This window comes from Streptomyces sp. MP131-18, assembly GCF_001984575.1.
In the GTDB taxonomy this organism is placed as follows: Bacteria; Actinomycetota; Actinomycetes; order Streptomycetales; family Streptomycetaceae; genus Streptomyces; species Streptomyces johnsoniae.
On sequence record NZ_LZNS01000001.1, the window covers coordinates 7,192,639 to 7,418,832 of the forward strand.

Below are 226,194 nucleotides of genomic sequence, written 5' to 3' on the forward strand. Positions count from 1 at the left end.
GTGGACACCGGCGCCGTGCGCGCGCTGCTCGACGACGGCCGCGTCCCGGTCATCTCCTCGATCGCACGCAGCGCGGACGACGACCACGTCTACAACATCAACGCCGACACCGCCGCCGCCGCGCTGGCCGCCGCGCTCGGCGCGGAGACGCTGATGGTGCTGACCGACGTCGAGGGCCTGTACGCGGACTGGCCCGCGAGCGACGAGGTCATCAGCCGGCTCACCGAGAGCGAGCTGGAGAAGCTGCTCCCCGAGCTGGCCAGCGGCATGGTGCCGAAGATGGAGGGCTGCCTGTTCGCCGTGCGGAACGGCGTGCGCACCGCGCGGGTCATCGACGGGCGGGTACAGCACTCCATCCTGCTGGAGATCTTCACGGACGAGGGAATCGGGACCATGGTCGTGCCCGACGCGGCCGGTAAGGGAGGGGCGGCATGAGCAACGCACCGGAAGGCAAGGGGCCCGGGGGCAACGCGGCGCTCGCGGCGCGCTGGCGGGGTGCCCTGATGGACAACTACGGGACTCCGCGCCTCGCGCTCACCCACGGCGAGGGCTCCCGGCTGTGGGACGCCGACGGCAAGGAGTACCTGGACTTCGTCGGGGGCATCGCTGTCAGCTCCCTGGGCACCGGCCACCCGGCCGTCGTGCGGGCCGTGTCCGAGCAGGTCGCACGCCTCGGGCACGTCTCCAACCTCTACATCGCCGAGCCGCCCGTCGCCCTGGCCGAACGGCTGCTCGGCCTGGTCGGCCGGCCGGGCCGAGCCTTCTTCTGCAACTCGGGCGCCGAGGCCGTCGAGGCCGCGTTCAAGATCGGCCGCCGCACGGGGCGTCCGCACATGGTCGCCACCGAGGGCGGCTTCCACGGCCGGACCATGGGCGCCCTCGCCCTGACCGGCCAGCCCGCGAAGCAGGCGGGTTTCGGCCCGCTGCCCGGCGATGTCACGCACGTGCCCTACGGCGACGCCGCGGCGCTGCGCGCCGCGGTCACCGAGCGGACCGCGCTGGTCATCGTCGAGCCGGTCCAGGGCGAGAACGGCGTGGTGGTCCCGCCGGAGGGCTATCTCGCCGCGGTCCGCGACATCACCCACGCCACCGGGAGCCTGCTCGTTCTCGACGAGGTGCAGACGGGCATCGGCCGGACGGGACACTGGTTCGCCGGGCAGGCGGCGGGTGTCGAGCCCGATGTGGTGACCCTCGCCAAGGGCCTCGCGGCCGGCCTGCCCATCGGCGCGACTCTTGCGTTCGGCCCGGCTGCCGACCTGCTCGCGCCGGGCGGGCACGGCTCCACCTTCGGCGGCAACCCGGTCTCCTGCGCGGCGGCGCTCGCCGTGCTGGACACCATCGAGTCGGAGAACCTGCTCCAGCGCGTCAAGGAGGCGGGGGAGCGGCTCCGCGACGGTATTTGGGGCCTCGGCCACCCGCTGGTCGACCGCGTCAGGGGCGCCGGACTGCTCCTCGGTATCGTGCTCACCGAGCCACGTGCACCGCAGGTGCAGCAGGCGGCTCAGGACGCCGGTCTCCTGGTGAACGCCGTCGCTCCCGACGTACTGCGGCTCGCGCCGCCGCTGATCATCGGTGACGCGGAGGTGGACGCGTTCCTCACGGCTCTGCCCGGCGTTCTCGACACCGTGGACACGTCAACCGGAGAGCGATGACCACCGGAGAGAGCGCATGAGCCAGGAGCCGCAGATCACGGGGTCGTCGGCGGCCCCCTCCGCCCCCGGGCCCGGGCCCGCCGTGCCCCAGACCCGCGCGGCCAGGCACCGCCGCATCGTCGACATCCTCAACCGGCAGCCGGTGAGGTCCCAGAGCCAGCTGGCCAAGCTGCTCGCCGACGACGGGCTGACCGTCACCCAGGCGACGCTCAGCCGTGACCTCGACGAACTGGGCGCGGTGAAGATCCGCAACACCGGCGGCGAGCTGATCTACGCCGTGCCAAGCGAGGGCGGCTACCGCACCCCCCGTGTGCCGCTGGGGGAGTCGGCCAAGGAGGAACGGATGGCCAGGCTCGCCGGGGAACTGCTGATCTCGGCCGAGGCATCGGCCAACCTGGTCGTGCTGCGGACACCGCCCGGCGCCGCCCAGTTTCTCGCCTCGGCGATCGACCAGGCGGAGGTCCACGACATCCTCGGCACGATCGCCGGGGACGACACCCTGCTGCTGATCAGCCGCGACCCGGTGGGCGGCCAGTCCCTGGCGGACCACCTGCTGCGGCTGGCACAGAAGCAGAAGGAGCAGCCGGAGGACTGACCCCGGCGGGCCGCCGGGGCGGACGCCGCCTCCGCCGCCCGGTCGATTCAGCCGGGCATCCCGGGCTCCGGCGCGGGAGGCGGCTTTGAACGGGCGGCGCCGTTCGAGGGGTTGACCGGGCCGGTCACCGCTGGCAGCCCGCGCCCGGCCGTCCCCGCGACCTCGCCGACGGGGCCGGGGGCGGTCCGCGAAAGCCGGGCAACGACGCCGCGGCGCTGCGCGCCGCGGTCACCGAGCGGACCGCGCTGGTCATCGTCGAGCCCGTCCAGGGCGAGAACGTCGTGGTGGTCTTGTCCGCCGGCAGCCTGCTCGTTCTCGACGAGGTGCGGACGGGCATCGGCCGGACGGGACACTGGTTCGCCCCCGGCCGGGTCCGGGGGCCGCACGGAACGCGGCCGACCGGGCCTGCCGACGAACGCGGTGTCGTACCCCGCGCTGGCGAACCGTTCCGCCGTCGCCAGCGCGGGGCAGAGCGCGTGCACGACGGTGTCGGCCGGGACGGGACGGCGACCGGGTCCTCCGGCACGTTCGCGACTGCCGCCGCACCGACACCGGCGGCCCGTGCCGGTCCAGCACCTGCTCGACCGGCCGGGCGGCCCGCTCGATCCGGGCGCGGAGCCGTGCGGCGCCGCGTGGAGCGCCTTCCCCCCTCGTGTCTCCGTCCTCTCAGCGGTCCCGGTGGCAGGCCAGCCGGGCGAGCGCCGCGAGCCGCTCGCCCGCGCCGCCCTCCGGGCGGGCGAGGTCGAGGCAGTCGAGGGCGAGACGCAGCTCCTCCTCGGCCGCCTTCTCCGCCCAGGACCGGCCGCCCGCCTCCTCCACCAGGGCCGCGATGCGCGCCGTCAGCTCCGGGTCCTCCGCCGCGGCCCCCTCCGTCCGCGCGGCCGCGGGCGCGCCGGCGTCCGGCAGGTACAGCTCGGCGAGCCGCCGCGCCGCGGGGGTGCCCGAATCGAGGGCGGCCACCACGGGCAGCGACTTCTTCCGGCTGGCCAGGTCGGCGCCGGCCGGCTTGCCGGTGACCGCCGGATCGCCCCAGATGCCGAGCAGGTCGTCGGTGAGCTGAAAGGCCATGCCCAGGTGCGTGCCGAAGCGGCGCAGCGCCTCCGTCCGCTCGGGTGCCCCACCGCCCCACAGCGCGCCGAGTGCGCACGAACAGGCCAGCAGCGCGGCCGTCTTGCGCTCCGTCATGGCCAGGCATTCGGCGAGCGACACGTGGGACCGCTCCTCGAAGCTGATGTCGGTGTGCTCGCCCTCGATCAGCTGCGTGGTGGCCTCGCTGAGCCAGCGGATGCCGGTGACGGTGGCCAGGCCGGCGGGCTGCTCGGTCAGCACCCGGCCCGCGTGGATGAGGAGGGCGTCCCCGGCCAGGAGCGCGGCCGAGTTGCCGAACACCGTCCAGGCCGTGGCCCGGTGGCGGCGCGTGGTGTCGCCGTCGAGGATGTCGTCGTGCAGGAGCGAGAAATTGTGCACCAGCTCGACGGCGACGGCGGGCGCGACCGCCTCCTCCGGGCGGGCGCCCACCGCCTCGGCGCAGCCGAACACCAGCGCCGGCCGCAGGGCCTTGCCCGCGGGCGCGCTGTCCGGCCGGCCCGAGCTGTCCGTCCACCCGAAGTGGTAGGACGCGACCCGGGCGACGGGGGCGGGCAGGCGGTGCACCCATGTGCGCAGCGCCGGGTCGAGCAGCTCACGCGCTTGGCGCAGGGTGCCGAGGGCGGTGTGGTGCTCCCCCGTGGTTTCGGGGACGGTGGTCATGGCAGGGCCTCCGCTGACTCGGGTGCTTGGGCTTGCTCGGTGAGGGCCGGGGCCTCCTCGGCCAGGGCCTTCGGGACGGCCTTGCCCGAGGAGACGCCGAGGCCGGCTTCCCGCGCCTGGCCAGGTCCGTTGACGACACGGTCCGTGACGGCGACGGGCAAGGGGCGGGAGACGATCTCGGACCCGCGGGGCCGCGGGCCGGGGACTCCAGGATCTGGATGGCGACCTTTACCTCCTCCACGGGCGGGACGGGCAGGGAGACCCGGATTGTGTCCCCGATGCCCTGCCCGAGTAACTGCCCAAACGCGACAGGGGACTTGACGGTTCCCTGTGGGAACGGGCCCGCCTCGGTCGCTCCCTTCCTCGTACCGATCGCTGATCATGTGGTCAGCTTGGCCGGTGGAGAGGAGCGCAGGAAGGCGTACCGGGAAATCGCTGCACGCCCCGTTGTGCCAACCGCACGCCTCCTTTCGGTGGGTCAGCCATGCTGACCAGGAGTTCCGCTCAGGCCAAAGGCCCCGCTGCTGCGCGGGGCCCCGGCGTAATCACTCGTGTGGGTGAGAGCCCGCACGCTGCCGCCATTCCTCCTCCAGCACGGCCCACAACTCCAGATCGTGCCGCTTGCCGTCCATCTCGAACACGCTGCGCAGCGTGCCCTCGTGCGTCATGCCGAGCCGCTTGGCCACCGCAATGCTCGGCCCGTTGGCCGGGCTGACCAGCCACTCGACCCGCGACAGGCCACGCGCGCCGACCGCCCAGTCGATCATGGCCCCGGCCGCCCTGGTCACGAGCCCGCGGCCCTGTGCCTCGGGCGCCAGCCAGGCGCCCAGTTCGCAGGAGCCCTGGGCGGCGTCGAAGAGCCGGAAGATCATGCCGCCGACCAGCTCGCCCGACAGCCGTATCCCGTAGATCCGCGGGCCGTCGGCCGCCTGGCTGTCGGCGAAGCGCTGGAGGAAACGCCGGGCCGATGCGGTGTCCGTGACCGCCCCGGTCCACGGCAGCCACGGCGCCAGGTGCGCCCGCGCCCGGTCGGTGTAGGCGAAGAACTCGGCCGCCTGCCAGGGTTCGAGCGGGCACAGTTCGGCTTCCGGCCCGAGGGAAGTGGTGAGCACAGTGCGCATCCTCCGTTTCGGTGCGCTCGTCGCGGCCGCCGTCGGCCGGACGAGGCGATCACCCTAGAGGGAAGCGAACTCCAAGGCGAAGGCGTTTCTGGTCGGGGAGGGGTCCTGCCGGTCGAGCACGCCGAAGACCACCTCGTCCACCCGCCCGGTGAACGGGCCGCCGGGCCCGAGGAGGGCGCGGAACGCCGCGGCGACCTGGGCCGGATCGTTGCGGAACACGCCGCACCCCCAGGCGCCGAGCACCAGGCGCCGGTAGCCCGCCGCGGAGGCGACCCGGAGGACCCGTTCGGCACGCCGGTGCAGCACCGCCGGCAGCTCGCCCGTGCGCTCCGGCGAACGCCGCGCCACGACCCCGGCGTTGGGCGCGGCCGAGGTCAGGAAGCCCACCTCGTACGGGGCGGCGAGCAGCGTTCCGCGGTCGTCGCGGAAGACCGGTACGGCAGGGGAGTGGATCACGCGGTCGCTGTAGAACGGGTCGCGGTCCGCCCGGTGGGCCGCGTAGAACTCGGGGGCGCGCAGCAGACAGGCATACAGCGCGGACGAACGGCACAGCGCCTCCTCCTGCGCCTGTGCGCCGTTGAGGAATCCGCCGCCCGGGTTGCGGGCCGAGGCGAAGTTGAGCACGGCGACCGGGTCGCGGCCGGCCGTGGTCAGCCGCCGGGCGGCGTCCAGACTGCTCTCGCCCGTCACCTCGATGCGGGGCGGCCCCGCCGGGGCGGCGCCGTCCGGCAGGGCAACCGGGCCGGGGCCGAACAGCTCGGTGCCCGCCGCGGCCCGCGCCACGGCCGCGGCAATCTCCACCCGCCCGCCGCCCGGCGCCGAGTACCACCCGGCGTCGACGATCTGTTCCGTTTCCTTCGCGATGGCACGCAGTCGTGCGCTCACCTCTTCCCCCTTCCCCTTCCCTTCACCGGCAGCCTCACGGCCCGGTGGACTCGTCCCCGGCCGCGGACGGCGGCGGCTGGTGCAGCCCGAACCTGGACCCCTGGTCGTCGCGGCACAGGACGAATCGGCCGAATCTTGCCTGTTCCGCGGCATCGCCCTCGACGGCCATGTTCTCCGCGGAACCCCCGAGCGCGCGAACCTTTTCCAGGGCCGCGTCCATGTCCTCGACCCGGAAGAAGACGTAGGGCACCGCGCCCGGGTCGGCGCCGTGGACGCCACCGGGGGTGCCGAGCCCGGAGATCAGCAGGCCGCCCTCGGCAGGGCCGGGCGTGAAGGTCCAGCCGAACAGCGCCGAGTAGAAGGTCCGCGCGCGGACGGTGTCCGCCACGCCGAACTCGATGAACGCAACCTCGCCCGCCATGCGGGCCCCCTTTCACCAGCGGTATGACGCAGGTCACAGTAGCGGGGCGGCGCGCGGCTGCCGGGCGTGGCGCGGTCAGTCGGTGAGGGGCGCGGGCGGGGTCGGGGGCAGCGGCAGGGGCAGTCCCGGGAGCCCGTCCATGCTCGTGCCGATGTGGTCCTTCTTGTGGAAGTACGCGTCGAGCGTCTCGTCCGTCTCGCGGGCGAACCGGGAGGCGTGCAGGCCGCGGTCCCCCTCGTAGGCCATGAACGGCACGGCGTAACCGCAGGTGTCCCGGATCAGCTCCGCGGTGACGACGACCACGGCCCGCAGCCCGTGGTTCGCCGGGTCGACGGCGGAGAAGCGCGCCACCAGGGCGGGGAAGCGCGGGTCGTCGCGGAAGACCGGCTCGCCGCGCCCGTGCACCCGCACGATGTTCGGCGGCCCGTCGAAGGCGCACCACATGAGAGTGATGCGGCCGTTCTCCCGCAGATGGGCGATGGTCTCGGCGTTGCTTCCCGCGAAGTCGAGGTAGGCGACGGTCTGCTCGTCGAGGACCACGAGGGAGCCGGTCAGGCCCTTCGGTGACAGGTTGACGGTGCCGTCGCCCGAGAGTGGGGCGGTCGCGGTGAAGAAGATGTGCTGTTCCTCGATGAACGTCCTCAGGCGGCCGGCTATGCGTGCGTACGACTTACCCATGGGGTGAGTATCCCCCGCCGGGGACGGCCGGTACCGGACGAATTGACGAACCATGCGGAGCCCTGCATACTTATTCCAGTCAGCGCATGCATCATAAGGAGACACCGTGACCCAGCGCGTCGTGCTCGCCTATTCCGGCGGCCTGGACACCTCTGTCTGCATCGGCTGGATCGCCGAGGCAACCGGGGCGGAGGTCGTCGCCGTCGCCGTCGATGTCGGCCAGGGCGGCGAAAGCCTGGATGTCATCCGCAAGCGCGCACTCGCCTGCGGCGCGGTCGAGGCCGAGGTGGTGGACGCCAAGGACGAGTTCGCCCAGGAGTACTGCCTCCCGGCGATCAGGGCCAACGGTCTCTACATGGACCGCTACCCGCTGGTCTCCTCGCTGTCCAGGCCCGTCATCGTCAAGCACCTGGTCGCCGCCGCCCGCAAGCACGGCGCCGACACCGTGGCGCACGGCTGCACCGGCAAGGGCAACGACCAGGTGAGGTTCGAGGCGGGCATCGCCTCCCTCGCCCCCGACCTGAAGTGCATCGCCCCCGTCCGGGACTACGCGATGACGCGGGACAAGGCCATCGCCTTCGCCGAGGCCAAGGGCCTGCCGATCGCCACCACCAAGAAGTCCCCGTACTCCATCGACGCCAATGTCTTCGGCCGCGCCATCGAGACCGGCTTCCTGGAGGACATCTGGAACGGGCCGATCGAGGACATCTACGAGTACACACAAAATCCGGCGACCCCCAGGGACGCCGACGAGGTGGTCGTCACCTTCGAGCGCGGCGTTCCCGTGGCCATCGACGGCAGGTCGGTCAGCGTGCTCCAGGCCGTCCAGGAGCTGAACGAGCGGGCCGGTGCGCAGGGCGTGGGCCGGATCGACATGGTCGAGGACCGGCTGGTGGGCATCAAGTCCCGCGAGGTCTACGAGGCGCCGGGCGCCATGGCGCTGATCACCGCCCACCAGGAGCTGGAGAGCGTCACGGTCGAGCGCGAGCTGGCCCGCTACAAACGGCAGGTCGAGCAGCGGTGGTCCGAGCTGGTCTACGACGGCCTGTGGTTCTCTCCGCTCAAGCGCGCGCTCGACGGCTTCGTCAACGAGGCGAACGAGCACGTCAGCGGCGACATCCGGATGACGCTGCACGGCGGCAGGGCCGTCGTCACCGGCCGTCGGTCCGGGGAGTCGCTGTACGACTTCAGCCTGGCGACCTACGACACCGGCGACACCTTCGACCAGTCGCTGGCCAAGGGATTCATCGACATCTTCGGCCTGTCGAGCAAGATCGCGGCCCGGCGGGACCTCGCCCAGTGAGCGGGGACCAGCCCGAGGTCAGGCTGTGGGGCGGCCGGTTCGCGCACGGACCGGCCGAGGCCCTGGAGAAGCTGAGCGCCTCCGTCCACTTCGACTGGCGGCTCGCGCCCTACGACATCGAGGGCTCCCGCGCGCACGCCCGTGTGCTGCACCGGGCCGGCCTGCTCACCGCGGACGAGCTGGACCGCATGCTCGTGGGCCTGGACCGGCTCGCCGCCGACGTCGAGGACGGCTCGTTCACCGGCACCATCGCCGACGAGGACGTGCACACCGCCCTGGAGCGCGGCCTGCTCGAACGGGTGGGGCCCGACCTGGGCGGCAAGCTGCGCGCCGGCCGGTCGCGCAACGACCAGGTCGCCACGCTCTTCCGCATGTACCTGCGGGAGCACGCGCGGATCATCGGCGGCCTGGTCGCGGATCTCCAGGAGGCGCTGATCGGCCTCGCCGACGCCCACCCGGACGTCGCGATGCCCGGCCGCACCCACTTCCAGCACGCGCAGCCCGTCCTCTTCGCCCACCACGTCCTGGCCCACGTCCAGGCCCTGTCCCGGGACGCAGAGCGGCTGCGGCAGTGGGACGCGCGCACCGCCGTCTCCCCCTACGGCTCGGGCGCGCTGGCCGGCTCGTCCCTCGGGCTCGACCCGGAGGCCGTCGCCCGGGACCTCGGCTTCGAGGGCGGTTCCTCGGCCAACTCGATCGACGGCACGGCCGCCCGCGACTTCGTCGCCGAGTTCGCGTTCATCACCGCCATGATCGGCGTGGACGTCTCCCGGATCGCCGAGGAGATCATCGTGTGGAACACCAAGGAGTTCTCCTTCGTGACCCTGCACGACGCGTTCTCCACCGGCAGCTCGATCATGCCGCAGAAGAAGAACCCGGACATCGCCGAGCTGGCCCGCGGCAAGTCGGGCCGCCTCATCGGCAACCTGACCGGGCTGCTCGCCACCCTCAAGGCGCTGCCGCTCGCCTACAACCGCGACCTCCAGGAGGACAAGGAGCCGGTCTTCGACTCCTGCGACCAACTGGAGATCCTGCTCCCGGCGTTCACCGGCATGCTCGCCACCCTCACCGTCAACCGGGAGCGGATGGCGGAGCTGGCCCCGGCCGGCTTCTCGCTCGCCACCGACATCGCCGAATGGCTGGTCAAGCGCGGCGTGCCGTTCCGCGTGGCGCACGAGGTCGCGGGGGAGTGCGTCAAGGTCTGCGAGGCGGAGGGCATCGATCTCGACCAGCTCACCGACGAGCAGTTCGCGAAGATCTCTCCCCACCTCACGCCCGAGGTGCGCACCGTGCTGACCGTCGAGGGCGCCCTGGCCGCCCGCGACGCCCGCGGCGGCACCGCACCCGCCGCCGTGGCCGTTCAGCTCCGCGACGCCAAGGGCGACCTGGGCCGGCAGCGCGCCTGGGCCGCGCCGCCCGGCGATTCCTGATTCCTGAGGCGGCGCACCGCGAGCCCGCCGGCACCACCGTGCCGAAGGGCTCGCGGTACGCCGTCCGCTACTCGCCGGGGTAGCGCAGCCCGATGCGGTCGCGCACGGCATCCAGCGTGCGCATCACGGCCAGGCTGCCCTCCAGCGGCACCAGCGGCGATTCCGTCTCACCGGCCCGCAGACAGCGCATCACCTCGGCGGCCTGGTGCGCGAACGACCCGGCGGGTCCAGGACCGGAGAACTCCTCGGGCTCGTGACCCTGGCGGTGCAGCACGAACCGCTCGGGGTGGAAGAAGCCCCGCGGGAACTCGATGCGGCCCGCCGAGCCGGTCACCGCCGCCGTCCTCGCGGTGTCCGCGACCAGCGAGCACGTCAGCGCCGCCACCGCCCCCGAGGCGTGGCCGAGCAGCATCCCGGTGTTCTCGTCCACCCCGCCGCGCAGCCGGGCCCACGCCGCCACCTCGGTCGGCTCCCCCAGCAGCAGCTGGGCGAAGGAGACCGGATACACCCCCAGATCGAGCAGCGCGCCGCCGCCGAGCGCCGGGTCGAGCAGCCGGTGCCCCGGGTCGAGCGGGCCGCCGATGCCGAAGTCCGCGTGCACGGCGCGGATCTCGCCGATGGCCCCGTCCGCCACCAGCTCGGTCATCCGCCGGATCACCGGGTTGCAGAACATCCACATGGCTTCCATCAGGAAGACGCCGCGCTCCCTGGCCAGGTCCACCAGGGCCTTCGCCTCGGCCCCGCTCAGCGTGAACGGCTTCTCGCACAGCACCGCCTTGCCCGCCTCCAGGCACAGCCGCGCCGCGGCGTAGTGCGCGCTGTGCGGGGTCGCCACGTACACCACGTCGACCTCGGGGTCGGCGGCGAGCTCCGCCCAACTGCCGTACGCGCGCGGGATGCCGAAACGCCGGGCGAACTCCGCCGCAGGCCCCGGCGCCCGGGAGGCCACCGCCACCACCGAGGCGCCGGGCACCTCCGCGAGATCACCGGCCAGCTTGGCGGCGATGCCGCCGGTCGCCAGAATTCCCCACCGCACCGGGCGCTCCGCCATTCGCACTCCTCGTTCCGGCGCCGTGACGCGCTGTCAGGGGCCGCTCTGAAAGATGTGCTCATCGTAATCGGGCCGCGGGGGAGAGGAGCAGGCGGCCGCGGCCCCCGGTGATCTTGGGGGCGGGCGGCGGTGGGTAGTCTCGGCCCTTCGCGTCCCGGCCCTTCCGGCCGGGACTTCGTCATGGATGGAGAAGATCATGATTACCGTCACCCTGGAGCACACCGACGTCCGCGGTCTGCCGCTGGCCTACGCCGACTTCGGCGGGAGCGGCCGACCGGTGCTCGCCCTGCACGGGCACTTCGGGCGGGCCAGGATGTTCGCACCGCTGGCCGCCGCCCTCGCCCCCGGCCACCGCGTGATCGCGCTCGAACAGCGCGCGCACGGGCGCAGCGGCCGGGACGGGAACGTTCACCCCGACGCCTACCTGGAGGACGCCGCCGCGTTCCTGCGCGGCCTCGACGCCGGACCGGCCGTCGTCCTCGGCCACTCCTCGGGCGGCGTCACGGCGTTCCGCCTGGCCGCCCGTTACCCCGAGCTGGTCGAGGCCCTGATCGTCGAGGACCACGGGGCGCTCAACCGGCAGCCCGACATCCCCCACCCCGTCCTGGACATCGGCGACTGGCCGCGGCGCACCGGCTCGCTCGCCGAGCTGCGGCGGGCCGTCGAGTCCCGCGGCATCCCCGACGCGAGCTACTTCCTGGAGAGCGCCACCGAGTACCCGGACGGCTGGGGCTTCCTGTTCGACCTGGACGAGCTGATGGAGTCGCAGCGCCGGCTGGTCGGCGACTGGTGGCCCGACTGGCTCGGCTCGACCTGCCCCGCGCTCCTCGTCCACGGCACCGACAGCTTCGTGCTGCCCACCGCGATGGCCCGCGCCATGGCCGAGCGGCGGCCCGGCACCACGCTGCGGGAGTTCCCCGGCTGCGGTCACTGGGTCCACGACGACGATCCCGACGGATTCGCCGACGCCGTCGCGGAATTCCTGGCCGCCTTGTGAGGACACCGCGCGGCACCCGGCCCGGCCCCGTGCCGCGCCCGGCCGCGCGGGGCGACCGGCCGGTGGTTACGGTGAAGGCCGCCCCCCGTCCCGAGGCCGCCGCCGAGGCGGCATCCGCCCGAAGGTGACCGCATGGCGTTCTCCCGCTACACCCCCACCGCAACTCCGGCCGCCCGCATCGGACTCGGGCTGGCCGCCGTCGGCCGCCCCGGGTACATCAACCTCGGCAGGGACCGTGACCTGCCCGCCGAGCGCACTCCTGAGGCGCTGCGGATGCGCAGCCACCAGCTGCTCGACGCCGCCTACGCGGCCGGCGTCCGCTACCTCGACGCGGCCCGTTCCTACGGCCGGGCCGAGGAGTTCCTCGCCGACTGGCTCGCCGCCCGCCCCGGCGTCACCGATGTCGTCGTCGGCAGCAAGTGGGGCTACACCTACACCGCGGACTGGCGCGCCGACGCCGACGTCCACGAGGTGAAGGACCACGGCGCCGCCACGTTCGACCGCCAGTACGCGCAGTCCCGCCACCTGCTCGGCGACCGGCTCGACCTGTACCAGATCCACTCGGTCACCCCGGACAGCCCGGCCCTCACCGACCCGGCCGTGCTCGGCCGGCTGGCGCGGCTGGCCGCGGACGGGGTCAGCGTGGGGCTGTCCACCAGCGGTCCTGGCCAGGCCGACGCCGTCCGCGCGGCCCTGGAGGTCACGGTCGACGGCCATCCGCTGTTCAGCACGGTGCAGTCGACGTTCAACGTGCTCGAACAGTCCGCGGGGCCCGCGCTGGCGGAGGCGCACGAGGCCGGTCTCACCGTGATCGTGAAAGAGGCGATGGCCAACGGCCGGCTCGCGGGGGCGGCGGCGCCGCCCGAGCTGCGGGAGATCGCCGACGCGTGCGGCACCGGACCGGACGCCGTGGCCCTCGCGGCCGTGCTCGGCCGGCCGTGGGCGGGGATCGTGCTCTCCGGGGCGGCCACGGCCGCGCAGCTGGCCACCAACCTCGCGGCGGCCGGGCTCGAGCCGGACGGTTCGCGGCTGTCCGCGCTCACCCGACTGGCGGAACCGCCCGCCGTCTACTGGCGGCAGCGCGCCGAGCTGCCCTGGGTCTGAGGGCTCAGGCCGCCTTGACCTTGGTGGCGTACATGTCCACGTACTCCTGCCCGGACAGCCGCATCACCTCGGTCATCACCTCGTCGGTGACGGCCCGCAGAACGTACCGGTCGCGGTCCATGCCCTCGTACCGCGAGAAGTCCAGCGGCCGGCCGAACCGCACCGTGATCCGCCGCCCGCGGCCGACCCGCGGCAGCCCCCGCCCGCCCGGCTGTACCCGGTCCGTGCCGATCATGGCGAACGGCACCACGGGGGCGCCCGTCATCAGCGTGAGCCGGGCGATCCCCGTGCGCCCGCGGTACAGACGTCCGTCGGGTGAACGGGTGCCCTCGGGGTAGATCCCGAAGACCCTGCCCTCCTCCAGGACGCGCCGGCCCGTCATCAGGGCGGCGACTCCGCCGTGCCCGCCGTCCCGGTCCACGGGGATCATGCCGACGGCCGTGAAGAACCACGCCATGAGGCGTCCCCTGGGCGAGCGGCCCTTGACGTACTCGTCCTTGCCGATGAAGAAGACCTGCCGCTCCATGACCAGCGGCAGGATGATCGAGTCGATGAAGGTGAGGTGGTTGCCGGCCAGGATCACCGGCCCGTCGGCGGGGATCTGCCTGATCCCCTCGACCTGCGGGCGGAAGAACAGCTTCAGCAGCGGGCCGAGCAGCACCTTCAGCAGCACGAAACGGGACAACTTCCCCTCCGGTCGGTCATGGGCATGCGCGCCTCCGCATGCCTAGGGACCATACCCGCGCGCGGGCATACATCGCGCACTGGGTGGTCACCGCGGATACTCAGGTTTCATGCGCCTTCGCCGGCCGTTTCCTCGCCCGTCCCCGTCAGGACAGCGCCGCGTCCCTACCATCGGGCGCGATCAGCGGGCCGGAAGCAAGCCGCGGTCCGAAAGACCACGAGCCCTACGGAGTGACCATGGCAGCTCAGCAGGCGGCAGGCGCCGAGTCGAGACATCCGGGCCGGCGGGCCGTGCTCGGCGTGACGGCGGGCGCCGCGGGCGCCGCCGCCCTGTTCGGCGCCGCGTCCCCCGCCGCCGCGGGCGCCAGGACCGGCTCCCGCGACATCGCGGCGGAGCTGCCCGTACCCACGGTCGTCGCCCACCGCGGCGCCTGCGGCTACCGCCCCGAGCACACCCTGGGCGCCTACCAGCTCGGCCTCGACCTGGGGGCCCACGTCATCGAGCAGGACCTGGTGCCCACCAAGGACGGCCACCTCGTCTGCCGCCACGAGAACGACATCAGCGGCACCACCGACGTGGCCGACCACCCCGAGTTCGCCGACCGCAGGACCACCAAGACCGTGGACGGCCAGGAGCTGACCGGCTGGTTCACCGAGGACTTCACGCTCAGGGAGCTGAAGACCCTGCGCGCGACCGAGCGCATACCGGAGCAGCGTCCCCACAACACCCTCTACGACGGGCGCTGGGCCGTCCCCACCTTCGAGGAGGTGCTGCGCTGGGCCGCCGAGCAGGGCCGCAGGCGGGACCGCCCGGTGTGGCTGTACACCGAGCTGAAGCACCCCACCTACTTCCGTTCCCTCGGCCTCGGCCTTGAGGAGCCGCTGGCCCGCATCCTGCGCCGCCACCGGCTGCACCGCGCCAACTCCCGGCTGATCCTCCAGTCGTTCGAGCCCTCCAGCATGGAACGCATGGCCCGGCTGGTGGACACCCCCCGCGTCGTGCTGCTGTCCTCGGCCGACTCCCGGCCGTGGGACTTCGTGGAGTCGGGCGACCCGCGCACCGTCGCCGATCTGGTCACCCGCCGCGGGCTGCGCGAGATCGCCGGCTACGCGCAGGGCACGGGGCCCACGCTCGACCTGGTCATCCCCCGCACGTCCGACGGCTCCCTGGGCCGCCCCACGAGTCTGGTCGCCGACGCCCACCGCGCGGGACTGCTGGTGCACCCGTACACGATGCGGAACGAAAACCGTTATCTGCCCGCCGAGTTCCGCCGGGGCGACGACCCGCACGCGTACGGCGACGTCTTCGGTGCCCTGAATGCCTACTTCGATACCGGCATTGACGGCGTGTTCGCCGACCACCCCGACACCGCGCTGCTGGCCGCCGACGATCACCGGCGCTGAGTTTCCTTCGTAATCCACCCGTCCGGGTACCGCCGAGTCGGAAATCTCACAAGCCAGTTGGCTCCAGCACATTCCCCCGTCCCAGGGCTGTTTAGCACAATGCTGACGGCGCAGGTCACATCCTGCGCCGTCAGGGCAACCGCCGGCCGGTGCGCGACCCTCACCCCACGCGCGGCCGGCCCAGACCTCATCGGAGGCGTGTGCACATGGGCATGAGTGTCACGATCGACCCGGCGACCGCGCAGGACGCCGAGCAGATCCTGAAGTTGCAGTACCTCTGCTACCAGTCGGAGGCGGAGCTGTACGGGGACTACTCCATCGAGCCCCTGACGGAGACCCTCGCCGCCCTGCGTACGGAAATCGCCGAGACCTGCGTCCTCGTGGCCCGCCTCGGCACGGAGGTCGTCGGCGCGGTCAGGGGCCGGGTCGATGCCGACGGCACCGCCTGCATCGGCCGGCTCATCGTGCACCCGCGGATGCAGCGGCACGGCCTCGGCGGCCGGCTGCTCGTCGCGATCGAGGCACGCCTCGCCGCCGAGCGGGACGCCGCAAGGTACCGCCTGTTCACCGGCCACCGCAGCGAGGGCAACCTGCGCCTGTACCGCAGGCTCGGCTACGCGCCCGTCGCGACCGAGGAGGTCTCCCGGCACCTGAGCCTGGTCACCCTGGAGAAGGAGGTCTCCGCCTCCCTCGCCGCCGGCGTCTGAGCCCGGGCGGCCCGGGCCCCGCGCGCGGACGGCGCGCGGGGCGGGCCGTACCGGGTGTGCGCTCTCAGGGCAGCGCGGCCTGGCTCGCCGCCCGCCGCCTGCGCAGCCAGAGCAGCCCGGCGACGGGCAGGACCACCGGCAGGTACAGATACCCCTGGCCGTAGTCGGACCACACGGTGGCATCCGGGAAGGCGTCCGGGTCGGCGAGCGACCAGGTGCCCACGGTCAGCACACCGGCCAGCTCCGCCGCGCAGGCCACCAGCGCGCCACGGCGCGCGTTCTCCCCGCCGCGGATCAGGGAGACGGTGATGAACGCGTAGACCAGCGCGGCCACCGCGGACAGCACGTAGGCCAGCGGCGCCTCGTCGAAGCGGGTCGTCAGCTGGTACACCGAACGCGATGTCGCACCGACGGTGAAGATCCCGTACAGCGTGACCAGCAGCCGGCCGGGGCCCTGCCGCAGCCCGGCCCGCGCGTCCGCCCTGTCCTCAGCCACCGGTTCCCCCCGCCCACACGTCGGCCAGCCGCAGTTCGAGTGCCGCGAGCACCACGGCGCCCGCGGCCACGGTCGCCGAGCCCCACCGGGAACGTTCGCTCAGCGAGACGATGCCCACCACCGGCAGGCACAGCAGGACCGAGAGCAGGTAGGACACGAAGGTGCCGGTACCACCGGCCGCGGGCCGCTCGCCGCCCCCGAGCTGCACCAGGCCGACGACCAGCTGCGCCACCGTGAGCAGCATCACCGCGGCCATCCCGAGGTAGTGCCAGTCCTTGACCGGCTGGTTCCGGAGGGCCGCGTACCCGCACCAGGCGGCCAGCAGCAACGCGGTCACGGCGACCGCCACCGTCAGCGGCGTGAACATGCGCCGACTCTAACGGGGCGCCCGCGCGCGCCTTGCGCACCCCCCTCGCACGCCGGTCCGGCCGCACGCCGCCGGGCGCCGCGGCCCCCGGGGCGCGGCTGGCCGTGGCGTTGACCACACGACGTCTGACCAGGTCGTTACACCTGGGGAACATCTGTTTTACTTGTGCTCATGACCGCGACGAGCAGCCGTTCCCAGACGACCGAGGCAGCCCTGATGCCCGGTGTCGGCTGTCGCTGTTGCCGTCGAATGCGCGACATCTGAGGGCCCTCGCCCGAGCAGCCTCGCGCCCCGAAGCGATTCTTGAGCCGCGGTCCACGACGGCCCGCGCGCCGCGCTCCTCACCCGTTCGTGCCACGCCATGACGTGCCCCGTGCCGCGGTGGCGCCCATCCCCGCGCCGCCGGGCACCCGACAGTGACGGAAACTCAGTGATCACCACCACGGGCCTCACCAAGGTCTACCGCTCGCGCGGCCGCGAGGTCACGGCGCTCGACGGCGTCGGCATCCACGTCGAGCCCGGCGAGGTCTACGGAGTCATCGGCCGCAGCGGCGCGGGCAAATCCACGCTGATCCGCTGTATCAACCTGCTGGAACGCCCCACCTCAGGCACCGTGACCGTGGACGGACAGGACCTCACCGCCCTGGCCGGCCGCGGCAGCCGCGCCGCCCGCCCGCTGCGGCTGGCCCGCGGCGGCATCGGCATGATCTTCCAGCACTTCAACCTGCTCTCCTCGCGCACCGTGCAGGGCAACGTGGAACTCCCGCTGGAGATCCTCGGCCTCGGCCGCCGCGAACGGGCCCGCAAGGCCCTCGACCTGCTCGACCTCGTCGGCCTCGCCGACCACGCCCGCGCCTACCCCTCCCGCCTCTCCGGCGGCCAGAAGCAGCGCGTCGGCATCGCCCGCGCCCTGGCGGGCGACCCGAAGGTCCTGCTCTCGGACGAGGCGACCTCCGCCCTCGACCCCGAGACCACCCGCTCGGTGCTTCGGCTGCTGCGCGACCTCAACCGGCAGCTCGGCCTCACCGTTCTGCTGATCACCCACGAGATGGACGTGGTCAAGTCCGTGTGCGACTCGGCCGCGCTGATGGAGAAGGGACGCATCGTCGAGTCCGGCGTCGTCTCGGACCTGCTGGCCACCCCGGGCTCGCGGCTGGCCCGCGAGCTGTTCCCCGTCGGCGGCGGCGCCTCCGGCGCGGACCGCACGGTCGTCGACATCACCTTCCACGGCGAGAGCGCCGACCGCCCGGTCATCTCCCGGCTCTCCCGCACGCACGACGTCGACGTCTCCATCCTGGGCGCCGCCATGGACACCGCCGGCGGCCGCCAGGTGGGCCGCATGCGCATCGAGCTGCCGGGCCGCCCCGAGGAGAACGACGCGGCCATCGGCTTCCTGCGCGAGCAGGGGCTCACCGTCGAGCTGCCCGGCCAGGGAACGCCTGGACCGGTCGCGGTGGAGCGGGAACTCACGGAGGAGGGCGCCTGATGACCTGGGACGAGATGCAGCCGCTGCTGGAGCAGGGCACGATCGACACGCTGTACATGGTCGGGTGGTCGACGTTCTACGCCATCCTCGGCGGCCTGCCCATCGGCGTGCTGCTCGTTCTCACCGACCGCGGCGGCCCGTTGGCCAACGTGATCGTCAACAAGGTCCTCGGCGTCGTCGTGAACATCGGCCGTTCGCTGCCGTTCATCATCATGATGGTCGCGCTGATCCCGTTCACCCGCTTCGTCGTGGGGACCGCCGTCGGCCCGACGGCCGCGGTGGTGCCGCTGGCCATCGGCGCCATCCCGTTCTTCGCCCGGCTGGTGGAGACCGCCGTCCGCGAGGTGGACCACGGCCTGGTCGAGGCGGCCTGGGCCATGGGCGGCGGCACCTGGACGGTCGTGCTGAAGGTCCTGCTGCCCCAGGCCCTGCCGTCCCTGATCGCCGGCCTCACCACCACCGTCATCGCCGTCATCGGCTACTCGGCGATGGCCGGCGCGGTCGGCGGCGGCGGGCTCGGCACCCTGGCCCTCACCTACGGATACCAGCGCTTCGAGGACACCTTCATGATCGTCACCGTCGCCGTGCTCATCGTCATAGTGACCGCCGTCCAACTGCTCGGCGACCTCGCCGTGCGGCTGATCCGCCGCCGCGAACGCGCCGCCGGCTGAGCCGTCCCCGACCTTCCGCAGGCCCGGCCGGTAGGCCGGGCCACCAGAAGCACCCCGCACCATCAGAACGAAAGGCACTTTTCGTGCGTACTTCCCTGAAGACAGGAACCCTCCTCGCGGCCACCGCCGCCCTCACCCTCTCCCTGGCCGCCTGCGGCACCGACTCCGACCCGGACACCGGCGGCAACGGCGGCGCTGACGGCGAAGCAGGCGAAGGACAGGAAACGCCCACCGGACCGCTGAGCGTCGCCGCCAACCCCGTCCCGCACGCCGCCGTTCTCACGTTCGTCGAGGAGAACCTGGCCGAGGAGGCCGGCCTGGAGCTGGACATCCGCGAGTTCACGGACTACGTCCTGCCCAACACCGCCGTGGACAGCGGCGAGGTGGACGCCAACTACTTCCAGCACCAGCCCTACCTGGACGACTTCAACGAGAACCAGGGCACCGACATCGTCCCCGTCGTCAACGTCCACCTCGAACCGCTCGGCCTGTACTCCAACGCGCTCGACAGCGCCGACGCGCTCGCCGAGGGCGACACCGTGGCCATCCCCAACGACGCCACCAACGCGGGCCGCGCCCTGAAGCTGCTGGCCGACAACGGCGTCATCGAACTGGCCGAGGACGCCGGTGCCGAGGCAACCGTCGGCGACATCACCGACGACCGCGGCCTGTCGTTCGAGGAGCTGGAGGCCGCGACGCTGCCCCGCGCCCTGGAGGACTTCGACGCCGCCGTCATCAACGGCAACTACGCCATCGAGGCCGACCTCTCGCCCGTCGACGACTCCCTCCTGCTGGAAGCGGCCGAGAACAACCCGTACGCCAACTTCCTCGCCGTCAAGGCGGGCAACGAGGAGGACCCGCGCGTCAGGACCCTCGCCGAGCTCCTCAACTCCGCCGAGGTCGAGCAGTTCATCGAGGACACCTACGACGGCGCCGTCGTTCCCGCCTTCGGCGCACCCGCCTCCTGACCCGCGCCACCACCACCGGGCCCCGGTCGTCCGCCGGGGCCCGGCGCCATGCCCGGACCATCCGTATTGCATGCTGTCATCTCAGACTTGAGCAGGGAGCGGCGCATGACATCCACCTTCCCCGACATCACCATCAGCACGGACCGGCTCGTGCTGCGCCCGTACGAGGAAGCGGACATCCCCGAGCTCACCGCGATGATGAACGACGAGCTCACCGCCGCCTGGACCTCCGTTCCCGCCCCGTACACCACGCTGGAGGCGCGCGACTGGATTCACCGCCGCGCCCCCAGGGAACGCACCGGGGGCCAGGGCATCGTGCTGGCCGTCACCGAGATCCTCACCCACCGCCTGGTCGGCGGCATCCACCTGATGAGCACCAACTGGCGCACCCTGGCCACCGAGGTCGGTTACGTCGTGGCACCCTGGGCCAGGGGCGAGGGCTACGCCGCCGAATCCGTGCTGGCCATCGCGCAGTGGCTGTTCCGCGACCAGAAGTTCGAACGGCTGGAACTGCGCACCGCCGCGGGGAACACCGCCTCCCAGCAGGTGGCCCAGAAGATCGGCTGCGTCAGCGAGGGCATCCTCCGCAACGCCTCCATAGTCCGGTCCAGAACCGAGGACGGCGGCTGGACCGACATCCGCACCGATCTCATCGTCTGGGGCCTGCTGCCCGAGGACCTGGAGGACGCCCCGGAGGCCGACTACCGCGCAGGGTAGGCTTGCCGCCGTCCCCGACCTGCGACGAGCCCAGGAGCGCCCCGACCATGGCCGACCGCGTCACCGTGATCGGATGGGACGGCTCCCCGCTGGACCCGCCCGCCCGGGCGGCCCTCCAGGCGGCCACCCTCGTGGCCGGTGCCCCGCGGCACCTGGCCCTCCCCGAAGTCCCCGCACACGCCGAGCGTGTGCAGCTCGGCAGCGTCCCGCTCGCCGCCCGCCGCATTGCGGCCCACCGCGGCACCGCCGTCGTGCTCGCCGACGGCGACCCCGGCTTCTTCGGCGTGGTCCGCGCCCTGCGCGACCCCGAGCACGGCCTCGAAGTGGAGGTCGTACCCGCCGTGTCGGCCGTCGCCGCCGCCTTCGCCCGCGCCGGGATGCCGTGGGACGACGCGCGCATCGTCGTCGCAAACCGCCGCACCCTGCGCCGCGCCGTCAACGTGTGCCGGGCCCACCCCAAGGTCGCCGTGCTCACCTCGCCCGGCGCGGGCCCCACCGAGATCGCGCTGCTGCTCGGCCAGGTGCACCGCACGTTCGTCATCTGCGAGTCGCTCGGCACCGACCGCGAACGCGTCTCCGTTCTCACCTCCGACACCGTCTCGCAGCACCGCTGGACCGACCCCAACCTGGTCATCGTGATCGGCGGCGGCAGCACCTCCCAGCCGGGCGGCAGCAGTTGGCTGGCCGGCCTCGATCCGGGCGGCGCCGACCAGCCGCGCGGCTTCGGCCTCGCCGCCGTCGCGTACGACCCCGGGGGGCAGGAGGCCGACCCGGACGCCGGACAGGAGCCGGGCCGCGGCCGGCGGCTGCGCGCCCTGCAACTGGCCGCCCTGGGCCCCGGCGTGGGCGACCTGATGTGGGACGTCGGCACGGGGAACGGACTCGCCGCAGTCGAGGCCGCCCGGCTCGGCTCGGCGGTGATCGCCGTCGACCGCGACGCGCGGGCGTGCGCCCTGGCCGAGGCGACCGCGCGCCGCCTCGGCGTGCAACTTCACACGGTGCACGGCGTCGCCCCGCAGGCGCTGGAGGACCTGCCGGAGCCCGACGTCATCCGGATCGGCGGCGGCGGCCCGCGGACCCTCGTCGCCTGCGCCGACCGCAGGGCGCAGCGCCTCGTCACGCACGCCATGACGCGGGATCAGGCGGAAGCCGCCGGCCGGGTCCTCGCGGGCGCGGGGTACGACGTCGAATGCACCCTGCTGCAATCCGTCGAACTGGAGACCAGTACCTGGTCGGAACGCGGTCGCACGGTCGTGTTCCTGCTGGTGGGCCGCCGGTTGCCGGCTCCCCGGTGACAAATGCGGATCATCCGGGGCCACTCGCGCACCCGTGAACAGGACCGGGTGTCATCCCGGGTAGGCTGATTGACCGTTGTGCCGTCAGCTGGACGTGATGATTCGTCCGTCAATGTCCGGGGTTGGAAGGAGCACGTGCGATGGGCGAGGTGGACGCATGACGGACGCCGGCCGGATTCCGGAGGAGGGACAGCCGGAGCTCGCGGGAGCGCAGCCGGACCAGCCGGTGCCGCCGGGTGTGCCGGTCCCTGCCGCCTACCCGTTCCCCGCCCCGCCGGACGAGGCCGGCGACGGTGACGAGGAGGAGCTGCTGATGCCCGGTGCGAACGGTGCCTGGGGCGAGGCCGCGGTCGCGCCGCGGCAGGCCGCCGGCGTTGCGCAGCCGCAGGACCAGCCGGGGCACCCCCTGCCCCTCACGCACCGCCCCGCGCCGCTCGCGCCGCGCGGCCCGCACCCGACCGAGCCGGAGTACCTGGACGTGCCCGCGGCCGTTCCCGCCCCGGCGCCGCAGGCCGTTCCCGAGCCGCCCCACCCCGTCGCCGCCGCGGCTCCCGCGCCGCCGGCCGCCCCCGTGGCCAAGGCCCCGGGACCGCTGCCCACACCGCCCGGCGCCTGGGAGCCGGTGCCGCCGCAGGCCGCCGCGCCGCAGGCCCCGGCCGCGGAGCCGGAGCCGGAGCCGGGTCCCGAGCCGGAACCCCGGCCGGAAGCCGTGCCCGAACCCGAGGCCGTGTCCGAGCCCGTGTCCGAGCCCGTGTCCGAGGCCGCGAACGATGCCGTGTCCGAGCCCGTGACCGAAGCGGCCACCGAGCCCGCGACCGAGGCGGTGCGGGAGGCGGAGCCGGCCGCGCCCGCGGCCCGGCCGGAGCCCGACCCCGTCCCTGTCCCCGTCCCCGAGGCGCAGGCCGCCGCCCCTCAGGAGCCGGCCGGGGCCGAGGCCCGGGACGAGTCGCAGGAGCAGTCCGAGCAGCCGGCCGCGCCCGCCGGGCCTGCCGTGCCCGCCGTGCCGGGTCCCCGCACCGCGCCGGGGCCGGTGCCCGCCGTCGCGGGGCCGGCCGTACTCCAGCCGCAGCCCCGGCCCGCGGCCGCCGAGGAACCGGCCGCCGAGGCGTCGGCCGCGGAGCTGGCGGCGCCCCCCGCCGCACCGGAGGCACCGCAACAGCAGGAGCCGCCCCGCCCGCCCGCGCCCGGCTACCCCGAGCCGGAGCGCGACACCGTGCACCGGCTGATGCGCGAGCGCCGGGACATCCGCAACGGCTTCCGCCCCGACCCCATCCCGCACGACGTGTTGCTGCGGGTCCTGGAAGCCGCGCACACCGCACCGAGCGTGGGCCTGTCCCAGCCCTGGGACTTCGTCATCATCCGCTCGCCCGAGACCCGTACGGCCGTTCAGGAGCTGGCCGTCCGGCAGCGTCAGGCGTACGCCAAGTCCCTGCCCAAGGGCCGAGCCAAGCAGTTCAAGGAGCTGAAGGTCGAGGCCATCCTCGACACCCCCGTCAACATCGTGGTCACCGCCGACCCCACCCGCGGCGGCCGGCACACTCTCGGGCGGCTCAGCCAGCCGCAGATGGCCCCGTACTCCTCCGCCCTCGCCGTGGAGAACCTGTGGCTCGCCGCCCGCGCCGAGGGTCTGGGCGTCGGCTGGGTCAGCTTCTTCGACGAACGGGAGCTGGTCCGCGCCCTCGACCTGCCCGAGCACCTGGAGATCGTCGCCTACCTGTGCGTCGGGTACGTCGACGAGTTCCCCGGCGAGCCGGAGCTGTCGCAGCACGGCTGGTCCCAGCGCCGCCCGCTGTCCTGGGTCGTGCACGACGAGGCGTACGGCCGCCGCGCGCTGCCGGGCGCCGAGCCGCACGACCTGCTGAGCGAGACCCTGGCCGAGATCCGCCCGCTGGACGCCCAGGCCCTCGGCGAGGCCTGGGAGCGGCAGAAGCGGATGACGAAGCCCGCCGGTGCCCTCGGTGCCCTGGAAGTCATCTCCGCCCAGCTCTGCGGGCTTTCGCGCAGCTGCCCGCCGCCGGTGCCCGAGCCGGCGGCCGTCGCCGTGTTCGCCGGGGACCACGGGGTGCACGCCCAGGGCGTCACTCCCTGGGCGCAGGAGGTCACCACGCAGATGGTGGCCAACTTCCTGGCCGGGGGAGCGGTGTGCAACGCGTTCGCCGCCCAGGTCGGCGCAGAGGTGTGCGTGATCGACGTCGGGGTCAGGTCCGAACTGCCGGCCACCCAGGGGCTGCTGCCGCGCAAGGTCAGGGCGGGCACCGGCGACATCACCGCGGGCCCCGCGATGACCCGCGAAGAGGCGCTGCGGGCCGTCGAGGTGGGCATCGAGACCGCCCGCGACCTCGTGGCCGCAGGCAACCGCGCCCTGCTCACCGGCGAGATGGGCGTCGCCAACACCACCGTCTCCGCCGCCCTCGTGGCCGTCTTCACCGACGCCGACCCCGCCGAGGTCACCGGCCGCGGCACCGGCATCGACGACGAGACGCACGCCAGAAAAGTCGACGTGGTCCGCCGCGCCCTGCACCGGCACGAGCCGGAGGCCACCGACCCGCTCGGCGTGCTGGCGGCCGTCGGCGGACTCGAACACGCCGCGCTCACCGGGCTGATCCTCGGCGGCGCCTCGCTGCGGGTGCCGGTGATCCTCGACGGGGTCACCGCGGGGGCGGCGGCCCTGGCCGCGCGCGCCATCGCCCCGGAGGCCGTGTCCGTGTGCATCGCGGGGCACCGCAGCGCCGAGCCCGGGCACCTGGCCGCGCTCACCGCGCTCGGCCTGCGCCCGCTGGTCGACCTGGATCTGCGGCTCGGCGAGGGCACCGGTGCGCTGCTCGCCCTGCCCGTCGTGCAGAGCGCGGCCCGGGCGGTGCGGGAGGTGGCCACCTTCGACTCGGCCGGGGTGACGGACAAGAATTAGGGTGAGGGCGGCCGGTCCCCGGGGCGGCCGCCCAACCGTTCCGCCCGCGCGAGGAGCCCGCACCACCCATGCCAGAGAACCCCGCCTATCCCCTCGGCCTGCGCCTGACCGGCCGCCGTGTCCTCGTGCTCGGCGGCGGAACGGTGGCGCAGCGCCGCCTGCCCGCGCTGCTCGCCGCGGGCGCCGACGTGCTGCTGGTCGCGCCCGCGGTCACCCCTTCCGTCCAGGCCATGGCCGACGCGGGCGAACTGGCCTGGGAGGCCAGGGGATACCGGCCAGGTGACGTCGAAGGCGCCTGGTACGTGCTGATCGCCACCGACGACCCGCGCGTCAACGCCGCGGCCTCGGCCGAGGCGGAGGAACGGCGCGTGTGGTGCGTCCGCAGCGACGACGCCGGGGCGGCGACCGCATGGACGCCCGCCACCGGCCGTGGCGACGGCGTCACGGTGGCCGTGCTCACCGGCCGCGACCCGCGCCGTTCCGCCGCCGTCCGCGACGCCGTGGTCGAAGGGCTGCGCGACGGCACGCTGACCGCGCCGCGCCACCGCGGGCGCACGCCGGGCGTCGCCCTGGTCGGCGGCGGGCCAGGCGATCCGGACCTCATCACGGTGCGGGGCCGGCGGCTGCTCGCCGAGGCGGACGTCGTCATCGCCGACCGGCTCGGCCCCCGCGACCTGCTGGACGAACTCCCGCCGCACGTCGAGGTCATCGACGCCGCCAAGATCCCGTACGGCCGCGGCATGGCCCAGCAGGCCATCAACGAGGCGCTGGTCGCGCACGCCAGGGCCGGCAAGTTCGTGGTGCGGCTGAAGGGCGGCGACCCCTTCGTATTCGGCCGCGGCAAGGAGGAGGCGGAGGCGCTGGCGGCGGCCGGCATCCCGGTGACGGTGGTGCCCGGCGTCACCAGCGCCATCAGCGTGCCCTCCGCCGTGGGTGTCCCGGTGACCCACCGCGGCGTGGCGCACGAGTTCACCGTGGTCAGCGGGCACGTCGCGCCCGACGACCCCCGTTCCCTCGTCGACTGGGCGGCGCTGGCCGCGCTGCGCGGCACGCTCGTGCTGCTGATGGCGGTGGAACACATGCCGGACATCGCCGAGGCCCTGATCCGCCACGGCAGACCCGCCGCGACGCCGGTCGCCGTCGTTCAGGAGGGCACCACGGCGGCGCAGCGCCGCGTCGACGCCACGCTCGGCACGGTCGCCTCCCGGATCGCCGAGGAGGGCGTCCGCCCGCCCGCCGTCGTGGTGGTGGGTGACGTGGTGACCGTCGGGTGAGCAGCCCCGTCCGGATCACCGACCCCGGCGACCCCCGCCTCGGCGACTACACCGGCCTGACCGACGTGGCGCTGCGCCGGAGGCGCGAGCCGGCCGAGGGCTTGTTCATGGCGGAGGGCGAGAAGGTGATCCGCCGTGCGCTCGACGCCGGTTACCCGATGCGTTCGATGCTGCTGACCCCGCGGTGGGCCGGGGCGATGGGTGAGCTGGCCGGGGCCGCCGCGGCGCCGGTCTACGTGGTCGAGGAGGAGCTGGCGGAACGCGTCACCGGCTACCACGTGCACCGCGGCGCGCTGGCCGCGATGGAGCGCGTTCCGCTGCCGGAGCCGGGTGAACTCCTCGCCCGCGGGCATCGGCTGGCCGTGCTCGAAGCGGTCAACGACCACACCAACATCGGCGCGGTGTTCCGCGGGGCGGCGGCTCTCGGCATGGACGGCGTCCTGCTCTCCCCTGACTGCGCGGACCCGCTCTACCGCCGGTCGGTCAAGGTGTCCATGGGCGCGGTGTTCTCCCTGCCCTACGCCCGCCTGCCGCGTGGGCCGCGGGCGCTGGACGAGGTCCGGGAGGCCGGGTTCCGGCTGCTCGCCCTCACGCCCGACGCGCGCGCCCGCGACATCAGGGCGGTGGCGGCGGAGCAGGCCGGCGGCCGGGTCGCGCTGATGCTGGGGGCGGAGGGGGCCGGGCTCTCGGCGCGCGCGCTGGCCGCCGCGGACACGTGGGTGCGGATTCCCATGGCGCACGGCGTGGACTCGCTCAACGTGGCCGCCGCCGCTGCCGTGGCGTTCTTCGCGATCACGGCGGCCTGAGCGCGCGGCGGTCCTACAGCGGCCCCTGGCAGCCCTGGGCCGCGGCGATGCCGAGCGCGACCAGCAGGGTCACCGTCACGAAGACGACCAGCCGCTGCCGCAGCAGCCGCCGGTCGAGCCGTCGGCGCGGCCCCGGGACCGGCCGACCCGCGCCGGTGCCCCGCGTGCCCGACCGCGGTGCCGGACGCTCGGACTCCGGCTCGCGCTCCGAGCGGCGCTCCTGCGCGCGCTCCGGGGCGGCAGAGGAGCGCGCCCGCGCCATGGGCCGGGCAACGCCCCTGGCCTCCCTGGCCGCGATCTCCTTCAGCCGCAGCGAGAGCTGGAGGGTACTGGGGCGCTCCTGCGGCGACTTCGCCAGGCACGAGCGCACCAGGGGGGCCAGGGCGGCGGGCACGCCGCGCAGTTGCGGCTCCTCGTGCACGACGCGGTACAGCATGACCTCGGAACTGCCCTGTCCGAACGGCGAGTCGCCGAGCGCCGCGTACGCCAGCGTCGCGCCGAGCGAGAAGACGTCGGAGGCAGGGGTCACCGGCTGGCCGCGCACCTGCTCGGGCGCGAGGAAGCCGGGCGAGCCGACCGCCGTTCCGACGTGCGTGAGGGTGCTGGCCCCGGTGGCCCAGGCGATGCCGAAGTCGATGATGCGCGGGCCCTTGGGCGACAGCAGGATGTTCGACGGCTTGAGGTCGCGGTGGACGACTCCTGCCTCGTGCACGGCGACCAGCCCCTCGGCGAGCGCGGCGCCGATCGCGGCCGTCTCGGCCGCGGAGAGCGAGCCGTGCTCGAGCACCTTGTCGTGCAGCGAGGGACCGGGCACGTACTGGGTGGCGAACCACGGCCGTGTGGCGTCCAGATCGGCGGCGACCAGGCGCGCGGTGCAGCCGCCGCGGATGCGCCGCGCGGCGGAGACCTCCCGCGCGAACCGCGAACGGAACTCCTGGTCCTCCGCGAGGTCCGGCCTGATGACCTTCAGCGCGACCCGCTGCCCGCGCCGGTCGGAGCCGAGGTACACCACGCCCATGCCGCCGGCGCCGAGCCGCCGATGGAGCCGGAACGCGCCGACGACTCGCGGGTCCTCGCGCCGGAGCCGCATCATCGCCATGTCTACCTCGCTGCCCCGTGCTTGTGATGGCCTCAGCTTACGGACTGCGCGGCCCGAGCAGCGATAAGGCCGCGCGCGCAGGCGTTTTCGGCGTCGCGGCACCACCCCTGGGGGAAACCCCCGGCATCCCTGCACGGGTATCCACCCTGGGGAGTAGCCCGGCCACCCCTCTCTCATCCTGCGGGAGGCCCCCAGGTCAGTACGCCGGGCTGACGTCCGGGACGGCGCGCGCACCTAATGTTGTGGTCAAGCGGCGGGCGCAGCACTCGTCCCCCGAGGTCACCCGCCCGCCGCCCCAACGACATGACGGGAGGGGACAGATGGCACGCACAGCGTTGCCGCGGGAGACCAGCAGGGCCGATCGGCGCCATCCGCTGGTGGCCGCGGCGATGGTGCTGCCGTTCGCCCTCGCCCTTGCCGTCGTCATCGGCGGCGTGGAGGCCGTCATGACACAGGCGTCGTCCGTGGCCGGCATGCTGGGGCGCTGAGCGCGCCCCGGGCCCGGGAGAGCGGCCCGGGTCGGGGACACCGGTCTACAGCCCCGTGGGGACGGGGGTGAGGCGGACGGCTATGGGCCCGGGCAGCTGGGGAGCTGCCCGGGTCCCGCGTCAAAGAGGCCGGAGAGCGTGAGCTCTCCGGCCTCTTGTGCGGTGCGCGATACTGGGATTGAACCAGTGACCTCTTCCGTGTCAGGGAAGCGCTCTCCCGCTGAGCTAATCGCGCGGGCCCGCGGCTTGCGCCGCGGGGCGGACCCGTGAAGGCCCCGTGGACGATACTGGGATTGAACCAGTGACCTCTTCCGTGTCAGGGAAGCGCTCTCCCGCTGAGCTAATCGTCCGAGGTGGAGACGGGATTTGAACCCGTGTAGACGGCTTTGCAGGCCGTTGCCTCGCCTCTCGGCCACTCCACCGGATGGGGGCGTGCCCCCTTCGAGCGGACGACGAGATTCGAACTCGCGACCCCCACCTTGGCAAGGTGGTGCTCTACCAACTGAGCTACGTCCGCAGTGTTGTCTCCGCCGCGGCCTCCGGCTTGCGGCGACGTCATGAACCTTAGCGGATTCGTGGGCCAGCTCAAACTCGGTACCGCGCCGGCCACCGGCAAGGCCCCTCGGCCAGGGCTTCAGGGCAGGGCCTAGAATCGCACGCGTGCACGAAGCCGCTCCGATCGTCCGCCTCGGTGGATTTCTGGCCACCGGGCTCTGCGATGTCACGAGCGATCCGCGGGCGCTCGACTCGGCCGGCTGGTGGGCCGTGGTGGCGGGATACGCCGGGGACCTGGTGTGTGCCCGGTTCGCGGACGTCCGCCCGGCGCCGCGCCCGGTCGCCGTGCCCGGCCGCTGGCGCGGTCCCGCGCCGGACGACTGGACCGGTTCCCTGGACGCCGCCGCCTATCGGGCCGCCGTGCTGCGCATCCGCGAGCACATCGCGGCCGGGGACGTCTACCAGGCGAACCTGTGCCGTGTGCTCTCCGCGCCTGTTCCCCCGGAGGCCGATGCCGACGCGCTGACCGCGCTGCTCGTGCGCCGCGACCCGGCCAGGTTCGCGGGCACCGTGCGGCTGCCCGCCCACGGCGTGGAGATCGCCACCGCGTCGCCCGAGCTGTTCCTGCGCCGCGCGGGCCGCACGGTGGAGTCGGGACCGATCAAGGGCACCGGACGGACCGCCGCCCACCTCGGTGCCAAGGAGCGGGCCGAGAACGTCATGATCGTCGACCTCGTCCGCAACGACCTCGGCACCGTCTGCGTCCCCGGCTCCGTCACCGTTCCCGAGCTGTGCGTCCCCGAGGAGCGCCCGGGGCTGACGCACCTGGTCTCCACCGTCCGCGGCGAGCTGGCCGCGGGAGCCGGCTGGGCCGAGCTGCTGGCCGGCGCCTTCCCGCCCGGCTCGGTGACCGGCGCGCCCAAGTCCAGCGCGCTGCGGATCATCGACGCGCTGGAAACGGCGCCCCGCGGCCCGTACTGCGGCGCGGTCGGCTGGGTGGACGCCGACCGTGGCACCGGCGAACTGGCCGTGGCCATCCGCACGTTCTGGATCGAGCGGACCGACGGCCGCGCGCTGCTGCGCTTCGGCACCGGCGCGGGGATCATCTGGGACTCCGACCCGGCGCGCGAATGGGCGGAGACCGAGCTGAAGGCCGCGGCGCTGATCGGGGTAGCGTCTACGGGAGGGCAGCCGAACGGCAGGGAGCAGGACAGGGAAGGGAGCCACCATGGCGCTGATCTGGCTGGACGGTGAGCTGCGCGACGCCGGCAGCGCACGGGTTTCCGTCTTCGACCACGGACTCACCGTGGGCGACGGGGTGTTCGAGACGCTCAAGACGGAGAACGGCCGGGCGTTCGCGACGACCAGGCACCTGGACCGCCTCGCGGCCTCGGCCGCCGGGCTCGGGCTGCCGGAGCCGGACCGGGCGGAGGTCGAGCGCGCCTGCGCGGCGGTTCTCGACGCCGTGCCGCTCGCTCTCGGCCGCCTGCGCATCACCTACACCGGCGGCCCCGGGCCGCTCGGATCGGCGCGCGGCGACGCCCCGCCGACGCTGGTCGTGGCCCATGCCGAGATGTCCCGCCGCCCGGACACCACGGCCGTGATCACCGTGCCGTGGACCCGCAATGAGCGCGGTGCGCTCGCCGGTCTGAAGACCACCTCCTACGCGGAGAACGTCATCGCCCTCGCACGGGCCCGCCAGGAGGCCGCGTCCGAGGCGCTGTTCGCCAATACGGCGGGCCGGCTGTGCGAGGGCACCGGGACCAATGTGTTCGTCGTCGTCGACGGCGAGCTGCTGACCCCGACGCTGTCCGAGGGCTGCCTGGCCGGCGTCACCCGGGCCCTGGTGGTCGAGTGGACCGGGGCCCGCGAGACCGAGCTGCCGATGGACGCCCTGCGCACCGCGGACGAGGTGTTCCTCACCTCGAGCGCCCGCGACGTGCAGGCCGTGCGCCGGGTCGACGGCCGCGAGCTGCCGGGCGCGCCGGGACCGGTGACGGCCAAGGCCATGCGGGTCTTCCGCGAGCGCGCCGCGGCGGACATCGACCCGTAGCGGCGCGACCCGTCCCGCCCCCGGGGCGGGACGGGCCCGGTGCGCCGTACATCACGTGCGGGCGCACGTGGGTAGGGATGCCCGGGTGACCACCACACTCCGCCCCGCAGGACCAGAGGAGCGGCTGCCCGGCGGCCCCGCAGGATCGGTCCTGTCGTTCGACATACGCGTCAACGGCCGCCGCGTCGGCGGCCTGCGCCTGGTCGTGGCGGCGGAGCCGCCCGGCCGGGCGGGGGAGATCACCGACCTGGAGATCGACGCGGCGGAGCGCCGCCGTGGCCGGGCCACGGTCGCGCTGCTCGCCGCCGAGGAGGTGCTGCGGGCGCGGGGCTGCCGCCGGGTCGCCGCGGCCGTGCCGGCCGGCGCGACGGGCGCCGCCGCGCTCGCGGCGGGTCTCGGGTACACCGAGCGGGCCCGCGTGATGAGCAAGCGGCTGACCGGGCCGCCGCCCGCGCTGCCGCGGGAGTGCGCGGTGCGCCCCGCGGCCGGCGCGGAACGTGCGCGGTGGCAGGCGGAGGGGCCGGGGGAGGAGGCCGAGCTGCACCTGCTGGCCCACCTGGGCACGGATGTCGGCGCGCTGTGGACGTCCGCCGCGGCCGCCGGGCCGCCGCGCGGCGCGGACATGCGCGTCCTGGCCGTGCGGGTGGGCCGGGAGCACCGGCGCCGCGGGCACGGCAGGGCACTGCTGTTCGCGGCCGAGCGCCTGTGCCTGGCCGCCGGCGGGCGGGTGCTCGGCGCCCGCGTGCCCGCGGACGGCGGGGCGGGGCCGCGGCTGTTCGAGGCGCTCGGCTACGGCGTGGACGAGTACCGGCTGTCCAAGCCTCTCTGCTGAGCCAGCAGCGATTCGGCGATCTCCGTGACGCGTGCGAGGAGCCCGTCCTGGCTCGCGCCGCCGTCGAGTCGCTGCCCGTCGATCACGTAGGTGGGAGTGCCGGTCACACCGAGTGCCTGACCCTCGGCGTGGTCGGCGTCGACCATGAGCATGTGCCGCCCGTCGACGAGGGCGGTGTCCACCTCGTCGGTGTCGAGGCCGAGCTCGGCGGCGACCTCGAGCAGCACCGGGGTGCCGCGTTCCTTCAGCTCGGCGGTGCGGGCGAGCAGCGCCGTCCAGAACGCGTCGCCGCTGCCCTGCGCGTACGCCTCCTCGGCCGCCTGGGCGGCGGCCAGCGCGTGCTGGTGCCCGGCGAGCGGGAAGTGGCGGCGCCGGATCTCCAGGGCGGGGCCGAAGCGTTCCGACAGGGTGCGCAGGTCGGATTCGGCGCGGTGGCAGTCGGGGCACTGGAGGTCGCACCACACGTCCAGCACGGCGCTGGGGCCGGTCTTCTCGTTCATATGCACAGTCTTCCATCCGGGCGACCCCGGGGCCTTACCCCGAAAAGACCCTGATCCTCGGCCGGGAGCCATGGCCTTCTGCGGACGGGGGCGGCAGGATGGAAAGATGTTGATTGGCACCGCCTGTACCCTTCTATCCGCCGCGGGCCTGGGCATCGCCTTCCTGGTGGCCCGCCGCCGCCGGTACGCGCTGGCCCTCAGGGCGGCCGCGGTGGCGCTGCTCCCCGTCGGCCTCGCGATGACGGGCGTGGTGCGTTTCGTGGTCAATATGACGTTCAACCCGGTGGCCTGGGCAGGCTTCGGTGTGCTGGCGTGCGCCGTGCTGCTGTTCCTGTCCGGCCGTCTCGCCGAGGGGCGCGGCCGGGACCGGGAGCGGTCGGGCGGCGGTACGCCGGCGGCCGAGCCCGCGGCCGGGTCCCCGCGTTCGCTGCCGAAGTCGGGCCGCCGGCGCGGCGGGGAGGCGGACGACTTCTCCGATATCGAGGCCATTCTGAAGAAGCACGGGATCTGACCACCGCGGCACCTGACCGAGGGGTCCCCAATCCAGCTCGACATTCGCCCCATGTCCGGGCAAATGAGACGTGTTGATCGCGGAGCGCCGTCCCGCTGCGTCATGATCGCCGCGACATGGCGCACACCACGAGGGAGCAGGCTCCCGACTCCGCGAACCGGCCGCTGCCGGCCACCCCCCAGGACCACGCGAGCGCGGCCCAGGAGAGCCGCGGCTGTCTCTTCGCCCTCTCGCAGCCGCCGCTGATGCTTTTCCTGACCGTCATCGGGGCGCTGCTGCTCATCGCGGGGCTGCATGACCAGTTCCTGCTGTGAGGGCCGCCGGGGGCGGCTCAGGCCTCCCGCTGCCTGGCCCGGTACGCGGCCACGTGGAGCCGGTTCCCGCATGTGCGGTTGGAGCAGTAGCGGCGTGAACGGTTGCGCGACAGGTCGACGAACGCGTGCCCGCAGCCCGGCGCCCCGCACCACCGCAGCCGCTCCCGTTCCCCGGCGACCACGATGAACCCGAGCGCCATGCCGCAGTCCGCGGCGAGGTGGTCGGCGACCGAGGCGCCGGGCGCGAAGTAGTGGACGTGCCAGCCGTGGCCGTCGTGGTCGGTCAGCTGCGGCGTCGTGCCCGCGTCCGCCACCAGGGCGTTGACGAGCTCGGCCGCCGCCCGGTCGGAGGGGGCGGCGAAGATATCGGCGAAACGGTCGCGGACCCGGTGCACGGCCCGCAGGTCGTCGGCGCCCAGCTTCTCCACGCGGACGTCGCTGACACCGTGCTCCGCCACGAAGGCGCGCAGGGCGGCCACGTCGGCGAGCGCGTCCCCGGTGTCCCCGGCGTCCGCGGGCCGGGTGTTCAGCAGGTCGACGGTGTGGCCGAGCGCGCACCGGGTGTCGTGATTGATCAGCACCGAGGGCTCCGAGGTCCGCACTGGGCAACGTTGACGTGACTCTAGCCGCTGACGCAGGCGACGGCGCCGCCACGGCCTGGGGCCGCGGCGACGCCGTCAGATGCGCCCGCCGCCGGTTCCGCGCCGTCGCCCCGAGTCAGACGGCGCGAAGAACCGGCGGGTCTGTCAGCTCTCCGCCAGGATGTGCGAGAGCTCCGTATCGAGGTCGAAGTGGCGGTGTTCCGTGCCCGGCGGCACGGCCGCGTCGGTTCGCTTCAGGAATGATTCGAGGGCCCGGGCGGGGGCCTCCAGCAGTGCTTCGCCCTCGGGCGAGCTGAGGGCGATGCAGACGACCCCCTGCCCGTGGCTGCGGGAGGGCCACACCCGGACGTCGCCGGTGCCCGTCGGCCGGTGGAGACCTTCGGCCAGCAGGTCGCGGGCGAATACCCATTCGACGGTTTCTTCGGCTCCGGTGTGAAACGTCGCGTGTACGGCGTAGGGGTCCGCCGTGTCATACCGCAGCCCCGCGGGTACAGGAAGTGAGGACTCGCTCGATACAACGAGGCGCAGGTGCAGCTCGCAGCTGACCGTGGTGTTCATAAGCGCCAGGGCCTTTCGCTCAGTGTGCGCTCGGGGATTCGCACGTCGGCGAAATCGAGATGCCACGTACGCGCCGGTTGTAAACGCCTCTGCCCTAATTGTGGCCTTTAACGTCATTCCAATGGGCGAGTAGCGATATGGGCCATAGCGGGAGGAGCGGGATGACGGACACCAAGAGCTACCGTTTCCGATTTCACGGCGACTGGTCGGTAGCTGCCCCGTCCGCGGCCGTTTATGCCGCTCTGGACCGTCCGGAGGACTATCCGCGGTGGTGGCCCCAGGTCCGGGAGGTGGTCCGCACCGGGCCCGACACCGGTACGTGCCGGTTCAGGTCCTTCCTCCCCTTCGCCCTGCGCGTGACGGTCGTCGCCACCACGCGCGACCCGCGGGCCGGGGTGCTGGAGATCGCGCTGGGCGGCGACCTGGCGGGCCGGCTGCGCTGGACGCTCACCCGGTGGGACGGCGGCACGTGCGCGCACTACGACCAGGAGACCGAGCTGCGCAAACCGTTCCTCCGGCACCTCGCCCGGCCCGCGCGGCCCGTCTTAACCGCCAACCACATGGCCATGATGCGGGCCGGACAGCGGGGTCTGCGGGCCTGGTTGGGAGTTCATTTGGATGAGCAGTGATCCGCCCTGTATGGTTCTTCCCGTGCCGCAGGGCACGAGCCCAGGGCGATTAGCTCAGCGGGAGAGCGCTTCGTTCACACCGAAGAGGTCACTGGTTCGATCCCAGTATCGCCCACCCCTGGATGGCCGGTCCGCATCAGCGGACCGGCCTTCTGCGTGTGGCCCGCCGCTCGTTGCCGCGGCGCGGCGGGTGGCGCGCGGTCGGTACGATGCGGACTGCGCAGTGCGGGCCGAGCAGTGCGGGCCGCTTCCCCTTCATGTCGTCAGGAGAGACCGGTGTCGGACGTCCGTGTAACCCTCAAACGCGATTCCGAGCGGGAAGAACGCGTGGTGGTCGCGGGCACGACGACGGCCGCGCTGTTCGAGGGCGAGCGTTCCGTCGTGGCCGCACGGGTCGGCGGGCAGCTGAAGGATCTGGCCTACCGGCCTGCCGACGGCGACGAGATCGAGCCGGTGGACATCACCTCGCCGGACGGTCTCGACATCCTGCGGCACTCCACGGCCCACGTCATGGCGCAGGCCGTGCAGGAGCTGTTCCCGGAGGCGAAGCTGGGTATCGGACCGCCCATCAGGGACGGTTTCTACTACGACTTCGACGTCGACCGGCCGTTCCAGCCGGAGGATCTCGGCCGTATCGAGAAGCGCATGCAGCAGATCCAGAAGCAGGGCCAGCTCTTCGCGCGGCGGGCGGTGACCGACGAGGACGCCCGCAGTGAACTGGCGGGGGAGCCCTACAAGCTTGAGCTGATCGGCCTGAAGGGCGCGGCCGCCGAGTCGGCCGAGGGCGCGGGCGCCGAGGTCGGCGCCGGCGAGCTGACGATCTACGACAATGTCGACGCCAAAAGCGGCGAGCTGTGCTGGAAGGACCTGTGCCGCGGCCCGCACCTGCCCAGCACCCGCCTCATCCCGGCGTTCAAGCTGATGCGCAGCGCCGCCGCCTACTGGCGTGGCAGCGAGCGCAATCCGCAGCTCCAGCGCATCTACGGCACCGCCTGGCCCAGCCGCAACGAGCTGAAGGCGCACCTCGCGTTCCTCGCGGAGGCCGAGAAGCGTGACCACCGCAAGCTGGGGGCCGAGCTGGACCTTTTCTCCACCCCCGAGGAGCTGGGCTCGGGCCTCGCGGTCTTCCACCCGAAGGGCGGGGTCATCCGCAAGGTGATGGAGGACTACTCGCGCCGCCGGCACGTCGAGTCCGGTTATGACTTCGTCAACACGCCGCACATCAGCAAGGCGCACCTCTTCGAAACCTCGGGGCATCTGCCGCACTACGCCGACTCAATGTTCCCGCCCATGGAATTCGAGGGGCAGGATTATTACCTCAAGGCCATGAACTGTCCCATGCACAACCTGATTTTCCGGGCGCGTGGGCGGTCCTACCGGGAATTGCCGCTGCGGCTTTTCGAGTTCGGCACCGTGTATCGGTACGAGAAGTCGGGCGTCGTGCACGGACTCACGCGCGCCCGCGGTTTCACGCAGGACGACTCGCACATCTACTGCACCAAGGAGCAGATGCCCGACGAGCTGGACGCGCTGCTCACCTTCGTGCTGGGGCTCCTGCGCGACTACGGGCTCAGCGAGTTCTACCTCGAACTGTCGACCCGCGGTGACTCCGACAAGTTCATCGGTGAGCCGCAGGAGTGGGCGGAGGCCACCGAGACGCTGCGGCAGGCGGCGGGGAAGCAGGGGCTTGAGCTGGTCATGGACCCGGGCGGCGCCGCGTACTACGGGCCGAAGATCTCCGTCCAGGCGAAGGACGCCATCGGCAGGACCTGGCAAATGTCCACCATCCAGGTCGACTTCCAGCAGCCGAAGCGATTCGGGCTCGAATACACCGCGGCCGACGGCACGCGGCAGACGCCGGTGATGATCCACCGGGCGCTCTTCGGTTCCATCGAGCGTTTCTTCGCGGTCCTGCTGGAGCACTACGCGGGCGTCTTCCCGCCGTGGCTCGCGCCCGTGCAGGCCGTGGGCATTCCGATCGGCGATCCGCACGTGCCCTACCTCCAGGAGTTCGCGGCGGAAGCGAAGGCCGCAGGGCTGCGGATGGAGGTGGATTCCTCGGCCGACCGCATGCAGAAGAAGATCAGGAACGCGCAGAAGCAGAAGATCCCGTTCATGGTCATCGCCGGGGACGACGATGTCGCCCAGGGAGCGGTGAGCTTCCGGTACCGGGACGGCTCGCAGAAGAACGGCATCCCGCGCGCCGACGCGCTGCGCGAGATCGCCGAGGCCGTCGAGACGCGCGCCCAGGTCTGAGCGGCGGGTCCCGGGGCCCGCCGCCCCGGGACCCGCGCGGGCCCGTGTACGCCATATGCTGGCCGCCATGAGCAGCGAGCCGGAGCACCAGATCGGGGTGGGGACGCCCGACGCGTTCCAGCGCCTGTGGACGCCTCACCGGATGGCCTACATCCAGGGAGAGGGCAAGCCCACCGGACCCGGCGCCGACGACGGCTGCCCGTTCTGCTCCATCCCGGGCAAGAGCGACGAGGACGGGCTGATCATCGCCCGCGGTCGCGAGGTCTACGCCGTCCTCAACCTCTACCCGTACAACGGTGGTCACCTGCTGGTGGTGCCCTACCGGCACGTCGCCGACTACACCGGGCTCACGGACGCGGAGACCACGGAGCTGGCCGAGGTCACCAAACAAGCCATGACCGCGATCCGCACGGCCTCCGGGGCACACGGCTTCAACATCGGGATGAACCAGGGCTCGGCGGCCGGTGCCGGCATCGCCCCCCACCTGCACCAGCACGTGGTGCCCCGGTGGGGCGGGGACGCCAACTTCATGCCGGTCGTCGGACACACCAAGGTGCTGCCGCAACTGCTCGCCGACACCCGGCGGATGCTGGCCGGCGCCTGGCCGGCCTGAGCCGGGGGCACCGGCCCGCGCGCGGGGCCCGCGCCGGGCGGCCCCGCCTCACATGTTGTACTCGTCCGCCCGCTTCGGCTCCGCGGTCTGCACCTGCCCGCTGAGCGCCTGCGACCTGCTCTCGAACGGGGTGACGTCCACCCCGTTCTCCTCCAGCACCCGCAGGGCCGCCGCGTGCGCCACGCGGAGCACCGGCGTCGCGGCCCGCAGGGCGTCGTCCACCATGAAGCGGTGGTTCCACGGGGTGGTCGCCCAGGTGTGCCGCAGGCCGAACGGCTCCGGCAGGGCCAGCGTGCCGCCGAACTTGTCCAGGCGGGCGGGGAACCAGGTCAGCGGGGCGCGGGCGGCCAGCCGCACGACCTCTTTGGCGTCCACGAGGGGCAGCGGCTGCTTCTGCTTCTTCCAGGGGCGCAGCGGATTGGGCACATCCTTGGTCTTGGTCGCGGGGCCCTTGCGGAAGAAGCCGTGGATCGGGCCGAGCGCGTGCGCGGTCACCTCGATGCGCAGCGTGTGGTGCAGCACGGTCACCGTGATCATCATGGTGACGACCAGCTCGCCGTCCCACAGCACGAACTGCACGCCCAGGTAGTGCCGGTCGCCGCTGCCGAACTGCTGCTCGTTGCAGATGCGCTGCACCTCGATATTGCTGAAGCTGAAGCCCTCGGCGTTGGGGCCCTCGGGCCGTGAGACCTCAGAGGCGCCCTCGCCGACGTGCCGCACCACCCAGTGCGTTATCGAGGGGGCCGAGAAGCCGCCGGTGTGCAGCGGGCCCCGCTCCAGCATCCGCAGCTGGTCGTGCATCGCCCTGGCGACGTCCCAGCTGCGGAACGGGTCGATCTCGCGCCCGGGGTCGCGGGGCCGAAGCTCCTCCGCGAGCTGCCAGCTCGCCCAGCGCACGCCCATGCCCAGTATCCCCTTGGGCCCCGCGTAGTGGACGAGATTGCTGCTCTGCTCCGCGGCCAGCTTCGCCAGGCCGATCCGCAGCCGCTCCGCGTCCGCGTCGTTCGGATTCTGCGGGACAGCCTCCGGTATCCGCGCCCCGGCGCCGCCGCCGCCCAGCAGCTCCGACCAGTGGGCGCGCAGATTCTTCGCGGTGCGCTCACTGATCTGCCGGGCCAGGAACCAGCCGATGATCGGTGCGGGCAGCATGGCCCACACGTAGATCTGGAGAATCCCGGACACCGGCAGTTGCAGCACCAGGAAGACGATCAGGGCGCAGAGCAGCACCAGCAGCGCCATGCCGAACGCGCCCGCCCGCTTGTCCTGCGCCCCCGCGATCGTGCGGCGCAGCTGGAAGAGGCCGAGCCATATCAGCACACCCGGCAGGAAGAGCAGGCCGAAGGCCAGCATGATCGCCGTCAGCCGCCGGTCGCGCTGCTTCCTGATCCGCTTGGCGGCCAGCGCGTGCTCCACGACCATCTGCGGCTCGGCGCCGAAGGACTGGATCAGCGGCTTGCGCCCGTCCGCGAGCATCCGCATCTCGACGGCGCGGGTGAACGCCTCCCCGAGATTCGGCTCCAGCAGCGAGAACTTGCCTGCCTTGAACGCCGCCGCGTCGTTGGCCTCCGCTATGTCGCCCGGCGCCACATCGCGGTACGCGACCGACGCGATGGCATGACTGACGCCCGTCTTTCCGCTGCTCACGGCGGACAGCGGGACCTGGGCACCCGGCGCGAAGTCGAACTCGACCCCGGCCGCCCTCCTCAGGTCGTCCAGCCCGGCCATGGGCCACCCCCAAACCTTTCCCGCCTCCGGGGGCCCGCCCCGCAAGCCCCGCCGACTCCGGCCGCCGTCTGGCCTTTGCCCTTCCCGGCGGCCCGGCAACCCTGCGCGGGTTCAGCCTAGCGGCGCGTGACCACCCCGACGGCCGATTCAGGACCTTCCGCCCTACCGCCGGGCCCCGCGCCGCCGCCCGGTGGGCGTGACTACGATGGGGCCCTTACGGTGGCCGCCCGACGCTGCGGCCCCCTGCGACCCCTGGGAAGGACATGCTCAACAAGTACGCGCGTGCTTTCTTCACGCGTGTCCTCACGCCGTTCGCCGCACTGCTGCTGAGAATGCGGGTGACCCCGGACGCCGTGACACTCATCGGCACCGCCGGAGTGATGGCGGGAGCACTGGCCTTCTACCCCAGGGGCGAGTTCTTCTGGGGCACGGTCGTCATCACGCTGTTCGTGTTCTCCGACCTCGTCGACGGCAATATGGCCCGGCAGATCGGCACTTCGAGCCGCTGGGGCGCGTTCCTCGACTCGACGCTCGACCGCCTCGCCGACGCCGCGATCTTCTCCGGCATCGCGCTGTGGTACGCGGCCGACGGCGACAACCTGGCGCTGTGCGCCGTGACGCTGTTCTGCCTCGCCAGCGGCCAGGTCGTCTCCTACACCAAGGCCAGGGGCGAGAGCATCGGCCTGCCGGTGAAGGTCAACGGCCTGGTCGAACGGGCGGAGCGGCTGGTCATCACGCTCGTCTGCGCCGGATTCGCGGGCTGGGAGCGGACGTTCGACGTGCCGCACATCGACATCCTGCTGCCCATCGCGCTGTGGGTGGTGGCCGCGGGCAGCGCCGTGACCCTGGTGCAGCGCGTGGTCACCGTACGCCGGGAGTCCGCCGAGGCGGACGCCGCGGAGCGGCGCGCGCAGGAGCAGGGCAGCGGACCGGCCTCATGAACGAACGGCTGGCCGGCGTGCTCTACGGGGCCGGGTGGGGCGCGGTCAAGCGCCTGCCCGAGCCCGCCGCGCGCGCCCTCGGCCGCCGGGTCGCGGACCGTTCCTGGCGCCGGCGCGGGCAGGGCGTGCGCCGGCTTGAGGCGAACCTCGCGCGCGTCGTTCCGCAGGCAGGCCCCGCCGAGCTGCGGGCGCTTTCGCGGGCCGGTATGCGGAGCTACCTGCGGTACTGGATGGAGTCCTTCCGGCTGCCGGTGTGGAGCAAGGAGCGCATCCGCGACTCCTTCGCCGGAGAGGACATGCACCGGCTCACCGACGGGCTCGACTCCGGACGCGGCGTCGTCCTGGCGCTGCCCCACATGGGGAACTGGGACCTCGCCGGCGCCTGGGCCGTCACGGCGCTCGGCACCCCGCTGACGACCGTCGTCGAACGGCTGAAACCCGACAGCGTCTTCCAGCGGTTCATCGCCCACCGCGAGTCCCTCGGCCTTGAGGTGCTGCCGCACACCGGCGGCGCCTCGTTCGGGAAGCTCGCCAGGCGGCTGCGCCAGGGCGGCCTCGTCGCCCTCGTCGCCGACCGCGACCTGTCCGCGTCCGGCGTCGAGGTCTCGTTCTTCGGCGAAACCGCGCGCATGCCCGCGGGACCTGCCATGCTGGCCCAGCAGACGGGCGCGCTGCTGCTGCCGGTCAGCCTGTGGTACGACGAGACGCCGGTGATGAAGGGGCACGTCCACCCGCCGGTCCCGGTGCCCGACTCCGGGACCAGGGCCGAGCGGACGGCGGTCATGACCCAGTCCGTGGCCGACAGATTCGCCGCCGGTATCGCCGCCCACCCGCAGGACTGGCACATGCTCCAGCGACTGTGGCTGCGCGACCTGGAACCGCGCCGGGCGGCCCTTGATGGAGGCGGAACGGTATGAGGATCGGCATCGTCTGCCCCTACTCCTGGGACGTGCCGGGGGGTGTTCAGTTCCACGTGCGCGACCTGGCGGAGCACCTGGTGCGGGGCGGTCACCACGTCTCCGTTCTCGCGCCCGCCGACGAGGACACGCCGCTGCCGCCGTACGTGGTCTCCGCGGGCCGTGCCGTCTCCGTGCCTTACAACGGGTCTGTCGCCCGGGTCAATCTCGGCGTGATGTCCGCGAGCCGGGTGCGTCGCTGGGTCCACGACGGCGACTTCGAGGTGCTGCACATCCACGAGCCCGTCGTGCCCTCCCTCGGGCTGCTGACCTGCTGGGCCGCGCGCGGCCCGATCGTGGCCACGTTCCACACCTCCAACCCCAGGTCCAGGGCGATGATCGCGGCCTACCCGATCCTCCAGCCCGCGCTGGAGAAGATCAGCGCAAGGATCGCGGTCAGCGAGTACGCGCGGCGCACCCTCGTGGAGCACCTCGGCGGGGACGCCGTGGTGATTCCGAACGGGGTGGACGTCCGTTTCTTCGCGGATGCCGAGCCCAAGGCGGAGTGGCAGGGCGGGACCATCGGCTTCATCGGCCGCACCGACGAGCCGCGCAAGGGGCTCCCCGTGCTGATGCGTGCGCTGCCCGCCATCCTCGCCGCCCGGCCGGACGCGCGGCTGCTCGTCGCGGGGCGCGGGGACGCGAAGGAGGCGGTCTCGGGACTGCCCGCGCAGGTGCGCGAACGCGTCGAGTTCCTCGGCACGATCAGCGACGAGGACAAGGCGAGGCTGCTGCGCAGCGTCGACCTCTACGTCGCGCCCAACACCGGCGGCGAGAGCTTCGGCATCATCCTCGTGGAGGCCATGTCGGCGGGCGCGCCCGTCCTCGCGAGCGATCTCGACGCGTTCGCCCAGGTCCTGGACGGGGGAACGGCCGGTGAGCTGTTCCCGAACGAGGACGCCGACGCGCTGGCCGCCGCGGCGGCCGGGTTGCTGGGCAATCCGCGGCGGCTGGCCGAGCTGCGCGCGCGGGGCAGCGAGCACGTCCGCAGGTTCGACTGGTCCACCGTCGGGGCCGACATCCTCGCCGTGTACGAGACGGTGGCCGCGGGCGCGGGGGCCGTCGCACCGGACGACCGGGTGGGTCTGCTCGGCCGGCTCGGCTTCGCCCGCGACTGAGCCGCCGCGGCCCGGCCGGTAGGGTGACGGGCCGTGACCACAGTCATCTGGATCGCCGTCGCCCTGGTGCTCATCGGTATCTACCTCAGCTGGACCGCCGGGCGCCTCGACCGGCTGCACGCGCGCATCGACGCGGCCCGGGCCGCGCTGGACGCCCAACTGCTGCGCCGCGCCTCCATCGCCCAGGAACTGGCCTCCGCGGGCGTGTTCGACCCGGCCGCGTCGATGGTGCTCTACCAGGCGGCGCACGCCGCCAGGCTCGCGCAGGAGGAGCAGCGCGAAGTCGCCGAGAGCGAGCTGAGCCAGGCGCTGCGCGTGGTGTTCGCGGAGAGCGCGCAGGTCGAGGCGGTGCAGGAGGCGCCCGGCGGCCTGGACACGACGGAGGAGCTGGTCGCGGCGGTGCGCCGGGTGCCGATGGCCAGACGCTTCCACAACGACGCGGTGCGCGCGGCCCGCGCGGTGCGGCGGCACCGCACGGTGCGCTGGTTCCGGCTGGCGGGCCATGCGCCGTTCCCGCTGGCCTTCGAGATGGACGACGAGCCGCCCCCCGCGCTGGCCGGCCACGTGGTGCGGGCCGAAGGCCGGGGCCACTGAGCGACGATTGGCCCTTCCAACAGGGGCCACTGCGCAGGTTTCATCGAGGGCGTGGCATCCGCGGGCGCCCGGACGTCTTCGAGGTTCCGCCCGGAACAGCCCTACCATGGTCCTGTCGCACACATTTTCGTCGAGTGAGGTCAATTCCGTGTCCAGCGCGTCTTCCAGTGCCCCCCAGACCCCAGAAACCGGCACCGCCCGCGTCAAGCGAGGCATGGCGGAGCAGCTCAAGGGCGGCGTGATCATGGACGTCGTCACCCCGGAGCAGGCGAAGATCGCCGAGGACGCCGGTGCGGTGGCCGTCATGGCGCTGGAGCGCGTGCCGGCGGACATCCGCAAGGACGGCGGCGTGGCCCGTATGTCCGACCCGGACATGATCGACGGCATCGTCGAGGCCGTCTCCATCCCCGTGATGGCCAAGTCCAGGATCGGGCACCTGGTCGAGGCCCAGGTGCTCCAGGCCCTCGGCGTCGACTACATCGACGAGTCCGAGGTCCTCACGCCGGCCGACGAGGTCAACCACACCGACAAGTGGGCGTTCACCACCCCCTTCGTGTGCGGCGCCACCAACCTCGGCGAGGCCCTGCGGCGCATCGCCGAGGGCGCGGCGATGATCCGTTCCAAGGGCGAGGCCGGCACGGGCAACGTCGTCGAGGCCGTCCGCCACCTGCGCCGGATCAAGGGCGACATCGGCCGGCTGCGCGCCCTGGACAACAACGAGCTGTTCGCCGCGGCCAAGGAGCTGCGCGCCCCCTACGAGCTGGTGCGCGAGGTCGCCGGTCTCGGCCGGCTGCCCGTCGTGCTGTTCTCCGCGGGCGGCGTCGCCACCCCCGCCGACGCCGCGCTGATGCGGCAGCTCGGCGCCGAGGGCGTCTTCGTCGGCTCCGGCATCTTCAAGTCCGGCGACCCGGCCACGCGCGCCGCCGCGATCGTCAAGGCCACCACCTTCTACGACGACCCGAAGGTCGTCGCGGACGTCTCCCGCGGACTGGGCGAGGCCATGGTCGGCATCAACATCGACACCCTGCCCGAGGCGGAGCGCTACGCCGAGCGCGGCTGGTGAGCAGGGCAGGAAGGCGAGGCACCACCCCGTGACCGCACCCGCCATCGGCGTGCTCGCCCTCCAGGGCGATGTACGCGAACACGTGGCCGCGCTCACCGGGGCCGGCGCGCGGGCCGTGCCCGTGCGCCGTCCCGGTGAGCTGGCCGCCGTCGACGGCCTGGTGATTCCGGGCGGCGAGTCCACCACCATCTCCAAGCTGGCGACCGCGTTCGGCCTGCTGGAGCCGCTGCGCGAGCGGGTCCGCGCCGGGCTGCCGGTCTACGGCTCCTGCGCGGGGATGATCATGCTTGCCGACAAGATTCTCGATCCGCGCTCGGGGCAGGAGACCGTCGGCGGCATCGACATGATCGTCCGGCGTAACGCTTTCGGGCGGCAGAACGAGTCGTTCGAGGCCGCCGTCGAGGTGGCGGGTGTGCCGGGCGGGCCGGTCCAGGGCGTCTTCATCCGCGCCCCCTGGGTGGAGTCCATCGGCGCCGCGGCCGAGTCCATCGCCGCGTACGAGGGCCACAGCGTCGCCGTGCGGCAGGGACCGCTGCTCGCGACCGCGTTCCACCCGGAGCTGACCGGCGACCACCGCGTGCACGCGCTGTTCGCCGACATGGTGCGCGCCGCACGGTAGACGGCTCCCGGTAGGATCACCACGTCGGTTGAATTCTGGGTGACATCGAAGGAGCAGCGCTGTGTCCGGCCACTCCAAGTGGGCAACCACCAAGCACAAGAAGGCCGTGATCGATGCCAAGCGCGGCAAGCTGTTCGCAAAGCTGATCAAGAACATCGAGGTCGCGGCCCGCACGGGCGGCGGTGACCCGGACGGCAACCCCACGCTCTACGACGCCATTCAGAAGGCGAAGAAGAGTTCCGTGCCCAACACCAACATCGACCGGGCAGTGAAGCGCGGCGCGGGCCTGGAGGCGGGCGGCGCCGACTACCAGACGATCATGTACGAGGGATACGGCCCCAACGGGGTCGCCGTACTGATCGAATGTCTCACCGACAACCGCAACCGCGCCGCCTCCGACGTGCGCGTCGCGATGACCCGCAACGGCGGCTCGATGGCCGACCCGGGCTCGGTCTCCTACCTGTTCCACCGCAAGGGCGTCATCATCGTGCCCAAGAGCGGGCCGACGGAGGACGATGTGCTCGGCGCGGTGCTCGACGCCGGTGCGGAGGAGGTCAACGACCTCGGCGAGTCCTTCGAGGTGCTGAGCGAGGCCGGCGACCTGGTCGCGGTGCGGACCGCGCTCCAGGAGGCCGGTATCGACTACGACTCGGCGGAAGCCGCGTTCCTGCCGACCATGCAGGTCGAGCTCGACGAGGACGGCGCCCGCAAGATCTTCCGCCTGATCGACGCGCTGGAGGACAGCGACGACGTGCAGAACGTCTTCGCCAACTTCGACGTCGCCGACGAGGTCATGGCCAAGGTCGACGCCTAGGACCGGGGCCCGGCGTCCTGGCCCGCGGGCCCCGGCGGCTCGCCACCGCGGAATTGTCGGTGCCGGCCGGTAGCCTGCCGGAACGGCCGACCGGAGACGGCGAGCGAGGGAGGGCCGGTGCGTGTCATGGGCGTGGACCCGGGGCTGACCCGCTGCGGGCTCGGCGTGGTGGACGGCTCGACGGGGCGGTCGTTGCACATGGCCGCCGTCGGCGTGCTGCGCACCCCCGCCGAGGAGGAGACCGCCGCGCGCCTGGTCCTGATCGAGCGCGGCATCGAGGAGTGGCTCGACACCCACCACCCCGACGCGGTGGCCGTCGAGCGCGTGTTCAGCCAGCACAACATCCGCACCGTCATGGGCACCGCCCAGGCCAGCGCCGTGGCCATGCTCTGCGCCGCCCGCCGCGGCCTTCCCGTCGCCCTGCACACGCCCAGCGAGGTCAAGGCGGCCGTGACCGGGAGCGGCCGGGCCGACAAGGCGCAGGTGGGCGCCATGGTGACGCGCCTGCTCCGCCTGGACGCCCCGCCCCGCCCCGCCGACGCGGCCGACGCCCTGGCCCTGGCCATCTGCCATATCTGGCGCGCCCCCGCGCACGACCGGCTCAGCCGCGCCCGCGCCGCGGCGTACCCGGGGTCAGGCGCGCCCCGACCGAAGGGCACCATCCGCTCATGATCGCCTTCGTCCAGGGGCCGGTCGCGGCCCTCGCCCCCGACTCCGCCGTGGTGGCGGTCGGGGGCATCGGGATCGCCGTCCAGTGCACCCCCGGCACGCTCGCCGGGCTGCGCCCCGGCGAGGAGGCCAGGCTGGCCACCTCGCTCGTCGTCCGGGAGGACTCGCTCACCCTCTACGGCTTCGCCGACGAGGACGAACGGCAGACCTTCGAGCTGCTCCAGACCGCGAGCGGCGTGGGGCCCCGGCTGGCCCAGGCCATGCTGGCGGTGCACAGCCCGGACGCGCTGCGCCTGGCCGTCGCCACCGGCGATGAGAAGACCCTCACGGCCGTCCCCGGCATCGGCAAGAAGGGCGCGCAGAAGCTCCTGCTGGAGCTGAAGGACCGGCTCGGCGAGCCGCTGGGCACCGGGGCGCGCGGCCCGGCCCGGCCCGCGGGGCCCGCCGCGGCGGGCTGGCGTGAGCAGCTGCACGCCGCCCTCGTCGGCCTCGGCTACGCACCGCGCGAGGCCGACGACGCGGTGGCCGCCGTCGCCCCGCAGGCCGAGGCCGCAGCCGCGGACGGCACCGCGCCCTCCGTGTCCGGCCTGCTGCGCGCCGCCCTCCAGACCCTCAACCGCACCCGGTAGGAAGCGATCCGCATGAGCGCGTACGAGCAGGCAGGCGAGGCGGGGGAACGCCTGGTGGGCGCCGCGGCCGACGGCGAGGACCTGGCCGTCGAGGCCGCCCTGCGGCCCAAGGACCTCGGCGAGTTCATCGGGCAGACCCGCGTCCGCGAGCAGCTCGACCTCGTCCTGCGCGCGGCGCGCGCCCGGGGCGCCACCGCGGACCATGTGCTGCTCTCCGGGGCGCCCGGGCTCGGCAAGACCACCCTGTCCATGATCATCGCTGCCGAGATGGCCGCCCCCATCCGCATCACCTCGGGCCCGGCCATCCAGCACGCGGGCGACCTCGCGGCCATCCTCTCCTCCCTGGCCGAGGGCGAGGTCCTGTTCCTCGACGAGATCCACCGGATGTCCAGGCCCGCCGAGGAAATGCTGTACATGGCCATGGAGGACTTCCGGGTCGACGTCATTGTCGGCAAGGGGCCAGGGGCCACCGCCATTCCGCTGGAGCTGCCGCCGTTCACCCTGGTGGGGGCCACCACGCGGGCCGGGCTGCTGCCGCCGCCGCTGCGCGACCGGTTCGGTTTCACCGGTCACATGGAGTTCTACGAGCCGGCCGAGCTGGAGCGGGTGGTGCACCGTTCTGCGCACCTGCTGGGAGTCGAGGTGACGGCGGACGGCGCCGCCGAGATCGCCGGCCGCTCCCGCGGCACCCCGCGCATCGCCAACCGCCTGCTGCGCCGCGTCAGGGACTACGCCCAGGTGCGTGCGGACGGCGTCGTCACCCGGGAGACCGCGACGCGGGCGCTGGCCGTCTACGAGGTCGACGAGCGCGGTCTCGACCGCCTGGACCGGGCGGTGCTGCGCGCCCTGCTGAAGCTGTTCGGCGGCGGTCCGGTCGGCCTGTCCACCCTTTCGGTCGCGGTGGGGGAGGAGCGGGAGACGGTCGAGGAGGTCGCGGAGCCGTTCCTGGTGCGCGAGGGGCTGCTGGCCCGTACCCCGCGCGGGCGGGTCGCCACTCCGGCGGCCTGGCGTCACCTGGACATGGAGCCGCCGCCCGCCGCGGCCGGCGGACAAGAAGGACTGTTCGGGACGTGACGATGCGCGACCGCGCGGATTTACCCCGTGTGGAACTCCGATAGCATCCTGGACGTTGTTCCCCAGGCGCGGCCTCGCTTAGACTCCGCCGATGCCGTCCCCACTCAGGACGGCATGCCCACCCCCCGAATATCAGGCTGCTCCGGCGGCCAGACAAAGGAATTTCCTCCACCGTGGACATCGCGTTTCTCTTCCCGTTCATTCTGCTCATCGGTGTCATGTTCCTCATGACACGCTCTGCCAAGAACCGGCAGCGCCAGGCCATGGAGATGCGGAACTCGATGGAACCCGGCACCGGCGTGCGGACCATCGGCGGTCTGTATGCCGAGGTCAAGGAGGTCCGTGAGGACTCCGTGCTGCTCGAGATCGCGCCGGGCGTGCACACTCTCTTCGCGAAGAACGCCATCGGGGCCGTGCTGGACGCCGAGGAGTACGAGCGCATCATCAGCGGCGACGACTCCTACCCCGACGACGACGACACCGTCGTTCCGGACGACGCCTCCGCTCTGACCGAAGGCGAGGGGGACCGGGTCGAGCTGGACAAGACCGACGCCGAGGACCGCGACCGGGCCGAGTCGCGGGACGACAGGGACGACGACGGCGAGAACGGATCTGCCAGGTCCTGAACGCGGCGGCACCGGCCGCCCGTCAGTCATTCCGCTGAGCCGCGCGGCGGTCACCGGCCGCGGGTCGCTGGACAGAGAGAGACGAGAAGGTGGCGACACCGAAGAGGGACCTCAGGTCCTCCCCGAAGAGGAATTCCCGGCCCCGGGGAGCGCAGGGCAGGCCAGGACGGGCCCTGCTGCTGGTAGTGCTGATCATGGGAGCGCTGACCGGGGGCATGTTCCTCTCCGGTCACACCACCCCCCGTCTGGGAATCGACCTCGCCGGCGGTACGAGCATCACGCTCTCGGCGGTGGCCGAGGAGGGCGCCGAGGACGCGATCAACTCGACGAACCTCAACACCGCGGTCAACATCATCGAGCGCCGGGTCAACGGCCTCGGTGTCCAGGAAGCCGAGGTCCAGACCCAGGGCGACCGGAACATCATCGTCAATATCCCCAAGGGCACCGACGAGGACCAGGCCAGGGAGCAGGTCGGCACCACCGCCGAGCTCGGCTTCCGGCCGGTGCTGACGATCGGTTCCGCGGTTCCCATGGAGGAGCCGACGGAGGAACCGACGGAGGAACCGACCGAGGAGCCGACCGAGGAGCCCTCGGACGGGGCCTCGGACGAGCCTTCCGGTGAGGAGCCCACGGACGAGCCCACCGAGGAGCCGGCGGACGACGCCTCGGACGAGCCCACGGACGAGCCCACGGAGGAGCCGACCGACTCGGGTGACGGTGGCGACACCAGCAACCAGGGCCTGTCCGCTCCCGGCGCGGCCGGCTCCGTCAGCCAGGCGTCCTACCGCACGGACGAGACCGACGCCCCCGAGGAGCCCACCGAGGACGAGGCGGCCCAGGAAGCGGCCGATCTCCAGGCCCGGCTCGACGCGCTCGACTGCGGCACCGAGGAGGCCAGGGTCGCCTCCGGCCGCGAGGCCGCCACGGCCAAGGACGAGGACGTCATCGTCGCCTGTGACGACGAGGGTGTGTACAAGTACGCGCTCGGCCCGGTGGCCGTTCCTGGCACCGACGTCAGCGGCGCGGACGCGGTGTACGACACCCAGCGCGGCCAGGGCTGGATCGTTCAGATGGAGTTCAACGGCTCCGGTGCCGACAAGTTCGCGGACATCACCGCCGAGCTGGCCACCCAGGTCGAGCCGCAGAACCAGTTCGCCATCGTCCTCGACGGCGGCGTCGTCTCCGCCCCCTCGGTCTCCGAGCGGCTCGGTGGCGGCAGCGCCGAGATCTCGGGCGGCTTCAACCAGGAGTCCGCGGACGACCTGGCCAACATCCTCAAGTACGGTGCCCTGCCCCTGAGTTTCGAGGAGGCGAGCGTCTCCACCGTCTCCCCGACCCTGGGCGGCGAGCAGCTGGAGGCCGGCCTCATCGCCGGCGCCATCGGCCTGGCGCTGGTCGTGATCTACATGGTCACGTACTACCGCGGCCTGGCGCTGATCGCGTTGGCCAGCCTCATCGTCTCCGGCGTGCTGACCTACACGATCATGTCGCTGCTCGGCCCGGCCATCGGCTTCGCGCTGAACCTGCCGGCCGTATGCGGCGCCATCGTGGCCATCGGCATCACGGCGGACTCGTTCATCGTCTACTTCGAACGCATAAGGGACGAGATCAGAGAGGGCAGGAGTCTGCGGCCCGCGGTGGAGCGCGGGTGGCCACGGGCCCGGCGCACCATCCTGGTCTCGGACTTCGTGTCCTTCCTCGCCGCGGCGGTGCTGTTCGTGGTCACGGTCGGCAAGGTGCAGGGCTTCGCCTTCACCTTGGGCCTCACCACGGCCCTGGACGTCGTGGTCGTCTTCCTGTTCACCAAACCGCTGATGACGCTGCTCGCCCGCCGCAAGTTCTTCGCCAGCGGGCATCCCTGGTCCGGGCTCGACCCGAAGCGACTCGGCGCCAAGCCGCTGCTGCGCGGCCGGCGCCCCGCCCCCGTTCCCAGCGACCCGAAGGAGGCGTGAGATGTCACGGCTCGGCGATCTCGGTGCACGGCTGTACCGCGGCGAGGTCGGCTTCGACTTCGTCGCCAGGCGGAAGATCTGGTACGCCTTCTCCGTCCTGATCACCATCGTCGCCTTCGCGGGCCTCGGCATCCGCGGCCTCCACATGGGCGTGGAGTTCGAGGGCGGCGCCGTCTTCACCACCGAGGGGACCGAGGTCTCGGTGGAGGAGGCGCGCGAGGTGGCCGAGGACGCCTCGGGCAGCCAGGCGCTGGTGCAGACCCTCGGTGACGACGGGGCGATGCGCATTCAGGTCAGCGGCCTGGGCACCGAGCAGTCCAACGAGACGCGCGCGGCCCTCGCCGAGGCGCTCGGCGTTCCCACCGAGGACCTGAACGCGGAGCTGATCGGCCCGAGCTGGGGCTCCCAGATCGCCAACCAGGCGTGGCAGGGTCTGGCGATCTTCCTCGTGCTCGTGGTCATCTACCTCGCCATCGCCTTCGAATGGCGCATGGCGCTCGCCGCCCTGATCGCCCTGGTCCACGACCTCACGATCACCGTCGGCGTCTACGCGATCGTCGGCTTCGAGGTCACGCCGGGCACGGTCATCGGCCTGCTGACCATCCTCGGCTATTCGCTGTACGACACGGTCGTCGTCTTCGACGGGCTCAAGGAGACGACCAAGCACTTCACCAAACAGACCCGCCACACCTACGGCGAGCTGGCCAACCGAAGTCTCAACGGCACACTGGTGCGTTCGATCAACACCTCGGTGGTGGCCCTGCTCCCGGTGGGCGCGCTGCTGTTCATCGGTGGCGGCGCCCTCGGCGGCGGCATGCTGAACGACATCGCGCTCTCGCTGTTCGTCGGCCTCACCGCCGGTGCGTACTCCTCCATCGTGATCGCCACGCCCCTGGTGGCGGACTTCAAGAAGCGCGAACCGCAGATCCGGGCCCAGGACCGCAAGGTTCTGGCGCGCCGTGCCAAGCGCGCGGAGGACGGCAGGGACGACGAGGACGGCACCGGCGAGGCGGCCGAGGAGTCGCGGACCGACGCCGAGGGCGCGGACGAGGACGACGAGCCCGCTCCGGTGGCCGCCGCGGGGGCGCCGGGACCGCGCGGCCCGCGGCGCCAGCCCGTTTCGCGCACGCGGGGACGCGGCCGGCCCTCGGGGAAGCGGCGGTGACCGCCGTGCCGCCCGTCCCGGCGGATGTGGCCGGTCTGCTGCTGAGCCGCATCCGGGACGTGCCCGACTATCCGCGGCCGGGAATCGTCTTCAAGGACATCACGCCGCTGCTGGCCGACCCGGAAGCGTTCTCCGCGCTCACCGACGAGCTGGCCGCGTTCTGCCGCAGGCACGGCGCGACCAAGGTGGTCGGCCTGGAGGCGCGCGGCTTCATCCTGGCGGCGCCGGTGGCCGTCCGGGCGGGCCTCGGCTTTGTGCCGGTCCGCAAGGCGGGCAAGCTGCCGGGCGCCACCCTCTCGCAGGCGTACGAGCTGGAGTACGGCAGCGCGGAAATGGAGATCCACGCCGAGGACCTGACCGCGGACGACCGGGTGCTGGTGATCGACGACGTCCTGGCCACCGGCGGCACCGCCGAGGCGTCGCTGCGCCTGATCCGGCGCTCCGGCGCGCGGGTGGCCGGACTCGCCGTGCTGATGGAGCTGAAATTTCTCGACGGCCGCGAGCGAGTGCTCCCCGAACTGGACGGGGCCCCCTACCAGGCGCTCATCACCGTCTGAAACAGCCCGCGCACGCGCCCGGCGCCCGCATATCGTGCGGGCGCCGGGCGCTTACGCGGGCTTGCGGGCGTGAGGTTCACCTGGGCTCGTTACCATGGCAGTCCGATCGTTTCCCGGCCGGACTCTCCTCAGGCCGCCCGCGGCCCGGAGGACCGCTCCCCTTCCTGGCCGTCGGCGGACAGGAAAGGGCCCGAGAAGGAGTGCCCTTGCCAGACGACGCCCAGCCGCTCACCTCAGTGGAGCGGAAGAGTGCCAAGCCGTCCACCGCCCTCAGCTGGCGGGACGGCGCGGACGGTCGCGCCCAGGCACCGGCCGCCGCGCAGCCGGCGCCCGCAGTCTCCGGCGTCTCGGGCCGTTCCGGCTCTTCCAACCGGGTACGCGCCCGGCTCGCCCGGCTCGGCGTTCAGCGGTCAAGTCCCTACAACCCGGTCCTGGAGCCGCTGCTGCGCGTGGTCCGCGCCGGGGACCCCAAGGCCGACACCACGGTGCTGCGGCAGATCGAGCGCGCCTACCAGGTCGCGGAGCGCTGGCACCGCGGGCAGAAGCGCAAGAGCGGCGATCCTTACATCACCCATCCGCTGGCCGTGACCACCATCCTGGCGGAGCTGGGCATGGACCCGGCCACCCTGATGGCCGGTCTCCTGCACGACACGGTCGAGGACACCGAGTACGGCCTCGACACCCTCCGCCGCGACTTCGGCGACCAGGTCGCCCAGCTCGTCGACGGCGTCACCAAGCTGGACAAGGTCAAGTTCGGCGAGGCCGCGCAGGCGGAGACGGTCCGCAAGATGGTCGTGGCGATGGCCAAGGACCCCCGGGTTCTGGTCATCAAGCTCGCGGACCGCCTGCACAACATGCGCACCATGCGTTTCCTCAAGCGCGAGAAGCAGGAGCAGAAGGCCCGCGAGACGCTGGAGATCTACGCCCCGCTCGCGCACCGCCTGGGGATGAACACGATCAAGTGGGAGCTGGAGGACCTGGCGTTCGCCATCCTCTACCCCAAGATGTACGACGAGATCGTGCGGCTGGTAGCCGAGCGCGCCCCCAAGCGTGACGAGTACCTCGCCACCGTCATCGACGAGGTACAGGCCGACCTGCGCGGCGCGCGGATCAGGGCAACGGTCACCGGGCGTCCCAAGCACTACTACAGCGTGTACCAGAAGATGATCGTGCGTGGGCGGGACTTCGCCGAGATCTACGATCTGGTCGGCATCCGCGTCCTCGTCGACACCGTCCGTGACTGCTACGCGGCGCTCGGCACCGTGCACGCCCGGTGGAATCCGGTGCCGGGGCGGTTCAAGGACTACATCGCGATGCCGAAGTTCAACATGTACCAGTCGCTGCACACGACGGTCATAGGACCCGGCGGCAAGCCCGTCGAGCTCCAGATCCGCACCTTCGACATGCACCGGCGCGCGGAGTTCGGCATCGCGGCCCACTGGAAGTACAAGCAGCAGGCCGTCGCCGGCTCCTCCAAGGTCCGCTCCGACGCCCCCAAGAAGGGCGAGCGCAAGGGGGGCAGGAGCACCGTCGACGACATGGCGTGGCTGCGGCAGCTCCTCGACTGGCAGAAGGAGACGGAGGACCCGGGGGAGTTTCTCGAATCGCTGCGCTTCGACCTGTCGCGCAACGAGGTGTTCGTCTTCACGCCCAAGGGCGACGTGATCGCGCTGCCCGCCGGCGCCACGCCCGTCGACTTCGCCTACACGGTCCACACCGAGGTCGGCCATCGCACCATAGGGGCCAAGGTCAACGGGCGTCTGGTGCCGCTGGAATCGACGCTCGACAACGGCGACACCGTGGAGATCTTCACCTCCAAGGCCGAAGGCGCGGGGCCCTCGCGCGACTGGCTCGGCTTCGTCAAATCGCCGCGGGCCCGCAACAAGATCCGCGGCTGGTTCTCCAAGGAGCGCCGCGACGAGGCGATCGAGCAGGGCAAGGACTTCATCACCCGCGCCGTCCGCAAGCAGAATCTGCCGATCCAGCACGTGCTCAGCGGCGACACGCTCGTCACTCTCGCCCACGAGATGCGCTACCCGGACATCTCCTCGCTGTACGCCGCGATCGGCGAGGGCCACGTCTCCGCGCAGTCCGTCGTGCAGAAGCTGGTGCAGGCCGTCGGCGGCGAGGAGGCGGCGAACGAGGACATCGCCGAGGCCGCCCCGCCCGTACCGGCCCGCGGCAAGCGCCGGACCACCGCCGACCCCGGCGTGGTCGTCAAGGGCGTGGACGATGTGTGGGTCAAGCTCGCCCGGTGTTGTACGCCGGTGCCAGGCGACCCCATCATCGGCTTCGTCACCCGGGGCAACGGGGTCTCCGTGCACCGCGCCGACTGCGTCAACGTCGACTCGCTGGCCCGCGAGCCGGAGCGCATCCTCGACGTCGAGTGGGCTCCCACCCAGTCCTCCGTCTTCCTGGTCGCCATCCAGGTCGAGGCCCTCGACCGCTCGCGGCTGCTGTCCGACGTCACACGGGTGCTCTCCGACCAGCACGTGAACATCCTGTCCGCCGCCGTGCAGACCTCCCGGGACCGCGTCGCCACCTCGCGCTTCACCTTCGAGATGGGCGACCCCAAGCACCTGGGGCACGTGCTGAAGGCGGTGCGCGGTGTGGAGGGCGTCTACGACGTCTACCGCGTCACCTCGCCGCGCCGCCCCTGACGCCCGACCCCGCGCACACGGCGGCGGCGCCGGGCCCACCGCGGTGGGCCCGGCGCCGCCGCCGTCCGGTCAGCCGCCGAACTCCTGAAGGCCCTTGAGCGCCTGGTCCAGCAGGGCCTGCCGGCCCGCCAGCTCCTGCTCCAGCTTGTCGGCCTTCGCGGTGTTGCCGGACGCCCTGGCCCGCTCCGCCTGCTCGCGCAGCCGGTCCACCGCATCCTGCAACTGGCCCGTGAGCCCCGCCGCCCGTGCCCTGGCCTCCGGATTGCTCCGGCGCCACTCGGCGTCCTCGGCTTCCGCCACCGCACGCTCCACCGCGTGCATCCGGCCCTCGATCCCCGCCCGCGCGTCGCGCGGCACGTGACCGATGGCCTCCCAGCGTTCGCCGATGGACCGCAGGGCCGCCCTGGCCGCCCGCAGGTCCGTCACGGGCAGCAGCTTCTCGGCCTCGGCGGCCAGCTGCTCCTTGCGCGCCAGATTGTCCCGCTGCTCGGCGTCCCGCTCGGCGAACGCGGAGCCGCGGGCCTGGAAGAAGACGTCCTGCGCCGCCCGGAACCGGGCCCACAGGTCCTCCTCGGCGTCCCGGTGCGCCCGGCCCGCCGCCTTCCACTCCTGCATCAGCTCGCGGTAACGGGCGGCCGTCGGACCCCAGTCCACGGAGTCGGACAGCGCCTCCGCCTCCGCGATCAGCTTCTCCTTGCGGCGCCTGGTGTCCTCGCGCTGCGCGTCCAGTGCCGCGAAATGCGACTTGCGGCGCTTGGAGAACGCGGAACGCGCCTGCGAGAACCGGTGCCACAGCTCGTCGTCGGTCTTGCGGTCGAGCCTGGGCAGGCCCTTCCACGTGTCCACCAGGCTCCGCAGCCGCTCGCCCGCCGAACGCCACTGCTCGCTCGCGGCCAGCTCCTCGGCCTCCGCGACCAGGCCCTCCTTGGCGGACCTGGCCTCCTCGGCCTGCCGGGCCTTCGCGGCCTTCCGCTCCTCCCGGCGGGCGTCGACGGCGGAGACCAGATCGTCCAACCGCTTGCCGAGCGCCGCCAGATCGCCCACCGCGTGGGCGGCGTCCACCTGCTCCCTCAGGTGCCCGATGGCCGTCGTCGCGTCCTTGGCGGACAGGTCGGTCGTCCGCACCCGGCGCTCCAGGAGCTCGATCTCGACGACCAGACCCTCGTATTTGCGCTCGAAATAGGCGAGCGCCTCCTCGGGGGAGCCGGCCTGCCAGGAGCCGACGGCCTTCTCGCCGTCCGCCGTCCGCACGTACACGGTCCCCGTCTCGTCAACGCGGCCCCACGGCTCGCTGCTCACAGCGCCTCCTCGTTTGATGCGCGCGACAGGGCCTCACGCCCCCGGCACCGTCCACAGTTCTCGGCCGGTCCAACCGTTGTCTTCTCCCGCCTGACCGGCGCAGGCACCCTACACAACGCCAACATAGGCGACAGGCCGCCCGGCTGTCCGCACCTTGCCCGGCGGAAATTGCCGCTCAGCGGGCCTCATTCCGCCGCCACCTCTTCCACGGTGGCCTCGTTGATGACGACGGTTGCGTGGGGTGCGGTGTTCCCGGTCGTCGGATCGGGCTGGGTGGCGCCCGTCTCCGCGATCAGCTGCACCACGTCAAGACCTTCCGTCACCGTGCCGAAGGGCGTGTAGTCGGGCGGCAGCTGGCTGTCGTCGTAGACGATGAAGAACTGGCTGCCGCCGGAGTCGCGCCCGCTGTCGTCCTGCGGGTTGTACTGGTTGGCCATCGCCACCGTGCCGGCCGGGTAGACGCCTTCGGCCACGTCCGGGTCGTCCAGGTTCTCGTCCGGGATCGTGTAGCCGGGCCCGCCGGCCCCGGTGCCCTCCGGGTCGCCGCACTGGAGGACGAAGATGCCCTCGGGCACCAGGCGGTGGCACCTGGAGTGGTCGAAGAAGCCTTCACCGGCGAGGAAGTTGAACGAGTTGACGGTGCGCGGTGCCACCTCGGCGTCCATGGTGATCCCGATGTCGCCGCAGGTGGTCCGCAACCGCATCAGGTAGTCCGACGCGGTGTCCACGGCCATCTCCGGCTCCTCCTCCCAGGTCTGGGTCGAGGGCTCCCCTTCCGCCGGCTCCTCGCACGGGTCCTCCACGGGCGGGCTCGTCTCCTCGCCGGGGTCCGCGGTCGCCTCGTCGTCCGCGGCCTGCTGCGAGCCCTCGTCGTCGCCCCCGCTCAGCACTGCCCACGCCGTCCCGCCCCCGGCGAGGAGGGCCACGAGCAGGGCGACGAGCAGAACCTGGCGACGGCGTCCCCGCCGTGCCCGGTTCGCCCGCCGCTGCTGCTGCCGTTCGAACTTCGCCCGCGCGAGCTGCCTGCGGCGCTGCTCCTTGCTGACCACCGAGCTCTCCCTTGTCTCGACTGTCCCGACGTTGCTATCGACCAGCCCCGTGGCGTCACCGTATACGGGTTCGCCCGCCCTGCACCGCCGCCGGTAGGCTCTTGCACAAGCCGCATCCGCCACGACGACCGAAGGACGACCTTGCTCATCGCTGGCTTTCCTGCCGGGGCCTGGGGGACCAACTGCTATCTGGTCGCGCCCGCGGCCGGCGAGGAATGCGTGATCATCGATCCGGGGCACCGGGCCGCGCCCGGCGTCGAGGAGACGATCGCCAAGCACCGGCTGAAGCCGGTCGCGGTCATTCTCACCCACGGCCACATCGACCACGTGGCCTCGGTCGTGCCCGTCTGCGGGGCCAGGGGCGTGCCCGCCTGGATTCACCCGTCGGACCGCTTCATGCTCACCGACCCGGAGAAGGCCCTCGGCGCCAAGCTCGGGGCCCCGCTGCTCGGCGAGCTGACCCTCGGCGAGCCCGACGACCTGCGTGAGCTGAGCGACGGCGCCGCGCTGTCGCTGGCGGGTCTGGAGTTCTCCGTCGCGCACGCGCCGGGCCATACCAAGGGGTCGGTGACCTTCCGGCTGCCCGAGCAGGCCGACGTTCCGCCGGTGCTGTTCTCGGGCGACCTGCTGTTCGCCGGCTCCATCGGACGCACCGATCTGCCCGGCGGGGACCACGCCGAGATCCTGCGGTCGCTGGCCCGTGTCTGCCTGCCGCTGACGGACTCGACCGTGGTGCTCTCCGGGCACGGCCCGCAGACCACCATCGGCCGCGAGCGCGCCACCAACCCGTTTCTGCGGGAGACGGCCGCCGGCCACGGAGCCGCCGACGCCGCGGCCCCGCGACCAGGAATGTGAAGACTCTTCCCGTGAGCACCTTTTCCGCCCCCAAGGGCACCTACGACCTGCTGCCGCCCGACTCCGCCGCCTTCCTCGCCGTGCGCGAGGCCCTCGCCGCGCCGCTGCGCGGCGCGGGCTACGGCTACGTCGAGACGCCCGGCTTCGAGCACGTCGAGCTGTTCTCCCGCGGTGTCGGCGAGTCCACCGACATCGTGACCAAGGAGATGTACACGCTCACCACCAAGGGCGGCACGCGCCTGGCGCTGCGCCCCGAGGGCACCGCGTCCGTGCTGCGCGCCGCGCTCCAGGCGAGCCTGCACCGCGCGGGCAGCCTGCCCGTCAAGCTCTGGTACTCGGGTACCTACTACCGGTACGAGCGCCCGCAGGCGGGCCGTTACCGCCACTTCTCGCAGATCGGTGCCGAGGCCATCGGCACCGAGGACCCCGCCCTCGACGCCGAGCTGATCATCCTCGCCGCCGACGCCTACCGTTCGCTCGGCCTGACAGGTGTGCGGCTGCTGCTCAACTCGCTGGGGGACAGGGAGTGCCGGCCCGCCTACCGGGCCGCACTCCAGGAGTTCCTGCGCGGGCTCGACCTGGACGAGGACACCCGGGCGCGCATCGAGATCAATCCGCTGCGCGTCCTCGACGACAAGCGCGAGAGCGTGCGGCGCCAGCTTGCCGGTGCGCCCGCGATGAGCGACCACCTGTGCCAGGCGTGCAAGGAGTACCACGAGCAGGTCCGCGATCTGATCAGCGGTGCGGGTGTCGCCTTCACGGACGATGAGCGGCTCGTGCGCGGTCTGGATTACTACACCCGCACTACGTTCGAATTTGTCCACGACGGGCTCGGCTCCCAGTCCGCGGTCGGCGGCGGCGGGCGGTACGACGGCCTCTCCGAAATGCTCGGCGGCCCGGCGCTGCCCTCGGTCGGCTGGGCCGTCGGCGTGGACCGTACGCTGCTGGCGCTGCGCGCCGAGGGCGTCGTCCAGGACCTGCCCTCGCCCACGGACGTCTTCGCCGTCCCGCTGGGCGACGAGGCCCGCAGGGAGCTGTTCGCCATGGTCACGGCCCTGCGCAGGGCGGGTGTCGCGGCCGACTTCGCCTACGGCGGCCGCGGGGTGAAGTCGGCGATGAAATCGGCCAACCGCAGCGGTGCCAGGTACGCCGTGGTGGCGGGTGACCGTGACCTCGCCGAGGGCGTGGTCCAGGTCAAGGACCTCGGCAGCGGCGAGCAGTCGCCGGTGCCGCTGACGGCCGTGGTCGACGATCTGCGCCGTCGGCTGGCCTGAGCGGCGGGGTCCTGGTTGACATCAGCGCGACGTGAGCGTTGTGTCACTCCTGCAGAATGGACAGCCGGACCCTGACGGAGCGGATTGGCGAGATGGCAGCATCGGCGGTGGACGTGGCCCGCACGGACGGCGGGCCCGTGGCCCATGGCGGGCGGCAGGTCGTGGGGGCCGGGCGCGCCTTCGCGCTGACCCTGGTGGTCACCGGCTTCGCCGGGCTGCTGGCCTCGTGGGTCATCGTGCTCGACAAGTTCCACCTGCTCGAGGACCCGGACTTCACGCCCGCGTGCAGTCTCAACCCGGTCGTCTCCTGCGGCAACATTATGGAGAGCGAGCAGGCGGAGGTCTTCGGCTTCCCCAATCCGATGCTCGGCATGGTGGCCTACGGCGTGGTGATCGCGGTCGGCATGGGTCTGCTGGCCGGGGCGGCCTACCGGCGCTGGTTCTGGCTGGGCCTCCAGGCCGGCACGCTGTTCGGTGTCGGCTTCTGCACCTGGCTCCAGTACCAGTCGCTGTACGAGATCAATGCGCTGTGCCTGTGGTGCTGCCTCGCCTGGGCGGCGACGATCGTCATGTTCTGGTACACGACGCTGCACAACGTGCGGAACGGTATCCTGCCCGCGCCCGAGGGCGTGCGCCGGACGATGGCCGAGTTCCACTGGCTGATCCCCGCGGTGCACATGGGGATCATCGGCATGCTGATCCTCACGCGCTGGTGGGACTTCTGGACCAGCTGACCTGCCCGGGCCACGCTGTCGGTGGGGTGGCTTAGGGTCGTGGCGTGGAGCCCGATCTGTTCACTGCCGCCGCCGATGAGCGCGCGGAGAAGGACCCGTCCGCCCGGCCGCTGGCCGTTCGGATGCGCCCGCGCACCCTGGACGACGTCGTGGGCCAGCAGCACCTGCTGCGGCCCGGGGCGCCGCTGCGCCGCCTGGTGGGCGAGGGCGGCGGCGGTCCGGCCGGCCCGTCCTCGGTGATCCTGTGGGGGCCGCCGGGCACCGGCAAGACCACCCTGGCCTACGTGGTGAGCCAGGCCACCGATAAGCGCTTCGTCGAGCTGTCGGCGATCACCGCGGGGGTCAAGGAGGTGCGTGCCGTCATCGACGGGGCGCGGCGCTCCTCGGGGGCGTTCGGCAAGGACACGGTCCTCTTCCTCGACGAGATCCACCGGTTCAGCAAGGCACAGCAGGACTCCCTGCTGCCCGCCGTGGAAAACCGGTGGGTCACCCTGATCGCCGCCACCACGGAGAATCCGCACTTCTCGGTGATCTCGCCGCTGCTGTCCCGGTCCCTGCTGCTGACGCTCGAGCCGCTGACCGAGGACGATCTGCGAGGGCTGCTGCGCCGCGCGGTGGCCGAGGAGCAGGGGCTCGCGGGTGCGGTCGCGGTGCCGGACGACACGGAGGAGCACCTGCTCCGCATCGCCGGTGGGGATGCGCGGCGCGCCCTGACGGCGCTCGAGGCCGGTGCGGGGGCCGCCCTGGCCAAGGGTGAGGCGGAAATCACCCTGAGCACGCTCGAGGAAGCGGTGGACCGCGCGGCGGTGCGGTACGACAAGGACGGCGATCAGCACTACGACGTGGCGAGTGCCTTCATCAAGTCGATCCGCGGCTCGGACGTGGACGCGGCGCTCCACTACCTCGCGCGCATGGTCGAGGCGGGCGAGGACCCCCGTTTCATCGCCAGGCGGCTGATGATTTCGGCCAGTGAGGACATCGGCATGGCCGACCCGACCGCGCTGCCGACGGCCGTGGCCGCCGCGCAGGCGGTGGCGATGATCGGTTTCCCCGAGGCCGCCATCACCCTCAGCCACGCGACCATCGCGCTGGCTCTCGCCCCCAAGTCCAATGCCGCGGTCGTCGCCATCGGCGAGGCGCAGGCGGACATCAGGGCCGGTCTCGCGGGCCCGGTCCCCGGCCATCTGCGGGACAGCCACTACCAGGGCGCCAAGCGTCTCGGCCACGGCGCGGGCTACCAGTACCCGCACGATCTGCCGGGCGGTATCGCGGCCCAGCAGTACGCCCCCGACGCCGTGGACGGGAAGCGGTACTACCGGCCCACCGGGCACGGGGCGGAAAGCCGGTACGCGGAGGTGCTGGAGCGGGTCAGGAGGCGGCTGGGGGACGGCCGTGAGTCGCGCGGCTGACGGCCGTCCGCCGGGCTCACGCGCCTGCCGCTTCGAACAGCTGGCGCATCGCCCGCCGCAGTTGGGTGAGGTCCCGCACCGGCTCGGGGAATTCGAAACGCGCGTCGAAGCACGCCTCGCCGGCGCGGAAGCGTACTCGCAGCCCGAAGCGGTCGAGGCCGAGCGGTGTCACCGCCTCCCAGGGGACGGCGCGCCCGCCCGCGGCCGGCCACGCCATGCCGCAGTCGGCCGGGCCCCGGCCCAGCAGCGTGCACAGGGAGCGCAGTTGGGTCTCGTGGGCGGCGGCGAGGTGCTGAAGCAGCTCGGCCTCGTGCCGGGCCAGCGGGTCGGGCGCGGCCTCGGCAAACTCGTCCGGCTCCACGTGGCAGGCGCCCCAGAAGTCGTCGGTGAACGCCTCGCCCACCTCCAGGCGCAGCACCGGGTCGGTGTCCTCGTGTTCCGCGCCGCCCGGCCGCAGTCCCGGCAGGGCGTCCAGGGCGGGGTACCGTTCGGCCAGCAGGCCGATCGCCGTGGCCCGTTCCGCGCCCCGCGCGGTGGTCAGCCAGCCGGCCACCCAGCCGCGTCCCCGGATGCGGTGGGGCACGGCGACGGGTGCGACGTCCGTGAGTTCGATCACGGCCGTCAGCTCATCGGCCAGCGCGTGGGCGGCGATCCGCGCGGCCGGCGAGCCGGAGACGGCCAGCAGATACACGTCTCCCGAGGGCGCGACGACGCGGAAGTCGAGCGCCCAGGCGCCGGGTTCCTCCTGGTCGGCGCCGGGAATCGCCAGGGTGGCGGAGGCGTTGGACGCGAGCAGGGTGCGCACCCGCTCGGCGGCGGTCGGCTGCCCGGCTTCCTCGTCGGGGCACGGAGGGCCCTTGTGATCACGGTGTCCTGTTCCGGGCGCTGGGCTCCCAGGTCGAATCATGCGCACTCCTCAGCTAAGGTAAGGCTCACCTAACTTACATGGAGGTCTGTTCCACGTGAACCAGTCGCGTCCCAAGGTCAAGAAGTCGCGCGCACTCGGCATCGCGCTCACCCCGAAGGCCGTCAAGTACTTCGAGAAGCGCCCCTACCCGCCGGGCGAACACGGGCGCGGCCGAAAGCAGACCAGTGACTACAAAGTCCGTCTGCTGGAGAAGCAGCGCCTGCGCGCCCAGTACGACATCAGCGAGCGCCAGATGGTCCGCGCCTACGAGCGTGCCCGCAAGGTCGAGAGCAAGACCGGCGAGGCGCTCATCATCGAGCTCGAACGCCGCCTGGACGCCCTGGTGCTGCGCTCGGGGCTGGCCCGCACGATCTACCAGGCACGCCAGATGGTCGTGCACGGCCACATCGCGGTCAACGACCGCAAGGTGGACAAGCCGTCCTTCCGCGTCCGCCCCGACGACATCGTCTCCGTTCGCGAACGCAGCCGCGTCAAGCACCCGTTCCTCGTGGCCAGGGAGGGCGGCTACGCGGGCGACGGCGAGACGCCGCGCTACCTCCAGGTCAACCTCGAAGCTCTGGCGTTCCGCCTCGACCGCGACCCCAACCGCCGCGAGATCCCGGTCATCTGCGACGAGCAGCTGGTCGTCGAGTACTACGCACGCTGACCCCCGCGGAACCGCCCGTGCTCGCCGCCGTCCCGGCGGGGAGGGGCGGCCGGGGACCCGCCCTTCGCCCGCGCCTGCCCGCCCGCGGCCGGGGCGATGCCGGCCGGCGCCTGCCCGCCCGCCGCGTATCCGGCTGCCGCGCGTTCCTCGTCCGCGAAGCGGCGGCGCAGGGCCCTGGCGACCGCGGCGTCCGCGTCGAGCCGTTCCCCCTCCCCGATGCACTCGCGGAACTTGGCGGCGCCGAGCTCCCGGCGCAGGTGCCGTTCGCACTGGATGTGCGGCGCGTTGAAGTAGCCGGAGCCGAAGAGCTGCATCCCCACCGACCGCCACTGCCGCCCCGCGGCGCCCTGGAGCACCGCCGCCTCCGCCGGGTGCCCCTCGGTGGCCGTGACACCCGCGAGCAGTTCGAGCGCGAGCACCGTTCCGACCAGGTCCTGGAAGGCGTGGCTGACGGGGAGGGACGCCTCCATCAGCCGCCTGGCCTCGACCGTGTTCCCCTGGCTCCACGCGGCGAAGCCCAGCACGTACAGCGCATAGGTGCGCGCCCAGCGCTCGCCGTGCTCGTCGCACACCTGCCTGGCCTCCTCGCACAACGCCACCGCGCCGGCCAGATCGCCCTGGAAAGCGACGGCCATCGCGAGCTGTGCCTGGCACATCAGCACGTCGCTGTTCAGCTCACCGATCTCCTCGAACCGGTCGAGCGCCGCGCGCAGCAGCTGCTCGGCGCGCTGCGTCTCGTCGCTGATCAGCGCCAGGCAGCCGTTGCGGTGGTCGGCGTAGGCGGCGGCCCTCGCGTTGCCCGTGCGCTCGGCGCCCTCCTGGCACTCGTGCAGTGCGGAGAGCGCTCGGACGGTGTCGCCCTCGAGAACGGCGACGTAGCCAGCCACCCACAGGGCCTTCAGCCGCGTCTCCTCGTGGTCGGTCTCCAGCTGGAGCGCGCGCGTCAGCCAGTGCCTCCCCTCGCGGAGCCGCCCGCAGCCGACCCAGCAGAACCACAGCGTGCCGGCCAGGTAGAGGCCGAGGCGCCCGTCCTTCTCGTCCAGCGCGAACTCCAGCGCCGCGCGCAGATTCGGCATCTCGTCCTCGATGCGCCGAGCCACCTCGGCCTGCCGCGGGCTGAACCACTCCAGTTCGCACCAGGTGACGAGGCCGGTGCACCAGTCGCGGTGCCTGCGCCGCAGCCGGTCGCTGTCGCCGGTGGCCGCCAGCCAGTCGGCGCCGTATGCCCGCAGCGTCTCCAGCAGCCGGTAGCGCACCCCGGAGGCGGCGTCCTCGCGGCTCACGACGGACTGCGCGACCAGCTCGGTCAGCACGTCGAGCACGTCCTCCGCGGGCAGGTCCGGTCCCGAGCAGACGTACTCGGCGGCCTCCAGGTCGAAGTGCCCGGCGAAGACGGACAGCCGCGCCCACAGCAGCCGTTGCGCCGGGGTGCACAGCTCGTGGCTCCAGCCGATCGCCGTGCGCAGCGTCTGGTGATGCGGCGGCGCGTCCCTGCTGCCGCCGACCAGCAGCCGGAACCGGTCGCCGAGCCGGTGCAGCGTCTGGTCGAGGGAGAGCGTCCGCAGCCGCCCCGCGGCCAGTTCGAGGGCGAGCGGGATGCCGTCGAGCCGGTGGCACAGCTCGGCGACGACCTTGTGATTGTGCTCGTCGATGGCGAAGCCCGGCAGTACCGCGGCGGCCCGGTCGGCAAACAGCCAGGCGGCCTCGCTCAGGGGTGCGTGGGAGCTGGCCGCACCCGTGCCCGGTACGGGGGCCGCCAGCGGCGGGAGCGGGTAGAGGCGTTCGCCTGCCACGCCGAGCGGGCGGCGGCCGGTGGCCAGGACCCGCAGTCCGGGAGCCCGGCGCAGCAGGTCGTGCACCAGCTCGGCGGACGGCTCGACGAGGTGCTCGAAACCGTCGAGGACGAGCAGCAGGCGGCGGTCGGCCAGCCGTTCGGTGAGCACCGTGCGCGGCGGCCGGCCGGTGTGGTCGGTCAGCCCGAGCGCGTCCACGACGGCGTGGTCCAGCAGTTCGGCGTCGCGCACCGTGGCCAGCTCGACCAGCCAGACACCGTCGCAGAAGCGTTCCTGCACCTGTCGGGCGGCCTGCACCGCGCACCGCGATTTTCCGACACCGCCGACCCCGGTCACCGTCACCAGCCGTGACACCGTCAACTTCCGAACGAGAACGCCCACTTCGACGTCCCGGCCGATGAACCGCGTGAGCTCGGCGGGCAGATTGCCCGACCTGCGGCCGCGCCCCGAATTCTCCCGGGCCCCGGGCCCTGTTCCCTGAAAGCCTCGCATGGACACGGAGCGTACTGGGGGGTATGCAGAACGTACAATTGCGGCCGCCCGGCCTTGGCGGCCGCGGGTGATTGCGGTACGAGCGCGGGGGCCGGGCGCGATAGGGTCGGGACCTGCCGTCGGCCTGCCCACGGGGCCGCCGCCCTGGCGCACGGCGGCCGAACGGCAGCTGTCAGAAAGTACCCGTCCGAGGGAAGCGGTGCGCTTGTGTCCGGTGGAGAGGTGGCCGGCCTCCTCGTGGCCGTCTTCTGGGCCATCCTGGTCTCGTTCCTCGCCGTGGCGCTGGTCCGGCTGGCCCAGACGCTCAGGGCCGCGACCAAGCTGGTGACGGATGTGACGGAGCACGCCGTTCCGCTGCTCGGCGAGGCGTCCAGGACCGTGAAGTCCGCGCAGGCCCAGCTGGACCGGGTGGAGACCATCGCCTCCGACGTGCAGGACGTCGCGGCCAACGCCTCGGCCCTCTCCGGCACCGTCGCCTCCACCTTCGGCGGGCCGCTGGTGAAGGTGGCCGCCTTCGGCTACGGCGTGCGGCAGGCGCTGCGCCGCCGCGGCGGCGGGCCGCCTGCCGGAAGCGAGCCGGCCGTCAGGACGATCCCGGTCCCCCGGCGCCGTTCCCCGCGAAAGGACTGATACCGGCCATGATCCGCCGCGCCTTCTGGTTCACCACCGGCGCCGCAGCCGGGGTCTGGGCCACCACCCGGGTCCAGCGCAGGCTGCGCGCACTCGCGCCCGACAGCCTCGCCGTCCGGGCCGCCGACCGCGCCGTGGCGGCGGGCCACCGCGTGCGCGGGTTCGCGATCGACGTCAGGACGGGCATGGCCAGGCGCGAGGAGGAGCTGAACGACGCGCTCGGCGTCGGCAGCGGGACCGCGCCGCCCGCCCTCCTGCCACCATCCGCCCGCGGAGCCGGGACCGTCCCGGCCGCAGACACCACCGGAACCACCGGAACGACCGGAAAAGAGGATCACTGATGGAGTCGGCTGAAATCCGCCGTCGCTGGCTGAGCTTCTTCGAGAAGCGCGGGCACACCGTCGTGCCCTCGGCGTCGCTGATCGCGGACGACCCCACGCTGCTGCTCGTTCCCGCCGGCATGGTGCCGTTCAAGCCGTACTTCCTCGGCGAGGTCACCCCGCCCTACCCGCGCGCCGTCAGCGTGCAGAAGTGCGTGCGGACCCCGGATATCGAAGAGGTCGGCAAGACCACCAGGCACGGCACGTTCTTCCAGATGTGCGGCAACTTCTCCTTCGGTGACTACTTCAAGGAAGGCGCGATCACGCTCGCCTGGGAGCTGCTGACCGGCCCGGTCGCCGAGGGGAGCTACGGTCTCGACCCGGAGCGGCTGTGGATCACCGTCTACGAGCAGGACGACGAGGCCGAGCGCATCTGGCGGGACGTCGTCGGCGTGCCCGCCGAGCGCATCCAGCGCCTGGGCATGGGCCCCAACTTCTGGTCGATGGGCGTGCCAGGCCCCTGCGGGCCCTGTTCCGAGATCAACTACGACCGCGGCCCCGAGTTCGGCCCCGAGGGCGGCCCCGCCGTCAACGACGAGCGCTACGTGGAGATCTGGAACCTGGTCTTCATGCAGTTCGAGCGGGGCCCGGGCGAGGGCAAGGACGACTTCCCGATCCTCGGCGAGCTGCCCGCCAAGAACATTGACACGGGACTCGGTCTCGAACGCCTGGCGATGATCCTCCAGGGCGTACAGAACATGTACGAGACCGACACCCTGCGCGTCGTCATCGACAAGGCCGGCGAGCTGACCGGCGTGCGGTACGGCGAGGCCGACGGCTCCGACGTCGCGCTGCGCGTGGTCGCCGACCACATGCGCACCTCCGTCATGCTGATCGGCGACGGCGTCACCCCCGGCAACGAGGGCCGCGGCTACGTGCTGCGGCGCATCATGCGCCGCGCCATCCGCAACATGCGGATTCTCGGCGCGGACCGTCCCGTCGTCGGCGAGCTGGTCGACGTGGTGCTGACCACGATGGGGGAGCAGTACCCCGAGCTGCTGACCGAGCGCGGACGCATCGAAACGGTCGCGCTGGCCGAAGAGGCGGCGTTCCTGAAGACATTGCGCGCCGGGACCAACATCTTCGACTCCGCCGTCACCGAGACCAGGGCCGGCGGTGGCAGCATGCTGGCCGGGGAGAAGGCGTTCCTGCTGCACGACACCTGGGGCTTCCCGATCGACCTGACGCTCGAAATGGCCGCGGAGGCCGGTCTCTCGGTGGACGAGACGGGCTTCAGGCGGCTGATGAAGGAGCAGCGCGAACGGGCCAAGGCCGACGCCAGGGCCAAGAAGCAGGGCCACGCCGACCTGTCCGCCTACCGTCAGGTCGCCGACGCCTCCGGGGTCACCGAGTTCGTCGGCTACACGCGCACGGACGGCGAGTCGACCGTGGTCGGGCTCCTGGTCGACGGTGTCTCGGCGCCCGCCGCGCACGAGGGCGACGAGGTCGAGGTCGTGCTGGACCGGACCCCGTTCTACGCCGAGGGCGGCGGCCAGCTCGCCGACACCGGGCGCATCCGCCTCGACTCGGGTGCCGTCGTGGAGGTCAGGGACGTCCAGCAGCCGGTGCCCGGCGTCACCGTTCACAAGGGCGAGGTCCAAGTCGGCGAGGTCACCGTCGGCGCCGGCGCGTACTGCCACATCGACATCGGGCGCCGCCGCGCCATCGCCCGCGCCCACAGCGCCACCCACCTCACGCACCAGGCGCTGCGCGACGCCCTGGGGCCCACCGCGGCGCAGGCCGGCTCGGAGAACTCGCCGGGCCGCTTCCGGTTCGACTTCGGCTCGCCGGCCGCGGTGCCGGGCACGGTGCTCAGCGACGTCGAGCAGAAAATCAACGAGGTACTGTCCCGCGAACTCGACGTCACGGCCGAGGTGATGTCGATGGACGAGGCCAGGAAGCAGGGCGCCATCGCCGAGTTCGGCGAGAAGTACGGCGACCGGGTGCGGGTGGTGACCATCGGCGACTACTCCAAGGAGCTGTGCGGCGGCACCCACGTGCACAACACCGCGCAGCTCGGCCTCGTCAAGCTGCTCGGCGAGTCCTCGATCGGCTCGGGCGTGCGCCGCGTCGAGGCGCTGGTCGGCGCCGATGCCTACCGTTTCCTCGCCCGTGAGCACGCCGTGGTGGCGCAGCTGACCGAGCTGGTGAAGGGACGCCCCGAGGAGCTGCCCGAGCGGATCTCCGGAGTGCTGTCCCGGCTGAAGGAGGCGGAGAAGGAGATCGAGCGCTTCCGCGCGGAGAAGGTCCTCCAGGCCGCGGGCGCGCTCGCGGAGGGGGCGCGCGACGTGCGCGGCGTGGCGCTCGCCACCGGCCGGGTGCCCGACGGCACGACGGCCGACGACCTGCGGCGGCTCGTGCTGGACGTGCGCGGCCGGATGCGGGGCGACCGCGCCGCCGTGGTCGCGCTGTTCACCGTGGTCAAGGACCGCCCGCTGACGGTCGTGGCCACCAACGAGGCGGCGAGGGAACGCGGTCTGAAGGCCGGTGACCTGGTGCGCACCGCCGCGAAGGCGCTCGGTGGTGGCGGCGGCGGGAAGCCGGACGTCGCCCAGGGCGGCGGGCAGGACCCGGCGGCCATCGACGAGGCGCTGGCCGCGGTCGAGCGCCAGGTCGCGGACGTCGCCTGATGCGGCGCGGCAGGCGGCTTGCCGTCGACGTGGGGGAGGCCAGGATCGGGGTGGCGAGCTGCGACCCCGACGGCCTGATCGCCACTCCGGTCGAGACGGTGCCGGGCCGTGATGCCGCGGCGGCGCAGCGGCGGCTGGCAGAGCTGGTCGCCGAGTACGAGCCCCTTGAGGTGCTGGTCGGGCTCCCGCGGTCGCTCGGCGGCGGCGAGGGCCCGGCGGCGGCGCGGGTCCGGGCGTTCGCCGAGCGCCTCGCGCGCCGGATCGCACCGGTGCCCGTCCGGCTGGTGGACGAACGGATGAGCACCGTCAGCGCCGCCCGCGGCATGCGGGCCTCCGGGGTCTCGGCCAAGAAGGGCAGGCCCCGGATCGATCAGGCCGCCGCCGTCGTGATCTTGCAGGCCGCGCTCGAAACCGAGCGCACCGCGGGACGGCCGCCGGGGCAGTGCGTCGAAGTGGTTGTCTGATCGCGATACGGTAACGTTCCGCGCGACAGGGCAGCCGTGCGGACCGCGGGGGACCGGCTGCCGCCTTGCATGACAAGGGGTTCGATGACTGACTATGGCCGGAATCCCGGCTCCGAACCGTGGTACCCCGATGACCCGCACCATGCGGATCAGAACTGGTCCGACGGGCAGGAGGGGGCAGGGAGCCAGCCTGCGCAACAGGGCTCGTGGGAGCAGCAGTACGACGCGCAGCAGCAGGCGTACTACCCGCCGCAGCAGTACGCCGATCAGGGCGGCGGCTGGGACACCACGGGCGGGCACTATGCGCAGGGCGCCTATCCCCCGGCAGGGCACCAGGGTGCCGATTACGGAACCGGCGAGTACCAGGGGGGCTACGGCGTCGGCCAGCAGTACCCGGAGCAGCAGCAGTACCCCGGGCAGCAGTATGGGGACCAGCAGCAGTACGGGGACCAGCAGCAGTACGGCGACCAGCAGTACCCGGAGCAGCAGTACGCGCAGCATCCGGGGCTCGACCCGCACCCGCAGTCCCCGCGCCACGGGGAGTACGCCGGGCACGACCAGCATCAGCATCATCAGCAGCACGATGCGATGGCGCAGCAGGGCGGGCAGGCGCCGTACGGGCAGCAGGCCGGCATGCAGGCCCCGGACGGGGCGCCGCCGGCCGGCCGCGGGCGGCAGCCGGGTCCCGATCCGGAGACCGGGTGGGACCCGGGCCCCGACCAGGGGGAGCTGGACTTCTTCGGCCGCGACGAGGACGAGGACGACGGCAGCCCCGAGGACTCCGGCCGGCGCTCCGGGCGCCGCGGCGACCGGCAGAAAAAGCGGCGCGGCCGCGGCTGCATGGTCGCGGTCCTGCTCGTCGTCGGCGGCGTGGGCGGCGCCGGTTACTTCGGCTACCAGTTCTACCAGGACCGGTTCGCCCCGGCGCCCGACTACGCGGGTGAGGGCACCGGCGAGGTGCAGGTGACGATCCCCGACGGCGCCACGGTCTCCGACATGGCGAACCTCCTGCGCGAGGCGGACGTCGTCCGCAGCCACGATGCGTTCGTCGAGGCGGCCGGTGCGGACGGCCAGCTGATCCAGGCGGGCGTCTACGTGCTGCGGGAGCAGATGTCGGCCGAGTCCGCCGTCGAGCTGCTGCTCGACCCGGCGGCCATCAGCGCGCTCATCATCCCCGAGGGCCGCCGCGCCACGCAGATCTACACCATGATCGACGAGTACCTCGGCCTGGCGGAGGGCACCACCGCCGAGGCCGCCGAGAACGCCGATCTCGGGCTGCCGGACTGGGCGGAGGGCGATCCGGAGGGGTTCCTCTTCCCCGCGCGCTACGACGTGGGCGCGGACACCGCGCCCGAGGACGTGCTGCGGGCGATGGTGGACCGGGCGGAGGCCGAGTTCACCCAGGTCGACCTGGAGAGCCAGGCCGCGGAGATCGGCTTCACCCCGCGGGAGGTGCTGATCATCGCCTCACTGATCGAGGCGGAGGGGCAGTCGGACGAGGAGTTCGTCCGGGTCTCCCGGGTCATCCACAACCGGCTGGACGACAACACGCGGCTTGAGTTCGACTCCACCATCAACTACGCCATGGGCCGCTCCGAGCTGCAAACCACCATCGAGGACACGGAGTACGACTCGCCGTACAACACGTACGTCGAGTTCGGGCTGCCGCCGGGCCCCATCGACAACCCCGGGCACGAGGCCATCGAGGCGGCACTCAACCCGGCCGACGGACCCTGGCTGTACTTCGTCACGGTGCGCGAGGGCGACACCCGTTTCACGGACGACTACCAGGAACACCTGCGGAACGTCGAGGACTTCAACGCGGCCCAGCAGGAGGGCGAATGACGGAGCACACTCCCGCGGGGCGGCGCGCCGCGGTACTCGGTTCGCCCATCGACCACTCGCTCTCGCCGGTGCTGCACCGGGCCGCGTACCGGGCGCTCGGCCTGGACACGTGGTCCTACGGGCGGTTCGAGGTCGATGAGCAGGCACTGCCCGGCTTCGTCGCGGATCTCGGGTCCGACTGGGCCGGCCTCTCCCTCACCATGCCGCTGAAGCGCGCGGTGATCCCGCTGCTCGACGAGATCGGCGACACCGCCGCCTCCGTGGGAGCCGTCAACACGGTGACGTTCGCCGCGGACGGCCGTCGCCTGGGCGACAACACCGATGTCCCCGGCATGGTCGAGGCCCTGCGCGAACGCGGGGTGACGCGCGTGGCGGGCGCGGCGGTGCTGGGCGCGGGCGCCACCGCCTCCTCGGCGCTCGCCGCGCTGGCGCAGATCTGCGACGGCGAGGTCGCCGCCTACGTGCGGAGCCCGGAGCGGGCCGCCGAGATGCGCGGCTGGGGCGAACGGCTCGGGGTGCGGGTGAGGACCGGCAGCTGGGAGGAGGCGGCGCGGGCCTTCGAGGCCCCGCTGGTGATCGCCACCACCCCCGCGGGCGCGACCGACGCGCTGGCCGCGGCGGTGCCCGGCGCGCCCGGCACCCTGTTCGACGTGCTCTACGAGCCCTGGCCCACGGCCCTGGCCGCAGCCTGGGCGGCCCGCGGCGGTGAGGTCGTCGGTGGTCTCGACCTCCTCGTGCACCAGGCCGTCCTCCAGGTGGAGGCCATGACGGGTATCGCGCCGGCGCCGCTGAAGCAGATGCGCGCCGCCGGGCAGGCGGCGCTCACCAGCCGCTGAGCGCCCCCCGGTGCGGCCCGCACCACACCAAAAGGAGTCCCGTGCGGCGGGCGTGGGAGGATCAACGGTGAGAGGTCCCACAGGCGCGAATTCCTAAGGAGCACCGTTGAGCAGGCTGCGCTGGCTGACGGCGGGAGAGTCGCACGGTCCCGCCCTGGTGGCCACCCTGGAGGGGCTGCCCTCCGGGGTGCCCGTCACCACCGAGATGGTTGCGGACGCCCTGGCCCGTCGGCGGCTCGGCTACGGCCGCGGTGCGCGGATGAAGTTCGAACGCGACGAGGTTACGTTCATCGGCGGCGTCCGGCACGGGCTCACGCTCGGCTCGCCGGTGGCCGTCATGGTCGGCAACACCGAGTGGCCGAAGTGGGAGAAGGTCATGGCGGCCGACCCCGTCGACCCGGAGGAGCTGGCGGAGCTCGCCCGCAACGCCCCGCTGACGCGCCCGCGCCCGGGGCACGCCGACCTCGCCGGCATGCAGAAGTACGGCGTGAACGACGCTCGTCCCATCCTGGAACGGGCCTCCGCGCGCGAGACCGCGGCCCGGGTGGCCCTCGGCACGGTCGCCAGGTCCTACCTCAGGGAGACCGCGGGCGTCGAGATCGTCTCCCACGTGGTGGAGCTGGGCGGGGCGCGCGCCCCGCACGGCGTGCTCCCGCGGCTGACGGACACCGCGCGGCTCGACGAGGACCCGGTGCGCTGCCTGGACGCCGACGCCTCCAAGGCGATGGTCGCCGAGATCGACCAGGCCCACCGGGACGGCGACACCCTCGGCGGCGTGGTCGAGGTCCTCGCCTACGGCCTGCCGGTCGGGCTCGGCTCCCACGTGCACTGGGACCGGCGCCTGGACGCCCGCCTCGCGGGCGCCCTGATGGGCATTCAGGCCATCAAGGGCGTGGAGCTCGGCGACGGCTTCGGGCTGGCCCGGGTGCCGGGGTCGAAGGCGCACGACGAGATCGTGCGCGGCGAGGACGGCATCCGCCGCGCGAGCGGCCGTGCCGGCGGCACCGAGGGCGGCCTGTCCACCGGCGAAGTGCTGCGCGTGCGGGCCGCGATGAAGCCCATCGCCACGGTGCCCCGCGCGCTGGCCACGGTGGATATCGCCACCGGGGAGGCCACCAGCGCGCACCACCAGCGGTCCGACGTCTGTGCCGTTCCCGCCGCCGGCATCGTCGCGGAGGCCATGGTCGCGCTGGTGCTCGCGGACGCCGTCGCCGAGAAGTTCGGCGGGGACAGCGTGGCCGAGACCCGGCGGAACGTGACCGGGTTCCTCGACAACCTGGAGATCCGGTGAGCGGCACCGGGGCCGGGCGGGGGGCGCACGGCCCCGCCGTTGTGCTGGTGGGGCCCCCGGGGTCGGGCAAGTCGACCGTCGGCGCGGTGCTCGCGCGGCGGCTCGGCTGCACCGTCCGCGACACGGACACCGATATCGAGGCGACCGCGGGCAAGCCGATTCCCGACATCTTCGTGGAGGACGGCGAGCCGCGGTTCCGCGAGCTGGAGGCCGCCGCCGTGCGCGCCGCCGTCACCGGGCACGACGGCGTCGTCTCGCTGGGCGGCGGGGCCATCATGGACCCGGAGACCCGCGCGCTGCTCGCCGGGCTGCCCGTGGTCTTCCTCGACGTGGCGCTCGCCGAGGCCGTCCGCCGCGTCGGCCTCGACGTTCCCCGCCCGCTGCTCGCCGTCAATCCCAGGCAGCGGTGGCGGGTGCTGATGGAGGAGCGCCGCCCGTTCTACACCGAGGTGGCCCGCGCGGTCGTGCAGACCGCGGAGCGCACGCCGGACGAGGTCGCCCGGGCCGTCCTTGACGCATTGGAGCTCAAGACCGCATGACCATCTCCCCGAAGGACCCACCCACCGACGCGCCCACCCGGATCACCGTGGGCGGCAGCGCGGGCACCGCGCCCTACGACGTGCTGGTCGGTCACCGCCTGCTGGGCGAGCTTCCGCAGCTCATCGGCACGGCGGCGCAGCGGGTGGCGGTGCTGCACCCCGAGGCGCTCGCCGAGTCGGGAGAGGCGGTGCGCAAGGACCTGGCGGAGCAGGGGTACGAGACCATCGCCGTTCAGCTGCCCAACGCGGAAAAGGCGAAGACCGCCGAGGTCGCCGCCTACTGCTGGACGGCCCTGGGACAGAGCGGTTTCACCCGCACCGACGTGATCGTCGGCCTCGGCGGCGGCGCGGCCACCGATCTCGCCGGCTTCGTCGCGGCCACCTGGCTGCGCGGCGTGCGCTGGATCGCCCTGCCCACCACCGTGCTCGGCATGGTGGACGCGGCGGTCGGCGGCAAGACCGGGATCAACACCGCCGAGGGCAAGAACCTGGTGGGCGCCTTCCACCCGCCCGCCGGGGTGCTGTGCGACCTGGCGGCGCTGGACTCGCTCCCGGTGCACGACTACGTGTCCGGGCTCGCCGAGGTGATCAAGGCCGGCTTCATCTCCGACCCGGTCATCCTGGACCTCGTCGAGTCCGACCCCGAGGGCGCCCGCGGGCCGCGCGGGCCGCACACGGCCGAGCTGGTCGAGCGCGCCATCCGCGTCAAGGCCGAGGTGGTGGCCACCGACCTGAAGGAGTCGGGGCTGCGCGAGATCCTCAACTACGGGCACACGCTGGCCCACGCGATCGAGAAGAACGAGCGGTACCAGTGGCGGCACGGCGCCGCCGTATCGGTCGGCATGGTCTTCGCGGCCGAGCTCGGCCGTATCGCGGGCCGCCTCGACGACGCGACCGCCGACCGGCACCGGGCGGTGCTGGCCTCCGTCGGCCTGCCGGTCACCTACCGCGGGGACCAGTGGCCGCGGCTGCTCGAGACCATGCGCATCGACAAGAAGTCCCGTGGCAACCGGCTCCGTTTCATCGTGCTGGACGGGCTGGCACGGCCGACGGTCCTGGAGAGCCCCGATCCGGCGATGCTGCTGGCCGCACACGCGGAGATCGCCGCATGAGCCGCCCGGTCCTGGTGCTGAACGGGCCCAACCTCGGGCGCCTGGGCTCCCGCGAGCCGGACGTGTACGGCTCGACCTCCTACACGGGGCTCGTCGAACGGTGCACCGCGCTCGGCAAGGAGCTGGACCTCGCCGTCGAGGTCAGGGAGACCAATGACGAGGGCGAGCTGATCCGCTGGCTGCACGAGGCGGCGGACGGGGCCGTGCCCGTGGTGCTCAACCCCGGTGCGTTCACGCACTATTCGTATGGCCTGCGGGACGCCGCCGCCCAGCGGACGGCCCCCCTGATCGAGGTGCACATCTCCAACCCGTACCGCAGGGAGGAGTTTCGTCACACCTCGGTGATCGCCTCCGTGGCCAGCGGAACGGTCGCGGGATTCGGGATCGGCTCGTATCTGCTGGCCCTGCGGGCGCTGGCCGAGGAGTTGGCCGGCTGAGGCGTGCGTGCGGCACTTCCCGGCAGCGCCGCACGTTCACCCCGAAGCCGGTACCACCGGGTACGGTGTGTCTGGTCCGAAGGGATGCACGTGCCCGTGTGCCGTGCGGAGACGACGTAGGTGGGGAGCGGATGCAACAGTCCGGCGGGATGCCTGTGCCACCCCCAGCCCCGCTCGACGGCGGGACGGCCAGCTCCCTTCAACTGCCTGCCGACAGCATGGTGCCCGCGCCGTCCCCCGCCACCGGGACCGTGCGGCCCGACGTCACCCACGTCGGCGTGGCCGTGCTGCTGATCGGGCCGGCCGGCGCGGGCAAGACCACGGTCGCCAGGTTCTGGGCCGAGCGCAGGCCGGTGCCGACGGCCCACATCAGCCTCGACGACGTCCGGGAGTGGGTCAGGTCGGGCTTCGCCGATCCCCGTTCCGGGTGGGACGACCGCTCCGAGGCCCAGTACCGGCTGGCCCGCAGGACCTGCGGCTTCGCCGCGCGGAACTATCTGGCCAACGGCATCTCCTGCATCCTGGACGACGCCGTCTTCCCCGACCGGCCCGCGGTCGGCCTCGGCGGGTGGAAGCGGCATGTCGGCCCCGGCCTCATCCCGATCGTGCTGCTGCCGGGGCTCGACGTCGTCCTGGAGCGGAACGCGGCGCGTTCCGGCACCCGCCGCCTCTCCGACGAGGAGGTGGCCACCATCCATGGCCGGATGGCCGGGTGGTACGGCTCCGGACTGCCGATCATCGACAATTCCCGGCACGACGTGGCCACCACCGCCCGCATGCTGGACGACGCGGTGGCGCGCAGCCTGATGAGCCCGCCGCAGTGGTGACCGCTCATCCGGACGCGCTCAGGCGGGCGAAGGGCACCGGCCCTGCGTAGGCTCGACCCATGTCCGAGGTACACGCGGCCAGACGGTCGCGGCTGCGGGCCCGCCGTGCGTCGGCGGGTGCCGAGGCCGCCCTGGTGTCCCGGTCGGCCAACGTCCGCTATCTGGCGGGCCCGGCGCCGGCGGGAGCCGTGCTGCTCGTGGGCCACTCCGGCGCCGACGTGCTGTTCGCCCACTGGAATCCGGCGGGCGATCCGGCCGGTCCGCGCCCGGCGGGCGACGACGGGCTGCGCAGCGTGGCCCTCGGCGCGGATGTCGACCCGGCGGTGACCGCCGCCGCGCAGGCGGCGCGGGACGGCGCGGCGGCGCTGTCCGTCGAGGAGCACCACCTGACGGTGGCCAGGCACCGTGCCGTGGCCGCGGTGGTCCCCGACCTGGTGCTGAACGACCTGGACTGCGCGGTGGAGCGGCAGCGGCTGGTGAAGGACGAGGACGAGATCGCGGCCCTGCGGTCCGCGGCGGAGATCACCGACCGGGCGCTGGGGGAGCTGCTGGAGTCGATCCTCGTCGGCCGGACCGAGCGCCATCTCGCCCTTGAGCTGGAACGGCGCTTGGTGGACCACGGCGCGGACGGTCCGGCGTTCCCCACCTCGGTGGCGACGGGCAGCCACTCCGGTCTTGCCGGGCACCGGCCGACCGACCGGCGCGTGGAGGAGGGCGATTTCCTCACCGTCTGCCTGGGGGCCCGTTTCCGCGGCTACCGCTGTCAGATCGGGCGGACGTTCGTCATCGGAACGAGCCCGGCGGACTGGCAGATCGAGCTCTACGAGGTGGTCTTCGCAGCCCAGCGGGCGGCCCGGGAGGCGCTGGCGCCCGGGGCGGAGTACCGGTCGGTGGACCGGGCGGCGCGGGACGTGCTGGACGCCGCAGGGCACGGCAGATCGCTCGGGCCCGTCACGGGGCACGGGGTGGGGCTGGAAATCGGGGAGGACCCTCAGTTGGCGCCGGCGGCCATGGGTAGACTGGGCCCTTGCGTTCCGGTCACCGTCGAGCCGGGAGTCCATCTTCCAGGCCGGGGCGGTGTCCGGATCGACGATACGCTCGTCGTCCGCTCACCGGCGGACGGCGGACCCGAGCTACTCACCATCACGACCAAGGAGCTCCTCGCCCTCTAGGCCCTGCCAGGGGGTCGCGCGAGGAAACCGCGGTCACCTCAAGCAGCATTCGGTAGGAGATTCCGCGACCGTGGCCACCACGAACGACCTCAAGAACGGCATGGTGCTCAAGCTCGACGGGGGCCAGCTGTGGTCCGTTGTCGAGTTCCAGCATGTGAAGCCCGGCAAGGGCGGCGCATTCGTGCGCACCAAGCTCAAGAACGTACTCTCCGGCAAGGTGGTCGACCGGACCTTCAACGCCGGCACCAAGGTCGACACGGCGACCGTGGACCGACGCGGTATGCAGTTCTCCTACAAGGACGGCAGCGACTTCGTCTTCATGGACACCCAGACGTACGACCAGCTGTACGTCAACCCGGAGACCGTGGGCGAGGCGGCCAACTACCTCCTGGAGGGCCAGGACTGCACGGTCGCCATCTACGAGGAGAATCCGCTGTTCGTGGAGCTTCCCGCGGCGGTCGAGCTGGTCATCGAGTACACGGAGCCGGGCGTCCAGGGCGACCGCTCCACCGGTGGCACCAAGCCGGCCAGGCTGGAGACCGGCTACGAGATCGGCGTGCCGCTCTTCATCACGACCGGCGAGAAGATCAAGGTCGACACCCGCTCCGGCGAATACCTTGGCCGGGTGAACAGCTAACCGTGGCTGCCCGCAGCAAGGCCCGCAAGCGTGCCCTCCAGATCCTCTTCGAGGCCGATCAACGCGGCGTCCCGCCGGTCGACGTCCTCGCGGACTGGGTGCGGCTCGCCCGGACCGACGACCGGCAGCCGCCGGTCAGCGAGTACACCCGGGAGCTGGTCGAGGGCTTCGCCGCACATGCGGAGCGCATCGACGAGCTGATCACGCAGTACACCGTGAGCTGGCCGCTGGACCGCATGCCGGTCGTGGACCGCAATATCCTGCGGCTGAGCACCTTCGAGTTGATCTGGCAGGACGGCACGCCCGACGCCGTCGTGCTGGACGAGGCGGTGCAGCTTGCCAAGGAGTTTTCCACGGACGACTCCCCGTCCTTCGTCAACGGCCTGCTCGGCCGTCTGAAGGACCTCAAGCCCACGCTCCGCCGCTAGACCGCCGTGGACTGCCGGGGCGGGTCCGCCCGCCCCGGCAGGCCGGTGATCCACCGGCGAAGGCGTCAGCCTTCCTCGGCCTGCACCGCCCGGCGCGCGTCCGCGCCCAGCACGCCCCAGCTGATCAGCTGCTCGGTCAGGACGGACGGCGACTGGTCGTAGATCACGGCCAGGGTGCGCAGGTCGTCCTGCCGGATCGACAGCACCTTGCCGTTGTAGTCGCCGCGCTGGCTCTGGATCGTCGCGGTGTACCGCTGGAGCGGGCCCGCCTTCTCGCTGGGCACGTGGGCCAGGCGCTCCAGGTCGAGCACGAGCTTCGGCGGCGGCTCGGCGGCACCCCCGGGCGTCGAGCCGGGCAGCAGCTCCTGCACCGGGACGCCGTAGAAGTCCGCCAGCTCCGCAAGGCGCTGCACGGTCACGGCACGGTCGCCGCGCTCGTAGGAGCCGACGACGACCGCCTTCCAGCGGCCCTGCGACTTCTCTTCGACGCCGTGAAGCGACAGACCCTGCTGGGTGCGGATGGCGCGGAGCTTGGCCCCGAGCTGTTTGGCGTATTCGCTGGACATGTGTCTCCCCGGACGGCTACTTCGTAACTCACTGTGAGGTTACGCAGCGTGATATCTCCCGTCAAGCCGGGGCCGCAGAGTGGGCCTCTGACCTGGGAGAATGCGGAGGGTGCCAATCGGCCTGCTATCCTCGGCGCCGATCGGCCAGACGTCCTTTAAGGCCCGTCCCGTGAGGCGGGGAAGGAGGTCCTTTTCGTATGGACGCAAGGGAATCCCCGGCACGCTCCGTCCTGGAGGCGCCGGACATCGCGCGGGCTCTCACCCGCATCGCCCACGAGATCGTCGAGCGCGCCAAGGGCGCCGACGACGTGGTGCTTCTCGGCATTCCGACCCGCGGCGTGTTCCTCGGCCGCAGGCTCGCCGCCAAGCTGCGGGACATCACCGGCCATCCGGTACCCGTCGGCTCCCTCGACATCACCATGTACCGCGACGACCTGCGGCTGCGGCCGGCCCGCGCGCTGGCGCCGACGGACATCCCAGGCGACGGCATCGACGGACGCCTCGTCGTGCTGGTGGACGACGTCCTGTTCTCCGGCCGCACCATCAGGGCCGCGCTCGACGCGCTGGGCGACATCGGCCGCCCCCGCGCCGTTCAGCTCGCCGTCCTGGTGGACCGGGGGCACCGGGAGCTGCCGATCCGCGCCGACTACGTCGGCAAGAACATTCCGACGTCGCTGCGGGAGACGGTCAAGGTGCTGCTCACCGAGGAGGACGGCCGCGACGGCGTGCTGCTCGGCGTGCGCGAGCACACGCCGGCCGGCGAGCGCTAGCGCGCCGCCGCGCTCGGTCCCGTCCCCAGCACGCTTCCCTCTCCCACGGAAGGCACCTGATGAAGCACCACCTCATCTCGGCCACCGATCTCACCCGCGACGACGCCGTGCTGATCCTCGACACCGCCGAGGAGTTGGCCCGCGTCGCGGACCGGCCGATCAAGAAGCTGCCGACGCTGCGCGGCCGCACTGTCGTCAACCTGTTCTTCGAGGACTCCACCCGCACCCGCATCTCGTTCGAGGCGGCGGCGAAGCGGCTCTCCGCCGATGTGATCAACTTTTCCGCCAAGGGCTCGTCCGTCTCCAAGGGCGAGTCGCTGAAGGACACCGCGCTGACCCTGGAGGCGATGGGCGCCGACGCGGTCGTCATCCGCCACCACGACTCCGGCGCCCCGCACCGGCTGGCCACCTCGGGCTGGATCGGCGGTTGTGTGGTCAACGCGGGCGACGGCACGCACGAGCACCCCACGCAGGCGCTGCTCGACGCGTTCACGCTGCGCCGCCGCCTGGTCGGCGGCCGGAACGGCGGCGCGGGCGCCGACCTTTCCGGTCGGCGCGTCACCATCGTCGGCGACATCCTGCACAGCCGGGTCGCCCGTTCCAACGTGCACCTGCTGACCACGCTCGGGGCGGAGGTCACGGTGGTCGCGCCCCCGACGCTGCTGCCCATCGGCGTCTCCCACTGGCCGTGCGAGGTCTCCTACGACCTGGACGCGGTCCTGGCCAAGTCCGATGCCGTGATGATGCTGCGCGTCCAGCGCGAGCGGATGAACGCCGCCTACTTCCCGACCGAGCGCGAGTACGCCCGCCGCTACGGACTGCACGGCGCCCGGATGGCGCGGATGCCCGAGCACGCCATCGTGATGCACCCCGGCCCGATGAACCGCGGCATGGAGATCACCGCGGAGGTCGCGGATTCGCCGCGCTGCACCGCCGTGGAACAGGTATCCGGCGGCGTCAGCGTCCGCATGGCCGTCCTGTACCTGCTGCTCGGCGGCGCCTGGCCCGCCGACACCGCCCGCACCGACGAGAACGGACAGCCCGCATGACCCACACCGAGCGCACCCTCATCCGCGGCGCGCGCATCCTCGGCGGATCGCCGCGGGACCTTCTGATCGACGGTGAGACGGTCGCCGAGGTGGGCACCGGCCTGTCCGCGGCCGGCGCGGCCGTCGTCGAGGCGGACGGGCTGATCCTGCTGCCCGGCCTGGTCGACCTGCACACGCACCTGCGCGAGCCGGGACGCGAGGACTCGGAAACGGTCCTCACCGGCACCAGGGCCGCCGCGGCCGGCGGGTTCACCGCCGTGCACGCCATGGCCAACACCTTCCCCGTCGCCGACACCGCAGGCGTCGTCGAGCAGGTCTGGCGTCTGGGTGCCGAGTCCGGCTACTGCGACGTCCAGCCGGTGGGCGCCGTCACCGTCGGTCTTGAGGGCAAGCAGCTGGCCGAGCTGGGCGCCATGCACGAGTCGGCGGCGCGCGTCGTCGTCTTCTCCGACGACGGCAAGTGCGTCGACGACGCGGTGATGATGCGGCGCGCCCTGGAGTACGTGAAGGCGTTCGACGGCGTCATCGCCCAGCACGCGCAGGAGCCGCGGCTGACCGAGGGCGCCCAGATGAACGAGGGCATCGTCTCCGCCGAGCTGGGGCTGGCCGGCTGGCCCGCCGTCGCCGAGGAGTCGATCATCGCGCGCGACGTGCTGCTCGCCGCCCACGTCGGCTCCCGCGTGCACGTCTGCCACCTGAGCACCGCCGGCTCGGTGGAGCTGGTGCGCTGGGCCAAGTCCAAGGGCTGGCAGGTCACCGCCGAGGTGACGCCCCACCACCTGTTGCTCACCGACGACCTGGTGCGTTCCTACGACCCGGTGTTCAAGGTGAACCCGCCGCTGCGCACCGAGGAGGACGTGATGGCGCTGCGGGAGGCCCTGGCCGACGGCACCATCGACTGCGTCGCCACCGACCACGCCCCGCACCCGCACGAGGACAAGGACTGCGAGTGGGGCGCCGCGGCCATGGGGATGATCGGCCTGGAGACCGCGCTCTCCGTCGTCCAGCACACCATGGTCGACACCGGGCTGCTGGACTGGCCCGCCGTCGCCGACCGGCTGTCCGCCCGCCCCGCCGCCATCGGTCGCCTCGGCGGCCACGGCCGGCCGGTCGCGGCGGGCGAGCCCGCCAACCTGACGCTTCTGGACCCCGCGCACCGCGCCGTCGTCGAGCCGGGCGCGTTCGCCTCCCGCAGTCGCAACACGCCCTACCGGGGACGCGAGCTGCCCGGCCGGGTACTGCACACGTTCCTGCGCGGCCGGGCCACCGTGCGGGACGGGGTCCCGGTATGACCGCGGCGCTGTACCACCTGCTGGCCGAGGAGCAGACGGAACGCAGGTCCCAGGAGGTGACCGACTGGGCCGCCCGCATCGGGTGGATCGTCGGCATCCTGTTCTTCCTCGTGCTCGTCTACTGGCTGATGCGCGAGGGCTGGAAGTGGCGGGCCGTGCTCCAGGGCGACGTGCCCGCGCTCACGCCCGCGCCGGCTGTCCCCGCGGACCCCCGGCTGCACCTGACCGGCCGCTACCACGGCACCACGACGGCGGGCCAGTGGCTGGACCGCATCGTGGCCCACGGCCTCGGGGCCAGGAGCCGCGCGGAGGTGACCCTCACCGACGAGGGCGTGACCGTGCTGCGCCCCGGCGCGACCGACTTCCACATCCCGGCCGGCCGCGTGCGCGGCGCGCGCCTCGACAAGGGCATCGCGGGCAAGGTCCTCACCGAGGGGGGCCTGCTCGTCATCACCTGGGAGCACGGCGGCCGGCTGCTGGACTCGGGCTTCCGCGCGGACCGGGCGGCCGAGCACGCCGCGTGGGTCGGGGCGCTCGGCCCGTTCACGCCGCACGAAGACCCCGGCCGGGACCACCGTGAGCCGAGCGACACCCGTGAGACCCGCAAGACCCGTAAGGAAGGTGCACGATGACCACCGCCCCGCGGCACACCGCCACGGCCCCCGCCGTGCTGGTTCTCGAGGACGGCCGGGCCTTCCACGGCCGTGCCTACGGCGCGGTCGGCGAGACCTTCGGGGAAGCCGTGTTCGCCACCGGCATGACCGGCTACCAGGAAACGCTGACCGACCCCTCGTACCACCGTCAGGTGGTCGTGATGACCGCCCCGCACATCGGCAACACCGGCGTGAACGACGAGGACCCGGAGTCCCGCCGCATCTGGGTCGCCGGCTACGTCGTCCGCGACCCGGCCCGCATCCCGTCCAACTGGCGCTCGGTGCGGCCCCTGGACGCGGAGCTGGCGGGCCAGGGCATCGTCGGCATCAGCGGCGTCGACACCCGCGCCCTCACCCGCCACCTGCGCGAACGGGGCGCCATGCGCGCGGGCATCTTCTCCGGGCCCGCACTCAGCGACGAGGAGACGCTCCTGACGCGCGTCAGGTCGGCGCCGCCCATGGTCGGCGCCGACCTGTCCGCGGAGGTCGCCACGACGGAGCCCTACGTGGTTCCGGCCATCGGTGAGAAGCGCTACACCGTCGCCGCGATCGACCTCGGCATCAAGGGCATGACTCCCCACCGGATGGCCCAGCGCGGCATCGAGGTGCACGTCCTGCCCGCGACCGCGACGCTGGAGGAGGTGTACGCCGCGGGTCCGGACGGGGTGTTCCTCTCCAACGGCCCGGGCGACCCGGCGGCCGCCGACCACCCGGTCGCGCTGACGCGCGGCGTGCTGGAGCGGCGCACCCCGCTGTTCGGTATCTGCTTCGGCAACCAGATCCTCGGCCGCGCCCTCGGCTTCGGCACGTTCAAGCTGAAGTACGGCCACCGCGGCATCAACCAGCCGGTGAAGGACCTGGCCACGGGCCGCGTCGAGGTCACCGCGCACAATCACGGCTTCGCCGTCGACGCGCCGCTCGACGCGGTCTCGGAGACCCCGCACGGGCGCGTCGAGGTCTCCCACGTCTGCCTGAACGACGACGTCGTCGAGGGGCTGCGGCTGCTGGACCGCCCGGCCTTCAGCGTGCAGTACCACCCCGAGGCCGCCGCGGGTCCGCACGACGCCGCCTACCTCTTCGACCGCTTCGTCTCCCTGATGGAGGATCAGCGTGCCTAAGCGCACCGATATCCAGTCCGTCCTTGTCATCGGCTCGGGTCCGATCGTCATCGGCCAGGCCGCAGAGTTCGACTACTCCGGGACCCAGGCGTGCCGGGTGCTCAAGGCCGAGGGGCTGCGCGTCATCCTGGTCAACTCCAACCCGGCGACCATCATGACCGACCCGGAGATCGCCGACGCCACCTACGTCGAGCCGATCACCCCCGAGTTCGTCGAGAAGATCATCGCCAAGGAGCGCCCCGACGCGCTGCTGGCCACCCTCGGCGGCCAGACCGCGCTGAACGCCGCGGTCGCCCTGCACGAGGCGGGCACCCTCGCGTCGTACGGCGTGGAGCTGATCGGGGCCAACATCGAGGCGATCCGCAAGGGCGAGGACCGCGACCAGTTCAAGCAGGTCGTCGCCGCCGTCCGCGGGCGCATCGGGCACGGCGAGTCCGCCCGTTCTGTGATCTGCCACTCCATGGCTGACGTGCTGGCCGGGGTCGGGGAGCTGGGCGGCTACCCGGTCGTCGTCCGGCCCTCGTTCACCATGGGCGGCGCCGGCTCCGGCTTCGCCCACGACGAGGGCGAGCTGCGCCGCATCGCGGGCCAGGGCCTGGCGCTCTCGCCGACCACCGAGGTGCTCCTGGAGGAGTCCATCCTCGGCTGGAAGGAGTACGAGCTGGAGCTGATGCGCGACCGCAACGACAATGTGGTGGTCGTCTGCTCCATCGAGAACCTGGACCCGATGGGCGTCCACACCGGCGACTCGATCACCGTGGCCCCGGCGATGACGCTCACCGACCGCGAGTACCAGATCCTGCGGGACATCGGCATCGAGGTCATCCGGGAGGTCGGCGTCGACACCGGCGGCTGCAACATCCAGTTCGCCGTGAACCCGGAGGACGGCCGCGTCGTCGTCATCGAGATGAACCCGCGGGTCTCCCGCTCCTCCGCCCTCGCGTCGAAGGCCACCGGCTTCCCCATCGCCAAGATCGCCGCCCGGCTGGCGATCGGCTACACGCTGGACGAAATCCCCAACGACATCACCGAGAAGACGCCCGCCTCGTTCGAGCCGACCCTCGACTATGTGGTCGTCAAGGTCCCGCGGTTCGCGTTCGAGAAGTTCCCGGCCGCGGACGCCACGCTGACGACGACGATGAAGTCCGTGGGCGAGGCCATGGCCATCGGCCGCAGCTTCACCGAGGCGCTGAACAAGGCCCTGCGGTCGGTGGAGAAGAAGGACGCCCCGTTCGACTTCACGGGCGCGCCCGGCGACAAGGCCGGCCTCCTCGCGGTGGCCGCCGTCCCCACCGACGGCCGGCTGAACACGGTGATGGCCGCCATCAGGGCCGGTGCCACGCAGGAGGAGATCTTCGAGGCCACGCGCATCGACCCGTGGTTCGTCGACCAGCTGTTCCTCATCAAGGAGATCGCGGACGAGCTGGCCGCCGCGGCGCTCCTGACCCCCGAGCTGCTGGCCACGGCCAAGCGCCACGGGTTCTCGGACGCCCAGATCGCCGGCATCCGCGGGCTCCACGAGGACGTCGTGCGCGAGGTCAGGCACGCGCTGGGCGTGCGCCCCGTCTACAAGACGGTCGACACGTGCGCCGCCGAGTTCGCCGCCCGCACGCCCTACCTGTACTCGTCCTACGACGAGGAGACCGAGGTCGCGCCGCGCGAGAAGCCCGCCGTGATCATTCTCGGCTCCGGTCCCAACCGCATCGGCCAGGGCATCGAGTTCGACTACTCCTGCGTCCACGCCTGCTTCGCGCTCAGCGACGCCGGCTACGAGACCGTGATGGTCAACTGCAACCCGGAGACCGTCTCCACCGACTACGACACCTCCGACCGGCTCTACTTTGAGCCGCTGACGCTGGAGGACGTTCTGGAGATCGTGCACGCCGAGACGCAGGCGGGCCCCGTCGCCGGGGTGCTCGTGCAGCTCGGCGGGCAGACCCCGCTCGGCCTGGCCCAGGCGCTCAAGGACAACGGGGTGCCCGTCGTCGGCACCTCGCCCGAGGCGATCAACCTCGCGGAGGAGCGCGGTGCGTTCGGCCGCGTGCTGGCGGAGGCCGGGCTGCCCGCGCCGAAGTACGGCACGGCCTTCTCGTTCGACGAGGCCAAGGCCATCGCCGCCGGCATCGGCTACCCGGTCATGGTCAGGCCGAGCTACGTGCTGGGCGGGCGCGGCATGCAGATCGTGTACGACGAGCCCGCGCTCGCCGAGTACCTGCGGCTGCACGCCGGGCTGATCTCCGAACACCCGGTGCTGATCGACCGCTTCCTCGACGACGCCATCGAGATCGACGTCGACGCGCTGTACGACGGCGAGGAGCTGTACCTCGGCGGCGTCATGGAGCACATCGAGGAGGCCGGCATCCACTCCGGCGACTCGGCCTGCGCGCTGCCGCCGATCACCCTGGGCGGCTTCGACATCAAGCGGCTCCGCGCCTCGACGGAGGCCATCGCCCGCGGCGTCGGCGTCCGCGGCCTGATCAACATCCAGTTCGCGATGTCCGGGGACATCCTGTTCGTGCTCGAGGCCAATCCGCGCGCCTCCCGCACCGTGCCGTTCACCTCCAAGGCCACCGCCGTGCCGCTGGCGAAGGCCGCCGCCCGGATCTCGCTCGGCGCCACGGTGGCGCAGCTGCGCGCCGAGGGCGTGCTCCCGGCGCACGGCGACGGCGGCACGCTGCCGCCGGACGCGCCGATCTCCGTGAAGGAGGCGGTGATGCCGTGGTCCAGGTTCCGCGACGTGCACGGGCGCGGCGTGGACACCGTGCTGGGGCCCGAGATGCGTTCCACGGGCGAAGTCATGGGCATCGACTCGGTCTTCGGCACCGCGTACGCCAAGTCGCAGGCCGGCGCATACGGCGCGCTGCCCACCAGGGGGCGGGCGTTCGTCTCGGTCGCCAACCGCGACAAGCGGGCCATGATCTTCCCGGCCCGCGCGCTGGTCGAGCACGGCTTCGAACTGCTGGCCACCTCCGGCACCGCTGAGGTGCTCCAGCGCAACGGGATCAGCGCGACCGTCGTGCGCAAGCAGAGCCAGGGCGAGGGCCCGCAGGGTCAGCCGACCATCGTCCAGCTCATCCACGACGGGCAGGTGGACCTCATCGTCAACACGCCCTACGGCACCGGCGGCCGGCTCGACGGGTACGAGATCCGCACCGCCGCCGTCGCCCGCGGCGTGCCCTGCCTGACCACGGTGCAGGCCCTGGCCGCCGCCGTGCAGGGCATCGACGCGCTGGGGCGTGGCGAGGTCGGCGTGCGCTCCCTCCAGGACCACGCACGCGCCCTCGGCGCGGCGCGGGAGCAGTGACCGCCGTGCCCGGCTACCCGCTGCTCTTCGACACCGTCCTGCGCCGCCTCGACGCCGAGCGCGCCCACCACCTCGCGTTCGCCCTCATCCGCGCCGCATCCCGCGTGCCGGGGCCGCGGGGGGCGGTGCGCGGTGCGTTCGCGCCGCGGCATCCGGCGCTGCGCGTGCGGGCGCTCGGCCTGGACCTGCCGGGCCCGTTCGGCCTGGCCGCCGGCTTCGACAAGAACGCGGTCGGGGTCCCGGGCCTGGCCGCCCTCGGCTTCGACTTCGTGGAGATCGGAACGGTCACCGCGCGGCCGCAGCCGGGGAACCCGGCGCCGCGCCTCTTCCGCCTGCCGCGCGACCGCGCCCTGGTCAACCGGATGGGCTTCAACAACGACGGTGCCGCCGCCGTCGCGGCCCGCCTGGCACGCCGCCGCGCCACCTGGCCCGTGGTCGGCGTCAACATCGGGAAGACCAAGTCCGTCCCCGAATCGGGGGCCGTCGCCGACTACATCGCCTCCACCGAGCGCCTGGCCCGTTACGCCGACTACCTCGTCGTCAACGTCTCCTCGCCGAACACCCCGGGGCTGCGCGACCTCCAGGCCGCCGACCGGCTGCGCCCCCTGCTCGCCGCCGTCCGCGAGGCGGCCGACCGCAGTTCGCCGGTGCGACGCGTGCCGCTGCTGGTGAAGATCGCCCCCGACCTCGCCGACGAGGACGTCGACGCGGTCGCGGACCTCGCCGCCGAATCGGGCCTCGACGGCATCGTCGCGACCAACACCACCATCGGCAGGGACGGCCTCGCCACGGATGCGGCGGCGGTGGACGCCCTCGGGGCCGGCGGGCTGTCCGGTGCGCCGCTGAAGGCGCGCTCGCTCGCCGTGCTGCGCCGCCTGTACGCGCGGGTCGGCGACCGGCTGACGCTGATCGGCGTCGGCGGCATCGAGACGGCCGAGGACGCCTGGGAACGGGTGCTGGCCGGTGCCACCCTGATCCAGGGCTACAGCGGCTTCATCTATGGCGGCCCTGGCTGGGCCCGCACCATCCACCGCGGACTGGCCGAGCGGCTGGCCGCGAGCCCGTACGCGACGCTCGCCGACGCCGTCGGCGCCTCGGCCCGCGCACCGGCGCCGGGCACGGCCGCACCGGGCCCGGCAGCGAAGGAGGCACCGTGACCACGACCGAGCCCTTCGGCGCCCGCCTGCGGCGCGCCATGGACGAACGCGGCCCGCTGTGCGTGGGCATCGATCCGCACGCCGCGCTGCTGGCCGACTGGGGTCTGGGCGACGACATCGACGGCCTGGAGCGCTTCACCCGGACCGTGGTGGAGGCGCTCGCGGGCCGGGTCGCGGTGCTGAAGCCGCAGTCCGCGTTCTTCGAGCGGTTCGGCTCCCGCGGCATCGCCGTGCTGGAGCGGGCCGTCGCGGACGCGCGCGACGCGGGAGCGCTGGTCGTTGCGGACGTGAAGCGCGGCGACATCGGCTCCACGATGGCCGCCTACGCCGACGCGTACCTGGCCAAGGGCGCCCCGCTGTTCTCCGACGCGGTGACGCTCAGCCCCTACCTCGGCTACGGCACGCTGCGCCCCGCGCTCGACCTGGCGCGGGAGAACGGGGCGGGCGTGTTCGTGCTGGCGCTGACCTCCAACCCGGAGGGCCCCGAGGTGCAGCGGGCGAGGAACGCGGCGGGCACCACGGTGGCCGAGGCCGTTCTGGACCGGCTGCGGGCGGAGAACGCGGGGGAGCGGCCGCTCGGCTCGTTCGGCGCCGTGGTGGGCGCGACACTCGCCGAGGCCGGTGCGGATCTGGCGATCAACGGGCCGCTGCTCGCCCCCGGCCTCGGCGCGCAGGGCGCGAGCGCCGCGGACCTGCCGCGCGTTTTCGGCGCGGCGCTCGGCAATGTGCTGCCCGCCGTGAGCCGGGGCGTGCTCCGGCACGGGCCGGATGCGGACGCGCTGCGCGCCGCGGCAGAACGCGAGGCGGAGGCGATGGCCCGATTCACCGGTGCCGGAGCGTGACGGGTCGTTGCGATGCGCCGCCAGCCGTAGTGATATGCCGGAAATGTCGGGGCTGCTCGATAGCTGACCTGGAGTTTTTGCCGATTCTCCCTGACTTATCGCGGCGACCCCCGCTAGTCTCCGTCGAAGCGGAGCAGCCGAGCGCGTTGCTCGTTGCTCCACCGGTGCGGGGCTACTAGGTTCCTCACCGTTCCGTATCCGACAGTTCGACAACCGAGGTGACGTAGGCGTGGCTCTTCCGCCCCTAACCCCTGAACAGCGCGCAGCCGCGCTTGAGAAGGCCGCCGCGGCTCGCCGGGAGCGCGCCGAGGTCAAGAATCGGCTCAAGCACTCCGGCGCCTCGCTGCACGAGGTCATCAAGCAGGGCCAGGAGAACGATGTCATCGGCAAGATGAAGGTCAGTGCCTTGCTGGAGTCGATGCCTGGCGTCGGCAAGGTCCGCGCCCGCCAGATCATGGAGCGGCTCGGCATCTCCGAGAGCCGCCGGGTCCGGGGGCTCGGCTCCAACCAGATCGCGGCACTCGAGCGCGAGTTCGGCAGCACCCCGGCCTGAGCCGCGGGTTCCCGCCGGCTCCGGTTTCCGCCGCCGCCGCGGGAGAAGCGATAATCGCCGCATGACCGATCGTCCGCGACTGACCGTGCTCTCCGGCCCCTCCGGGGTCGGCAAGAGCACGGTCGTCGCTCATCTGCGTAAAGCCCATCCCGAGGTGTGGCTCTCCGTCTCCGCCACCACGCGGAGGCCCCGCCCCGGCGAGCGCCACGGCGTGCACTACTTCTTCGTGGACGACGAGGAGTTCGACAAGCTGGTCGCCAATGGCGAGCTGCTCGAATGGGCCGAGTTCGCCGGGCACCGCTACGGGACGCCCCGCCGTGCCGTGCTCGACCGGCTGGAGGCCGGGGCGCCCGTGCTCCTGGAGATCGACCTCCAGGGCGCCCGGCTCGTCCGCGCCTCCATGCCGGACGCCCGCCTGGTGTTCCTGGCGCCGCCCAGCTGGGAGGAGCTGGTCCGCCGGCTCACCGGCCGCGGCACCGAGCCGCCCGAGGTCGTCGAACGGCGCCTCGCCGTGGCCAGGACGGAGCTGGCGGCGGAGCGCGAGTTCGACGTCACGCTGGTCAACACCTCCGTCGAGGACGTCACGGCGGAGCTGCTAGCCTTGATTCGTTGACCACTCTGTGAAGTGGGGCAATCCCGAGACATCCAGCGGAAGGCAGAGCGTGTCCTCTTCCATCACCACGCCCGAGGGCATCATCAACCCGCCGATCGATGAGCTGCTCGAGGCCACCGACTCGAAGTACAGCCTCGTGATCTACGCCGCCAAGCGCGCGCGCCAGATCAATGCGTACTACTCGCAGCTCGGCGAGGGCCTGCTGGAGTACGTCGGCCCGCTCGTGGACACCCACGTGCACGAGAAGCCGCTCTCCATCGCGCTCCGCGAGATCAATGCGGGCCTGCTCACCTCGGAGGCCGTCGAGGGCGCCACCGACTGACGGCGTTCGCGTACGGGCCCGGCCGCAGCCCTGCGGCCGGGCCCTCCGTCTGCCGTGCGGCAGGATGGTCCCCGGCAGGCGCAGGCGGCAGGCAATGACAGGCAGCGGCAGCGGGAAGAGGCGAGTGATGGAGCGGCCCAGGGTCGTCCTCGGGGTGGGTGGCGGCATCGCCGCCTACAAGGCGTGCGAGCTGCTGCGGCGGTTCACCGAGTCCGGGCACGAGGTGCGGGTGGTGCCGACCGCGTCGGCGCTCCGCTTCGTCGGCGCGGCCACCTGGGCCGCGCTCTCCGGGGCGCCCGTGGCCACCGAGGTCTGGGAGGACGTCGAGGAGGTGCCGCACGTCAGGATCGGCCGTGAGGCGGACCTCGTCGTCATCGCTCCCGCCACGGCGGACGTCCTCGCCCGCGCGGCCGGCGGCCGGGCCGACGACCTCCTGACGAACGTTCTGCTCACCGCGAGTTGCCCGGTGGTCTTCGCGCCCGCGATGCACACCGAGATGTGGGAGCACCCCGCCACCAGGGAGAACGTGGCGACGCTGCGCCGCCGCGGCGCGCTGGTCGTCGAGCCCGCCGTGGGGCGCCTCACCGGCGCGGACACCGGCAAGGGCCGCCTGCCCGACCCCGAAGCGATCTTCGCGTTCTGCCGCCGCGTGCTGGACCGCGGGCCCGCGGTCCTGGACACCGACCTCGCCGGGCGGCACGTGGTGGTCACCGCCGGCGGCACGCGCGAGCCGCTCGACCCGGTGCGCTTCCTCGGCAACCGCTCCTCGGGCAAGCAGGGCTACGCGCTGGCCCGCACCGCCGTCGCCAGGGGCGCCCGGGTCACCCTCATTGCGGCCAACACCGTGCTGCCAGAGCCCGCCGGTGCCGACGTGATCGAGGTGAGCACCACCGGTGAGCTGCGGGAGGCGGTCCGCAAGGCCGCCGTGGACGCCGACGCGGTGGTGATGGCGGCGGCGGTGGCCGATTTCCGGCCCGCCGTCCGCGCCGAGAACAAGATCAAGAAGCGGGACGGGCAGGACCCGGAGCCGATCGCGCTGGTCCGCAATCCCGACATCCTGGCCGAGCTGTCGGCGGACCGCCCGGCGGGCCGCGTCGTCGCCGGATTCGCGGCAGAAACCGAGGACGTACTGGCCAACGGGCGTGCCAAGCTGGCCCGCAAGGGCTGCGACCTCCTCGTGGTCAACCAGGTCGGGGAGGCACTGGCGTTCGGCACCGAGGAGAACGAGGCGGTCATCATCGAGGCGGGCGGCGGTGAGACATCCGTTCCCCACGGCCCCAAGGACGTACTGGCCGACCGGATTTGGGACGCTGTGGCAAGGCGCTGGGCTGCGGTTTCCTGATCGGGGCACGGACGTTGCCGTCTCGCAGAGCGGGCAGCCTCTATGCCTGAAGGTTGCGGGGCCGTTACTGTTGTCATCCGGATTCACGCCTGAGCCGAAGCCGTGCCGAAGGTTCAGGGGGGATTCCGGCCGGTTACACTGGCGCCGGCCTCGCCCCGTAGCGGGTGGTCGCCAGTGATTCAGTCAGCAGCCGCTGCAACACTAGGGAGCGATGTGTCCCGCCGCCTCTTCACCTCGGAATCCGTGACCGAGGGTCACCCCGACAAGATCGCCGACCAGATCAGCGACACGATCCTCGACGCGCTGCTCAAGGAGGACCCCTCCTCCCGCGTCGCCGTGGAGACCCTGATCACCACCGGACTCGTCCATGTCGCGGGGGAGGTCACCACCCAGGCTTACGCGCCGATCGCCTCGCTCGTGCGCAACAAGATCCTGGAGATCGGCTACGACTCCTCCAAGAAGGGCTTCGACGGCGCCTCCTGCGGCGTCTCGGTGTCCATCGGCGCGCAGTCCCCTGACATCGCGCAGGGCGTCGACACCGCCTACGAGAACCGGGTCGAGGGCGACGAGGACGAGCTGGACCGGCAGGGCGCCGGCGATCAGGGCCTGATGTTCGGCTACGCGTGCGACGAGACGCCCGAGCTGATGCCGCTGCCCATCCGGCTGGCCCACCGCCTCTCCGGCCGGCTGTCCGAGGTCCGCAAGAACGGGACGATCCCCTACCTGCGCCCCGACGGGAAGACGCAGGTCACGATCGAGTACGACGGCGACAAGGCGGCCCGTCTCGACACCGTCGTGGTCTCCAGCCAGCACGCCAGCGACATCGACCTGGACTCCCTCCTCGCGCCCGATATCAGGGAGTTCGTCGTCGAGGCCGAGCTGAAGCTGCTGACCGACGAGGGCATCAAGCTGGAGACGGACGGGTACCGGCTGCTGGTCAACCCGACCGGGCGGTTCGAGATCGGCGGGCCGATGGGCGACGCCGGGCTCACGGGCCGGAAGATCATCATCGACACGTACGGGGGCATGGCGCGGCACGGCGGCGGCGCGTTCTCCGGCAAGGACCCCTCGAAGGTGGACCGTTCCGCCGCGTACGCGATGCGCTGGGTCGCCAAGAACGTGGTGGCCGCCGGGCTCGCCACGCGCTGCGAGGTGCAGGTCGCCTACGCCATCGGCAAGGCCGAGCCGGTCGGCCTCTTCGTGGAGACCTTCGGCACCGCCACCGTCCCGGCCGACCGTATCGAGCGGGCCATCTCGCAGGTCTTCGACCTGCGCCCGGCCGCCATCATCCGCGACCTGGACCTGCTGCGCCCCATCTACGCACAGACCGCGGCCTACGGCCACTTCGGCCGCGAACTGCCCGAGTTCACCTGGGAACGCACCGACCGCGTCGACGCCCTGCGCACCGCCGCGGGCATCTAGTCCCTGGCCAGTCGGCCGGCCCGGGGGCCCACGCGGTCTCCGGGCCCTGTCCGACGCGTTTGATGTACTGACCCTGTGGGCGAGGGACCGGAGCAGGCGGCGGAGGCCGGCGAGCAGCTGGCGCTGGTCCGCGCGGCCGGCCGCCGTTCCGCGGCCTCCCGCGCCAAACCGCGCACGTGGCGCGGTGCCGAGCGTGCCGAGCGGCTGCCCGTGGCCCGCGTCCTCGTCGACAAGGGGCTCGTCCATCTCGACCGCCTCTTCGACTACGCCGTGCCGGCCGCCATGGACGCCGAGGCCAGGCCGGGCGTCCGGGTCCGCGTCCGGTTCGGCGCCGGTCAGCGCGAGGGCCGCCGCGAGGGCGGTCGGCTGATCAACGGGTTCATCGTGGAGCGCCGCGAGGAGACGGACTTCCCCGGGGTGCTCGCGCCGCTCGCGCAGGTGCTCTCCACCGAGCCCGTTCTCACGCCCGCGCTGCTGCGGCTGTGCCGCTCGGTCGCCGACCGGTACGCGGGTGCCCTCGCCGACGTCGTCGCGCTGGCCGTGCCGCCGCGCATGGCCCGCGCCGAGCGGCGGCCCTCGCCCGAGCCGCAGGACCCGCCCGCGGCCCCGGACCCCGGCGGCTGGGCCCGCTATCCCCACGGACCCGGCTTCCTCGACGCCCTGTCCCGCGGCGAGGCGCCGCGTGCCGTGTGGACCGCGCTGCCGGGGCCCGGCTGGGCCGACGAGCTGGCCCGTGCCCTGGCCACCAGCCTCGCCGCCGGGCGAGGTGCCCTCGCGGTGCTGCCCGACGGGCGCGCCGCGGCGCGCGTCGACGCCGCCCTGACCGCGCTGACCGGCGGCGGCGCACACGTGCTGCTGACCGCCGACGCCGGGCGCGAGGAGCGGTACCGGCGGTGGCTCGCGGTCAGCCGCGGGGCGGTGCGCTGCGTCGTCGGCACCCGTGCCGCGATGTTTGCGCCCGTGCACGGCCTCGGCCTCGCCGCCATCTGGGACGACGGCGACGCGGCGCACCGCGACGAGCATGCGCCGCAGCCGCACGCCCGCGAGGTGCTGGTGCTGCGCGCCGCGCAGGAACGGGCCGCGGTGCTGCTCGGCGGGCACGGTATCACCGTCGAGGCGGCGCAGCTGGTCGAGACCGGGTGGGCCGGTCCGCTCGCCGCGGCCCGGGAGACCGTGCGCGAGACGGCGCCCGTGATCCGCACCGTCGTCGAGGACGACCAGCGCAGGGACGAGGCGGCCCGCTACGCGCGGCTGCCCACCGTTGCCTGGCAGGCCCTGCGCGACGGCCTCGCACGCGGGCCCGTGCTGATCCAGGTGCCGCGCCGCGGGTACGCCCCACGGCTGGCCTGCGACCGCTGCCGCACGCCCGCGCGCTGCGCCGACTGCCACGGACCGCTGGCCGCGGAGGGCGCGCTGGAGCTGCTGGGCTGCGGCTGGTGCGGCCGCCGGGCGCCGGAGTGGCACTGCGACGCATGCGGCTCCCCGCGGCTGCGGGCCGTCGTCATCGGCGCCAGGCGCACCGCGGAGGAGCTGGGCCGCGCGTTCCCCGCCGTCCCGGTCCGCACCTCGGGGCGCGACCACGTGCTCGACACCGTGCCCGATGCGCCCGCCCTTGTGGTGAGCACGCCGGGCGCCGAACCGGTGCCGGCCGGGCCCGGCTACGCCGCCGCGCTGCTCCTGGACGGGTGGGCCCTGCTCGGCCGCCCGGATCTGCGGGCCGGTGAGGAGGCGCTGCGCCGCTGGCTCAATGCCGCGGCCCTGGTCCGCCCGCAGCCGCAGGGCGGCACGGTCGTCGTGCTGGCCGAGCCGACGCTGCGGCCCGTGCAGTCGCTGGTGCGCTGGGACCCGGCGGGCCATGCGCGGCGGGAGCTGGCCGACCGGGCGTCGCTCGGCTTCCCGCCCGTCTCCCGCATGGCCGCGGTCAGCGGGCCGCCGGACGCGGTGGCCGGACTGCTCGGCGCCACCCGCCTCCCGCCCGATGCCGAGGTGCTCGGCCCGGTGCAGCTGCCCGTGCCGGACCCCGGTCGCCCGCGCCGCACCGGCGACCCGCCGGCGGGGGAGCAGTGGGACCGGGCGCTGGTCCGGGTGCCGCCCGGTCAGGGCGCCGCGCTCGCGGCGGCGCTGAAGACGGCGCGGGCCGCCCGGCTCGCGCGGCGCGAGAGCGCCGGTGCGCGGGTGCTGATCGACCCTTCCGACATCGGCTGATCCCCGGCCCCGGCCTCAGCCGCTGCGCTGGCCGGGGAACGCTCCGGGCCGCGCCTCCTCCGCGTCCGGCGGGGCGCCGCCCTGCCCCGGTACCGTGCGCGCCGGGGGCACACCCGGGGCCACCGGCAGCTCCGGGCGCGCGCCCTCGCGCGCCGCGGCGGGCTGGCCGCCGATGGGGCGCCGAGCGCCGTAGCGGCGGTGCACCGCCTGCTTGGTGACGCCGAGGGCCGAGCCCACCGCGTCCCAGGAGAAGCCGAGGGAGCGGTCGAAGTCCACCGCGGCGGTGACCAGCGCCTCCACACTGTCGCGGAGCTCCTGCGCGAGACGCACCGTTGGCGCGGGAGCCCGCCCGTACACCACGAAACCGGCGGAAGGCCCGGCGCGGCGCGGACGGTAGACGTTGCCCAGCTGTGCGGTGAGGGTGCGCAGCGCGTCCACCTGGCGGCGGACCCGCTCGATGTCCCGCACCAGCACATGCAAGCTGGCCCGTGCCTGAGCGTCAGGGGTGGCGTGGTCGGCCATGAACAAGCCTCTCGAACCGGCGTCAAGGAAGCGGGCCCGAAATCGGCCCGTTGCGGTCAATCTGTCTTGACAACGCGCCAGCGCCCGTCGGGGTCACGCTGTCGGCGCGCATCGTCAACTGGGCGGGGCACTCCGGGTCCTGCCCGCCCCTCGCGTCACCCGGGCGTCGCGGACCGTAGACTTGCGAGCCGCCCCGCACCCGCACCCGCACCCGCACGAGAGGTGAATCCCGCACGATGAGGCTCGTCTTCGCCGGCACGCCCGAGGTAGCCGTTCCCGCCCTGGACGCCCTGCTCGCCTCGGACCGGCACGAGGTCGTCGCCGTCGTCACCCGGCCCGACGCGCCCGCGGGCCGCGGCCGGCGCCTGGTCCCCAGCCCCGTGGCCGAACGCGCCCGGGAGGCCGGGATCGAGATCCTCCGGCCGCACAGGCCACGCGACCCCGCCTTCCTCGACCGGCTCAGGGAGATCGCGCCGGACTGCTGCCCGGTCGTCGCCTACGGTGCACTGCTGCCCAAGGCCGCCCTGGACATCCCGCCCCGCGGCTGGGTCAACCTGCACTTCTCGCTGCTCCCCGCCTGGCGTGGCGCGGCACCGGTCCAGCACGCGCTGCTCGCGGGGGACGAGATCACCGGCGCCGCCACGTTCCTCATCGAGGAGGGCCTGGACTCCGGTCCGGTGTTCGGGGTGCTGACCGAGGAGATCCGGCGCGACGACACCAGCGGCGATCTGCTGACCCGGCTCGCGCTCGCCGGGTCCGGGCTGCTGGCCGCCACCATGGACGGGATCGAGGACGGCACACTGGCCCCGAGGCCGCAGCCCGCGGAGGGCGTGAGCCTCGCCCCCAAGCTCAGCGTCGAGGACGCCGCCGTCGACTGGGCCATGCCCGCCCTGCACGTCCACCGGCAGGTCCGCGCCTGCACCCCTGCGCCGGGCGCGTGGACCCTCTTCCGCGGCGAACGCCTGAAGCTGCGGCAGGTCACGCCGGTGCCGGAGCGGACCGGCCTGGCGCCGGGCGAGCTGGCCGCGGAGAAGCAGACCGTGCACGCGGGCACCGGCTCGCACGCCGTCGAGCTGGTCTGGGTGCAGCCCCAGGGCAAGAAGCCGATGCGCGCCGCGGACTGGGCCAGGGGCGTCCGCGTCACCCCCGGCGAGCGGCTCGGAAGCTGAGAACTCCGCCGTAGGCTTGAACCACACCCTGTCCCGTACCACCGGAGTTGACCTTTCTGTGAGCAGCCGGCCGCGCCGACCCGCCAGGCCCTACCGACGACCCCGCCGGGACCCGGTGCGGATTCTCGCCTTCGACGCGCTGCGCGCCGTCGACGAGCGCGACGCCTATGCCAATCTCGTGCTGCCCCCGATGCTGGCCAGGGCCAGGTCCGCCGGCACGCTCGACGCCAGGGACGCCGCCCTGGCCACGGAGCTGGTCTACGGAACGCTGCGCCGCCAGGGCACCTACGACGCGGTGCTGGCCGAGTGCGTGGACCGGCCGCTGCGCGAGGTCGACCCGCCGGTGCTCGACGTGCTCTCGCTCGGCGCGCACCAGCTGCTCGCCACCCGCATCCCCAGCCACGCGGCCGTCAGCGCGACCGTCGAGCTGGCGCGGTGCGTACTCGGCGACGGGCGGGCCAAGTTCGTCAACGCCGTGCTCCGCCGTGTCGCGGCCCACGACCTGGACGGCTGGCTGACGCGGCTGGCGCCGCCCTACGACGACGACCCCGAACGTCACCTGTCCCTGGTGCACGCCCACCCGCGGTGGATCGTCGCGGCCCTGTGGGACGCGCTCGGCGGGGGCCGGGAGGGCATCGAGAGCCTGCTGGCCGCGGACAACGAACGGCCCCGCGTGACCCTCGCGGCCCGGCCGGGGCGCTCCACCGTGGCCGAGCTGCTGGCGGACGGGCGGGCCGACCCGGGGCGCTGGTCCCCGTACGCGGCACGGCTGGCCGAGGGCGGCGAGCCCGGCGCGCTCGACGCCGTCCGGGACGGCCGCGCGGGCGTGCAGGACGAGGGCAGCCAGCTGGTGGCGCTCGCCCTGGCGAACGCGCCGCTGACCGGCGGCGACACCCGTTGGCTCGATGGCTGTGCGGGCCCGGGCGGCAAGGCGGCGCTGCTCGCCGGGCTCGCCGCCGAGCGCGGGGCCACGCTGCTCGCGGCGGAGAAGCAGCCGCACCGGGCCAAGCTCGTCGCCCGCACCCTGGCGGGCAATCCGGGCCCTGCGCACACGGTCGTGGCCGACGGCACCAGGCCCGCCTGGCGGCCGGGCGCGTTCGACCGCGTCCTGGTGGACGTGCCCTGCACCGGGCTCGGCGCGCTGCGCCGCCGCCCCGAGGCGCGCTGGCGCCGCGGTCCCGAGGACATCGACAGGCTCACCTCGGTGCAGCGCGAGCTGCTGCGCGGGGCGCTGCGGGCGGTCCGGCCGGGCGGAGTCGTGGGGTACGCGACCTGTTCGCCGCATCTGGCCGAAACCCGCCTGGTCGTCGCGGACGTGCTGAAGGGACTGACGGACACCGGCGCGGAGTGGGTGGACGCCCGTCCGCTGCTGCCCGGTGTGCCGGATCTCGGCGAGGGGCCGGACGTTCAGCTGTGGCCGCACCTGCACGGCACCGACGCCATGTACCTGGCGCTGCTGCGGCGGACCCGGTAGGGGGCGGGCGGCCCGTTCGGCCGCGCTGACATGCTGAATACTTGAGGCCATGGCTCAGATCAACCCCAGCATGCTGTCAGCCGACTTCGCCCGCCTCGCCGAGGAGGCGGCGGCCGTCGAGGGCGCCGACTGGCTGCACATCGACGTGATGGACAACCACTTCGTGCCCAACCTGACGCTCGGGCTGCCCGTCGTCGAGGCGCTGGGCAGGGCCACCGGCACCCCGCTCGACTGCCACTTGATGATCGAGGACCCCGACCGCTGGGCGCCGGGTTTCGTCGAGGCCGGGGCGGGCTCCGTCACCTTCCACGCCGAGGCCGCCGCGGCTCCGGTGCGGCTGGCACGCGAGATCAGGGCCAAGGGCGCGCGGGCCTCGCTGGCGCTGAAACCGGCCACGCCGATCGAGCCGTTCGAAGACCTGCTGCCCGAGCTGGACATGGTGCTGGTGATGACGGTGGAGCCGGGGTTCGGCGGGCAGTCGTTCCTCGACATCATGCTGCCGAAGATCCGCCGTACCCGGCAGCTCATCGACCGGCACGGGCTGCCGCTGTGGCTCCAGGTGGACGGCGGGGTCTCGGCCTCGACGATCGAACGGTGCGCCGAGGCCGGCGCCGACGTTTTCGTCGCCGGATCGGCCGTCTACGGTGCGGACGATCCGGCGGCGGCCGTCGCGTCGCTCCGCGCCCAGGCCGAAAAGGCCGCCTCCCGCCCCACATCGGGATGAACAGCTGCTGTCGATCCGGTTCTCCGCCTCCCGCGGGGTGCAGGGCCAGGACCGGTGGTGCCCGGCATCTGCGAGGATGAACAGGCGAACGTGAGCGGGGACACAAGGCGGAGGACAGTGAGGTGAATGCGGTGCCGACCGGCAGGTCAGCCACACGAATGGGGCCCGCCGAGCTGATGCAGGCGGCCGCAATGGCGCGCCGCTTCTACTTGGAAGGCAAGTCGAAGATCCAGATTGCCGACGAGTTCGGGGTCAGCCGGTTCAAGGTCGCCCGCGTGCTGGAGTCCGCGGTGGAGCACGACCTGGTGCGCATCGAGATCAGGGTTCCCGCCGAGCTGGACGCGGAGCGCTCCGACGCGCTGCGCGCCCGCTACGGCCTGCGGCACGTGGTGGTGGCCGAGTCGCCGTCCGGCACGGCGGACGACACGCCCGATCCCGAGCATCTGGGCGAGGTGGCGGCGGAGCTGCTGGGGGAGCTGGTCTCGGAGGGGGACGTGCTCGGCCTGGCGTGGGGGCGTTCGACGATTCACATGGCGGCGGCCCTGCGCGAGCTTCCGCCGTGCACCGTGGTGCAGTTGACCGGGGTATACGACGCGGGGACGGCGGAGCGCGGCTCGGTCGAGGCGGTGCGGCGCGCGGCGGCCGTTTCGGGCGGGGCGGCGCACCCGATCTACGCGCCGATGCTGCTGCCCGATCCGGGCACCGCGGCGGCGCTGCGCAGGCAGCCGGGGATCGCGGCGGCGTTCGAATATTTCGACAAGGTCACGATCGCCGCGGTGTCGATCGGCTCGTGGGAGCCCGGCATCTCGGCCGTGCACGACATGCTGGCCAAGGACGAGCGGGAGCACTATGCCTCGCTCGGGGTGGCGGCCGAGATGTCGGCGCACCTGTTCGCGGCGGACGGCCGCCGCGTCGGGCGCGATCTGGGGGAGCGGTGCATCACCGTGGAGGCCGAGCGGCTGCGCCGGGTGCCCGAGGTCGTGGCCATCGCGGGCGGGCGGCGCAAGGCGGACGCCATCGGGGCGGTGCTGCGCTCGGGACTGGTGACGAGCCTGGTCACCGACTCGGCGGCGGCGGACCGGCTGCTGTCCCAGCCGTCCGGGCGGCAGCCCGCCCTGGACCGCTCGGACCCGGACGCGTAGCTCGGGCGGCGCGGACCGGGCCGATGATCTCCTGTGCCGCCCACCGGGCCGCCCCCGGCGGGAACGGCATCGGCAGGCTGAGCACGATATGGCTGATGCCCGCGTCGATCAGGCCGAGCACGGCCGTGCGCGTCGCGGCGGGGTCGTCGTAGGAGACGTGCAGCTGTGCGGAGCGGGTGATCTCCCCGGGGTCCCGGCCGACGGCCGCGCACTGCGCGTCCAGGGCCAGGACGCGGGCGCGGACCTGGGCGATGGTGTGGTGCGGCGGCCCCTGGACGTTCCACAGGTCGGCGTGCAGGGCGGCCACGCGCAGGGCGCCGGTGCCCGCTCCGCCCACGAGCAGCGGGAGGTGGCGGTCGGGGCGAGGCTCGCAGTGGGCGCCGGCCGGCCGGTAGTGGCGGCCGTGGAAGCCGACCAGGTCCCGCGTCCACAGCAGGCGCAGCACGGTGCACGCCTCGTCGAGGCGGGCCACGCCCTCGGCGTGCGGGACCAGGCCGAGGCCGTACGCCGGGTATTCGGCGGCCGCGGGGCTCTCTGCCCCGGCCCGCAGCGTGGCGCCGACGCCGACGCCGACGGTCAGGCGGCCGCGCGCGATGGCGTCCGTGGTCGCGGCGATCTTCGCGAGCACGGCGGGCGAGCGGATTCCGTTGCCGGTGACGAGCAGTCCGAGTCCGAGGCGCCGGGTCCGCGCGGCGAGGGCGGCCAGCAGGGTCCAGCCCTCAAGGACGGGGGCGTCCTGGCGGCCGAACACCGGGAGGAGGTGGTCCCACAGCCAGGCGTGTTCGATCTCCGGCAGCTCGTCCGCCTCCTGCCACACGCGCAAGATCTCGTCGTAGCCGGTCCCGACGGGCGTGGTCTTGATACCGAAGCTCAGCGGGGCGCCGTGTGCGGTCATGATCGTTCCCCTCTCCGGGCGCCATCGCTACCCGCCCCCGTGCAGGGCCATGCCCGCCGCGGGCCGGGCTCGCCGTGCGAACGGGTGTGCGTAAGTTCCGGGCGCGGCCCCTCCGGCTCGTCGGTCCGCGCGGGGATCGGAGATAATGACACAGGAGCCGCAGCTCCCCACCGGCCGAATCCGTACCGCAGCAGGTGAGAGAGCGAGCGACATGAGGTTCCTCAACGATTCCGCGCCGTCCTACGATCTGACGTACGACGACGTTTTCATGGTCCCCAACCGTTCGGCGGTCGGCTCCCGTCTGGGCGTGGACCTTGCCGCTCCCGACGGGACGGGCACCACCATTCCCCTCGTCGTGGCCAACATGACCGCGGTCGCGGGCCGCCGGATGGCCGAGACGGTCGCCCGCCGGGGCGCCCTCGCGGTGATCCCGCAGGACATTCCGCTCGACGTCGTCACCGAGGTCATCGGCTGGGTGAAGCGCCGCCACCTGGTGCTGGACACCCCGATCGTCCTCGCCCCGACCCAGACCGTCGCCGACGCCCTCGCGCTGCTGCCGAAGCGTGCGCACGGCGCCGGGGTGGTGGTCTCCGCGGAACGTCCGGTCGGCATCGTCACGGAGGCGGACCTGACGGGAGTGGACCGGTTCACGCAGGTGGGCGAGGTGATGTCCCGCGATCTGCTGGTGCTCGACGCGACGCAGGACCCGCGGGAGGCGTTCACCGCCCTGGACTCCGCCCACCGCAAGATTGCGCCCGCGGTCGATCGGGGCGGCCGCCTCGTCGGCATACTCAGCCGCAAGGGCGCGCTGCGCGCCACGCTGTACACGCCCGCCACGGACGACCGCGGGCAGCTGCGGATCGCGGCGGCGGTCGGGGTCAACGGCGATGTGGCGGGCCGCGCGAAGGCGCTGCTCGAAGCCGGGGTCGACACCCTGGTGGTGGACACGGCCCACGGCCACCAGGAGTCGATGCTCGCCACCGTCCGCGCGGTCCGCGGCCTCGATCCGCAGGTGCCCGTCGTCGCGGGCAACGTGGTCTCCGCCGCGGGCACCCGCGACCTCATCGAGGCCGGGGCCGACATCGTGAAGGTGGGCGTCGGACCCGGCGCCATGTGCACCACCCGCATGATGACCGGGGTCGGCCGTCCCCAGTTCTCCGCGGTGCTCGAATGCGCCGCCGAGGCACGGAAGTTCGGCAAGCACGTGTGGGCCGACGGGGGTGTGCGGCACCCCAGGGACGTGGCCATGGCGCTGGCCGCCGGCGCGTCGAACGTGATGATCGGCTCGTGGTTCGCCGGGACCTTCGAGTCACCGGGCGACCTCCAGCAGGCCGCCGACGGCCGCCTGTACAAGGAGAGTTTCGGCATGGCCTCGGCGCGGGCCGTGCGGAACAGGACCAGCGAGGAGTCGGCCTACGACCGGGCCCGCAAGGGCCTGTTCGAGGAGGGGATCTCGACCTCCAGGATGTTTCTCGACCCGGCGCGGCCAGGGGTGGAGGACCTGATCGACTCGATTGTGGCCGGGGTCAGGTCTGCCTGCACCTACGCGGGGGCGGCGACGCTGGAGGAGTTCACCGAGCGGGCGGTGGTCGGTGTGCAGAGCGCCGCCGGATACGCGGAGGGCCAGCCGCTGCACGCCAGTTGGCTGTGATCCGGAGCGGGGGCTGTCGGCCGCGGCCCGCGGTGTGCTGTCCTGCTCGGTATGACTGCACACACCCGTGAGGGATACCGGGGAACGGGCCCGGGCGCCATCACCCCGGACGGCTGCGCCGTGGAGCGCTACCTGAGGCTCCCGGTCGGCCGGGAGCCCGACGTCGTGGCCTCGGCCGTGCCGCCGGGCTCCTCCGTTCTCGAACTGGGCTGCGGCGTGGGGCGGTTGACGCATCCGCTGCTGGCACGCGGTTTCGCCGTCACGGCCGTCGACGAGTCACCGGAGATGCTGGCGCACGTCCGCGGCGCGCGCACGGTGTGCGCGCCGGCCGAGTCGCTCGACCTGGGCGGGGAACGGTTCGACGTGGTGCTGCTCGGCTCGTTCCTGGTGCACAGCGGCGATCCCGAGGTGCGCCGGGGGCTGCTGCGCACCTGCCGCGGCCATGTCGCGGACGGCGGCTGCGTTCTCATCGAACGGGAGGGGGCGGACTGGCACGAGCGGGTGCCGCGGGAGTCGCGGACCGCGGACGGCGGTCTCGTCCGGGTCGCCGCCGCCGACCCGGTGGGGCCCGACACGTCCTCGATACGGGTCGAGTACGAGTTCCCCGACGTGGCGTGGACGCAGACGTTCCTGTCCTACCGGTACCGCGGTGACGCCTTCGCCCACGCGCTGGCCGGGGCCGGGCTCGCCGTCGATGCGGTCCTGACCGAGGACGGCACCTGGGTGCGGGCGCGCCCGGTGTGAGATCCCCCGCGCGCTCCCGCCAGCCCGCGCCCGGGGCGGGTGCCCATGCGCCGTCTGCGGGGCCCGTGCTGCCCGGCCCCGCCCGGCTGCGCGGCGCCGCAGGTCGGCGGGGGTGTGACGCGCATTGCGCCGGGCGCGGGCCTTTCGTTGGCCGGTCTGTCAACTCGCGTAAATGTGCATAGGGTTGAGTATTTCATTACCGAGTCGTAACTTCATCTTCCGGTCCCCACACGGCCGTTCACCAGGCCGTCCGAATCCCGGAGGATGCGCATGCGCACCCGTCATCGGCTCGCCACCGCTCTGTCCACCGCCGCTCTCGCCGTCGGCACGGTCGCCACCTCGGCCGTGCCGGCCGTCGCCGCGCCGGCCGACAAGCCCCAGGTGCTGTCCAGTTGGACCCAGACCGGGGGGAACAGCTACAACTCCTGGCTGTCCGCGCGCAACAACCAGGGCGGCTGGTCGGAGTACGACTTCGACTGGAGCACCGACCTGTGCTCGTGGTCGCCGGACAACCCGTTCGGTTTTCCGTTCGATCTGTCGTGCGCGCGGCATGACTTCGGGTACCGCAACTACAAGGACCTCGGCACGTTCGACGCGAACAAGGCGCGGCTGGACAGTGCCTTCTACGCGGACCTCCAGCGGGTCTGCGACGACTACTCGGGAGCGACGGGCTCGGCCTGCGACGCCACCGCATGGACGTACTACCAGGCGGTCCGCAACCTCGGCTGACCGCCGTGCCCGGCGGGGCCGCCGCCCCGCCGGGCCGCCCGGCCCGGCCGCCCGGCTCAGGACGGCGGTTCGCCGGAGCCGCGCGCCGGCGCACCGCCCGCGGCGGTCGTCGCGTCCCGTGCCACCGGCCCGCCGCGCCGGGGCGCGCCGAGCACGCCGGCCGCGATCACGAGCACCGAGGCGGCGGCCGTCACCAGGCCGAAGGACACCTGGAGCGAGAAGACCTCCCCGACCGTGCCGACGAGTGTGGGCGCGATGAGCCCCGTCGTGTAGGTGACGGTGGCGACGCCCGCTATCGCCTGGCCCGGATGGGCGCTGGAGCGCCCCGCCGCCGCGAAGGCCAGCGGGACGACCACCGCGATGCCCACCCCGAGCAGCGCGAACCCGGCGATGCCCTGCGCCGGCACCCGGGCCGTCACCACCAGGACGCCGCCGAGGACGGCGAGCAGGCCGCTGATCCGCACCGTCCGGACCGGCCCGAAGCGCATGACCACGGCGTCTCCCGCCAGCCTGGCCGCGGCCATCGTGCAGGCGAACGCGGTGAAGCTGGCGGCGCCGACCGCCTCCGAGGCCCCCGTGATGTCCTGGAGGTACACGCCCGACCAGTCCATGCTGGCGCCCTCGGCCAGGATCGCGCACATGCCGACGGCGCCGATCAGCAGCGCGGAACGCGGCGGCAGAGCGAAGCGCGGCGGCGGGTCGTCGGCCGGTTCTGGCCGCACGTCGAGCAGACCGCGGCAGGCCAGGGGCACCGCCGCGACCAGGGCGAGGCCGACCAGGGTCAGGTGCGCCCGCGCGTCGAGGCCGAGGGAGACGGCGCCCACCCCGACGGCCGAGCCCGCGAGGGCGCCCGCGCTCCACAAGCCGTGCAGCCCGGACATGATCGACCGGCCGTGGAGACGTTCGACGTCCACGCCCTGCGCGTTCATGGCGACGTCCGCCATGCCCGCGGTGGCGCCGAAGGCGAACAGCGCCGCGCACAGCACCGGGATGCCCGGCGCGAACGCGGGGAGCACGAGCGCCGCGCACCACAGCGCGAGCAGCGCGCGCACCGCGGCGAGCGCCCCGTGCCGGTGCATCAGCCGGCTCGCCAGCGGCATGGCGAGGGAGGCGCCGATGGCGGGGAAGGCCAGTGCGAGGCCGAGTTCCGCCGTGCTGAGGTCCAGGTGGTCCTTCAGCCAGGGGATGCGGGTGGCGAAGCTGCCGCTGACGGTGCCGTGGAGGGCGAAGACGATGCCGACCGACCGCCGGGCCCGGCGGACGCGGCTCCGGTCGTCGTCGGTGGCATTGTGCTGCTGCGTCATGGGTGGTGGGGCGCCCTTCGTGAGCGGGGGACGGGTGCCGTGACGAGGCCGAATGAGGCCGCGGCTAAACTATCAGGAAGCCTTACTGATAAAAAGTCTGCGAGGATGCCCGCATGATCCGAGCGCGCACCGCGTCGCCCCGCACGGCGCGGGCCATCAACGACCGCATCGCCCTCGAACTCCTTGTTGAGCGGGGACCGTTGACAGCGGCACGGCTGCGGGACCTCACCGGCCTCTCGCGGCCGAGCGTCGCCGACCTCCTGGGCCGCCTCGGCCGGGACGGGCTCGTCGCCGTCGTCGGCGAGGCGGGGGAGGAGCGCCGGGGCCCCAACGCCCGGCTGTACGGACTCGTCGGCGACCGCGCGCACGTCGCCGCCCTCGACGTCCGCACCCACGGCGTCTCCCTCGTACTCGCCGATCTGGCCGGGCAGATCGTCGGCCGCGCCGCCCACCCCGTGCCCGCCGGAGCGCGCGCCGAGGCGCGCGAGGCGGTGAACGGCGTGCTGGGCACTCTGGAGCACACCATGCGCACCGCCGGCGTGCCCGCCGTGCACACGGCGGTGCTCGGCGCCCCCGGCCTCGCCGACCCGGCCACCGGTGCCCTGCTGCCCGTCACCTCGCTGCCCGGCTGGCACGGCGACCTGCTCACCGCCCTGCGGCGCCGCCTGGCCGCCCCGGTACTCCTGGAGAACGAGGTCAACCTCGCCGGTCTCGCCGAGCACCGCGCCGGAGCCGTCCGCGACCGCGACACGTTCGTCCTGCTGTGGCTCGGCCACGGCACCGGCGCCGCCGTCGTACTCGACGGCGCCCTGCGCCGCGGCGCCTCGGGCGGCGCGGGGGAGCTCGGCTTCCTGCCGGTACCCGGCACCGGGGGCCTGCCCTCGGCCACCGACTGCGACGGCGGCTTCCACACCCTGGCCGCCAGCGCCGCCGTCTGTGCCCTGGCCAGACGGCACGGCCTGCCCGCCGCGGACGCCGACGACGCCACCGCTGCGGAGGAGGCCGTCCGCGCCGCCGGCGCCGCCGACGCGGGCCCGAGCGCCGCGTTCCTCGACGAGCTGGCCGACCGGGTCGCCGTCGGCACCGCCGGGGTGGTGGCGGTGCTCGACCCCGGCTGCGTGGTGCTCGGCGGCGAGGTCGGCCGCGCCGGGGGCGCCGCGCTGGCCGGCCGCGTCGAGCGGCGGCTGCGGACCCTCTCACCCCTCGTCACCGAGGTCCGCGCCGCCACGGTCACCGGCAGCCCCGTCCTCAGCGGGGCGCTGGCCACCGCCCTGGACACCGCGCGCCGCGAACTCTTCGGCACCGAACGCTGATCCGTCCCTTCCCGCGCCGTGCGGCCCGAGTGGCGGGGGACCTGACATTCTCGCTGTGAGCCGGCCCACAGCCACAGGTGGCCGTCGGGCGGCCGTGGCACACTGGTACCCGTACCAGTGACGTAGCGCACTCCGGGGTCGGTGAAATTCCGAACCGGCGGTTATAGTCCGCGACCCGGCCGCTTCCAGCGGCCGGTTGACCAGGTGGAATTCCTGGGCCGACGGTTAAAGTCCGGATGGGAGGCAGTGCGCGGCGGAGCGGGACCGGCAGGCCCCGCGCGCCGGTTCGTCCCCGTGGGGGCGGCCGGTTGCCAGGCCCGCCGTCTCCTTGCGTCCGTCTGTCTCTTCGAGCCCCGGAGCCGTGCCTGATCCAGGCAGGAGGACCGGTGGCCGCCCCACCCGCAGCCCGCCCAGGCGGCACGCCCGAGGCAGCGGCGATGCGCCGCGCCATCGAGCTGTCCGCGCGTGGCCTCGGCAGCACGAGTCCCAACCCGGTCGTCGGCTGTGTCGTGCTCGGCCCGGACGGCCGGACCGCGGGCGAGGGCTGGCACCGGCAAGCCGGCGGCCCGCACGCCGAGGTGCACGCGCTGGCCGCCGCCGGAGCCGCGGCCCGCGGCGGCACCGCCGTGGTCACCCTGGAGCCCTGCAACCACACCGGCCGTACCGGGCCCTGCGCCCGCGCCCTCGTCGACGCCGGAATCGCCCGCGTCGTCTACGCCGTCGCCGACCCCAACCCGCTCGCCGGGGGCGGTGCCGGGACCCTCCGCGCCGCGGGCGTCGAGGTGGCGGCCGGCCTGCTCGCCGGGGAGGCCGCCGCCGTCAACGCCGCCTGGCTCACCTCCGTACGCCGCGGGCGCCCGCACGTCCGCTGGAAGTACGCCGCCACGCTGGACGGCCGCGTCGCCGCCGCGGACGGCACCAGCCGCTGGATCACCTCCCCGGCCGCCCGGGCCGACGTCCACCGGCTGCGCGCCGAGTCCGACGCGGTGCTCGTCGGCTCCGGCACGGCCCGCGCCGACGACCCGCACCTGGCCGTGCGCGGCGTCCCCGCCGCCCGGCCGCCGCTGCGCGTCGTGGCGGACACCGAGGCCGCCGCCGTCCGGCCGGGCGCCCGCGTGCTCGACGACGCGGCGCCCACCCTGATCGCCGTCGCCGACGACCTCCCGGCCGAGCGGACCGCGCGCCTGGGGGCCGACGTGGTCCGGCTGCCCCGCGCCGCCGGCGGGCGCGGCCTCGACGTCGCCGCGCTGCTCGCGGCCCTGCACGCGCGCGAGGTGCGGTCGGTCCTGCTGGAGGGCGGGCCCACCCTCGCGGGCGCGTTCGCCGCCGCGGGCGCCGTCGACGAGGTCGTGGGCTACCTCGCCCCCGCGCTGCTCGGCGCGGGGCCGCACGTTCTGGCGAACGCCGGAATCACCACCGTCGCGGAGGCGTTGCGCCTTCGCATCACCGACCTGGTCCGCATCGGCCCCGACGTGCGGATCACTGCCGTTCCCGGCTGCCTCCCCGAGGAGTTGTGAGTGTTCACCGGAATCATCGAAGAACTGGGCGAAATCGTCACCGTCGAGCGCACCGGCGACTCCGCGCGCCTGCGCCTGCGGGGCGCCGTCGTCACGGAGGACGCCGGGCACGGCGACTCCATCGCCGTCAACGGTGCCTGCCTGACGGTCGTGGAGACCGGGGAGGGCGAGTTCACGGCCGACGTCATGGCGGAGACCCTGCACCGCTCCAACCTGGCCCTGCTCGGGCCGGGCGATCGCGTCAACCTCGAACGGCCCACCCCCGTGGGCGGGCGCCTCGGCGGCCACATCGTCCAGGGCCACGTGGACGGCACGGCCACGGTCCTCGGCCGCACCCCCGGCGACCACTGGGAGTCCGTCACCTTCTCGCTGCCCGAGGCCCTGTCCCGCTACGTCGTGGAGAAGGGATCCATCACCGTGGACGGGGTCAGCCTCACCGTGGTCGAGGCCGCGGAGGACCGTTTCTCCGTCGGCCTCATCCCCACCACGCTCGACCTGACCACGCTGGGGTTCCGGCAGCCGGGCGACATGGTGAACCTGGAGGTCGACGTCCTGGCCAAGTACGTGGAACGGCTGCTCGCCCACCAGGAGCGCACACCTGACCGGGTGAGCATCCGATGAGCCTCGTGGACCAGCTGAACGCCACGGCCTTCTCCGCGTTCGGCCAGGACGTCATGTGGTCCGACATGACGGGAAACCTGGCGGGGCTCGCGGCCCTCGCCCTGGGCTGGCGCCGCTCCATCTTCACCTGGCCCGTCCAGCTGCTCTCGGGCCTCATACTCGTCGCCGCTTACACCGCCGCCCAGCTCGGCGGCGGCGTGGGCAAGCAACTCCTGGTCGTCACCGTCGCCCTGTGGGGCTGGCGGCAGTGGCAGCTGGGCCGCAGGCAGTCGGGCGACGGCCAGATCGTCGTCCGCTTCGCCACCTGGCCCGAGCGCGCCGTGCTGGCGATCGGCACCGTGGTCGGCACCCTCGTCGTCGGCGGGCTGTTCTCCGCCTTCCCCGACCTGTCGTGGAACCCCTGGCCGGACGCCTACATCTTCGTCGGCACGCTGGCCGCCATGTTCGCCCAGGCCCGCGGCCTGGTCGAGTTCTGGTTCGCCTGGCTGCTGGTGGACGTCGTCGGCGTGCCGCTCGCCTTCAGCAGCGGACTCCCGTTCTCCGGCCTCGTCTACGTCGTCTACCTCTTCCTCGTCCTGTGGGGCCTGCGCGACTGGTGGCGGCGCTCCCGCACCGCCGATCCGCGGCCCGTCCCGGAAGGAGCCACCACGTGACCGTCACGGACCGCACCGCCCCCGCGCTCGGCGGCCAGCCGCCCCTCGACCCGGTCGCCCGCGCCGTCCAGGACTTCGCCCAGGGGCGCCCGGTCGTGGTCGTGGACAGCGCCGACCGCGAGAACGAGGGCGACCTCATCGTCGCCGCCGAGCTGATCACCCCCGAGGTCGTCGCGTTCATGATGAGCGAGTGCCGCGGGATGATCTGCGTGCCCATGGCGCCCGACGACCTTGACCGGCTCGACCTGCCGCAGATGGTCGAGAAGAACACCGAGTCGATGGCCACCGCGTTCACCGTGTCCGTCGACGCGACGGCCGCGCACGGCGTCACCACCGGCATCTCCGCGGCCGACCGCGCCGCCACCATCAGGCTCCTCGCCGACCCCGCCGCCGCCCCGTCCGACTTCGCCAGGCCCGGGCACGTCTTCCCGCTGCGGGCCCGCACCGGCGGTGTCCTGGTGCGTCCCGGCCACACCGAGGCCGGGGTCGACCTCGCCGCGCTCGCCGGTCTGCGCCCCGCGGCCGTGGTCGTGGAGATCGCCGCCGAGGACGGCACCATGCTGCGCCTGCCCGCGCTGCGCTCGTTCGCCCGCAAGCACGGCCTCGCGATCATCTCCATCGAGGACCTCATCGCGTACCGCAGGACCACGGGCGAGGAGGCCGCCCCCGCCGTGCGGCGCGAGGCCGACATCGCGCTGCCCACCGTTCACGGCGACTTCCGCGCCTACGGCTACCGTTCCACCGCCGACGGCGTCGAGCACATCGCCCTCGTGGCCGGCGACCTCGGCGACGGGGAGGACGTGCTGGTCCGCGTCCACTCCGAATGCCTCACCGGCGACGTCTTCGGCTCCCGCAGATGCGACTGCGGGCCGCAACTGCGCGCCTCCCTGGACCGGATCAGGACCGAGGGGCGCGGCGTGGTGCTCTACCTGCGCGGACACGAGGGGCGCGGCATCGGACTGCTGTCCAAGCTGCGCGCCTACGAGCTTCAGGAGCGCGGACGCGACACCCTGGACGCCAACCTGGAACTCGGCCTGCCCGCCGACGCCCGCGACTACGCCGCCGGTGCGCGCATCCTCGCCGACCTCGGGGTGCGCTCCCTGCGGCTGATGACCAACAACCCGGAGAAGACCGCCGCGCTCCTCCGGCACGGCCTGCGGATCAACGGCCGCGAGCCGATGCCGGCCCCCGCGAGCGAGCACAATCTGCGCTACCTGCGCACCAAGCGGGACCGCATGGGGCACGACCTGCCGTGGCTCGACCCCGCCCCGGCCCACGCCTGCGGCAACCAGTGACCGGCCGCGGCGGCCGGCGGCCCGCGAGGCGCCGGCCGCCGCGGCGAAGCCAGGAAGCGGTCCCGAAGCAGCACCGAAGCAGCACCGAAGAAGCGCCGGTGGAGCACCGGCGAGACCGACGAGATCGAGGAGACCGACGAGTGAGTGGCAACGGCGCCCCCGAGCTGACCGTGACCGATTCCGCCGACCTGCGCGTCGCTGTGGTCGCCGCCCAGTGGCACACCACGGTGATGGACGGCCTGGTGGCAGGGGCCCTGCGCGCCCTGGACGAGTTGGGCGTGCCCGAGCACACCCTGGTGCGCGTGCCGGGCAGCTTCGAACTGCCCGTCGCCGCCCGGGTCCTGGCGACGCGCGGCTATGACGCGGTCGTCGCGCTCGGCGTCGTCATCCGCGGTGGCACCCCGCACTTCGACTACGTCTGCCAGGGGGTCACCCAGGGCCTGACCCAGGTCGGCGTGGACACCGGTGTGCCCATCGGCTTCGGCGTGCTGACCTGCGACACCGAGGAGCAGGCGCGCGACCGGGCGGGGCTGGCCGGCTCCGCCGAGGACAAGGGCCACGAGGCGGTGTCCGCCGCCGTCGCCACCGCGGCCGTGCTGCGGGCCGTCCCCGAACCCCGGGGGTGAGCCGCGGGACGCAGGCCGTAGGGTAAGAGGACCATGGCCAACAAGACATTCGACGAGCTCTTTGCCGAGCTCACGCAGAAGGCCGCCACGGGCGACCCGTCCACCTCCAGGACCGCCGAGCTGGTGGCCCAAGGTGTCCATGCCATCGGCAAGAAGGTCGTCGAGGAGGCCGCGGAGGTGTGGATGGCCGCCGAGCACGAGGGCGCCGACCGCACCGCCGAGGAGATCTCCCAGCTGCTCTACCACCTCCAGGTGATGATGGTGGCCAGGGGCGTCACCCTCGAAGACGTATACGCTCATCTCTGAGCCGGCCCGGCCCCGCCGCCGCCCGTGTTCACGCCCGCACATCCGCACATCCGCACCCGCCGAGAAGGAAGCCTTCCGCCATGCTGCGCATCGCCGTTCCCAACAAGGGTTCACTGTCCGAGCCTGCGGCGGCGATGCTCCATGAGGCGGGCTACCGGCAGCGCAAGGACCGCCGCGAGCTGGTGCTGATCGACGCCGACAACCAGGTGGAGTTCTTCTACCTGCGCCCCCGCGACATCGCCGTCTACGTCGGCTCGGGCCGCCTGGACATCGGCATCACCGGGCGCGACCTGCTGCTCGACTCCGGGGCCAAGGCCGAGGAGATCATGCGCCTGGGCTTCGCGGCCTCCACCCTGCGCTACGCCACACGCCCCGGCACCGTCACCGAGGTCGGGGAGTTCGGCGGCCTCACGGTGGCCACCTCCTTCGCGGGCGTCGTGGCCAGACACCTCGCGGACCACGGCGTCGAGGCATCCGTCGTGCACCTGGACGGCGCGGTCGAGACCGCCATCCAGCTCGGGGTCGCCGAGGTCATCGCCGACGTCGTCGAGACCGGCACCACCCTGCGCAACGCGGGGCTCGAAATCATCGGCGCCCCCATCCTCGAATCCGAGGCCGTTGTCATCCGCCGCCCCGGCGACACCTCGCAGGAGACCAAGGTGCAGCAGTTCCTGCGGCGGCTCCAAGGCGTCCTGGTCGCCCGCAGATACGTGATGATGGACTACGACATCAGTGCGGAGCTGGTCGACAAGGCGGTGGCGCTGACCCCGGGTCTCGAATCGCCCACCGTGTCCCCGCTGCACGACAAGGGCTGGGTCGCGGTCCGTTCCATGGTTCCCGTCGAGGATGCCCAGCGCATCATGGACGAGCTGTACGACCTCGGCGCCCGCGCGATCCTGACCACCGGCATCCACGCCGCCCGGCTGTGAGCGCGCCCGCCGTCCGCCCGCCGGACCTGCCCGTCACGTTCCGCCCGGTCCTCACCCGGATCGTGCTGCTGACCACCGGCGGCATCGTCTTCGGCGTGCTGACCCTCATCGCGGCGCTGCTGCCCGCCGGCGGCGCGGTGAGCTGGGCCCTGGGCGAACGTATGGCCGTCGCCGCCTCGGGCCTGCTGATATGGGGCGTGCTGTGCCTGCTGAGCCGCCCGCGGCTGGCGGCCGACCGGGACGGGGTGACCGTCGTCAACCTGACCACCAAGCGCCGCCTGGCCTGGGCGGAGATCGTGCGGGTCACCCTGCGTCCCGGTGACCCGTGGGTCACGCTCGACCTCGCCGACGGCACCGTGCAGCCCGTCATGGCCATCCAGCCGGGCGTCTCCAGGAAGCGGGCGCTGACCGACGCGCGGGCCCTCCGTTCCCTCGCCGAAACGTTCGGCACCGCTCACACCACCTCCTGACCGGCCGGCCGCCGGGGGCCGGCGGCTCAGAGCACGGGGGGCAGCCCGTCCTCCTCCTCGGTCCGCGGGCCGCCCCGGCCGGACAGCACCTCGCCGTAGGCCTGCATCAGGTCGGGCAGCCGCAGCGTCGACAGCTCCTGGCGGGTCGGCGCCGCCGCCGACTCCGAAAGCCGCATGTCCCGGAACGCGCACGACGATTCGTACAGGGTCCGCAGGAAGCGGCCGTTGCCCAGCTCGTCGATCCAGCCCTCCGCGACCACGTGCTCGCCGATGCTGCGCAGCTCCTCCAATGCCTCCGCGTCCCACGCGTCGCCGTGCTCCGCCGCGAGCAGCTCGCCGATCGCGGTCAGCTCCGCCGGCTGGTAGCTGGGGAACTCCACCCGGGCGGAAAAACGGGACCCGAGACCGGGGTTGGCCGCCAGCAGCCGGTCCATGCCCGCCGGGTACCCGGCCAGGATCACCACCAGGTGTTCGCGGCTGTCCTCCGCCCGCTTCAGCAGCACCTGGAGCGCCTCGTCCCCGTACGCGTCGCCCTTGCTGTAGCCGGAGTGCACCAGGCTGTACGCCTCGTCGATGAACAGCACGCCGCCCAGCGCCGAATCGATCAGCCGATTCGCCTTGACGGCCGTCTGCCCCAGGAACTCGCCGACCAGGTCGGCCCGTTGCGCCTCCACCAGCCGGTCGTGCGACAGCACGCCCAGCGCGTGGAAGATCCGGCCGAGGATGCGCGCCACCGTCGTCTTCCCCGTGCCCGAGGGGCCGGAGAACACGAAGTGCCGCTTCGGCGGCTGCACCGGCAGCCCTTGGCCCGAGCGCAGCCTGGCCATGCGCAGCTGCGCCGACATCGCCCGCACCTGCTCCTTCACGGGGCCCAGGCCGACCATCCGGTCCAGCTCCGCCAGCGTCCGCGCCAGCAGCGCGGGATCGGGCTCCGGCGGCAGTCCCCGCGAGGCGGCGGGCGGCAGCCCGTGCCCGGCCGCGGTGCCGGGCACGGACGCGGGCGCCGCGGGCGACGGCAGCCGCCGCCCCTGGTAGCCGAAGCCGAACGGCGCGTCCACCCCGCCGTCCGCGGCCTCCTCCGCCCACGCCTCCTCGTCCCCGTGCAGCGAGGCCGTCATATGCGCGGCCTCCGGGTCCTCCGCCGCCAGCGCGGTCAGCCGCACCGCCGTGTCCATGAACTCGGGGTCCACCCCGTGCACCGCCCGGTACAGCGGGATCGCCGCCGCACTCCGCCCGCTGCCCTCGCGCGCCCGCGCCAGCCAGTACCGCAGCTCCTTGCGTTGCGGCTGCTCGCTGCGGCAGCGCATCAGGGCGGCCGTCAGCAGCGGCTCCGCCTGGTCGTACATCTCCAGCCGCACCCGCGCCATCCCGGCGAAGAGCCCGGCCTCGACGCCGAGCAGCGGATCGCCGGTCAGCGTGGCGGTGAAGCGGTACAGGCCCTCCCAGTCCTTGGAGAGGTAGCAGCGGCAGGCGTGCAGGAAGCGGGCGCAGGGGTCGGACTCGGGCGCGGGGCACTCGGCCAGCGCCCGGTCCAGCTCCGACATGCGCCGCCCGTCCAGCAGGTGCGAGGCGTAGGCGAGCCGCAGGTCGCGGGCGCTCTCCAGCACCGGCTGCACCCACCAGCCCAGCCAGTACCAGGAGCTCAACGGGCGCCCGTGCCGGGCGCGTTGCTCTCCGAAGCGGGCGCGGTGGCGGTACATCTGGGCCAGCGCGGCAGGTACGTCCGTGCGCAACGCGTGCAGTCCCAGCCAGGCGTCCGCCATCCCCGGGTCCTCCCGGACCGCGGCGCGGAACTCCTCCTCCGCCTCGGGGTACGCCGCCGCCGTGTAGGCGTCGACGCCGCGCAGCCAGGCCAGGTCGGCGCCGGTATGCGGGCCCCGTGCATCGGGCGGGCCCTGCGTGCCAGAACTCATGAAGACCCCCACAACGGGCTCCGGTTGCCTGCCTCCGGCACCCGCCGGGCCTCACGCGCAGGCATGGTAACCGCCATCCCTCGGTACCATCAGGATATCCGCAAAGGGCTTTGACGGATCTTCAGTGAAGTGCGTCCGCTCGGCCGCCGCCCACATCCGCCAGAATTCCGCCAGCCCCGGGCCGTCGCGGCGCAGCCCCTGCGCGTGGGCGGTCGCCTCGGGCACGGCCAGCCAGATCAGCAGTGCCAGCCACGGGCGCACCGCGCGCCGGCCCGCGCCCACCCCCTCAAGCAGGACCACCGGCGCGGGCGGCAGCGCGGCGGTGCGCGCGTACCTCCGGTGTTCCCAGTCGTACACGGGGTACCGCGCCGGCCCGCCCGCGGCCAGCGGGCGCAGCACGCCCCGCGTCAGCCGGTCCTCCCAGCCGAAGAACGCGCCGTGGCTGGCGAGGTCGTCGAGGTGTACCACCGGGGCGTCGCCCAGGGCCGCGGACAGGCGGCGGGCCAGGGTGCTCTTCCCCGAGCCCGCGTGCCCGTCGATCCCCACCAGGCGCACGGGACCGCAGGAGGGCCGCAGGGCGCGCACCCGGGCCGCAAGACCGCCGAGCCCTTCGCCGGGGCGGTCGGCATCCTCGGCGTCGTCGGTTTCGAAGATCATCTCTGCCAGGGTATCGGCGCCACAGGTCGACACCAATATTGTTTCTGCGCGTTCCCTGTCGCTTACTGGTCGTCAGGACGGCAACGGGCGATAGTGGTCGGCACACGTCCTTCAGACGACCGGAGACAACCGGGAGAACATCACCGTGACCACGACGCCCCGCCGCACCGTACTCGCCGCCGCTGTCGCCGCCGCGGTCGGCTCGACCGCCTCGCTCCCGTCCGGCGCCGCCGCGGCGGAGGGCTCCGCCGCCGGCGGGCGCCGCCGCCCGGCCGCCTCGACCATCGACAACAAGAGCTGGACCACCGCGGCACAGTGGCGGTCCGGCACCGCGGACGGCGTGACCGTCGTCACCGGCGCGAGGCCGGGCGTGGCCGTGGGCACGCCCGCCGGTACCGCGGACTACGCCGACCCGCACACCGGGACCACCCGCAGCTGGGAGTACGCGACGTGGCTCTCCCCGCGGCAGCGGGCGGCCACCCCGGCGAACGAGCTGATCGCCTCGTGGAACGCCGAGACACCCGCCGGGACCTGGCTGCGGGTCGAGATGCTCGGCACCTACACCGACGGCACCGACACCCCCTGGTACACGCTGGGAATCTGGGCGTCCGGCGACGAGGACATCAGGCGCACCTCCGTCGACGACCAGTCGGACGGCAGGAGCAGCGTCTGGACCGACACCTTCGCCGTCGACGATCCGGCCGCCGGGCCGCTCCTCGCCTCCTACCGGCTGCGCCTGACCCTGTACCGGGCGCCGGGCGGCGGCGCGACGCCGACCGTCTGGCGTCTTGGCGCCATGACCTCGGCCGTACCGGACCGCTTCGAAGTGCCGGCGACCGAGCCGGGACCCGCCGCGGGCGTCGAGCTGACCGTTCCCCCGTACTCGCAGAACGTGCACATCGGGCGGTACCCGGAGTACGACAACGGCGGCGAGGCGTGGTGCAGCCCCACCTCCTCCCAAATGATCATCGAGTCCTGGGGCCGGGCGCCCACCGAGCAGGATCTGGCCTGGGTCGACCCGCAGTTCGACGACCCGCAGGTCTGCCACGCCGCCAGGTACACCTACGACTACCAGTACGCGGGCTGCGGCAACTGGCCCTTCAACGCGGCCTACGCCGCCACCTACTCCGGTCTCCAGGCGGTGGTCACCCGCATCGCGACCCTCGCGGACGCGGAGCGGCTGGTCGCCGCGGGCATTCCGCTGATCACTTCGCAGTCGTTCTACGAGGCCGAGCTCGACGGTGCCGGCTACGGCACCGCAGGGCACCTGATGACGGTCATCGGCTTCACCGAGGACGGCGACGTCATCGCCAACGACCCGGCCAGCAGCGACAATACGGCCGTCCGCCGCGTGTATGCGCGTCGGCAGTTCGAGAATATCTGGCTGCGGACGAAGCGGTACGACGCGGCCGGCCAGGTCAGGAGCGGCACCGGCGGGGTGTGCTACCTGTACTTCCCGACCGAGCTGACGGAGCAGCAGAAATCCGCGCTGGCCGCGGTCGGCATCGGCTGACCCGGCGGGCCGCTTCGGCGCCGCCGTGGCCCCGCGGACGCGCGGGGGCACGGCGGCGCCCGGGGAGGCCGCGGCCACGGTGGGCGTTCCGGCCGCCGCCGTCGCCGCGGTTAAGGTGATCGGGTGCCGCATCCGAGCCCCGTCACCGCCCCAGGAACGACAGGAGTGCGCATGAAGAAGCGGACGTACACGTGCGGGCTCGACGCCGCCATCGACGTCATGGGGGGCAAGTGGAAGGGGCTGATCCTCTTCTCGCTCGACGAAGGCCCCCTGCGCTTCGGGGAGTTACGGCGTGCGGTGCCCGGGATCAGCGAGCGGATGCTGGTCCTGCAACTGCGTGAGATGGAGAACAGCGGCCTGGTGCACCGCGAGGTCTACCACCAGGTCCCGCCCAAGGTCGAGTACTCGCTGACCGACTTCGGCCGTTCCCTCAACACGGCTCTGGAGCCGCTGGGCGCCTGGGGCGAGGAGAACATGCGGCGCATCGAGGCCATCCCCTGACCCGGCCGCGCCCCGGGCCGCGCGTACCCGCACGTCCGGGTGGGTAGGGCCGAGGCGTGACCGCGACGAGGGGGCAGCGTGCCGGGGCGCCGTGGGGCGCGGGAAACCGGCCCGGCGGCAGCCGGCCACGGCGCTCGCCGCCTCGGCGGCACCCGTTCGCGGGCGCGGGCGCCCGGCCCCTGCCGCACACCACCGGCGGTGACCTGCGCCGCCGCGCCGTGCGTTCCTCGCGCGCGGCAGCTTCGGAGCGGCCATAGCATCGGCCCCACCCCGTCGTGCCGCGCACGCACCACCACCTCCGCGCGGCGGGCCAATCGCCCGCCGGCCCCCGATACCCCTGCCCACCACCCGGCCGCCGCAACCCGGCGGCCCGACGTGTGACCTGCCGTCACCCCAGGGAGGAAACGCGATGGCCACCATCGACCGCGCCGGACGTGTCCGGCGCCACCTGCCGACCGAGGAAGCGCGCGACCTGCTCGCCCTGGTCGGCGACCTGACCGAACGCGAGATCCGGCCGGCCGCGGCCCAGGAGGAGGCCACCGGTACGTTCCCCCGCGCCACGTTCGAACGGCTCTCGGCCGCCGGGCTGCTCTCGCTGCCCTACCCCGGCGAGTACGGGGGCGGCGAGCAGCCGTACGAGGTCTATCTCCAGGTCCTCGAAGAGCTGGCCGCCGCCCGGCTGACCGTCGGCCTCGGCGTCAGCGTCCACACCCTCGCCTGCCACGCCCTGGCGGCCTACGGGACCAAGGAGCAGCGGGCCGCGTACCTGCCCGGCATGCTCGGCGGCGGGCTGCTCGGCGCCTACTGCCTCTCCGAGCCCTCCTCGGGATCGGACGCCGCCAGCTTGCGCACGCGTGCCGTCCGGGACGGCGGCACCTGGGTACTGACCGGCACCAAGGCGTGGATCACGCACGGCGGCATCGCCGATTTCTACACGGTCCTGGCACGCACCGGGGGCGAAGGGCCGCGCGGCATCACCGCGTTCCTCGTGCCGGGGGACGCCGCGGGGCTCGGCGCCGCCGCGCCCGAGCGCAAGATGGGCATGAACGGGTCGCCCACGGCGCAGGTCCACTTCGACGGGGTCGTGGTGCCCGACGACCGCCGCCTGGGCGAGGAGGGGCAGGGCTTCACGGTGGCCCTCGCCGCCCTCGACTCCGGCCGCCTCGGCATCGCGGCCTGCGCGATCGGGGTGGCGCAGGCCGCACTCTCCGAGGCGCTCGCGTTCGCCTCGGGGCGGGAGCAGTTCGGGCGGCCCGTCGCCGACTTCCAGGGGCTGCGGTTCATGCTGGCCGACATGGCCACGCAGATCGAGGCCGGGCGTGCCCTCTACCTGGGTGCCGCCCGGCTGCGCGACGCGGGCGAGCCGTTCTCCCGGCAGGCGGCCATGGCCAAGCTGTTCTGCACGGACACCGCGATGCGCGTCGCCGTGGACGCCGTTCAACTGCTGGGCGGCTACGGCTACACCGCGGATTTCCCGGCGGAACGGTATCTGCGCGAGGCGAAGGTGCTCCAGATCGTCGAGGGCACCAACCAGATCCAGCGCAGCGTCATCGCCCGCCACCTGGTGGGCCCGTCCTGAACGAGCGCGGGGCAGGCGGCTGTCAGGCCGCCTGCCGCAGCGCCGCGTCGTCGGGCGTCGCGTGGGAGAACGGCTGGAGGCGCCAGTCGAGGCTCTCCGGTAGCGAGGCCAGCAGCGCGGTGTCGTGGCCGGTCCGCGGCACCGGCGCCACCGCCGCCTTCTCATCGGCGACCATGCGGCCGGACCCGGCACACACGGTCAGCCCGAACGGGTTCCACGGGGTCGGGCAGAGCGCATGCTCGGGCAGCGCCGTCCCGGGGGCGGCGAGCGCTATCGGCTGGGTGCAGTCGGGGCAGACGACGCGGAACAGGTCAGCCGCCTCCATCTCTTCGTCGGACACCTCGGCATCCTCATGGAACTCGGCCCCGAAACCGCTGTGTTCGGAACGCTTCAGTGGCTTCACGGTGCGCATGACATCCCCCTAGGACGGCACAGTGGCGTCGGCCACAGCAAGCACTTCCCGCCGCGATCAGCGAATAATCGTGAAGCAGAACCGGACGCCGACAGCATTTTGTGTCGTTGGTCACACAATCGTCGCGAACGCGTCACCACGCGGCGGTCCGCACGGCGCGCGACCCCCGAACGCCGCCGTTCCGGGTAGGTTACGGGACCGTGGAGGAACTGGACCGGCGCATCGTGGAACTGCTCGTCAAAGACGGGCGGATGAGCTACACCGACCTGGGCAAGGCCACCGGCCTCTCCACCTCGGCCGTGCACCAGCGGGTGCGCCGCCTCGAACAGCGCGGCATCATCCGCGGCTACGCCGCGATCGTCGCGCCCGAGGCCGTCGGACTGCCGCTCACCGCGTTCATCTCGGTGAAGCCCTTCGACCCGAGCGCGCCCGACGACATCGCCGACCGCCTCGCCGGAGTGCCCGAGATCGAGGCGTGCCACAGCGTCGCGGGCGACGAGAACTACATCCTGAAAGTCCGCGTCGCCACGCCCGCGGAGCTGGAACACCTGCTCGCCCGCATCCGTTCCCTGGCGGGCGTCTCCACCCGCACCACCGTCGTGCTGTCCACCCCCTACGAATCCAGGCCTCCGAGCATCTGACACCGGCCGGTCGTCGCCGCGGCGGCGCGGGCCCCGCGGCCCGACCGGGGGCGGGGGAGCGGAAGACTGGGGGCATGACCGAAAGCACCACCCCCGGCCGCCGGCCGCGCACCGTGCTGCTGCGCCGCGGCGAGGTCCACAGCCCCGCCGACCCGTTCGCCACGGCCATGGCCGTGACCGGCGACCGCGTCGCCTGGGTCGGCTCCGAGGCCGCCGCGGACTCCCTCGCCTCCGCCGCGGACGAGATCGTCGACCTGGACGGCGCGCTCGTCACACCGGCGTTCACGGATGCGCATGTGCACACGACCGCCGCCGGGCTCGCCCTCACCGGCCTCGACCTGGCGACCGCCCGTTCCGCCGACGACGCGCTCGCCCGCGTTCGCGCCCACGCCGCCGCGCAGCCGGGCGACGGGGTCCTCCTCGGACAGGGCTGGGACACCACCGACTGGCCGGAACGCGAACCCCCCGCGCGGCGCGAGCTGGACGAGGCCGCCACCGGCCGCCCGCTCTACCTCTCCCGCGTCGACGCCCACTCGGCGCTCGCCACCACCGCCCTGCTCGACCTCGTGCCCGGCGTCGACCGGCTGCCCGGTTACCACCCGACCGGACCGCTCACCGCCGACGCCCACCACGCGGTGCGGCGCGCCGCCGACGCCGGGGTCAGCGCCGAGGGGCGGCGGGCCGCCCAGCGCGCCGCGCTGCACCGGGCCGCCGCGCTCGGCATCGGTGCCGTGCACGAGTGCGCGGGACCTGAGATCTCCAGCGAGGACGACCTCGCCGCCCTGATCGCGCTGGCCGCGCGGGAGCCGGGCCCCCGCGTCTTCTGCTACTGGGCCGGTCTCGTCACATCCGCGAAGGATGCCGACCGCATCCGCGAACTCGGCGCCGTCGGGGCCGCGGGCGACCTGTTCGTCGACGGCTCCCTCGGCTCCCACACCGCGCACCTCCACCACCCCTACGCCGACGCCCCGCACACCGGCACCGCCCACCTCACCGCACACGAGGTCGCCGCCCACGTCACCGCCTGCACCGAGGCCGGTCTCCAGGCCGGTTTCCACGCCATCGGCGACGCCGCGCTGACCGCCGTCACCGAGGGCGTGCGGGCCGCGGCGGAACGGCTCGGCGCCGCCCGGGTGCGGGCGCTGCGGCACCGGGTCGAGCACGCCGAAATGCTGACCGCGGACACCGTCGCCGCCTTCGCGGACCTCGGGCTGACCGCCTCAGTGCAGCCCGCGTTCGACGCCGCGTGGGGCGGCGGGGACGGCATGTACGCCCGGCGCCTCGGCCCCGGCCGGGCCGGGACCCTCAACCCGTTCGCCGCCCTGCTGCGCGCCGGCGTCCCGCTGGCCTTCGGCTCCGACGCCCCCGTCACCCCGCTCGACCCGTGGGGCACGCTGCGCGCGGCGGCGTTCCACCGCACGCCCGGGCACCGCATCTCCGTGCGCGCCGCGTTCACCGCCCACACGCGCGGCGGCTGGCGCGCGCTCGGCCACGACGACGCGGGGGTGCTCGTGCCGGGCGCCCCGGCCGACTACGCCGTGTGGGACACCGGGGAGCTGATCGTCCAGGCGCCCGACGACCGCCTCGTGCGCTGGTCGACCGACCCCGGTTCCGGCACCCAGGGCCTGCCCGACCTGGCCCCCGGCGCCCCGCTGCCGGTGTGCCTGCGCACGGTCGTCGGCGGCCGGACGGTGCACGACCGGCTGAACGAGTGATCTGCTCGCGGGCCATACCGCCGAACGACGTGCGCTGAGCCTGTCGGCCGCCGCCCCACCAGCCGCACTGACCTGCCGGTTTGGCGGAAAGATCCAGGTCAGACACCTGTTGACAGGCGGCGGTCGGGCAAGGGTAGGTTCGGCCGGGTCCACCACAAGACGTCCGGCCGGCGCTCCTCCGCGCAGCCGTCGAACGCTGCTGGGCCAGTGGGCGGAGTGCCAAGACCCGGCGCTCCGCCGGCGGGAGCCAGGTCCAGCCGCCTGCGGCACGGGGGCGGAAGGTTTCGTCCGGTCGGCTGGTGCGACCCGGGGCGGGGCCCGGACGCTCAGTAGACAACGGCTTTCGGTCGGTCCGCAGCCAGCGGGTCCCGGGTCGGACCGAAGGGCGCCGGGCCCCGATCCGCAGCCCCCGCGTCGCCGCAGTATGCCGCGTTCGAGGTACGGTCGTTCATCATTGCCCGCTCTCCAGAGAGGCCACGACCGTGCCATCGGGCCCTGAGACGACCATGGCAAGCGAGACCGACGCACCAGGACCGGACGGGCCGGCACGTGACGGCGAGCCGCTGGCCTCTCCCGTCCGCCGTCCCGGCCGAATCCGCAGGTCGGTGGCTGCTGTCCGCCTGCACTGGCGGTCCGAGCTGGTGGCCGTGACCGCCGGTCTCGCACTGGCCCTCGCGTTCCCGCCCTACGACGTCTGGCCGCTGTCGATCGTCGCCGTGGCCGTCCTGTCCGCGCTCGTCCGCGGCCGCAGCGCGCGGCAGGGCGCCTGGCTCGGGTTCCTGCTCGGCTTGCCGTTCTTCATCGGCCTGCTGAAGTGGCTGCACGTCATCGGCTGGGACACGGTGATCGGCCTCTCCTTCGTCGAGGCGCTGTTCTTCGTGCCGCTGGGGGCCGGCCTCGCCGTCACCTCGCGGCTGCCCGCGTGGCCGCTGTGGGCGGCGTGCCTGTGGGTCGCGCAGGAGTGGGCCAGGGACCGGGTGCCGCTGGGCGGCTTCCCGTGGGGCCGCCTGGCGTTCGCCAACACCGGCACCCCGTTCACGCCGCTGGCCGCCCTGGGGGGCGCGCCGCTGGTCACGTTCGCCGTCGCGCTGAGCGGCGCCCTCCTGGCCTGGGCCGCGCTGCGGCTGCTGCCCCTGCTCCGCACGTGGCGGACGCAGCGCGCCCCCGCGGCCGCGCTGCCCGTGCTGGGCGCAACCGGCCTCGCCGCGGCCGTCGCGGCGGCCGGGTACGCGGTGCCGGTGCCCACGGACGCCGACGACACGGTCTCCGTCGCGGTGGTGCAGGGCAACGTGCAGCAGGCGGGCATGGACTTCCTCGGCCGCCCGATGCTGATTCTCAACAACCACGTCGAGGCCACCCTCGACCTGGCCGACGACATCGACGCCGGCCGGGTGGAGCGCCCGGACCTCGTGCTCTGGCCGGAGAACGCCTCCGACCTCGATCCCTACCGCAGCACGGAGGCGCGCGCCGCGATCGACCGGGCCGTCTCCGCCGTCGGCGTGCCGATCCTGGTGGGGGCGCTGGTCGACCACCCCACCAAGGACGGCTACGTCGAGAACCAGGGCATCGTGTGGGACCCGGAAACGGGCCCGGGCGACTCGTACACCAAGCAGCACCCCGTGCCGTTCGGCGAGTACGTGCCGTTCCGCGACCAGCTGAGCAAGGTGATCAGCCGCCTGGAGCGGGTGCCGCGCGACTTCTACCCCGGCGAGGAGCCCGGCGTCCTCGACGTCGGCCCGGCGCGGCTGGGCGACGTCATCTGCTTCGAGGTCGCCTACGACGGCATCGTCCGGGACACCGTGAACGCGGGCGCGCGCGCCCTCGTCGTCCAGACCAACAACGCCACCTACGGCAACACCGGCCAGCCCGAGCAGCAGCTCGCCATGTCCAGGCTGCGGGCGGTGGAGCACGGCCGCGCCATCGTCACCGCGGCGACCAGCGGCATCAGCGCCATCGTCGCCCCGGACGGCACCATCGAGCAGCAGACCGAGGAGTTCACCCAGGACGTGCTGACGGCCGAGCTGCCGCTGCGGGACGACAGGACCGTCTCCGACCGGGTGGGCGCCGCCCCCGAGTGGACGCTGGCGGGCCTCGGCCTGCTGATGTGGGCGGGGGCCGCGGTCCGCGAGCGCAGAGGGCGGGCCGGCGGGCCGCGGGCGGCATCTAAGGAGGCCGCCGAGTGAGCGACCGCGCCCCGCGCGAGGGAGCGCCGCCGGGTCCGGCCCTGGTGATCATTCCGACGTACAACGAGGCCGACAACCTCGCGCCGCTCATCGCCCGTCTGCGGACCGCGGTGCCCGACTGCGACGTCCTGGTGGCCGACGACAACAGCCCGGACGGCACCGGCAAGCTCGCGGACGAAATCGCCGACGCGGACGCGCAGGTGCACGTGCTGCACCGGGCCGGCAAGGAAGGGCTCGGCGCCGCCTACGTCGCGGGCTTCCGCTGGGGCCTCGCCCGTGGCTACGGCGTGCTGATCGAGATGGACGGCGACGGCTCCCACCGGCCCGAGGAGCTGCCGCGGCTGCTGACTGCCCTGCGGGACGCCGACCTCGTGCTCGGCTCGCGCTGGGTGCCCGGCGGCCGGATCGTCAACTGGCCGCGGCACCGCCAGCTGATCTCCCGCGGCGGCAGCGCCTACTCCCGGCTGCTGCTCGGGCTGCCGCTGCGCGACATCACCGGCGGCTTCCGCGCGTTCCGGGCGCACGTGCTGGACAGCGACCTGCTCCAAGACGTCGACTCGCAGGGCTACTGCTTCCAGGTGGACCTGCTGAACCGCACCGTCAGGGCCGGGCACCGGGTCGTCGAGGTGCCCATCACCTTCGTGGAGCGCGAGCACGGCGACAGCAAGATGAGCAGGGACATCGTGACCGAGGCGCTGTGGCGGGTCACGGCATGGGGACTCGCCGCGCGCTTCGGGAAACTGACCGGTTCCAGGCACACTTGAGACATGACGAGCGGCAGTCCTTCCCCTCACCGGTCCGGGCCCCCGCGGCGCCGTGGCCCCCTGGTCCTCCTCCCGTTGCTGATCGCGGCCTGGGCGCTGCTGGAGATCTGGCTGCTGATCCTGGTCGGGGACGCGGCCGGGGGCGTGACGGTCTTCCTGCTGCTCCTCGCCGCCCTCGTGCTCGGCGCGGTCGTGATCAAGCACGCCGGACGGCGGGCCTGGCAGCGGCTGGCCGAGAGTCTCCAGCGTGGCGGCGAGCCACCGGCCGGTGACGAGCGGGCGGCGCGCGGCGGGCACGGGCTGACGATGCTGGGCGGCCTGCTGCTGATGGTGCCCGGGCTCGCCTCCGACGTGCTCGGGCTGCTCTGCGTCTTCCCGCCGACGGCGGCTCTGCTGCGCCGCGCCGGGGCGCGGTATGTCACGCGCCGCAGCGGGCCACTCGGCGCCGCGTTCGAGGAGGCCAGGACGGCCAGGGAGCAGATGCGCATGCGCCGGGGCGACGGCAGGGTCGTCCAGGGCGAGGTGATCCGGGACGACGAGGACGGACCCGGTGAGCCGGGTGAGGGCGGCGGCGAGGTGCGCCCCGGGCAGCCCTGAAACCGCCCGCGCGTTTGGGCGCGGGCGGTGGGAAAGCAGGCAAAGATAAGGGGCCGGGTCACCGTGCGTGACCCGAGCCCTCGTCCTTTAGCCGCCGTGGCGGCTAAGCCGACTTGCGGCTGTCGCGCGGATGCACCGCGATGTTCATGGCGCCGGAGCGCAGGACCGCCAGCCGCTCGGCCAGCACTTCCTCCAGCTCCTCACGCGTACGGCGCTCCATCAGCATGTCCCAATGCGTGCGGGCGGGCTTGCCCTTCTTCTCCTCCGGGCCTTCGCCGTCCACCAGCAGGGCCTGCGCCCCGCAGACCTTGCATTCCCACTCCGGCGGGATCTCGGCTTCCACCGAGAACGGCATCTCGAACCGATGTCCGTTCTGGCATGCGTACTCCACCGCCTGACGCGGCGCGAGGTCGATACCGCGGTCCGTCTCGTAGCTGGTCACCACGAGCCGCGTGCCGCGCAGAGCTCGCTCACTCATGAATCGTGCCTCCCGGGCTGGTCGCCCACAGGACAGGTTTCGCTGTCATCATCAATCAGGTCAACGTCCGGTCGGCGGTGAAGATTCCCGTTGCTGGTCATACGTCGCCCGTCGTACCGCCCCTTCTCGTACCCGCCGGCGTCCGGTTTGTCACATCTGGCTTGAGATGTCACCCGGCGTCCGCACAGGATGGCTCGGGGTGACGGTCCATCCGGCGGGACCAAGGGCGTAGAATACCCCGCCGCCGCCGGACCTCGAAATCCATTCCGGATTTCGGTTTCCGGACTCCGAACATCCGCAGGAACATCTGGGCCAGCGGGCCGATGGCGAGGGCGTAGACCACGGTCCCCACGCCGGCCGTGCCGCCCAGCAGGATTCCGGCCGCGAGCACCACCAGCTCGATCCCCGTGCGGACCAGCCGTACCGACCATCCGGTGACCCGGTGCAGCGCGGTCATCAGGCCGTCGCGCGGGCCGGAGCCGAAGCCGGCGGCGATGTAGAGGCCCGTGGCCAGCCCGTTGAGCACGACCGCGAACAGCATGAGCGGCACCTGCGCCGCCAGGGCGCCCACCCGGGGGACGAGCGCGAGGGTGGCGTCCATCGACAGCCCGACCAGAGCTACGTTCGACACCGTCCCGAGTCCGGGGCGCTCCCGCAGCGGAATCCACAGCAGCAGGACCAGCGCGCCCGTGATGTTCACCACCAGGCCGATGGACAGGCCGGTGTGCTCCGAGACGCCCTGATGGAGCACGTCCCACGGATCGAGGCCGAGGCCGGCGCGCACCATCAGGGCGATGCTCGCCCCGTACAGCAGGAGACCGCCGTACAGCTGAACGAGGCGGAGCGGCAAGCGGTTCATCGGAAGGGTCCCCCTGGTGTAAGTGGCCTGGCCTGTGTCACTGTGTGGCCTGCATGCCGCGCGAAACGAGAGCCAATGATCGAAAGGTGGCCTGAATCCATGGCTCAGTGGACTTCTACGGTGGGAGCCGCTCATCTGGCCCGTTTGCTCGGCTCCCAGCACGGCGGCGACCGGACCGCTCCCGGACGCGCGCCCGCCTACCGCGCACTCGCCGACGGACTGCGGCTGCTCGTGCTCGAAGGCCGCGTGCCGGTCGCCGCGCGGCTGCCCGCGGAGCGCGAGCTGGCCGGTGCGCTGCGCGTCAGCCGCACCACCGTGGCCTCCGCGTTCGAGACGCTGCGCGCCGAGGGATTCCTCCGTTCGCGCCGCGGCTCGGGAAGCTGGACCGCCGTGCCGCCGGGCCGGCCGCTGCCGGGCCGCGGCCTCGATCCGCTGCCGCCCGAGGCGGCCGGCTCGATGCTCGACCTGGGCTGCGCCGCGCCGACGGCCCCCGAGCCGTGGCTGACCCGGGCCTGCCGCGCCGCGCTCGACGCGCTCCCGCCCGCCGCCCGCACCCACGGCGACTTCCCCGCCGGGCTGCCCGCACTGCGGCAGGCCCTGGCCGACCGCTACACCGCGCTCGGCGTGCCGACGATGCCCGAGCAGATCATGGTCACCACCGGGGCGATGGGTGCCGTCGGCGCGATCTGCCGGCTGTTCGCCCCGCCGGGGGAGCGCGTCGCCGTCGAACACCCCTCCTACGCGAACGTTCTCCAGCTGATGCGCGAGGCGGGCACGCGCCTGGTGGCCGTTCCCCTGGGGCCCGGGCCGGCCGGCTGGGACCTGCCGGCCTGGCGCCGGGTGCTGAAGGACTCCTCGCCCAGGCTCGCCTACGTGATGGCCGACTTCCACAACCCCACGGGCGCCCTCGCCGACGAGGAGCAGCGCCGCGAGCTGGTCGCGGCGGCCCGCGCCGCGGGCACCCTGCTCCTGGTCGACGAGACGATGGCCGATCTGGCCCTCGACTTCCCGCCGGGGGAACGGCCCCGGCCGGTGGCCGCCTTCGACCACGGCGGGGCCGGGGTCGTCACCGTCGGCTCGGCGAGCAAGACCTTCTGGGCCGGGCTGCGCATCGGCTGGGTCAGGGCCGCCCCCGAGGTGATCCGCAGCCTCGTCGCGGCCCGCGCCTGGGCCGATCTGAGCAGCCCCGTGCTGGAACAGCTCGCGCTGACCTGGCTGATGACCTCGGGCGGCTGGGACGAGGCCGCGGACCAGCGCAGGGCGGAGATCAGGGAGAGCCGCGACGCCGTGGTCCGGGCGCTGCGCGTGCACCTGCCGGACTGGGAGTTCACCGTGCCGTCCGGCGGCCTCACGCTGTGGGTGCGCACCGGCGGCCTGTCCGGCTCGCGGATCGCCGAGGCGGCCGTGCGCCTCGGGGTGCGCGTCCCCTCCGGCCCCCGCTTCGGCCTCGACGGCGCCTTCGAGGGATACATACGCGTCCCGTTCACGGTGAGTGGCCCGGTCGCCGACGAGGCGGTGGGACGGCTGGCCGCCGCGGCCCGGTTGGTGGCGGACGGCACCGCCACCGGCGCCGAGGTCCCGCTCGCGCACATCGCCTGACCGGCCGGCCCGGCATACCGGGGAACGGCCCTCCGGCGGACGTGATCGGGTCCGTCAGCGCCGCAATCTAGCGGGCGTCCGCGTAGCACTCCACGACCGATGTCGTGAACGGGAACCTGACCGGTGTGCTGCCGAACGTCAGGCGGCCGGCGGACTCCCCGGCCGCGCGCACCGCCTCCGCCACCGTGCCCGCCTCCTCGGTGGGGCAGTGCACGATGACCTCGTCGTGCTGGAAGAACACCAGCTCGGCCCGCAGGTCACGGAGCATGGCCCGCAGGGCGGCGAGCATCAGCAGCGCCCACTCCGCGGCGCTGCCCTGCACCACGAAATTGCGCGTGAACCGGCCGCGCGCCCGCGCCGACGGGGTGACGCCGCGGGGCCGCTCCGACTCCTCCGCCCCCTCCGGCGGATCTCCCGGCTCCGCCGTGCCGGGCGGCGGGCTGGTGCGGCCGAGCCAGGTCCGCACCAGCCGGCCCTCCTCGCCCGCCCGCGCCGCCTCGTCCACGTAGGCGACCGCCGTGGGGAACCTGCGCCGCAGGTCCGCCAGATGCCGCAGCCCGTCGCCCGACGTCTGCCCGTACACGGCCCCGAGCAGCGCCAGCTTGGCCGCCGCCCGGTCGCCCGAGAAACCGCGTCGCGACAGCGCCGTGTAGAGATCGCCCGTCCCCCCGGAGGCGGCCATCAGGCCGGGATCGCGCGAGATCGCCGCGAGCACCCGCGGCTCCAGCTGGTCGGCGTCGGCCACGACCAGGCACCAGCCGGGATCGGCCACCACCGCCCGCCGCACCGCGCGGGGGATCTGGAGCGCCCCGCCGCCGTGCGTGGTCCAGCGCCCCGACGCGGCGCCGCCCGGCACGTACTCCGTGCGGAACCGGCCGTCCCGCACCCAGGAACGCAGCCACGACCAGCCGTGCGCCGTGTGGATGCGGTAGAGCCGCTTGTACTCCAGCAGCGGGGCGACGGCGGGGTGGTCGATCTCCCGCAGCTCCCAGGCCCTGGTCGAGGTGAGCCTGATCCCGGCGCGCGAGAACGCCCGGATGATGTCGGCCGGCAGGTCGGGCCGTACCCGCACGCCGTCCCCGAAGGCCACCGACACCCGCTCGGCCAGCTCGGCGAGCCGCCGGGGCGGCGCCCCGCCCGGATAGCGCTCCCCGAGCAGCTCCGTCAGCAGCTCCCGGTGCACGTCGGCCCGCCACGGGAGGCCCGACCTGCCCATCTCGGCCGCGACCAGCGTGCCCGCCGACTCGGCGGCCAGCAGCAGCCGCATCCGCTCCGGGCGCACCGTCCCCGCTGCCCGCGCGAGCTGGCCGGCGTACACCCGCAGCAGGGCCTGGAGCGGGTCCGCGTCCAGCGGCAGCGGCACCGGCTCGGCGGCGAACAGCGAAGGCTGCGCGGAATCCGCCGGGCCCTGCGGCGGGTCGTCGGGCACCGGCAGGCCGCTGAGCCGGGCGAAGGCCGCGCTCAGCGAGCGCGGCAGCCCGTACGCGCCCTCGTGCCCGAGCAGGAGCGCCTCGGCCGCCTCCACGTCGTAGCAGCGCTCCACCCGCAGCCCGGCGGCGAGCAGCCGCGGATACAGAGAGGCCGTGGAACGCCACACCCACCGCGCGACGCCGGGCCGCCCGCGCACCGCCTCGGCGGGCCCCGCGGCCCGCTCGGGCGGGCCGGCGGCCCGCCCCTCCTCGTCCAGCGGGCACACCACGACCGAGCTGTCGGCGTACTCCGCCATCGCCCATCTGCCGCCCACCGGCCGCCTTTCGCTCATGTGGCCGATTCTGGCAGCCGCCACTGACAGCGCCAGGCCGCGCGGCACGGCCCTACTCCAGGGGGAGCAGCGCGGGAGCCGCTGCCCGTACGACGACGCGGGGCCGTGCGGGCGCAAGGCTCGGGGGTGACGAGAAACGCGTCCCGCGGACGCCCCGCGCACGGCGGCGGCGGCCGTCGGCAGCCCTCCGGAGAAGGAGCGACACCACTATGGAGATCCTGGCGCACGCCTATCGCGACGACGGCCCCGGGCCGTGGCTTCTACTCATTCCGCTGCTGTGGGCGGCGATCGCGGCCCTCGCCTTCTGGCTGCTGCGCCGCACCGTGTGGCGCGGCGGGCGGGGGCCAGGACGCGAAACGCCGGCCGGTCTGCTGGGCCGGCGCTTCGCCGCCGGGGAGATCGAGGCGGAGGAGTACCGGGCGCGGCTCGCCGTGCTCGGCGAGGGCCGGCCGTCCGGCCGGCGTCGGACCTGACGCGGGCGGTCCCGGCTCAGGCGTGCGCGGCCCAGGGGTGGCGGACCGCGTGTGCCTCCGGCGGCGTCGGCGGGTGCGGGACCGGCAGGGTGAACCAGACGGTGCGGCCCCGTTCGTCCTGGTGGGCCCGCAGCCCGCCGCTGTCCGGCACGGCGGCCACGGACGGTGCGTGGTGGGCGCGGGGCCCGTGGTCCCGCACCGAGACGGCCACGCGGTCCCACAGCAGCCGCAGTTCGACGGTGCAGGGCGGCTCGGCGCCGGCGCCCGCGTGCCTGCGGGCGTCGGCGAGCAGGCGGACGACGCCCGCGGCGGCTCCGTCGCCGAGCTGCGGCAGCCGCCACTCGTGCAGCTGTGCCGCGACCGTGCGGCACGCCTGGTCGGCGCGGGAGGGCAGCGCGGCGAACTCCACCGCGCGGGTAGGGGCGGGGGACGGGGCGGCGGAAAGTCTGGTCACGGTGCGGGCTCACTGCTCCTGTGCGCGGGCGCGGTTGGCGCGGTTCGGCGTACATCGACGGGGGCGTCGGGGTCGACGGGAAGCTCCGGACGGGAAAGTGTCCGGATTATTCCAGTTTTTCCGTCAAGGCTGCCGCCTCGCATCACGGCGTGGGCCGTTCCGGTGTGTCCGGCTCTCCGGCGATCAGCAGCTCCGCGAGGTGCTCGCCGATCTCCTCCCGGTCCGGCGCCGCCAGCCCGGCGTCCGTCACGAGCGTGTCCACCTCGTCCAGCGAGGCGAACGAACTCAGGCCCGTCGTACCCCACTTGGTGTGGTCCGCCACGACCACCACGCGCCGTGCCGAGCGGATGAAGTGCCGGTTGGTCTCGGCCTCCGCCAGATTCGGCGTGGAGAGTCCCGCCTCCACCGAGATGCCGTGGACGCCGAGGAAGAGCACGTCGAAGTGCAGGGAGGCAATGGCCGCGTCCGCCACCGGGCCCACCAGCGAGTCCGACGGGGTGCGCACCCCGCCCGTCAGCACCACCGTCGCCGATGGCGGCGCCGAGGAGCCGCCCTCGGCCGCCTGCCCCGCGTGGTGGAACACGTCCGCCACCCGGACCGAGTTCGTCACCACGGTCAGCTCCGGCACCTCGAGCAGCTGGTGCGCCACCGCGTACGTCGTCGTGCCGCCGGAGAGCGCCACCGCGCTCCCGGGGGTCGCCAGTGCCGCGGCGGCCCGTGCGATGTCGCTCTTGGCCGACAGCTCCAGGGACGACTTCGCCTCGAAACCCGGCTCGTGCGTGCGCCGCTCCGCCACCGGAACGGCGCCCCCGTGCACCTTCTCCAGCGAGCCCTGGCGCGCCAGCACGTCCAGATCCCGCCGCACCGTCATGTCCGACACCTGGAGCATGCGCGTCAACTCGCTGACCCTGATGCCCCCGCGCCGCCGCACCTCGTCCAGGATGAGCGCCCGCCGCTGCCCGGCCAGCAGGTTCTGGTTGTCGCTCACGCCGTCTCCTCTTGGTGTCGCGGGCCGCCCGGAACCCCGTCCGGAGGTTGCGCACGGGCCAGGCGTCCCCATGCTGCCGACGTCATCCTTGCATGCCAAACATCCCCCTCACGAGGGCGGTTCGGCAGGGCCCCGCGCGGAGAAGAGCTGAACAGGGCAGCGACGGAGGGGGACCACGATGACCACGGACGGCACGGCACCGCCCGCGGGCCGGGACGGCACGGCGGCGGTGCGCCCGGTGCCGGAGGCGCTCGCAGGGACGCCGCCGGAGCCCGCCGTCGAGCTGATGGTGCACGGCGTGGGCGGCACCACCCCGGAAAAGATGCTGGAGGACGCGCGTACCACCCGGGTCACCGGCGACGCCACGGCCAGCGTCTACCGGCGCACCGAGGACCTCGCCGACCGGCCGTGGGGGGACACCGGGCCCGTGCGCGAGGCCTACATCTGGTGCAACCTCACCTCGGGGAACGGGGCGCGGGCCCTGTGGCTGCTGCTCCTGCCGTTCACCATCGTCAATCTCGCGCACTGGATGCGCCCTGCCGCACCGGGGCCGCGGCGCACCGACCGGCTCTACGACACCCTGGTGCGGCTGACCGCGCTGTCGCTCACCGTACTGCTGGCCGCCGGGGCCTGTGCCGTGTCCCTTGACCTTCTGGCCTGGCAGTGCGCCGCTTCGGCCGCCTGCGCCGAGGGCACCTCCTGGATCGAGCCCTTCGGCCCCGGCCACGGCTGGTGGGCCCAGCCCGGCCGCCGACTCGCGCTGGCCGCGGTCGTGCCCCTGGCGCTGATCGCCCTGCTGTGGTGGCTGTCCCACCGGACCTGGAGCGCTTACGAGTCGGCGTCCCCGCCCGTCAGGCCGCGCCCCGACGGCGGAGACCACGCGCGCCTGAGCCTGCCCGGCTTCTGGTACGGCCGCGCCCTCGTCGCCCGGCTGCGCGCCACCCACGTCACGGTCGCCCTGCTCACGGTGGCCGCGGCCCTGCTGACCGCCACCGGCCCGTACGACCGCGGCGGGCAGGGCAGCACCCCGCTCGCGGTCTGCGGCTGGCTGCTGCTCGCCGCGACCGTGGCGGGCGGCTGCGTCGTCGCGGTCCAGCAGGCCAGGCACGGGCGCACGGAGGAGGAGCCGGACGACCGGCCCGAGCCCTCGGTGACCCGCACCCTGCCCCGGGCGGCGATGGTGCTGCTGCTCCTCGTCGTCGTCCACACCGGCTGGAGCCGCCCCGACTGGGCGGCCACCGGCCGCCACCCGGCCGGCTCCGCCGTCTTCCCCGCCCTGACTCTCGTGCAGGGCGCGCTGGTCGTGGCCGTCGCCCTGGCAGCGCACCGCCTGCACCGGCAGGCGCGCAGCGCGGACCGCGGCGCGCTCGGGGGGCTCGGCGGCGCCTGCGTCGCGATGCTGGCGTGCGGTCTCGGCGGGGTGCTCACCGGCGGCGTCGCGCAGCACCTGGCCGACTGGCTCGACCCCTCGGCGGCACCGGGGGAGCCGGGCGCGGCCATCGCCGGGCCGCCGGTGCTGCTCAGCTGGGAGGCGTCGGTCATTCCGCTCCTGCTCGTCGTCGTGCTCGGCCTGGCCGTGGCCGCGCTGCTGCACGCGCGCCGGAGCAAGAAGCGGCTCGCCGCGAGCGTGCGCGACCAGTACCCGGACGAGAGCTGCGAGCCGCTCCGGGAGCGCAGCGACCGCATCGCGTCCGCTGTCGCCCGCGCCTCGCTGACCGACCACGCGCCGGTGCTCGTCGGCTGGATCAGCGGCGCCTGCCTGGTGTTCGGGCTCACCGCCGTCGCCGGCTCGCTGACCGGCGACTCGCCCTCGCAGGCCGCGGCGGACTCGCCCGCCGTGCTGTCCTTCACCGCCGACGCCTGCCAGGCCCTCGGCTCCTGGCTGATGGGGATAGGAGTCGTCCTGCTGCTGGCCATGGGCCGCCGCGCCTACCGTGACACGGCTTCCCGCCGGACCATCGGCATCCTCTGGGACATCGGAACGTTCTGGCCCCGCGCCGCCCATCCGTTCGCGCCGCCCTGCTATGCCGAGCGCGCGGTGCCCGACCTGTCGTGGCGCATGGGCACCTGGGTCGACTCCACCGGCGGCCGGCTGATCATCTCCGGGCACTCCCAGGGCAGCGTGCTGGCCGCCGCAGCCGTGTGGCAGCTGGACGCGGCGACCCGCAGCCGGATCGCGCTGCTGACCCACGGCTCGCCGCTGGCCCGGCTCTACGGCCCGTGGTTCCCGGCGTTCTTCGGCCCCCAGGCCCTGGACGCGCTGCACCGCGACATGCCGCGCTGGCGGAACCTGTGGCGGGCCACCGACCCGATCGGCGGTCCCGCGGGGGGCGGCGATCCGCCGGTGGACCGCGGGCCGCTGCCTGACCCGATGCACTACGGCCGGAATCTGCAACGCCCTCTGCCCGAGCCGATCCTCGGGCACGGCGACTACGAGGAGGACCCGGCCTTCATACAGGAGCGCGCCGAGCTGTTCCGCGCGCTGGGCCACGCGCCCCTGGCCGTGCCGGCCCAGCAGGGGCAGGCGGCCGAGCAGCAGGGCCCGTGAGGTCTCAGCGCGGCGCCGGCAGGTCCTCGGGGTGGAGCAGCGTCAGCTCCTCGGTGCTCGGCTCCGCGAGCCGGGCCACGCGCCCCGCGTGCCGTTCGACCATCGCCTCGAACGTCTGGCGCGCCGCCCTTCCGTTGCCGAACGAGGGGCCGCGGTCCAGCACCGTGAAGTACTTCAGCAGCGCCTCCCTGGTGCCGTCGGCGAGGTCGTACTCCTGCTCCCGCGCCTGCTGGTCGACGATGCTCAGCAGCTCCTCGGGCGAGTAGTCGCCGAAGGCGATGGTGCGGGAGAAGCGCGAGGCGACCCCGGGGTTGACCGCGAGGAAGCGTTCCATCTCGCCGGTGTACCCGGCGACGATGACCACGACGGCCTCGCGGTGGTCCTCCATGAGTTTCACCAGCGTGTCGATGGCCTCCCGGCCGAAGTCCCGGCCCGCGTCCTCGGGCGAGAGCGCGTACGCCTCGTCGATGAACAGCACGCCGCCCCTGGCCCGTTCGAACGCCTCCTGGGTGCGGATCGCGGTGGAGCCGATGTGCTCGCCGACCAGGTCGACGCGGGACACCTCGACCAGGTGGCCCTTCTCCAGCACGTCGAGCGCGGCCAGGATCTCGCCGTACAACCGGGCCACCGTGGTCTTCCCCGTGCCCGGGGAGCCGGTGAACACCAGGTGGCGGCGGACCGAGGCCGCCTTCAGACCGGCCTGTCTGCGGCGCCGGCCCACCTCGATCATGTCGATCAGCGCCCGCACTTCGAGCTTCACCGTGTCCAGGCCCACCAGGGCCTCCAGCTCCGCCAGCACCTCGTCGGCCGCGCGCCCGGCCGACGCGTCGGGCACCTGCGGCGCGGGCGGGGCCGCGCCGCCCTGCGGGGCGGCCTCCTGCCGCGCATGCCCGGCCGCCGGCTGCGCCGCCCGCGGCGTCTCCTTCTCCTTCAGCCTCACATCGGCCCCCGGCGCCGAGGTTTCGTCGCTCTGGCACTCGGTGAGGACGGGGCTGTCCTCCGCGAAGACGTAGCCGCCGCGGGTGCAGCGTTCGGTGCGGCAGTGGCGCAGCGCGGTGCGGCAGCCGTCGATGATGTGGAACCCGTAGCCGCCCGAGCCGGTGATCCGGCAGCGCGAGAACGTGCCCCGCCCGCCGGCCGAGACGTATACGCCCGCCTCGGCCGGGCCGCTGACGGTGCAGTCCGACACCTCGGGGTCGGCGTCCTTGGTGACGATGACCCCCGTTCTGGCGCGGTCGATCGTGCAGCCCGTGACCGTGCCGCCGCTGCCCGGGTCGCGGAACCAGGCGCCGGTGCCGACGCCTTGTATCCGGCAGGCGTCGAGGCGGGCCGTCGCGCCGTCGCTGACCGAGACCGCGGAGCCGCGGACCTCCTCGATCCGGCTGTCCACCACGTCCGCACGCGACCCGGCGTCCAGCACGAACAGCGCATCCGGCACGTGGTGCACCCGGCAGGACTCCAGCACGGCCGTCGCACCGTCGCTCACCCAGACCGCCGGGTAGTCACCGGTGGACTCCCGGATCTCGCAGTCGTGCGCGTCGGCGTGCGTGCCCGGGTCCCACACGGACATCCCGTTGCGCCCGAAGCCGCTCACGGTCGTCCGTACCAAGGTCAGCACCGAACGCGACCGCAGGTCGAGGGCATTCTCCGGGATGTCGGACACCTGGCTGTCGGTGAGGGTCAGAACGGCATCGGAGTCGAGCGAGATCCCGTCGCCCGTCGGCGAGCTCACCCGGCAGTCGGTGAGGTGCGCCGTGGCGCGGTCGGCGAGCTGGACGCCGGTGCCGCGCACGTCCTGGACGGCGCAGTTCACCGCGTCGACCGCGCTGCCCTCGCCGCTGACGGACAGACCGGCGCCGCCGGAGCGGCGGATGCGGCAGCCCTCGAGCCTGAGATGGGCCGGGCCGCGGACGGTGACGCCCGGCTGTCCCGACTCCGCGACCTCGCACTCCTCGAACAGTCCGCCGGCGCCGTCGGTCACGCTGATCCCCGTGCCGGTGGGGTTGCTGACGCTGCACCGGCGCACGGTCGGCCGCGCGCCGCCGCGCACCTCTATGCCGGACGCCGAGGCGGTGTGCACCGTGAGGCCGCTCAACTCCGGCGTGCTGTTCTCGATCAGCACGGCGGGCGCGGCCGTGTCCTGTCCCTCGATGCGCAGTTCCTGCACGGTCGCGGAGCCCCGCACGGTCAACGGCACGCCGTCCGGCGGCGCGATGCGCGCCGGGCCGTCCTTGGCCTCGCCGGGGCCGCGCACGGTGACCGACTGCTCGATCACCAGGTTCTCGCGGTAGGTGCCGGGACCGAGCACCAGCACGTCGCCGTCGGCCGCGGCGGCCAGGGCTTCGGTGACCGTGGCGTACACGGCGGTCCTGCGCCGCCAGCGTGCTGTTCCGGTGTGCGTCACCTGGACCGAGCCCTTAGTCATGGAACCGATGTGCCCCAACCTCGTGCGATGACGGAAGCGCGTTATCACGCGTACTTGGCCGCTCCACCGTAGCGCGCCGCAGACCGATCGAATGACTGGATCGATGTCGGCGCACGCGCGCCGTTGGCTCACTCCCGCGCGCCGGTCGTGCGCCCGAGCGCCCCCCAACCCTATGTGGTGACGCACTGTGTTGATGGATGCGCCGTGAGTGCGTTCTTGCAGGAACGTGCCGCCGCGATACCCACAATTCGGCGCGGGAACCGAGGAGTTGCCCCCACTTTCGAGTGATTGCCCCCCATCTGGACAGCCCTTAGCTTCGTTCGCGGGATCTCCCCCGAATGGCCCCGAAGTACGACCGCAGATAGGCGGGTGTTTTGCATGTCCACCTCTACCGAGCCGACCACGGGAAATGAGTCGGCCCATCCCAGGCTCAGCCTGGACACCGCCGCCGCACGCAACCTGGCGACCACCACCAAGACGCCGCCGCAGATGCAGGGGATCACCTCCCGCTGGCTGCTCAAGGTGCTGCCCTGGGTGCAGGTCTCCGGCGGTACGTTCCGGGTGAACCGCAGGCTGACCCACACCGTTGGGAACGGGCGGGTGGAATTCGAGTCGACCGGCGCCGAGGTACGGGTGATCCCCGCCGAGCTGGGCGAACTGCCCGCGCTGGCCGGCTTCGAGGACGACGGCGCCCTCCGGGAGCTGGCAGCGGCCTGTGTCCAGCGGGACTTCGCGCCCGGCGAGGTCGTCGTCGAGCCCGGTGCCGCCGCGGACGCGGTGGTGCTGATCGCGCACGGCAAGCTCGCCAGGCGCGGCGCCGGCGCCTACGACACGGAGACCCAGCTGGGGGTGCTCGCCGACGGGGACTTCTACGGCGCGGGGGCGCTGACCGACGAGGACCCGGGCACCAGGGGCGAGGGCCTGACCGCCCTCACCAGCGGCACCGTCCTCACGCTCAGCAGGGCCGCCTTCCAGGAGATCGCCTCCCGCTCCCCGGCGCTCACCGGCCACCTCGCCGCGTTCCGGGCCGCGGTCCCAGGACAGCGCAACGCGCACGGCGAGTCCGCGATCGAGCTGGCCTCGGGGCACGTGGGGGAGCCGGTGCTGCCGGGCACGTTCGTGGACTACGAGGCGGCGCCGCGGGAGTACGAGCTGAGCGTGGCGCAGACCGTGCTGCGGGTGCACACCCGCGTCGCGGATCTGTACAACGAGCCGATGAATCAGGTCGAGGAGCAACTGCGGCTCACCATTGAGGCGTTGCGGGAGCGGCAGGAGCACGAGCTGGTCAACAGCCGGGAGTTCGGCCTGCTGCACAACGCTGACCTGGGGCAGCGCGTCCACACCCGCAGCGGCCCGCCCACGCCCGACGACCTCGACGAACTGCTGGCCACCGTCTGGAAGGACCCCAGCGTCATCCTGGCCCACCCCAAGGCGATCGCCGCCTTCGGCCGCGAGTGCAGCGCCCGCGGTCTGTACCCGGGCAGCGTGGACCTGGAGGGGCATGCGGTGCCCGCCTGGCGCGGCGTTCCCCTGCTGCCCTGCGACAAACTGCCGGTGAGCGCGGCCGGCACCAGCTCCATCCTCGCGCTGCGCACCGGCGAAAAGGCCCAGGGCGTGGTCGGGCTGCACCGCACCGGAATCCCCGACGAATATCAGCCCAGTCTGTCCGTGCGGTTCATGGGCATCAACGAGCAGGCCGTCATTTCCTACCTCGTCAGCGCCTACTATTCCGTGGCCGTGCTGGTGCCCGACGCGCTCGGAATCCTCGAGGACGTCGAAATCGGGCACTGAATACCCGAGCGGCGGGCGAAGCGGCCGGCCGGGCCGGGACGGCGGGCACCCGGCCGGCCGTCCCGGCCGGTGCCTGCGCCACGGCCGCCGCCCGCCCTTTTCCCGCACGCAGGCTCACCGCTACGGAAGGCCCCTTGTGAATCCGCCCGTGAACTCCCCGGCGAATCCGACCCGCACCAGCCTCGACACCCGGGCCGCGGCCAAGCTGGCCGGCACCCTCAAGACGCCGCCGCAGATGCAGGCCATCTCCCCGCGGTGGCTGACGAAGGTGCTGCCCTGGGTGCAGGTGGCCGGCGGCACGTTCCGGGTGAACCGCCGGCTCGCCCACACCCTCGGCAACGGCCGCGTCGAGTTCATCGCCACCGGCACGGACGTGCGGGTCGTGCCCGCGGAGCTGACCGAGCTGCCCGCGCTCCACGGCTTCGGCGACCCCGGCGCGCTCGACGCCCTGGCAGCCGCCTGCGTCCAGCGGGAGTATGCCGCGGGCGAGGTCATCGCCGAGGCCGGGCGGCCCGTCGAGGGCGTGCTGCTGATCGCCCACGGCAAGGTCCGCAGGTCGGCGCCCGGCGCCTACGACGGCGAAACGACCCTCGGCGTCCTGGCCGGCGGGGATTTCGCAGGCGACGAGGCCCTGGCCGGAACGCCCGGCGCCTGGCCCCACACCCTGACGGCCCTGACCCGCTGCACCGTCCTCGCACTCCCGCTCTCCGGCGTGCAGGCCGTCGCCGGGCGTTCCGGCGGCCTGCGGGCCCACCTCGACGCGGTCGCCGCCCGGCCCGCCCCCCGCCGCAACAAGCGCGGCGAGGCAGATGTCGAGCTGGCCTCGGGGCACGTGGGGGAGCCGGTACTGCCGGGCACGTTCGTGGACTACGAGGCGGCGCCGCGGGAGTACGAGCTGAGCGTGGCGCAGACCGTGCTGCGGGTGCACACCCGCGTCGCGGACCTCTACAGCGAGCCCATGGACCAGGTGGAGCAGCAACTGCGGCTGACCGTTCAGGCGTTGCGGGAGCGGCAGGAGCACGAGCTGGTGAACAACCGGGAGTTCGGCCTGCTGCACAATGCCGACCTGCGGCAGCGCGTCCACACCCGCAGCGGCCCGCCCACGCCCGCCGACCTCGACGACCTGCTCGCGCGCCGCCGCAAGACCCAGTACCTGCTGGCGCACCCGCGCACCATCGCGGCCATCGGCCGCGAGTGCAGCGCCCGCGGCGTGTACCCCGGCCAGGCCGAGGTCGACGGCGTCCGCGTGCACGCGTGGCGCGGCGTTCCCCTGCTGCCCTGCGACAAGATCCCTGTGACCGCGGCCCACACCAGCTCGGTGCTCGCGCTGCGCACCGGCCAGGAGAACCAGGGCGTGGTCGGCCTGCACCAGACCGGCATCCCCGAGGAGTACGAGCCCAGCCTGAACGTCCGCTTCATGGGCGTCAGCGAGCAGGCCGTGGTCTCGTACCTCGTCAGCCTCTACTTCTCCGCGGCCGTCCTCGTCCCGGACGCCCTCGGCATTCTGGAGGACGTCGAAATCTGACGGCCGCGACCTCTCCGCGGTGCGCCGGGCACGCCGGCGCGGATCGCCACCCCCGGGCTGCGCCCCTCCCCGCCTCGCCCGGGCGGTCCCCGGTGGCGCGGTGCCTGTGCACCGCGCCACCGGGCCCGTGCGTTCGCGCGCCGTGGCGGCGCGGCGGGGCTCCCCGTTCGCCGGGGCGCGGGCCCGTGAGGGCTCGGCGTCGCTGCTAGTGACCGGCCCCCTGTTCCGACCAGTACCCGGGCGACGGGTACTGGTGCTGGGCCTGCTGCTGTCCCTGTGCCGGGTACTGCGCCGGGTACGCGCCGGGCTGCATCGGCCGCGGGGCGCCGGGGCGCGGCGCCGCGGGCCGCATCTGCTGCGGCGCCGGGGCCTGCGGCGCGTGCGAGGCGGAGTACGGCCGGGGCGCGGCGGCCTGCTGCGGGAAGTAGGGGGCGGGGGCCTGCGGCCCGCCGGGGCCCGGCAGCCCGCGGGCGGGCGTCGACTGGTACCCGGGGTAGCCGCCCGGCTGCTGGTGGGGGTGCGGCTGGGCCTGCTGGTGCGAGGGGGCCGCGGGCAGCGCCGGAAGCGCGGCAGGGAGCGCCGGCTGTGCGGGGCCAGGCTGGTAGCCCAGGGATGACTCGTAGGCGGCCGGGACCCGGATCGGCGCGATCTGCGGGGTTCCCCGCTCGGCCACCAGCCTGTCGTAGATGGGGGTGTCAGGGAACGACGGCGAAGAGTAGGCACCGCCGTAGGGGCGCGGGGAGGTCATGCTCCATAAGTTAAGCCCACCATGTGGTCGTTGGGGAGACCGATTAGAGGGTCTTTTCGCGTGGTTGAGCTGACTCCGGGTGGCCAATTGGAAGGAATTCCGGAAAAAACGTCGATGCCCCGTCTCATGATGTTGTATCAGGGGTCCCGCACGCGGGCTCCCCGCCGGGGGATGGCATAGTGGGCCGTACCCGCAGACCAGGTGGCGTGACGACCGCCGCCCGACGGAGGAACCCACATGCTCAAAGGTGCGAACGTTCCGGTGGCCGCGAGGTCGGTCCGCGTCGAGATCGGCTGGAATGCCGGTGGCGGAGTGCCCGACGTGGACGCCTCGGCCCTGCTGCTCGCGGGTGGCAAGGTCCGTTCCGACGCCGATTTTGTCTTCTACAACGAGCCGCGGCACACCTCGGGCGCCGTGCGCCACGAGGGCAAGCAGCCGCAGGGCGGCACCGTGACCGACCGCCTCGCCGTCGACCTGGCGGCGGTCGAGCCCGCCATCGAGAAGGTTGCGCTGGTCGCCTCGGCGGACGGCGGCACCTTCGGTCAGGTGCCGGGGCTGCACATCCGTGTCCTCGACGCCGACAGCGGTGCCGAGGTGGCCCGCTTCGACAGCCAGGACGCCGGCAGCGAGACCGCGTTCGTGCTGGGCGAGCTGTACCGGCGCCAGGGTGCCTGGAAGTTCCGGGCCGTCGGCCAGGGCTATGACTCGGGGCTCGCCGGGCTCGCCACCGACTTCGGTATCAGCGTCGACGACGAGCCGCCCGCCGCGGCGCCTGCCCCGCCGCCCCCGCCGGCCGGTGCGGCCGCCCCGCTGCCGCCCCCCGCCGCGCCCGCCCCCGCCGCGCCCCCGCCGCCGCCCGCCCCTGCGGCGCCCGTGCCTCCGGCGGCCCCCGCCCCGCCGGCTCCGGCTCCGGCGGCGCCCGCCCCGGGCGGCAGCCCGATCCGGCTGAGCAAGATCACGCTCACCAAGGAGTCGCCGGCGATCTCCCTGGCCAAGCAGGGCGCCACCTCCGGCCGGATGCACGTCAACCTCAACTGGGAGCAGCGCACGCCCCAGAAGCAGGCGGGCGGCGGATGGCGGGACCGCCTGAGCAGGGCCATGTCGGGTGGTCTCGACCTGGACCTGTGCGCGCTGTTCGAGCTGACCGACGGGCGCAAGGGCGTCGTCCAGGCGCTGGGCAACGCGTTCGGCTCGCTGAGCCAGCCGCCCTACATCCACCTGGACGGCGACGACAGGACCGGCGCCGTCGCCAGGGGCGAGAACCTGACGGTCAACCTGGACCATGCCCGCGAGCTGAAGCGCGTCGTCATCTTCGTGACGATCTACTCCGGCGCGAGCAGCTTCCAGAACATCAGCGCCACGGTCACCCTCACCCCGGAGCAGGGCGCCCCCATCGAGTTCCACCTCGACGAGTGCACCGTGGCCTCCCCGGTGTGCGCCCTCGCGCTGCTGACCAACGAACGCGGTGACCTCGTCGTGCACCGCGAGGCCCGCTACCTCATCCCCGACCGCGGCGTCAGCCCGCAGCGGACCGTGGACGCCGCCTACGGCTTCGGCATGCAGTGGACGCCGGGGCGGAAGTGAGGATCGCGCTCGTCGACTCGGGCGTCGGGCTGCTGCCGGCCGCCGCCGCGCTGCGGCGCGCGCGGCCGGACGCCGGTCTGGTGCTCTCCTGCGACCCCGACGGCATGCCGTGGGGGCCGCGCAGCCCCGAAGGGATCACGGCCCGTGCGCTGCGCTGCGCGCGGGCCGCCGCGGCGGAGCGGCCGGACGCCGTGGTCGTCGCCTGCAACACCGCGACCGTGCACGCGCTGCCCGCGCTGCGCGCCGCGCTCGAACCTGGTGTTCCCGTGATCGGCACCGTGCCGGCCGTCAAGCCGGCCGCCGCGTCGGGCGGCCCGTTCGCCATCTGGGCCACCCCCGCCACCACGGGGAGCGCCTACCAGCGGCGGCTGATCGGCGAGTTCGCCCCGGACGGCCGCGTCGCCGAGGTGCCCTGCCACGGTCTGGCGGACGCCGTCGAACGGGCCGACGAGGCTGCCATCGCGGCGGCCGTCAAGGCCGCTGCCGAGCTGACCCCGCCCGAGACCACGGCGATCGTGCTCGGCTGCACCCACTACGAGCTGGTCGCCGCGCGCATCCGCGCCCACCTGCTGTCGGTGACGGGGGTCGCGGTCACGCTGTTCGGCTCAGCCGAGGCCGTCGCCGCCCAGGTGCTGCGCCGCACCGGCCGCCCCGCCGCGCCGGACACCGCCGACCGCGGCGGCCTCACCGTCTTCGCGAGCGGCCGCCCGGCGGCGTTGCCCCCGGCGGCCCTCGCCTACGCGGAGGGCCGCTTCCTCGCACCCTCCGCCCGCCGGGCGGACCCGCCTGCCGCGGGCAGCCGTGGAGGAACGGCCTAGGCTCGGGCCCATGAGTACTCCTGGCTTCATCCGTGACCTGCGCGCCCACATCGGCCACGGCCTGCTGTTCCTTCCCGGGGTGAGCGCGGTCGTTCTCGACGACGCGGGCCGCGTGCTGCTCGGACGCCGTGCGGACAACGGGCTCTGGGCGCTCATCTCCGGCATCTGCGAGCCGGGGGAGCAGCCCGCGGAGACGGCCGCGCGCGAGGTGTACGAGGAGACTGCCGTGCGCTGCACCGTCGACCGGGTGCTGCTCGTGGAGACGCTGGAGCCGACGCGTTACCCGAACGGCGACGCCTGCCAGTTCCTCGACATCTGTGTGCGCGCCCACGCCGTGGGCGGCGAGGCCCGGGTCAACGACGACGAGTCGGTGGAGGTGGGCTGGTTCCCGCTGGACGGGCTGCCGCCGCTGCGGGAGTTCGCGCTGGCGCGGATCAAGCTGGCCACGGAGGACGGCCCCACCTGGTTCGCGCCGGGCGGCGAGGCGCCCGCGGCGGGCTGACGCCGGGCCCGTTGCGGCGGGCCACGGGTCAGATCTTGCGGTAGGTGTACGCCTCCCCGGCCGCCTCCGCGACGGCCGACAGGTCCCCGCCGGCCGAGGCGGTGACGAGTGCGGCGACCGCGCCCTCCAGGAAGGGGGCGTCCACCAGCCGTGTGTCCCGCGGGAGTTCGTCGCCCTCCGCCAGCATGGCCTGAACGGTGAGCACGGCGCTGCCCAGATCCGCGAGGACGGCCACCCCGGCTCCCCGGTCGGCCGCCCGCGCCGCCTCGGCGATCAGGTCGGCACTGGTGCCGAGACCGCCGTCGGGGGTGCCGCCCGCGGTGGCCACCGGGGCCAGGTCGCCGCCGCCCGCGAGTCCCGCGGCGAGACGGGCCACCGACTCGGCGACCTCCCTGCTGTGCGAGACCAGGACGAGGCCCACCGCACCGGCGCGCTCAGGCATCCGCCGTCACCTCGGCCAGGGCCTCGAACAGCAGCGTGGCGGAGGCGGCCCCCGGGTCCATGTGCCCCTCGCTCCGCTCGCCCAGATAGCTGGCCCTGCCCTTCCTCGCCCGCAGCGGAACGGTGGCCTCCGCGCCCCGTGCCGCGGCCCGCGCGGCGGCGGCGGCGTCCGGCAGGGCCTCCACCGCTGGACGCAGCGCGTCCAGCATCGTCTTGTCGCCCGGGGCCGCGCCGCCGAGCTGTGCCACGGCTTCCACCCCGGTGGCCAGGGCCTGGCGCAGCTCTTCGCCCCCGACCCGTTCGGCATCGCCCAGCGCCTTGCCGGTGCGCCGCAGCAGCGTCCCGAACAGCGGGCCCGCGGCGCCGCCGACCGTGGACACCAGGGTCCGCCCCGCCACCAGCAGCACCGCCCCCGGGGTGGCGGGCCCCTCCTTGTCCAGGGCCGCGGTGACCGCGGCCGTTCCGCGGCGCATGTTGCTGCCGTGATCGGCGTCCCCGATGGCCGAGTCCAGCTCGGTCAGGCGGTCCGCTTCCCGTTCGACGGCCAGTGCCGCCGTGGTGAGCCAGCGCCGGAAGAACCCGGCGTCCATCTCAGCCACCTCTGCGCTCCTCTCAGCGACCCCACCGCAGGCCCGGTGTGCTCACCGGGGCGTCCCACAGCCGCAGCAGTTCGTCGTCGGCCTGGCACAGGGTCACCGAGCAGCCCGCCATGTCCAGCGACGTCACGTAGTTGCCGACGAGCGTACGCGCCACCGCGACGCGCCGCTCGCGCAGCACGCGCTGCACCTCGGCGTTGAAGCCGTACAGCTCCAGCAGCGGCGTGGCGCCCATCCCGTTGACCAGGACGAGCAGCGGGCCGCCGGGGCGCAGGTCCGCCAGCAGGGTGTCCACGGTGTAGTCGGCGATCTCGCCCGAGGTCATGATGCGGCGGCGCTCGCGGCCCGGCTCGCCGTGGATGCCGATGCCGAGTTCGAGTTCGCCCGCGGGGAGGTCGAACGTGGCGCTGCCCTTGGCCGGGGTGGCCGGTGCGCCGAGCGCGACGCCGAAGCTGCGCGAGGAGTCGGCGACCTGCTGGGCGAGCGCGGTCACGCGCTCCAGCGGCGCCCCTTCCTCGGCGGCCGCGCCCGCCACTTTCTCCACGAACAGCGTCGCGCCGGTCCCGCGGCGGCCCGCGGTGTGGGTGCTGTCCTCGACGGCCACGTCGTCGCGCACGAGGACCTTCGCGACCTGGATGTTCTCGTCCTCGGCCAGCTCGGCGGCCATGTTGAAGTTCAGAACGTCCCCGGTGTAGTTCTTCACGATGAACAGCACTCCGGCCCCGCTGTCCACGGCCGCCGCGGCCCGCACCATCTGGTCGGGGACGGGGGAGGTGAACACCTCGCCGGGGCAAGCCGCGTCGAGCATCCCGGGCCCGACGAAGCCGCCGTGCAGCGGCTCGTGGCCGGAGCCGCCGCCCGACACCAGCCCGACCTTTCCTGCCACGGGCGCGTCCCGCCGCACGATCACCCGGTGCTCGACGTCGACGACCAGCTCGGGGTGTGCGTCGGCCATTCCGCGCAGCGCGTCGGCGACGACGCGTTCTGCCACGTTGATCAGCATTTTCACGGGCTGTCCTCCTGACGGTTGCGTCTTCGGCCGGACACCAGGGTACGGATCTTGCCCGTCTTCCACAGCGCCCTTGGCGCGGACACGGGCGGCCTTTTCGTGCCGCGTCCGGCCGGTGCGGGTTCGGACCTGTGTGCGGCGATCCGTCCGGGGGAATCCGGCGGCTCCGGCGGGAAGACATGCCGGGACGGCGTCGACGGTGAATCGAGGCAGGCCGGTGAAAATCGCACTCGTGGCCCAGAAATATCCGCCGATCGCGGGCGGCGGCGAGACGCATATCCAGAATCTGGCCGACGGCCTCTCGGCGCGCGGATATGACGTGACCGTCCTGACGAGCGACCCGGGGGCCGAGGCGCGGCGGTATCGCCATGCGGGGGTGTCCATCGAATACGTCGACGGTTTCTGGGCGGCCTGTCAATCCCTGGAGTGCAAGGACGCGGTGGCCGATTTGTATGCGCGGCTCTCGGGGCGGGAATGGGATCTCGTGCACGTCTTCAACCACGTTCCTGCCCTGCTGCTGAGCTGGCTGCGCGCCGCCGTTCCCCAGCCGGTGTGCGTATCGCTGTTCGAAACGCATGTTCCGGCGGGGCGGGTATTCGACCTGTGGGGGGATTACGCTCTCGAAAAGGCGCTGCAACGTTCGCTGTTCGGACAGCTGGCCGCCGAACGTGTGGTCTGCGGCTCGGAGGCGTACCGGCGCTGGGCGCTGGCCGGTGGCGCCGCGGAGGAGCGGATTCGGGTGGTTCCGTTCGGCACGGAGACGCGCCGGTTCGCGCGGGCCGGTGCGCTGCGCGCCGTCGCGCGCCAGGCGCGCGGCCTCGGCGGCGAGTTCGCCGTGCTCGTTCCGGCGCGGCCGGTGCGGCGCAAGCGCATCGAGGACGCGCTCCGCGCGCTCGCGCTGGTGCGACGGGAGCGGCCCGGGACGCGGCTGATGCTGACGCTGCCCGACCGCACCGCCGACTCGGAGTACGTCGGCGAACTGCGGCGGCTGGCCGCCGACCTGGGGCAGACGGACGCGGTGCGGTGGGAACGGGGTCCCGGCTGGCAGGACATGCCCGAGCTGTACGCCGCGGCCGACGCCGTGCTGCTGCCGTCCTCCCACGAGGGCTTCGGCATCGCGCTGATCGAGGGCATGGCGGCGGGCCGCCCCGTGATCACCAGTGACGTGGAGGGGCACGACGAGATCGTGACCCACGCGGAGACGGGCCTGCTCTACCCCGCGGGCGACGTGGAGGCGCTCGCGGACCGGCTGCGCGCCGTGGCGTCGGGGGCCGGGGTGCCCGGCATGGTCGAGCGCGCGAGGGAACTGGCCCGCGCACGGTTCGACGTGGCGGCGATGGTGGCGGGTCACCACCGGGTCTACCGCGAGCTGGTGGGGTGAGCCTCAGCCCAGCGCCGCGCCGAGCGCGTCCAGCATCTCCGCGGTGACGTGCGGCCCGTTGCCGATGTAGAAGCCGTGCCGGTGCACGTGATCGGCCACCGGCGTGGGCGCCGCGGCCCTGACCCGGTCGCTCGTGCGGACGAACGGCTGCGCCAGCAGGTTGCCCGCGACGATCGGGCGGGCCTCGATGCCGAGCCGCTCCGCGGCCGAGCGCGCCCGGCGTGCGCCGTCGGCGTCCTCGGCGATCAGCGGCAGCGTGAAGGAACTCGCGCCCTCCGTCGCGTAGTCGCGCCACAGATAGGGCGGCAGCACGCGCAGGAAGTGCGCCAGGTTGGCGTTCCTGCGCCGGATCGTCCCGTCGAGCCGGTCCAGCTGGCGCAGCCCGAGCAGCGCGTTCAGGTCGGTGGAACGCAGGTTGAGCCCCGGCACCATGAAGAGGAACCGCGGGTCGACGTCGGGGTGGTCGGCGGCGAACCGGTCGAAGTGCTCGCTCTCCCTGGCCAGGCCGTGCGAACGCAGCAGCCGCAGCCCGTCGAGTACCTCGGGATCGTCCGAACTCACCATCCCGCCTTCGACGGTGGCGACATGGTGCCCGAAGTAGAAGGAGAACGTGCCGGCCAGCCCCGCGGTGCCGACGTGCGCGCCGGCGAAGCGGGTCCCGGCGGCCTCGCAGCAGTCCTCCAGCAGGATCACGCCGTGCCGGGCCGCGGTGGCGACGAGGTCCGGGGTGAGGGCGTTCAGCCCCAGCAGGTGGACGACGAACAGCACGTCGATCTCCCCGCGTTCCATCGCCGCGCACGCCGCGGCGGAGTCGATGCCCAGCGTGGTGCGGTCCACGTCGAAGAGCACCACCTCGTGGCCCAGGAGCAGCGCCGGGCTGATGGTCGTCGCCCAGGTGACGGCGGGCGCGCCGACCCGCAGCCGGCCCGGCTTCGCGCGGCCGGCCGCGACGAGGGCGGCGAGGTTGGCCGAGGAGCCCGAGTTGACCATGACCGAGCCGCGGACGCCGATCCGCTCGGACCAGCGGCGTTCGAGGTCGGCGACCAGCTTCCCCTGCGCCAGCCAGGGATCGCTGCCGAGCCAGTCCGCGAGGGCGGCCAGGTCCTCGCGCGAGATCGTGTGGTCGGCCAGGCGCCAGCGGGCGGGAATCCGGTGCGTGCTCAACTGCGCGGTCCTTCCGGTGCGAAGAGTCGGAGGAGCGACGAACGGCCCGCCGCACCGGTGGAGTCGGCACGGGCGGAATAAATGCAGGTAGACGCGGAATAACGGTACGCGCGGCCCCACTGGGCGGCAAGGTCAGCCGATCTTCCACAGCCAGCCGAGGGGGCGCAGCCCGAGGGTGCGCGCAACGGACCGGGAGGCAGCGTTCTCCGCGGTGGTGCTGTAGAACAGCACCTCCTTGGTACGGCCCTCGCGTCCGGCCCAGGCCGCCACGACCGCGGGCCCGATGCGGCGGCCGCGGAAGTCGGGGCGCGTCCAGATGCCGGCCTCGGCCGCCGTGGCGTTCCGCGCGGGGGAGAAGCAGATGGACACCGGCCCGTTCTCGTGGGTGGCCATGGCCCATTCCCCCAGCTCGCCGCGGATCAGCTCGCCCCACTCGCCGGGCTCCCAGTTGTCCGGGCGGTCCAGCAGGCCGGCCGCCCGCTTGCCGCCGGCGTCCGACACGATGACCGGCAGGGACGTCGCGTGGCCCCCGGCGAGCCGGCCGGGGAAGACGTAGCTGGGCCCGCCCTCGACGGCGGCGGCGCCCGCGCCCAGGGCCTCGGCCAGGCGGCCGAGCGCCCGCGGGACCCCGCCCGGCGCGTCCTCCCGCGGCTCGTCGCCCCCCGAACCGTCGGCGTCGTCAAGGCCGTTGAGGTCGTCGGGACCCGGCTCTGCAACGCCGGGTCCGAGTGCGAGCAGCCGCGCTCCTGGGGACCAGGCCCACACCGCACGCACCTTCCGGTCCTTCAGCCGGGCGGGCCGCCTCCCCGCGGTCCGGTCGAGCCCGTAGATCGTGTCCACTTCCAGTGCAAGCAGCTCTGCCTCGTTCCGGTCCATGCGGCAAGGCTAGCGGCTCGCGGTACCGCACCGTGACCGGACGGCTACCGGGCCAGCTCCCTCGCCTGGGTCTCAAGACGCCGCGCGCTGACCACCGCGCCGCCCTCGTCGAGCACCACCTCGGCGGGGCAGGGCCGGCCGGCGAACGCGACGGCGCCGGTCGTCAGGCCGAACGCGCCGGCGTTCGGGATCTCCAGCACGTCGCCGACCCGCGGACGGGGCAGCGCGGCCGACCTGTTGAGCACGTCCGCGGGGCCGCACAGCGGGCCGACCAGGACGAATCGTTCGATCGGGCGGCCGTGGCCGCCCGCCGCCCGCCGCGGCTGCACGCGGAACCACGCCGCGCGGTCGGCACCCGGCGGCCCGCCCAGCACGTTCCGCCCGGCGTCCAGTACCACGCAGTCGCCGGCCGGGCCCCGCCGCACGTCGAGCACCCGCGTGAGCAGCACGCCTGAGTCGGCGACGAGGTGGGGGCCGGAGGCGAAGGACACCGACGGGTCGCCGCTCCGCCAGCCGGGGAGGTGGGCGTCGAGCACCGCGCGGAGCGCCGCGCCGAGCCCGCCGTAGGCCGGGCGCCGCCCCGGGCGGGCGAACGGCGCGGCGAAGCCGTCGCCGATGCCGACGACGCGCGGGCGCAGCCTGGCCTCCCGGAGCATCCCGGCGGCCAGGCGCACGCTCGCCTCCAGCGCGTCGATCAGCAGCGCGGGCCTGGAGACGTTGCGCGGGGGCACGACGTGCAGGCCCACCGGGTCGAGGAGGTCGGTGCCGCGGAAGAGCGCGGGGAACGCGTGGAGCGAGTCGGGCGGCAGGCCACCGCCCGGGCCGCAGGCGGCGGACGGGCCGGCGCCGCTGAACGAGATCAGGTATTCGAGCTTCACCCCGCTGGTGGCGGCCGCGGCCCAGAGCCGCCGGTAACCGGCGGGCGAGTCCACGCGGAATCTGCGCACGCCGCTCCTGAGCGCCAGCTGTGCCTCCTCGCCGCTCATTCCGCAGCCTTCGTAGACGCACTCCTCCGGGGAAAGCCCGACCGCGAGCGCCACATTCAGCTCGCCTGGCGAACTGACCTCGCACCCGAGGCCGCCGCGGACCAGCTCGGCCACCAGCCGGGGATGCGGATTCGCCCCGACCGCATAGGACAGGGCGGTGCCCGAGGGCAGCGTTTTCCGTAAATCCCGGGAGGCGGCACGGATATGCGGCAGCCGATAGACGTAAAGCGGCGTGCCGTAACGCTCGACGAGGTCTCTCATGCCGAATGCCTTTTCCCCCTCCCGGTGGGTGACTGGCCATCGGAAAACCATTCTCTACAATGGCTGTTGCGTCATCAACCGGTTCCACTGCCGTTCGGAGGTGCACCGTGCTGGACGTCGCCATCATCGGTTCCGGCATGAGCGGCTCCGCCATTGCGGCGGAGATCGAGCCGACGGGGCGCACCTATCTCGTGATCGAGGCGGGAGCCGACCGGGGACGCCGGCACATCGGCGCGCGGCGGCGGTCGGCCGCCTGGGCGGACCCGCGGCTCGACCCCGCGTTCCGGCCCTTCCTCCCGCACGGCGGCGGCCTGTACGGCTCCGCTTCGGGATACCGGGAGCGGCTCGGCGGGCGCAGCCTGTACTGGCGCGGGATCTGTCTGCGGATCGAGGATGCCGCGCTCGCCGACTGGCCCGCCGACGTGCGCGAGGCGCTGGTGGGCACCGGCACCGCCCCCGGCTGCTATGCGGCGGCGGAGGCGGCCCTGCACGCATGGCTGCGGCCGGGGACGCTGAGCGGCTTCCGCACCGGCACCGAGCGGGCGATGGTGACGGCGCTCGGCGGGCTCGGCTACCCCGCGTCCCCGACGCCGCGGGCGGTCCTGACGCTGGGCGACGGCCGCTGGGCGGCCTATTCGCCCGCCGAAGCGCTGCCGGAGCGCCGGGTGGTGACGGGGCATCGCGTCACCGGGGTCCTGCGGCGGGCGGGCGGCGGGTACGCGGTGCTCACGGACGGCGGCGCGGGCCCGGCGTTCACGGCGCGGCGGCTCGTGCTGTGCGCGGGTACCTTCGGGAACGTGACGCTGACCGACGCGCTGCTGCGGGAGAACGGCGGGGCGGCGGACGGGCGTTCCTATCCGCTGCTCGACCACGTGGCGCACGGGTTCGTCCTCGTCGAGCGGGGTGCGGAGCACGAGCCGATGGACTCGTCCGTGCTCGCGGGCCATGACGCGGCGGCCGGCTCCCACCTGGTGGTGGAGCGGCGCCGCGATCCGCAGGGAGTGCTCCTGGACGCCTGGGCCATGGGGGAGCAGCCGCCCCGGGCCGCGGCGGCCCTCGTCCTGTCCGGCGCGCCGGCCGCCGAGCCGGCTGCCGCGCGCGTGCGGCTGGGCGGGGCGGCCCGGGAGGTGATGCGGGGGGTGCGCGCCGAGCAGCGCCGGCTGCTGACGGAGCTGGCCGCGCGGCTCGGCCTGCGCACCTCGGCGGTGCCCGGCCCGCTGCCCTACGACGCGGCGGTGGCCTGCGCGCGGAGCCGGCCGGGCACCGCCCACTTCTACGACGCGGGCCTCGGCGAGCTCGACCACGAGGCCGGGGCGCTGCCGCTGGGCGGCGAGCACGTCGGAACGAATGGTGAACTGCGGTGCGCGCCCGGTGTGTTCGTCGCGGGCCCGGCGCTCTTCCCGCGGGCGGGCGCGGCCAATCCGACGCTCACGATCCTGGCCCTGGCCCGCTGGGTGGCCCGTCAGCTGGGCAGCAGCGCCGCGAGCTGAGCGTGCCAATCGCCCGCGCGCCAGACCGTGTCGTGCGTCCAGGGCTTCTTGTGCCCGACGTAGTGCAGGATGCGGGCCTGGGCCAGCAGCGCCCGGTAGCGCAGGCGCCGCTCCTCGGAAGTGAAGAAGTACTTCTCCACGTTCCACTTCACGGGCAGTTCGCCGATGCGGCCGCGGCAGACCGCGTTGAGGGCGTCCTGGTCCATGCGGGCGGGGCGGTGGCGCGCGAGGTAGGCGAGGCAGCGCTCCTCCACACCGGTGGCCCGGAACGCGGGCAGGTCCATCACGAGGATGCCCGCGTTGAAGTAGGGGGCCGCCGGGTCGAGCCCGAGGTCGAAGACGTGCTCCAGGCCGTTGAGGCTCCAGCAGAACGGGTCGCTCGCCTCGCGGACCGCCGCGAGCGTGGCGCCCGCGAGGTCGTGGCGGGACAGCTCGGAGAGGTCGCCGAGGATCAGCAGATCGGCGTCGAGGTAGACGACGCGCGTGACGTCGGCCGGGAGCAGCCTGGCGAGGGCGAGCCGGCCGAAAGTCTCGGAGGTGATGTAGTCGGACTGCACGGGCAGGCGGATCACCTCCCCGGGCAGCGGCGTCATGCGCAGCTCGGCCGCGCCCCGCTTGAGCTTGATCGCGGCCTCGTACAGTGCGCGTTCGGCCGGGGAGATGCCCGAGTGGCAGACCCAGACGGCCAGCGGGAGGCTCGGCGCGAAGTGCCGGGCGAGGCTCGCGACGACCACCGCGCCGGCCCGTGTGTAGGGGCCGCCGACGCACAGGGCGAAGTGGCACGCCGCGGTCATTCGCAGAAGCCGATCGCGGTCAGGTCGGCCTGGTCCCTGGGCAGTTTGGCATAGTCGCCGACGAAGCTCGGCGCGAAGGAGAACGCGAGGAACGCCCGTTCGCCGCCGGAGGACTTGGCCAGCGAGCCGTGCGTCAGCGCCTCGTTCAGCAGCAGGAGGTCACCGGCCGCCGTGTACACCGGGTAGACCCCGGCGCGGTCGAGGCCGACGCCCTCCTTCATCTCCCGGCGGCTCACGGGGAAGGGGTAGTTGGCCTTGTGCGAGCCCTCCACCACTACGAAGGGGCCGTCCTCGTGTGCGGTGATGTCCGTGAGGTAGACCAGCGCCTTGACCATCATGCAGTGCAGGAGGCCGTCGTGGTACGTGTGGTCCCGCCACATCGTGCGGCGGCTGGTGCCGAACGCCGACACGTTGTCGTTGCTCCGCCCGTTGTGCAGGGCCTGGATCGAGCCGTCGACGCGGCGCAGCGCGTAGCTCTCGATGAGCCGGAAGGGCTGGTTGATCGTGTCATACACCCCGGCCCCGGCCACGATGCGCCGCAGGAGTCCGCCGAAACAGGGGACGTCCGTGGGCAGGGTCCGAGCCCGGAAGACGAGCCCGGAGTCGCCGGACGGCTCCCAGCGCGGCGCCAGCGCGGAAAGCAGCTCCTGCCGCTCGGCCGCGGTGACGAAACCTTTTCTGACCAGATATCCGCGCGTATCGAAATCGTACAGATCTTCTTCGCTCAGCCGATGAGGGAGTGGAGTGGTGATTTCGCCGGTCGAACGAGTCATGCGAGTCTTACGAGTCATGCGGCCACCTCCGTCGATACAAACGAACGGGCGACTCAACTACGCTAACACGTATGCGCATTGAGCATGAGATCACTTTCGCCCTGGACGGCGTGGGGCCGGGGCGTGCCATTGACGCGCTGTCCGGGCGCGTGCCGCTTTTTCTCGACGGCACCGCCGCACAGGCCCGGCCGCGCATCAGGCGCAAGGCGCGGCTCTATGCCTATGTGCGGGAGACGGAAGTGTATTCCGACCGCTGGGTGCTGAATCTGGTGGACCAGTCCCTCACGCGCGTCGTGAAGCAACGGGTCTCCCCGGTGTCCAAGACGGAATCGGTGCGGGAGATGCCGTTCGAATCGCTGGCGTGCGCCGCGGAGTTCACGGCCGTCTTCGTGAAGCTGAAATTCGCGCGGGCGTTCCGCCATGTGCCTTCGGGGCGGCGGTTCAAGGCCGCGCTCGACCTGATGGTCCCGGTGCGGCAGGACTGGCGGCTGGCGGGCGGCGGCGCGTTCTGGCACCTGGAGATCGAGGCCAGGCGGGACCTCCCGGCGGCGGCTGCCCTCCGCCTCGGCGACCTGCCGCTGTCCGACGCGGACCGCATCGCCGAGAGCAAGGCGCAGGGCGCCCTCCGGCGCCTCGGGGCCGGGCGGCGCCCGCACGCGCCGGCCGCGGGCGGGGCCCGCGCCGTGTTCGACGCGGTCCGCGCGGACCTGTGGCCCCCGGCCTGGGCGCCGCCCGGCCTGCGCGGGCTGCTGGCCTCGGCCGCCCTGGACGATCCGCGGCACTTCGTGCGCACCGACGGCGCGGAACGGGGCACGCGGCCAGGTCAGAAGCGGCCGGGGTAAGGAACGGCCGGGTCAGAAATCGCGCAGCAGCTGAATCAGCTCCCGGGTCCCGCTGTACCTGACGGTGGCCATCCCGGTACCCGCGGCCGCGGCGAGGCACAGCGGATTGTCGTCGACGAGCAGGCTCCGCGACGGGGCGAAGCGCAGCAGTTCGGGAACGGCCCTGAAGTACGCGGGGTCCGGTTTGGCCAGGCCGAGGAGCCAGGAGGAGCTGAGGGAGTCGCACAGGCTCAGGTGGCGCGTGGCGCGGTGCTTGAGCAGGTCCCAGTCCTGCGCCTCGTTGTTGGCGAGCGTCAGGTGGCAGCCGTCCGGCCGGCCGCGCGCCCTGCGCTGCCGCAGGAAGTCGAGCAGGGGCGCGTTGGGGCGTACGGAGTCGGCGTACAGGCCGCGGATCTCCGCCGTGTGCGCGTGGCCGTCCGCGACCCCGAGCAGGGCCAGGGCGCCGATGACCGCCTCGACGCCGGTGATCGTGCCGATCTCGAACGCGTGGTCCTGGCTCTCGTAGTGGTGTCGCAGCGCCTGCTCGTCCACGGCGAACCTCCGGGCGAGCAGGGCGAAGAACGGCGAGTCCTCGGAGATGTTGTTGAACAGCACGCCGCCGGCATCCAGGAGGACCAGGCGGGTCACCGGCCGGCTGCCCGCGCGTGCTCGACCGTGCGCCGCACACCCTCCTCGATGGGTACCACCGCGCGCCACCCGGTGGCCTCGGTCAGGGCGGTGGAGTCGCTGCACATCCGCCGAACCTCGCCGGGCCGCGTCGGACCGTGCCGGATCTCGCTGCTGCTGCCGCTGATCCGTTGCACGAGTCCGGCCACCTCCAGCACGGATGTGTCCACGCCGGAACCGATGTTGAACACCTGCCCCGCCGTGCCGGAGCGGCACAGCTCCACCAGGGCCTCCACCGTGTCCGAGGCGTAGGTGAAGTCCCTGGTCTGGCTGCCGTCCCCGTTGATCACCAGCGGTCGGCCGCGCAGCGCGCGGCCGATGAACAGCGGGATGACGTCGTAGAGATGCCGGGGCCCGTAGCAGTTGAAGGGCCGCGCGACGACGACGGGCAGACCGAAGGTGCGGTGATAGGAGAGCGCAAGCTGCTCGGTCGCCACCTTGGAGGCCGCGTAGGGAGTCGTCGGCCGGAACGGCGAGGTCTCCGTGATCGGCTCGTCGTGGTGGCCGTAGACCTCGCTGGAGCTGGCCACGATCAGCAGCTCAGGGCCGCGGCGCCGGGCCGCGTCCAGCACGTGCACCGTCGACATGACGTTGTTGTGCACCACGGAGCCGGGCTGGACGAACGAGGCCGGCACGTACGCGTCCGCGGCCAGGTGCACCCAGATGCCGGCCTCCTGCGCGCTCAGCACCTCGACGGACGAGGCGCCGGCCAGGTCCACGGCGAGGTACCTCGGCCGCGGTTCGCCGCGGCCCGACAGATTGCGGGCGTGCGGGCGCGGCAGTTGGTCGGAGGTTCTGCGGACGGACGCGGTCACCTCGACACCGAGGTCGAGCAGCCGCTCGGTGAAGTGCGAGCCCATGAACCCGCCGGCCCCGGTCACGAGGACGGACCGGAGAGTACGTTGTGCCATGCTGCCTCCGAAAACCTCGGTGCGGTCGGTGTCGTCGGTGTCGCCGGTGTCGCGCGGGGGGAACGGGCCGGCGCCGCCGCCGGATCACACGAGCCGTTGCCAGGCCGCGGTCCTGTGCGCGGCGCGCAGTGCCTGGAGGGCGAACATCGAGGCCCACGAGGACTGGTGGTCCGGGCTGCCCGCGCGGTACGGCACGTACCGGCCGCCGCCCCCGGCCGGGCGCGCGGCCCCGCGCAGGCGGGCGCGGACCGCATCGGTCCCCGCCGCGTCGCGAGCCAGCAGCGCGCCGAGCCGGGCGACCTGAGCGGTGACGTCGTAGTGCGCGCCCGGTCCGCCGACCGTCTGCGGATAGCCGCCGTCCGCGAGCCGGTGCCCGGCCAGCCCGCGGAACGCCTCGGCGGCCAGGCGCCCGGCCCCGGTGCTCCCGGTGGCGGCGCTCCACATCCACAGGCCCTCGAGGGCGTAGCAGAAGGGGTGGAGGTAGCGCCGTCCGGCGGCGTCCGCGAAGTCGGGGGCGGCCACGGCGACGCGTTCGGCGTGCCGCCCGACGAGGAGCGCCGCCGCCTCGATGGCGGCGGGGCAGCCGGTGACCTCGTGCGCGAGGCAGAGCCCTTGCACCGCTTTGAGCAGGTGCAGTCTCCCCGCGGTCGACCAGGTGGCCGGGCGGGCCGGTACCGTGCTGCCCGGGGCCAGCGGACGGATGTCCCGTTCCGCGAGGATGCGTTCGGCCTCGGTCCGCAGCAGCCGCGCGCCGGTCTCGTGCGCGGCGGCGTCCGAAGCGGCCAGCCCGTGGTTGAGCAGCCCGGTCGCCTGGATGAAGCGGTCGAAGACGTAGACGACGCCGGGCTCGGTGGGGCGCGACTCGCGCTCGGGGCGCGCGTGCCGGTGCACGAGCCACCGCGCGGCCCGCCGGACGGCGGGCAGCCCGGAACGGCCGAGGTCCGCCGCCAGGGTCAGGAAATAGCCGGTGATCTCCGGGTAGGGGTAGGACAGTTCGCCGGTCGCCGCATTCCGCCAGGCCGCCACCGCGCCCGAGGGGTGGCAGAGTGCGCCGCTGAACAGCCACATTTCAAGCTGCTGTTCGAGCGCGTCATTCTCGGTCTTGTCGTCGTTCGTGTCGTCATTCTCGAAAAGTGCCGGGCCGTTCGATGCTGCGTCGTAAGTCATGCGAAAGTCCGGTTCTCGGTCTGCGCTGTGCCTCGCAGTGTGGCACAGGCGCCGTGCGCCGCACGAATGCGCGGCGCCGCGCACCGGATTCCTCTGATGTCACAGCGGACCCGGCAGTGAACAACCGGAACGTCCCACCGCGTTCAACCGGGGAAATTCCCGGGTTGAACGCATTCCGCCGCCGATTGACCCGCACCCGCGGCGGCGGAACCATGGAGCCCGGAATCCAGGGCGCGGGCAACGAGTGCGCCGCCACAACTCAGGAGGCCGGTTTGATCCGTGCGGCAGTGGTCAGAAATCTCCCGGGCACCCCGCAGCTTGAGGAGGTTTCGGTAGCCGCCCCCCGGAAATCGGAAATCCTCGTGCGCACGGCTGCCGCGGGAATCTGCGCCAGCGACGTCCAGGTGCTCGACGGCCGGATGGCCGGCCAGGTCCCCGCCGTGCTCGGCCACGAGGCGGCCGGTGTGGTGGAGGACGTCGGCGAGGACGTGGCCCGGCTGCGCCGGGGGGACCGCGTCCTGATCTGCCAGTCCTCCCACTGCGGCGCGTGCGAGCAATGCCTCAAGGGGCACCCGTCACTGTGCCGTTCACCGGGCCTGCGGACCCGCGCCGACGGCACGCCGCGGGTGACCGCGCGCGGCGAGACGGTTCATCTGGGCTCCGGTATCGGCGCGTTCAGCGAGCTGATGCTCGTGCACGAGCGCGCGGCGGTCCCGCTCCCGGAGGCGGTCCCGGCGCGGACCGCGACCATGCTCGGCTGCGCGGTGACCACCGGCATCGGCGCCGTGCTGCGCACGGCCGGCGTACCCGCCGGGGCGACGGTCGCCGTCGTGGGCGCAGGGGCCATCGGCCTCTCCTGCGTGCAGGGCGCCCGCCTCACCGGAGCGGCCCGCATCGTCGCGGTCGACCAGCAGGCGCAACGGCTGAGGACCGCGCTGGATTTCGGCGCCACGGACACGGTGCTCGCCGGGGGAGACGACGTGGTGGAGGCCGTCAAGGAGCTGACGGACGGCGGCGTGGAGTACGCCTTCGAGGCGGTGGGACGGGCGGTCACCGTCGAGCAGTCCTTCCGCATGCTGCGCATGGGCGGCGTGTGCACCGTCATCGGCATCGTCCCCAAGTCGACGCCGATCACGCTGAAGGCGTCCGCGCTGCTCGCCGAGCGGCGCCTCCAGGGCTCCGCCAACGGCTCCAACCGCTTCCACCTCGACGTGCCCCGCTACCTCGCGCTGTACGAGCAGGGCCGCCTCAAGCTCGACGAGATGATCGGGGCGGCCGTGCCGCTGGCCGAGATCGGGCGGGGCATCGAGGCCACGCGCGAACGACGCCATACGCGCACGGTGGTGTCCTTCGACGGCTGTGCCGTCGGCGGCCCCGCGGGGGACGCGGCATGAGCGGCCCGGAGCTGGCGTCCCGCGCGGCGCGGCTGACCCCGTTCCGCTACCAGGGCGACAAGCCCGCCGTGCTGTGGTCGTTCACCGGCGGCTTCCCCGACCCCGCCCACTTCCCCGTCCGGGAGCTGTCCGACTGCCTGGCCGCGGCGGCGGGGGAGGACCCCGAGCTGCTCCAGTACGGATCGTCGGCGGACGAGAGCCTGCGGTATGGCGAACGCAGCCTGCGGCAGGCCCTGCTGACCCGGCACGGCGACGATCTCCCGCCCGGCGCCTGTCTGGCCAACGTCATGCTCACGCAGGGCGGCATCGGCGCCATCGAGCTGGCCTTCAGGTCCTTCGTCGACCCCGGGGACGCCGTGGTCGTGGAGGCCCCGACGTGGGGCGTGGCCCTCACCCTGGCCCGGCAGTTGCGCGCGGACGTGCACGCGGTGCCGGCCGGCCCCGCCGGCCTCGACGTGGACGCGCTGGAGGCGAAGCTCGACGCGCTGCGCGCGGCGGGCCGCCCGGCCAAGATCGTCTACACCATCCCCACGTTCCAGACGCCCACCGGAACGGTCATGCCCGCGGCGAACCGGCGGCGCCTGGCTGCGCTCGCCGCCCGGCACGACGCGATCGTGGTGGAGGACGGCACTTACGCGGCGCTGCGCTACGACGGCCTTGCGCAGCCCTCGGTGCAGTCGTTCGACACCGAAGGCCGCGTGCTGCGGGTGGGCAGCTTCAGCAAGACCGTCGCCCCGGCCCTGCGGACGGGCTGGGTGACGGGCGACCGGGCGCTGCTCTCGGTGCTGGCGAGCGCGCGCAGCGACCTCGGCGTCAGTCAGTGGGCGGCGCGGGCGCTGGCCCTCTTCCTGGAGAGCGGACAGTACGACGCGCACCTGAGCCGGATGCTCGCCGCCTACCGGCGCAAGCGCGACGTGCTCGACGCGGCGCTGCGGCGCGAGTGCGCCGGCCTGGCGGAGTGGAGCGTGCCCGACGGCGGCTACTTCTTCTGGCTGCGGCTGCGGGAGCACGTCGACGCGGGCAAGGCGAAGCGGCTCGCCAGGGAACGCGGGATCGCGGCCCGGCCGGGCGAACAGTTCTTCGGGACGCCGGGGGACGGCGGTCAGTTGCTGCGCATCGCCTTCTCGCAGGTCGCGGAGGAACGCATCCCCGGCGGCATCGCCGCGCTCGGCGAGGCGCTGCGCTCCGGTGCCGCCGGGGCGGCGGCACCGGAGCGCGGCACGGATACGGCCCGGCCGGAGGGCGGCCGGTGAGCCCGGCGGATCGTCCGGCACGACCTGGGAGGCCCTGTGAAAATCTTCGGCATCGGGCTGGCGCGCACCGGCACGGCTTCGTTGAACCGGGCGTTGAAGATACTCGGCCACAGCTCCAGGCACTTCCCCAGAACCTACGAGGAGGTGCTGGAGCACGACTGCGCGACCGACACGTCCGTGACGCTGGGCTACCGCTACCTGGACTTCATGTTCCCCGGGGCGAAGTTCATCCTCACCACCCGGCCGGTCGACGACTGGCTCGGCAGCATGCGCTCCCTCTTCGAGCACCTGAACGCGCAGGCGATGGCCGACCGTTACCACCGCCTGCACCAGGTGCTGTACGGGACGACCGTGTACGACGAGGGCCTGCTGCGGCAGGCGCACCTGCGGCACGAGGAGGAGGCACGCGCCCACTTCCGCTCCCGCCCCGGCTCGCTGCTGGTCCTCGACCTCACCGCCGGGGACGGCTTCGCGCAGCTGTGCCCCTTTCTCGGCGCCGAGCCGCCAGGCGAGCCGTTCCCCCACCGGAACGACAGGTCGGCGCTGCGGGGCAGCAGGCCGGCCTTCGGCAGCTGAGGCGCCCCCGGTACGAGCTGATCGACGGGACGGGACGGGACGGGACAGGGCAGGACAGGACGGGACAGGATCGAGCGGAAGGACGCGACGCCGGTGAAGGAACAGAGCGACGACAGGGAGCGCGAGTTCAAATTCGAGTACGGCGGCGATCCGGCCGTGCTCGTCGAGGGCCTGCGGTCCGTGGCCCTGGGCCGGCCGCTGATCACCTTCCCGCCCCGCGCGGTCATGGACCTGTACTTCGACAACGGCGACCGGGACCTGCTGGCGACGGGCTCCACGCTCCGGCTGCGCAAGCGGCGGATCAATCCGGGGTGGACCCTCAACTTCAAGGCGCCGCCGCTGACGGACGAGGCCGAGTTCCTGGACCGCCGCGAGGTCATCACCCGGGTCAAGGTCGACGAGGCGCTCGGCTACCGCGACCGCCGGATTCCCGGCCTGGCGTGGGACTGCGCCCTCGCGTTCGCCCGCGCGCACGCGTTCGACGAGGTGCTGCGGCCGGCCGTCCACCTCGTCACCTGGCGCACCGGCTGGACCATCAGGCCGGGGGACCTGGGCAACCGGCAGAGCAACTACCTCTGCCTGTTCCACGACCAGGTCACGGCCTACGACATCACGGGGCAGCGGCCCGAGCTGATCATCAGGTACGGGGCGCTCGACTACTCCTCCGCGGTGCCGGGGAGTGCGTCCTTCGCGGGCTACGAGATCGAGTCCTCCGGGCGGCTGGAGAACGAGGAGGCCGAGGCCGTGCGCGCCCTGCGGACCGTGGCGCGCAGGCTCACGGCGGAGCCGGGCGTCCGCCCGGTCACGTACAACAAGTACCAGCGGGCCGCCGAACTGCTCGGCACCGGCTGACGCGCCGGCCCCGCGCGGTTGCGGCCCCGCGCAGCCGGCGGCCGGGGCGGCCGGCGGACCCTAGCGCAGCCCCGAGACGAACTCGGTGATCGCCAGCGCCGCCTTTTCCCCGGCCCGGCCGTCGCCGTAGCAGGTGCTGGGGCGCGCCATTCTGCGGTGGTCCTCCGGTGAGTCGAGCAGCTTGCGCGTCAGGCCCTCGATGACCGCGGCGTCGATGCCCGCGAGCACCGCCACCCCGGCGCGCAGCCCTTCCGGCCGCTCCGTCGTGTCGCGGATCACCACCGTGGGGACGCCGAGGAACGCCGCTTCCTCCTGGAGGCCGCCGCTGTCCGTCACCAGCACCCACGTCCGCGTCAGCAGCTTGATCATGTCGTCGTAGGGCAGCGGGCCGAGCAGGTGCACGTTCGGCAGGTGGGCGGTGGCCCCGGCCATCACATCGGTGACCAGGCGGTTGGGGTGCAGCGGCAGCACGAAACTGATCCCGGGGTAGCCGGCGGCGAGCCGGCCCACGGCCAGGGCGAAGTCCTTGACGCGGTCCCAGTTCTCGCGCCGGTGCGTGGTGAACGTGACGATGGCGCGGGGGTCGTCGAGCAGGCTGTCCGGCATCCTCGACCGCGCCCGGTCCCAGGCGGCGAGCGCGATCCGGCAGGCGTCGATCGAGGTGTTCCCGACGACCCGGACGTCGCGGGCCGCCAAGCCCTCGCGCAGCAGGTTGCCCTGCGCCGTGCGGGTCGGAGCCAGGTGGAGCCTGGCGATCCCCGAGATCATCTTCCGGTGCGCCTCCTCGGGGAAGGGCGAGTCCAGGTTCCACGTCCGCAGCCCGGCCTCCAGGTGGATCACCGGCGTGCGCGTGTAGAGCGCGGCCAGCGCCGAGGAGAAGGCCACGGACGTGTCGCCCTGGACGACCACCGCATCCGCCGCGCCACCCGTCAGGACACCGGCGACGGCCTGCCACGCGCGGGTGGAGATGGCGGACAGCGTCAGCCCACCGGAAATGTCGAACTGGTAATCGACATCCGTTCTGAGCGCCGGGGGAACGAGCATCAGGGATTCCTTGTGCTGCCCGACGTTCACCACGCTCACACATAATTCGGTATGGCGCCGCAATGCCATGACCAGCGGCGCCATCTTGATTGCCTCGGGGCGCGTTCCATAAATGACCGACACGGTGGGAGGCCGCTTCATGACGGCGATATTAACAAGATTCCGGAAAAGCCGGAATGTTGATTCACGGCCGTTACGAACCGCGGCGGGCGATAACGAAGATCCGCGAGGCGTCGGCGATGTCGGCGGCGGGGCGGCCGAGATCCCCCGAGAGGGCGAAGTACACATCGGGCCAGCCATTGCTCCGCAGATGCCCGGCCACCGCGTCCGGATCGAAGTAGTGCTCGGTCATCGATTCCTCGAAACCGGTGAACCGGCCGTCCTCGTCCCTGATGAATCCCGTGAGCCTGCGGTACGCGGTGTCGCCCCCGTCGTACACGCCGCGGGTGACGAGGGTCCAGCCCGGACGCTCCGTCACGCTCATGGAGTTCCAGCCGGCCAGGCCCCTGCGCGTCTTGAGATCGAAGACGAACATGCCGCCCCGCCGCACCGCGTGGGCCGCGTGGTCCAGACAGCGCAGGAGCGCGGCCATGTCCGGCAGGTGATTGAGCGCGTCGTAGGCGGAGACACACAGGTCGACCGGGGCGGGAACACGGAATCCCGCCACGTCCGCCCGGTGGAACGCCGCCCGCCCGGCGTCGATGTGGGGCGCGCAGTGCAGTACCGCACGGTCCAGCATGGCCTGGGCCCGGTCGACCCCCGTGACCCGGCAGCCATGGTCGAGGAAGTACCTGGCCATCCGGCCCGTGCCGCAGCACAGATCGAGAACGGCCGGCTCGGCCGGTGCGCCGGGCTCGCGCCGGTAGAGGTCGAGAATTTTGGGCGCCGTTTTCAGCGCGAACCGCGACCATTCCTCATCGTAGATTTCGGCGAACCTCGTGGCATAGGGCACCATGCGGGAATGTTAGCGCTTCCGTGGGGCGCGAGCCGATCCGCGTGGTTATTGTTCGCCGCAGTCGCGGAATGTGGACCGCCATGGCCATGGGCTGTCACTTCGGCCAGAAAGGGCGGGTTGTCTGTCGTCCTCCGGACGCTTTGCGCACGGGGCATGAAATGGAGCGGCCATATGCCGTCAAACTCTGTCGCCGTGCCGGTACAGGTGTTTTCCTGAGAGCTCTCGGGCAGGTAACAGAAGGCGCGGCCGGGAACCCCCGGTGCCGCACGGGCCCGCAGTGGCGCGTGTGCAGCGCGGCGCGCGGTCTGCGCGGTTTTCACCGAAACCCTGCACCTGCCGACCCCACCGGAAGGAAAGAAAGAGAGTGGCAGTCCGTGCGTCGATCGAGAAAGAACTCCACTCGTTCCCCCAGCGGCAGGCGGCTCTCGTTCCCGCCACGGACGAGGACCGCGTCACGACCGTTCCCATCGGCTCCCTGGTGGCCGGCCGCTCCCCCCGCAGCGCCGGGGTCGACCCCGACCACGTGCGGCTGCTGGCCGGCATCGAGGAGGCGCTGCCGCCGATCCAGGTGCACCGCAGGACGATGACGGTCATCGACGGGATGCACCGGCTCCACGCCGCCCTGCTCAACGGCCGCAGCACGATCCGCGTCGAATACTTCGACGGTTCCGAGCGGGCGGCGTTCGTCCGCGCCGTGGAGGCCAACACGGGACACGGACTGCCGCTGACGCTCGGGGACCGCAAGGAATCCGCCCGCACGCTCCTCCTGCTCTACCGCGAGTGGTCGGACAGTGCCGTCGCCACCAAGGTCGGCCTGTCCGCCAAGACGGTCGCGGCACTGCGCCGCGACCTCGCCGGCGACGGCCAGCACCCGGGGGCCAGGACGGGCCGGGACGGCCGCGTGCGACCGTTGAACTGCGCGGAGGGCCGCATGAAGGCCGACGCCCTCTTCACCGAGAACCCCGCGGCCTCACTCAGAGAAGTGGCCAGGGCGGCGGGGGTGTCGCTCGGCACCGCGCGCGACGTCAGGGCGCGCAGGGACCGCGGCGAAAGCCCGGTGCCGAGCGGTCGCCCGCCCCGCAGGAGCCGGCACGCCCGGGCGCCGGGGCAGGAGAACACCGAGACCGTGGACTGCGCCGCCGTGCTGGAGTCCCTGCGCCGCGACCCCGCGCTCAAGTACACGGAACACGGCCGCCTGCTCCTGCGCTGGCTCGACACCCGCGCCCTTCGGGAGCACGAGGTCGACTACGCGGCACGGGTCCCGGCCCACCGCTGCGCCGCCGTGGCGCTGACGGCGCGGACCTGCGCCGCACTGTGGGAAAGGATCGCCGTGCAGTTGGAGGCGCGGGGCGAGGAGAGCCCCGCGGAATGACCGTACGGGCGCGAGGTGCGGAATGACTGATGCGTATGTGCAGCCGAGCCCTTCCGACAGCCGGACTCCCGGGCGTTACCTCTGGTGGCTGGTCACGCGGCAGCGCCGCCGGATCGCCACCGGCTCCCTGCTGGGCATGCTGTGGATGACCGGCATGATGGTGCCGCCCTACGTGCTGGCCCGCGCCATCGACGACGGCCTCGCCCCGCGCGACTGGCCGGCCCTCGGCGGCTGGAGCGCGGCGTTCCTCGGCGTCGCCGGGGTGAACGCCCTCCTGGCCGTTGCCCTGCACCGGACGATGACGAAGGTCCGCATGGAGGCCGCGTTCCGCACCGCGCACGTGGTGGTGGTGCACACCACCCGGCTCGGCGCGTCGTTCTCCCGGCAGGTCACCGCGGGCGAGGTGGTCACCATCGCCATGACGGACGTCGGCGCGATCAGCAATACGCTCACCCTCGCCGGCCCCGGTCTCGGCGCGCTGCTGTCCTATGGCGTCGCCGCGGTCCTGCTGTTCTCGATCGCGCCCGCGCTGGGCGCCGTCGTGCTGATCGGCACCCTGCTGCTCGCCCTGCTGATCGGCCCGCTGCTGGTGCGGCTGCAACGCGTCGACGCCGGCTACCGCGAGCACCAGAGCGCGCTGGCCGCCCGGCTGGTCGACGTGGTCGGCGGACTGCGCGTGCTCGGCGGCCTGGGCGGCAAGGAGGTGTACGCCGGGCGCTACCGGCGCGGCTCGCAGGCCCTGCGCGCGCAGGGCCACCGGGTCGGCGCGGTCACCAGCTGGGTGCAGGCGCTCGGCGGCGGCCTGCCCACCCTGTTCCTGGCCGCCGTGACCTGGCTCGCGGCCCGCGCCGCCGTCCGCGGGACCATCTCCGTGGGCGAACTGGTCGCCGCCTACGGCTATGCCGCCGTGCTGGCGGTGCCCGTGTCGTTCCTCATCAAGAGCGGTCACGACATCACCCGCGGGCTGGTGGCGGGCCGGCGGCTCACCCGCTTCCTCGCGCTGGAGCCCGATGTCGCCGACCGCGGCGCGCCGTGCCCCGCCCCCGCACCGCACGCGCCCCTGCGGGACCCCGCCTCGGGCGTCGAGGTGGCCCCCGGGCGGCTGACGGCACTGGCCGGGGCCCGCCGCGGCGAGTGCGCCGACGTGGTCGACCGCCTGTGCCGCTTCGCCCCCTCCGCCGTGACCTGGGGCGGCGTCCGGCTGGACCAGGTGCCCCTGGAACGGGTCCGCGCACGCGTGCTCGTGGCCGACAACGACGCCGAGCTGTTCCCCGGAACGCTGCGCGAGGTGGTATCCGGCCGGGGGAGCCCGGACGACGAGGCGATCGAACGGGCCGTTCACGCGGCGATGGCGCAGGACATCGTGCGCGCCCTGCCCGCGGGCCTCGACTCGCCCGTCCGCGCGCACGGCGGCAACCTCTCCGGCGGGCAGCGGCAGCGGCTGCGGCTGGCCCGCGCATTGCTCGCCGACCCGGAGGTGCTCGCCACGGTCGAGCCCACCTCGGCGGTCGACGCCCACACCGAGGCCGCCGTCGCCGCCCGCCTGCGCGCCGCCCGCGCGGGCCGGACCACCCTCGTCACCAGCACTTCGCCGCTGCTGCTCGCCCAGGCCGACACCGTGTACTACCTCGTCGACGGCAAGGTCTCGGCCACCGGCACCCACCGCGAACTCCTGCGCACCTGCGCCGGTTACCGCGGTCTCGTCTCCAGGGGCGGACCCGACGCGGTCGAGACCCCGCCGGCCGACCGGGCGTGACGCCCGCCGGTCCCGTACCACAGCACCGCCCCAGGAGAGCGCCCCATGGCATCCCCCACGCCCCCGCCCGGCCCCGGACCCGGTTTCACCCTGCCCGTCGCCACCCCGGCAGGCACCCGCCGCGCCGCGTACCGGCTGCTCCGGCAGGACGCGCGTGCCGTCGCCCTGCTCGTCGCGATCACCGTTCTCGCCGCGGGCGCGGGGCTCGCCGGCCCGTGGGTCCTGGGCCGGATCATCGACGGCGTCCGGGACGGCGCGGACGCCGGAACGGTGGACCGCCTCGCCGTCGTCATCGCCCTCGTCGCCCTGACGCAGCTGCTGCTCGCGCGCCAGGCGCGGCTCGCCGCCCACCGGCTGGGGGAGCGGACGCTGGCCCGCATCCGGGAGCAGTACGTCGAACGCACCCTCGCCCTGCCCGCCTCCGTCGTGGAGCGCGCCGGGGTCGGCGACCTGACCATGCGCGGGACCAACGACATCGGGGCCGTCGCCGTCGTCCTGCGGGACGCGGGCCCCGACGTGCTGATCGCCTCGGTGCAAGTGCTGTTCACGGTCTGCCTGCTCTTCGCCGTCACCCCCGTCCTCGGTGCCTGCGGACTGGTGGGGATGTTCGGCCTCGCGTTCGTCGCCCGCTGGTACCTGCGGCGGGCGCACGCCGCCTACCTGGCGGAGGGCGCGGCGAACGCGGGCCTGTCCGAGGTGCTGGCCACGACCGCGTCCGGCGCCCGCACCGTGGAGGCGCTGGGCCTGGCCGAACGCCGCGTCGCCGCCTGCCGGGACGCGATCGGCGTGAGCCGCGCGGCGCGGATGCGCACGCTGTTCCTGCGCACCGTCCTCTTCCCCGCGATGGACGTCTCCTACGCGGTGCCCGTGGTCGGCGTGCTGCTGGCCGGCGGATTCCTGTACGGCCAGGGGGCGGTGAGCCTGGGCGAGGTGGTCGCCTCCGCCCTGTACCTCCAGCAGCTGTCCCAGCCGCTGGACGCAATCCTGCTGCGCATGGAGCAACTTCAGAGCAGCGGCGCCTCGTTCGCCCGTGTTGAGGGGGTGGGCCGGCTCGTTCCCGCGGCCACCGCCGCGGCCACCACCGGGCCCGCCGCGGCCCCCGTGCCCGACGGGCACCGGATCGAGGCCGTGGACGTGCGGTACGGCTACGCGGACGGCCCCGATGTGCTGCACGGCGTGAGCCTCGGCGTCGAACCGGGCGAGCGCCTCGCCCTGGTGGGCCCCTCCGGGGCCGGCAAGTCCACTCTCGGGCGGCTGCTCGCGGGGATCGACGCGCCGCGCGCCGGCCGTATCACCGTGGGAAACGTGCCGGTGGCCGAGCTCGGCCCGAGCCGGCTGCGCCGCCAGGTGGTGCTGGTCACCCAGGAGAACCACGTCTTCATCGGCACGGTCCGCGACAACCTGTCGATCGTCGCCCCCCACGCCTCGGACGGCCGGCTCCGTTCGGTACTCGCCGCGGTCGGCGCGGACTGGCTCGACGAGCTGCCCGACGGCCTCGGCACCGAGGTCGGGGCGGGCGGCCACCGGCTCGACGCGGCGGCGGCCCAGCAACTCGCGCTCGCCCGCGTCGTGCTGGCCGACCCGCACACCCTGATCCTCGACGAGGCGACGGCGCTGCTCGACCCGACGACCGCCCGTGCCACCGAACGGGCCCTGGCCGCCGTGCTGGCGGGCCGGACGGTCATCGCGATCGCCCACCGCCTGCACACCGCGCACGACGCGGACCGGGTGGCGGTCATGGAGGAGGGCCGCCTCATCGAGGTGGGCACGCACGACGACCTCGTGGCCAAGGGCGGGGCGTACGCCGCCCTGTGGGACTCCTGGCACGGCCGCCCGGCCGGTCCTTCCTGGTGAGCACCGGGCAGCGGTGCGCGAACGTGCGGCCTCCCGGTGGCAGCGCGGGCGGGGCGGCGCGACCCGCCGCCCCGCCCGGGTCAGGAACGGGCGCGGGCCGCGGTGAACCGTTCGGTCCGGTACCGGGTGCGGTCCAGGTACGCGGTCTCCGCGGCGGCGCCGGTCGTGCCGTAGGCGCCCTCGGAGGTCAGGTAGCCGTGGCCGGGCGGTGGGCCGGCGAGGGCCGGGCTCGATCATGGTGCCCTCGTGCCACTCGTTGGAGGACGTGATCGACACCCAGTCGGGCGGGCCGCCGTTCTCCGGTGCCAGCGCACCTGACCACTGGGCGTCGTATGCCGCGCCGTCGGCATGGTCCAGGGCGGGTGTGGTGGTGCCCGGCACGGCGCGGTCGTCGAGGCAAAAGGGGCTGATCGAAGGTGCCAGGACCCGGCGGTTGGGCCGGCGCCAGTCGGCGATGCCGCGCCAGCCGGTGAAGTCCCCGAAGTTGGTGTGGTTGTTCAGGCCACCGAAGTGGCTCGCCCGGGAGACGTCCGTCGTCTGCGTCAGGGCGCTGTTGTCCTCGTTGACCGCGGCCGGCGGCGACCAGTCCGTGACGGCGAGGCTGTCGAAGACGTAGCACGCGGGCCGGTTGCCGTGGCCGGCCGACCGGTAGAAGGCCGGGTGGGAGCCGTAGGCGGCGTTGATGTACTCGATGTCCGCGACGGTGGACGCGGCCGCCCGCCCGCCGTACGGCTCCAGGTGCCAGGCGCCCCGCACGCCGTGCTCGGCGGCGATGTCGAGCAGCAGCGGCACCCGCTGGTCCTCGTAACCGCCCTGCCCCCACCAGGTGGTGGCGACCACGCCGACGCCCGCCTGCCGAATCCACGTCATGTGCTGGGCGACCACGGCGCTGTCCCCGGAGCTCACCGGCTACCACGACGCCCCGCACGCCGCGACGCGCACCCATATCCGCGGGCTGGGCGACGCCGCGCTCGACCGCGTCGTCGACCGCGGCTGGACGCCGCCCGTCACCCTCGGCGTTCGCCTGATCAGCGTCGTCTCCGACGACCTCCACCACGCGGGCCGGGCCGCCTACCTCCGCGGCCTGCTGCTCGGCAGCAGCACCTGACGGCGTGTCAGCTGCGGCCCGCGGCCGCCACGTTCACGTCGAGTCGCGGATCACCAGCCGGCACGGCAGGTACTCCACCCCGCTCCTGGCCCGGCCGTCGATCGCCTCCAGCAGCCGGACGGCGGCGGCGCGGCCCAGCTCGCCGAGCGCCATGTCGACCGTCGTGAGCGGCGGGCGGCAGGCGGTGGCCATCACGTCCCAGTTGTCGAAACCGGCCAGCGCGATGTCCCCCGGAACGGTGCGCCCCACCTCCCGCAGGCTGTCCGCGGCGCCGCGGGCGATCTGGTCGCTGCCGCAGAACACCGCGTCGCACCGCGGGTCGGCGTGCAGCACGTGCTGCACCGCCTGCCGCCCCCAGGGCTCGTTCCACTCGCCGTACAGCACCTTCCCGGCCGCGGGCGCAAGTCCTGCCTCGGCCAGCGTCCGGCGGAAGGCGGCGGCGCGCACCTGGGAGGAGTGGTGCCGTGCCGGGCCCGTGATGTGCGCGATGCGGGAACGGCCCGCGGCGATCAGATGCCGCACCGCTTCGCACGCGCCCTGCTCCTCGTCGGGGGCCACGGACAGGTCCTGCGCGCTCTGCGAGGGCGCCATGGCGTAGACGACCGGCACGTCGAGGAACTGCCGCAGCGGCGGCCGGGGATCGGTGCGCCGCCCGGCGACGATGATGCCGTCGACGCGCCGGGAGGCCAGCGCCTGGAGGTGGTGCCGCTCGCGGATGGCGTCGCCGCGGGTGTCGCAGAGGAACACGGAGATCTCGCCCGCCCCCAGCGCGTCCTCGGCGCCGAGCAGCACCGGCAGGCTGAAGCGCCCGACGTGGTCGGTGGTGACCAGGCCGACGGTGAAACTGCGGCCGCTCAGCAGGCTGCGGGCCATCTCGTTGGGCCGGAAGCCGAGTTGCCTCGCGGCGTCGGCCACCCGCGACCTGGTCTCCTCGCGCAGCTTGCCGCGGTTGTTGAGGGCCTTGGACGCGGTGCCGACCGACACTCCGGCCAGGGCGGCGACGTCGGCGATGGTGACACGCGGCCTGGCCGGGGCCCGCCCGCCGTCCGGCCGCGCCTCCCGCCTGCTGCCCTGTGAATCGGACAAACCTTTTCCCCACTCCCCGCCCGCGGGTGCGAGCGCCGAATCCTGAGCACCGTCCGCCCGGCCGGGACCCGGACCGCCGGACGGTCGATCATACTCCGGGCGCACACCTCTTGACCCGCCGTTCCCGGCGCACCTAGATTCCGAGGCAACATTTGAGGAAACCCTTTTCCTTGATTGCCGCCGAGGCGACAGTCGAAGAAGCGTCCGAGACGCACGTCGAGATCACTGCCCGCGCCGCGCACCGCCCTCAGGGAGCACGCACATGCCCGTCCGTACCGGACCCGTCCACGGACCCCTCATGCCGACCGAATCAGCCCGCACCGCGCTGCGGCCCGCGAGCGACGCCGAGATCACCGGCGGCCTCTGGGCCGCCCGCCGCTCGGTCAACGCCGACGTCAGCGTGCCCGACGGCTACGAACGCCTCACGGAGGCCGGCAACTTCCACAATCTCCGGCTCGCGGCGGGCACCGCGACCGGCGAGTACGTCAACAACCTGCCGTTCCTCGACTCGGACGTCTACAAGTGGCTGGAGGCCGTCGCCTGGCAGCTGGGCGACCCGGCCACCGGCGCCGACGAGGCCGCCCGGCTGACCGAACGGGTCGAGGAGGTCACCCGCCTGCTCGCCGAGGCGCAGGAGGAGAGCGGCTACCTCCAGTCCTACTACCAGGTGGTGCGCCCGGAGCGGCGCTGGGCCGAGCTCGACTGGGGCCACGAACTGTACTGCGCGGGGCACCTGATCCAGGCGGCCGTGGCGCACCGGCGCACCACCGGCAGCACCGGCCTCCTCGACGTCGCCCGCCGCTTCGCCGACCACATCGACACCGTCTTCGGCACGGCGGAGGGCCGCATCGACGGCGTGTGCGGCCACCCCGAGATCGAGACCGCGCTCGTCGAGCTGTACCGCTGCACCGGCGAGGAGCGCTACCTGACGCTGGCCCGCTACTTCATCGACCGCAGGGGCCACGGCCTGCTGCCCGTCGGCCGCTTCGGCGACAAATACTGGCAGGACCACGTGCCGGTGCGGGACGCCGACGCGGTGGCCGGCCACTCCGTCCGCCAGTTGTACCTGCTCGCGGGCGAGGTGGACGTCTACGCGGAGACCGGCGACACCGACCTGCTCGCCGCCTCGGAACGGCTGTGGGAGGAGATGGCCGCCACCAAGACCTACCTGACCGGCGGCCTCGGCGCCCACCACACCGACGAATCCTTCGGCGACCCCTACGAACTGCCCTCGGAGCGCGCCTACACCGAGACCTGCGCGGCCATCGCCTCCGCCATGTTCAGCTGGCGGCTGCTGCTCGCCACCGGCCGCGCCCGGTACGCCGACCACATGGAACGCGTCCTGTTCAACGGCTTCCTCTCCGGCGTCTCGCTGGACGGGGCGCACTACTCCTACGTCAACCCCCTCCACGTGCGCGACGGCCACGTGCCGGGCGGCGGCGACCGGCTGGCCTACCGGACCCGCTGGTTCCACTGCGCCTGCTGCCCGCCCAACGTCATGCGCATGCTCGCCGCCCTGCCGCACTACCTGGCCGCGCGCGACGGCGAGGGCCTCACGCTGCACCAGTACGCGACCGGCACCTACGCGGCCGAGGGCATCGGCGGCGCGACCGGCCGCGCCGCCGTCGAGGTCGCGACCGACTACCCGTGGAACGGCCGGGTGCGCGTGACCGTCACCGAGGCCCCGGACGCCGACTGGACCCTCACCCTGCGCGTCCCGGCCTGGTCGTCCGGCGCCTGGCGGGCCACGGCGGCGGGCGAGCCCGTCGACGCGGACGCGGAAGGGGAGGGCTGGCTGCGCATCCGCCGCCGCTGGCGGGCGGGCGACACGGTGGACCTCGACCTGGACCTCGCGCCGCGGCTGACCGCGCCGCCCTCGCGCGCCGACGCGCTGCGCGGCTGCGTCGCCATCGAACGCGGGCCGCTGGTCTACTGCACCGAGGGCACCGACCACCCCGAGGGCACCGCGCTCGACGACCTGCGCATCGACCAGGACAGGCCGCTGCGCGAGGCCGAGGCGCCCGGCCTGCTGGGCGGCATCGTCACCGTGCACGCGACGGGTGCCGCCGCCCCGCCCGCGGACACCGGCGACTGGTGGCCCTACGGCCCCGCCGCCGCGCCCGCCGAAGCGGCCGGGGAGCGCGCCGAGTTCACCGCCGTCCCTTACCACCTGTGGGGACACCGCACGCACGCCTCGATGCGGGTGTGGCTGCCCGCGCTCGGCTCGGCGGGTGGCGCCGGCGGCGGCCCCGCGGCGAACGGAGCGGTCCGGTGAGCCGTTCCGCGCCCCCGCGGCGCGGGGCGCGGCTGGTGGCGGCCCTCCTCGCGGTCTGCGCGCTGGCCGTGACCGGCTGCGGGGGCGGCGGCGACCAGGGCGGCCCGGTCACGCTCGACCTGTGGGCCAGATCGGACCAGGCGGGATTCATGGAGGACATCGTCGACGCGTTCAACAGCGCGCACGACGACGTCCAGGTCGAGCTGACGCTCCTGCCCGCCACGAATTTCGTGCAGAAGCTCGGCGTCGCGGTCGCCAGCGACGCCGGGCCCGACCTGGCCTCCATCGACCTGGTGTATGTGCCGTTCTTCGCCTCCTCCGGCGTGCTGGCCGACATCACCGAGCGCAGCGAGGGCCTGCCGGACATCGACGCGCTCAGCGCACCCCACCTCGACCAGGGCACCTACCAGGACCGCCGCTACGCCCTGCCGTTCACCGGGGAGGCGTCCCTGCTCTTCTACAACAAGGACCTGTTCCGCCAGGCGGGGCTCGATCCCGCGCAACCGCCCCGCGACTGGGAGGAGTTCACGGAAGCGGCGCGACGGATCAGCGACCTGGGCGAGGACGTGCACGGGTACCACTTCTCCGGCAGGTGCGGAGGCTGCAACGTCTTCACCCTGTCGCCGTTCATCTGGGCGGCCGGCGGCAACGTCGTCGAGGGCGAGGCCGGCGAGGAACGCCCGGTCGTCGGGGAGGACCCGGCCGTCACCCGCGCCCTTGAGCTGTACAGGACCCTGTGGCACGACGGCCTGACGGCGCCGCAGGCGGCGGCCGACACCGGCGCCCAGGCCCTGGCGCTGTTCGGCAGCGGCCGGATCGGGATGTACCCCACGGGCGCCTTCGCGCTGGACGAGATCCGCAGCACCTATCCGGACGTCGACTTCGGCGTCACCCCCATCCCCGGTCCCGAGGGCGGCAGTTCGTCGTTCACCGGGGGCGATGACATCGCCATCACCAGCGGCTCCGACCACCAGGACGCCGCCTGGACCTTCATGGAGTGGTCGGTGCGGCCCGACGTGCAGGAGATGATCTCAGGACTCGGCACCGTGCCCATCCACACCGAGGTGGCCCTCGGCCCCTACAGCGAACGCGGCCCCGAGTACGCCACGCTCGCCGAGGCCCTGGTGAACGGGCGCACCATCCGCAGCGTTCAGGAGAACGCACTGTTCAACGCCGGCACGTCGCCCTGGGCGACGATGATCGCGCGCGGCGTCTTCGGCGAAAGTCCGGACAGCGTCGAACGCGCGGTCGCGGAAGCCCAGGACGCCATGGCCAACATCCTGTCCCGCGGCTGACCGCAGGGAGATTTCCATGACCCGCCGCAGGGGCGGCACCGTCGCCGCCCGCTCCGCCTCCTCCTCACCGTCCCCACCGACCCCCGCCGCCCCGACGCGCGCGCCGCGCAGGCGCGCCGAAGGGCTGGCCAGACGGCGTTCGCTGACCGGGCTGCTGCTGATCAGCCCCGCCCTGCTGCTGGTCGCCGTGTTCTTCCTGGCCCCGCTCGGCCTCACCGTGTGGATGTCGTTCCACAAGTGGCCGCTGCTCGGCACCCCCGAGTGGTCAGGGTTCGACAACTACGCCGCGATACCCGGTGACAGGACCTTCCTCGACGCACTCGGCTACACCGTCCTGTACACGGTGATCATCACCCCGCTGCTGCTGTTCATCGGCCTCGGCCTCGCGTTCCTCGTGCGCGACCAGCGGCGCGGCGTCGGCATCTTCCGCACCGTGTGGTTCCTCCCGTATGTCTTCGGCTTCGCCTCCTCCGCCTACCTCTTCCTGTGGCTCTTCGACTCCTCGGTGGGCTTCGTCGACCCGGTACTGATGGACCTCGGGCTGACCGACGCCCCCGTGCAGTGGATGAACTCCGCGGACACCGCCACCATGGCCGTCATCGTGATGGTGGTGTGGAAGGTCGTCGGCTTCCAGATGCTGCTGCTGATGGCCGGGCTCCAATCCGTCCCCGACGAGGTCAACGAGGCGGCCCTGATGGACGGTTCCGGCCGCTGGTCGACGCTGCTGCGCATCACGCTGCCGCTGCTGCGCCGCCACGTCGCCCTGGTCCTGGTCTTCTCGGTGTCGGGGTCGATGCTCGCGTTCGAGCAGTTCTTCATCATGACCGGCGGCGGCCCCGGCAACGAGACGCTCACCGTCGTCAACTGGATCTACAACAGCTCCTTCGCCAACTTCCAGCTCGGCTACGGCTCGGCGCTGTCCGTACTGCTCCTGGTGCTGCTGATGATCGTGAACGGAATCCAGCTCTTCCTGCTGCGCGAACGCGACTGACCCCGGAGTGCCGATGCCTGCCGCCCGCCCCGCCCGCCGTCCCGCCGGCCCGCCGGCCGACCGGGAAGTTACGGAGAACTCATGTCCGCCGCCCCTGCGTTGACCGCCCGCGCCCGGGGTCCGCGCCGCACGCGCGGCAGCGACCGCCGCCGGGGGAAGATGCCCGCCTGGGCCTGGTGGACGGTGTGCTCGCTGATCGCCGTCATGTTCCTGCTGCCGCTGATCGCGCTGCTGGTCACCGTGTTCAAGACGCCGGAAGCGGCCACCGCCAGCCCGCCGTCCTACCTCCCGGACGCGGTGTCCACGGAAAACTTCTCGGCGCTGACCGACAGCCGCGAGGGCCTGTGGCGGTACGTCGCCAACACCTTTCTCGTCTCCTGCGGCACGGTGCTGCTGACCGTCACCGTCGCCACCCTCGCGGGGTACGGCTTCGCCCGCTTCCGCTTCCCGATGCGCGAGCCCCTCTTCGGCACCGTGCTGCTGTGCATGATGATCCCCTTCCAGGCGATCCTCACGCCGCTGTACATGGTGCTGCGCTTCCTGCACCTCCAGAACTCGCTGATCGGGCTGATCTTCGTCTACGCGACGTTCCAGCTGCCGATCTCCGTCTTCCTCATGCGCAACTCCTTCGAGCAGATACCCAAGGCCCTGCCCGAGTCCGCGCAGATCGACGGCTGTTCGAGCCTGTCCGCGCTGTGGCGCGTCCTGCTGCCCGTGGTCAGGCCGGGGGCCGTGTCCGTCGCGCTCTTCGCGTTCTTCTCGGCCTGGAACGAGTTCCTCGCCGCCCTGGTCCTGCTGTCCGACGAGGCGAAGTTCACCCTGCCGATCTTCCTGACCGCGCTGGCCTCCGGACAGCTGGGCACGATCAACTGGGGAGTGCTGGAGGCCGGGGTGCTGGTCACCATGATCCCTTGCGGGGTGATCTTCCTCATCCTCCAGCGCTACTACGTGCGCGGCCTGGTGGCGGGCTCGGTCAAATGACCGCGGGTCCGGGCCGTCCTGCGGCTCCCGCCCCCCTGTTACAGTGGCGGGAGCCGGGGCAGCGGGTCCCGGCTGTGGTCGATGAGGGAGGTGAGGTTGATGACCGTCGTGGCGGCTGCCGTTCTGTGCAGCGTCCGGGCCATCCTCACGTCCCGGGCCCCGGCCTGACCCACGTCCGCTGTGCGTGAGCCCATCGGCTCACCGGCGTTCCCGCGTGCACCGGGACCCTCTCTCCCAGGGAATCCACGTTGTCCACTTCTTCACCAGATCACCGCATCGACGCCCTGCTCGACCTGCACCGCGGTCTGCCGCGGCAGGGCCCCGGCTCCGACGCCACCACCCGCCGCCTGCTGGCACTCGCCGGCGAGCTGCCCGCCCGGCCCCGCGTGCTCGACGCGGGCTGCGGCCCGGGGCGCGCGGCGCTGCTGCTCGCCGCCGAGGCGGGTGCCGAAGGCGCCGACGTCGTCGCCGTGGACCTGCACCGCCCCTACCTCGACGAGCTGGATACCGCCGCGGCCCGGCTCGGCCTGGGCGCGCGCATCACCACCCTCGCCCGCTCCATGACCGAACTCCCGTACCCGGACCACAGTTTCGACGTGATCTGGGCCGAGGGCTCGGTGTACACCGTCGGCTTCGACACGGCGCTGCGGGCTTGGCGCCGCCTGCTCGCGCCCGGCGGCGTGCTCGTCGTCACCGAGGCCGAGTGGGCCACCCGCGTCCCCTCGCCGGAGTGCAGGGCCTTCTGGGACGCGGCCGCCCCGCTGCGCACCACGGGCGCCAACGTCACGGCCGCCGAGGCCGCGGGCTACCGGGTGGACGCCGTGGTGCCGCTGCCGGAGAGCGACTGGTGGGCCGAGTACTACGACCCGCTGGCCGAACGGATCGCCGCGGCGGACACCGGCCGGCCCGGCATGGCCGAGGCCGTTGCCGCGTCGGGCGCCGAGATCCGGCTGCGGCGCGAGTACGGACGGGAATACCGGTACACCGGGTACGTGCTGCGGCACGATCCGCGGCCGGGGGCCACCGGGCCCGACGGCCCAGGGCTCTGGCACGTCCGCCCGGAGACCGCGGCGGACGCGGCGGCGGTGCGGGAGGTGCTGCTCGCCGCGTTCCCGACACCGCTGGAGGCCGACCTCGTCGACGCCCTGCGGAACGACGCGGGGGCCTGGCGGGCGGGCCTGTCCTTCGTCGCCTGCACGCCCGACGGGCTGCCCGCCGGGTACGCGCTGCTGACCCGCTGCCACGTCGGGTCGGCGCCCGCGCTCGCCCTCGCGCCCTGCGCGGTCCTGCCGGCCCACCAGCGGTCGGGCGCCGGTTCCGCCGCGATCCGCGCGGCGCTGGGCGCGGCGCGCGCGGCGGGGGAGGACCTGGTCCTGGTGCTCGGGCACCCGCAGTACTACCCGCGGTTCGGCTTCGTGCCGGCCTCGCGCTTCGGTATCCGCGTGCCCTTCGAGGTGCCGGACGAGGCGATGATGGCGCTGCCGCTCGGTGAGGACCGCGCCGTTCCGCAGGGCACTGTCCGCTATCCGGCGGCCTTCGGGCTCTGATCGGGCCCGCGGTGCCCGGCCGGGTACCTCCCGGCCGGGCACCCGAGGTCCGTTTGCCACGGGCGGACTTCGCACTGATGTCAGGTGCCGTTGAATGAGAAGGGGAATTGTCATCGACGCCGGAGTGCAAATTCCCACCAACTCCGGGTTGGCATAATGACGGGCGCGGGGCGGGCCGGCCCCACGCCCCTTCGACGCCGAGCAGGGTTTCCGAGCAGGGAGATGGCGATGGACGCACAGGTCACGGCGCGGCGACTGCGGGCGATCACCGGTGAGCTGTCGGAGCTGTTCTACGAGCGGGACGACGTGGTACGGACGTTGACGGTGGCGATGCTGGCCGGTCAGCACTCGCTCGTGCTCGGTCCTCCCGGCACCGCGAAGTCGGAGCTGGCCCGCGAGCTGACGGGCCGGATCGAGCACGCGAACTATTGGGAAATCCTGCTCAGCAAGTTCACCGCCCCGACCCGGATGTTCGGTCCGATCGACGTCGGCGCGCTGAGCCGGGGCGAGTACCGGCAGATATTCGACGGCCGCGCGACGACGGCGCATATAGCTTTCATCGACGAGATTTTCAAGTGCTCCACGGCGGCGCTCAACGAGACCCTCGGGTTGCTCAACGAGCGCATTTATCACCCGGAGAACGGCGGCGAGCCGATTCACTGCCCCTTGATCAGCGCCATCACCGCATCCAACGAGCTGCCCACCGGCGACGACAGTGCCGCGATCTACGACCGGCTGCTGGTGCGGCTCGAGGTGGGATATCTCGCCGACCCCTCCAACTTCGCGGGGCTGGTGCGTTCCGCCGTCGCTGCCCCGGCCGCCCCGGTCAGGACCACGGTGGAGCTGACCGAATTGCAGCAGGTCGTGACCGATGTCGTACCGGCCGTGGGCGTTCCGGACCCGATCGTGGATGCCGTGTGCACCCTGCGGGCCGCCTTGCGCCGCAAGGAGCTGATCGCCTCCGACCGTCGTTGGCGGCAGTCGGTCCGGCTGCTCCAGGCGAGCGCGTTCCTGGACGGCCGCGAGCAGGTGGAGGAAGGCGATCTGTCGACGCTCACCCACGTGCTGTGGGATTCTCCCGCCCAGCGCCCGACCGTCGAGCGCGAGGTCCTGCAACTGGTCAACCCCGACGCCAAGGAGGCGCTCGACCTCGCCGACGCCATCGAGGAGCTGGAGGCCGAGCTGGACGCGAAGGCCGGCCAGTCCCGCGAGGCCCTGAGCGACTGGGCGATCAGGGAGGCGATCACCAAGCTCAACAAGGCCGGTAAGAAGCTGGAGAAACTGCACAAGGAGACCCGGGCCGCCGGACGCTCAACGGCCGCCGTCGAGCGCGTGATCACCCGTCGGCGCGCCGTCCATGCCCGCGTCCTGACCGAAGCGCTCGGAATGGACGCGAGCATCGTGCAGGCCCAGCTCTGAGCGGCGAGGGACCGGGCATGGGCAAGGCCCTGAGCAATATCAACGAGCTGGCGGGCCGCGCCGGGAAGTGGCTCGGCCCGGCGGGCGGCACCGAGCGGCCGAAGGCGACCGCCGCGGTGGCCGCCGACCGGTTCGACACGATGGCCTGGCGCGAGATCCACGCCCAGGTCGCCGTGCTGCGGGACCTCGCGGTCGACCTGAACGGGCGCTACGACCACACCGAGGACCTGCTCTCCGACGTGTTCCTGGCCGCCTACAAGGTCAGCCCCCGGGTACGCGAGCGGGCCGAGATGGACCCCTCGCGGCTGGTCAACCACCACGTCATCACGTGCATGACGGGCAGCCCGGCGTTCGCCGGGCTGCACCGCGAGACGTCCGGCGACCCCTATGCCGCCGCGATGGCCGTGCTGGCCCAGTCCGACGCCCTGCGCCGGATGCTGGAGTGGGCCAAGGACGCGGCGGAGCGGGCCCGGCGGGCGAAGGACGCCCAGGAGGCGGCCGAGCAGGCAGCAGCGGCCGTCGCCGAGGCACTTCAGCTGGCCGCCGGGGCGGCGGACGAGGCCGGCACGGTGCCGGACGGGGCGGCCGCCGCCCTGACGCGGGCGATCGAGACGGCCGGGTCCGCCGACGCCGCCGCGCGGCAGGGCCTCCAGGAGACCGAGCAGGCACTCGCCGCCGCGGCGGCCGGTATCCGTGCGGCCGCGCGCAACGCCACGGCCAAGGCCGCAGAGCAGGTCGGCGAGGAGACCGCGCTGATGCGCGCGTGGGGGGTGGGCCCCGGCGAGTTGGAGCGGATGCCGTTCGACCAGCGGGCCCGGCTCGCCGAACGGTTGCGGTCGGGCCGGCTGGGGCGGTTCGCGGATCTCATCGGCCGGTTCCGGCAGATGGCCACCGGCGAGCGCGCCCGCAAAGTGGAGCAGGCCACGGGCGAGTTGGTCGGGATCACCCTGGGCGACGACCTCTCCCGGGTCATCCCCTCCGAGCTGGCCAACCTCGGCGTACCGGCGATGAGGAGCGTGTTCGCCGCGAAGTATGCCGAGGCGCGGCTGATGCTCTATGACAGCCGAGGAGAGCAGACCACCGGAAAAGGCGCCATCATCGCGTGCGTCGACTGCTCGTACTCCATGGACGAGCCCGGCCCCGGCGGGGTCACCGCCGAGGCGTGGGCCAAGGCGTGCGCTTTGGCACTGCTGGACCAGGCCCGCCAGGGGCGGCGCGATTTCGTCGGCATCCTGTTCTCCTCCGCCGAGCGCGTGAAGGTGTACCGCTTCCCGGCCTCCGAGCCGGCCGGTATCGCCGGCGTGCTTGACTTCGCCGAACACTTCTTCGGAGGCGGCACCGACTACCAGGCGCCGCTCTCGGCGGCCGTCAGGTTGCTGGCCGAGGAGTTCGACACCGACGGACGCCGGCGCGGCGACATCGTGATGATCACCGACGGGGAGTGCGAGGTCACCGAGGGGTGGATGCGCGCCTGGAACGACGCCAAGCACAGGCTCGGCTTCCGTTCCTTCGGCGTGGCCATCGGCGCCCCGGATGCCGTCGAGCCGGGCACGGCCCTGGACGCCCTGTGCGACAACCTCCGCAGCATCGAGGACCTGACCGACATCCACGCGGCCGGCGACCTCTTCCGGGTCATCTGAGCCACGTCCTCGGCGGGCGCCGGCCGGGTCGTCACGACGGGCGCGCGTGCTCCCTGCCCCGCCACTCCATGACGGACCAGGGCGGGGCCAGGTCCTCGTGCGTCGTGATCTGGTGCGGCTTCAGGCCGCGCGGGTCGGGCGCCTCACGGTGGCGGGTGAAGGCGCGCTCGACATAGCGGTGCCCGGTGTCGGGGCCGATGATCAGGTGGGTGCGGCCGGGGCTGCGGGCCGCCTCCCACCCCGCGGCGAGGTGCGCGGCGCCGGTGGAGAGACCGGCGAACACCGCGTGGCTGCGCAGCAGCGCGACGGCCCCGGCCAGCGCGTGGCCGAAGCCGATCCAGTGCAGCGTGTCGTACAGGTGGTGGCGGACGTTGTCGAACGGGATGGCGCTGCCGATGCCCGCGATGATCGCCTCCGGGTCCTGGAACCGTTCGCTGCCGAACGTGACGCTGCCGAACGGCTGGATGCCGACGAGCCGCACGGTGCGGCCGCGTTCCCGCAGGGGCAGGACGAGCCCGGCGGTGGAGGCGCCGGTGCCGACAGCGCCGACCACGGTCAGCTCCCGGTCCGGCAGCGCGGCGGCCACCAGGTCGGCGAACTCCCGGTAGCCCGCGTAGTGGACAGCGTCGTGGTACTGGCGCATCCAGTGCATGTCCGGGTGGCGCGCGACCAGTTCACGCACCCGACGCACCCTGCGTTCCTGGTCGAGGCGCAGGTCCTGCGAGGGCGGCATCTGGTCGACGGTGGCGCCGAGGATCTCCAACTGCACGCGCATGGTGGTGTCGACGGTGGTGGAGGCCACGATGTGGCATCGCAGCCCGTGCCGGTGACAGGCCATGGCGAGCGCCAGCGCGTATATGCCGCTCGAACTGTCCACCAGGGTCTGCCCCGGCCGGATGGTGCCTTTCTCCAGCAGGGCGCGGACGGCGCCGAGCGCCGCATAGACCTTCAGCGTCTCGAAGCGCGCCAGCACGGTGTGGGGCGTCAGCCTGATCAGGTCGGGCGCCTTGATGGCGTCGGTGATGTGCTCGTGCACGGCCCATTGCATAGCGTCGCCACCTCGAATGGAAAACGCGCCCACGGTACCCGGAATGGGCGTGAAGAATGGTGAACTGCCGGGGCAGGATGAGAGCATTGAGGGCGACGTCCATTGTGCCCGGGGCGACCTGCCTCAAAACGCTTCGTGCGCCCCCTGATTGAGGGGGGCCGGCAGGGAACCGGGCCTCGATTCCGTACGACAAATAATGGGGGAGTATCGTCCCGGTGCGCGGAGATCATCGCGTTACGGACCCGTTGACCTGGTCCTATCCGCGTTCCGTGCCGCTCCCTTTCTGTGACGGGAAACGGCACGGAACGCGCGGGTGTCAGTGCGGTGTTTCGCCGTTCTCCGCGGTGGCGAGCTGCGAAATGAGAGCCTGTCTCGCCCGTGCGACCCGGGATCTCACGGTGCCGATCGGGCAGCCGCTCGCCGCCGCGGCCTCGGCGTAGGGCATTCCCAGGATCTGAGTGAGCTTGAACGCCATTGCGCGGTCGGAAGGGAGCCGGGCGAGAAGTTCGTTCAGCGCGACGCCCTCCTCGAATCCCGGTATGTTTCCGTGCTGTTTGCTTTCGACCGCGGACATCCAGTCGGCCGTTTCGGCGAGCCGCGGCCTTGAGCGCTCGTACCTGATGCGGTCGATCAGGGCCCGCCTGGCGATGGACAGCAGCCAGGTGCGGGCCGAGGAGCGGCCCTCGAAGGACGGCAGACTCCGCAGGGCGCGCAGCAGCGTGTCCTGCGTCAGGTCCTCCGCGCCCTGCGGGTCGCCGCTGAGCCGGATGAGGTAGCGGTGGAGGTCGCCGCGCACGGCGCGGACGAAGAGTTCAGCGGCGCGCGGGTCGCCGCCGCGCGCCGCCAGGGCCCAGGCGGTCACCGTAGCGTCGTCGGGGCGGCCGGCCGGCCGCCCGCCCGGGGAGAGGCGGCGGTCGTCGGTTCCCGGCCGTCGGCCGTGGTTGCCGGAGGGGTCCGGCTCGCCGCGGGGTACGGCAGCAAGGGTGGGGGTCACAGTCCAGTCGCCTTTCGCGTGAACCGCGCCGTTCCAGCTCAGGGGCACGGTGGGGAAGGGAGGCCGGGACTGCCGGAGTTCGGGGGCGGGGGACCGCCCAGGTCAGGCGGGGGAGACCCGGCCGTGGCGCCGTGCTGCCGCGAGGGCAGCGGCGGGCGCGGGCGGGCCGCGGGACCCGGTGCGCCGCACGAGCAGCAGCTGCCGCAGCACCCTGCTGCCGTCCGGGCCCGGCACCGCCCGCCCGCCGGGCGCCGGTGCAGGGCTCGGCGCGGACCGCGGGACGGGCACCAGAACCCGCAGGACGGCCCATCGCAGGAGCGCGAAGACGGCGCGCTCCCCGGACCACAGCCACCCCGCGCTCAGCAGGGCCACGGCCAGATGGGCGGCGATCATGCCGGCCGTTCCGCCCGGCAGGCTGTGCGCGGCCTCGGCCACTGACGCTCCTGGACCACCGCCGGAGCCCGGCGGGTGGCCGTGCGCCAGATGCGACGTCAGACCTGCGTCGTGTACCACGCGCAACGCTTCGCTGTGGCTAAGGGCGTGGGCCTCGGCCGGGCACAGCACCCGCTCCGCCATCCACTGCGCGGAGGAACTCCTGGCGGTGGGCGGCGGCTCGGCCCGCAGCTGGCCGAAGGAGAAGAGCACGTGCAGCAGCGCCTGTGTGGCGAGCGCCGCCGTGATCACCGCGGCGCGTCCGCGCTCGCGGCCCGTGAAAGCGAGAGCACCCGCCCAGATTCCGAGGAATGCCACGGCAAAGACCCAGTGCGGGACCGGAGTTCCGGACATCATCTCGTGGCCGGAAACGGCGAGCACCACGCAGAGCCCCGAAAATACGGCTGCCCGCGCGACTCGCAACACCCGGCCCGCTTCCATGACCCAACCATGGTGACACCGCCCGGTCCGGGTGACGATATGCCAGGCAGCACTTTCCTCGGGGGAAAACAAATGTCCCGGCCGGGGAACCGGTTCGGCATGCCGTACGACTTCTCAAGTGAATGGGTGCTGTGTCCCCCGGTCGAGCGGCCCCAACTTCCGCGGTGCGGCGGGAACTCAGCGCTGCTCCACGCCGACAGAAAGAGGTGGACGATACCGCGCCGACGGCCGGAACCTTACCGCCCGCACAGGGTGGCCACCCCCGGAATCGAGGTTTCTGTATCCATGCATTGGTACGAGGATGACGGTTTTTGGGTCGATTTCGCCGACGTCATGTTCTCCGAGGCGCGGCGCCGGGCGACCGCCGACCTCATCGAACGTTCCCCGCTGCTGGACTTCCCCGCCGGCACGCGCGTACTCGACCTGTGCTGCGGTCCCGGCCTCTACGTGGTGCCGCTGGCCCGCCGCGGCTGCGCCGTGACCGGCGTCGACCTCAGCCCCGCCATGCTGGAACGGGCCCGCGCCGCCTGCGCGGCGGCGGGTGTTGACGCGCGGCTGGTCCGCGGCGACATGCTGACGCACGTCGAGCCGGAGACCTACGACGTGGTGCTCAACGTCTTCACGTCCTTCGGCTACTTCGCCCGCGAGGAGGACAACCTTCGGGTCCTGCGGAACGCCTACGACTCCCTGGTCCCCGGCGGCCGGCTGCTGATCGACATGATGGGCAAGGAGGTGCTGGCCGGCTGGATCGGGCGGCCCCAGGTCGTCGAGGCGGGCGACGCCTACGTGGTCCAGCGGGACACCATCCTGGACGACTGGACGCGCCTGCGCACCGACTGGACCCTCGTCCGCGGCGGGATCGCCCGCGAGGCGTCGATCACCTCCGCCCTGTACAGCGCGGCCGAACTGCGGGCCCTGTTCCACCGGGCCGGATTCACCGACGTCGAGGCTTACGGGGACTTCGACAAGGTGCCCTACGACAACCACGCGAAGCGCCTCATCGTGCGCGGCACCCGCCCCGCCGCCGCGGGCGCGCGGGCCGGGCAGTGAGGGGAGGGTCCCGATGACCATTGCCGCCCTGGAGGCGCTGACCTTCGGCCTCGACCGGATGGCCGCCGCGGCGGCCGGTGCCGGGCACCGGCTGTGCCTGCTGACCGGGAACCGGGCCGTCTACCGCCACGAGCTGGCGCGGCTCGCCCCCGAGGCGCCGCTGGACATCGTCGACGTCGACACCCACGACAAGGCCGCCTGCCGGGCCGCACTGGCCGCCCTGCCCGGTCTGAGCGGCCTGATCAACTCCACCGACACCTGGAGCGTCCCCGCCGCCGAACTCGCCGCGGAACTCGGTCTGCCCGGCCCCGACCCGGACTCGGTGCGCGTGCTGCGCGACAAGCTCCGCGTGCGCAACCTGCTGCACGAGCGGGGCGCGGGCCGGGCGCGGGCGCACGCTGTCGTTCCCGGTCCGGGGACCGCCGCCGACGTCCTGCGGGAGGTCGGCCTGCCCGCGGTGCTGAAGGACTCCGCCGGCACCTCGTCCCGCAACGTCTGGCTGGTGCGCGACGAGCAGCAGCTGGCCGCGGCACTCGCCGAGGCGGGCGAGCGCCCGTTCCTCGGCGGCCTGTTCGCCGAGCCGTTCTTCGCGGGACCCGTGTACAGCGCGGAGACCCTCAGCTGGGCGGGCCGCACCAGGCTGCTCGGGGTGCTCAGCCGCCAGATGTCGCCCGAGCCGTACGTCCGCGAGGAGGCGTCCGCGTTCCCCGTCGGCCTCCCCGGTGCGCAGGCGCGGCGGATCGAGACGTGGGCGGACCACACGCTGCGGGCCGCGGGTCACCTCGCGGGCTTCGCGCACGTCGAGTTCGTGCTGACCGAGGACGGCCCCGAACTGGTGGAGATCAACCGCCGCATCGGCGGCGCGCTGGTCGGCGAGGCCCTGTGCCTCTCCTTCGGCGTCAACGTTTACGAGGCCATGATCGATACGGCGCTCGGCCGCAGGCCGGCCCTGCTCGACGGCCCGGAGGCCGCCGGTCCCGCCACCGGCTTCGTGCTCAAGTACCCCGCGTCGACAGGTACGTTGACCGGGTGGTCCGGTCTCGGCGGCCTGCACGCGTTTCCCGGCTCTCCCCGGTGGTACCCGACGATGGCGCCCGGGGACCGCGTGGAGCATCTGACCGACCAGCGCGGGTGCAGCGGCATCCTCCTCGCCGAGGGCGCGACCGCCGAACTCGCCTTGCACCGCGCGCTCAGTGCCGCGGGCAGCATCACGCCCCTGATCGCGGACGCCGCGGCGTGACCGCCCCGAGCGCCCCGAGCGCACCGGGCCCGGCCCCGCGCCCGGCACGGCGCCCGATCCCGTCTCCCGAGGAGGACCACCAGGTGGAGAGCGTGACCTTCGTCGTCGGCACCGGGCGCAGCGGGTCGACGGCCCTGTCCGCCATTCTGCGGGCCCACCCGCACGTGCTCAGCCTCAACGAACTGTTCGCCTCCCTCATGTCGCCGGAACGGGCCTTCCCGGCCGAGCCCGTCACCGGCGAGGAGTTCTGGCGGCTGCTGTCGCGCCCCAACCGCACCTTCGACGCGCTCGTCCGAAGCGGCGTGCCGATGGGGGAGTTCCTCTACCCGCGCCGTCCGGGACGGTACTCGGCGGACGGCACCGGCATCCCGCTGCTGTGCATGATGGTCCTCCCGCACCTCACCGACGACCCCGACGGACTGCTCGACGAGTTGGGGCCGCGGATCGTCCCCTGGCCGCGGCGGCCCGCCGCCGGGCACTTCGCCGCGTTCTTCCGGCTGCTGCGGGACCGTTTCGGCAGGCGGGCCGTGGTGGAGCGTTCCGGCTACTCGCTGCGCTGGGTGCCACACCTCCACCGGGCCTTCCCCCGGGCGCGGTTCGTCCACCTGCACCGGAACGGGCCCGACTGCGCCGTCTCGATGAGCCGCCATATCGGCTACCGCAAGATCATGCTGGTGACCGAGGCGCTCGGCATCGCCGGTGTCGCCAGCTCGTCCCAGCTGACGGAACGTCACCTGGCCGCTCTGCCACCGCGGTTGGCCGGGCTGTTCGCCGACCGCTTCGACCCGGCCCTCGTCCTCGACGCCGACCTGCCGCTCGTCCGCTTCGCCACCCTGTGGTCCCAGATGATCGACGAGGGCGTCGCCGCTCTCGCCGACATCCCCGCGGACCGGCGCACCTCGTTGTCCTACGAACGGCTCCTGGCGGACCCCGACCGCGAACTCGCCCGGCTCGCCGCCTTCGCCGGCCTCGACGTGCCGCCCGGCTGGCCGGCGGCCGCGCGCGGCATCCTCGATCCGGCCCGCCGCGACCTCGCGGGCCGCCTCACCCCGCGGGAACGGGCGGAGCTCGACGCCGCCTGCGCACCCGGCGCCCGGGCCCTGGCCCTGGCCCTGGCGTCAGGGAACGGCGCGGACTGAGGCCCGCCGCCCGCTCCGCCACCGCCCCGGCGCTGCCCGGTCCGTACACCAAGGCGGACAGCGGCGTCACCGGGCCCGGCGGGCAGGACGTGGTCGGGGACGGCGCCGGGGACTGGCTGGTGTTCCACGGCGTGCTGAGCCAGGAGCCGCTGGTGCACGGCATGTACGTGGCACCGCTGCACTGGGCGGGGGCCGTGCCCTCCGTCGGCTGACCGGCTGACCGGCTGACCGGCCGCCGGGCACGCGGCCGTGCGCCGCGTGCCCGGCCCGTTCCCGGTCAGGGGCCGATCGGCCCGGTGGCGTAGTACGGCTTGCAGACGTCGCCGTCCCAGTCGGTCGCGATCTGGAGTACCCGGCTGCCGTCCGCGGAAGGCAGCAGCGGGGAGCTGTAGTTGGGGCAGAAGTTCGGCTCGGCGCCCGGCACCTGGACCGGCGCGGCGAAGTCCTGCCAGGGCCCCTCGCCGTTCGCGGAGTTCACCAGCACCGTGGCGCCGTTCCCCGCCGCCGTGCTGCCGTCCCGGTTCAGCAGCATCTGACCGACCAGCAGAATCCGCCCGTCACCGCCGCCGTCGGGCGAGGGCGCCCACGCGATCGTGGGCGTGGCGCGGAAGTACCTGCCGTCCGCCGTCTCCGGCCGGAAGCCCAGGTGGGCCGGATCGCCCCAGTCCCAGCCGTCGGCCGAGGTCCGGTAGTGCACCACGCACTGGTACTGGCCGCCCGGGTTGCAGATCTCGTAGCTCATGAAGTAGGTGCCGTTGGGCAGTTGCCGCACCATCGGCATGCCGGGGCGGTCGGGCTGCCACGTGCCGGCCACGGTGTCGTGGTGGCCGCTCCACGTCACGCCGTCGTAGGAGCGGGCGGCGGCCAGCTTCTGGCTGTGCCCCGGGTCGGTCTCGTCGGCGTAGTGGCAGACCAGCGCGCCGTCCGACGCGATGGAGAACTCCGGCTCCCACAGGCCGCCGGTGCCGTTCGCCGTGGCGCACGAGGAGAGGTAGGACCAGGTGCGGCCGACGTCGTTGCTGCGCCAGATCCGCAGGCTCATGCGGCGGTCCGTCTCGTCCTGCCCGGCGGACGAGGCCCACAGCAGGGTGCCCGCGGGCAGTTCCCCGACGGGGCGCGGCAGTTCGTACAGGGTCGCGCAGCACAGGCCCTGACCCCCGGCGGAGTCCGGGTCGGCGACCGCGCCGACCTGCCGGAACGTGGCGCCGTCGTCGGTGCTCTCGTGGATGGCGCCCAGGCCGTTGTTCCCGTCGAAGGTGACGACGCTCGCGAGGATGCGGCCGTTGGCCTCGCCGTTGTGTGCCAGGCGGATCACTCGCGGATACAGGCCGGTGTCGTCGCGCAGCGGGGTACCGGTGGCGGCCGGTGCGGGGGCCCCGGCCGCGGCGGCGGCCGTGAGGAGCGCGGCCACCAGGGCGCCGACGCACAGGATTGTCCGTCTCAGGTGAGTTCGGGGCATGGATGTCCTCCGGTCGTGGGGGCACGGGAGGTGCGAAAGGTTCCGGATCGCACGTTTCCATCGATGTAAGAAGCTGGCGGCGTGCCCGTCAATGGCCGGGGAACAGTTTTCTGCGGGCCGCATGCGCAGCCGCCCCGGCGGCTGCGCATGCACCCTTTGCCCCCGTCTGTCACGATGGGGAGGATGAACGGCAAACGCGCCAGGCGGAAGGCGACCGGCGGCGGCAAGGACCGGCCGCTCACGGAGTACCACCGCAAACGCGACTTCTCGCGGACCGCGGAGCCGAGCGGCGGGGCCGCGGGCCGCGGCGGCGAGCCGCGCTTCGTCGTGCAGATCCACGACGCCAGCCGCATGCACTTCGACTTCCGTCTTGAGGCGGACGGCGTGCTCAAATCGTGGGCGGTCCCCAAGGGCCCCTCGACCGACCCGAGCGACAAGCGGCTCGCGATGCCGACCGAGGACCACCCGCTGGACTACCGGGACTTCGAGGGCGTGATCGCCGAGGGCGAGTACGGTGCCGGGTCCGTGATCATCTGGGACGAGGGCACTTACCGCCCCGACCCCGGCGGGGGCCGCGCCGGGGACGAGCCCGTCCCCGTGGCCGAGTCGCTGCGGCGCGGGCACCTCTCGTTCCGGCTGAACGGTGCGAAGCTGCGCGGCGGTTACGCCCTCACCCGCTTCCGCGACGGGGACGCGGCCGGCCGCGGCGAAGCCTGGCTGCTCGTCAAACGCGGCGAGGGCGGCGCCGCACGGGAACGGGCCCGCGGCGGCACCCCCGACCCGACCCGCGCCAGGTCAACGCGCACCGGCCGCACCGTCGGCCAGGTGGCAGCCGACGGCCGACCGGAATAACCCCCGCCGCCCGCGAACGGCGGGGAATGGAACGCGAGACGTGCTTCTCCCTTGCGCCGTGCCCTCACAAGGCGCTTCCCGCTCTTGGAGCGTTGACGTCCGCGGCGCACCCGACCTGTGGGCAGGTCTGCCTTCTGGTCCGGAGCGTTCGCATGCCCGCAGCGCCCTCACCGCCGGATGCGAGTGCTGGCTCGTACTTCAGCTACTGGCCCGCTTTACTTGCACGCCCAACTCGCTTGCCAGGGCGAGAAGCTGATTTGACGGCAGTGAACTCATGACCAGGAGATCGGCGACGAGCTGCTTGACGGCGGGCTTGGCGCGGAACATCTCCGGCAAGGTCTGGCGCACGTTCACCAGGGCGGTCACCGCTTCGTCGACCTGCCTGCGTTGAGTGTGTGCCCTGACCAGGTCGATGCCGAAGCGTGCCTGCCGTTCCAGCGACAGGCCGGAGGGATCAACGGCCCCCGCCGCGCGGAGGGCGATGCCCGCGTCGCCGAGGTCGACGGCCACGGTGACCTCGTGGAGGGCGACGTTGGTTGGGCCGAACTCGGTGCTGTAGTCGTTACGGCCTTCGCCGACACGTTCGGCCAGCTCCTTGGCGAGCCGCAGATGCTTGTATGCCTCCTCGGCCTGGTTCAACCGGCCGGCGGCGAGGGCACGTTGCAGTGTCAGCGCCCCGCGCAGGGCAACGGCCTCCAACTGCCCGGTTTCGGCGAGAGGTTCGAGCGCGTCGGCGGCGCTTCCGGAAACCTGGGCGGCCTGGCCGTAGTGGCGGGCGCCGATGAACACGATGGACAGGCGAAATGCTCCGGCCGCCATCAGAAGCGGGTCGAACGCCCGCTCCGCGGCGACGACTGCGCGGTCCACGGCGATCCAGGCCGTTTCCGGTTCGCCCAGGTTTGCCAGTGCGGCGCTGCACGTGTGGTACATCGACGCCAGGAGTCGGAACAGCTCGGCGCGTTCCTGCTCCGAGGCTCCGGCGCGGGTGGCGGATTCGAGCCGCGGGACCAGGCCCTCCAGCAACTCGGCGAGGTCCGCGTAGTTGCCCTCGTGGGTCAGCGACCAGGCCCGGTCCACCCCGGCCCGCAGCGCGGGAACGTCCGGAGTTTCGGGCTGCCCGAGGATCGCCTTCAGCGAGTGGGCCGTGCTGAGTACCAGCCGCAGCCGTGACGCGCCCGGTGCCACGACCCGCGGATCACGGGCATGGTCGGCTGGCACAACGCGGTCGGCGACGCGGAGGTGACCGACTGGCAGTCTCCGCAGGGCAATGTCATCGGGTGCGGCCGCGGTGACGGCTTCGTCGCGATCAATAACGGTGCGGCCGCGGCCAGTTCGCAGTTCGGCACCCAGCTGCCCGACGGGACCTACTGCAATGTCCTCGACGACTGCGCGACCGAGGTGACCGTGTCCGGCGGCCTGGCGGCCCTGGACCTCCCCGCGAAGTCCGCGGTCGCCTTCGACGCCGGCACCGCCTGACCGGCGCGGAGCATCGGCCGCCGGGGGCGCGGGTCAGTGACCGTGCCCCCCGGCGCCGCTCGTGGCGACGGTGAACTCGGCGGTGTGGACCGCCCCTTCGTGCCGGAAGTCGAGGTAAAGCCGGTAGGTGCCCCCACCGGGCACCGCGGCGTGGAAGGTGATGCCGGGGCCCGGCGCGGTGGTGCCGTCGCCCGGCTCGCCCTGGGGATGGACGTGCAGGTAGCCCAGGTCGCCCGCGCGCAGGGCGACGAGGTGGCCGTAGGCGCCGAGGTGAGGTTCCAGATCGGTCACCGGGCGGCCGTCCCTGCTGACGTTCAGGGTGAGTTCGCTGTCGCCGCCCGCGGCGAGGCCGCCCTCCAGCGTCACGGTGTACCCGTGCACCGTGGCTGTCGTGGCCGGCTCGGGCAGCGGCGCGGGCTCGTGGGGCCCGGCCACGGCCAGGTCCGCGCCCAGCGTCAGCGGGCCGTCCTCGTCCCCGGCCGGGGAGAAGTCCGCGAAGAGGCGGTAGGCGCCGGCCTCCTCGACGGTGAGCGGAACGCTCCAGGTGCCGTCCGCCGCGCGCTCGGGGTGGAGGTGCTGGTAGCCCGACAGGTCGCGGCGGACGAGGATCAGGTGCAGCTCCCTCTCGTGCGTCCGCTGGTACCGGGTCAGCGGGCTGCCGTCCGGGCCCAGGATCGACAGGCGCAGCTCGGTCTCCCGGCCCGCGGTCAGCGGCCGGTCCGGCACGGCGAGGGTGTAGCCGCGCTCGGAGATCTGGAGGCCGCCGGGCGCCGCGGGGGCCCGCGGCTCCGGCTCGCGATCCCCGTGGCCGTCCGCGTGGGCCGGCTCCTCGTCCCCGCCGATCGGGCCGGCGGCACTGCCGACGCCGAAGGCGGCGCCGAACATCAGGGTGAGTCCGGCTCCGAAGGAGCCGACCTTGGCGGAAGTTCTCATCGTTTCGTCCCGTCCGGTGCGGTGTCGTGTCGGTGGGCGCGCACCGGTGAAGGAGTGCGCCCGAGCACGATGATATACCCCTGGGGGGTATTGGTCGAGCGATCGAGCCCGGCCGTCGGCGAGGGGGTGTTGCCGCGGTAGATACCGGATTCCCGCGGCGGGGGCTCTGCCGTGATCATCGCGACCTGTGGCGGGGCATCCGGCCACCGGGGCGAGGTGTAGGCATTCACTGCGGCAGTGCTGGGAGGGCGGGGCGAGGTGTCGATCGAACCAGTGGCCGAGGCCGAGAGCGGGGACGCGTTGCGTGTGCCGCGTGTCCGGGTGGCGACCCTCTCCGCCCCTCCGGCCACGTACACCGCGGCGGTCGAGCGGTATCTGACCGGCGCGGGCATCGCGAGGTCCACCCGATCTGCGACGTGGGGATGGATGTCCGCCGACGATCGGGGCCCGACCGGTCCTCCGCCCCGATGCTCCCGGCCCGTTCCCGCGACGCCTTCGTCCGCTCCCGGGAGCGGTACGCCCGCCCCGGCGTCGACGCGGTCGCCCGGCACGTCGCCGAACGTGACCCGGCCGCCCGACGGAAGCGCTGACGCCTCAGGGCAAGCACACCGCCGGGCGTCTTTGCCCGTCACAGCGCCATCCACCGGATGCGTGCAGAGCTCGACGCCGCGCGCGAGCCGCACTGATACAGATCGTCAACTGATCGGCTCTCATGGGACTGGTCGCTGTGCTGGTCCTGCGTAGGGTTTCCAGGAGGCGGCAGTGCGCCATTCGCACTTCGTCCGCTGCCGCGCCGAGTATTCAGGCGCATCCACGAGAGAAGGAAACACACCCATGCGCGCCCTTGTGGTCGATCACGGCGAGGCCGGACCCGTCCGGTTCGCCGATGTCGATGAGCCCGTGCCGTCCAGCGGCGAGACGTTGGTCGAGATACGGCACATCGGTCTCAACTTCGGAGAGCTGAATTACGCGCACCAGTGGCCGGCCGGCGCCGTGCACGGTCACGACGCGGCCGGCGTCGTGGTGCGCGCCGCATCCGACGGCTCCGGGCCACCCGTAGGTACGCGCGTCGCGCTGGGGATGTCCGCCCACGCGTGGGCGGAGCGGGTGGCAGTCAGCCCCGCCTCGCTCGGCACCGTCCCCGAGGGCGTGGATCTGGCCGACGGTGCCGCGCTGGGGATCGCCGGAGTCACCGCGCTGCGGGTGCTGCGCAAACGTTCCCTGCTGGCGCGCAACGTCCTGGTCACCGGCGCCAGCGGGGGCGTGGGGCACTTCGCCGTCCAGTTGGCGGCGCTGGCGGGCGCCCGGGTGACGGCACTCGTGGGTTCGCCGGACCGGGCCGCCGGACTCCGCGAACTCGGGGCCGACAAGGTCCTGACCGACCTGGCCGAGAGCGAGTGCCGGTTCGACCTCGTCCTGGACACGGTCGGTGGGCCGCTGGTGGCCCAGGCGTGGAGTTCCCTTGCCGAGGGCGGCACCGTCCACCTGGTCGGTTACTCCTCGGGGCAGGACACCACGTTCCCGTCAGGGGCCTTGTTCGGCTTCGGCGAACCCCGCAGCATCGCCACCTACGGCGACATGACGCCGACCAGCGGGGAGCTGACGGACCTGTTGGACCTCATGGCCGCCGGGAAACTCTCGGCACCGGTCGGACTGCGAGGCGACTGGCAGGACGTGGACGACGCCGTCCGGGCACTGTTCGCGCGGAAGGTGCACGGGAAGATCGTTCTCGACGTGGTCTGACGTCCGTCGACGAGAATGGAACGATGGACGTACTCGCGGAAGCCTTGCGTGTATCGGGTGCGCGAGGAGCGCTCGGGGTCGTGCTGCAGGCCGGAGGAGCCTGGGGCCTGTGGCTGGACTCCTATCCGGGAGCGGCACTGCACGTGGTGTCCCGGGGCACGATGTGGCTCCATGTCCCGGGCGGGAAACCCCTGGAGGTGCGGGCAGGAGACGCCGTCCTGTTGTCGCCGGACACCGCCCACGGGATAGCCGGCGGGTCCGGTGCGATGATGGGCCCCTGTGACCGGAAGGCGACGGCCCAGGCCCTCACCGACGGCAGCGCCCTGCACCTGGGCTCGACGCCGGCGCAGACGGAAGTGCTCGTCCTGCACTATGAGCAGGACCCGGAGGTGAGTACACCGGTGCTGACCTCCCTCGTCCGGCCGATGCACGTCACGAGCCGGGAGAACGCACAGCTCGCAAAGACCGTCGAGCTTCTCACGACGGAGCTCGCGCAGCCGCAGATCGGCACCACCGCCGCCGTCAACAGCATCGTCAACCTTCTGCTCATCCAGTTCGTACGCGTCTGGCTGGCCCGCCACCCGGAGAAGCAGTCCGGCTCATGGCTGGGCGCGCTGCGTGATCCGGTCGTGCGCGACGCCCTGGGACGTGTCCACGCCCGACCGGAACACCCCTGGACCACCGAGTCCCTGGCGGCCGCGACGGCGGTGTCCCGGACGACGCTGTCCAGGCACTTCCGGTCCGCCCTCGGACAGACGCCGGGCGCGTACGTGACGCAGTGGCGCATGGACCTGGCGTCCGTCCGGCTCCGCGACACCGACGAGCCGGTCGAGTCGATCTCCGGCGCGGTCGGCTACGCCTCCCCGCACGCTTTCAGCCGTGCCTTCCGACGTGCCCGAGGTATGCCCCCGGGCGAGTACCGTTCTCGACTTCGCAAGTGATCGCAGGCAGGCGATTACCGGCAACACTTGAGCACGAGTGCGGTCCGGGCGAGTGGGCAAGGGCGAGGCGCCTCCTCGGGGCTGGACGGGGTGGTAGCCCACTTCGCCCCGCCCGAAGACGAGGCGGGCCGGCTGCGGAACGAGACCGGGGCCGACGGGCGCCGCCTCCCGCAACGCGGGCGAGCCGATGGCCCGGTGCCGCCTGCCTGGTGCTCGACCCCACGCTCTCCGCGGGGCGCCGGACCGGGCCTATGCCCGCATGGGCTCGGGAGCGACGCAGGCCGGGGCGGCCACGGTGAGCCGGTGCGACTCGCGCAGGACCCCGGTGGCCGGGGCGAGGGTCAGCACCACCACGGCGTCCGCCTGCTGCGCGGCCACGTACAGCCGGTCCCCGGCCACCGCGAAGTGGCGGGGCCAGGCGGCGTTCAGCGCGTACTCGGCGACCGGCACGGCCGAGCCGCCGGTGAGGTCGAACACGCTGATCGTGTCTGGCCCGCGGTTGGACAGGAAGCCGAAGTGCCCGTCGGGGGAGAGGGAGAACTGCGCGGGCATGTTGGCGTCCGGCCGCCGGGAGGCGGGGGCCGATCCGAGAACGGAGAAGACGCCGGGCGTCTCCTCCGCCACGGTCAGCAGCCCGGCGGCCAGCTCGGCCACGACGTAGGCGCGGCTGCCCGTCCCCGGCCTGATCAGCTGCCGCGGACCCGTGCCCGCCGGCAGCGGCCCCGCCGCGACCCGCTCCAGCGTGCCCGCGGGGCTCAGCCGGTAGGACCACAGGGTGTCGCTCCCCAGGTCGGTCACCGTCACCAGCGTTCCCGCCGCGTCGAGCGTGATCATGTGGGCGTGCGGCCCCTCCTGCCGGTCCGCCACGGGGCCGGAACCGCTGTGCTCGGCCAGGTCCCTGCGCGCCGTCGGCGCGCCCCGGTCGTCGAGGGCGATCACCGCGGCGCTGCCCGAGCCGTAGTTGGCGGCGAGCAGGTGCCGCGCGTCCGGCGTGACGACCAGGTGGCAGGGCTCCGCGCCGCCGGTCGGCACCGTGCCGAGGACCGCGGCGCGGGTGCCGTCCGCGTTCAACTCCACGGCGGTGACCGTGCCTTCGGCCCGCTCGTTCACCGCGTAGACGACGGGCAGCCGGGGATGCCAGGCCAGCCAGGAGCAGTCCGGCAGGTCGAGCTCCTGCACGCGGTCGAGGGCGCCGCTGCGGGCGTTCTCCCGAAGGACGGTGATCCCGGGGCGGGCGCCACCGTTCCCCTGCGTGTAGGAACCGACGCAGAAGAGTCGGCCCGCCATGTCCGTGCCTCCGTTCGGTGCCGGCCCGCCGGGCGGCGGACGCGGTGATCCTCACGGTACCCGGGGTGCCGCCGGTCAGTCGTAGGTATAGGTGCTGCTGCCGAAGATGGCGGCGTGCTCCAGGACGTCCTCCAGCGGGTCGTCGATCTGTCCCGTGTTCACCAGGGCGAACCGGGAGCCGATCGTCGTCTCCCCCGAGTAGTGCTCGTCGGCGTCCGCGGCCCCGGAGGCGAGCCCCGCCGCGCCGAAGGTCGCGAGCGCCAGCAGCGGCCAGCGTGCCCATGCGTTCATATCCGCCCCTTTTTCTCGTTCCGGACTGAAGGTGCTTCGGTCGTCTAATCACCCGGGCATCCAAAAAGTTACGGTGGAGAACAGGTCGTATGACCGTGCGTCAGGTGATGTCCCGCCCTGGGCGAAGCAGACCACGTACCCCGCCCCGGTCCCCGCGTCGAGGGTGCACTCCTGGGGCGGAACGGGATGCGGCGCGCCGTGCCCCGAGGTGGTCACGGCCGCCACGGCCACCGCGGTGGCGACGACGAGCTTGGCTGTGACGAACATGTAGCACAGCGTAAGAAGCGGGCCCGTGACCGGTCGCGCCTCAGTCCACGGCCAGATGCTCCCTGAGCCAGTCCTCGACCTCGACGATGTGGGCCTCGGCCCGCAGCCTGGCGCGGTCCGGATCGCGGTCGCGCAGCGCGGTGAGGATCGCCCGGTGTTCGCCGACCGTGCGTTCCACGGCCTGCGCGTCGGTCTTGCCGCGCCAGATCCGCGCGCGGGTCGTCCCGCCGGACATCCCCTCGATGACGGCGGCCAGCACCGGGTTGCCGGAGGCGCCGTTGACCAGGGCGTGGAAGCGCAGGTCGTTCTCCACGAGGGCGGTGTGGTCGACCTCGGCGCCGCGCACCAACTCCTCGGCCTCCCGCAGCAGTTCCTCGAGTTCGACGAGCGTGGTGGGCTGGATGCGGGTGGCGGCCAGGGCCGCCGCCTGCGGTTCGAGGAGGCGGCGCACCTGGAAGAACTGGAGCACCGTCCGGTCCCGCTGCACGTCGACGGCGAAGCCGAGCGCGGCGAGCAGCATGTCGGGCGCCAGGGTGGTGACGTAGGTGCCGTCGCCCTGCCGGGTGCTCAGCACGCCCATCGCGGCGAGCGCGCGGACGGCCTCGCGCAGGGAGCTGCGGGAGACCCCCAGCCGCGCCGCGAGGTCCTTCTCCACGGGCAGCCGGTCGCCTGGACCGATCTCCCCGGAGATCAGCATGCCCTTGAGACTGTCCACGGCATCGTCGGTCAGTCCCACGGCACCATCCCGTTCATCCCGTTCATCCGATCGTCCGGTCGGGGTTCCGCGGTCATTGTGCCGTGCCTGGCGCGGCGCGGAGACATGCCGTAGCGCCGCCGGAACGCCTTGTTGAACGTCTGGAGATCGCCGAAACCGACCGAGTGCGCAACGGTTTTGACCGGCATCCCGGTGGACGTCAGGAGGGTGCGGGCGCGGGCCAGCCTGCGGTGTCTGACGTGCGCCACGACCGTCTCGCCGACCTGGGTGCGGAAGAGGCGGGTGAGGTGGTTGGGGGAGATCCCGGCGAGGCGGGCGAGGAAGGTGACGCTCATCCGCTCGTCGAGGTGCGCGTCGACGTGGTCGAGCACCGCGGCCACCGCCGGGTGCATGTCGCGCGTGTCCCGGTCCGCGGCCGCGGTCATGGTCTCCAGCCGGCACAGCAGGGACCACAGGTCGGCCCGCGCCCGGTGCGGCGCGGTGCCGCTCGCGGCGCGCGCGGACTCGAACAGCTCGCGGATGCGCGGCAGTTCCGTGCCGCAGTCCAGCGCGGACGGCAGCGCCGCGGTGGGCGGGCCCGCGGCCGGCAGGTGGAAGTGCGCGAAGAGGTGGACCGAGGGGCCGACGTAGTGGAGCCGGTGAACGGTGCCGGGCGGGATCAGGCTCAGCCAGCCGGGGGCGAGCGTCACGCGGTGCGGGCCGATCGCCAGGCGCCCGTGGTAGCCGTACAGGTGGAGTGACCACAGGTCGTCGAGGCACCACTCCTCCACGGTGCAGGCCGTTCCGTGGTGGCCGATGTCCACCCTCGCGATGTCCGGCGGGCGCCCGAGCGGAACCCGCCACACGGTCATGGTGCTTTCCGTGGATTCCCCGTTTTCCGCCATCGGCCGACCATACGTCGGATGTTCCGGTCTCTTCCATACCTGTGCACGACCAGCGTCCGACCCCGCTGCGTGACCGTATTTGCACGCTGAGGACACGTGTTACCTGGGCGTGTGCCGCAGAGTGAGGGAAATGGACCAGCGGTGCACGGGTACGACCATTGGCGCCCCCGGGGCGGACTCCTACGCTCATACGTCAGATGAAAGCCGTCGGACATGGCTGAATTCGGCCTGAGCCGGATGTGTGCCGCCCAGAACCGCCAAGAGGTGTGATGCCGACCTTCTCCTGTCCCCTGCGGGCCCGCGCGGCCCGTTCCGCGTCACCTGGCGGGCCCGGGTGACGGCCCGTCCGCCCTCGCGCCGCGCCGTTCTGCGGGGCGCGGCGGCCGGTGCGGCGCTCGCGGCCGGCACGGCCTCGGGCTGCGGCTTCAGCCGTGGCTCCGGCGACGGTCTGGTCTTCGGGTTCCACGGCGACTCGATCGCCATCGACACCTACCAGCAGGTCGCCGAGCTGTACCAGCGCCGGAATCCCGGCGCGCGCGTCCGCTGCACCTACGCCGACTCGCTCGGCTTCTTCCAGCGGCTGCCGCTGATGTTCCGCGCGGGTACCGCGCCCGACGTGGTCATCGTCGCCGAGAGCTGGGTCTCCGGGCTCAGTCAGCTGGGCGGCTACGCGGACCTGACCCGGTTCCTGGAACGGGACGGGCTCGGCGAGGACACCTGGGTGCCGGGCGCGCTGACTCCCGCCCGCATCGAGGGGCAGACCCTGTGCCTGCCGTGCCTGGTCTATCCCAAGGGCATCGCGTACAACCGGACGTTGCTGCGGGAGGCCGGGATGCCGGACCCGCGGCCCGGCTGGCGCGAGGCGCAGTTCGTGGAGACGGCCGCCGCCGTCGCCCACGGCTCGGGCGCCGGGCGTGTCTGGGGTCTGCACAACGGGTTCGGCACGGCGCAGCCGTGGGACGTGCCGACGATCCACGGCAGCCTGCCCTTCGACCCGTACGAGCGCCGCATGACGGCCACGGACCCGCGGGTGGTCTCCTCGCTCCAGTTGCTGGCCGACCTGGTGCACGAGCATGACGCGATGCCGGGCGCCGCGCAGGAGCAGGACACGGTCAACTTCACCAGCGGCCGGTTCGGGCTCGCGCTGTTCGCCGGCTACTTCCTGACGGCGTGGACGGAGCAGATCGGCTCCCGTTTCGACTGGGGCGTGGTGCCCTTCCCCGCGGAGTGGTCGGGCACCTACCAGAACAACAACGCGGCGGTGTTCGAGGGCTCCCGGCGCAAGGAGGAGGCGTTCGCGTTCGCCCGCTTCCTCTCCACCGACCCCGAGGCGCAGGAGATGCTCGCCCCGCTGGGCACCCCCGCGCTGCGCGAGACCGCGGGGACCTGGCAGCGCGGCCTGCCCGCCGCGGCGGCGGAGTACCCCTGGCCGGAGCTGATCCAGCAGATGGAGGACCAGCTCGTCGCCTACCAGGGCGGGGTGTTCAACAAGATCTGGGATGTCCTGGGCGGCGCGGTGCAGGCCGTGGAGAACACCGGCAAACCCGTCGGGCAGGCGCTGCACGAGGTGCAGGAACGCGGAACGGAGATCTTGCGCGCATGAACGCCCTCCACACCCCGACGACACGCGCCCGCGAGGCCGCGCCGCCCGCCCCGCGGCGCGCGGAACGGCCGAGCCGGTGGCAGCGTTTCCGCCGCTCGGAGTCCGCGGCGTTCTACCTCTTCCTCGTGCCCTGGATCGTCGGCCTCGTCGGGCTGACCCTGGCGCCGATGCTGTTCTCGCTCTACGCCGGGTTCACCCGCTGGGACGGCGTGCACAGCCCCGAGTGGATCGGCCTGGCGAACTTCCGGGTGATGTTCGGCTCCGACCCCGACTTCTGGCCGTCCTTCGGCCGCACCTTCTACTACGCGGGGGCCCGGGTGACGCTCGGGGTGCTGATGGCCCTGGCGCTGGCCGCGATCCTCAACACCCGCCTGCCGGGGCGCACGTTCTTCCGCACCGTCTTCTTCCTGCCGGCGATCGTCACCGGCGTGCCGATGTTCGTCGTCTGGTCGTGGATGTTCGACCCCAGCGGCGGCATCCTCAACTACCTGCTGGACAAGGTGGGGATCGCGGGCCCGGCGTGGCTGGGCAGCACCACCTGGTCGATGCCCGCACTGATTCTCATGAGCCTCACCGCGACCGGCGGCACCATGATCATCTTCCTGGCGGGGCTCCAGGGCATCCCCGTCGAGCTGCGGGAGGCGGCGATCGTGGACGGCGCCGGCTGGTGGCACCGCTTCCGCGCGGTGACCGTGCCGTTGCTGTCGCCCGTCATCCTCTTCAACGTGGTCATGGGGCTGATCACCTCGCTCCAGGTATTCGCCGAACCCTTCGTGATGACCCAGGGCGGACCGGAGCGGTCCACCTACGTGTTCGGCATGTACCTCTACAACGAGGCGTTCTGGTACTCCAACGTCGGCTACGCCTCGGCGCTGGCGTGGGTGCAGTTCCTGGTCATCGTCGCCCTGACCGTCCTGGTCCTCCGGTTCGCCCGGCGGCGCGTCCACTACATGGGCTCCTGAGGGGAGTTGGATCAGCCATGACCGCCACCGCCCCCGCGCCCCGGTCGCGCACCACCCTGCGCCTGTCGCTGACGCGCGGCCGGATCGCCCTGGTCCCGCTGTACGTGCCGCTGTGCATCGCCGCGTTCTTCTTCATCCTGCCCTTCGTGTGGATGCTCTCGGGCGCCTTCAAGGAGCCCAGCGAAATCGCCGCCTACCCACCGCAGTTCATCCCCGACGGGCTGGGCACGGGGAACTTCACGGAGGCCGCCGCGGGCGTCTCGCTGTGGCGCTACCTGGGCAACTCGGTCCTGGTCGCGGTCGTCTCCACCGTGGGCACTCTCTTCTGTTCCACCCTCACGGCGTTCGCGTTCGCCTACCTGCGGGCCCCCGGCCGCAACCTGCTCTTCGGCCTCGTACTGTCCACGATGATGCTGCCGCCGTTCATCATCCTGATCCCGTCCTACAGCCTCTACCAGTGGCTCGGCTGGCTGGACACCTATCTGCCGCTGACCGTGCCGCACTTCCTCGGCGTGGGCTGCGCGTTCTACATCTTCCTGCTGCGGCAGTTCTTTCTCGGCATACCGCGCGAGCTGTTCGAGGCCGCGCGGATCGACGGGGCCGGGCGGCTGCGCCAGTACTGGCAGATCGCGCTCCCGCTGGCCAAGCCGGCGCTGGTCACGGTGACCCTCTTCCAGTTCGTCGCATCCTGGAACGACTTCTTCGGCCCGCTGATCTTCCTGACGGACTCCTCGAAGTTCACGCTGCCCGTGGGCATCCGCTTCTTCCAGGGGCTTTACACCACCGACTACGGGGCGCTGATGGCGGCCAGCTGCGTCAGCGTGCTGCCGGTGCTGCTGCTGTTCCTGGTCGCGCAGCGGTTCTTCGTCCAGGGCATCGCCACCACCGGCGGGAAGGGCTGAGCGGCCGTGCGCCGGGCCCAGGACCGCCGCACGGCCGCCGGGCCGTCACGCGGGCGGCAGGCCGTAGACGCGCTCCGCCGTGCCGCCGAAGACCTCGGCCCGTTCCGCGGCGGACAGCACGGACGTCAACTCCTCGGCGGCGGCGGCGACCTGCCCGTAGTCCGCGGCCAGCAGGCAGACCGGCCAGTCGGAGCCGAACATCAGCCGGGAGGGGCCGAAAACCTCCAGGGCCCGCTCCGCGTACGGCCGCAGATCGGCGACGGTCCACCGGGCCCAGTCCGCCTCCGTCACCAGGCCGGACAGCTTGGCGTGGACGTTCGGCTCCGCCGCCAGGGTGGCGATCAGCCCCGCCCATGGCTCGGAGCGGCCCGCGGCGATCGGTGGTTTGGCCAGGTGGTCGAGCACGAACGTCAGCCCGGGCAGCGCCCGCACCGTTTCGATCGCCGCGGGCAGCTGGTGGGGGAGGACCAGCAGGTCGTACGCCAGACCCGCGTCGGCGACCGCGGCAAGACCGGCGCGCACGTCGGCCCGGCACAGCCAGCGCGGATCGGCCTCGCCCTGCACCAGGTGCCGCACCCCGGCCAGCAGGTGGCCGCCGGGCGCGGCGCGCAGCCGGGCCAGCAGGTCCGCGACGGCCGCGCCGCGCGTCAGGTCCGCCCAGCCGACGACCCCGGCGACCAGCTCGCTGCCCGCGGCGAGCGCCAGGAACTCCGTGGTCTCCTCGGCGTCGGGCAGCACCTGCACCAGGACGCTGCGGCCGACGCCGGCCTCGGCCGCCGGGCCTGCCAGCTCGTCCAGGAGCACCGTGCGGTGGATCGACGCCATGCTCGCGGCGCCGAGCCAGGGCTGCGGCCTGCGGCCGAGGTCCCAGACGTGGTGGTGCGCGTCGACCCGGGTCATGCGCCCGCCTCCCCTGCCGGCTCGTTCAACTCGTTCAACTCGTTCAACTCCTCCGGCTCGTCCAGCTCGTCCCACAGGGCGTCCGGCACCTCCGTGGCGGCGTGCTCGGCGTTCCGCGCGACCTCCTCCGCGGTGCGCGCCCCCACGACCACCCCGGTCACCGCGGGGTGCCGCAGCGGGAACTGGAGCGCCGCGGCGGCCAGCGGCACCCCGTGGGCGGCGCACCGTCCGGCCAGCCGCCGGGCGCGGCGCAGCACCCGCTCGGGGACGGGCGCGTAGTTGTAGTGCGCGCCGGACGAAGGGGCGGCGAGCACGCCGCTGTTGAACACCCCGCCGACCAGCACGCCCGTCCCGCGCGCCGCGCAGCGCGGCAGCAGGTCCCGCGCCGCCTCCCGGTCGAGCAGCGAGTAGCGGCCCGCGACCAGCACGCAGTCCACGTCGGTCTCCGCGACGAACCGGGACAGCATGGCGCACTGGTTCATGCCCACGCCGATCGCCTTCACCACGCCCTCCTCGCGCAGCCGGGCCAGGGCCGGGTATGCCTCGCGGACGGCCGGTTCCCAGTGCGCGTCCGGATCGTGGATCAGGACCACGTCGAAGGAGTCGAGGCCGGCGCGCTCCAGGCTCTCGGCCAGGGAACGGCGCACGCCCTCGGAGCTGTAGTCGCGCACCCGCACCCGGTCCGGAGCGCCCTCGAAGCCCTCGGCGTCCGCCCTGGCCTCGGCCGGCGTCGCGGACCGCAGCAGCCGCCCCACCTTGGTCGACACCACGGCCTCGGCCCTGGGGCGGTCCGCGAGGAACGCGCCGAGCCGTTCCTCCGCGAGCCCGGCGCCGTAGTGCGGGGCCGTGTCGAAGTAGCGGATACCCGCGTCCCAGGCGGCGGCGAGCGTGTCCGCGGCCTGCTCGTCGTCGACCGCGGAGAACAGGCCGCCCAGCGGGCCGGTGCCCAAGCCGACCCGCCCGACCCGGACGCCGGAACGTCCGAGCGGGGCGGTGGTGCCGATCACCGCGCACGCCCCAGGGCGTGCGGCCCGGCGGTGGCGGCGCGCCACGCGCCGCCGCGGAGTGGCGGAAGGTCGGAATGCAATCGCATGGCTCTCCGTAAGTTGTTGGGTGGCCCGGGAGGGCCGGATGTGGCTTATGGCTCCTTGCCGTTCGTGGCTCCCCAGGAGTGGCCGTCCGGCTCTCCGGGGCGCCCTGACTGCTGATTGAGATGTGCGCGCCGTGTGCGGTCGCTGATTACGGAGATGACAGCGGGGTGTTCCTCGGGCCGACGGCATGTCGTGCGGAACGAGGAGGGGCGAGTGAGCGAGCGACAGGCCCAGGTCTGGGCCGGTATCGACGCGGGCAAGGGCCACCACTGGGCGACGGTGGTCGACGAGACCGGCGCCACGCTGTGGTCGAAGAAGGTCGATAACGACGAGTCGGCGATTCTGACCGCGCTCGGTGAGATCCTCGGCCTGGCGGACGAGGTCCACTGGGCGGTGGACATCTCCGGTACGTCCTCCGCGCTGCTGCTGGCGCTGCTGGCGGCGCACGGCCAGCAGGCCGTCTACGTGCCCGGCCGCACGGTCAACCGCATGTCGGGCGCCTACCGGGGCGAAGCGAAAACCGACGCCCGCGACGCCTACGTCATTGCGGAGACCGCACGTCAGCGCCGTGACTTCGCCACTATCGACGTGCCCGCCCAGCTCGCCGCCGACCTCGCGCTGCTGACCGCCCACCGCTCCGACCTGATCGCCGACCGGGTGCGGATGATCAACCGGCTCCGCGACGTGCTGACCGGTATCTTCCCCGCCCTGGAGCGGGCCTTTGACTACTCCGCCCACAAGGGTGCGCTGGTGCTGCTGACGGGCTATCAGACCCCGACCGCCCTCCGCCGCCGCGGACGCGCCCGGCTGACAGCCTGGCTGGCCAGCCGCAGCGTCCGGGGTGCCGACGCGGTCGCGGCCACCGCCCTGGAGGCCGCGCAGGCCCAGCAGACCGCTCTGCCCGGCGAGGACGTCGCCGCACAGATCGTCGCCGGCCTTGCGGTGCAGATCCTGGCTCTTGACGACCGGCTCAAGCGCATCGACAAGCAGGTCGCGACCACCTTCCGCAGCCACCCGCAAGCCGGGATCATCGAGTCCCTGCCCGGCATGGGCCCCATACTCGGTGCCGAGTTCGTCGTCGCCGCCGGCGATCTCGCGGCCTACAACGATGCCGGCCACCTGGCGTCGGCGGCCGGGCTGGTGCCCGTCCCACGCGACTCCGGGCGCCGGACGGGCAATCTGCACCGGCCCAAGCGTTACAGCCGCCGCCTGCGCCGGGTGTTCTATATGTCCGCGCAGACGAGCATCATCCGCGAGGGGCCGAACCGGGACTTCTACCTCAAGAAGCGGAACGAAGGACTCAAACACATCCAAGCCGTCATCGCCCTGGCACGGCGTCGGGCCAGCGTCCTGTGGGCACTCCTGCGCGACAACCGGGTCTTCACCCCCGAACTGCCAGTCACGCAGGCGGCTTGACTTCGTCATTGAGACTCCTGGGGGCTGAGGCGAGATCAGTCCGCGCCGAGGTGGTCGCGCAGCCAGCGTTCGGTGCTGCTGACGTGCACCAGGGCGGCGGCCTCCGCGAGGGCGGCGTCCCGGTCGGCCAGGGCGGCGTAGATGGTCTCGTGCTCGGTCAGGGTCAGGCCCGAGGCGTCCTCGTCGACCAGGCCGCGCCAGACCCGCGCCCTGAGCGTGCTGCTGGAGATGCCCTCCAGCAGGGAGACGAGTGTCTCGTTGCCGGTCGCCGCGAGCACGGCCCGGTGGAACGCCGCGTCGTGCTCGGTCAGCAGTTCGGCATCGTCCCGCGCGGCACGCATCGCGTCCAGATGCCGGCGCACCTCCGCGAGCTGCGCGGCGCCGATCCTGGTGGCCGCGAGCCCGGTCGCGACCGGCTCGAACAGCCGCCTGACCTCCGTCAGCTGCAACAGGGTCTCGCCGCGCAGCATTTCGACCGCGGTCCCGAGGCCGTCGAGGAGCAGGTGCGGCTCCAGGCTCGTCACATACGTGCCGTCGCCCCTGCGGATCTCCAGCACGCGGGAGACCACCAGCGCCTTCACGGCCTCCCGCATGAGGTTGCGGGACAGGCCGAGGTCCGCCGCGAGCTGCTGCTCCGGCGGCAGCTTGGCGCCCGGGGGCAGCTCACCGGACTGGATCAGCTCCCTGATGCGGGTGATGGCCTTGTCGGTCAGTGACACGGGGCGGGAGCCTAACAAAGAGATCCCATGTCTTGAAGGGGTGAGTCGTTGCCTTCTTCCGGAAATGGGACACGATACGGCGCTTCTCCGTCATGGGGTGGACGTCCGTCGCCATGGCAACTATAAATCGATCCCATGTCCAAGCGATATGTTTCCCCTGCGCCCTGGCGGTCCCCGTGGCCGAGGTGATCAGTGCCGTCGAGGTGGCCGACGTGCGGTTCCCGACCTCGCGGGAGCTGGACGGCTCCGACGCGATGAACCCCGAGCCCGACTACTCGGCGACCTACGTGACCCTGCGCACCTCCGACGGGGCCGAGGGCTTCGGCCTCGCGTTCACCATCGGGCGCGGCAACGAGATCACCGCCGCGGCCGTGCGCGCCCTCCAGCCGCTGGTGACGGGGCTGCCGGTGGACGACCTGCTGGCCGACCTCGGCGCGTTCTCCCGGCGCCTGACCGGCGACGGCCAGCTGCGCTGGCTCGGGCCCCACAAGGGCGTCATCCACATGGCGGCCGGCGCGGTCGTCAACGCGGCGTGGGACCTGTACGCGCGGCGGGCCGGCAAACCGCTGTGGGACCTGCTGGCCTCCCTCAGCCCCGAACAGCTCGTCGCCCTCGTCGACTTCCGTTACCTGAAGGACGCGCTCACCCGCGAGGAGGCCCTGGACATCCTGCGCGCCGCGGAGCCTGGCCGCGCGGCACGCCGCGCCCGGCTGCTGGCCGACGGCTACCCCGCCTACACCACCACCCCCGGCTGGCTCGGCTATACCGACGACAAGCTGGTGCGGCTGGCCCGCGAGGCGGTCGCCGAGGGGTTCACCCAGATCAAGCTGAAGGTGGGCACCGACCCGGAGGCCGACCTGCGGCGGATGCGGCTGGCCCGCGAGGCCGTCGGCCCCGGGGTGCGCATCGCCGTCGACGCCAACCAGGCGTGGGGCGTGGGGCAGGCCGTCGAGTGGCTGCGCCCGCTGGCGCCCTACGAGCCGTACTGGATAGAGGAGCCCACGTCGCCCGACGACGTCCTCGGACACGCCGCGATCCGCCGCGCCGTCGCTCCCGTCAAGGTCGCCACCGGCGAGCACTGCCACAACCAGGTGATGTTCAAGCAGCTGCTCCAGGCCGAGGCCATCGATGTGCTCCAGCTCGATGCGGCCCGCGTCGCCGGCGTCACGGAGAACGTGGCGATCCTGCTGCTCGCCGCCAAGTTCGGCGTGCCGGTCTGCCCCCACGCCGGGGGCGTCGGCCTGTGCGAGATGGTGCAGCACCTGGCCATGTTCGACTTCGTCGCCGTCAGCGGCAGCACCGAGGACCGCGTCATCGAGTACGTCGACCACCTGCACGAACACTTCACCGCCCCGGTCACGGTGCGCGACGGGCGTTACCTCGCGCCGGCCGTGCCCGGCCTGGGCGCCGAGATGCACGCCGCGTCCATCGCCGACCACAGCTACCCCGACGGACCCGTCTGGAGCACCGCGCCATGAGCGAAACCGTCATCGAGAGCGCCGAGTTCACCGGGCTTTCCGCCATCGTCACCGGCGGTGCCGCCGGCATCGGCCTGGCCACCGCCGCCCTGCTGGCCGGCCGTGGTGCCCGCGTCGCCTGCCTCGACCTCGTTCCGGAGGTGTCCGCCCCGCTGACCGGCATCCGCGCCGACGTCGCCGACGACGAATCGGTCAGGGCCGCGGTCGCCGAGGCCGCCGAGACGTTCGGCGGCCTGGACATCCTCGTCAACAACGCGGGTATCGGCGCCCAGGGCACCATCGAGGACAACCCCGACGAGGAGTGGCGCCGCGTCCACGAGGTCAACGTGCTCGGTATCGTCCGCACCACCCGCGCCGCACTGCCCCACCTGCGCCGCTCCGCGCACGCGGCGATCGTCAACACCTGCTCCGTCGCCGCCACCGCGGGACTGCCCAACCGGGCCCTGTACTCGGCGACCAAGGGTGCGGTGCTCGCCCTCACCCGGGCCTGTGCCGCCGACCTGGTCCGCGACGGCATCCGCGTCAACTGCGTCAACCCCGGAACGGTCGACACCCCGTGGATCGGGCGCCTCCTGGCCGCCGCGCCCGACCCGGAGGCGGAACGGGCCGCGCTGCGGGCCCGGCAGCCCACCGGCCGGCTCGTCGCGCCCGAGGAGGTCGCCGCCGCCATCGCGTACCTGGCGGGTCCGCTGGCCGGTGGCACCACCGGCACCGACCTCGCCGTCGACGGCGGCATGGCCGGTCTGCGGGTCCGCCCCACCTGACCGCCTGGCCGCCGTGCCTCGCGCTACTGCGTGGCACCCATCAGGCGGGCGAGCAGCGGCAGTTGCTCCGGGTCGTCGAGGGCGGAACCGACCGCGACGGCCCGGCAGCCCGCCGCGAGGAAGTCCGCGGCGGAGTGTGCGTCGAGCCCGCCGGTGGCCACGAACGACACGTCGGGGAACGGGCCGCGCTGCGCGCGGACCCACCCCGCGCCGAGCTGCGCCGCGGGGAACGCCTTCAGCCAGTGCAGGCCCAGCGCGCGCGCCCGGGAGATCTCCGTCGCCGTGGCCACGCCCGGCAGGTGCGGCAGCCCCCGCTCCTGGCACGCCTCGGCCACCTCGGGCAGCAGACCGGGTGCCACGGTGAACGCCGCGCCGGCCGCCGCCACCTCCGCGACCTGCTCCGCCGAGGTCACCGTGCCCGCGCCGACCACCCGGCCCCGCTCCCGCCCCGCGGCCACCGCCGCACGCAGCGAGGGCATAGCCGTCGGGTCCTGCACGGTGACCTCGACCAGCTCGATGCCCAGATCCCAGGCCCGCTCGCATGTGTCGACGGTGCGGGGGACGTCGTAGCCGCGGAAGATTCCCATCACGGGACCTGCCGCGAAAGCCTGCTCGAAGAAGTCGGTCATGGGGTGATGCCTTCCGTGGTGGTGCCGGTACTGGTGTGCAGGGGGTTGGGCGTGGGGGTGTGCGTGGGGGGTTTCGTGTCGTCGGCGGCCGGGGGCCCGGCCCAGCCCAGCTCACGCGAGACGCGCTCCCCGACGGCCCGCAGATCGGCCAGCCGTTCGCGCAGCGCGGGGAGCGGGGCCACCGCGGCCAGCGCGGTGACGGACATGGCGGCCCGCACCCGGCCCGTCGCGTCCCACAGCGGCAGGGCCAGGCAGTTGACGAACGGCTCGCCCTCCGCGTCGTCCTCGGCCCAGCCCCGGTCGGCGACCGCGGCGAGCTCGGCCCGCAGCGCCTCGGGGCGGGTGATCGTCGTCGGGGTCAGCGGCGCGAAGTCGGCGCGCGCCAGCAGCCGTTCGCGCAGCGGCGGCTCCAAGTGGGCCAGGATCGCTTTCGACACGGCGGCGGTGTGCAGCACGGCCGGCCTGCCGATGCGCGAGCGCAGCCGCGTCGGCCCGCTCCCGTCGACCTTGTCGAGGTAGACGATCTCGTCGTCCTCCAGCGCCGCCAGGTGCACGGTGTGGCCGCAGGACTCGGCGAGCGCCGCGAGATGGGGGTGTGCGATCTCCCGGACGTCGAGCTGATCGAGCACCTGCTGCGCCAGCGCGATCACCCGGAATCCCGCGGCGTAGCTGCCGTCGGGCCGCCGCCGCGCGAAGCCGGCGGTCTCCAGGGTGCGCAGCAGCCGCAGGGCCGTCGACTTGTGCACGCCGAGCAGCGCGGCGGTCTCGCCGAGCGAACGGGGCCGCTCGGCGACGAACCCGACGATGTCCAGGGCGCGCGCGACCGTCTGCGACACGGCTCAGCCCTCGCCGTCCGCCGCGGCGCCCGCCCGCCACCGCGCCGGCGACACCCCGATGCGGCGGCAGATCTCCTCGGTCGGGGGCAGCGTTCCCTGGTCGCTGATGCTCTCCAGGGCCGCGCCCGCCGCCAGGTGCCCGAGGCGCAGGCGCGCGCCGTGGTCAAGGCCGCGCAGCAGTCCGGCGAGCCACCCGGCGGCGAACGCGTCGCCCGCGCCGACCGGCTCCACGACCGCCACGGCCGGGGCGGGCTCGCGCACCACCGTGTCGCCGTCGAAGCAGACCGCCTCCTCGGCGCCCTGCTTCACGACCAGGCACACCGGGGCGCCGATCAGCTCGCGCACGTCGGCCGCGTCGGACACCGGCCACAGCCGTGCCGCCTCGTCGAGGCCGACGAACACCACGTCCGCCGCCCTGGCCAGCCGCAGCAGCTCATCTCCCGCGTCCCGGTCCCACAGCGCGGGTCTGTGGTTGACGTCGAAGCTCACCACGGCCCCGGCGACGGGCCGCTGAAGCATCAGGTGCTCGACGAGGTCGCGGCAGCCGGGGGCGAGGACCGGCGTGATCCCGCTGAGGTGGACCACCCGCGGTCCGGCCGCGACCACCGGTCCGGCGGCCGTGCGGTCCATGGCGGCCGCGGCGGAGCCGGCGCGGTAGTAGTAGACGGAACTGCCCGCGGGGGCCGGGTCCTTGAAGTACACGCCGGTCGGCAGGCGCGGATCGCGCTCGACGAGCCGGAGGTCGACCCCGGCCTCTTCGAGCGCCGTCAGCAGCAGATCGCCCAGCGGGTCCGCGCCCACCCGGCTCGCCCACGCCGCGCGGTGGCCGAGTGCCACGAGGGCCATCGCGACGTTCGACTCGGCCCCGCCGGGGCGCAGCACCAGCTCGGACCGGCCGTCGATCCTGCCGCCGGGCAGCGGTGTCACCTGCGCCATCGTCTCGCCGAGGCACACCACCTCCGGTGGTATTGCATATGTCGCAACCATGGTGCGTATGTTAGCGCGCCACCATCGCCGTTCTCCCGGCGGCCCCGTGTCGCCACTTCGCGTGAATCCCGGCGCACCGGGCCCGCGGACCGCCGGTCCCCCAAGCGCCGGAAAGTGCTCTTTCCCCGTACTTGGCATAAGAAAGGCGCCCGCTGGAAGCCATACTGGAGACACTGGGGGCTTTCGGAGAGCCGAATGACGGGGGCGAGTGACGGGCGATGGCGGAACGCGCTCTGATCCAAGGCCGCTACCAGCTGCTCGATCTCATCGGGCGTGGTGGCATGGGCGAGGTATGGCACGCTCGCGATGAGGCGCTGGACCGGCGCGTCGCGGTCAAGTGCCTCAAACCGCTGGGCCCGCGGCAGGAGGAGCCCTTCCTGCGCGTGCTGCGGGAACGGTTCCGGCGCGAGGCCCGCGTGGCCGCGGGCCTCCAGCACCGCGGCGTCACCGTCGTGCACGACTTCGGCGAGTCCGAGGGCGTGCTGTACCTGGTGATGGAGCTGCTCGACGGCAGGAATCTGAGCGAGCTGCTGCACGAGCGCAGACCCGCGCCACTGCCCGTGGCGGACGTCGCCGACATCGCCGACCAGGTGGCCGCGGCCCTGGCCTACACCCACGAGCAGGGCATCGTCCACCGCGATCTGAAGCCGGCCAACGTCATGCGGCTGAGCGACGGCACCGTCAAGATCTGCGATTTCGGCATCGCGAGGCTCGCCCACGACATCGGCCTCAGCGCCAAACTGACCAATGCCGGCATGGCCATGGGCACCCCGCACTACATGTCACCGGAGCAGATCGCCGGTCTCGATGTGGACCATCGCAGCGACCTCTACTCGTTCGGCTGCGTCCTGTACGAAATCGCCACGGGCGCCCCGCCGTTCGACCTCGGCGACCCGTGGGCCATCCTCGTCGGGCACCGTGACACCCCGCCGGAGCCGCCCCGCGCCCACCGGCCCGACCTCCCCGAGGGCATCCAGGACTTCATCCTCGCCCTCCTCGCCAAGAACCCCGACGACCGCCCCGAGGACGCCGCCCACCTGGCCCGCGGGCTGGTCGCCGCCGCGCACCGCGGCACCTCCGCGCTGCGCGTGCCGCCGCCCCGCCCGACCGAGCGGCTCCCGGCGTGGACCCGCGGCATGCGGGCCGGGTCGCGCGCCTCCGGCTCCTGGTCCCTGCGGCTGCCGCCGCCCGACCGCACCGCCGGCCTGACCGGCCAGTGGACCACCGGCCTGGCGCCGACCGTTCTCGTGCAGCGCCCCGCCGAACGCCGCGGCCCCGCCCCTGAGTACCTGGCCGTGCTGGCCAGCCGCCACCGGGCCGGCCTCAGCCTCGGGCGCCTCGGCCGGTGGGAGGAGGCGTGCGACGTCCACCGGGCGGTCGCCGCCGAGCGGGTGCGCGCCCTGGGCGAGAGCCACCAGGACACCCTGGAGAGCCAGTACGAGACCGCCTACGCCATGGCGCGCCTCGGCCGCTGGGCCCAGGCGCTCGACGGCCTGCTGCACGTGGCCGCCGCCCGCGCCCGGCTGCTCGGCGCGGACCATCCGGCCACCCTCGACGCGCGCTACGAGACGGGCATCTGCCTGGGCCGCCTCGGCCGGCCGGCCGATGCCCTCGGCCTGTACACCGACCTGGTGCTGGCCAGGACCAGGTCGCAGGGCGCCGACCACCCCGAGACGCTGCGCGCGCGGCACGGCCGCGGCATCAGCCTGGGCCGCCTCGGCCGGTGGGAGGAGGCGCTCGCCGAGGCCCGCGCGGTGTGGGCCGTCCGCGGCCGGGTGCTCGGCCCCGACCACCCGGACACCCTGGTCAGCCGCCGCGAGATCGCGGTCGCCCTGGGCTGGCTCGACCGGTGGGACGCCGCCCTCGAGGAGTACCAGCAGGTGCGGGCCGCCCGGGAGCGCGTGCTCGGGCCCGGCCACCCGGACGCACTCACCAGCCGTAACGACGAGGCGCACTGTCTCGAACAGCTCGGCAGGGCGGGGGAGGCGGTGGAGCTGTACCGGCAGGTGGCCACGCTCCAGGAGCACGGAGCGGCGGAGCGCTGATCCGGGCCCCACGTACCATGGCGACATGTCCTTTCTCCGCCGCCGCAACGCCGCTTCACCCGCCGGGCCCGATTTCGATGTGCTGGCCATGGACCCGGGCGACTGGCCTGGCGTTCTGGGTGCCGGACTGCTGCCGGCGCCCGATGGCAGCTGCCAGGGCGTGGTGCTGCGCTATGACTTGTTCGGCGGTCGCGGCCCGGCCATGGTCATCGGGAATCTGCCGGAGGGCTCACCGGCCAGGGACATCGCCGACGGCGAGGTGCCGTTCGAGGTACACCAGTTGCTGATGGCCCTGGAGATGGACGACGAGGTGCGGGCCACCGGCCGCGAAGAGGTCCCCGTGATGCACGAGGGAAACCTGCTGATCGTGCGCCGGATCACCTGCACGGAGGGCCGGATCTCCTGCGTCCAGTTCGACCGCAGCGACGGCGTGCTGGTCACCATCGCCAGCTGGGACCGTCCCATCACCGACGAGCTGTACCAGCTGCTCAAGCCGCTGCCCGCGGAGATGTTCCAGCGCTGAGGCGCCGCCCCCTGCCCGGGGCGGCGCCTCAGCGGGTGCCGACCGCCGCGCGCACCGCCCGGCGGGTGAGGGACCGGTCCTCGTGGAGGCGCCGCAGCAGCAGCCGCCGCCGTTCGCCGAGGGCCGGCCCGTTCCCCGAGCCGTCCGCGGCCCTGGCGGGCGTGGGCTGGCGCATCGTCCGCTGCACCGCGTCCTCGCACCGCCGGATCTCGCGGGTGAGCATCAGCATCAGGTTGACCAGGAACGCGTCCCGGCCGCGCGGCCCGGCCGCCTGGGCGGTCTGGCTGATCTGCCGGCGGGTCAGCGGGGCGTTCCGCAGCCCGGCCCACAGCGTCGCCAGGTCGTAGCCCGGCAGGTACCAGCCGGCGGCCGACCAGCCCATGAGCACGGGGCCCGCGGGGGACATCAGTACGTCGGACAGCAGCGCGCCGCCGTGGTTCAGCTGCCGGGGTAAGTCCTGGCGGCCCCCCGCGCACAGGCCGTGCAGCAGCGTCGTGAGGTCGTCGACGTCGCGGTCGGTCAGGAAGCCGAGGGTGTGGTAACGGGCCACCCGCGCCGGGTAGTTGACGGCATCGGGCAGCAGGTCGGCCGGTGGCCGCCAGCCGTTGATGCGGGTGACGGCGCTGAGCGTGGCGCGCAGGTCGCCCGCGGCCGGCGCGAAGGGGTGCCGCGCCCCCGCCGTGGGGCGGCCGGGAACAAACTCGGTGATCAGCACGCAGCGGCCCGGGTCGTCGGCGACCAGCCGCGGCACCCGCACCGGCGGCCGGTGCCGCACGAAGCCGCGGTGGACCGCTAGGTCGCGGCGGAAGCGCTCGGCGGCCGCCCCGGCCGGGTCGAGCAGGCACTTCGCGACCACGGCGCGCCGCCCGTTCATGCCCGCGACGACCACGGACGGCCCGTTGTCGCCGAGGAGTTGGACCGGGCTGAAGTCGGGGCAGATCTCAGTCACGGCGGACAGCGCGACGCGCAGCCGTTCCCCTCTCGGGCCCGAGAATTCGAGGCGGCCCGTGGGCGGCGGTGGCGCGGACCCGGGGACCTTGCGGGGGTGCTCCTCCGGTCCGCCGCCGGCCGCGCCGCCGATACGGCCGCCCAACTGCGGACGCTGCCGGTTGATCACGGAAGAGGGTGCTGAATACATAGGCGGGCATGGTCCCTTCGAATGCCGGAAGGTTTGTGGCGCCCCCGGGCCGGGCCGGCCCTCGCACCCTGGGGAAATGCTCGGCGGTACACCGGCCCGGGGAAGCGCGGTGTCCACATCACTCCCTCGCGCGGGTGGCACACCATCTGGCGTGCCCTGGCGAACCATGGCGAATTGTCATGGGGCCGGTGCTTGGCGGTTACTGTCAACTCAGCCGAGATCCTGGGGGCTTGACGTGAGCAGACGACCCAACAACCGACTTGCGGACCTGTTCGGGCTCACCGGGTGGTCCAAGGGCGAACTCGCCAGACTGGTCAACCGCCAGGCGGCAGCCCAGGGCCATCCGCAGCTGGCAACGGACACGTCGCGGGTGCGGCGGTGGATCGACGTGGGGGAAACCCCGCGCGATCCGGTGCCCGAGGTGCTGGCGACCCTGTTCACAGAGCGACTCGGCCGTGTCGTGACCATCGAGGATCTCGGGTTGCGCCGGCCCGGGAACGCGGGGACGCGGCCGTCCGTGCACGGACTGCCGTGGGCACCCCGGCGCACAGCCGCGGTCCTCACCGAATTCACGGGAATGGACCTCATGCTCAACCGACGCGGCATGGTGGGCGCGGGCGCCGCGCTCGCCGCAGGATCAGCACTCAGCGACGCCATGCACGACTGGCTCCTGACCGCACCGGCTCAGGACGCCGCAAACCACGACAATCCCCTGCTGAACGCCGACCCCGCCGGGCTCGACCGCTACGAGGCCGCCCCGGTGGGCTCCGAGGAGGTCGAGGCCCTGGAGCACTCCGTCGAGATCTTCCGGGCCTGGGACGCCGCGCGCGGCGGCGGCCTCCAGCGCAAGGCCGTGGTCGGCCAGCTGAACGAGGTGGGCGGCATGCTCGCCTACCAGCACCCGGCGCACCTCCAGCGGCGGCTGTGGGGCGTGGCCGCCAATCTGGCCGTTCTGGCCGGATGGATGTCCCACGACGTGGGCATGGAGCCCACGGCGCAGAAGTACTTCGTGATCGCCGCGCACGCCGCGAGGGAGGGCGGCGACCGGCCGCGCGCCGGGGAGGCGCTTTCACGCGCCGCCCGCCAGATGGTGCACCTCGGCCGGCCGGACGACGCCCTGGACCTCATGCAGCTGGCCAGGTCGGGCATGGGCGAGGAGGCCCTGCCGCGGACCCGGGCGATGCTGTCCACCATCGAGGCGTGGGCGCAGGCGGCCATGGGCCGCGGCCAGGTCATGCGGCGGCTGCTCGGCGAGGCGGAGGAACTGTTCGTCAGCGACCGGGCCAGCGTGCCGCCGCCCAGCTGGATGCAGATGTTCGACGAGGCCGACCTGCACGGTATGGAGGCGCTGGCCTTCCGGACCCTCGCCGAGCACGATCCGGCAGCGGCCAGGCCGGCCGACCAGCACGCCAGACAGGCCCTCGCGCTGCGGGTGGACCAGCGGCAGCGGTCGCGGATCTTCGACCAGATCACCCTGGCCTCGGCCTGCTTCATCGCCGACGACCCCGACCAGGCCGACCGTTACGCCCGGCTGGCGCTGGCCGCCATCGGTGAGAACTCCTCGCACAGGACCTGGCACCGGCTGCGGGAGATGTATCGCCTCACCGGCTACTACGCCGAGTACCCGCGGATCGCCGCGCTCCGTGAGGAGATCGAGGAGGCGATCCCGGCGCGCGCCTTCGGCGGCTCGCCCCCGGTGGCCCGCCTGGTCTGAGGCGGCAGGCGCCGCCGCCCGTCCGTGCCGTCCGAGGGAGCGGCACGGCCGGGCGACGCGAACGCCGCCCCGCGCGCGGGCCGGCGCCGCGGTCAGCCCCTGACCCGGGCCACCAGCACGCAGGCGTCGTCCTCGCGGCCCCTCTCCCCGCAGGCGTCCACCAGCACCCGCAGCGCTTCCAGGGCGCTCGATGCCGCCCCGAGGCGCGGGGCCAGCTCGATCAGCCGGCCGTCCCCGCCGTGTCCTGAGCGGCCGCCGGGCGGGATGTCCGAAAACAAGCCATCCGTGTGGAGCACCAGCACATCTCCCGGCTCAAGCCGGTCGGCGCGCTGCTCGTACGCGACGCCGGTGACGGCGCCGAGCAGCGGCCCGGCCGGACGCGGCAGCGCCCAGCCGGTGCCGTTCCGGCAGAGCAGCGGGGCCGGGTGCCCGGCCTGCGCCCAGCGCAGCAGCCGGCCCTCGGGCTCGTACCGGCAGCACAGCGCGCCGGCGAGCACCGGGTGCACCCCCCGGTCGAGCAGCTCGTTGAGGTGGCCGAGTAGCCCCCCCGGCTCGCTGCCGGTCAGCCCGATGCCGCGGATCGCGCCGAGCGTCGTCGCCGCCCCCGCCGCGGCGGCCGGGCCGCGCCCCGACAGGTCGCCCACGCTCAGCAGGCAGGCGCCGTCCGGCAGTTCGAGCACGTCGTACCACTTGCCGCTCATCGGGGCGCCCGGTCGGGCGGGCAGGTAGCGGGCGGCCAGCTCCAGCGAACCGGGCAGCCCGTCGGCGCGGCCCGGCTCGGGCGAGCCGAGCCACGGGGCGAGCGCCGAATCCTCCAGGCCGATGGCCAGCCCGTGCCCGGCCCTGGCGAGGCCGTGCTGCGCCCGCAGCTCGTCCCCGTCCTGCTCCCCGCCCCCGCCCGGTGCGACGGAGCTGCGCCGCACCTCGCTCACGTCGCGGATCATGGCCCACATCGCCACCGTGCCGCCCCGGTCGTCGAGCACCGGTTCACCCGCCATCTGCACGGTCCGCTGCGAGCCGTCCGCGCGCGTGATCCTGAACTCGCAGTCCATGGGCCGCCCGTCCACCAGGCAGCCGGTGACGGCGGCGGTCAGCTTCGGCTGGTCCTCGGGGGGCAGAAAGGACGGCAGCTGATCCAGCGTGAGCGGCCCCTCCTGCACCGGCCTGCCGAAGATCGAGAACAGCTCCTCCGACCACACCGCGCCGTCGGTCAGCAGGTTCCACTCGGCACTGCCGATCCGCATGCCGAGCCGGGCCCGCCCATCGGGGGCCCGGATCGATCTGAGCTGGTCGAGCTGCTCGCCGACGTCTTCCAGCCGGTGCGCGGCCAGCGCCCAGACGGCGTGCCGTATGCCGTGCTCGGCGCCGTCCGCCGACTCCCCGAGCCGTGCGGCGTTCAGGTCGTCGCGCAGGCGGCGGGCACGCGCGATGAGATCGTCGAGCGCACCCCCCGCGGGAACATCGTTCGCGGGGTGTTCCGGGTTCTGGGAGGGAAGCATGGGTGATCCCCGTTACGGCGCGGTCGGGCCTGACAGGCCGGAGCAGACGACTCCAGACTGTTGCACAGCCTTCCCCGCTCCGTAAGAGATTCAGCCGCCCCGGCGGGCGCGTTCCGGCGCAAAGGTGTAGAACGGCTGTCACCGGCAAGGAGCCGACCGACGGAAATCCCGTTGCCACCGGATCTCACGCACCGGATGCTGACTCATATGTTCGCCAGTCCTACCGAAACAGGCATAGCGCCCAGCGGGACCCTCCTCGGGCTCCTCCAGCGAGGGCGCGGCGACGGGTGGCTGCACGCCCTCGCGGCTCCCAGGGCACAGGCCGTCGCCGCCCTGGAACGCTGCGTGCTGCACGACCCACGCCAGGACTGGCAGCTCGAACACCGCTCGCTCTACTACGCCAGGCTCTACGTCGAGCTGGACGCCCCCCTGGACACCGTCGCCGCCCACCTCCTGAACCCGGACGACGCGGCGCGGCCCGAGGAGGAGCGGACCGGTCTCGCCCTGTCCGTCCTCGGCCACCTCACCTCCTACGGCAACCAGGAGGCGATGCGGCTGCTGCGCCGCTACGCCGTCGTGGGCGCCAACTGGCGCTGGGCACTCGACGAGCTGGCCGTGCGCGACGACGACACGGGACTCCGGGCGCTCGGCCCGGAGATCCTGGCCAGGTTCCCGCGCACCGACGAGGGCGAGGCGGCCCTCACCGCGGCCGTGCGCGACTCCTTCGAGCCGCGCCCCTGGCACATCTGGGCGGCGGACCCCGGCCGCCCGGGGCAGCGGGCCCGGCTGGAACGCGCCCTGGAGCACGGCGACTTCGACCGCTGGCAGCGTCAGCTGCGCCCGCCGGGGCCCCAGCCGGGCTGGAGCGTGCACGCCGTGCTCCAGTGGGCGCACGAAGGCTATGAACGGACCCCGCGGCAGTGGCGCGAGGCCGCCGCCGCCCGCTGCCTCGGCGCCGTCGCGGGCCCGGAGGACCGGCCCGAGCTGCTGGCCGCCGCGGCCTGCGGCCAGCCCGCCGTGCGCGCGGCGGCCCTGCGGCACCTCGCGGAGCGCGGCGACCCCGAGGCGTTCACGCTGATCAGCACCGCCGCCGCGGCGCCCGACCGCGAGGTGGCCAGCGCCGCCGTGACGGCGTTCTCCCGGATGCGCGGGGACGCCGCGCTCATCCAGGCCAGACAGTGGGCGCGGCGCACGGACGACCTCGGCGCGTGTGCCGCCTCGATGCTCGCGGGCCGCGGCCAGAGCCGCGACGCGCCGCTGGTGCTGGCCGCGCTGCTGCGCACCGTGCGCACCCACGGCAGCGACGCGCGGGAGCTGCTGCCCCTGGTGGAGGGTGCGGGGCGGCTGGCCGTCTGCCCGGCCGTGCCCGTGCTGCGGCACGTCTACCGCGAGACCTCCTCCTCGCACCTGCGCGGCCACACCGCCCGCGCGCTCGCGGTCACCGACCCGACGTTCGCGGCCGGTTTCGCCGTGGAGTGCCTGTGGGACTGCGAGGAGGACACCCGCGAGGTCGCCGCCCGCTTCGCCACCACCGTCGACACCCGCGTCGTGGAGCGGCTGCGCCGCCTGGCCACCGATCCGGCCGAGCGCGCCGGGGTCCAGACGGCCGTGCGCGGGCGCCTCGCGGGTCGCGGTTCCGGCTGAGCCGGGGCCCCGCCGCGGGCCGGGCGGCGTCCGGGCGGTGATGCTCATGGGACGTTTCCCGAACGGACATACGGATGTGGGCAGGGGAACTCCGGCGCCGGTGACAACTGCCGTATGCGCACCTCCCCGATGCGAGTCGCCATCATCACCGAGTCGTACCCGCCCGACGTCAACGGCGTGGCACACTGCGCCCTCCAGACCGCGCGACACCTCGCGCGGCGCGGCCACCAGCCGCTCGTCGTCGCGCCCGCGCCCGCTCCGGGCGTCCGCGTTCCCCACGACGGCCCCGCTCCCATCGTGCACGTCCCCTCCCTGCCGCTCCCGGGCTATCCCCAGGTCCGCGTGGCGCTCCCCAGCCGCAAGCTCGCCGCCGCCGTCGCCGCCCACCGGCCGGACGTCGTCCACCTGGCCAGCCCGTTCGTCCTCGGCGCGCGCGGCGCCGCCCTGGCGGCTCGGCTCGGCCTGCCCTCCGTCGCCGTCTACCAGACCGACCTCGCCGGGTACGCCCGCACCTACCTGGGGGCCGGCGAACTCGCCGCCTGGCGCCGGATACGCGCCGTGCACACCGCGGCCGGTCTGACGCTCGCGCCCTCGCGCGCCTCCCTGCACGCCCTCCGGGAACACGGCGTGCCCCGCACGCACCTGTGGCCCCGCGGCGTGGACACCGAACGGTTCGGGCCCCGGCACAGGGACCAGGCTCTGCGCCGCGAACTCGCGCCCAACGGCGAACTGCTCGTCGGCTACGTCGGCCGGCTCGCCCCGGAAAAGCACGTCGAACTCCTCGCCGAGGCCGCCGCTCTGCCGGGCGTGCGGACCGTCGTCGTCGGCGACGGTCCCAGCGAGGGCGCGCTGCGCGCCGCGCTGCCCGGCGCGCACTTCCTCGGCCGCAGGACCGGTGACGACCTGGCCCGCATCTACGCCTCCCTGGACGTGTTCGTTCACACCGGCCCGTTCGAGACCTTCTGCCAGACCGTCCAGGAAGCCCAGGCCAGCGGCGTCGCGGTGGTGGCCCCCGCCGTCGGCGGGCCGCTGGACCTCGTCGAGCACGGCCGCACCGGGCTGCTCGTCCGCCCCCGCGACGCCGCCGCGGTCGGGGACGCCGTCGCCAGGCTGCGCGAGGCGCCCGCCCTGCGGGCCGGCCTGGCCGCCGCGGGGCACGCCGCCGTGGCCGGCCGCACCTGGGAGGCGGTCGGCGACCTGCTGCTCGGCCACTACGCGCGGCTGATCGAGGCCGGGGCGGTGACGGCCAGGTGAGCACGGCAACCGAGCGCGGCCTGCGGATCGTCCGCCTGGCCAACTTCGTCGCCCCCGCCTCCGGCGGGCTGCGCACCGCGCTGCGCGAACTGGGGGCCGGCTACCGCGCCGCCGGCCACGATCCCGTGCTGATCGTGCCGGGCGAAACCGTGGGCGACGTCGCAACCGCCCAGGGCCGGGTCATCACCCTGCCCGGCCGGGTGCTGCCCGGCACGGGCGGCTACCGGGTGCTGACCGACCGCCGCCGCGTGGCCAGGCTCCTGGCAGCCCTCGCCCCCGACCGGCTCGAAGTCTCCGACCGCACCACCCTGCGGTGGACGGGGGAGTGGGCCAGGCAGCACCGGGTGCCCGCGGTGATGGTCTCGCACGAGAGCGTCGACGGCGTCCTCGCCACCTGGGGGCTGCCCGGCGGGCTGTGCCGCCGGGTCGCGGACGGCCTCAACCTCCGTACGGCGCACGCCTACACGCGGGTGGTGTGCACCACGGAGTGGGCGGCCCGCGAGTTCCGCCGCGTCGGCGCGCGCAACGTCGTGCGCGCCCCCCTCGGCGTCGACCTGCGCCGCTGCCGCCCGCAGCTGCACGACCCGGCGCTGCACGACGAACTCACGGGCGGCGCCCGGGTGCTCCTGGCGATGTGCTCAAGGCTGTCGCCGGAGAAGCGCCCGGGACTGGCCATCGACGCGCTCGCGGACCTGCGGCGGCGCGGCACCGACGCGGCCCTGGTCGTCGCGGGCGAGGGCCCGCTGGGCGCGCGGCTGCGGGCCCGGGTCAGGGCCGAGCGGCTGCCCGTCGTCTTCACCGGCCACATCGGCGACCCGGCCGACCTCGCCGTCCTCCAGGCCACCGCGGACATCGTGCTCGCGCCGGGCCCGGCCGAGACGTTCGGACTCGCGGCGATGGAGGCACTGGCCTGCGGCACGCCCGTCGTCGCCAGTTCGCGTTCCGCCGTGCCCCCGCTGCTCGGCCGCGCGGGCACCGAGGCCGACGGCGACGGCCGGTCGTTCGCCGAGGGGGTGCTGCGCCTGCTCGCGCGCCCGGCGGACGCCAGGCGCGCGGCGGCACGGGCACGCGCGGAGGAGTTCCCGTGGCGGGCGGCCGTCGACGCGTTCCTCACGGCCCTGGACGCGCCGCGGCACCGCGTCCCCACCCGGGTCCTTCCCGAGGTCCTGCCCGAGGGCGGCGAGCGGTGAACGGCCGGGCTCCGGCCCCCGACCTGCGGTTCGCCGCCCTGGGCGATTCCCTCACCGAGGGCCTGGGCGACCCGCTGCCCGGCGGCTGGCGCGGCTTCGTGCCGCTGCTCGCCGCCGGGTTGGCGGAGCCCGGCCGCACCGTGCGGGTGGCCAATCTGGCGCGCAGCGGCGCCAGAACCGCCGACGCGGCCGGGCCGCAGCTGGCCGCCGCCCGGGAGCTGCGCCCTCAGCTGGCCTCCGTCATCGTCGGCGGGAACGACACGCTGCGTTCCCCGTTCGACATCGCGCGCACCGCCCTGGACCTGGACACCGTTCTCGGCACCCTCACCCTGGACGGCGCCGTCGTGCTCACCGCCTGCCTCCCCGACCCGGGGCGCATGCTCCGGCTCCCGCGCCCCCTGGCGAATCCGCTCGCCCGGCGCATGCGGGCGCTCAACCAGGTGGTGCACCACCTCTCCCGGCGCTACGGAACGGTGCACGTCCACCTCGCCGACCACCCGCTCGTCGCCGACCGCGCCGCGTGGAGCGTGGACCGCCTGCACCCCAGCGAACTCGGCCACCGCCTGCTGGCCCGCCAGTTCCACGCCCTGCTCGCCGCCCGCGGCCTCGCCGCCGGATGCCCGCCCTCCGCGAGCCCCGACCGGCCCCCGCCGCCCCGTTCGGCCGGCGCCCGGTGGCTCGCCACCCGCGGCACCCGCTGGGTCCTGGCCCGCTCCACCGACCTGCTGCCCGGGCTGCTGCGGCTCGCCGCCGTCGAGCTGCGGCACCGCGGCACGGAGGACACGCTCGAACGGGACGCCCGCGCCGCCACCCGCGCCGCCCTGCGCGCGCTCGCCCCGCCCGAGCCGCGGGCCCCGGGCACCGGCCCGCCGTGCGCCACCGCGGCACGCGCCCCCGAACGCGCCCCCGAACGCGCCTTGGAGCCGCTCGACTGACGGTCACGGCCGCCCGGCGTGCGGCGCGAAGAGGTCGAGCAGCCGGGAGCGGGCCTCCCGCACCCGGTGGGCCAGGATCTCCGCGATCACCCGCAGCAGCGCGTACCCGAACGCCGGGTCCTCGTCGCACAGCGCCTGCACCTGCGCCCCGTCGAACTCGTAGGCCCGCACCGGACTCAGCGCCTCCGCGCCGAAATCCCACTCGTACGGGGGAAACAGCCACGACCAGCCGAGCAGCGCTCCCGTGTCGAGCGACGACACCGCCGTCGGCCGCGGCCCCGCCAGCCGCACGTCCAGGGTCACGGTGCCGGAACGGATGACCCAGAACCGGTCCGCGATGCCCCGTTCCTCGAAGATCCGCTCGCCCTGCGCGAAGGCCACCTCGCGCGCCAGGCCCATCAGCCGTTCGCGATACTCCTCGGGCAGAACGCGCAGCAAACGCTGTGGTGCCGTCATCGCCGAGCCTCCTCCCGGCCGGGCCGGCCCCCTCCTTCATTGGACCCCGAACGGCCCAGTCCCGCATCCCGGGCGCACCGCCTGAAGTAGCCGCAAGTCCTCAGGTCCGCGACAGTAGGGGAGGAGGGGCGGCGATGGACAGGCCCGAGGGAGGAACGTGAGCGCGATCCCGCACCCCGGCGGCCTCGGCGGCCTGCCAGGACCGGCCGCCGTCGTCCTGCTGGACCCGCGCGGCGAGGTGCTGGCGAGCACCCCAGGGGCCGCGGAACTCACCGGTCGGCCCGCCGCCGAACTGCACGGCAGCCGCTTCGCCGACCTCCTCACCGGGCCGAACGACTGGCCCGATCTCGACGAGCTGGCCGCCGCGGGCGCCCCCGGTCACGGCACCCGCACGCTGCGCCGTCCCGACGGCAGCACGGTCGAGGTCAGGATCGACATCCACCCGCTCGACCCGGCCGAGGGCTCCGGGCAGCTCGTCGCGCTCACCCCCCACCCCGCCGCCCACCGCCAGGAGGAGGACCAGGCGCTGCTGCGTGCCCTGTTCTCCCAGACGCGCGTGGGCCTCGCTCTCCACGACGCGGACCTGCACATCAGCAGGCTCAGCGCGGACCCCTCCGCCATCATCCGCGGCGGCAAGGTCCCCATCGGAGTGCAACTCCCCGCTGACCTGTTCGACTTGATGGTCCCCGGGGACGCCGCCGCACTGCTCGGCCAGCTGCGGCGCGTCGCCGCCACCGGCGAGCCCCTCGTCTACTGGGAGCACTCCGCCCGCCTGAAGGCGGCCCCGGAACAGGAGCGGGTCCTGGCCGTCTCCGCTCTCCAGCTCCAGGACACCAACGAGCAGCTGCTCGGCGTCGTCAGTGTCTTCACCGACGTCACGGAACAGCACCTGGCCCGCCGCCGCATGGCGCTGCTGCACACCGCGGCACAGCGCATCGGCCCCTCCCTGGACGTCGCCCGCAACGCCGAGGAGCTGACGCGCGTCCTCGTGCCCGACTTCGCCGACCTCGCCGCCGTCGACCTGTCCGACTCCCTGCTCTCCGGCGACGAACCCGGCGCCGTGCTGCTCGGCGCCCCCGTGCGCCGCGTCGCCGCCACCGCGGCGACCGGGCCCTGGCCGGGCGAGGTGTACCCGCTGGGCGCCGCATTCCGCATCGACCACCCGGAGGAGGAAGGGCTGCCCGCGGGCGTCACGCTGCGCGAGGCCGAGGTGTCCGCGCTGCGGCCCCTGCCCCTGGACGCCGACTCGGGAACCGGCCCGGGAGAACTGCTGCCGTCGCGCGCCGGCTCCCGCATGATCATCCCGCTGCGTGCCCGCGGCCAGGTCCTCGGCTCGCTCGCGCTGTGGCGGGCCGCCGCCCGGCCGCCCTTCACCCGCTCCGACGCCGACCTCGCGGAGGAGATCGGTTCGAGGACCGCGCTCAGCGTCGACAACGCCCGCCGATACACGCGCGAGCACCGCACCCTGGAAACCCTCCAGCGCAGCCTGCTGCCCCAGCCCGTGGTCGAGGTCAGCGCCGCCAGAACCGCCGGCAGCTACGTGCCGGCGGGCACCGCCGCGGGCATCGGCGGCGGCTGGTACGACGTCATCCCGCTGTCCTCGGCGCGGGTCGCGTTCGTCATCGGCGACGTCGCCGGGCACGGCCTGAACGCCACCGCCACCATGGGCCGGCTGCGGACCGCCGTGCAGACCCTCGCCGACCTCGACCTGGCACCCGACGAACTGCTCACCCGCCTGGACGACCTCGCCATCCGCCTCGCCGACGTCGAGCCGCGGCCGGACAATTCCTCCCCTGGCGGCGCCATCGGAGCCACCTGCCTGTACTGCATCTACGACCCGGTCACCGGCGACTGCACCATGTCCGGCGCCGGGCGCGTCCCGCCCGTCGTCGCCCGCCCCGGCGAGCCCGCGCAGGAGGTCGCCCTCAAGCAGGGCCCGCCCCTCGGCGTCGGCGGCAGCCCGTTCGAGACCGCGCGGGTCCGGCTCGAACCAGGCTCCCTGCTGCTGTTCTTCAGCGACGAACTCGTCACCTACGCGGGCGACGGCGCGCGGCAGGGGGCCGCCGGCGACGCGCAACGCGAGAGCGGAGGCGAGAGCGGAGGCGAGAGCGGAGGCGAGGACGGAGGCGAGGACGGAGGCGAGGATGCGGGGGAAGCGCCGGGCGACAGCCGGCGCCGGCGCCTGCACCTGCTCCGCGAACGCGCGGCGGAGGGCGCCGCGGCCGGCCGCCCGCCGGCCGCCGTCGGCCGGGCCGTGCTCGACGCGCTGCTGCCCGGCCGCGCCCCCGCCAACGACGTGGCGCTCCTGGTCGCCCGCGTCCAGGCTCTGCCGGAAGGCGCCACCGCCGACTGGGAGTTCCGCGCCGACCCCACCGTCGTCGCCGACGCGCGGGACGCCGTACTCGCCCGGCTGAAGGACTGGGGCCTGACCGGGAACGCGTTCCCCACCGAACTGATCGTCAGCGAGCTGATCACCAACGCCATCCGCTACGCGGGTGGCCCCGTCGGGCTGCGGCTGATCCTCGACGAAACGCTCATCTGCGAAGTCTCCGACCCCAGCGAGACCCAGCCGCACCTGCGCCGCGCCCGCCCCACCGACGAGGGCGGGCGCGGTCTTTTCCTCGTCGCCCAGCTCGCCCACCGCTGGGGCAGC

General features: G+C 73.5%; 212 protein-coding genes, 5 tRNA genes, 4 pseudogenes and 1 riboswitch (2 of these 222 cut by a window edge). Of the genes and pseudogenes, 149 read left to right on the top strand and 72 right to left on the bottom strand.

The features are described 5' to 3' along the window. The 4 genes and pseudogenes from argB to STBA_RS39130 all read left to right on the top strand — a co-directional run. Positions 1–435: the 3' end of an acetylglutamate kinase gene (gene argB / locus STBA_RS31925; protein WP_077062501.1), read on the top strand. 483 nt of this gene lie to the left of the window's left edge; the window shows 435 of its 918 coding nt (coding positions 484–918); the start codon falls outside the window, past its left edge; its stop codon occupies positions 433–435. Then, positions 432–1,652: an acetylornithine transaminase gene (locus STBA_RS31930; protein WP_077062502.1), complete on the top strand. Its 1,221-nt coding sequence runs from the start codon at positions 432–434 to the stop codon at positions 1,650–1,652. Before argB ends, STBA_RS31930 begins: the two co-directional genes overlap by 4 nt. Before the next feature lie 16 nt (positions 1,653–1,668). After that, a complete protein-coding gene (locus tag STBA_RS31935) occupies positions 1,669–2,247 on the top strand; it encodes an arginine repressor (RefSeq protein WP_077062503.1) in 579 nt (192 codons plus the stop codon). A gap of 203 nt (positions 2,248–2,450) precedes the next feature. Next, positions 2,451–2,609: pseudogene (locus STBA_RS39130) on the top strand (aminotransferase class III-fold pyridoxal phosphate-dependent enzyme); the annotation flags it as partial. Positions 2,610–2,913: 304 nt separating this feature from the next. On the opposite strand, the gene STBA_RS31945 reads toward STBA_RS39130, so the two are convergent. From STBA_RS31945 to STBA_RS31970, 6 genes and pseudogenes are all read right to left on the bottom strand, one after another. After that, positions 2,914–3,996, bottom strand: a complete 1,083-nt coding sequence (locus STBA_RS31945) for a polyprenyl synthetase family protein (RefSeq protein ID WP_077062504.1) — start codon at positions 3,994–3,996, stop codon at positions 2,914–2,916. Between the two features lie 83 nt (positions 3,997–4,079). Beyond that, positions 4,080–4,354 (bottom strand): annotated as a pseudogene (locus tag STBA_RS36065) (flavodoxin-dependent (E)-4-hydroxy-3-methylbut-2-enyl-diphosphate synthase); the annotation flags it as partial. A gap of 187 nt (positions 4,355–4,541) precedes the next feature. Then, the gene (locus tag STBA_RS31955) at positions 4,542–5,108 is read right to left on the bottom strand and encodes a GNAT family protein (protein ID WP_077062506.1); all 567 of its coding nucleotides are present in this window, start codon (positions 5,106–5,108) and stop codon (positions 4,542–4,544) included. Between the two features lie 63 nt (positions 5,109–5,171). Then, a complete protein-coding gene (locus STBA_RS31960) occupies positions 5,172–6,002 on the bottom strand; it encodes a TIGR02452 family protein (protein ID WP_077062507.1) in 831 nt (276 codons plus the stop codon). 34 nt (positions 6,003–6,036) lie between these two features. After that, complete coding sequence (locus STBA_RS31965) at positions 6,037–6,423, bottom strand: VOC family protein (RefSeq protein ID WP_077062508.1); 387 nt, start codon at positions 6,421–6,423, stop codon at positions 6,037–6,039. Between the two features lie 75 nt (positions 6,424–6,498). Continuing rightward, the gene (locus STBA_RS31970; protein ID WP_077062509.1) at positions 6,499–7,101 is read right to left on the bottom strand and encodes a pyridoxamine 5'-phosphate oxidase family protein; all 603 of its coding nucleotides are present in this window, start codon (positions 7,099–7,101) and stop codon (positions 6,499–6,501) included. Between the two features lie 106 nt (positions 7,102–7,207). Here STBA_RS31970 and STBA_RS31975 point away from each other — a divergent pair, with 106 nt between their 5' ends. After that, complete coding sequence (locus tag STBA_RS31975) at positions 7,208–8,404, top strand: argininosuccinate synthase (protein WP_077062510.1); 1,197 nt, start codon at positions 7,208–7,210, stop codon at positions 8,402–8,404. After that, a complete protein-coding gene (argH, locus tag STBA_RS31980; RefSeq protein ID WP_077062511.1) occupies positions 8,401–9,834 on the top strand; it encodes an argininosuccinate lyase in 1,434 nt (477 codons plus the stop codon). Before STBA_RS31975 ends, argH begins: the two co-directional genes overlap by 4 nt. Positions 9,835–9,901: 67 nt before the next feature. On the opposite strand, the gene STBA_RS31985 is transcribed toward argH, so the two are convergent. Beyond that, a complete protein-coding gene (locus tag STBA_RS31985; RefSeq protein ID WP_171987832.1) occupies positions 9,902–10,885 on the bottom strand; it encodes a Gfo/Idh/MocA family oxidoreductase in 984 nt (327 codons plus the stop codon). 196 nt (positions 10,886–11,081) lie between these two features. Between STBA_RS31985 and STBA_RS31990 the strand changes: the two genes are divergently transcribed. Together STBA_RS31990 and STBA_RS31995 are read left to right on the top strand one after the other, a co-directional pair. After that, complete coding sequence (locus STBA_RS31990; RefSeq protein WP_079252513.1) at positions 11,082–11,882, top strand: alpha/beta hydrolase; 801 nt, start codon at positions 11,082–11,084, stop codon at positions 11,880–11,882. Between the two features lie 132 nt (positions 11,883–12,014). Then, positions 12,015–12,986, top strand: coding sequence for an aldo/keto reductase (locus tag STBA_RS31995; RefSeq protein WP_077062513.1), 972 nt, complete (start codon positions 12,015–12,017; stop codon positions 12,984–12,986). Positions 12,987–12,990: 4 nt separating this feature from the next. On the opposite strand, the gene STBA_RS32000 is transcribed toward STBA_RS31995, so the two are convergent. Beyond that, positions 12,991–13,671: a lysophospholipid acyltransferase family protein gene (locus tag STBA_RS32000; protein ID WP_077062514.1), complete on the bottom strand. Its 681-nt coding sequence runs from the start codon at positions 13,669–13,671 to the stop codon at positions 12,991–12,993. 236 nt (positions 13,672–13,907) lie between these two features. Here STBA_RS32000 and STBA_RS32005 point away from each other — a divergent pair, with 236 nt between their 5' ends. Further along, positions 13,908–15,074 carry a glycerophosphodiester phosphodiesterase gene (locus tag STBA_RS32005; protein ID WP_077062515.1) on the top strand — a complete coding sequence of 389 codons (1,167 nt, stop codon included), beginning with the start codon at positions 13,908–13,910 and terminating at the stop codon, positions 15,072–15,074. A 206-nt stretch (positions 15,075–15,280) separates the two neighbouring features. Continuing rightward, positions 15,281–15,781: a GNAT family N-acetyltransferase gene (locus tag STBA_RS32010; protein WP_077062516.1), complete on the top strand. Its 501-nt coding sequence runs from the start codon at positions 15,281–15,283 to the stop codon at positions 15,779–15,781. 64 nt (positions 15,782–15,845) lie between these two features. Here STBA_RS32010 and STBA_RS32015 read toward each other — a convergent pair whose 3' ends face one another. Continuing rightward, positions 15,846–16,277, bottom strand: coding sequence for a hypothetical protein (locus tag STBA_RS32015; protein WP_077062517.1), 432 nt, complete (start codon positions 16,275–16,277; stop codon positions 15,846–15,848). Then, entirely contained in the window at positions 16,270–16,644 is a 375-nt protein-coding gene (locus STBA_RS32020) for a hypothetical protein (RefSeq protein WP_077062518.1), read from the bottom strand. Before STBA_RS32020 ends, STBA_RS32015 begins: the two co-directional genes overlap by 8 nt. 430 nt (positions 16,645–17,074) lie before the next feature. On the opposite strand from STBA_RS32020, the gene STBA_RS32025 reads away from it, so the two are divergent. From STBA_RS32025 to STBA_RS32060, 8 genes are all read left to right on the top strand, one after another. Next, positions 17,075–18,130 carry an ATP-binding cassette domain-containing protein gene (locus STBA_RS32025; RefSeq protein ID WP_077062519.1) on the top strand — a complete coding sequence of 352 codons (1,056 nt, stop codon included), beginning with the start codon at positions 17,075–17,077 and terminating at the stop codon, positions 18,128–18,130. Beyond that, positions 18,130–18,801: a methionine ABC transporter permease gene (locus STBA_RS32030; RefSeq protein WP_077062520.1), complete on the top strand. Its 672-nt coding sequence runs from the start codon at positions 18,130–18,132 to the stop codon at positions 18,799–18,801. The genes STBA_RS32025 and STBA_RS32030 overlap by 1 nt, the downstream gene beginning before the upstream one ends. Positions 18,802–18,884: 83 nt before the next feature. After that, positions 18,885–19,769: a MetQ/NlpA family ABC transporter substrate-binding protein gene (locus STBA_RS32035; protein ID WP_077062521.1), complete on the top strand. Its 885-nt coding sequence runs from the start codon at positions 18,885–18,887 to the stop codon at positions 19,767–19,769. Between the two features lie 105 nt (positions 19,770–19,874). Next, complete coding sequence (locus tag STBA_RS32040) at positions 19,875–20,486, top strand: GNAT family N-acetyltransferase (protein ID WP_079252268.1); 612 nt, start codon at positions 19,875–19,877, stop codon at positions 20,484–20,486. A 47-nt stretch (positions 20,487–20,533) separates the two neighbouring features. Then, entirely contained in the window at positions 20,534–21,781 is a 1,248-nt protein-coding gene (cbiE, locus tag STBA_RS32045; protein WP_077062523.1) for a precorrin-6y C5,15-methyltransferase (decarboxylating) subunit CbiE, read from the top strand. A 157-nt stretch (positions 21,782–21,938) separates the two neighbouring features. Next, positions 21,939–24,689 (top strand): nicotinate-nucleotide--dimethylbenzimidazole phosphoribosyltransferase, encoded by a 2,751-nt coding sequence (gene cobT, locus STBA_RS32050; RefSeq protein WP_077062524.1) that lies wholly within the window; start codon positions 21,939–21,941, stop codon positions 24,687–24,689. Positions 24,690–24,757: 68 nt separating this feature from the next. Next, positions 24,758–25,963, top strand: coding sequence for a uroporphyrinogen-III C-methyltransferase (gene cobA / locus STBA_RS32055; RefSeq protein ID WP_077062525.1), 1,206 nt, complete (start codon positions 24,758–24,760; stop codon positions 25,961–25,963). Then, positions 25,960–26,769 (top strand): RNA methyltransferase, encoded by an 810-nt coding sequence (locus STBA_RS32060; protein ID WP_077062526.1) that lies wholly within the window; start codon positions 25,960–25,962, stop codon positions 26,767–26,769. The genes cobA and STBA_RS32060 overlap by 4 nt, the downstream gene beginning before the upstream one ends. Positions 26,770–26,782: 13 nt before the next feature. Here the strand turns inward: STBA_RS32060 and STBA_RS32065 are convergent, their stop codons facing one another. Then, complete coding sequence (locus STBA_RS32065; protein ID WP_077062527.1) at positions 26,783–27,868, bottom strand: serine/threonine-protein kinase; 1,086 nt, start codon at positions 27,866–27,868, stop codon at positions 26,783–26,785. 320 nt (positions 27,869–28,188) lie between these two features. On the opposite strand from STBA_RS32065, the gene STBA_RS38145 reads away from it, so the two are divergent. Next, complete coding sequence (locus STBA_RS38145) at positions 28,189–28,356, top strand: hypothetical protein (RefSeq protein ID WP_171987833.1); 168 nt, start codon at positions 28,189–28,191, stop codon at positions 28,354–28,356. Positions 28,357–28,519: 163 nt separating this feature from the next. On the opposite strand, the gene STBA_RS32070 is transcribed toward STBA_RS38145, so the two are convergent. From STBA_RS32070 to STBA_RS32085, 4 genes are all read right to left on the bottom strand, one after another. Then, a tRNA-Val gene (locus STBA_RS32070) sits at positions 28,520–28,591 on the bottom strand. Positions 28,592–28,634: 43 nt separating this feature from the next. Further along, positions 28,635–28,706 (bottom strand) — tRNA-Val (locus STBA_RS32075). 1 nt (position 28,707) lies between these two features. Beyond that, positions 28,708–28,778, bottom strand: a tRNA-Cys gene (locus STBA_RS32080). Between the two features lie 22 nt (positions 28,779–28,800). Next, positions 28,801–28,873 (bottom strand) — tRNA-Gly (locus STBA_RS32085). 143 nt (positions 28,874–29,016) lie between these two features. Here STBA_RS32085 and STBA_RS32090 point away from each other — a divergent pair. The 3 genes from STBA_RS32090 (at position 29,017) to STBA_RS32100 (ending at position 31,736) form a co-directional block, all read left to right on the top strand. Next, on the top strand, positions 29,017–30,105 hold the full coding sequence (locus STBA_RS32090) for a chorismate-binding protein (protein ID WP_077063756.1): 1,089 nt from the start codon (positions 29,017–29,019) through the stop codon (positions 30,103–30,105). Beyond that, on the top strand, positions 30,080–30,904 hold the full coding sequence (locus STBA_RS32095) for an aminodeoxychorismate lyase (protein ID WP_077062528.1): 825 nt from the start codon (positions 30,080–30,082) through the stop codon (positions 30,902–30,904). Before STBA_RS32090 ends, STBA_RS32095 begins: the two co-directional genes overlap by 26 nt. 85 nt (positions 30,905–30,989) lie before the next feature. Further along, positions 30,990–31,736 carry a GNAT family N-acetyltransferase gene (locus STBA_RS32100; RefSeq protein WP_077062529.1) on the top strand — a complete coding sequence of 249 codons (747 nt, stop codon included), beginning with the start codon at positions 30,990–30,992 and terminating at the stop codon, positions 31,734–31,736. On the opposite strand, the gene STBA_RS32105 is transcribed toward STBA_RS32100, so the two are convergent. Further along, positions 31,694–32,236, bottom strand: coding sequence for a DsbA family protein (locus tag STBA_RS32105; protein WP_077062530.1), 543 nt, complete (start codon positions 32,234–32,236; stop codon positions 31,694–31,696). The genes STBA_RS32100 and STBA_RS32105 overlap by 43 nt on opposite strands. A gap of 106 nt (positions 32,237–32,342) precedes the next feature. Between STBA_RS32105 and STBA_RS32110 the strand changes: the two genes are divergently transcribed. Further along, positions 32,343–32,747 carry a hypothetical protein gene (locus tag STBA_RS32110; RefSeq protein WP_077062531.1) on the top strand — a complete coding sequence of 135 codons (405 nt, stop codon included), beginning with the start codon at positions 32,343–32,345 and terminating at the stop codon, positions 32,745–32,747. Between the two features lie 116 nt (positions 32,748–32,863). Continuing rightward, positions 32,864–33,061, top strand: coding sequence for a hypothetical protein (locus STBA_RS32115; protein ID WP_077062532.1), 198 nt, complete (start codon positions 32,864–32,866; stop codon positions 33,059–33,061). A gap of 17 nt (positions 33,062–33,078) precedes the next feature. Here STBA_RS32115 and STBA_RS32120 read toward each other — a convergent pair whose 3' ends face one another. Further along, positions 33,079–33,642 carry a CGNR zinc finger domain-containing protein gene (locus STBA_RS32120; RefSeq protein WP_077062533.1) on the bottom strand — a complete coding sequence of 188 codons (564 nt, stop codon included), beginning with the start codon at positions 33,640–33,642 and terminating at the stop codon, positions 33,079–33,081. Between the two features lie 165 nt (positions 33,643–33,807). Further along, positions 33,808–34,221 (bottom strand): SsgA family sporulation/cell division regulator, encoded by a 414-nt coding sequence (locus tag STBA_RS32125; RefSeq protein ID WP_003959770.1) that lies wholly within the window; start codon positions 34,219–34,221, stop codon positions 33,808–33,810. 161 nt (positions 34,222–34,382) lie between these two features. Here STBA_RS32125 and STBA_RS32130 point away from each other — a divergent pair, with 161 nt between their 5' ends. From STBA_RS32130 to STBA_RS32145, 4 genes are all read left to right on the top strand, one after another. Further along, the gene (locus STBA_RS32130; RefSeq protein ID WP_077062534.1) at positions 34,383–34,850 is read left to right on the top strand and encodes an SRPBCC family protein; all 468 of its coding nucleotides are present in this window, start codon (positions 34,383–34,385) and stop codon (positions 34,848–34,850) included. A 43-nt stretch (positions 34,851–34,893) separates the two neighbouring features. Next, positions 34,894–34,965 (top strand) — tRNA-Val (locus STBA_RS32135). Positions 34,966–35,126: 161 nt separating this feature from the next. Then, a complete protein-coding gene (gene thrS / locus STBA_RS32140; protein WP_077062535.1) occupies positions 35,127–37,106 on the top strand; it encodes a threonine--tRNA ligase in 1,980 nt (659 codons plus the stop codon). 55 nt (positions 37,107–37,161) lie between these two features. After that, positions 37,162–37,719 carry an HIT domain-containing protein gene (locus tag STBA_RS32145; protein ID WP_077062536.1) on the top strand — a complete coding sequence of 186 codons (558 nt, stop codon included), beginning with the start codon at positions 37,162–37,164 and terminating at the stop codon, positions 37,717–37,719. A 48-nt stretch (positions 37,720–37,767) separates the two neighbouring features. Here the strand turns inward: STBA_RS32145 and STBA_RS32150 are convergent, their stop codons facing one another. Next, positions 37,768–39,444, bottom strand: a complete 1,677-nt coding sequence (locus STBA_RS32150) for a hypothetical protein (RefSeq protein ID WP_077062537.1) — start codon at positions 39,442–39,444, stop codon at positions 37,768–37,770. Between the two features lie 263 nt (positions 39,445–39,707). On the opposite strand from STBA_RS32150, the gene pgsA reads away from it, so the two are divergent. From pgsA to STBA_RS32225, 15 genes are all read left to right on the top strand, one after another. Continuing rightward, positions 39,708–40,385, top strand: coding sequence for a phosphatidylinositol phosphate synthase (gene pgsA, locus STBA_RS32155; RefSeq protein WP_077062538.1), 678 nt, complete (start codon positions 39,708–39,710; stop codon positions 40,383–40,385). Then, positions 40,382–41,302 (top strand): phosphatidylinositol mannoside acyltransferase, encoded by a 921-nt coding sequence (locus STBA_RS32160; protein ID WP_077062539.1) that lies wholly within the window; start codon positions 40,382–40,384, stop codon positions 41,300–41,302. Before pgsA ends, STBA_RS32160 begins: the two co-directional genes overlap by 4 nt. Beyond that, the gene (locus STBA_RS32165; protein ID WP_077062540.1) at positions 41,299–42,459 is read left to right on the top strand and encodes a glycosyltransferase family 4 protein; all 1,161 of its coding nucleotides are present in this window, start codon (positions 41,299–41,301) and stop codon (positions 42,457–42,459) included. The genes STBA_RS32160 and STBA_RS32165 overlap by 4 nt, the downstream gene beginning before the upstream one ends. A gap of 33 nt (positions 42,460–42,492) precedes the next feature. Then, positions 42,493–43,053 (top strand): hypothetical protein, encoded by a 561-nt coding sequence (locus tag STBA_RS32170; RefSeq protein WP_077062541.1) that lies wholly within the window; start codon positions 42,493–42,495, stop codon positions 43,051–43,053. A gap of 106 nt (positions 43,054–43,159) precedes the next feature. Then, complete coding sequence (gene pdxS / locus STBA_RS32175) at positions 43,160–44,116, top strand: pyridoxal 5'-phosphate synthase lyase subunit PdxS (protein WP_077062542.1); 957 nt, start codon at positions 43,160–43,162, stop codon at positions 44,114–44,116. 28 nt (positions 44,117–44,144) lie between these two features. Further along, entirely contained in the window at positions 44,145–44,735 is a 591-nt protein-coding gene (pdxT, locus tag STBA_RS32180; protein WP_077062543.1) for a pyridoxal 5'-phosphate synthase glutaminase subunit PdxT, read from the top strand. A gap of 61 nt (positions 44,736–44,796) precedes the next feature. Beyond that, on the top strand, positions 44,797–45,549 hold the full coding sequence (locus tag STBA_RS32185) for a YebC/PmpR family DNA-binding transcriptional regulator (RefSeq protein ID WP_077062544.1): 753 nt from the start codon (positions 44,797–44,799) through the stop codon (positions 45,547–45,549). Positions 45,550–45,666: 117 nt separating this feature from the next. Next, entirely contained in the window at positions 45,667–46,221 is a 555-nt protein-coding gene (ruvC, locus tag STBA_RS32190; RefSeq protein WP_077062545.1) for a crossover junction endodeoxyribonuclease RuvC, read from the top strand. Beyond that, positions 46,218–46,847, top strand: a complete 630-nt coding sequence (ruvA, locus tag STBA_RS32195; protein WP_077062546.1) for a Holliday junction branch migration protein RuvA — start codon at positions 46,218–46,220, stop codon at positions 46,845–46,847. Before ruvC ends, ruvA begins: the two co-directional genes overlap by 4 nt. Positions 46,848–46,859: 12 nt before the next feature. After that, positions 46,860–47,921 carry a Holliday junction branch migration DNA helicase RuvB gene (gene ruvB / locus STBA_RS32200; RefSeq protein ID WP_077062547.1) on the top strand — a complete coding sequence of 354 codons (1,062 nt, stop codon included), beginning with the start codon at positions 46,860–46,862 and terminating at the stop codon, positions 47,919–47,921. Between the two features lie 173 nt (positions 47,922–48,094). After that, entirely contained in the window at positions 48,095–48,547 is a 453-nt protein-coding gene (yajC, locus tag STBA_RS32205) for a preprotein translocase subunit YajC (protein ID WP_077062548.1), read from the top strand. A gap of 194 nt (positions 48,548–48,741) precedes the next feature. After that, positions 48,742–50,499: a protein translocase subunit SecD gene (gene secD / locus STBA_RS32210; RefSeq protein ID WP_079252514.1), complete on the top strand. Its 1,758-nt coding sequence runs from the start codon at positions 48,742–48,744 to the stop codon at positions 50,497–50,499. Between the two features lies 1 nt (position 50,500). Then, on the top strand, positions 50,501–51,664 hold the full coding sequence (secF, locus tag STBA_RS32215; protein WP_077062550.1) for a protein translocase subunit SecF: 1,164 nt from the start codon (positions 50,501–50,503) through the stop codon (positions 51,662–51,664). Beyond that, positions 51,661–52,221 (top strand): adenine phosphoribosyltransferase, encoded by a 561-nt coding sequence (locus STBA_RS32220; RefSeq protein WP_171987834.1) that lies wholly within the window; start codon positions 51,661–51,663, stop codon positions 52,219–52,221. The genes secF and STBA_RS32220 overlap by 4 nt, the downstream gene beginning before the upstream one ends. A gap of 206 nt (positions 52,222–52,427) precedes the next feature. Next, positions 52,428–54,881, top strand: a complete 2,454-nt coding sequence (locus STBA_RS32225) for a bifunctional (p)ppGpp synthetase/guanosine-3',5'-bis(diphosphate) 3'-pyrophosphohydrolase (RefSeq protein ID WP_077062551.1) — start codon at positions 52,428–52,430, stop codon at positions 54,879–54,881. A 69-nt stretch (positions 54,882–54,950) separates the two neighbouring features. On the opposite strand, the gene STBA_RS32230 is transcribed toward STBA_RS32225, so the two are convergent. After that, positions 54,951–56,180 (bottom strand): DUF349 domain-containing protein, encoded by a 1,230-nt coding sequence (locus STBA_RS32230; protein ID WP_077062552.1) that lies wholly within the window; start codon positions 56,178–56,180, stop codon positions 54,951–54,953. 185 nt (positions 56,181–56,365) lie between these two features. Continuing rightward, the gene (locus STBA_RS32235; RefSeq protein ID WP_077062553.1) at positions 56,366–57,229 is read right to left on the bottom strand and encodes a peptidylprolyl isomerase; all 864 of its coding nucleotides are present in this window, start codon (positions 57,227–57,229) and stop codon (positions 56,366–56,368) included. 141 nt (positions 57,230–57,370) lie between these two features. Between STBA_RS32235 and STBA_RS32240 the strand changes: the two genes are divergently transcribed. The 4 genes from STBA_RS32240 to STBA_RS32255 all read left to right on the top strand — a co-directional run bounded on the left by STBA_RS32240 (position 57,371) and on the right by STBA_RS32255 (position 61,501). Beyond that, positions 57,371–58,084 carry an MBL fold metallo-hydrolase gene (locus tag STBA_RS32240; RefSeq protein WP_077062554.1) on the top strand — a complete coding sequence of 238 codons (714 nt, stop codon included), beginning with the start codon at positions 57,371–57,373 and terminating at the stop codon, positions 58,082–58,084. An 11-nt stretch (positions 58,085–58,095) separates the two neighbouring features. Beyond that, positions 58,096–59,358 carry a histidine--tRNA ligase gene (hisS, locus tag STBA_RS32245; protein ID WP_077062555.1) on the top strand — a complete coding sequence of 421 codons (1,263 nt, stop codon included), beginning with the start codon at positions 58,096–58,098 and terminating at the stop codon, positions 59,356–59,358. 92 nt (positions 59,359–59,450) lie between these two features. Then, positions 59,451–60,092 (top strand): vitamin K epoxide reductase family protein, encoded by a 642-nt coding sequence (locus tag STBA_RS32250; RefSeq protein WP_077063758.1) that lies wholly within the window; start codon positions 59,451–59,453, stop codon positions 60,090–60,092. Positions 60,093–60,136: 44 nt separating this feature from the next. Continuing rightward, positions 60,137–61,501, top strand: coding sequence for a replication-associated recombination protein A (locus STBA_RS32255; RefSeq protein ID WP_077062556.1), 1,365 nt, complete (start codon positions 60,137–60,139; stop codon positions 61,499–61,501). A gap of 16 nt (positions 61,502–61,517) precedes the next feature. On the opposite strand, the gene STBA_RS32260 is transcribed toward STBA_RS32255, so the two are convergent. After that, positions 61,518–62,408, bottom strand: coding sequence for a DUF2470 domain-containing protein (locus STBA_RS32260; protein ID WP_107485148.1), 891 nt, complete (start codon positions 62,406–62,408; stop codon positions 61,518–61,520). A gap of 55 nt (positions 62,409–62,463) precedes the next feature. Here STBA_RS32260 and rpsD point away from each other — a divergent pair, with 55 nt between their 5' ends. Next, on the top strand, positions 62,464–63,075 hold the full coding sequence (gene rpsD, locus STBA_RS32265; RefSeq protein WP_077062558.1) for a 30S ribosomal protein S4: 612 nt from the start codon (positions 62,464–62,466) through the stop codon (positions 63,073–63,075). Here rpsD and STBA_RS32270 read toward each other — a convergent pair. After that, complete coding sequence (locus STBA_RS32270) at positions 63,063–65,360, bottom strand: AAA family ATPase (RefSeq protein WP_077062559.1); 2,298 nt, start codon at positions 65,358–65,360, stop codon at positions 63,063–63,065. The two genes, rpsD and STBA_RS32270, sit on opposite strands and share 13 nt — an antisense overlap. A 207-nt stretch (positions 65,361–65,567) precedes the next feature. Between STBA_RS32270 and STBA_RS32275 the strand changes: the two genes are divergently transcribed. From STBA_RS32275 to nusB, 14 genes are all read left to right on the top strand, one after another. After that, a complete protein-coding gene (locus STBA_RS32275; RefSeq protein WP_077062560.1) occupies positions 65,568–65,990 on the top strand; it encodes a DUF948 domain-containing protein in 423 nt (140 codons plus the stop codon). Between the two features lie 8 nt (positions 65,991–65,998). After that, a complete protein-coding gene (locus STBA_RS32280; RefSeq protein WP_077062561.1) occupies positions 65,999–66,331 on the top strand; it encodes a DUF6167 family protein in 333 nt (110 codons plus the stop codon). Continuing rightward, on the top strand, positions 66,331–69,000 hold the full coding sequence (gene alaS, locus STBA_RS32285) for an alanine--tRNA ligase (protein ID WP_077062562.1): 2,670 nt from the start codon (positions 66,331–66,333) through the stop codon (positions 68,998–69,000). The genes STBA_RS32280 and alaS overlap by 1 nt, the downstream gene beginning before the upstream one ends. After that, positions 69,000–69,464 (top strand): Holliday junction resolvase RuvX, encoded by a 465-nt coding sequence (ruvX, locus tag STBA_RS32290; protein WP_077062563.1) that lies wholly within the window; start codon positions 69,000–69,002, stop codon positions 69,462–69,464. Before alaS ends, ruvX begins: the two co-directional genes overlap by 1 nt. Positions 69,465–69,548: 84 nt before the next feature. Continuing rightward, positions 69,549–71,309, top strand: coding sequence for an endolytic transglycosylase MltG (mltG, locus tag STBA_RS32295; protein ID WP_077062564.1), 1,761 nt, complete (start codon positions 69,549–69,551; stop codon positions 71,307–71,309). Continuing rightward, complete coding sequence (locus STBA_RS32300; RefSeq protein WP_077062565.1) at positions 71,306–72,145, top strand: shikimate dehydrogenase; 840 nt, start codon at positions 71,306–71,308, stop codon at positions 72,143–72,145. Before mltG ends, STBA_RS32300 begins: the two co-directional genes overlap by 4 nt. 106 nt (positions 72,146–72,251) lie before the next feature. Next, a complete protein-coding gene (gene aroC, locus STBA_RS32305; RefSeq protein WP_077062566.1) occupies positions 72,252–73,436 on the top strand; it encodes a chorismate synthase in 1,185 nt (394 codons plus the stop codon). Further along, positions 73,433–73,975: a shikimate kinase gene (locus tag STBA_RS32310; protein ID WP_077062567.1), complete on the top strand. Its 543-nt coding sequence runs from the start codon at positions 73,433–73,435 to the stop codon at positions 73,973–73,975. The genes aroC and STBA_RS32310 overlap by 4 nt, the downstream gene beginning before the upstream one ends. Then, positions 73,972–75,087 (top strand): 3-dehydroquinate synthase, encoded by a 1,116-nt coding sequence (aroB, locus tag STBA_RS32315; RefSeq protein WP_077062568.1) that lies wholly within the window; start codon positions 73,972–73,974, stop codon positions 75,085–75,087. Before STBA_RS32310 ends, aroB begins: the two co-directional genes overlap by 4 nt. Beyond that, positions 75,084–75,524, top strand: coding sequence for a type II 3-dehydroquinate dehydratase (aroQ, locus tag STBA_RS32320; protein ID WP_077062569.1), 441 nt, complete (start codon positions 75,084–75,086; stop codon positions 75,522–75,524). The genes aroB and aroQ overlap by 4 nt, the downstream gene beginning before the upstream one ends. Before the next feature lie 149 nt (positions 75,525–75,673). Then, positions 75,674–76,351 (top strand): AAA family ATPase, encoded by a 678-nt coding sequence (locus tag STBA_RS32325; protein WP_077063759.1) that lies wholly within the window; start codon positions 75,674–75,676, stop codon positions 76,349–76,351. A 59-nt stretch (positions 76,352–76,410) separates the two neighbouring features. After that, complete coding sequence (locus STBA_RS32330; RefSeq protein WP_077062570.1) at positions 76,411–77,523, top strand: M24 family metallopeptidase; 1,113 nt, start codon at positions 76,411–76,413, stop codon at positions 77,521–77,523. 70 nt (positions 77,524–77,593) lie between these two features. After that, a complete protein-coding gene (efp, locus tag STBA_RS32335) occupies positions 77,594–78,160 on the top strand; it encodes an elongation factor P (protein ID WP_077062571.1) in 567 nt (188 codons plus the stop codon). A gap of 2 nt (positions 78,161–78,162) precedes the next feature. Continuing rightward, a complete protein-coding gene (nusB, locus tag STBA_RS32340) occupies positions 78,163–78,588 on the top strand; it encodes a transcription antitermination factor NusB (RefSeq protein WP_077062572.1) in 426 nt (141 codons plus the stop codon). A gap of 65 nt (positions 78,589–78,653) precedes the next feature. On the opposite strand, the gene bldD is transcribed toward nusB, so the two are convergent. Further along, positions 78,654–79,154, bottom strand: coding sequence for a transcriptional regulator BldD (gene bldD / locus STBA_RS32345; RefSeq protein ID WP_077062573.1), 501 nt, complete (start codon positions 79,152–79,154; stop codon positions 78,654–78,656). A gap of 197 nt (positions 79,155–79,351) precedes the next feature. On the opposite strand from bldD, the gene pyrR reads away from it, so the two are divergent. The 14 genes from pyrR (at position 79,352) to STBA_RS32415 (ending at position 95,796) form a co-directional block, all read left to right on the top strand. Then, positions 79,352–79,924 carry a bifunctional pyr operon transcriptional regulator/uracil phosphoribosyltransferase PyrR gene (pyrR, locus tag STBA_RS32350; RefSeq protein ID WP_077062574.1) on the top strand — a complete coding sequence of 191 codons (573 nt, stop codon included), beginning with the start codon at positions 79,352–79,354 and terminating at the stop codon, positions 79,922–79,924. A gap of 59 nt (positions 79,925–79,983) precedes the next feature. Further along, positions 79,984–80,973, top strand: a complete 990-nt coding sequence (locus STBA_RS32355) for an aspartate carbamoyltransferase catalytic subunit (protein ID WP_077062575.1) — start codon at positions 79,984–79,986, stop codon at positions 80,971–80,973. After that, entirely contained in the window at positions 80,970–82,265 is a 1,296-nt protein-coding gene (locus STBA_RS32360; protein WP_077062576.1) for a dihydroorotase, read from the top strand. Before STBA_RS32355 ends, STBA_RS32360 begins: the two co-directional genes overlap by 4 nt. Then, a complete protein-coding gene (locus STBA_RS32365; protein ID WP_253195152.1) occupies positions 82,262–82,897 on the top strand; it encodes a hypothetical protein in 636 nt (211 codons plus the stop codon). The genes STBA_RS32360 and STBA_RS32365 overlap by 4 nt, the downstream gene beginning before the upstream one ends. Then, entirely contained in the window at positions 82,894–84,036 is a 1,143-nt protein-coding gene (gene carA / locus STBA_RS32370) for a glutamine-hydrolyzing carbamoyl-phosphate synthase small subunit (RefSeq protein ID WP_077062577.1), read from the top strand. Before STBA_RS32365 ends, carA begins: the two co-directional genes overlap by 4 nt. Then, positions 84,029–87,340, top strand: coding sequence for a carbamoyl-phosphate synthase large subunit (gene carB, locus STBA_RS32375; RefSeq protein WP_077062578.1), 3,312 nt, complete (start codon positions 84,029–84,031; stop codon positions 87,338–87,340). The genes carA and carB overlap by 8 nt, the downstream gene beginning before the upstream one ends. Beyond that, a complete protein-coding gene (locus tag STBA_RS32380; protein ID WP_253195154.1) occupies positions 87,337–88,497 on the top strand; it encodes a quinone-dependent dihydroorotate dehydrogenase in 1,161 nt (386 codons plus the stop codon). Before carB ends, STBA_RS32380 begins: the two co-directional genes overlap by 4 nt. After that, positions 88,494–89,339 (top strand): orotidine-5'-phosphate decarboxylase, encoded by an 846-nt coding sequence (pyrF, locus tag STBA_RS32385; RefSeq protein ID WP_077062579.1) that lies wholly within the window; start codon positions 88,494–88,496, stop codon positions 89,337–89,339. Before STBA_RS32380 ends, pyrF begins: the two co-directional genes overlap by 4 nt. A gap of 229 nt (positions 89,340–89,568) precedes the next feature. Continuing rightward, positions 89,569–89,892, top strand: coding sequence for an integration host factor (locus STBA_RS32390; protein WP_077062580.1), 324 nt, complete (start codon positions 89,569–89,571; stop codon positions 89,890–89,892). 61 nt (positions 89,893–89,953) lie between these two features. Then, positions 89,954–90,505 carry a guanylate kinase gene (gmk, locus tag STBA_RS32395; protein ID WP_077062581.1) on the top strand — a complete coding sequence of 184 codons (552 nt, stop codon included), beginning with the start codon at positions 89,954–89,956 and terminating at the stop codon, positions 90,503–90,505. A 49-nt stretch (positions 90,506–90,554) separates the two neighbouring features. Continuing rightward, positions 90,555–90,827 carry a DNA-directed RNA polymerase subunit omega gene (gene rpoZ / locus STBA_RS32400; RefSeq protein WP_059008417.1) on the top strand — a complete coding sequence of 91 codons (273 nt, stop codon included), beginning with the start codon at positions 90,555–90,557 and terminating at the stop codon, positions 90,825–90,827. A 127-nt stretch (positions 90,828–90,954) separates the two neighbouring features. After that, on the top strand, positions 90,955–92,169 hold the full coding sequence (gene coaBC / locus STBA_RS32405; RefSeq protein WP_077062582.1) for a bifunctional phosphopantothenoylcysteine decarboxylase/phosphopantothenate--cysteine ligase CoaBC: 1,215 nt from the start codon (positions 90,955–90,957) through the stop codon (positions 92,167–92,169). Positions 92,170–92,382: 213 nt separating this feature from the next. Then, complete coding sequence (metK, locus tag STBA_RS32410) at positions 92,383–93,591, top strand: methionine adenosyltransferase (protein WP_077062583.1); 1,209 nt, start codon at positions 92,383–92,385, stop codon at positions 93,589–93,591. Between the two features lie 75 nt (positions 93,592–93,666). Beyond that, on the top strand, positions 93,667–95,796 hold the full coding sequence (locus STBA_RS32415; RefSeq protein WP_077062584.1) for a primosomal protein N': 2,130 nt from the start codon (positions 93,667–93,669) through the stop codon (positions 95,794–95,796). A 15-nt stretch (positions 95,797–95,811) separates the two neighbouring features. On the opposite strand, the gene STBA_RS32420 is transcribed toward STBA_RS32415, so the two are convergent. Then, entirely contained in the window at positions 95,812–96,318 is a 507-nt protein-coding gene (locus STBA_RS32420; RefSeq protein ID WP_077062585.1) for a hypothetical protein, read from the bottom strand. A 236-nt stretch (positions 96,319–96,554) separates the two neighbouring features. Between STBA_RS32420 and fmt the strand changes: the two genes are divergently transcribed. The 4 genes from fmt (at position 96,555) to STBA_RS32440 (ending at position 100,827) form a co-directional block, all read left to right on the top strand. Then, the gene (gene fmt / locus STBA_RS32425) at positions 96,555–97,487 is read left to right on the top strand and encodes a methionyl-tRNA formyltransferase (protein ID WP_077062586.1); all 933 of its coding nucleotides are present in this window, start codon (positions 96,555–96,557) and stop codon (positions 97,485–97,487) included. Between the two features lie 58 nt (positions 97,488–97,545). Then, positions 97,546–98,961, top strand: a complete 1,416-nt coding sequence (locus STBA_RS32430) for a transcription antitermination factor NusB (protein WP_171987835.1) — start codon at positions 97,546–97,548, stop codon at positions 98,959–98,961. Between the two features lie 49 nt (positions 98,962–99,010). After that, a complete protein-coding gene (gene rpe / locus STBA_RS32435) occupies positions 99,011–99,685 on the top strand; it encodes a ribulose-phosphate 3-epimerase (protein ID WP_077062587.1) in 675 nt (224 codons plus the stop codon). Positions 99,686–99,843: 158 nt separating this feature from the next. After that, on the top strand, positions 99,844–100,827 hold the full coding sequence (locus tag STBA_RS32440; RefSeq protein ID WP_077062588.1) for a sugar-binding domain-containing protein: 984 nt from the start codon (positions 99,844–99,846) through the stop codon (positions 100,825–100,827). On the opposite strand, the gene STBA_RS32445 is transcribed toward STBA_RS32440, so the two are convergent. Further along, a complete protein-coding gene (locus STBA_RS32445; RefSeq protein WP_077062589.1) occupies positions 100,742–101,722 on the bottom strand; it encodes an LLM class flavin-dependent oxidoreductase in 981 nt (326 codons plus the stop codon). The genes STBA_RS32440 and STBA_RS32445 overlap by 86 nt on opposite strands. A 211-nt stretch (positions 101,723–101,933) precedes the next feature. Between STBA_RS32445 and STBA_RS32450 the strand changes: the two genes are divergently transcribed. The 3 genes from STBA_RS32450 (at position 101,934) to STBA_RS32460 (ending at position 104,846) form a co-directional block, all read left to right on the top strand. After that, complete coding sequence (locus STBA_RS32450; protein ID WP_077062590.1) at positions 101,934–103,373, top strand: GuaB1 family IMP dehydrogenase-related protein; 1,440 nt, start codon at positions 101,934–101,936, stop codon at positions 103,371–103,373. Positions 103,374–103,424: 51 nt separating this feature from the next. After that, entirely contained in the window at positions 103,425–104,117 is a 693-nt protein-coding gene (locus STBA_RS32455) for a class I SAM-dependent methyltransferase (protein ID WP_077062591.1), read from the top strand. 270 nt (positions 104,118–104,387) lie between these two features. Continuing rightward, entirely contained in the window at positions 104,388–104,846 is a 459-nt protein-coding gene (locus tag STBA_RS32460; RefSeq protein ID WP_077062592.1) for a phospholipase, read from the top strand. 56 nt (positions 104,847–104,902) lie between these two features. Here STBA_RS32460 and STBA_RS32465 read toward each other — a convergent pair whose 3' ends face one another. After that, positions 104,903–106,150 carry an MFS transporter gene (locus tag STBA_RS32465; protein ID WP_077062593.1) on the bottom strand — a complete coding sequence of 416 codons (1,248 nt, stop codon included), beginning with the start codon at positions 106,148–106,150 and terminating at the stop codon, positions 104,903–104,905. A gap of 113 nt (positions 106,151–106,263) precedes the next feature. Between STBA_RS32465 and STBA_RS32470 the strand changes: the two genes are divergently transcribed. The 9 genes from STBA_RS32470 to STBA_RS32510 all read left to right on the top strand — a co-directional run bounded on the left by STBA_RS32470 (position 106,264) and on the right by STBA_RS32510 (position 113,880). Next, complete coding sequence (locus tag STBA_RS32470; protein ID WP_077062594.1) at positions 106,264–107,463, top strand: ROK family transcriptional regulator; 1,200 nt, start codon at positions 106,264–106,266, stop codon at positions 107,461–107,463. Positions 107,464–107,586: 123 nt separating this feature from the next. After that, a riboswitch (FMN riboswitch) is annotated at positions 107,587–107,717 on the top strand. Between the two features lie 183 nt (positions 107,718–107,900). Beyond that, on the top strand, positions 107,901–108,980 hold the full coding sequence (gene ribD, locus STBA_RS32475; RefSeq protein ID WP_077062595.1) for a bifunctional diaminohydroxyphosphoribosylaminopyrimidine deaminase/5-amino-6-(5-phosphoribosylamino)uracil reductase RibD: 1,080 nt from the start codon (positions 107,901–107,903) through the stop codon (positions 108,978–108,980). Then, entirely contained in the window at positions 108,981–109,601 is a 621-nt protein-coding gene (locus tag STBA_RS32480) for a riboflavin synthase (protein WP_077062596.1), read from the top strand. Then, positions 109,598–110,254, top strand: a complete 657-nt coding sequence (locus STBA_RS32485) for a nicotinamide mononucleotide transporter family protein (RefSeq protein WP_077062597.1) — start codon at positions 109,598–109,600, stop codon at positions 110,252–110,254. Before STBA_RS32480 ends, STBA_RS32485 begins: the two co-directional genes overlap by 4 nt. Then, positions 110,251–111,549 (top strand): bifunctional 3,4-dihydroxy-2-butanone-4-phosphate synthase/GTP cyclohydrolase II, encoded by a 1,299-nt coding sequence (locus STBA_RS32490; protein WP_077062598.1) that lies wholly within the window; start codon positions 110,251–110,253, stop codon positions 111,547–111,549. The genes STBA_RS32485 and STBA_RS32490 overlap by 4 nt, the downstream gene beginning before the upstream one ends. 140 nt (positions 111,550–111,689) lie before the next feature. Beyond that, positions 111,690–112,175: a 6,7-dimethyl-8-ribityllumazine synthase gene (gene ribH, locus STBA_RS32495; RefSeq protein ID WP_077062599.1), complete on the top strand. Its 486-nt coding sequence runs from the start codon at positions 111,690–111,692 to the stop codon at positions 112,173–112,175. Between the two features lie 33 nt (positions 112,176–112,208). After that, positions 112,209–112,481 carry a phosphoribosyl-ATP diphosphatase gene (locus STBA_RS32500; RefSeq protein ID WP_077062600.1) on the top strand — a complete coding sequence of 91 codons (273 nt, stop codon included), beginning with the start codon at positions 112,209–112,211 and terminating at the stop codon, positions 112,479–112,481. 80 nt (positions 112,482–112,561) lie between these two features. Next, positions 112,562–113,410 (top strand): ATP phosphoribosyltransferase, encoded by an 849-nt coding sequence (gene hisG, locus STBA_RS32505; protein WP_077062601.1) that lies wholly within the window; start codon positions 112,562–112,564, stop codon positions 113,408–113,410. Further along, positions 113,407–113,880, top strand: a complete 474-nt coding sequence (locus STBA_RS32510) for a PH domain-containing protein (protein WP_077062602.1) — start codon at positions 113,407–113,409, stop codon at positions 113,878–113,880. Before hisG ends, STBA_RS32510 begins: the two co-directional genes overlap by 4 nt. A 26-nt stretch (positions 113,881–113,906) precedes the next feature. Here STBA_RS32510 and STBA_RS32515 read toward each other — a convergent pair whose 3' ends face one another. Further along, complete coding sequence (locus STBA_RS32515) at positions 113,907–115,793, bottom strand: AAA family ATPase (RefSeq protein WP_077063762.1); 1,887 nt, start codon at positions 115,791–115,793, stop codon at positions 113,907–113,909. Positions 115,794–115,844: 51 nt separating this feature from the next. Further along, positions 115,845–116,450, bottom strand: coding sequence for a hypothetical protein (locus tag STBA_RS32520; RefSeq protein WP_077063763.1), 606 nt, complete (start codon positions 116,448–116,450; stop codon positions 115,845–115,847). Positions 116,451–116,589: 139 nt separating this feature from the next. Here STBA_RS32520 and STBA_RS32525 point away from each other — a divergent pair, with 139 nt between their 5' ends. From STBA_RS32525 to STBA_RS32535, 3 genes are all read left to right on the top strand, one after another. Then, positions 116,590–117,963, top strand: a complete 1,374-nt coding sequence (locus STBA_RS32525) for a peptidase C39 family protein (RefSeq protein WP_077062603.1) — start codon at positions 116,590–116,592, stop codon at positions 117,961–117,963. 171 nt (positions 117,964–118,134) lie between these two features. After that, positions 118,135–118,464: a helix-turn-helix domain-containing protein gene (locus STBA_RS32530; RefSeq protein WP_077062604.1), complete on the top strand. Its 330-nt coding sequence runs from the start codon at positions 118,135–118,137 to the stop codon at positions 118,462–118,464. 409 nt (positions 118,465–118,873) lie between these two features. After that, complete coding sequence (locus STBA_RS32535) at positions 118,874–120,043, top strand: acyl-CoA dehydrogenase family protein (RefSeq protein WP_077062605.1); 1,170 nt, start codon at positions 118,874–118,876, stop codon at positions 120,041–120,043. 22 nt (positions 120,044–120,065) lie between these two features. On the opposite strand, the gene STBA_RS32540 is transcribed toward STBA_RS32535, so the two are convergent. Next, positions 120,066–120,368 (bottom strand): hypothetical protein, encoded by a 303-nt coding sequence (locus tag STBA_RS32540; protein WP_253195307.1) that lies wholly within the window; start codon positions 120,366–120,368, stop codon positions 120,066–120,068. A 287-nt stretch (positions 120,369–120,655) separates the two neighbouring features. Between STBA_RS32540 and STBA_RS32545 the strand changes: the two genes are divergently transcribed. The 5 genes from STBA_RS32545 to fxsA all read left to right on the top strand — a co-directional run bounded on the left by STBA_RS32545 (position 120,656) and on the right by fxsA (position 126,355). Further along, the gene (locus STBA_RS32545; RefSeq protein ID WP_077062607.1) at positions 120,656–121,096 is read left to right on the top strand and encodes an Lrp/AsnC family transcriptional regulator; all 441 of its coding nucleotides are present in this window, start codon (positions 120,656–120,658) and stop codon (positions 121,094–121,096) included. A gap of 74 nt (positions 121,097–121,170) precedes the next feature. After that, positions 121,171–122,811 carry an amidohydrolase gene (locus STBA_RS32550; RefSeq protein ID WP_077062608.1) on the top strand — a complete coding sequence of 547 codons (1,641 nt, stop codon included), beginning with the start codon at positions 121,171–121,173 and terminating at the stop codon, positions 122,809–122,811. Between the two features lie 506 nt (positions 122,812–123,317). After that, complete coding sequence (gene lnt, locus STBA_RS32555) at positions 123,318–124,994, top strand: apolipoprotein N-acyltransferase (protein ID WP_077062609.1); 1,677 nt, start codon at positions 123,318–123,320, stop codon at positions 124,992–124,994. Continuing rightward, positions 124,991–125,758, top strand: a complete 768-nt coding sequence (locus STBA_RS32560) for a polyprenol monophosphomannose synthase (RefSeq protein WP_077062610.1) — start codon at positions 124,991–124,993, stop codon at positions 125,756–125,758. Before lnt ends, STBA_RS32560 begins: the two co-directional genes overlap by 4 nt. A 3-nt stretch (positions 125,759–125,761) precedes the next feature. After that, complete coding sequence (gene fxsA, locus STBA_RS32565; RefSeq protein WP_077062611.1) at positions 125,762–126,355, top strand: FxsA family membrane protein; 594 nt, start codon at positions 125,762–125,764, stop codon at positions 126,353–126,355. Between the two features lie 103 nt (positions 126,356–126,458). On the opposite strand, the gene STBA_RS32570 is transcribed toward fxsA, so the two are convergent. Next, complete coding sequence (locus STBA_RS32570) at positions 126,459–126,833, bottom strand: RNA polymerase-binding protein RbpA (protein WP_049570522.1); 375 nt, start codon at positions 126,831–126,833, stop codon at positions 126,459–126,461. 169 nt (positions 126,834–127,002) lie between these two features. Continuing rightward, entirely contained in the window at positions 127,003–127,692 is a 690-nt protein-coding gene (locus STBA_RS32575) for a hypothetical protein (protein ID WP_079252271.1), read from the bottom strand. Between the two features lie 99 nt (positions 127,693–127,791). On the opposite strand from STBA_RS32575, the gene STBA_RS32580 reads away from it, so the two are divergent. Continuing rightward, positions 127,792–129,291 carry a PLP-dependent aminotransferase family protein gene (locus STBA_RS32580; protein WP_077062612.1) on the top strand — a complete coding sequence of 500 codons (1,500 nt, stop codon included), beginning with the start codon at positions 127,792–127,794 and terminating at the stop codon, positions 129,289–129,291. A 67-nt stretch (positions 129,292–129,358) separates the two neighbouring features. On the opposite strand, the gene STBA_RS32585 is transcribed toward STBA_RS32580, so the two are convergent. Continuing rightward, positions 129,359–131,053: a bifunctional 3'-5' exonuclease/DNA polymerase gene (locus STBA_RS32585; RefSeq protein ID WP_077063764.1), complete on the bottom strand. Its 1,695-nt coding sequence runs from the start codon at positions 131,051–131,053 to the stop codon at positions 129,359–129,361. Positions 131,054–131,262: 209 nt separating this feature from the next. On the opposite strand from STBA_RS32585, the gene STBA_RS32590 reads away from it, so the two are divergent. Beyond that, positions 131,263–131,526: a hypothetical protein gene (locus STBA_RS32590; protein WP_077062613.1), complete on the top strand. Its 264-nt coding sequence runs from the start codon at positions 131,263–131,265 to the stop codon at positions 131,524–131,526. 16 nt (positions 131,527–131,542) lie between these two features. Here the strand turns inward: STBA_RS32590 and STBA_RS32595 are convergent, their stop codons facing one another. Beyond that, a complete protein-coding gene (locus STBA_RS32595) occupies positions 131,543–131,980 on the bottom strand; it encodes a hypothetical protein (RefSeq protein ID WP_077062614.1) in 438 nt (145 codons plus the stop codon). Between the two features lie 142 nt (positions 131,981–132,122). Then, on the bottom strand, positions 132,123–132,968 hold the full coding sequence (locus STBA_RS32600) for a DeoR/GlpR family DNA-binding transcription regulator (RefSeq protein WP_077062615.1): 846 nt from the start codon (positions 132,966–132,968) through the stop codon (positions 132,123–132,125). A gap of 178 nt (positions 132,969–133,146) precedes the next feature. Between STBA_RS32600 and STBA_RS32605 the strand changes: the two genes are divergently transcribed. Then, positions 133,147–135,516 carry a hypothetical protein gene (locus tag STBA_RS32605; protein ID WP_107485150.1) on the top strand — a complete coding sequence of 790 codons (2,370 nt, stop codon included), beginning with the start codon at positions 133,147–133,149 and terminating at the stop codon, positions 135,514–135,516. A gap of 4 nt (positions 135,517–135,520) precedes the next feature. On the opposite strand, the gene STBA_RS32610 is transcribed toward STBA_RS32605, so the two are convergent. After that, positions 135,521–137,941, bottom strand: a complete 2,421-nt coding sequence (locus STBA_RS32610; protein ID WP_077062616.1) for a right-handed parallel beta-helix repeat-containing protein — start codon at positions 137,939–137,941, stop codon at positions 135,521–135,523. Positions 137,942–138,319: 378 nt separating this feature from the next. Between STBA_RS32610 and STBA_RS32615 the strand changes: the two genes are divergently transcribed. Further along, a complete protein-coding gene (locus STBA_RS32615; RefSeq protein WP_077062617.1) occupies positions 138,320–139,732 on the top strand; it encodes a family 2B encapsulin nanocompartment shell protein in 1,413 nt (470 codons plus the stop codon). A gap of 148 nt (positions 139,733–139,880) precedes the next feature. Next, positions 139,881–141,257, top strand: a complete 1,377-nt coding sequence (locus STBA_RS32620) for a family 2B encapsulin nanocompartment shell protein (protein WP_253195156.1) — start codon at positions 139,881–139,883, stop codon at positions 141,255–141,257. 205 nt (positions 141,258–141,462) lie between these two features. Here the strand turns inward: STBA_RS32620 and STBA_RS32625 are convergent, their stop codons facing one another. Then, positions 141,463–142,005, bottom strand: coding sequence for a DUF6643 family protein (locus STBA_RS32625; RefSeq protein WP_077062619.1), 543 nt, complete (start codon positions 142,003–142,005; stop codon positions 141,463–141,465). Positions 142,006–142,242: 237 nt separating this feature from the next. Between STBA_RS32625 and STBA_RS32630 the strand changes: the two genes are divergently transcribed. From STBA_RS32630 to STBA_RS32640, 3 genes are read left to right on the top strand one after another with little or no spacing between them, the layout of a single operon-like run. Continuing rightward, positions 142,243–143,589 (top strand): TerD family protein, encoded by a 1,347-nt coding sequence (locus STBA_RS32630; RefSeq protein WP_077062620.1) that lies wholly within the window; start codon positions 142,243–142,245, stop codon positions 143,587–143,589. Further along, positions 143,586–144,407 carry an aspartate/glutamate racemase family protein gene (locus STBA_RS32635; protein ID WP_077063766.1) on the top strand — a complete coding sequence of 274 codons (822 nt, stop codon included), beginning with the start codon at positions 143,586–143,588 and terminating at the stop codon, positions 144,405–144,407. The genes STBA_RS32630 and STBA_RS32635 overlap by 4 nt, the downstream gene beginning before the upstream one ends. 10 nt (positions 144,408–144,417) lie before the next feature. Then, positions 144,418–144,909, top strand: coding sequence for an NUDIX domain-containing protein (locus STBA_RS32640; protein ID WP_077062621.1), 492 nt, complete (start codon positions 144,418–144,420; stop codon positions 144,907–144,909). Between the two features lie 28 nt (positions 144,910–144,937). Here STBA_RS32640 and STBA_RS32645 read toward each other — a convergent pair whose 3' ends face one another. The 3 genes from STBA_RS32645 to dhaK are packed head-to-tail and all read right to left on the bottom strand — an operon-like array spanning position 144,938 to position 146,955. Continuing rightward, positions 144,938–145,351: a PTS fructose transporter subunit IIA gene (locus STBA_RS32645; RefSeq protein ID WP_077062622.1), complete on the bottom strand. Its 414-nt coding sequence runs from the start codon at positions 145,349–145,351 to the stop codon at positions 144,938–144,940. Next, positions 145,344–145,940, bottom strand: coding sequence for a dihydroxyacetone kinase subunit DhaL (gene dhaL, locus STBA_RS32650; protein ID WP_077062623.1), 597 nt, complete (start codon positions 145,938–145,940; stop codon positions 145,344–145,346). The genes STBA_RS32645 and dhaL overlap by 8 nt, the downstream gene beginning before the upstream one ends. Positions 145,941–145,962: 22 nt before the next feature. Next, positions 145,963–146,955 carry a dihydroxyacetone kinase subunit DhaK gene (gene dhaK, locus STBA_RS32655; RefSeq protein ID WP_077062624.1) on the bottom strand — a complete coding sequence of 331 codons (993 nt, stop codon included), beginning with the start codon at positions 146,953–146,955 and terminating at the stop codon, positions 145,963–145,965. Positions 146,956–147,187: 232 nt separating this feature from the next. Here dhaK and STBA_RS37430 point away from each other — a divergent pair, with 232 nt between their 5' ends. Further along, positions 147,188–148,336 carry a glycosyltransferase family 4 protein gene (locus STBA_RS37430; protein WP_077062625.1) on the top strand — a complete coding sequence of 383 codons (1,149 nt, stop codon included), beginning with the start codon at positions 147,188–147,190 and terminating at the stop codon, positions 148,334–148,336. A gap of 3 nt (positions 148,337–148,339) precedes the next feature. Here STBA_RS37430 and STBA_RS32665 read toward each other — a convergent pair whose 3' ends face one another. The 3 genes from STBA_RS32665 to STBA_RS32675 all read right to left on the bottom strand — a co-directional run bounded on the left by STBA_RS32665 (position 148,340) and on the right by STBA_RS32675 (position 151,623). Further along, positions 148,340–149,500, bottom strand: a complete 1,161-nt coding sequence (locus STBA_RS32665) for a DegT/DnrJ/EryC1/StrS family aminotransferase (RefSeq protein WP_171987836.1) — start codon at positions 149,498–149,500, stop codon at positions 148,340–148,342. Positions 149,501–149,632: 132 nt separating this feature from the next. Further along, entirely contained in the window at positions 149,633–150,376 is a 744-nt protein-coding gene (locus tag STBA_RS32670) for a GNAT family N-acetyltransferase (RefSeq protein WP_077062626.1), read from the bottom strand. 44 nt (positions 150,377–150,420) lie between these two features. Further along, the gene (locus tag STBA_RS32675; RefSeq protein WP_077062627.1) at positions 150,421–151,623 is read right to left on the bottom strand and encodes a hypothetical protein; all 1,203 of its coding nucleotides are present in this window, start codon (positions 151,621–151,623) and stop codon (positions 150,421–150,423) included. Positions 151,624–151,730: 107 nt separating this feature from the next. On the opposite strand from STBA_RS32675, the gene STBA_RS32680 reads away from it, so the two are divergent. Beyond that, the gene (locus tag STBA_RS32680) at positions 151,731–153,113 is read left to right on the top strand and encodes a GMC family oxidoreductase (RefSeq protein WP_077062628.1); all 1,383 of its coding nucleotides are present in this window, start codon (positions 151,731–151,733) and stop codon (positions 153,111–153,113) included. Here the strand turns inward: STBA_RS32680 and STBA_RS32685 are convergent. Both STBA_RS32685 and STBA_RS32690 read right to left on the bottom strand, forming a co-directional pair. Continuing rightward, positions 153,086–153,907, bottom strand: a complete 822-nt coding sequence (locus STBA_RS32685) for a glycosyltransferase family 8 protein (protein WP_077062629.1) — start codon at positions 153,905–153,907, stop codon at positions 153,086–153,088. The two genes, STBA_RS32680 and STBA_RS32685, sit on opposite strands and share 28 nt — an antisense overlap. Then, positions 153,904–154,698: a phytanoyl-CoA dioxygenase family protein gene (locus STBA_RS32690; protein WP_079252274.1), complete on the bottom strand. Its 795-nt coding sequence runs from the start codon at positions 154,696–154,698 to the stop codon at positions 153,904–153,906. Before STBA_RS32690 ends, STBA_RS32685 begins: the two co-directional genes overlap by 4 nt. A 53-nt stretch (positions 154,699–154,751) precedes the next feature. Between STBA_RS32690 and STBA_RS32695 the strand changes: the two genes are divergently transcribed. Then, the gene (locus tag STBA_RS32695; RefSeq protein ID WP_077062631.1) at positions 154,752–155,522 is read left to right on the top strand and encodes a hypothetical protein; all 771 of its coding nucleotides are present in this window, start codon (positions 154,752–154,754) and stop codon (positions 155,520–155,522) included. 12 nt (positions 155,523–155,534) lie between these two features. On the opposite strand, the gene STBA_RS32700 is transcribed toward STBA_RS32695, so the two are convergent. From STBA_RS32700 to STBA_RS32710, 3 genes are all read right to left on the bottom strand, one after another. Beyond that, positions 155,535–156,149, bottom strand: a complete 615-nt coding sequence (locus STBA_RS32700) for an HAD-IA family hydrolase (protein WP_077062632.1) — start codon at positions 156,147–156,149, stop codon at positions 155,535–155,537. Then, complete coding sequence (locus STBA_RS32705; RefSeq protein ID WP_079252275.1) at positions 156,146–157,099, bottom strand: NAD-dependent epimerase/dehydratase family protein; 954 nt, start codon at positions 157,097–157,099, stop codon at positions 156,146–156,148. Before STBA_RS32705 ends, STBA_RS32700 begins: the two co-directional genes overlap by 4 nt. Before the next feature lie 84 nt (positions 157,100–157,183). Beyond that, positions 157,184–158,266 carry a hypothetical protein gene (locus STBA_RS32710; RefSeq protein WP_077062634.1) on the bottom strand — a complete coding sequence of 361 codons (1,083 nt, stop codon included), beginning with the start codon at positions 158,264–158,266 and terminating at the stop codon, positions 157,184–157,186. Between the two features lie 362 nt (positions 158,267–158,628). Between STBA_RS32710 and STBA_RS32715 the strand changes: the two genes are divergently transcribed. From STBA_RS32715 to STBA_RS32730, 4 genes are all read left to right on the top strand, one after another. After that, entirely contained in the window at positions 158,629–159,660 is a 1,032-nt protein-coding gene (locus STBA_RS32715; RefSeq protein WP_171987837.1) for a zinc-binding dehydrogenase, read from the top strand. Next, complete coding sequence (locus STBA_RS32720) at positions 159,657–160,913, top strand: PLP-dependent aminotransferase family protein (RefSeq protein ID WP_077062635.1); 1,257 nt, start codon at positions 159,657–159,659, stop codon at positions 160,911–160,913. Before STBA_RS32715 ends, STBA_RS32720 begins: the two co-directional genes overlap by 4 nt. 36 nt (positions 160,914–160,949) lie before the next feature. Further along, positions 160,950–161,489: a sulfotransferase family protein gene (locus tag STBA_RS32725; protein WP_077062636.1), complete on the top strand. Its 540-nt coding sequence runs from the start codon at positions 160,950–160,952 to the stop codon at positions 161,487–161,489. 93 nt (positions 161,490–161,582) lie between these two features. Continuing rightward, the gene (locus tag STBA_RS32730) at positions 161,583–162,341 is read left to right on the top strand and encodes a CYTH domain-containing protein (RefSeq protein ID WP_077062637.1); all 759 of its coding nucleotides are present in this window, start codon (positions 161,583–161,585) and stop codon (positions 162,339–162,341) included. Positions 162,342–162,401: 60 nt separating this feature from the next. Here STBA_RS32730 and wecB read toward each other — a convergent pair whose 3' ends face one another. Both wecB and STBA_RS32740 read right to left on the bottom strand, forming a co-directional pair. Further along, positions 162,402–163,526, bottom strand: a complete 1,125-nt coding sequence (gene wecB / locus STBA_RS32735) for a UDP-N-acetylglucosamine 2-epimerase (non-hydrolyzing) (RefSeq protein ID WP_077062638.1) — start codon at positions 163,524–163,526, stop codon at positions 162,402–162,404. Between the two features lie 52 nt (positions 163,527–163,578). Then, a complete protein-coding gene (locus STBA_RS32740) occupies positions 163,579–164,340 on the bottom strand; it encodes a class I SAM-dependent methyltransferase (RefSeq protein WP_077062639.1) in 762 nt (253 codons plus the stop codon). Positions 164,341–164,704: 364 nt separating this feature from the next. Here STBA_RS32740 and STBA_RS32745 point away from each other — a divergent pair, with 364 nt between their 5' ends. From STBA_RS32745 to STBA_RS32755, 3 genes are read left to right on the top strand one after another with little or no spacing between them, the layout of a single operon-like run. After that, entirely contained in the window at positions 164,705–165,712 is a 1,008-nt protein-coding gene (locus STBA_RS32745) for a ParB/RepB/Spo0J family partition protein (protein ID WP_079252278.1), read from the top strand. A 22-nt stretch (positions 165,713–165,734) separates the two neighbouring features. Beyond that, positions 165,735–167,468: an ABC transporter ATP-binding protein gene (locus STBA_RS32750; protein WP_077062640.1), complete on the top strand. Its 1,734-nt coding sequence runs from the start codon at positions 165,735–165,737 to the stop codon at positions 167,466–167,468. A 45-nt stretch (positions 167,469–167,513) separates the two neighbouring features. Then, positions 167,514–169,322 (top strand): ABC transporter ATP-binding protein, encoded by a 1,809-nt coding sequence (locus STBA_RS32755; protein ID WP_077062641.1) that lies wholly within the window; start codon positions 167,514–167,516, stop codon positions 169,320–169,322. A 279-nt stretch (positions 169,323–169,601) separates the two neighbouring features. Here the strand turns inward: STBA_RS32755 and STBA_RS39570 are convergent. Beyond that, a pseudogene (locus tag STBA_RS39570) lies at positions 169,602–170,192 on the bottom strand (alpha-mannosidase); the annotation flags it as partial. A gap of 22 nt (positions 170,193–170,214) precedes the next feature. Here STBA_RS39570 and STBA_RS32770 point away from each other — a divergent pair. Continuing rightward, positions 170,215–170,430, top strand: a pseudogene (locus STBA_RS32770) (hypothetical protein); the annotation flags it as partial. A gap of 33 nt (positions 170,431–170,463) precedes the next feature. Here the strand turns inward: STBA_RS32770 and STBA_RS32775 are convergent. Further along, entirely contained in the window at positions 170,464–171,516 is a 1,053-nt protein-coding gene (locus tag STBA_RS32775) for a LacI family DNA-binding transcriptional regulator (RefSeq protein WP_077062643.1), read from the bottom strand. A 298-nt stretch (positions 171,517–171,814) separates the two neighbouring features. Between STBA_RS32775 and STBA_RS32780 the strand changes: the two genes are divergently transcribed. The 7 genes from STBA_RS32780 to STBA_RS32810 all read left to right on the top strand — a co-directional run bounded on the left by STBA_RS32780 (position 171,815) and on the right by STBA_RS32810 (position 181,664). Next, positions 171,815–173,791, top strand: coding sequence for a beta-L-arabinofuranosidase domain-containing protein (locus STBA_RS32780; protein ID WP_253195158.1), 1,977 nt, complete (start codon positions 171,815–171,817; stop codon positions 173,789–173,791). Further along, positions 173,788–175,086, top strand: a complete 1,299-nt coding sequence (locus tag STBA_RS32785; protein WP_143659599.1) for a sugar ABC transporter substrate-binding protein — start codon at positions 173,788–173,790, stop codon at positions 175,084–175,086. Before STBA_RS32780 ends, STBA_RS32785 begins: the two co-directional genes overlap by 4 nt. Before the next feature lie 16 nt (positions 175,087–175,102). Next, positions 175,103–176,077: a sugar ABC transporter permease gene (locus tag STBA_RS32790; protein ID WP_079252281.1), complete on the top strand. Its 975-nt coding sequence runs from the start codon at positions 175,103–175,105 to the stop codon at positions 176,075–176,077. Between the two features lie 81 nt (positions 176,078–176,158). Continuing rightward, positions 176,159–177,058: a carbohydrate ABC transporter permease gene (locus STBA_RS32795; protein ID WP_253195160.1), complete on the top strand. Its 900-nt coding sequence runs from the start codon at positions 176,159–176,161 to the stop codon at positions 177,056–177,058. A gap of 248 nt (positions 177,059–177,306) precedes the next feature. After that, positions 177,307–178,605 (top strand): bifunctional class I SAM-dependent methyltransferase/N-acetyltransferase, encoded by a 1,299-nt coding sequence (locus tag STBA_RS32800; RefSeq protein WP_077062645.1) that lies wholly within the window; start codon positions 177,307–177,309, stop codon positions 178,603–178,605. Positions 178,606–178,827: 222 nt separating this feature from the next. Continuing rightward, positions 178,828–180,024: an AAA family ATPase gene (locus STBA_RS32805; RefSeq protein WP_077062646.1), complete on the top strand. Its 1,197-nt coding sequence runs from the start codon at positions 178,828–178,830 to the stop codon at positions 180,022–180,024. Between the two features lie 17 nt (positions 180,025–180,041). Further along, the gene (locus STBA_RS32810; RefSeq protein ID WP_077062647.1) at positions 180,042–181,664 is read left to right on the top strand and encodes a VWA domain-containing protein; all 1,623 of its coding nucleotides are present in this window, start codon (positions 180,042–180,044) and stop codon (positions 181,662–181,664) included. 31 nt (positions 181,665–181,695) lie between these two features. On the opposite strand, the gene STBA_RS32815 is transcribed toward STBA_RS32810, so the two are convergent. The 3 genes from STBA_RS32815 to STBA_RS32825 form a co-directional block, all read right to left on the bottom strand. Beyond that, positions 181,696–182,700, bottom strand: coding sequence for a pyridoxal-phosphate dependent enzyme (locus STBA_RS32815; protein ID WP_366510913.1), 1,005 nt, complete (start codon positions 182,698–182,700; stop codon positions 181,696–181,698). A gap of 328 nt (positions 182,701–183,028) precedes the next feature. Beyond that, positions 183,029–183,574, bottom strand: coding sequence for a sigma-70 family RNA polymerase sigma factor (locus tag STBA_RS32820; protein WP_077063774.1), 546 nt, complete (start codon positions 183,572–183,574; stop codon positions 183,029–183,031). A 234-nt stretch (positions 183,575–183,808) separates the two neighbouring features. Beyond that, positions 183,809–184,456 (bottom strand): hypothetical protein, encoded by a 648-nt coding sequence (locus STBA_RS32825; protein WP_143659600.1) that lies wholly within the window; start codon positions 184,454–184,456, stop codon positions 183,809–183,811. A gap of 408 nt (positions 184,457–184,864) precedes the next feature. Here STBA_RS32825 and STBA_RS32830 point away from each other — a divergent pair, with 408 nt between their 5' ends. From STBA_RS32830 to STBA_RS39360, 4 genes are all read left to right on the top strand, one after another. Next, positions 184,865–185,629 carry a class I SAM-dependent methyltransferase gene (locus tag STBA_RS32830; RefSeq protein ID WP_077062649.1) on the top strand — a complete coding sequence of 255 codons (765 nt, stop codon included), beginning with the start codon at positions 184,865–184,867 and terminating at the stop codon, positions 185,627–185,629. A 13-nt stretch (positions 185,630–185,642) separates the two neighbouring features. Then, a complete protein-coding gene (locus STBA_RS32835; protein ID WP_077062650.1) occupies positions 185,643–186,869 on the top strand; it encodes an ATP-grasp domain-containing protein in 1,227 nt (408 codons plus the stop codon). 83 nt (positions 186,870–186,952) lie between these two features. Then, positions 186,953–188,008, top strand: coding sequence for a sulfotransferase (locus tag STBA_RS32840; protein ID WP_079252285.1), 1,056 nt, complete (start codon positions 186,953–186,955; stop codon positions 188,006–188,008). A gap of 89 nt (positions 188,009–188,097) precedes the next feature. Beyond that, complete coding sequence (locus STBA_RS39360) at positions 188,098–188,220, top strand: hypothetical protein (RefSeq protein ID WP_290443954.1); 123 nt, start codon at positions 188,098–188,100, stop codon at positions 188,218–188,220. A gap of 65 nt (positions 188,221–188,285) precedes the next feature. Here STBA_RS39360 and STBA_RS32845 read toward each other — a convergent pair whose 3' ends face one another. Continuing rightward, positions 188,286–189,467 (bottom strand): sialidase family protein, encoded by a 1,182-nt coding sequence (locus STBA_RS32845; RefSeq protein ID WP_077062651.1) that lies wholly within the window; start codon positions 189,465–189,467, stop codon positions 188,286–188,288. Positions 189,468–189,650: 183 nt separating this feature from the next. Here STBA_RS32845 and STBA_RS32850 point away from each other — a divergent pair, with 183 nt between their 5' ends. Continuing rightward, complete coding sequence (locus STBA_RS32850; RefSeq protein ID WP_077062652.1) at positions 189,651–190,319, top strand: DNA polymerase ligase N-terminal domain-containing protein; 669 nt, start codon at positions 189,651–189,653, stop codon at positions 190,317–190,319. 198 nt (positions 190,320–190,517) lie between these two features. Here STBA_RS32850 and STBA_RS32855 read toward each other — a convergent pair whose 3' ends face one another. Beyond that, positions 190,518–191,504, bottom strand: a complete 987-nt coding sequence (locus STBA_RS32855) for a transcriptional regulator (RefSeq protein WP_253195162.1) — start codon at positions 191,502–191,504, stop codon at positions 190,518–190,520. A gap of 18 nt (positions 191,505–191,522) precedes the next feature. On the opposite strand from STBA_RS32855, the gene STBA_RS32860 reads away from it, so the two are divergent. Next, positions 191,523–191,795 (top strand): alpha amylase C-terminal domain-containing protein, encoded by a 273-nt coding sequence (locus STBA_RS32860; protein WP_079252516.1) that lies wholly within the window; start codon positions 191,523–191,525, stop codon positions 191,793–191,795. 33 nt (positions 191,796–191,828) lie between these two features. On the opposite strand, the gene STBA_RS32865 is transcribed toward STBA_RS32860, so the two are convergent. Then, entirely contained in the window at positions 191,829–192,728 is a 900-nt protein-coding gene (locus STBA_RS32865; RefSeq protein ID WP_077062653.1) for a hypothetical protein, read from the bottom strand. 422 nt (positions 192,729–193,150) lie between these two features. Here STBA_RS32865 and STBA_RS38150 point away from each other — a divergent pair, with 422 nt between their 5' ends. From STBA_RS38150 to STBA_RS32880, 3 genes are all read left to right on the top strand, one after another. Beyond that, positions 193,151–193,318 (top strand): PmrA, encoded by a 168-nt coding sequence (locus STBA_RS38150; RefSeq protein ID WP_253195308.1) that lies wholly within the window; start codon positions 193,151–193,153, stop codon positions 193,316–193,318. A gap of 244 nt (positions 193,319–193,562) precedes the next feature. Then, the gene (locus tag STBA_RS32875; RefSeq protein WP_077062655.1) at positions 193,563–194,471 is read left to right on the top strand and encodes a zinc-binding dehydrogenase; all 909 of its coding nucleotides are present in this window, start codon (positions 193,563–193,565) and stop codon (positions 194,469–194,471) included. A 23-nt stretch (positions 194,472–194,494) separates the two neighbouring features. Next, on the top strand, positions 194,495–195,412 hold the full coding sequence (locus tag STBA_RS32880) for an AraC family transcriptional regulator (protein WP_077062656.1): 918 nt from the start codon (positions 194,495–194,497) through the stop codon (positions 195,410–195,412). A 249-nt stretch (positions 195,413–195,661) separates the two neighbouring features. Here STBA_RS32880 and STBA_RS32885 read toward each other — a convergent pair whose 3' ends face one another. The 5 genes from STBA_RS32885 to STBA_RS32905 all read right to left on the bottom strand — a co-directional run bounded on the left by STBA_RS32885 (position 195,662) and on the right by STBA_RS32905 (position 198,856). Continuing rightward, complete coding sequence (locus STBA_RS32885) at positions 195,662–196,699, bottom strand: beta-propeller fold lactonase family protein (RefSeq protein WP_077062657.1); 1,038 nt, start codon at positions 196,697–196,699, stop codon at positions 195,662–195,664. A gap of 75 nt (positions 196,700–196,774) precedes the next feature. Beyond that, positions 196,775–196,990, bottom strand: coding sequence for a hypothetical protein (locus STBA_RS32890; RefSeq protein WP_107485151.1), 216 nt, complete (start codon positions 196,988–196,990; stop codon positions 196,775–196,777). Between the two features lie 48 nt (positions 196,991–197,038). Next, entirely contained in the window at positions 197,039–197,257 is a 219-nt protein-coding gene (locus STBA_RS32895) for a hypothetical protein (protein WP_077062658.1), read from the bottom strand. Positions 197,258–197,297: 40 nt separating this feature from the next. After that, complete coding sequence (locus STBA_RS32900; protein WP_077062659.1) at positions 197,298–197,993, bottom strand: FadR/GntR family transcriptional regulator; 696 nt, start codon at positions 197,991–197,993, stop codon at positions 197,298–197,300. Next, positions 197,984–198,856: an AraC family transcriptional regulator gene (locus tag STBA_RS32905; protein WP_079252286.1), complete on the bottom strand. Its 873-nt coding sequence runs from the start codon at positions 198,854–198,856 to the stop codon at positions 197,984–197,986. Before STBA_RS32905 ends, STBA_RS32900 begins: the two co-directional genes overlap by 10 nt. A gap of 334 nt (positions 198,857–199,190) precedes the next feature. On the opposite strand from STBA_RS32905, the gene STBA_RS32910 reads away from it, so the two are divergent. The 3 genes from STBA_RS32910 to STBA_RS32920 are packed head-to-tail and all read left to right on the top strand — an operon-like array spanning position 199,191 to position 202,323. Beyond that, entirely contained in the window at positions 199,191–200,459 is a 1,269-nt protein-coding gene (locus STBA_RS32910; protein ID WP_077062660.1) for an extracellular solute-binding protein, read from the top strand. Beyond that, the gene (locus STBA_RS32915; protein WP_079252288.1) at positions 200,456–201,421 is read left to right on the top strand and encodes a sugar ABC transporter permease; all 966 of its coding nucleotides are present in this window, start codon (positions 200,456–200,458) and stop codon (positions 201,419–201,421) included. Before STBA_RS32910 ends, STBA_RS32915 begins: the two co-directional genes overlap by 4 nt. Before the next feature lie 17 nt (positions 201,422–201,438). Beyond that, entirely contained in the window at positions 201,439–202,323 is an 885-nt protein-coding gene (locus STBA_RS32920) for a carbohydrate ABC transporter permease (RefSeq protein WP_077062661.1), read from the top strand. 45 nt (positions 202,324–202,368) lie between these two features. On the opposite strand, the gene STBA_RS32925 is transcribed toward STBA_RS32920, so the two are convergent. Together STBA_RS32925 and STBA_RS32930 are read right to left on the bottom strand one after the other, a co-directional pair. Beyond that, the gene (locus STBA_RS32925) at positions 202,369–203,223 is read right to left on the bottom strand and encodes an amidohydrolase family protein (RefSeq protein ID WP_077062662.1); all 855 of its coding nucleotides are present in this window, start codon (positions 203,221–203,223) and stop codon (positions 202,369–202,371) included. Then, on the bottom strand, positions 203,220–204,227 hold the full coding sequence (locus STBA_RS32930) for an aldo/keto reductase (RefSeq protein WP_077063779.1): 1,008 nt from the start codon (positions 204,225–204,227) through the stop codon (positions 203,220–203,222). The genes STBA_RS32925 and STBA_RS32930 overlap by 4 nt, the downstream gene beginning before the upstream one ends. A gap of 300 nt (positions 204,228–204,527) precedes the next feature. On the opposite strand from STBA_RS32930, the gene STBA_RS32935 reads away from it, so the two are divergent. Next, positions 204,528–205,730 (top strand): IS110 family transposase, encoded by a 1,203-nt coding sequence (locus STBA_RS32935; RefSeq protein ID WP_077062663.1) that lies wholly within the window; start codon positions 204,528–204,530, stop codon positions 205,728–205,730. Between the two features lie 35 nt (positions 205,731–205,765). Here STBA_RS32935 and STBA_RS32940 read toward each other — a convergent pair whose 3' ends face one another. Next, positions 205,766–206,449: a FadR/GntR family transcriptional regulator gene (locus STBA_RS32940; RefSeq protein WP_077062664.1), complete on the bottom strand. Its 684-nt coding sequence runs from the start codon at positions 206,447–206,449 to the stop codon at positions 205,766–205,768. Positions 206,450–206,625: 176 nt separating this feature from the next. On the opposite strand from STBA_RS32940, the gene STBA_RS32945 reads away from it, so the two are divergent. Continuing rightward, the gene (locus STBA_RS32945) at positions 206,626–207,927 is read left to right on the top strand and encodes an enolase C-terminal domain-like protein (RefSeq protein ID WP_253195164.1); all 1,302 of its coding nucleotides are present in this window, start codon (positions 206,626–206,628) and stop codon (positions 207,925–207,927) included. Beyond that, complete coding sequence (locus tag STBA_RS32950; protein ID WP_077062665.1) at positions 207,924–208,691, top strand: SDR family oxidoreductase; 768 nt, start codon at positions 207,924–207,926, stop codon at positions 208,689–208,691. Before STBA_RS32945 ends, STBA_RS32950 begins: the two co-directional genes overlap by 4 nt. 23 nt (positions 208,692–208,714) lie before the next feature. On the opposite strand, the gene STBA_RS32955 is transcribed toward STBA_RS32950, so the two are convergent. Genes STBA_RS32955 through STBA_RS32965 form a run of 3 tightly spaced genes read right to left on the bottom strand, consistent with a single transcriptional unit; the run spans position 208,715 to position 211,143 of the window. Further along, positions 208,715–209,320 (bottom strand): bifunctional 4-hydroxy-2-oxoglutarate aldolase/2-dehydro-3-deoxy-phosphogluconate aldolase, encoded by a 606-nt coding sequence (locus STBA_RS32955; RefSeq protein WP_077062666.1) that lies wholly within the window; start codon positions 209,318–209,320, stop codon positions 208,715–208,717. Then, entirely contained in the window at positions 209,317–210,156 is an 840-nt protein-coding gene (locus STBA_RS32960; protein WP_077062667.1) for an IclR family transcriptional regulator, read from the bottom strand. The genes STBA_RS32955 and STBA_RS32960 overlap by 4 nt, the downstream gene beginning before the upstream one ends. 3 nt (positions 210,157–210,159) lie before the next feature. Next, complete coding sequence (locus tag STBA_RS32965) at positions 210,160–211,143, bottom strand: sugar kinase (protein WP_077062668.1); 984 nt, start codon at positions 211,141–211,143, stop codon at positions 210,160–210,162. A gap of 218 nt (positions 211,144–211,361) precedes the next feature. On the opposite strand from STBA_RS32965, the gene STBA_RS32970 reads away from it, so the two are divergent. Together STBA_RS32970 and STBA_RS32975 are read left to right on the top strand one after the other, a co-directional pair. After that, the gene (locus STBA_RS32970) at positions 211,362–213,188 is read left to right on the top strand and encodes a serine/threonine-protein kinase (RefSeq protein ID WP_077062669.1); all 1,827 of its coding nucleotides are present in this window, start codon (positions 211,362–211,364) and stop codon (positions 213,186–213,188) included. Between the two features lie 25 nt (positions 213,189–213,213). Then, complete coding sequence (locus STBA_RS32975; protein ID WP_077062670.1) at positions 213,214–213,711, top strand: hypothetical protein; 498 nt, start codon at positions 213,214–213,216, stop codon at positions 213,709–213,711. Between the two features lie 28 nt (positions 213,712–213,739). Here STBA_RS32975 and STBA_RS32980 read toward each other — a convergent pair whose 3' ends face one another. Continuing rightward, on the bottom strand, positions 213,740–214,849 hold the full coding sequence (locus STBA_RS32980) for a phosphotransferase (RefSeq protein WP_077062671.1): 1,110 nt from the start codon (positions 214,847–214,849) through the stop codon (positions 213,740–213,742). A 235-nt stretch (positions 214,850–215,084) separates the two neighbouring features. Between STBA_RS32980 and STBA_RS32985 the strand changes: the two genes are divergently transcribed. Next, entirely contained in the window at positions 215,085–216,563 is a 1,479-nt protein-coding gene (locus STBA_RS32985; RefSeq protein ID WP_077062672.1) for a hypothetical protein, read from the top strand. Between the two features lie 92 nt (positions 216,564–216,655). Here the strand turns inward: STBA_RS32985 and STBA_RS32990 are convergent, their stop codons facing one another. Continuing rightward, positions 216,656–218,062: a SpoIIE family protein phosphatase gene (locus STBA_RS32990; protein WP_077062673.1), complete on the bottom strand. Its 1,407-nt coding sequence runs from the start codon at positions 218,060–218,062 to the stop codon at positions 216,656–216,658. A gap of 207 nt (positions 218,063–218,269) precedes the next feature. On the opposite strand from STBA_RS32990, the gene STBA_RS32995 reads away from it, so the two are divergent. From STBA_RS32995 to STBA_RS33010, 4 genes are all read left to right on the top strand, one after another. Then, positions 218,270–219,706, top strand: coding sequence for a HEAT repeat domain-containing protein (locus STBA_RS32995; protein WP_077062674.1), 1,437 nt, complete (start codon positions 218,270–218,272; stop codon positions 219,704–219,706). A gap of 129 nt (positions 219,707–219,835) precedes the next feature. Next, positions 219,836–220,960: a glycosyltransferase family 1 protein gene (locus STBA_RS33000; protein WP_077063781.1), complete on the top strand. Its 1,125-nt coding sequence runs from the start codon at positions 219,836–219,838 to the stop codon at positions 220,958–220,960. Continuing rightward, a complete protein-coding gene (locus STBA_RS33005; RefSeq protein WP_077062675.1) occupies positions 220,957–222,150 on the top strand; it encodes a glycosyltransferase in 1,194 nt (397 codons plus the stop codon). The genes STBA_RS33000 and STBA_RS33005 overlap by 4 nt, the downstream gene beginning before the upstream one ends. Next, positions 222,147–223,085: an SGNH/GDSL hydrolase family protein gene (locus tag STBA_RS33010; RefSeq protein ID WP_077062676.1), complete on the top strand. Its 939-nt coding sequence runs from the start codon at positions 222,147–222,149 to the stop codon at positions 223,083–223,085. The genes STBA_RS33005 and STBA_RS33010 overlap by 4 nt, the downstream gene beginning before the upstream one ends. A gap of 3 nt (positions 223,086–223,088) precedes the next feature. Here the strand turns inward: STBA_RS33010 and STBA_RS33015 are convergent, their stop codons facing one another. Beyond that, positions 223,089–223,541: a cyclic nucleotide-binding domain-containing protein gene (locus STBA_RS33015; protein WP_077062677.1), complete on the bottom strand. Its 453-nt coding sequence runs from the start codon at positions 223,539–223,541 to the stop codon at positions 223,089–223,091. Positions 223,542–223,698: 157 nt separating this feature from the next. On the opposite strand from STBA_RS33015, the gene STBA_RS33020 reads away from it, so the two are divergent. Continuing rightward, positions 223,699–226,194 carry the 5' portion of a SpoIIE family protein phosphatase gene (locus STBA_RS33020; protein WP_077062678.1) on the top strand. 57 nt of this gene lie beyond the right edge of the window, so 2,496 of the gene's 2,553 nt are visible here — the first part of the coding sequence; it begins with the start codon at positions 223,699–223,701; its stop codon lies off the right edge, out of view.

Bases quoted from the DNA above. Each gene is read 5' to 3' on its own strand.
- STBA_RS32990 (WP_077062673.1), bottom strand. From the start codon at position 218,062: ATGCTTCCCTCCCAGAACCCGGAACACCCCGCGAACGATGTTCCCGCG.
- STBA_RS31945 (WP_077062504.1), bottom strand. From the start codon at position 3,996: ATGACCACCGTCCCCGAAACCACGGGGGAGCACCACACCGCCCTCGGC.
- STBA_RS32005 (WP_077062515.1), top strand. From the start codon at position 13,908: ATGGCAGCTCAGCAGGCGGCAGGCGCCGAGTCGAGACATCCGGGCCGG.
- STBA_RS32605 (WP_107485150.1), top strand. From the start codon at position 133,147: ATGACCACGGACGGCACGGCACCGCCCGCGGGCCGGGACGGCACGGCG.
- STBA_RS32975 (WP_077062670.1), top strand. From the start codon at position 213,214: ATGTCCTTTCTCCGCCGCCGCAACGCCGCTTCACCCGCCGGGCCCGAT.
- dhaL (WP_077062623.1), bottom strand. From the start codon at position 145,940: ATGGACGCCGGGTTCTTCCGGCGCTGGCTCACCACGGCGGCACTGGCC.
- STBA_RS32125 (WP_003959770.1), bottom strand. From the start codon at position 34,221: ATGAACACCACGGTCAGCTGCGAGCTGCACCTGCGCCTCGTTGTATCG.
- STBA_RS32440 (WP_077062588.1), top strand. From the start codon at position 99,844: ATGGGGCCCGCCGAGCTGATGCAGGCGGCCGCAATGGCGCGCCGCTTC.
- STBA_RS31995 (WP_077062513.1), top strand. From the start codon at position 12,015: ATGGCGTTCTCCCGCTACACCCCCACCGCAACTCCGGCCGCCCGCATC.
- STBA_RS32020 (WP_077062518.1), bottom strand. From the start codon at position 16,644: ATGTTCACGCCGCTGACGGTGGCGGTCGCCGTGACCGCGTTGCTGCTG.
- pyrR (WP_077062574.1), top strand. From the start codon at position 79,352: ATGGACGCAAGGGAATCCCCGGCACGCTCCGTCCTGGAGGCGCCGGAC.
- STBA_RS32065 (WP_077062527.1), bottom strand. From the start codon at position 27,868: ATGGCGATGATGCGGCTCCGGCGCGAGGACCCGCGAGTCGTCGGCGCG.
- STBA_RS32420 (WP_077062585.1), bottom strand. From the start codon at position 96,318: ATGGCCGACCACGCCACCCCTGACGCTCAGGCACGGGCCAGCTTGCAT.
- STBA_RS33015 (WP_077062677.1), bottom strand. From the start codon at position 223,541: ATGACGGCACCACAGCGTTTGCTGCGCGTTCTGCCCGAGGAGTATCGC.
- STBA_RS32675 (WP_077062627.1), bottom strand. From the start codon at position 151,623: ATGAGAGACCTCGTCGAGCGTTACGGCACGCCGCTTTACGTCTATCGG.
- STBA_RS32580 (WP_077062612.1), top strand. From the start codon at position 127,792: ATGGCTCAGTGGACTTCTACGGTGGGAGCCGCTCATCTGGCCCGTTTG.
- STBA_RS32710 (WP_077062634.1), bottom strand. From the start codon at position 158,266: ATGACTTACGACGCAGCATCGAACGGCCCGGCACTTTTCGAGAATGAC.
- STBA_RS32750 (WP_077062640.1), top strand. From the start codon at position 165,735: ATGACTGATGCGTATGTGCAGCCGAGCCCTTCCGACAGCCGGACTCCC.
- secF (WP_077062550.1), top strand. From the start codon at position 50,501: ATGTCACGGCTCGGCGATCTCGGTGCACGGCTGTACCGCGGCGAGGTC.
- wecB (WP_077062638.1), bottom strand. From the start codon at position 163,526: ATGAAGCGGCCTCCCACCGTGTCGGTCATTTATGGAACGCGCCCCGAG.
- STBA_RS32695 (WP_077062631.1), top strand. From the start codon at position 154,752: ATGCGCATTGAGCATGAGATCACTTTCGCCCTGGACGGCGTGGGGCCG.
- STBA_RS32880 (WP_077062656.1), top strand. From the start codon at position 194,495: ATGGACGTACTCGCGGAAGCCTTGCGTGTATCGGGTGCGCGAGGAGCG.
- STBA_RS32520 (WP_077063763.1), bottom strand. From the start codon at position 116,450: ATGATCTTCGAAACCGACGACGCCGAGGATGCCGACCGCCCCGGCGAA.
- STBA_RS31990 (WP_079252513.1), top strand. From the start codon at position 11,082: ATGATTACCGTCACCCTGGAGCACACCGACGTCCGCGGTCTGCCGCTG.
- STBA_RS32500 (WP_077062600.1), top strand. From the start codon at position 112,209: ATGGCCAACAAGACATTCGACGAGCTCTTTGCCGAGCTCACGCAGAAG.
- STBA_RS32720 (WP_077062635.1), top strand. From the start codon at position 159,657: ATGAGCGGCCCGGAGCTGGCGTCCCGCGCGGCGCGGCTGACCCCGTTC.
- aroB (WP_077062568.1), top strand. From the start codon at position 73,972: ATGACCATCTCCCCGAAGGACCCACCCACCGACGCGCCCACCCGGATC.
- ribD (WP_077062595.1), top strand. From the start codon at position 107,901: ATGCGCCGCGCCATCGAGCTGTCCGCGCGTGGCCTCGGCAGCACGAGT.
- STBA_RS32325 (WP_077063759.1), top strand. From the start codon at position 75,674: ATGCCTGTGCCACCCCCAGCCCCGCTCGACGGCGGGACGGCCAGCTCC.
- cbiE (WP_077062523.1), top strand. From the start codon at position 20,534: ATGGCCGACCGCGTCACCGTGATCGGATGGGACGGCTCCCCGCTGGAC.
- secD (WP_079252514.1), top strand. From the start codon at position 48,742: ATGGGAGCGCTGACCGGGGGCATGTTCCTCTCCGGTCACACCACCCCC.
- STBA_RS32470 (WP_077062594.1), top strand. From the start codon at position 106,264: ATGATCCGAGCGCGCACCGCGTCGCCCCGCACGGCGCGGGCCATCAAC.
- STBA_RS32835 (WP_077062650.1), top strand. From the start codon at position 185,643: ATGACCATTGCCGCCCTGGAGGCGCTGACCTTCGGCCTCGACCGGATG.
- STBA_RS31985 (WP_171987832.1), bottom strand. From the start codon at position 10,885: ATGGCGGAGCGCCCGGTGCGGTGGGGAATTCTGGCGACCGGCGGCATC.
- STBA_RS32270 (WP_077062559.1), bottom strand. From the start codon at position 65,360: ATGCGAGGCTTTCAGGGAACAGGGCCCGGGGCCCGGGAGAATTCGGGG.
- STBA_RS32895 (WP_077062658.1), bottom strand. From the start codon at position 197,257: ATGTTCGTCACAGCCAAGCTCGTCGTCGCCACCGCGGTGGCCGTGGCG.
- hisG (WP_077062601.1), top strand. From the start codon at position 112,562: ATGCTGCGCATCGCCGTTCCCAACAAGGGTTCACTGTCCGAGCCTGCG.
- STBA_RS32980 (WP_077062671.1), bottom strand. From the start codon at position 214,849: ATGTATTCAGCACCCTCTTCCGTGATCAACCGGCAGCGTCCGCAGTTG.
- STBA_RS32465 (WP_077062593.1), bottom strand. From the start codon at position 106,150: ATGACGCAGCAGCACAATGCCACCGACGACGACCGGAGCCGCGTCCGC.
- STBA_RS31965 (WP_077062508.1), bottom strand. From the start codon at position 6,423: ATGGCGGGCGAGGTTGCGTTCATCGAGTTCGGCGTGGCGGACACCGTC.
- gmk (WP_077062581.1), top strand. From the start codon at position 89,954: ATGACCGATCGTCCGCGACTGACCGTGCTCTCCGGCCCCTCCGGGGTC.
- STBA_RS32915 (WP_079252288.1), top strand. From the start codon at position 200,456: ATGAACGCCCTCCACACCCCGACGACACGCGCCCGCGAGGCCGCGCCG.
- STBA_RS32460 (WP_077062592.1), top strand. From the start codon at position 104,388: ATGCGCACCCGTCATCGGCTCGCCACCGCTCTGTCCACCGCCGCTCTC.
- STBA_RS32365 (WP_253195152.1), top strand. From the start codon at position 82,262: ATGACCGCGGCGCTGTACCACCTGCTGGCCGAGGAGCAGACGGAACGC.
- STBA_RS32795 (WP_253195160.1), top strand. From the start codon at position 176,159: ATGTCCGCCGCCCCTGCGTTGACCGCCCGCGCCCGGGGTCCGCGCCGC.
- STBA_RS32630 (WP_077062620.1), top strand. From the start codon at position 142,243: ATGCTCAAAGGTGCGAACGTTCCGGTGGCCGCGAGGTCGGTCCGCGTC.
- STBA_RS38150 (WP_253195308.1), top strand. From the start codon at position 193,151: ATGGATGTCCGCCGACGATCGGGGCCCGACCGGTCCTCCGCCCCGATG.
- STBA_RS32575 (WP_079252271.1), bottom strand. From the start codon at position 127,692: ATGAACCGCTTGCCGCTCCGCCTCGTTCAGCTGTACGGCGGTCTCCTG.
- ruvX (WP_077062563.1), top strand. From the start codon at position 69,000: ATGCGGCGCGGCAGGCGGCTTGCCGTCGACGTGGGGGAGGCCAGGATC.
- STBA_RS32110 (WP_077062531.1), top strand. From the start codon at position 32,343: ATGTTGATTGGCACCGCCTGTACCCTTCTATCCGCCGCGGGCCTGGGC.
- STBA_RS32455 (WP_077062591.1), top strand. From the start codon at position 103,425: ATGACTGCACACACCCGTGAGGGATACCGGGGAACGGGCCCGGGCGCC.
- STBA_RS32995 (WP_077062674.1), top strand. From the start codon at position 218,270: ATGTTCGCCAGTCCTACCGAAACAGGCATAGCGCCCAGCGGGACCCTC.
- STBA_RS32905 (WP_079252286.1), bottom strand. From the start codon at position 198,856: ATGGCGGAAAACGGGGAATCCACGGAAAGCACCATGACCGTGTGGCGG.
- ruvA (WP_077062546.1), top strand. From the start codon at position 46,218: ATGATCGCCTTCGTCCAGGGGCCGGTCGCGGCCCTCGCCCCCGACTCC.
- STBA_RS32830 (WP_077062649.1), top strand. From the start codon at position 184,865: ATGCATTGGTACGAGGATGACGGTTTTTGGGTCGATTTCGCCGACGTC.
- STBA_RS31935 (WP_077062503.1), top strand. From the start codon at position 1,669: ATGAGCCAGGAGCCGCAGATCACGGGGTCGTCGGCGGCCCCCTCCGCC.
- STBA_RS32540 (WP_253195307.1), bottom strand. From the start codon at position 120,368: ATGGAGGCGGCTGACCTGTTCCGCGTCGTCTGCCCCGACTGCACCCAG.
- STBA_RS32875 (WP_077062655.1), top strand. From the start codon at position 193,563: ATGCGCGCCCTTGTGGTCGATCACGGCGAGGCCGGACCCGTCCGGTTC.
- STBA_RS32165 (WP_077062540.1), top strand. From the start codon at position 41,299: ATGAGGATCGGCATCGTCTGCCCCTACTCCTGGGACGTGCCGGGGGGT.
- STBA_RS32360 (WP_077062576.1), top strand. From the start codon at position 80,970: ATGACCCACACCGAGCGCACCCTCATCCGCGGCGCGCGCATCCTCGGC.
- STBA_RS32300 (WP_077062565.1), top strand. From the start codon at position 71,306: ATGACGGAGCACACTCCCGCGGGGCGGCGCGCCGCGGTACTCGGTTCG.
- STBA_RS32955 (WP_077062666.1), bottom strand. From the start codon at position 209,320: ATGACCGACTTCTTCGAGCAGGCTTTCGCGGCAGGTCCCGTGATGGGA.
- fxsA (WP_077062611.1), top strand. From the start codon at position 125,762: ATGACGAGCGGCAGTCCTTCCCCTCACCGGTCCGGGCCCCCGCGGCGC.
- STBA_RS32970 (WP_077062669.1), top strand. From the start codon at position 211,362: ATGGCGGAACGCGCTCTGATCCAAGGCCGCTACCAGCTGCTCGATCTC.
- pdxS (WP_077062542.1), top strand. From the start codon at position 43,160: ATGGTCCTGTCGCACACATTTTCGTCGAGTGAGGTCAATTCCGTGTCC.
- STBA_RS32570 (WP_049570522.1), bottom strand. From the start codon at position 126,833: ATGAGTGAGCGAGCTCTGCGCGGCACGCGGCTCGTGGTGACCAGCTAC.
- STBA_RS32010 (WP_077062516.1), top strand. From the start codon at position 15,281: ATGGGCATGAGTGTCACGATCGACCCGGCGACCGCGCAGGACGCCGAG.
- STBA_RS32130 (WP_077062534.1), top strand. From the start codon at position 34,383: ATGACGGACACCAAGAGCTACCGTTTCCGATTTCACGGCGACTGGTCG.
- STBA_RS32615 (WP_077062617.1), top strand. From the start codon at position 138,320: ATGTCCACCTCTACCGAGCCGACCACGGGAAATGAGTCGGCCCATCCC.
- STBA_RS32755 (WP_077062641.1), top strand. From the start codon at position 167,514: ATGGCATCCCCCACGCCCCCGCCCGGCCCCGGACCCGGTTTCACCCTG.
- cobA (WP_077062525.1), top strand. From the start codon at position 24,758: ATGCCAGAGAACCCCGCCTATCCCCTCGGCCTGCGCCTGACCGGCCGC.
- STBA_RS32670 (WP_077062626.1), bottom strand. From the start codon at position 150,376: ATGGACCGGAACGAGGCAGAGCTGCTTGCACTGGAAGTGGACACGATC.
- STBA_RS32790 (WP_079252281.1), top strand. From the start codon at position 175,103: ATGACCCGCCGCAGGGGCGGCACCGTCGCCGCCCGCTCCGCCTCCTCC.
- STBA_RS32355 (WP_077062575.1), top strand. From the start codon at position 79,984: ATGAAGCACCACCTCATCTCGGCCACCGATCTCACCCGCGACGACGCC.
- STBA_RS32805 (WP_077062646.1), top strand. From the start codon at position 178,828: ATGGCGATGGACGCACAGGTCACGGCGCGGCGACTGCGGGCGATCACC.
- STBA_RS32115 (WP_077062532.1), top strand. From the start codon at position 32,864: ATGGCGCACACCACGAGGGAGCAGGCTCCCGACTCCGCGAACCGGCCG.
- mltG (WP_077062564.1), top strand. From the start codon at position 69,549: ATGACTGACTATGGCCGGAATCCCGGCTCCGAACCGTGGTACCCCGAT.
- STBA_RS32095 (WP_077062528.1), top strand. From the start codon at position 30,080: ATGGCGCTGATCTGGCTGGACGGTGAGCTGCGCGACGCCGGCAGCGCA.
- STBA_RS32920 (WP_077062661.1), top strand. From the start codon at position 201,439: ATGACCGCCACCGCCCCCGCGCCCCGGTCGCGCACCACCCTGCGCCTG.
- STBA_RS32965 (WP_077062668.1), bottom strand. From the start codon at position 211,143: ATGGTTGCGACATATGCAATACCACCGGAGGTGGTGTGCCTCGGCGAG.
- ruvB (WP_077062547.1), top strand. From the start codon at position 46,860: ATGAGCGCGTACGAGCAGGCAGGCGAGGCGGGGGAACGCCTGGTGGGC.
- STBA_RS32705 (WP_079252275.1), bottom strand. From the start codon at position 157,099: ATGGCACAACGTACTCTCCGGTCCGTCCTCGTGACCGGGGCCGGCGGG.
- STBA_RS32485 (WP_077062597.1), top strand. From the start codon at position 109,598: ATGAGCCTCGTGGACCAGCTGAACGCCACGGCCTTCTCCGCGTTCGGC.
- STBA_RS32030 (WP_077062520.1), top strand. From the start codon at position 18,130: ATGACCTGGGACGAGATGCAGCCGCTGCTGGAGCAGGGCACGATCGAC.
- STBA_RS32260 (WP_107485148.1), bottom strand. From the start codon at position 62,408: ATGATTCGACCTGGGAGCCCAGCGCCCGGAACAGGACACCGTGATCAC.
- STBA_RS32330 (WP_077062570.1), top strand. From the start codon at position 76,411: ATGTCCGAGGTACACGCGGCCAGACGGTCGCGGCTGCGGGCCCGCCGT.
- fmt (WP_077062586.1), top strand. From the start codon at position 96,555: ATGAGGCTCGTCTTCGCCGGCACGCCCGAGGTAGCCGTTCCCGCCCTG.
- STBA_RS32250 (WP_077063758.1), top strand. From the start codon at position 59,451: ATGGCAGCATCGGCGGTGGACGTGGCCCGCACGGACGGCGGGCCCGTG.
- STBA_RS32445 (WP_077062589.1), bottom strand. From the start codon at position 101,722: ATGACCGCACACGGCGCCCCGCTGAGCTTCGGTATCAAGACCACGCCC.
- rpe (WP_077062587.1), top strand. From the start codon at position 99,011: ATGGCTCAGATCAACCCCAGCATGCTGTCAGCCGACTTCGCCCGCCTC.
- cobT (WP_077062524.1), top strand. From the start codon at position 21,939: ATGACGGACGCCGGCCGGATTCCGGAGGAGGGACAGCCGGAGCTCGCG.
- STBA_RS32640 (WP_077062621.1), top strand. From the start codon at position 144,418: ATGAGTACTCCTGGCTTCATCCGTGACCTGCGCGCCCACATCGGCCAC.
- STBA_RS32925 (WP_077062662.1), bottom strand. From the start codon at position 203,223: ATGACCCGGGTCGACGCGCACCACCACGTCTGGGACCTCGGCCGCAGG.
- coaBC (WP_077062582.1), top strand. From the start codon at position 90,955: ATGGAGCGGCCCAGGGTCGTCCTCGGGGTGGGTGGCGGCATCGCCGCC.
- alaS (WP_077062562.1), top strand. From the start codon at position 66,331: ATGGAGTCGGCTGAAATCCGCCGTCGCTGGCTGAGCTTCTTCGAGAAG.
- STBA_RS32810 (WP_077062647.1), top strand. From the start codon at position 180,042: ATGGGCAAGGCCCTGAGCAATATCAACGAGCTGGCGGGCCGCGCCGGG.
- STBA_RS32145 (WP_077062536.1), top strand. From the start codon at position 37,162: ATGCTGGCCGCCATGAGCAGCGAGCCGGAGCACCAGATCGGGGTGGGG.
- STBA_RS32105 (WP_077062530.1), bottom strand. From the start codon at position 32,236: ATGAACGAGAAGACCGGCCCCAGCGCCGTGCTGGACGTGTGGTGCGAC.
- bldD (WP_077062573.1), bottom strand. From the start codon at position 79,154: ATGTCCAGCGAATACGCCAAACAGCTCGGGGCCAAGCTCCGCGCCATC.
- STBA_RS32550 (WP_077062608.1), top strand. From the start codon at position 121,171: ATGACCGAAAGCACCACCCCCGGCCGCCGGCCGCGCACCGTGCTGCTG.
- lnt (WP_077062609.1), top strand. From the start codon at position 123,318: ATGGCAAGCGAGACCGACGCACCAGGACCGGACGGGCCGGCACGTGAC.
- STBA_RS32850 (WP_077062652.1), top strand. From the start codon at position 189,651: ATGAACGGCAAACGCGCCAGGCGGAAGGCGACCGGCGGCGGCAAGGAC.
- STBA_RS32860 (WP_079252516.1), top strand. From the start codon at position 191,523: ATGGTCGGCTGGCACAACGCGGTCGGCGACGCGGAGGTGACCGACTGG.
- STBA_RS32890 (WP_107485151.1), bottom strand. From the start codon at position 196,990: ATGAACGCATGGGCACGCTGGCCGCTGCTGGCGCTCGCGACCTTCGGC.
- STBA_RS32845 (WP_077062651.1), bottom strand. From the start codon at position 189,467: ATGCCCCGAACTCACCTGAGACGGACAATCCTGTGCGTCGGCGCCCTG.
- STBA_RS32530 (WP_077062604.1), top strand. From the start codon at position 118,135: ATGAAGAAGCGGACGTACACGTGCGGGCTCGACGCCGCCATCGACGTC.
- STBA_RS32450 (WP_077062590.1), top strand. From the start codon at position 101,934: ATGAGGTTCCTCAACGATTCCGCGCCGTCCTACGATCTGACGTACGAC.
- STBA_RS32625 (WP_077062619.1), bottom strand. From the start codon at position 142,005: ATGACCTCCCCGCGCCCCTACGGCGGTGCCTACTCTTCGCCGTCGTTC.
- aroQ (WP_077062569.1), top strand. From the start codon at position 75,084: ATGAGCCGCCCGGTCCTGGTGCTGAACGGGCCCAACCTCGGGCGCCTG.
- STBA_RS32690 (WP_079252274.1), bottom strand. From the start codon at position 154,698: ATGACTCGTAAGACTCGCATGACTCGTTCGACCGGCGAAATCACCACT.
- STBA_RS32885 (WP_077062657.1), bottom strand. From the start codon at position 196,699: ATGGCGGGCCGACTCTTCTGCGTCGGTTCCTACACGCAGGGGAACGGT.
- carA (WP_077062577.1), top strand. From the start codon at position 82,894: ATGACCACCGCCCCGCGGCACACCGCCACGGCCCCCGCCGTGCTGGTT.
- STBA_RS32685 (WP_077062629.1), bottom strand. From the start codon at position 153,907: ATGACCGCGGCGTGCCACTTCGCCCTGTGCGTCGGCGGCCCCTACACA.
- STBA_RS32780 (WP_253195158.1), top strand. From the start codon at position 171,815: ATGCCGACCGAATCAGCCCGCACCGCGCTGCGGCCCGCGAGCGACGCC.
- STBA_RS32585 (WP_077063764.1), bottom strand. From the start codon at position 131,053: ATGAGCGAAAGGCGGCCGGTGGGCGGCAGATGGGCGATGGCGGAGTAC.
- STBA_RS32740 (WP_077062639.1), bottom strand. From the start codon at position 164,340: ATGGTGCCCTATGCCACGAGGTTCGCCGAAATCTACGATGAGGAATGG.
- STBA_RS32040 (WP_079252268.1), top strand. From the start codon at position 19,875: ATGACATCCACCTTCCCCGACATCACCATCAGCACGGACCGGCTCGTG.
- STBA_RS31930 (WP_077062502.1), top strand. From the start codon at position 432: ATGAGCAACGCACCGGAAGGCAAGGGGCCCGGGGGCAACGCGGCGCTC.
- STBA_RS32610 (WP_077062616.1), bottom strand. From the start codon at position 137,941: ATGACTAAGGGCTCGGTCCAGGTGACGCACACCGGAACAGCACGCTGG.
- STBA_RS32950 (WP_077062665.1), top strand. From the start codon at position 207,924: ATGAGCGAAACCGTCATCGAGAGCGCCGAGTTCACCGGGCTTTCCGCC.
- STBA_RS33000 (WP_077063781.1), top strand. From the start codon at position 219,836: ATGCGAGTCGCCATCATCACCGAGTCGTACCCGCCCGACGTCAACGGC.
- pgsA (WP_077062538.1), top strand. From the start codon at position 39,708: ATGCTCAACAAGTACGCGCGTGCTTTCTTCACGCGTGTCCTCACGCCG.
- STBA_RS32590 (WP_077062613.1), top strand. From the start codon at position 131,263: ATGGAGATCCTGGCGCACGCCTATCGCGACGACGGCCCCGGGCCGTGG.
- STBA_RS32515 (WP_077063762.1), bottom strand. From the start codon at position 115,793: ATGAGTTCTGGCACGCAGGGCCCGCCCGATGCACGGGGCCCGCATACC.
- STBA_RS31970 (WP_077062509.1), bottom strand. From the start codon at position 7,101: ATGGGTAAGTCGTACGCACGCATAGCCGGCCGCCTGAGGACGTTCATC.
- STBA_RS32160 (WP_077062539.1), top strand. From the start codon at position 40,382: ATGAACGAACGGCTGGCCGGCGTGCTCTACGGGGCCGGGTGGGGCGCG.
- STBA_RS38145 (WP_171987833.1), top strand. From the start codon at position 28,189: ATGGCACGCACAGCGTTGCCGCGGGAGACCAGCAGGGCCGATCGGCGC.
- STBA_RS32150 (WP_077062537.1), bottom strand. From the start codon at position 39,444: ATGGCCGGGCTGGACGACCTGAGGAGGGCGGCCGGGGTCGAGTTCGAC.
- STBA_RS32535 (WP_077062605.1), top strand. From the start codon at position 118,874: ATGGCCACCATCGACCGCGCCGGACGTGTCCGGCGCCACCTGCCGACC.
- STBA_RS32865 (WP_077062653.1), bottom strand. From the start codon at position 192,728: ATGAGAACTTCCGCCAAGGTCGGCTCCTTCGGAGCCGGACTCACCCTG.
- STBA_RS32280 (WP_077062561.1), top strand. From the start codon at position 65,999: ATGATCCGCCGCGCCTTCTGGTTCACCACCGGCGCCGCAGCCGGGGTC.
- STBA_RS32645 (WP_077062622.1), bottom strand. From the start codon at position 145,351: ATGCCTGAGCGCGCCGGTGCGGTGGGCCTCGTCCTGGTCTCGCACAGC.